The 194,578-nt window shown below is 60.8% G+C and carries 191 protein-coding genes, 1 tRNA gene and 1 pseudogene; 50 read left to right on the plus strand and 143 right to left on the minus strand.

Translation table 11 applies throughout. The annotated features are described in order from the left end of the window. Window positions 1–185 precede the first annotated feature (185 nt). The 6 genes from Q8M42_RS13415 to Q8M42_RS13440 form a co-directional block, all read right to left on the minus strand. The gene (locus tag Q8M42_RS13415; RefSeq protein ID WP_304865339.1) at window positions 186–662 is read right to left on the minus strand and encodes a nuclear transport factor 2 family protein; all 477 of its coding nucleotides are present in this window, start codon (window positions 660–662) and stop codon (window positions 186–188) included. 290 nt (window positions 663–952) lie between these two features. Beyond that, complete coding sequence (locus Q8M42_RS13420) at window positions 953–3,013, minus strand: pyridoxamine 5'-phosphate oxidase family protein (protein ID WP_304865341.1); 2,061 nt, start codon at window positions 3,011–3,013, stop codon at window positions 953–955. 51 nt (window positions 3,014–3,064) lie between these two features. Further along, window positions 3,065–3,694, minus strand: coding sequence for a glutathione S-transferase (locus tag Q8M42_RS13425; protein WP_304865343.1), 630 nt, complete (start codon window positions 3,692–3,694; stop codon window positions 3,065–3,067). A gap of 151 nt (window positions 3,695–3,845) precedes the next feature. Then, on the minus strand, window positions 3,846–4,748 hold the full coding sequence (locus Q8M42_RS13430; RefSeq protein WP_304865345.1) for a LysR family transcriptional regulator: 903 nt from the start codon (window positions 4,746–4,748) through the stop codon (window positions 3,846–3,848). Between the two features lie 3 nt (window positions 4,749–4,751). Continuing rightward, window positions 4,752–5,648, minus strand: a complete 897-nt coding sequence (locus Q8M42_RS13435) for a LysR family transcriptional regulator (protein ID WP_304865347.1) — start codon at window positions 5,646–5,648, stop codon at window positions 4,752–4,754. 189 nt (window positions 5,649–5,837) lie between these two features. Beyond that, complete coding sequence (locus Q8M42_RS13440; protein WP_304865349.1) at window positions 5,838–6,611, minus strand: alpha/beta hydrolase; 774 nt, start codon at window positions 6,609–6,611, stop codon at window positions 5,838–5,840. 89 nt (window positions 6,612–6,700) lie between these two features. Here Q8M42_RS13440 and Q8M42_RS13445 point away from each other — a divergent pair, with 89 nt between their 5' ends. Then, window positions 6,701–8,140, plus strand: a complete 1,440-nt coding sequence (locus Q8M42_RS13445; protein WP_304865351.1) for an HD domain-containing phosphohydrolase — start codon at window positions 6,701–6,703, stop codon at window positions 8,138–8,140. 29 nt (window positions 8,141–8,169) lie between these two features. Here the strand turns inward: Q8M42_RS13445 and Q8M42_RS13450 are convergent, their stop codons facing one another. Beyond that, window positions 8,170–9,087: a LysR family transcriptional regulator gene (locus Q8M42_RS13450; RefSeq protein WP_304865353.1), complete on the minus strand. Its 918-nt coding sequence runs from the start codon at window positions 9,085–9,087 to the stop codon at window positions 8,170–8,172. A 116-nt stretch (window positions 9,088–9,203) separates the two neighbouring features. On the opposite strand from Q8M42_RS13450, the gene Q8M42_RS13455 reads away from it, so the two are divergent. Beyond that, entirely contained in the window at window positions 9,204–9,533 is a 330-nt protein-coding gene (locus tag Q8M42_RS13455) for a nuclear transport factor 2 family protein (protein WP_304865355.1), read from the plus strand. Then, window positions 9,530–10,303 carry an SDR family oxidoreductase gene (locus Q8M42_RS13460; RefSeq protein WP_304865357.1) on the plus strand — a complete coding sequence of 258 codons (774 nt, stop codon included), beginning with the start codon at window positions 9,530–9,532 and terminating at the stop codon, window positions 10,301–10,303. Before Q8M42_RS13455 ends, Q8M42_RS13460 begins: the two co-directional genes overlap by 4 nt. A gap of 28 nt (window positions 10,304–10,331) precedes the next feature. Here Q8M42_RS13460 and Q8M42_RS13465 read toward each other — a convergent pair whose 3' ends face one another. Then, window positions 10,332–11,027 carry a tRNA (adenine(22)-N(1))-methyltransferase TrmK gene (locus Q8M42_RS13465; RefSeq protein WP_304865359.1) on the minus strand — a complete coding sequence of 232 codons (696 nt, stop codon included), beginning with the start codon at window positions 11,025–11,027 and terminating at the stop codon, window positions 10,332–10,334. A gap of 415 nt (window positions 11,028–11,442) precedes the next feature. Here Q8M42_RS13465 and Q8M42_RS13470 point away from each other — a divergent pair, with 415 nt between their 5' ends. The 6 genes from Q8M42_RS13470 (at window position 11,443) to Q8M42_RS13495 (ending at window position 17,500) form a co-directional block, all read left to right on the plus strand. Further along, window positions 11,443–12,960 (plus strand): RimK family protein, encoded by a 1,518-nt coding sequence (locus Q8M42_RS13470; RefSeq protein ID WP_304865361.1) that lies wholly within the window; start codon window positions 11,443–11,445, stop codon window positions 12,958–12,960. Window positions 12,961–12,969: 9 nt separating this feature from the next. Then, entirely contained in the window at window positions 12,970–13,950 is a 981-nt protein-coding gene (locus tag Q8M42_RS13475) for a magnesium transporter CorA family protein (RefSeq protein WP_304865363.1), read from the plus strand. 25 nt (window positions 13,951–13,975) lie between these two features. After that, window positions 13,976–14,128, plus strand: coding sequence for a hypothetical protein (locus Q8M42_RS13480; RefSeq protein WP_304865365.1), 153 nt, complete (start codon window positions 13,976–13,978; stop codon window positions 14,126–14,128). 39 nt (window positions 14,129–14,167) lie between these two features. After that, entirely contained in the window at window positions 14,168–15,277 is a 1,110-nt protein-coding gene (locus Q8M42_RS13485) for a GNAT family N-acetyltransferase/peptidase C39 family protein (RefSeq protein WP_304865367.1), read from the plus strand. 171 nt (window positions 15,278–15,448) lie between these two features. Then, window positions 15,449–16,807 carry a glutamine synthetase family protein gene (locus tag Q8M42_RS13490; protein ID WP_304865368.1) on the plus strand — a complete coding sequence of 453 codons (1,359 nt, stop codon included), beginning with the start codon at window positions 15,449–15,451 and terminating at the stop codon, window positions 16,805–16,807. Window positions 16,808–17,176: 369 nt separating this feature from the next. After that, on the plus strand, window positions 17,177–17,500 hold the full coding sequence (locus Q8M42_RS13495; protein WP_304865370.1) for a hypothetical protein: 324 nt from the start codon (window positions 17,177–17,179) through the stop codon (window positions 17,498–17,500). A 90-nt stretch (window positions 17,501–17,590) separates the two neighbouring features. Here Q8M42_RS13495 and Q8M42_RS13500 read toward each other — a convergent pair whose 3' ends face one another. The 20 genes and pseudogenes from Q8M42_RS13500 to Q8M42_RS13595 all read right to left on the minus strand — a co-directional run bounded on the left by Q8M42_RS13500 (window position 17,591) and on the right by Q8M42_RS13595 (window position 36,885). Then, the gene (locus tag Q8M42_RS13500; RefSeq protein WP_304865372.1) at window positions 17,591–18,715 is read right to left on the minus strand and encodes an ABC transporter permease; all 1,125 of its coding nucleotides are present in this window, start codon (window positions 18,713–18,715) and stop codon (window positions 17,591–17,593) included. 1 nt (window position 18,716) lies between these two features. Further along, window positions 18,717–21,446 carry a ribosome-associated ATPase/putative transporter RbbA gene (gene rbbA / locus Q8M42_RS13505; protein ID WP_304865374.1) on the minus strand — a complete coding sequence of 910 codons (2,730 nt, stop codon included), beginning with the start codon at window positions 21,444–21,446 and terminating at the stop codon, window positions 18,717–18,719. Next, the gene (locus Q8M42_RS13510) at window positions 21,443–22,513 is read right to left on the minus strand and encodes an HlyD family secretion protein (protein WP_304865376.1); all 1,071 of its coding nucleotides are present in this window, start codon (window positions 22,511–22,513) and stop codon (window positions 21,443–21,445) included. The genes rbbA and Q8M42_RS13510 overlap by 4 nt, the downstream gene beginning before the upstream one ends. A 64-nt stretch (window positions 22,514–22,577) precedes the next feature. Next, on the minus strand, window positions 22,578–22,880 hold the full coding sequence (locus Q8M42_RS13515; protein ID WP_275963380.1) for a chaperone modulator CbpM: 303 nt from the start codon (window positions 22,878–22,880) through the stop codon (window positions 22,578–22,580). Continuing rightward, window positions 22,880–23,827 (minus strand): DnaJ C-terminal domain-containing protein, encoded by a 948-nt coding sequence (locus tag Q8M42_RS13520; RefSeq protein WP_304865380.1) that lies wholly within the window; start codon window positions 23,825–23,827, stop codon window positions 22,880–22,882. The genes Q8M42_RS13515 and Q8M42_RS13520 overlap by 1 nt, the downstream gene beginning before the upstream one ends. Before the next feature lie 52 nt (window positions 23,828–23,879). Beyond that, a complete protein-coding gene (arcC, locus tag Q8M42_RS13525) occupies window positions 23,880–24,857 on the minus strand; it encodes a carbamate kinase (protein ID WP_304865382.1) in 978 nt (325 codons plus the stop codon). 19 nt (window positions 24,858–24,876) lie between these two features. Further along, the gene (gene argF, locus Q8M42_RS13530) at window positions 24,877–25,875 is read right to left on the minus strand and encodes an ornithine carbamoyltransferase (protein WP_304865383.1); all 999 of its coding nucleotides are present in this window, start codon (window positions 25,873–25,875) and stop codon (window positions 24,877–24,879) included. A gap of 25 nt (window positions 25,876–25,900) precedes the next feature. After that, window positions 25,901–27,121: an arginine deiminase gene (locus tag Q8M42_RS13535; RefSeq protein ID WP_304865385.1), complete on the minus strand. Its 1,221-nt coding sequence runs from the start codon at window positions 27,119–27,121 to the stop codon at window positions 25,901–25,903. 48 nt (window positions 27,122–27,169) lie between these two features. After that, window positions 27,170–28,639, minus strand: a complete 1,470-nt coding sequence (gene arcD, locus Q8M42_RS13540) for an arginine-ornithine antiporter (RefSeq protein ID WP_304865387.1) — start codon at window positions 28,637–28,639, stop codon at window positions 27,170–27,172. After that, a complete protein-coding gene (locus Q8M42_RS13545; RefSeq protein WP_304865389.1) occupies window positions 28,636–28,893 on the minus strand; it encodes a hypothetical protein in 258 nt (85 codons plus the stop codon). The genes arcD and Q8M42_RS13545 overlap by 4 nt, the downstream gene beginning before the upstream one ends. A 133-nt stretch (window positions 28,894–29,026) precedes the next feature. Then, window positions 29,027–29,938 carry a F0F1 ATP synthase subunit gamma gene (locus Q8M42_RS13550; RefSeq protein ID WP_304865391.1) on the minus strand — a complete coding sequence of 304 codons (912 nt, stop codon included), beginning with the start codon at window positions 29,936–29,938 and terminating at the stop codon, window positions 29,027–29,029. Then, a complete protein-coding gene (locus Q8M42_RS13555; RefSeq protein ID WP_304865393.1) occupies window positions 29,935–31,512 on the minus strand; it encodes an alternate F1F0 ATPase, F1 subunit alpha in 1,578 nt (525 codons plus the stop codon). Before Q8M42_RS13555 ends, Q8M42_RS13550 begins: the two co-directional genes overlap by 4 nt. Beyond that, a complete protein-coding gene (locus Q8M42_RS13560; RefSeq protein ID WP_304865394.1) occupies window positions 31,509–32,282 on the minus strand; it encodes a F0F1 ATP synthase subunit delta in 774 nt (257 codons plus the stop codon). The genes Q8M42_RS13555 and Q8M42_RS13560 overlap by 4 nt, the downstream gene beginning before the upstream one ends. A gap of 3 nt (window positions 32,283–32,285) precedes the next feature. Next, complete coding sequence (locus Q8M42_RS13565) at window positions 32,286–32,576, minus strand: F0F1 ATP synthase subunit C (RefSeq protein ID WP_304865396.1); 291 nt, start codon at window positions 32,574–32,576, stop codon at window positions 32,286–32,288. 43 nt (window positions 32,577–32,619) lie between these two features. Beyond that, complete coding sequence (locus tag Q8M42_RS13570) at window positions 32,620–33,306, minus strand: F0F1 ATP synthase subunit A (RefSeq protein WP_304865399.1); 687 nt, start codon at window positions 33,304–33,306, stop codon at window positions 32,620–32,622. After that, window positions 33,297–33,632, minus strand: coding sequence for an ATP synthase subunit I (locus tag Q8M42_RS13575; RefSeq protein ID WP_304865401.1), 336 nt, complete (start codon window positions 33,630–33,632; stop codon window positions 33,297–33,299). Before Q8M42_RS13575 ends, Q8M42_RS13570 begins: the two co-directional genes overlap by 10 nt. Further along, window positions 33,625–33,960: an AtpZ/AtpI family protein gene (locus tag Q8M42_RS13580; RefSeq protein ID WP_304865403.1), complete on the minus strand. Its 336-nt coding sequence runs from the start codon at window positions 33,958–33,960 to the stop codon at window positions 33,625–33,627. The genes Q8M42_RS13575 and Q8M42_RS13580 overlap by 8 nt, the downstream gene beginning before the upstream one ends. Next, a complete protein-coding gene (locus tag Q8M42_RS13585) occupies window positions 33,957–34,361 on the minus strand; it encodes a F0F1 ATP synthase subunit epsilon (RefSeq protein WP_304865405.1) in 405 nt (134 codons plus the stop codon). Before Q8M42_RS13585 ends, Q8M42_RS13580 begins: the two co-directional genes overlap by 4 nt. An 82-nt stretch (window positions 34,362–34,443) precedes the next feature. Then, window positions 34,444–35,844 (minus strand): annotated as a pseudogene (atpD, locus tag Q8M42_RS13590) (F0F1 ATP synthase subunit beta); the annotation flags it as partial. A 234-nt stretch (window positions 35,845–36,078) separates the two neighbouring features. Beyond that, window positions 36,079–36,885 carry an ABC transporter substrate-binding protein gene (locus Q8M42_RS13595; protein ID WP_304865410.1) on the minus strand — a complete coding sequence of 269 codons (807 nt, stop codon included), beginning with the start codon at window positions 36,883–36,885 and terminating at the stop codon, window positions 36,079–36,081. Window positions 36,886–37,110: 225 nt separating this feature from the next. Here Q8M42_RS13595 and Q8M42_RS13600 point away from each other — a divergent pair, with 225 nt between their 5' ends. Then, complete coding sequence (locus tag Q8M42_RS13600; protein ID WP_304865411.1) at window positions 37,111–37,455, plus strand: hypothetical protein; 345 nt, start codon at window positions 37,111–37,113, stop codon at window positions 37,453–37,455. Between the two features lie 6 nt (window positions 37,456–37,461). On the opposite strand, the gene hrpA is transcribed toward Q8M42_RS13600, so the two are convergent. The 6 genes from hrpA to Q8M42_RS13630 all read right to left on the minus strand — a co-directional run bounded on the left by hrpA (window position 37,462) and on the right by Q8M42_RS13630 (window position 48,657). Further along, a complete protein-coding gene (hrpA, locus tag Q8M42_RS13605; RefSeq protein WP_304865614.1) occupies window positions 37,462–41,523 on the minus strand; it encodes an ATP-dependent RNA helicase HrpA in 4,062 nt (1,353 codons plus the stop codon). Between the two features lie 135 nt (window positions 41,524–41,658). Continuing rightward, window positions 41,659–41,868 (minus strand): cold-shock protein, encoded by a 210-nt coding sequence (locus Q8M42_RS13610; RefSeq protein WP_304865413.1) that lies wholly within the window; start codon window positions 41,866–41,868, stop codon window positions 41,659–41,661. Between the two features lie 328 nt (window positions 41,869–42,196). Next, the gene (locus Q8M42_RS13615; RefSeq protein WP_304865415.1) at window positions 42,197–42,409 is read right to left on the minus strand and encodes a 4-oxalocrotonate tautomerase; all 213 of its coding nucleotides are present in this window, start codon (window positions 42,407–42,409) and stop codon (window positions 42,197–42,199) included. A gap of 236 nt (window positions 42,410–42,645) precedes the next feature. Further along, the gene (locus Q8M42_RS13620) at window positions 42,646–44,085 is read right to left on the minus strand and encodes a sodium:solute symporter family protein (protein WP_304865417.1); all 1,440 of its coding nucleotides are present in this window, start codon (window positions 44,083–44,085) and stop codon (window positions 42,646–42,648) included. 364 nt (window positions 44,086–44,449) lie between these two features. Further along, window positions 44,450–47,530: an efflux RND transporter permease subunit gene (locus Q8M42_RS13625; RefSeq protein ID WP_304865419.1), complete on the minus strand. Its 3,081-nt coding sequence runs from the start codon at window positions 47,528–47,530 to the stop codon at window positions 44,450–44,452. Between the two features lie 5 nt (window positions 47,531–47,535). Beyond that, the gene (locus tag Q8M42_RS13630) at window positions 47,536–48,657 is read right to left on the minus strand and encodes an efflux RND transporter periplasmic adaptor subunit (RefSeq protein ID WP_304865421.1); all 1,122 of its coding nucleotides are present in this window, start codon (window positions 48,655–48,657) and stop codon (window positions 47,536–47,538) included. A 91-nt stretch (window positions 48,658–48,748) separates the two neighbouring features. Between Q8M42_RS13630 and Q8M42_RS13635 the strand changes: the two genes are divergently transcribed. After that, complete coding sequence (locus Q8M42_RS13635) at window positions 48,749–49,396, plus strand: TetR/AcrR family transcriptional regulator (protein ID WP_304865423.1); 648 nt, start codon at window positions 48,749–48,751, stop codon at window positions 49,394–49,396. 109 nt (window positions 49,397–49,505) lie between these two features. On the opposite strand, the gene Q8M42_RS13640 is transcribed toward Q8M42_RS13635, so the two are convergent. Further along, the gene (locus Q8M42_RS13640; protein WP_304865425.1) at window positions 49,506–50,294 is read right to left on the minus strand and encodes a class I SAM-dependent methyltransferase; all 789 of its coding nucleotides are present in this window, start codon (window positions 50,292–50,294) and stop codon (window positions 49,506–49,508) included. Window positions 50,295–50,400: 106 nt separating this feature from the next. Here Q8M42_RS13640 and Q8M42_RS13645 point away from each other — a divergent pair, with 106 nt between their 5' ends. After that, entirely contained in the window at window positions 50,401–51,165 is a 765-nt protein-coding gene (locus tag Q8M42_RS13645) for a hypothetical protein (protein ID WP_304865427.1), read from the plus strand. A gap of 158 nt (window positions 51,166–51,323) precedes the next feature. Here the strand turns inward: Q8M42_RS13645 and Q8M42_RS13650 are convergent, their stop codons facing one another. From Q8M42_RS13650 to ppc, 7 genes are all read right to left on the minus strand, one after another. Further along, window positions 51,324–52,016, minus strand: coding sequence for an extensin family protein (locus Q8M42_RS13650; RefSeq protein WP_304865429.1), 693 nt, complete (start codon window positions 52,014–52,016; stop codon window positions 51,324–51,326). A 13-nt stretch (window positions 52,017–52,029) separates the two neighbouring features. Beyond that, window positions 52,030–52,890, minus strand: coding sequence for a DUF72 domain-containing protein (locus Q8M42_RS13655; RefSeq protein WP_304865431.1), 861 nt, complete (start codon window positions 52,888–52,890; stop codon window positions 52,030–52,032). A gap of 3 nt (window positions 52,891–52,893) precedes the next feature. Continuing rightward, on the minus strand, window positions 52,894–53,235 hold the full coding sequence (locus tag Q8M42_RS13660) for a hypothetical protein (protein WP_090387935.1): 342 nt from the start codon (window positions 53,233–53,235) through the stop codon (window positions 52,894–52,896). Window positions 53,236–53,369: 134 nt separating this feature from the next. Further along, window positions 53,370–54,050 (minus strand): tRNA (adenosine(37)-N6)-threonylcarbamoyltransferase complex dimerization subunit type 1 TsaB, encoded by a 681-nt coding sequence (gene tsaB, locus Q8M42_RS13665; RefSeq protein WP_304865435.1) that lies wholly within the window; start codon window positions 54,048–54,050, stop codon window positions 53,370–53,372. 150 nt (window positions 54,051–54,200) lie between these two features. Continuing rightward, window positions 54,201–54,986, minus strand: a complete 786-nt coding sequence (locus Q8M42_RS13670) for a 5'-nucleotidase, lipoprotein e(P4) family (protein WP_304865437.1) — start codon at window positions 54,984–54,986, stop codon at window positions 54,201–54,203. A gap of 195 nt (window positions 54,987–55,181) precedes the next feature. Then, window positions 55,182–55,829, minus strand: coding sequence for an adenylate kinase (gene adk, locus Q8M42_RS13675; RefSeq protein ID WP_304865439.1), 648 nt, complete (start codon window positions 55,827–55,829; stop codon window positions 55,182–55,184). Between the two features lie 245 nt (window positions 55,830–56,074). Beyond that, entirely contained in the window at window positions 56,075–58,711 is a 2,637-nt protein-coding gene (gene ppc / locus Q8M42_RS13680) for a phosphoenolpyruvate carboxylase (RefSeq protein ID WP_304865441.1), read from the minus strand. Between the two features lie 154 nt (window positions 58,712–58,865). Here ppc and Q8M42_RS13685 point away from each other — a divergent pair, with 154 nt between their 5' ends. Continuing rightward, the gene (locus tag Q8M42_RS13685; RefSeq protein WP_304865443.1) at window positions 58,866–59,207 is read left to right on the plus strand and encodes a pilin assembly protein; all 342 of its coding nucleotides are present in this window, start codon (window positions 58,866–58,868) and stop codon (window positions 59,205–59,207) included. A 2-nt stretch (window positions 59,208–59,209) separates the two neighbouring features. Here Q8M42_RS13685 and Q8M42_RS13690 read toward each other — a convergent pair whose 3' ends face one another. From Q8M42_RS13690 to prfB, 6 genes are all read right to left on the minus strand, one after another. Then, entirely contained in the window at window positions 59,210–59,515 is a 306-nt protein-coding gene (locus tag Q8M42_RS13690; protein ID WP_304865444.1) for a hypothetical protein, read from the minus strand. A 302-nt stretch (window positions 59,516–59,817) separates the two neighbouring features. Then, window positions 59,818–61,113 (minus strand): flavohemoglobin expression-modulating QEGLA motif protein, encoded by a 1,296-nt coding sequence (locus Q8M42_RS13695; protein ID WP_304865446.1) that lies wholly within the window; start codon window positions 61,111–61,113, stop codon window positions 59,818–59,820. Window positions 61,114–61,130: 17 nt separating this feature from the next. Beyond that, window positions 61,131–61,682 carry a hypothetical protein gene (locus tag Q8M42_RS13700; protein ID WP_304865448.1) on the minus strand — a complete coding sequence of 184 codons (552 nt, stop codon included), beginning with the start codon at window positions 61,680–61,682 and terminating at the stop codon, window positions 61,131–61,133. A gap of 30 nt (window positions 61,683–61,712) precedes the next feature. Further along, window positions 61,713–62,426: a TetR/AcrR family transcriptional regulator gene (locus Q8M42_RS13705; protein ID WP_304865450.1), complete on the minus strand. Its 714-nt coding sequence runs from the start codon at window positions 62,424–62,426 to the stop codon at window positions 61,713–61,715. 157 nt (window positions 62,427–62,583) lie between these two features. Next, window positions 62,584–64,101, minus strand: coding sequence for a lysine--tRNA ligase (gene lysS / locus Q8M42_RS13710; protein ID WP_304865452.1), 1,518 nt, complete (start codon window positions 64,099–64,101; stop codon window positions 62,584–62,586). A gap of 84 nt (window positions 64,102–64,185) precedes the next feature. After that, a protein-coding gene (gene prfB, locus Q8M42_RS13715; protein WP_304865454.1) for a peptide chain release factor 2 occupies window positions 64,186–65,281 on the minus strand; the annotation gives its coding sequence in 2 pieces (ribosomal slippage) (window positions 64,186–65,208 and window positions 65,210–65,281; 1,095 coding nt in all). A 170-nt stretch (window positions 65,282–65,451) separates the two neighbouring features. On the opposite strand from prfB, the gene Q8M42_RS13720 reads away from it, so the two are divergent. Further along, window positions 65,452–67,089, plus strand: a complete 1,638-nt coding sequence (locus Q8M42_RS13720; RefSeq protein ID WP_304865456.1) for a diguanylate cyclase domain-containing protein — start codon at window positions 65,452–65,454, stop codon at window positions 67,087–67,089. A gap of 3 nt (window positions 67,090–67,092) precedes the next feature. Here the strand turns inward: Q8M42_RS13720 and Q8M42_RS13725 are convergent, their stop codons facing one another. Beyond that, window positions 67,093–67,887, minus strand: a complete 795-nt coding sequence (locus Q8M42_RS13725; RefSeq protein WP_304865458.1) for a hypothetical protein — start codon at window positions 67,885–67,887, stop codon at window positions 67,093–67,095. A gap of 165 nt (window positions 67,888–68,052) precedes the next feature. Between Q8M42_RS13725 and Q8M42_RS13730 the strand changes: the two genes are divergently transcribed. The 8 genes from Q8M42_RS13730 (at window position 68,053) to Q8M42_RS13765 (ending at window position 76,942) form a co-directional block, all read left to right on the plus strand. Further along, entirely contained in the window at window positions 68,053–68,964 is a 912-nt protein-coding gene (locus Q8M42_RS13730) for a LysR family transcriptional regulator (protein WP_274086911.1), read from the plus strand. 135 nt (window positions 68,965–69,099) lie between these two features. After that, entirely contained in the window at window positions 69,100–70,554 is a 1,455-nt protein-coding gene (locus Q8M42_RS13735) for a gamma-aminobutyraldehyde dehydrogenase (RefSeq protein WP_304865461.1), read from the plus strand. 77 nt (window positions 70,555–70,631) lie between these two features. Then, on the plus strand, window positions 70,632–71,783 hold the full coding sequence (gene ydcS, locus Q8M42_RS13740; RefSeq protein WP_304865463.1) for a putative ABC transporter substrate-binding protein YdcS: 1,152 nt from the start codon (window positions 70,632–70,634) through the stop codon (window positions 71,781–71,783). Window positions 71,784–71,989: 206 nt separating this feature from the next. Next, complete coding sequence (locus Q8M42_RS13745) at window positions 71,990–73,018, plus strand: ABC transporter ATP-binding protein (protein ID WP_304865465.1); 1,029 nt, start codon at window positions 71,990–71,992, stop codon at window positions 73,016–73,018. Between the two features lies 1 nt (window position 73,019). Then, the gene (locus Q8M42_RS13750) at window positions 73,020–73,964 is read left to right on the plus strand and encodes an ABC transporter permease (RefSeq protein WP_304865467.1); all 945 of its coding nucleotides are present in this window, start codon (window positions 73,020–73,022) and stop codon (window positions 73,962–73,964) included. Then, window positions 73,954–74,778 (plus strand): ABC transporter permease, encoded by an 825-nt coding sequence (locus Q8M42_RS13755; protein ID WP_304865469.1) that lies wholly within the window; start codon window positions 73,954–73,956, stop codon window positions 74,776–74,778. The genes Q8M42_RS13750 and Q8M42_RS13755 overlap by 11 nt, the downstream gene beginning before the upstream one ends. A 148-nt stretch (window positions 74,779–74,926) precedes the next feature. Beyond that, entirely contained in the window at window positions 74,927–76,351 is a 1,425-nt protein-coding gene (locus tag Q8M42_RS13760) for a gamma-aminobutyraldehyde dehydrogenase (RefSeq protein WP_304865471.1), read from the plus strand. Window positions 76,352–76,465: 114 nt separating this feature from the next. Next, complete coding sequence (locus Q8M42_RS13765) at window positions 76,466–76,942, plus strand: ester cyclase (RefSeq protein ID WP_304865473.1); 477 nt, start codon at window positions 76,466–76,468, stop codon at window positions 76,940–76,942. Between the two features lie 41 nt (window positions 76,943–76,983). Here the strand turns inward: Q8M42_RS13765 and Q8M42_RS13770 are convergent, their stop codons facing one another. Continuing rightward, window positions 76,984–77,733: a tellurite resistance TerB family protein gene (locus Q8M42_RS13770; protein ID WP_304865616.1), complete on the minus strand. Its 750-nt coding sequence runs from the start codon at window positions 77,731–77,733 to the stop codon at window positions 76,984–76,986. A gap of 279 nt (window positions 77,734–78,012) precedes the next feature. On the opposite strand from Q8M42_RS13770, the gene Q8M42_RS13775 reads away from it, so the two are divergent. Then, complete coding sequence (locus Q8M42_RS13775) at window positions 78,013–78,684, plus strand: transglutaminase-like cysteine peptidase (protein WP_304865475.1); 672 nt, start codon at window positions 78,013–78,015, stop codon at window positions 78,682–78,684. 138 nt (window positions 78,685–78,822) lie between these two features. Here the strand turns inward: Q8M42_RS13775 and recJ are convergent, their stop codons facing one another. From recJ to Q8M42_RS13825, 10 genes are all read right to left on the minus strand, one after another. Then, window positions 78,823–80,535 (minus strand): single-stranded-DNA-specific exonuclease RecJ, encoded by a 1,713-nt coding sequence (gene recJ / locus Q8M42_RS13780; RefSeq protein WP_304865477.1) that lies wholly within the window; start codon window positions 80,533–80,535, stop codon window positions 78,823–78,825. 140 nt (window positions 80,536–80,675) lie between these two features. Continuing rightward, entirely contained in the window at window positions 80,676–81,215 is a 540-nt protein-coding gene (locus Q8M42_RS13785) for a YaeQ family protein (protein WP_304865479.1), read from the minus strand. A gap of 108 nt (window positions 81,216–81,323) precedes the next feature. Continuing rightward, a complete protein-coding gene (locus Q8M42_RS13790) occupies window positions 81,324–84,041 on the minus strand; it encodes a DEAD/DEAH box helicase (protein ID WP_304865481.1) in 2,718 nt (905 codons plus the stop codon). Next, on the minus strand, window positions 84,041–84,727 hold the full coding sequence (locus Q8M42_RS13795; protein WP_304865483.1) for a phospholipase D-like domain-containing protein: 687 nt from the start codon (window positions 84,725–84,727) through the stop codon (window positions 84,041–84,043). The genes Q8M42_RS13790 and Q8M42_RS13795 overlap by 1 nt, the downstream gene beginning before the upstream one ends. Next, complete coding sequence (locus Q8M42_RS13800) at window positions 84,728–85,288, minus strand: rhomboid family intramembrane serine protease (protein ID WP_304865484.1); 561 nt, start codon at window positions 85,286–85,288, stop codon at window positions 84,728–84,730. Beyond that, a complete protein-coding gene (locus Q8M42_RS13805; protein WP_304865486.1) occupies window positions 85,285–90,540 on the minus strand; it encodes a DNA repair ATPase in 5,256 nt (1,751 codons plus the stop codon). Before Q8M42_RS13805 ends, Q8M42_RS13800 begins: the two co-directional genes overlap by 4 nt. A 110-nt stretch (window positions 90,541–90,650) precedes the next feature. After that, window positions 90,651–92,702 carry a flotillin family protein gene (locus Q8M42_RS13810; RefSeq protein WP_304865488.1) on the minus strand — a complete coding sequence of 684 codons (2,052 nt, stop codon included), beginning with the start codon at window positions 92,700–92,702 and terminating at the stop codon, window positions 90,651–90,653. Window positions 92,703–92,729: 27 nt separating this feature from the next. Next, window positions 92,730–93,374, minus strand: coding sequence for an OB-fold-containig protein (locus Q8M42_RS13815; protein WP_304865490.1), 645 nt, complete (start codon window positions 93,372–93,374; stop codon window positions 92,730–92,732). Between the two features lie 56 nt (window positions 93,375–93,430). Continuing rightward, window positions 93,431–94,132 carry a PspA/IM30 family protein gene (locus Q8M42_RS13820; RefSeq protein ID WP_304865491.1) on the minus strand — a complete coding sequence of 234 codons (702 nt, stop codon included), beginning with the start codon at window positions 94,130–94,132 and terminating at the stop codon, window positions 93,431–93,433. A gap of 4 nt (window positions 94,133–94,136) precedes the next feature. Continuing rightward, window positions 94,137–94,766, minus strand: a complete 630-nt coding sequence (locus Q8M42_RS13825) for a YjfI family protein (protein ID WP_275961065.1) — start codon at window positions 94,764–94,766, stop codon at window positions 94,137–94,139. Window positions 94,767–95,101: 335 nt separating this feature from the next. On the opposite strand from Q8M42_RS13825, the gene Q8M42_RS13830 reads away from it, so the two are divergent. Further along, window positions 95,102–96,301 (plus strand): CaiB/BaiF CoA-transferase family protein, encoded by a 1,200-nt coding sequence (locus Q8M42_RS13830; RefSeq protein ID WP_304865494.1) that lies wholly within the window; start codon window positions 95,102–95,104, stop codon window positions 96,299–96,301. A 27-nt stretch (window positions 96,302–96,328) separates the two neighbouring features. On the opposite strand, the gene Q8M42_RS13835 is transcribed toward Q8M42_RS13830, so the two are convergent. From Q8M42_RS13835 to xerD, 6 genes are all read right to left on the minus strand, one after another. Then, entirely contained in the window at window positions 96,329–97,063 is a 735-nt protein-coding gene (locus tag Q8M42_RS13835) for an ABC transporter substrate-binding protein (protein ID WP_304865496.1), read from the minus strand. Window positions 97,064–97,094: 31 nt separating this feature from the next. Continuing rightward, window positions 97,095–97,355 (minus strand): ribosomal protein L7/L12, encoded by a 261-nt coding sequence (locus tag Q8M42_RS13840; protein ID WP_304865498.1) that lies wholly within the window; start codon window positions 97,353–97,355, stop codon window positions 97,095–97,097. A gap of 89 nt (window positions 97,356–97,444) precedes the next feature. Beyond that, the gene (gene thrC, locus Q8M42_RS13845) at window positions 97,445–98,854 is read right to left on the minus strand and encodes a threonine synthase (protein WP_304865500.1); all 1,410 of its coding nucleotides are present in this window, start codon (window positions 98,852–98,854) and stop codon (window positions 97,445–97,447) included. A gap of 58 nt (window positions 98,855–98,912) precedes the next feature. After that, on the minus strand, window positions 98,913–100,217 hold the full coding sequence (locus Q8M42_RS13850; protein ID WP_304865501.1) for a homoserine dehydrogenase: 1,305 nt from the start codon (window positions 100,215–100,217) through the stop codon (window positions 98,913–98,915). Window positions 100,218–100,330: 113 nt separating this feature from the next. Then, window positions 100,331–101,056 carry a bifunctional protein-disulfide isomerase/oxidoreductase DsbC gene (gene dsbC / locus Q8M42_RS13855; protein ID WP_304865503.1) on the minus strand — a complete coding sequence of 242 codons (726 nt, stop codon included), beginning with the start codon at window positions 101,054–101,056 and terminating at the stop codon, window positions 100,331–100,333. A 93-nt stretch (window positions 101,057–101,149) separates the two neighbouring features. Continuing rightward, a complete protein-coding gene (xerD, locus tag Q8M42_RS13860; RefSeq protein ID WP_304865505.1) occupies window positions 101,150–102,046 on the minus strand; it encodes a site-specific tyrosine recombinase XerD in 897 nt (298 codons plus the stop codon). Window positions 102,047–102,234: 188 nt separating this feature from the next. Here xerD and Q8M42_RS13865 point away from each other — a divergent pair, with 188 nt between their 5' ends. Then, window positions 102,235–102,909: a hypothetical protein gene (locus Q8M42_RS13865; RefSeq protein ID WP_304865507.1), complete on the plus strand. Its 675-nt coding sequence runs from the start codon at window positions 102,235–102,237 to the stop codon at window positions 102,907–102,909. 74 nt (window positions 102,910–102,983) lie between these two features. Here Q8M42_RS13865 and rplS read toward each other — a convergent pair whose 3' ends face one another. From rplS to ffh, 5 genes are all read right to left on the minus strand, one after another. Further along, the gene (gene rplS, locus Q8M42_RS13870; RefSeq protein WP_090248568.1) at window positions 102,984–103,334 is read right to left on the minus strand and encodes a 50S ribosomal protein L19; all 351 of its coding nucleotides are present in this window, start codon (window positions 103,332–103,334) and stop codon (window positions 102,984–102,986) included. Window positions 103,335–103,374: 40 nt separating this feature from the next. Then, a complete protein-coding gene (gene trmD, locus Q8M42_RS13875) occupies window positions 103,375–104,127 on the minus strand; it encodes a tRNA (guanosine(37)-N1)-methyltransferase TrmD (RefSeq protein ID WP_304865511.1) in 753 nt (250 codons plus the stop codon). 5 nt (window positions 104,128–104,132) lie between these two features. Then, window positions 104,133–104,669, minus strand: coding sequence for a ribosome maturation factor RimM (gene rimM, locus Q8M42_RS13880; RefSeq protein ID WP_275961057.1), 537 nt, complete (start codon window positions 104,667–104,669; stop codon window positions 104,133–104,135). 5 nt (window positions 104,670–104,674) lie between these two features. Next, on the minus strand, window positions 104,675–104,926 hold the full coding sequence (gene rpsP / locus Q8M42_RS13885; protein ID WP_090239277.1) for a 30S ribosomal protein S16: 252 nt from the start codon (window positions 104,924–104,926) through the stop codon (window positions 104,675–104,677). Window positions 104,927–105,179: 253 nt separating this feature from the next. After that, window positions 105,180–106,553, minus strand: a complete 1,374-nt coding sequence (ffh, locus tag Q8M42_RS13890) for a signal recognition particle protein (protein WP_304865517.1) — start codon at window positions 106,551–106,553, stop codon at window positions 105,180–105,182. A 223-nt stretch (window positions 106,554–106,776) separates the two neighbouring features. Here ffh and Q8M42_RS13895 point away from each other — a divergent pair, with 223 nt between their 5' ends. Both Q8M42_RS13895 and Q8M42_RS13900 read left to right on the plus strand, forming a co-directional pair. Continuing rightward, complete coding sequence (locus tag Q8M42_RS13895; protein ID WP_269380382.1) at window positions 106,777–107,577, plus strand: inner membrane protein YpjD; 801 nt, start codon at window positions 106,777–106,779, stop codon at window positions 107,575–107,577. A 9-nt stretch (window positions 107,578–107,586) separates the two neighbouring features. Next, the gene (locus tag Q8M42_RS13900) at window positions 107,587–108,876 is read left to right on the plus strand and encodes an HlyC/CorC family transporter (protein WP_304865520.1); all 1,290 of its coding nucleotides are present in this window, start codon (window positions 107,587–107,589) and stop codon (window positions 108,874–108,876) included. Here the strand turns inward: Q8M42_RS13900 and Q8M42_RS13905 are convergent. The 5 genes from Q8M42_RS13905 to Q8M42_RS13925 are packed head-to-tail and all read right to left on the minus strand — an operon-like array spanning window position 108,842 to window position 112,127. Further along, window positions 108,842–109,582 carry an SGNH/GDSL hydrolase family protein gene (locus Q8M42_RS13905; RefSeq protein ID WP_305284201.1) on the minus strand — a complete coding sequence of 247 codons (741 nt, stop codon included), beginning with the start codon at window positions 109,580–109,582 and terminating at the stop codon, window positions 108,842–108,844. The two genes, Q8M42_RS13900 and Q8M42_RS13905, sit on opposite strands and share 35 nt — an antisense overlap. Beyond that, the gene (purT, locus tag Q8M42_RS13910) at window positions 109,579–110,760 is read right to left on the minus strand and encodes a formate-dependent phosphoribosylglycinamide formyltransferase (RefSeq protein ID WP_304865522.1); all 1,182 of its coding nucleotides are present in this window, start codon (window positions 110,758–110,760) and stop codon (window positions 109,579–109,581) included. Before purT ends, Q8M42_RS13905 begins: the two co-directional genes overlap by 4 nt. A gap of 27 nt (window positions 110,761–110,787) precedes the next feature. Continuing rightward, on the minus strand, window positions 110,788–110,979 hold the full coding sequence (locus tag Q8M42_RS13915) for a DUF1289 domain-containing protein (protein ID WP_304865524.1): 192 nt from the start codon (window positions 110,977–110,979) through the stop codon (window positions 110,788–110,790). Beyond that, the gene (locus Q8M42_RS13920; RefSeq protein ID WP_304865525.1) at window positions 110,979–111,503 is read right to left on the minus strand and encodes a gamma carbonic anhydrase family protein; all 525 of its coding nucleotides are present in this window, start codon (window positions 111,501–111,503) and stop codon (window positions 110,979–110,981) included. The genes Q8M42_RS13915 and Q8M42_RS13920 overlap by 1 nt, the downstream gene beginning before the upstream one ends. 18 nt (window positions 111,504–111,521) lie before the next feature. After that, complete coding sequence (locus Q8M42_RS13925; RefSeq protein ID WP_304865527.1) at window positions 111,522–112,127, minus strand: CoA pyrophosphatase; 606 nt, start codon at window positions 112,125–112,127, stop codon at window positions 111,522–111,524. Between the two features lie 162 nt (window positions 112,128–112,289). Here Q8M42_RS13925 and Q8M42_RS13930 point away from each other — a divergent pair, with 162 nt between their 5' ends. Both Q8M42_RS13930 and Q8M42_RS13935 read left to right on the plus strand, forming a co-directional pair. After that, the gene (locus Q8M42_RS13930; RefSeq protein ID WP_304865529.1) at window positions 112,290–112,847 is read left to right on the plus strand and encodes an NUDIX hydrolase; all 558 of its coding nucleotides are present in this window, start codon (window positions 112,290–112,292) and stop codon (window positions 112,845–112,847) included. A 15-nt stretch (window positions 112,848–112,862) separates the two neighbouring features. Then, complete coding sequence (locus Q8M42_RS13935; protein ID WP_304865531.1) at window positions 112,863–113,366, plus strand: murein L,D-transpeptidase family protein; 504 nt, start codon at window positions 112,863–112,865, stop codon at window positions 113,364–113,366. Window positions 113,367–113,411: 45 nt separating this feature from the next. Here the strand turns inward: Q8M42_RS13935 and Q8M42_RS13940 are convergent, their stop codons facing one another. From Q8M42_RS13940 to purL, 3 genes are all read right to left on the minus strand, one after another. After that, complete coding sequence (locus Q8M42_RS13940; RefSeq protein WP_304865533.1) at window positions 113,412–113,729, minus strand: YqfO family protein; 318 nt, start codon at window positions 113,727–113,729, stop codon at window positions 113,412–113,414. Between the two features lie 158 nt (window positions 113,730–113,887). After that, complete coding sequence (locus Q8M42_RS21020; RefSeq protein ID WP_370692702.1) at window positions 113,888–114,154, minus strand: CDGSH iron-sulfur domain-containing protein; 267 nt, start codon at window positions 114,152–114,154, stop codon at window positions 113,888–113,890. A 76-nt stretch (window positions 114,155–114,230) separates the two neighbouring features. Then, window positions 114,231–118,127, minus strand: a complete 3,897-nt coding sequence (purL, locus tag Q8M42_RS13950) for a phosphoribosylformylglycinamidine synthase (RefSeq protein WP_304865535.1) — start codon at window positions 118,125–118,127, stop codon at window positions 114,231–114,233. Window positions 118,128–118,291: 164 nt separating this feature from the next. Between purL and mltF the strand changes: the two genes are divergently transcribed. Then, window positions 118,292–119,752 (plus strand): membrane-bound lytic murein transglycosylase MltF, encoded by a 1,461-nt coding sequence (mltF, locus tag Q8M42_RS13955; protein WP_304865537.1) that lies wholly within the window; start codon window positions 118,292–118,294, stop codon window positions 119,750–119,752. On the opposite strand, the gene tadA is transcribed toward mltF, so the two are convergent. The 4 genes from tadA to guaB all read right to left on the minus strand — a co-directional run bounded on the left by tadA (window position 119,749) and on the right by guaB (window position 125,052). Then, window positions 119,749–120,231 carry a tRNA adenosine(34) deaminase TadA gene (gene tadA / locus Q8M42_RS13960; RefSeq protein ID WP_304865538.1) on the minus strand — a complete coding sequence of 161 codons (483 nt, stop codon included), beginning with the start codon at window positions 120,229–120,231 and terminating at the stop codon, window positions 119,749–119,751. The genes mltF and tadA overlap by 4 nt on opposite strands. Window positions 120,232–120,233: 2 nt before the next feature. Then, a complete protein-coding gene (locus Q8M42_RS13965) occupies window positions 120,234–121,604 on the minus strand; it encodes a multicopper oxidase family protein (protein WP_304865540.1) in 1,371 nt (456 codons plus the stop codon). A 169-nt stretch (window positions 121,605–121,773) separates the two neighbouring features. After that, entirely contained in the window at window positions 121,774–123,354 is a 1,581-nt protein-coding gene (gene guaA, locus Q8M42_RS13970) for a glutamine-hydrolyzing GMP synthase (protein WP_304865542.1), read from the minus strand. Window positions 123,355–123,582: 228 nt separating this feature from the next. Beyond that, window positions 123,583–125,052 (minus strand): IMP dehydrogenase, encoded by a 1,470-nt coding sequence (gene guaB / locus Q8M42_RS13975; protein ID WP_304865544.1) that lies wholly within the window; start codon window positions 125,050–125,052, stop codon window positions 123,583–123,585. Between the two features lie 171 nt (window positions 125,053–125,223). Here guaB and Q8M42_RS13980 point away from each other — a divergent pair, with 171 nt between their 5' ends. Next, window positions 125,224–127,341: a TonB-dependent siderophore receptor gene (locus Q8M42_RS13980; protein WP_304865546.1), complete on the plus strand. Its 2,118-nt coding sequence runs from the start codon at window positions 125,224–125,226 to the stop codon at window positions 127,339–127,341. Between the two features lie 24 nt (window positions 127,342–127,365). Here Q8M42_RS13980 and Q8M42_RS13985 read toward each other — a convergent pair whose 3' ends face one another. Beyond that, complete coding sequence (locus Q8M42_RS13985; RefSeq protein WP_304865548.1) at window positions 127,366–127,920, minus strand: sugar ABC transporter ATPase; 555 nt, start codon at window positions 127,918–127,920, stop codon at window positions 127,366–127,368. Window positions 127,921–128,025: 105 nt separating this feature from the next. On the opposite strand from Q8M42_RS13985, the gene xseA reads away from it, so the two are divergent. From xseA to leuA, 4 genes are all read left to right on the plus strand, one after another. Then, entirely contained in the window at window positions 128,026–129,405 is a 1,380-nt protein-coding gene (gene xseA, locus Q8M42_RS13990) for an exodeoxyribonuclease VII large subunit (RefSeq protein WP_304865550.1), read from the plus strand. A gap of 63 nt (window positions 129,406–129,468) precedes the next feature. Then, window positions 129,469–130,293, plus strand: a complete 825-nt coding sequence (locus tag Q8M42_RS13995) for a peptidoglycan DD-metalloendopeptidase family protein (protein WP_304865552.1) — start codon at window positions 129,469–129,471, stop codon at window positions 130,291–130,293. 103 nt (window positions 130,294–130,396) lie between these two features. Beyond that, complete coding sequence (locus tag Q8M42_RS14000) at window positions 130,397–132,073, plus strand: flagellinolysin (protein WP_304865553.1); 1,677 nt, start codon at window positions 130,397–130,399, stop codon at window positions 132,071–132,073. A gap of 288 nt (window positions 132,074–132,361) precedes the next feature. Continuing rightward, entirely contained in the window at window positions 132,362–134,032 is a 1,671-nt protein-coding gene (leuA, locus tag Q8M42_RS14005; RefSeq protein WP_304865555.1) for a 2-isopropylmalate synthase, read from the plus strand. A 21-nt stretch (window positions 134,033–134,053) separates the two neighbouring features. On the opposite strand, the gene Q8M42_RS14010 is transcribed toward leuA, so the two are convergent. After that, on the minus strand, window positions 134,054–135,121 hold the full coding sequence (locus Q8M42_RS14010) for an SDR family oxidoreductase (RefSeq protein WP_304864616.1): 1,068 nt from the start codon (window positions 135,119–135,121) through the stop codon (window positions 134,054–134,056). A 76-nt stretch (window positions 135,122–135,197) separates the two neighbouring features. Between Q8M42_RS14010 and Q8M42_RS14015 the strand changes: the two genes are divergently transcribed. Beyond that, window positions 135,198–135,584, plus strand: coding sequence for a MerR family transcriptional regulator (locus Q8M42_RS14015; protein WP_304864619.1), 387 nt, complete (start codon window positions 135,198–135,200; stop codon window positions 135,582–135,584). 85 nt (window positions 135,585–135,669) lie between these two features. After that, a complete protein-coding gene (locus Q8M42_RS14020) occupies window positions 135,670–136,425 on the plus strand; it encodes an ABC transporter substrate-binding protein (protein ID WP_304864621.1) in 756 nt (251 codons plus the stop codon). A 10-nt stretch (window positions 136,426–136,435) separates the two neighbouring features. Here the strand turns inward: Q8M42_RS14020 and Q8M42_RS14025 are convergent, their stop codons facing one another. The 21 genes from Q8M42_RS14025 to trmJ form a co-directional block, all read right to left on the minus strand. Continuing rightward, window positions 136,436–137,230: an amidohydrolase gene (locus tag Q8M42_RS14025; RefSeq protein ID WP_304864623.1), complete on the minus strand. Its 795-nt coding sequence runs from the start codon at window positions 137,228–137,230 to the stop codon at window positions 136,436–136,438. Further along, window positions 137,218–138,366: a pyridoxal phosphate-dependent aminotransferase gene (locus Q8M42_RS14030; protein WP_304864625.1), complete on the minus strand. Its 1,149-nt coding sequence runs from the start codon at window positions 138,364–138,366 to the stop codon at window positions 137,218–137,220. Before Q8M42_RS14030 ends, Q8M42_RS14025 begins: the two co-directional genes overlap by 13 nt. Before the next feature lie 120 nt (window positions 138,367–138,486). Then, window positions 138,487–139,959, minus strand: coding sequence for a ribosome biogenesis GTPase Der (gene der / locus Q8M42_RS14035; RefSeq protein WP_160085283.1), 1,473 nt, complete (start codon window positions 139,957–139,959; stop codon window positions 138,487–138,489). Window positions 139,960–140,087: 128 nt separating this feature from the next. Next, on the minus strand, window positions 140,088–141,239 hold the full coding sequence (bamB, locus tag Q8M42_RS14040) for an outer membrane protein assembly factor BamB (protein WP_304864903.1): 1,152 nt from the start codon (window positions 141,237–141,239) through the stop codon (window positions 140,088–140,090). Continuing rightward, complete coding sequence (locus Q8M42_RS14045; protein ID WP_304864904.1) at window positions 141,232–141,813, minus strand: tetratricopeptide repeat protein; 582 nt, start codon at window positions 141,811–141,813, stop codon at window positions 141,232–141,234. The genes bamB and Q8M42_RS14045 overlap by 8 nt, the downstream gene beginning before the upstream one ends. 100 nt (window positions 141,814–141,913) lie before the next feature. Next, complete coding sequence (hisS, locus tag Q8M42_RS14050; protein ID WP_304864630.1) at window positions 141,914–143,203, minus strand: histidine--tRNA ligase; 1,290 nt, start codon at window positions 143,201–143,203, stop codon at window positions 141,914–141,916. A gap of 18 nt (window positions 143,204–143,221) precedes the next feature. Beyond that, entirely contained in the window at window positions 143,222–144,331 is a 1,110-nt protein-coding gene (ispG, locus tag Q8M42_RS14055; protein WP_304864634.1) for a flavodoxin-dependent (E)-4-hydroxy-3-methylbut-2-enyl-diphosphate synthase, read from the minus strand. A 1-nt stretch (window position 144,332) separates the two neighbouring features. Then, window positions 144,333–145,304: a RodZ family helix-turn-helix domain-containing protein gene (locus Q8M42_RS14060; protein WP_304864636.1), complete on the minus strand. Its 972-nt coding sequence runs from the start codon at window positions 145,302–145,304 to the stop codon at window positions 144,333–144,335. After that, window positions 145,304–146,062, minus strand: a complete 759-nt coding sequence (pilW, locus tag Q8M42_RS14065; RefSeq protein ID WP_304864639.1) for a type IV pilus biogenesis/stability protein PilW — start codon at window positions 146,060–146,062, stop codon at window positions 145,304–145,306. The genes Q8M42_RS14060 and pilW overlap by 1 nt, the downstream gene beginning before the upstream one ends. Window positions 146,063–146,075: 13 nt before the next feature. After that, entirely contained in the window at window positions 146,076–147,224 is a 1,149-nt protein-coding gene (gene rlmN, locus Q8M42_RS14070; protein WP_304864642.1) for a 23S rRNA (adenine(2503)-C(2))-methyltransferase RlmN, read from the minus strand. A 23-nt stretch (window positions 147,225–147,247) separates the two neighbouring features. Next, a complete protein-coding gene (ndk, locus tag Q8M42_RS14075; protein ID WP_275961023.1) occupies window positions 147,248–147,679 on the minus strand; it encodes a nucleoside-diphosphate kinase in 432 nt (143 codons plus the stop codon). Between the two features lie 94 nt (window positions 147,680–147,773). Next, on the minus strand, window positions 147,774–147,974 hold the full coding sequence (gene iscX, locus Q8M42_RS14080; RefSeq protein ID WP_304864644.1) for a Fe-S cluster assembly protein IscX: 201 nt from the start codon (window positions 147,972–147,974) through the stop codon (window positions 147,774–147,776). A 14-nt stretch (window positions 147,975–147,988) separates the two neighbouring features. Continuing rightward, on the minus strand, window positions 147,989–148,330 hold the full coding sequence (gene fdx / locus Q8M42_RS14085) for an ISC system 2Fe-2S type ferredoxin (RefSeq protein ID WP_304864647.1): 342 nt from the start codon (window positions 148,328–148,330) through the stop codon (window positions 147,989–147,991). A gap of 2 nt (window positions 148,331–148,332) precedes the next feature. Next, the gene (hscA, locus tag Q8M42_RS14090; protein ID WP_304864648.1) at window positions 148,333–150,198 is read right to left on the minus strand and encodes a Fe-S protein assembly chaperone HscA; all 1,866 of its coding nucleotides are present in this window, start codon (window positions 150,196–150,198) and stop codon (window positions 148,333–148,335) included. Between the two features lie 48 nt (window positions 150,199–150,246). Further along, window positions 150,247–150,768: a co-chaperone HscB gene (gene hscB, locus Q8M42_RS14095; protein ID WP_304864651.1), complete on the minus strand. Its 522-nt coding sequence runs from the start codon at window positions 150,766–150,768 to the stop codon at window positions 150,247–150,249. A 7-nt stretch (window positions 150,769–150,775) separates the two neighbouring features. After that, entirely contained in the window at window positions 150,776–151,099 is a 324-nt protein-coding gene (gene iscA / locus Q8M42_RS14100) for an iron-sulfur cluster assembly protein IscA (RefSeq protein ID WP_090248639.1), read from the minus strand. Window positions 151,100–151,110: 11 nt separating this feature from the next. Further along, window positions 151,111–151,497 (minus strand): Fe-S cluster assembly scaffold IscU, encoded by a 387-nt coding sequence (iscU, locus tag Q8M42_RS14105; protein WP_040261926.1) that lies wholly within the window; start codon window positions 151,495–151,497, stop codon window positions 151,111–151,113. 47 nt (window positions 151,498–151,544) lie between these two features. Continuing rightward, window positions 151,545–152,759 carry an IscS subfamily cysteine desulfurase gene (locus tag Q8M42_RS14110; RefSeq protein ID WP_304864662.1) on the minus strand — a complete coding sequence of 405 codons (1,215 nt, stop codon included), beginning with the start codon at window positions 152,757–152,759 and terminating at the stop codon, window positions 151,545–151,547. 48 nt (window positions 152,760–152,807) lie between these two features. Further along, entirely contained in the window at window positions 152,808–153,299 is a 492-nt protein-coding gene (gene iscR, locus Q8M42_RS14115) for a Fe-S cluster assembly transcriptional regulator IscR (RefSeq protein WP_090248642.1), read from the minus strand. A gap of 139 nt (window positions 153,300–153,438) precedes the next feature. Further along, the gene (gene cysE / locus Q8M42_RS14120) at window positions 153,439–154,215 is read right to left on the minus strand and encodes a serine O-acetyltransferase (protein ID WP_304864664.1); all 777 of its coding nucleotides are present in this window, start codon (window positions 154,213–154,215) and stop codon (window positions 153,439–153,441) included. Beyond that, window positions 154,208–154,978, minus strand: coding sequence for a tRNA (cytosine(32)/uridine(32)-2'-O)-methyltransferase TrmJ (gene trmJ, locus Q8M42_RS14125; RefSeq protein WP_304864666.1), 771 nt, complete (start codon window positions 154,976–154,978; stop codon window positions 154,208–154,210). The genes cysE and trmJ overlap by 8 nt, the downstream gene beginning before the upstream one ends. A 144-nt stretch (window positions 154,979–155,122) precedes the next feature. Between trmJ and suhB the strand changes: the two genes are divergently transcribed. Beyond that, on the plus strand, window positions 155,123–155,938 hold the full coding sequence (gene suhB, locus Q8M42_RS14130; protein ID WP_304864668.1) for an inositol-phosphate phosphatase: 816 nt from the start codon (window positions 155,123–155,125) through the stop codon (window positions 155,936–155,938). Window positions 155,939–155,991: 53 nt separating this feature from the next. Here suhB and Q8M42_RS14135 read toward each other — a convergent pair whose 3' ends face one another. The 7 genes from Q8M42_RS14135 to Q8M42_RS14165 all read right to left on the minus strand — a co-directional run bounded on the left by Q8M42_RS14135 (window position 155,992) and on the right by Q8M42_RS14165 (window position 162,818). Next, window positions 155,992–156,519 (minus strand): glycine zipper 2TM domain-containing protein, encoded by a 528-nt coding sequence (locus tag Q8M42_RS14135; RefSeq protein ID WP_304864670.1) that lies wholly within the window; start codon window positions 156,517–156,519, stop codon window positions 155,992–155,994. Between the two features lie 124 nt (window positions 156,520–156,643). Beyond that, on the minus strand, window positions 156,644–157,549 hold the full coding sequence (gene secF / locus Q8M42_RS14140; RefSeq protein WP_304864672.1) for a protein translocase subunit SecF: 906 nt from the start codon (window positions 157,547–157,549) through the stop codon (window positions 156,644–156,646). Window positions 157,550–157,558: 9 nt separating this feature from the next. Next, the gene (secD, locus tag Q8M42_RS14145) at window positions 157,559–159,427 is read right to left on the minus strand and encodes a protein translocase subunit SecD (protein ID WP_304864674.1); all 1,869 of its coding nucleotides are present in this window, start codon (window positions 159,425–159,427) and stop codon (window positions 157,559–157,561) included. Between the two features lie 62 nt (window positions 159,428–159,489). Then, window positions 159,490–159,825 carry a preprotein translocase subunit YajC gene (gene yajC / locus Q8M42_RS14150; RefSeq protein WP_304864676.1) on the minus strand — a complete coding sequence of 112 codons (336 nt, stop codon included), beginning with the start codon at window positions 159,823–159,825 and terminating at the stop codon, window positions 159,490–159,492. Window positions 159,826–159,864: 39 nt separating this feature from the next. After that, window positions 159,865–160,980 carry a tRNA guanosine(34) transglycosylase Tgt gene (gene tgt, locus Q8M42_RS14155; protein ID WP_304864906.1) on the minus strand — a complete coding sequence of 372 codons (1,116 nt, stop codon included), beginning with the start codon at window positions 160,978–160,980 and terminating at the stop codon, window positions 159,865–159,867. A 14-nt stretch (window positions 160,981–160,994) separates the two neighbouring features. Continuing rightward, complete coding sequence (queA, locus tag Q8M42_RS14160; protein ID WP_304864678.1) at window positions 160,995–162,044, minus strand: tRNA preQ1(34) S-adenosylmethionine ribosyltransferase-isomerase QueA; 1,050 nt, start codon at window positions 162,042–162,044, stop codon at window positions 160,995–160,997. 291 nt (window positions 162,045–162,335) lie between these two features. Then, the gene (locus tag Q8M42_RS14165) at window positions 162,336–162,818 is read right to left on the minus strand and encodes a ribonuclease H (RefSeq protein WP_304864680.1); all 483 of its coding nucleotides are present in this window, start codon (window positions 162,816–162,818) and stop codon (window positions 162,336–162,338) included. 709 nt (window positions 162,819–163,527) lie between these two features. On the opposite strand from Q8M42_RS14165, the gene Q8M42_RS14170 reads away from it, so the two are divergent. The 8 genes from Q8M42_RS14170 (at window position 163,528) to Q8M42_RS14205 (ending at window position 169,462) form a co-directional block, all read left to right on the plus strand. Further along, window positions 163,528–163,612: transfer RNA gene (locus Q8M42_RS14170), tRNA-Leu, on the plus strand. Window positions 163,613–163,819: 207 nt separating this feature from the next. After that, window positions 163,820–165,028, plus strand: a complete 1,209-nt coding sequence (locus Q8M42_RS14175; RefSeq protein WP_304864681.1) for an integrase arm-type DNA-binding domain-containing protein — start codon at window positions 163,820–163,822, stop codon at window positions 165,026–165,028. An 83-nt stretch (window positions 165,029–165,111) separates the two neighbouring features. Further along, window positions 165,112–165,846: a hypothetical protein gene (locus tag Q8M42_RS14180; RefSeq protein WP_304864683.1), complete on the plus strand. Its 735-nt coding sequence runs from the start codon at window positions 165,112–165,114 to the stop codon at window positions 165,844–165,846. 181 nt (window positions 165,847–166,027) lie between these two features. Next, window positions 166,028–166,246 (plus strand): AlpA family transcriptional regulator, encoded by a 219-nt coding sequence (locus tag Q8M42_RS14185; RefSeq protein ID WP_304864685.1) that lies wholly within the window; start codon window positions 166,028–166,030, stop codon window positions 166,244–166,246. Then, window positions 166,246–166,494: a helix-turn-helix domain-containing protein gene (locus Q8M42_RS14190; protein WP_304864687.1), complete on the plus strand. Its 249-nt coding sequence runs from the start codon at window positions 166,246–166,248 to the stop codon at window positions 166,492–166,494. Before Q8M42_RS14185 ends, Q8M42_RS14190 begins: the two co-directional genes overlap by 1 nt. Window positions 166,495–166,645: 151 nt before the next feature. After that, entirely contained in the window at window positions 166,646–167,500 is an 855-nt protein-coding gene (locus tag Q8M42_RS14195; protein ID WP_304864689.1) for a hypothetical protein, read from the plus strand. Between the two features lie 81 nt (window positions 167,501–167,581). Then, complete coding sequence (locus Q8M42_RS14200; protein ID WP_304864691.1) at window positions 167,582–168,190, plus strand: hypothetical protein; 609 nt, start codon at window positions 167,582–167,584, stop codon at window positions 168,188–168,190. A gap of 1,080 nt (window positions 168,191–169,270) precedes the next feature. Beyond that, the gene (locus tag Q8M42_RS14205; RefSeq protein ID WP_304864693.1) at window positions 169,271–169,462 is read left to right on the plus strand and encodes a hypothetical protein; all 192 of its coding nucleotides are present in this window, start codon (window positions 169,271–169,273) and stop codon (window positions 169,460–169,462) included. Between the two features lie 16 nt (window positions 169,463–169,478). Here the strand turns inward: Q8M42_RS14205 and Q8M42_RS14210 are convergent, their stop codons facing one another. Both Q8M42_RS14210 and Q8M42_RS14215 read right to left on the minus strand, forming a co-directional pair. Then, the gene (locus Q8M42_RS14210) at window positions 169,479–169,763 is read right to left on the minus strand and encodes a DNA-binding transcriptional regulator (protein WP_304864695.1); all 285 of its coding nucleotides are present in this window, start codon (window positions 169,761–169,763) and stop codon (window positions 169,479–169,481) included. Further along, window positions 169,756–170,070 carry a transcriptional regulator gene (locus Q8M42_RS14215; RefSeq protein WP_304864697.1) on the minus strand — a complete coding sequence of 105 codons (315 nt, stop codon included), beginning with the start codon at window positions 170,068–170,070 and terminating at the stop codon, window positions 169,756–169,758. Before Q8M42_RS14215 ends, Q8M42_RS14210 begins: the two co-directional genes overlap by 8 nt. 346 nt (window positions 170,071–170,416) lie before the next feature. On the opposite strand from Q8M42_RS14215, the gene Q8M42_RS14220 reads away from it, so the two are divergent. Next, on the plus strand, window positions 170,417–170,629 hold the full coding sequence (locus Q8M42_RS14220; protein WP_304864699.1) for a cold-shock protein: 213 nt from the start codon (window positions 170,417–170,419) through the stop codon (window positions 170,627–170,629). Between the two features lie 192 nt (window positions 170,630–170,821). Next, entirely contained in the window at window positions 170,822–171,316 is a 495-nt protein-coding gene (locus Q8M42_RS14225; RefSeq protein ID WP_304864701.1) for an RDD family protein, read from the plus strand. Between the two features lie 62 nt (window positions 171,317–171,378). Here Q8M42_RS14225 and lptG read toward each other — a convergent pair whose 3' ends face one another. Both lptG and lptF read right to left on the minus strand, forming a co-directional pair. Further along, window positions 171,379–172,440, minus strand: coding sequence for an LPS export ABC transporter permease LptG (gene lptG, locus Q8M42_RS14230; RefSeq protein ID WP_304864703.1), 1,062 nt, complete (start codon window positions 172,438–172,440; stop codon window positions 171,379–171,381). Beyond that, entirely contained in the window at window positions 172,433–173,554 is a 1,122-nt protein-coding gene (lptF, locus tag Q8M42_RS14235; protein ID WP_304864705.1) for an LPS export ABC transporter permease LptF, read from the minus strand. The genes lptG and lptF overlap by 8 nt, the downstream gene beginning before the upstream one ends. Before the next feature lie 300 nt (window positions 173,555–173,854). Here lptF and Q8M42_RS14240 point away from each other — a divergent pair, with 300 nt between their 5' ends. Beyond that, entirely contained in the window at window positions 173,855–174,175 is a 321-nt protein-coding gene (locus Q8M42_RS14240; protein WP_305284246.1) for a hypothetical protein, read from the plus strand. Between the two features lie 34 nt (window positions 174,176–174,209). On the opposite strand, the gene Q8M42_RS14245 is transcribed toward Q8M42_RS14240, so the two are convergent. Continuing rightward, window positions 174,210–174,758 (minus strand): DUF2514 family protein, encoded by a 549-nt coding sequence (locus Q8M42_RS14245; RefSeq protein ID WP_305284248.1) that lies wholly within the window; start codon window positions 174,756–174,758, stop codon window positions 174,210–174,212. After that, window positions 174,755–175,303 carry a hypothetical protein gene (locus Q8M42_RS14250; protein WP_305284250.1) on the minus strand — a complete coding sequence of 183 codons (549 nt, stop codon included), beginning with the start codon at window positions 175,301–175,303 and terminating at the stop codon, window positions 174,755–174,757. Before Q8M42_RS14250 ends, Q8M42_RS14245 begins: the two co-directional genes overlap by 4 nt. A gap of 100 nt (window positions 175,304–175,403) precedes the next feature. On the opposite strand from Q8M42_RS14250, the gene Q8M42_RS14255 reads away from it, so the two are divergent. Further along, window positions 175,404–175,616 carry a carbon storage regulator gene (locus tag Q8M42_RS14255; RefSeq protein WP_305284253.1) on the plus strand — a complete coding sequence of 71 codons (213 nt, stop codon included), beginning with the start codon at window positions 175,404–175,406 and terminating at the stop codon, window positions 175,614–175,616. Here Q8M42_RS14255 and Q8M42_RS14260 read toward each other — a convergent pair. The 24 genes from Q8M42_RS14260 to Q8M42_RS14375 form a co-directional block, all read right to left on the minus strand. After that, window positions 175,613–176,074, minus strand: a complete 462-nt coding sequence (locus Q8M42_RS14260) for a hypothetical protein (protein WP_305284255.1) — start codon at window positions 176,072–176,074, stop codon at window positions 175,613–175,615. The genes Q8M42_RS14255 and Q8M42_RS14260 overlap by 4 nt on opposite strands. Continuing rightward, window positions 176,074–176,676 carry a hypothetical protein gene (locus Q8M42_RS14265; RefSeq protein WP_305284257.1) on the minus strand — a complete coding sequence of 201 codons (603 nt, stop codon included), beginning with the start codon at window positions 176,674–176,676 and terminating at the stop codon, window positions 176,074–176,076. The genes Q8M42_RS14260 and Q8M42_RS14265 overlap by 1 nt, the downstream gene beginning before the upstream one ends. Next, window positions 176,676–177,275 carry a hypothetical protein gene (locus Q8M42_RS14270; RefSeq protein WP_305284260.1) on the minus strand — a complete coding sequence of 200 codons (600 nt, stop codon included), beginning with the start codon at window positions 177,273–177,275 and terminating at the stop codon, window positions 176,676–176,678. The genes Q8M42_RS14265 and Q8M42_RS14270 overlap by 1 nt, the downstream gene beginning before the upstream one ends. Then, window positions 177,275–177,793 (minus strand): hypothetical protein, encoded by a 519-nt coding sequence (locus tag Q8M42_RS14275; protein ID WP_305284261.1) that lies wholly within the window; start codon window positions 177,791–177,793, stop codon window positions 177,275–177,277. Before Q8M42_RS14275 ends, Q8M42_RS14270 begins: the two co-directional genes overlap by 1 nt. 5 nt (window positions 177,794–177,798) lie before the next feature. Beyond that, window positions 177,799–178,287, minus strand: coding sequence for a hypothetical protein (locus Q8M42_RS14280; protein ID WP_305284263.1), 489 nt, complete (start codon window positions 178,285–178,287; stop codon window positions 177,799–177,801). After that, window positions 178,280–178,861, minus strand: coding sequence for a hypothetical protein (locus Q8M42_RS14285; RefSeq protein ID WP_305284265.1), 582 nt, complete (start codon window positions 178,859–178,861; stop codon window positions 178,280–178,282). The genes Q8M42_RS14280 and Q8M42_RS14285 overlap by 8 nt, the downstream gene beginning before the upstream one ends. 52 nt (window positions 178,862–178,913) lie before the next feature. Then, on the minus strand, window positions 178,914–179,612 hold the full coding sequence (locus tag Q8M42_RS14290; protein ID WP_305284267.1) for a hypothetical protein: 699 nt from the start codon (window positions 179,610–179,612) through the stop codon (window positions 178,914–178,916). A gap of 7 nt (window positions 179,613–179,619) precedes the next feature. Beyond that, on the minus strand, window positions 179,620–181,368 hold the full coding sequence (locus tag Q8M42_RS14295) for a hypothetical protein (protein ID WP_305284269.1): 1,749 nt from the start codon (window positions 181,366–181,368) through the stop codon (window positions 179,620–179,622). Beyond that, entirely contained in the window at window positions 181,365–181,832 is a 468-nt protein-coding gene (locus Q8M42_RS14300; RefSeq protein ID WP_305284271.1) for a hypothetical protein, read from the minus strand. The genes Q8M42_RS14295 and Q8M42_RS14300 overlap by 4 nt, the downstream gene beginning before the upstream one ends. Beyond that, the gene (locus Q8M42_RS14305) at window positions 181,832–183,625 is read right to left on the minus strand and encodes a hypothetical protein (RefSeq protein ID WP_305284272.1); all 1,794 of its coding nucleotides are present in this window, start codon (window positions 183,623–183,625) and stop codon (window positions 181,832–181,834) included. The genes Q8M42_RS14300 and Q8M42_RS14305 overlap by 1 nt, the downstream gene beginning before the upstream one ends. Beyond that, a complete protein-coding gene (locus Q8M42_RS14310) occupies window positions 183,626–184,144 on the minus strand; it encodes a hypothetical protein (RefSeq protein ID WP_305284274.1) in 519 nt (172 codons plus the stop codon). It abuts the gene before it with no gap. Window positions 184,145–184,190: 46 nt separating this feature from the next. Next, the gene (locus Q8M42_RS14315) at window positions 184,191–186,308 is read right to left on the minus strand and encodes a tape measure protein (protein WP_305284276.1); all 2,118 of its coding nucleotides are present in this window, start codon (window positions 186,306–186,308) and stop codon (window positions 184,191–184,193) included. A 169-nt stretch (window positions 186,309–186,477) separates the two neighbouring features. Next, entirely contained in the window at window positions 186,478–186,843 is a 366-nt protein-coding gene (locus tag Q8M42_RS14320) for a hypothetical protein (protein ID WP_305284278.1), read from the minus strand. Window positions 186,844–186,898: 55 nt separating this feature from the next. Beyond that, window positions 186,899–187,576 carry a hypothetical protein gene (locus Q8M42_RS14325; protein ID WP_305284280.1) on the minus strand — a complete coding sequence of 226 codons (678 nt, stop codon included), beginning with the start codon at window positions 187,574–187,576 and terminating at the stop codon, window positions 186,899–186,901. Window positions 187,577–187,647: 71 nt separating this feature from the next. After that, entirely contained in the window at window positions 187,648–188,433 is a 786-nt protein-coding gene (locus Q8M42_RS14330; protein ID WP_305284282.1) for a hypothetical protein, read from the minus strand. A gap of 27 nt (window positions 188,434–188,460) precedes the next feature. Continuing rightward, window positions 188,461–188,889: a hypothetical protein gene (locus tag Q8M42_RS14335; protein ID WP_305284284.1), complete on the minus strand. Its 429-nt coding sequence runs from the start codon at window positions 188,887–188,889 to the stop codon at window positions 188,461–188,463. Further along, window positions 188,886–189,491 (minus strand): hypothetical protein, encoded by a 606-nt coding sequence (locus Q8M42_RS14340; RefSeq protein ID WP_305284286.1) that lies wholly within the window; start codon window positions 189,489–189,491, stop codon window positions 188,886–188,888. Before Q8M42_RS14340 ends, Q8M42_RS14335 begins: the two co-directional genes overlap by 4 nt. Next, window positions 189,488–190,039 (minus strand): hypothetical protein, encoded by a 552-nt coding sequence (locus Q8M42_RS14345; RefSeq protein WP_305284288.1) that lies wholly within the window; start codon window positions 190,037–190,039, stop codon window positions 189,488–189,490. Before Q8M42_RS14345 ends, Q8M42_RS14340 begins: the two co-directional genes overlap by 4 nt. After that, a complete protein-coding gene (locus Q8M42_RS14350) occupies window positions 190,036–190,356 on the minus strand; it encodes a head-tail connector protein (RefSeq protein WP_305284290.1) in 321 nt (106 codons plus the stop codon). The genes Q8M42_RS14345 and Q8M42_RS14350 overlap by 4 nt, the downstream gene beginning before the upstream one ends. After that, window positions 190,353–190,616, minus strand: coding sequence for a hypothetical protein (locus Q8M42_RS14355; protein ID WP_305284292.1), 264 nt, complete (start codon window positions 190,614–190,616; stop codon window positions 190,353–190,355). Before Q8M42_RS14355 ends, Q8M42_RS14350 begins: the two co-directional genes overlap by 4 nt. 62 nt (window positions 190,617–190,678) lie before the next feature. Continuing rightward, window positions 190,679–191,977 (minus strand): phage major capsid protein, encoded by a 1,299-nt coding sequence (locus Q8M42_RS14360; protein ID WP_305284294.1) that lies wholly within the window; start codon window positions 191,975–191,977, stop codon window positions 190,679–190,681. Window positions 191,978–191,982: 5 nt separating this feature from the next. Next, the gene (locus tag Q8M42_RS14365) at window positions 191,983–192,648 is read right to left on the minus strand and encodes an HK97 family phage prohead protease (protein ID WP_305284295.1); all 666 of its coding nucleotides are present in this window, start codon (window positions 192,646–192,648) and stop codon (window positions 191,983–191,985) included. After that, the gene (locus tag Q8M42_RS14370; protein WP_305284296.1) at window positions 192,638–193,846 is read right to left on the minus strand and encodes a phage portal protein; all 1,209 of its coding nucleotides are present in this window, start codon (window positions 193,844–193,846) and stop codon (window positions 192,638–192,640) included. Before Q8M42_RS14370 ends, Q8M42_RS14365 begins: the two co-directional genes overlap by 11 nt. Continuing rightward, window positions 193,843–194,578: terminase TerL endonuclease subunit (locus Q8M42_RS14375; protein ID WP_305284298.1), on the minus strand; the 736-nt coding region annotated here is incomplete at its 5' end. The genes Q8M42_RS14370 and Q8M42_RS14375, both read right to left, overlap by 4 nt.

A 194,578-nucleotide genomic window follows, 5' to 3' on the forward strand; every position in this document is an offset into this window, starting at 1 on the left:
ACAACCACCAACGGTTGCTGAGTTCAATCGGCTATATCCCGCCTGCGGAGGCTGAGGCAAACTTCCACCAGCAACAAACAGGTCAGGCCATGGCGGCCTGACTTAAACGAAACGGCCTCCACAAAAGCCGGGGCGATTCAACCACCCACTACCGCGCAACACTAATAATCCGAAGCCGACGGAACCTACAGCCCCAACTGCGAAAGCCCCGGATGGTCATCAGGGCGACGGCCCAAGGGCCAGCGGAATTTGCGCTCGGACTCCTCAATGGGCAGGTCATTGATGCAGGCAAAGCGGTGGGCCATCAGGCCGTTTTCGGCGAACTCCCAGTTCTCGTTGCCGTAGGAGCGAAACCAGTTGCCCGAGTCGTCGTGCCATTCGTAGGCATAGCGCACGGCGATGCGGTTATCGGTAAAGGCCCACAGCTCCTTGATCAAGCGGTACTCCAGTTCTTTGCGCCATTTGCGCTGTAAAAACGCCTGCGCCTCGGCACGGCTGCTGGCGAACTCCGCGCGGTTACGCCATTGGGTATCCGGGGTATAGGCCAGGGCCACTTTTGCCGCATCGCGGCTGTTCCAGCCATCTTCGGCGAGGCGGACTTTTAAGATGGCGGACTCACGGGTAAAGGGTGGAACCGGTTGGCGAATTTCAGCGTTAGACATGGCGGTTGCTCCTGTTTTTTGTAAATGGAGAGAGGCGATAACGGGTTATGGCTGCGCACTCACAGCGCGTCGACTGAACCACCGGGGAGCCATTCTTGGCGCCCGCAACGCGGCGAACAGCGGCCTCAATCCGTGCGATAGCCACGCCGTCGTGGCGTACGTCGGGTACTCCGTACCGGGTAGCATTTGTGGCAGCAGATAGTTCACCTCCCACTCCCCTGGCGTTTCACGCAACGCTGCGGGCGAGTCGTCGCCGCCAACTATTTCGCTGTGCATGTCGCAGCACCTCACTAGAGATCAAGCACCAGGGGTTGGATAGCGCCGTCCAGTTCCGCCGGTACGGCGCAGCAGATCAATACGCTGCCGCTTTCTGGCAGTTGCGCCGGTGGATTGGGGTAATGCACGTGGCCGCTGACCAGGCGTGTTTTGCAGGTGCCGCAAGAGCCGCCACGGCAGCTGAAGTCGGGGTTCAGGCCACGGCTTTCCGCCAGCTCCAGCAGGCTGCCGCTGCCCGGTGTCCAGCGCGCCTCTTTCGCCGATGAGGAGAAATAGACCGGCACCGGCACGCTGGCGGCGGGCAGCTGAATCGGTGCAGCCGCCTGTTCAACCGCTGAGCGTTGCAACGTCGAGGGGCCGAATGCTTCCGCGTGGATGCGCTTATCGACAATATTCAGCGCCCGCAGCCCGTCGTACATGGCCTGCAGAAAGCCGCCGGGGCCGCACAGGTAGAAGTCGTAGTCATCCAGCGGCAGCCGCGCCTTGACCTGGGCAAAGTCGAGGCGGCCGGTGATTTCAAAGTCACGGCCAACAACCGCCTCAGCGCCCGGACTGCTCAAGGCGCGGTGGATATGCAGGTGCTCGGCATCGCGTTGCTGCAACGCTTTGAGTTCGGCCTGGAACGGCAGGTCCGCCAGGGTTCGGGCGCTTTGGAACAGATACACATGGCGTTGCCGCTGCCGCTGAACATTCTGCGCGGCCAGCTCGCGGAACATCGAGAGCAAGGGCGTGATGCCGACCCCGGCAGCAATCAACACCACCGGACGCTCGCTTTCCTCGGTCAGGGTGAAGCTGCCCATGGGCGGGCGAACCTCCAGCACATCGCCTACCTGCACCTGCTGGTGCAGGTGATGCGAGGCCGGCCCCTGGGCTTTGACGCTGATGCGGATATGCCCGTCAGACGGCGCACTGGAAACGCTGTAGGTACGGATCAGCGGCGCTTCAGCGCCAGCTGTTTGCAGGCGTAGCGGCATATGCTGCCCAGGGGTGAACGCCACCGCCGCGTTATCCAGCGGCTGAAGATATAACGAGCGGATGTCATGGCTCTCCTGCTGCACCTGGGTCACGCGCCATTGTTGCCACTGGCGGCGTTGCTCGTTCTGGCGCAGCTTCTCGTCTGCGTCAGCCCAATTGCCGGTGGCCAGGCTGGTCGGCGCGTAGTCGTGAAATTCCCAGCGCAGCGATACGGCAGCCGGGCGCAATACCACCTGTTCAACCTCGAAGGTCCACAGACGCTCGGCACTTTCAAAGGCGTGGATCATCGGGCTATCGAGAATCAGCTCAGTGCGCCCGGTGAGTTGCAGCAGGTCGCCAGTGGCGAAATCGACAAACAGCAAGCCGGCGACAGGGTTGGCCTGCAGGTTGCCCAGGGTGTTGAAGAACAGGTTGCCGGCGTAGTCGGGGATGGTCAGCCGGTTGCCTTCGACTTTGACAAAGCCGGCGCGGCCACCGCGATGTGAAACATCCACCGAGCGGCTGTGCGCGTCATGGTCGAAGTAGCTGGCGATAAAGAAGGTGTCGGCCGCACGGATCAGCTCGGTGGTGCGGGCATTCAGCGCGGTGAAATCCTCGCGTGCAGCGCGATGCTTCAGCGGCGCCGTAGTGCGGCTATAGCTGCGGGCCTGAATGTACTTGGGGCAGTTGCCGTAGGAGTGCTCGACCGCCACGGCCAGGCCATCGGCAGAGACTTGCTGGATCACCCCGTTGATGCGATTGCGCCGCCGTGTATGCAGTTCGATACCGAGCAGGCCGATGGCCTGGCCGGGTTGCAGGCCGGCAGCGGCCGGGTCCTGCGCATCGGGTTGAACGGCCAGTAGCAATTGCTGCGGATCGGGCGAGGTGACGAAACCTTCTGGCCCCTCAAGCAGAGTGGCCCAGGGCCGCTGCTGTGCATCGACCGCGCCGACCAGCATAAACGGCAGTTGCTGGTAAAACTCGCGGTGCTGGTCGGGCATGTAATCGCGAATAACCTTCTGCCCGATCACCTCCATGCGTTCGGAGACGCCGTAGGTTTCCTGAAGCGTTTTTTCCCCGGTATGCCAGGGCGAGCGGCGGTGTTTAGGCAGATGATCCATGCAATGCGCTCCTCGATAAGGCTGCCGGGAAGTCCGGCAGCCTGCGGCGACTCAGGCGGCTTGTAGACCTGCGGCGGTGCGCTGCATCGGCACGAACCCGGGAAGTGCCTCTACCCGCTCCAACCAAGCGCGCACGTTCGGATAGGCCTGCAGCGATACATTGCCTTCAGGCGCATGGGCGATATAGGTGTAGTTGGCAACATCGGCGATGGTCGCGGCAGTGCCCGCCAGGAAAGGACTGCTGGCCAGTTCACCGTCCATCACCTTGAGCAAGGCGTGGGAGCGAGCGATCACATCCTCGGCATTGAGTGCAGCGCCGAACACCGTGATCAGCCGTGCAGATGCCGGGCCGTAAGCCAGTTGGCCGGCAGCCACCGACAGCCAGCGCTGAATGCGCGCAGCAGCCAAAGGCTCTTCAGCCAGCCACTTACCGTTGCCATATTTCTTCGCCAGGTAAACCAGAATGGCATTCGAGTCGCTAAGGATGGTGCCGTTGTCGTCGATAACCGGCACTTGGCCGAAGGCGTTGATCGCGAGGAATTCAGGTTTTTTGTGCGCCCCGTTGGCCAGGTCGACAAACACCAATTCGGTGGGCAGCTTTAACAGTGACAGCAACAGCTCGACGCGATGGGCGTGGCCAGAAAGTGGGTGGCGATAAAGTTTGATAGCTGGCTGAGACATGGTGCGGCTCCGTATGGGGTCAGGGTAGTCAGCGGCGTCAAACCGGGTTGGCGGCTTTTGCGCTGGTAGGTCCATGCTGCGCTCGCTCGCGGCCAAGCAGAATCACCATGCAGAGCAATGCATAATTTCGTTTTGCAAAAGAATGCGGCTGTTAGCCAAGAAATGCCGGATGAGCGCGCAGCCTGGGCGTGGCGAAGTCGATAAAAGTGCGCACCCGTGCCTCGGCCCGGCGGCCGTCGCGGTAGATCAACTGTGCAGGCAGCTCCTGGCTAACAAAGCCGCTCAATACCGGCTCGAGCAAGCCGTTCTGCAATTCATGGTGTGCCTCATAGCTCATACAGCGAATCAGACCCAGCCCCAGGGTTGCGGCATGAATGGCGGCGCGCTGAGTGGTGCAGGTCAACACCGGTGCAGGTTTCACCAGGCGCGTGGCGCGCTCGCAACGAAAGCGCCATTCGTTGTGCTGTCCGCTGGCTGTGGTCAATACCGCGCGGTGTGCTTTGAGGTCGTCCGGCGTCTGCGGGCGACCCCACTTTGCCAAATAGCCGGGAGCGCCGCAGACAACCGGTTGCACCTTGCCCACCGGCATGGCGAAGCCGGAAGAGTTCGGCAAATGGCCCACCACCAGGGCGATATCAATGCCTTCCTCAAGCAGTTTGGGCACGCCTTCGCTGGCCCGGGTAACCAGCTGCACCTCGGGAAAAGCCGCCAGATAGTCGAGGGCGATGGGCATAAACACCTGCTGATCCATCAGCATCGGTAACGACAGGGTCAAGCGACCGGCAGGGCATGCATGCAGGCCGGCGGCGGAGCGTTCGGCCACCGCGGCTTGTTCGAGAATCTGCCGACAGCTGACGGCAAACTGCTCGCCCGTCGGGCTCAACTCGACGCCGCGCGGTCCGCGAATAAGCAGGCGGTTGTTCAGCCGTGCTTCCAGTGCGGCAATGCTGCGCATGATGGTCGCAGGGGAAAGCTCCAGCTGCCGCGCGGCCGCTGCCAGGCTACCGGCTTGCACCACCGCAGCGAACACCTGCATCTGCTGGTAACGGCTCATGCGCTAAGCGCTCCCGACCTTTTGCAGCGCCGGGTCTTGCAGAAAGCGGCTGGCACAAAAATCGACAAAGGTACGCACCTTGGCCGGCACCCGTCCGCCGCCTTGATAGAGCACATGCACCGGCAGCGCGGCGGCTTCAAAGCTATCGAGGATGATCTCCAGCTCACCCTTGGCCACCCGCTCGGCCACCTGGTAGGACAGCACCCGCGTCAGCCCCCAGCCCAGGCATGCGGCATTGATCGCCGCCTGATTGGAGCTCACCAATAGGCGCGGCTTGGGGTGCAGGGTGAGAGAACTGCTGCCCAGGTTGAACTGCCAGTCGGTGAGCAGGCTGCTGGCAGAGGACATCACGATGGGCGCGGCCAGCACCTCCTTGGGCTCTTGCGGCCGACCAAAGCGTTCGAGAAAGGCCGGCGCGGCGCAGATAACCGGACGGATTTGCCCGACCTTGATGGCCTGCAGACCGGTTTCCGGCAGCTGGCCGATGCGGATGGCGACGTCCACGCCCTCCTCCACCATGTTCACCAGGCGATCCACCAGCAGCGCATTGATCGTCACCTGCGGATGCGCTGACAGGTACTCGGTAATCAGCGGAATCAGATACAGCTCGCCGAACATCACCGGCGCCGTCACGGTGAGGTTGCCCCGTGCACGAATGCTGCTGCCGGTGGCCAACTCTTCGGCCTCTTCCAGCTCCAGCAGGATGCGCTTGCAGTCCTCCACATAACGCCGCCCCGCCTCGGTCAGGCGCAGACTACGCGTGCTGCGCGCCAGCAACAGCGTGCCCAGACGTTTCTCCAGGCCGGCAATCACCCGGGTCACGCTGGGCGGCGACATCCCCACCAGCTTGGCGCCGCCGGCAAAGCTTTCTGCTTCCGCAACGGCCAGCAGTACTTTCATCTCCTGAAACCTATCCACACTCACCGCCCAACGTCGAGATTGGCTTTAAGAATTGCATAAAGCGCTACTAGCGTAGCGCCTGCTCACAGCCTACTGCTGAAACTATGCAGTGGCTGCGAGCACATCCGGGAGAGGTTAAGCGCTTAATTATTCAGGTCATAGGCCGTGAGCATGAAACCGTATTTCCGATCACTGCTCGCCAACACTGCGTACCGCTTCGAGAATCACCTTGGCCACTTCGCCAGGCTGCGACTGCTGCGGCACATGGCTAGTGCCCAGTTCGGTCAGGGTTGCGCCGATACGCTTGGCACTGGAGCGCTGCACGTCGGGATGGATCATGCGGTCCTCAGAGGCGAGCAGGTACCAGGACGGCTTGGTCTTCCACGCCGCGACCGTGGTCCGGTCATCGAAGGCGGATGCCTTGATCGGGCCTTGCGTTGCGCTCATCACAGCAGTCTGTGCCGCCGGGAGATCCTGGGCGAAGTCCTTGGCCATGCCTTCTGGCGTCAGGTAGAGGAAGCCGTTGCTGTCAGCCTTGATCTGGCTGATGCCAGGCGGGGTAGGCGCGCCCTTGCCCTGCTCGCCACTGAACTGGCCTGCATCAGGCGCGAAGGCAGCGACGTACACCAGGGCGCTGACGTTCTCGTGGGCGCCGGCTTCACTGATCACCGTGCCGCCCCAGGAATGGCCGACCAGCACCACGTTGCCTGGCTGGTTGTTCAGCACGCGCTGCGTGGCGGCAACGTCATCGGCCAGCGAGGTCAGCGGGTTTTGTACGACCGTCACCGCAACCCCTTCAGCCTGCAGGTACGGCACTACCTTGGCCCAGTCCGAGCCGTCGGCGAAGGCGCCGTGTACGATGACCACCGAAGGCGTTGCCTCGGCAGCCTGGCTGACACTTACCATAAGGGTGCTGGTCAGGGCGAAGGCGGCGGTAACGAGTTGCGACTTGAATGTTTTCATGGGCTGAACTCCTGTGTTGGGAGTTCAAATTCTGCTGACGGGCCTGCTTAGCGGGTATCGGTCATTTATCCGACCCTGGGGCTTTTTTCATGGATAGCGCATTGCGATTCGACATCTCATTAAGCGGGGCACTGGGGGCTATCTCCCAGGTCGGCGACCTCAGCATGGGCCAGCCCCTTGGCCACTCCCAGCGCGTGGCCCGCATGGCGCAGATGCTGGCCCGCGCCATGCACGGCGACGGCGAGCACCTGATGACGGCGCAACAGGTCGCCTTGCTGCGCTGGTCCGGCTGCACCGCCAACGCCGATGGTTTCGCCCATCTGCTGGGCAATGATGTCGATGGCCGCCGCGCGATGCTCGACCAGACCCTGGGCGCCGAACAGATGAACGCCGTGCACCAGGCGGCGCCACTCGCCGTGGTGCATTGCGAGGTGTCTGGCCAGATCGCGAAAACCCTCGAACTTGGCGCAGCGGTCGAAGCCGGCTTGTGCCGGATATTTGAAACCTATGACGGAACCGGCCGCCCTTTCGGCGTGAGCCACGAGCACATCCCGGACGTGGCCTATCAGGTGGTGCTGGCCGGCGACCTGGACATTCTCAGCCGCGCCCATGGCCTGGACGCGGCGCTGAGTTGGATCAGCGAACAATCCGACCGCCGCTACCCCGCCGCCCTCGCCACGCTGCTGGTGCGCAATGCCAAGGCCTGGCTGGCGGAACTGGAAAAAACGCCCGACGTGCAGGACGACACCCGACTCGAACGCCCCGTATCACTGACCCTGGTGGGCGATGTGATCGATCTGAAGTTGCCCTGGCTGGCAGGTTATTCCCGGCAAGTGGCGCAGATCGCCGTCGAGGCCGCACGTTTGTGGGGGCTGCCAGAGCTAGATCAAACGGAGATTGGCAAGGCCGCGCTGATCCATGGCCTGGGCCGCGCAGCCGTCTCCAATCAGCTGTGGAACACCGCCGGGCCGCTGCCCTACGGCGCCACAGAACGTATCCACCTCGTCCCTTACTGGACGCACAAGGCATCACGGCAGCTCGCTGAACTGGCCGCACCTGGCGAGATAGCCGCCCATGCCTACGAACGACTCGACGGCAGCGGCTACTTTCGCGGTGCGTCGGCCGATGCCCAGTGCGCCGCGTATCGCTTGCTCGCCAGCGCGGTTGCCTGGGTGGCGTTAAGGAGTGACCGACCCTGGCGGCCCGCCCATAGCGAAGCAGAGGCGGCGCGGCTGCTCAAACAGGACGCCAGCCGTGGTCTGTTTGACGCTGACATCTGCGCAGCGGTGATCGCCGCCGTACGTGGCGAACGCCGTTTGCCGCAGCCAAAGAACGCGCTGCTCACCCCCCGCGAGTGCGCCATTCTGCTGGAAATCAGCCGTGGCGCCAGCAACAAGGAAGTGGCGCGGCGACTGGAGATCAGCCCGAGTACCGTGCGCACCCACATGGAAAGCATCTTCCGCAAACTGGGTTGCTCCACCCGCGCGGCCGCCACCTTGAAGGGGCTGACCCTGGGTTTGATCGCCTGATAGCAGGCGCTTGTGGACAGTCGGGTGAATTACCCCAGCTGGTCTTTGCTCGGCAGATTGCCGCGCGCCAGGGCGGTGAAGGCCTTGAGCGCGGCGGAGGGGTTACGCCGGTTCGGGTAGTACAGGCACAGGTTGTCGCGGAGCGGCGTCCACGCCTCCAGCACGCGTTCGAATTGCCCGGCGTCGAGTTCGGCCTGCACATCCTGCTGCATAAAAAAGCCCAGCCCCACGCCTGCCTGCACCACCGCCTTGGCGACACTCGGCTCGTCCAGAGTGAGTTGGCCAGCCACATCAAGCCGGGTCACCTCCCCCGCACGCTCGAAATGCCAGGGGTAAATCGCGCCATTGGGTAGGCGGATGCGGATGCACTGATGGTTGAGCAGATCCGCCGGACTACGCGGCCGGCCATGCTGGGCGAAGTAGGCGGGCGAGCCAACCACGGCATAGCGTTGCGGCTGGCCAAGCGGGATCACGATCATATCGCTGGGTACGAGACTCTCAGCGCGTACGCCCAGATCAAAACCGTCCGCGACTATGTCCACCAGGCGGCCTTCGGTCACCAGGTCGATATGCACCTTCGGATAACGCTGCAGAAATTCCAGCACCAGTGGCAACAGGGCTGCGCGCGCGGCACTGGCGAACGCATTGATGCGTAACACCCCCGACGGCCCGGCATTGTGCGAGCGCACCGCTTCCAGCGCCGCCCGTACCTCCTGCAACGCCGGACCGACCTGCTGCAGGTACATCGCGCCCGCCTCGGTCAGCGACACGCTGCGGGTGGTTCGATTGAACAGCCGCGTTTCGAGGCTCGCCTCCAGCTTGGCAATGGTGTGGCTCAATGCGGTGGTCGAAACATCCAGATCGATGGCTGCCTGCCGAAACGACGCCCGGCGTGCCACGGCCAGTACAGCTTCCAGCTCATTGAGACCAAGGCGCGAATCTGCCATGCAATTGTCCTGATATTCGGGATAGGTCGTTAACATCTGTCCCAGTTGAGCAAACTATCAACCAAGCGGCAAGATCACAGTCGTAAACCCAACCCACTGTGAGAGGAGATCAGGCCATGAACCTGCACCTGCCTGACGCCGTACAAACCTACTTCGATGTCAGCAATGGCGGCGACATCTCGCGCCTTGCCGCCTGCTTCTGCGCGGACGCCAGGGTGACCGACGAAAACCGCACGCACCACGGCATTGCCGCCATCGCAGCCTGGCAACAGGAAGCCCGCCAGGCATTCACCTACAGCGTCGAGCCGCTGGCGGCGACGCAGAATGACGACACGCTGAGCGTCACGGCACGTCTGGTCGGTAACTTCCCCGGCAGCCCGCTGCAGCTAAATCACTTGTTCCTGCTGCAAGACGGCCAGATCCGCTCACTGGAGATTGCGCCATGAACCTCGACCTGAGCGGCAAACGCGTGCTGGTCACCGGCGGCAGCAAAGGCGTCGGCCGCGCGGTAGTCGAGCTGTTTCTCGCCGAGGGTGCACAGGTGCTGACTTGCGCCCGACAGGCCAGCAGCGACCTGCCGGCTGAGCTGTTTGTGCAGGCCGACCTCGCGACCCCGGAAGGCTGCGAAACCCTAGTCGCCGCAGCTAGGCAACGGCTGGGCGATGTGGACATCATCGTCCACGTCCTGGGCGGCTCATCGGCACCCAGCGGCGGCTTTGCGGTACTGGACGACGCGCAGTGGCAACGCGAACTCGACCTTAACCTGCTGCCGGCCGTGCGCCTGGATCGCGCCCTGCTCCCGCAGATGCTGCAGCGCCAGAGCGGGGTGATCATCCATGTAACCTCGATTCAGAACCGCCTGCCCTTGCCCGAAGCCACCACGGCTTACGCGGCGGCCAAGGCGGCGCTGTCGACTTACAGCAAAAGCCTGTCGAAAGAGGTTTCGCCACAAGGTGTGCGTGTTGTACGGGTGTCGCCGGGCTGGATCGAGACCGAAGCCTCGGTCGCCTTGGCCGAGCGGCTGGCGCAGGAAGCCGGTACCGATTACGAGGGAGGAAAACGGATCATCATGGATGCCCTTGGCGGTATTCCGCTGGGCCGCCCTGCCAAGCCCTCAGAGGTGGCTGAGCTGATTGCCTTTCTGGCCTCGCCCCGCGCAGCCGCCATCACTGGCAGTGAGTTTGTGATTGATGGCGGAACAGTGCCGACGGTCTAGTGCTGCACGCTCGCCGCCTGAGGCCGACTTACGCCAGCAGTTCAGTAATCCACTGCGTCTGCTGGGCGACTTTCTGCACCTTCTCTTCCGACACCGCCTGCCGCGCCTGAGCGAAGTCGGCCAGGGTCTGCTGCTTTAGACGCAGCATGCGTTGCCACTTGGCGAGGAACGCCGGGCTGCGCGTCTGCATCTGCAGCGGGCCAAAGTACAGCTCCTCGGCGCTGTAGATAACCGGGCCAGAGCGTTCGGCAACGATGATTTCGTAGGCAAAGCGATTCTCCCGCAGCAGTTCCTCACAGAGGATGCGGTAGCCATTGTCCATCAGCCATTGGCGCAACGGCTGCTCACCGCCGTTGGGCTGCAGGATCAAACGCTCCTGACCACTCAGGCGCGCCTTACCGCTGTCGAGGATGTCGCGAATCCGCTCGCCGCCCATTCCGCAGATGCTGATTGCCGTGATTGCATCGCCCGCCTCAATCGCCGCCAAACCATCTGCCAGACGCACGCTGATACGTTGGCCCAGGTCATTCTCACGAACGCTACGTTCAGCCGCGTGGAACGGCGTCAACGCCACCTCCCCCGCCACTGCTGCCTCGATGACACCACGGCGCATCAACGCCACCGGCAGATAGGCGTGATCCGAGCCAATATCAGCCAACCGCGCCCCTGCCGGCACATGCGCCGCCACACGCTCCAGGCGCATAGACAATGTCTGATCGTTCAACTCCAGCCCCTTCTCAGCCTCGACGTCCGGCCCTTTGGCCGAATCGGGGCGCGATTCTGTCGAGCAACGCCGTGTATGGCAAATCGCGGCGACCGGGGGAACACCGGCTGTGCACTTCAGTGACGGGCTGTTTTCGGCAAAAAAAAGATCACATTTAGCGTCGATACATTCTGGAGGCGACTCACTCTTCAGGCCGCACTAGAAGCCATTTGACACATTAGGAGCCCCGAACACTGAGCGCCTTGGAGCGCCGCTGTATAGTTTCAGCGCATCTGCGTAAAGCTTTCGTAGAGTGCAAAGACATTTCCCGGAATTGGCTGTTTATTGGAGCACGCCAACTCATCAACGGGTCAGATAGATGCCTTCTGTACAAGCCAATCTTTGCCGTCCTCACTTCACCTCAGCCCTCCATCCGATGCCGACAGCCGAGGCGCTGAAAAGCACCCGCGAAGTGCTGATCATCGTTGAGCGCAAGGAGGACTGGTCGTCCTACCTGCCTAGCGAGAACATGCTCACCGCGCGTGAATACTTGGAGCAGTCACGCATGGGCGACGGCACCAAGCGCACCCAGGTGATCAACCTGTGCCGCAACTACAAATACCTGGGTCACGGCTACTACTGCTCGCTGCTGGCCGAGGCGCGCGGGCACAAGGTCATCCCCTCGGTACGTAGCATTAGCGATCTGGCACGCCGTTCACTCTACGGTCTGGCTCTGGACGATATGGAACGCTCGCTGGACAAGGCCCTGGCCCAGCATCCCTGCGCCGACATGGAGGGTTTCACACTCAGCCTGTATTTCGGCAAGACCGACCTGGCGCCACTGCAGGACATCGCTCGCCAGCTGTTCGAGGCTTTTCCATGCCCCATTCTGCTGGTCGACTTCCGCAAGGGCGACAGCTGGCAGATCGCGGGACTGCGTCCCGGCTCGCTGCACAAATTGCGTGAGCAGCAGGAGGACCAGTTCGCCCAGGCCCTCGACGGTTTCAGTCGCAAGGTCTGGCGCACGCCCCGCTCGCGCCAGGTGATGCGCTACGACCTGGCCATCCTGCATAACCCAGACGAACAGCTGCCGCCATCCAACGCCCGTGCCTTGGAAAACTTCGTGCGCGTGGGTAAGACGCTGGGGATCGACGTCGACCTGATCGAAAAGAAAGACTACTCGCGCCTTGCCGAATATGACGCGTTGCTGATCCGCGAGACCACCAGCGTCGACGACCACACCTACCGCTTCGCCAAGAAGGCCGAGAGCGAGGGGCTGATCGTGATGGACGACCCGACCTCGATCCTGCGCTGTACCAACAAGGTCTATCTCACCGACCTACTGCGTAGCCAGGAGCAGAGCATGCCGGCCACGGAAATCCTCTACCGCGACAACCCGCAGGAACTGGATAAGGTCGGCGAACGCTTGGGCTTCCCCATGGTGCTGAAGATTCCCGATGGCTGTTTCTCGCGCGGGGTGATCAAAGTCGAAGACTCGCAGCAACTGCGCGAGGCCAGCGCACAGCTGTTCGAACACTCGGTCCTGCTGCTGGCCCAAGAGTTCCTCTTCACCGAATACGACTGGCGCATCGGCGTGCTCAACCGTCAGCCGATCTTCGCCTGCCAGTACTTCATGTCCAAGGGCCACTGGCAGATCGTCAACCACAAGGCCAAGGGCGCCGAGGTGATCGGCGAATGCCGCACCGTACCGGTCGAAGACGCGCCGAAGGAAGTGGTCGAGCTAGCAGTGAGGACCGCCAACCTGATCGGTGATGGACTGTATGGCGTGGATCTCAAGCAGGTCGACGGTAGCGTCAAAGTGATTGAGGTCAATGACAACCCCAACCTCGACGCCGGCATTGAGGACGCATACCTGGGCGACGAGCTTTACAGGCTGGTGCTGGAAGACTTCGTCCGTCGCCTCGAACTCAAACGGCGCGGTGCCTTGACCTGAGGTGACAGCATGCGCCAGAGCTATCAACTGAAAGGCGGCGCGCTGCTCGCCTGTAGCGACGATACCGCGCCCTTACAACTATGCATCGCCCCGGATACCGCGGAGCGCGACTGGCTGCGCCAGCGCTTTGGCCTAGACGCGCACACCCTGGACTCGGCGCTAGATCCGGACGAAATCTCGCGCGTCGAGTTCCACCCCGGCGCGCTGTTCCTGATATGGAAGCGGCCGGAGAGCTATTCCGGCAACGAGAACTGCACCTTCGAGGTATCGTCGTTCGGCATGCTGCTCGACGAGCGCCAGCTGCTACTGATTGCCACCGCCGACTCTCTACTATGCAGCCTGCACAAGCGTCGCGACCTGCAGCGGCCTCTGGATGTGCTGCTGGCGCTGTTGCTGAGCAACATCCACCACTATCAGGGTCATCTCAAGGTTATAAAGCTGGCGGCACGCGAACTGCAGCAACGTTTCAACCAGACCATGCACAACCAGCATCTGCTGCAGATGTTCGGCCTCAGTGAGAGCCTGATCTACTACCTCAACGCCATACAGAGCAACGGCGCGGTGCTCGGCCGCCTGCGCGACTATGGCGAGCGGGCCGGCTTCGAAGCAGCCACCCTGGGGTTGCTCGACGACCTGATTATCGAGAACGAGCAGTGCATAAAGCAGGCCGAGATATACGCCTCTGTGCTGTCGGGGCTGATGGACGCTCGCGGCAACCTGCTCAACGCCAACATGAACGAGATGTTGCGCAAGCTCACCCTGATCAACGTGGTGTTCCTGCCGCTGAATCTGATCGCAGGCATCGGCGGCATGTCCGAATTCAGCATGATCACTCAGGCCGTGCCGTGGTGGGTGTCCTATCCCTTGTTTATCGCCGCCCTGACCGGCCTGGCAGGACTGATGCTGCTGGGCCTGCGGCGCCTATTCGGTTCACCGCCTGCCCGCACTCTGCCGCCCTCTGCTTGCCGCCCTGTAAGGGCTGCAAGCTAGCCGTCAACCACGCCAAGGAAACATCATGGAATCCCAAGATATCGGTCTGCTCGTGCTACCTGTGATCCTGCTCGTCGCCTTCGCCATCAACTACTTCGACAAACGCTTCATGACGGCAGGCGAACAGCGCTCAGCTCGCAACCCGGATCGCCGCGACGATACGTCTGCCCCGCTCTGACATCCGCTCAAAACGCCTCAAAGCCACCGACCACGCCCTATGCATTTCTCTTTTCGCAGTGCCATCGCCGACGACCTAGCGCCCCTGCTCGCTCTGGAAAACCAGTGCTTCGAGCACGACCGTCTCTCGCCCCGCAGCTTCCAGTGGATGATCACACGGGCCAACGCGAGCCTGATTGTGGCCCAACACCAGAAGCAGGTGATGGGCTATGCGCTGTTGCTGTTTCATCGCCGCACCTCGCTGGCGCGTCTCTATTCCATCGCCATCGCCCCTGAGGCGCGCGGCCACGGGCTGGGCAAGCGTCTACTGGCCGAGGCCGAGCAGTGGGCACTTGAGCACGACTGCGCCTACCTGCGCTTGGAAGTGCGCACCGACAACACCACGGCTATCCGCCTCTATGAGGGAGCCGGTTACCGGCGCTTCGCCGAGGTGGACGACTACTACGAGGATCACACAAAGGCCCTGCGCTACGAGAAGTGCATCATCCAGCGCCCGCTCGGGGCAATCCGCGCAGTGCCGTACTACCAGCAGACCACCGAGTTCACCTGCGGCCCCGCCAGCCTGATGATGGCCATGGCTGCCCTGCAGCCGGCTAGCCCGTTGCAGCGCCGCGAGGAAATCCAGTTATGGCGTGAGGCTACCACCATCTTCATGACCTCTGGGCATGGCGGCTGTAGCCCGCAGGGGCTCGCACTGGCAGCCTGGCGGCGTGGTTTCCGCGTGTGCCTGCAGGTCAGCGTGCAGGGGCCGTTGTTCCTCGACGGAGTGCGCCGCGAAAGTAAGCGCGAGGTGATGCGTCAGGTACACGAGGCGTTCTGCGAGGAACTGCAGTCCAGCGACGTCGAAAGCCTACCCGCCGGAGCACTGGATCTAAGCCAAGTGCTCATCGGCGGCGGCCAACCGCTAGTGCTGATCAGCAGCTACCGCTTCACTCGCAACAAGGCGCCGCATTGGGTGTTGGTCACCGGCTGCGACCATGACTTCGTCTACCTACACGATCCCAGTCGTCAGCGCCAGTCGTTGGACTGCCAGAACGTGCCAGTCAGCCACGCGCAGTTCCTGCGCATGCGCACATTCGGCGTCGACAAACTGCGCGCCGCAGTCGTGCTCTATCTACGCCAGCCAGCCCGTAGACGTTGGGCATGCTGATCAGGTCGCAACAAACTTCCTCATGCCACTCGATGCCTCCATGGCCCGAAATCCTTCTCGCCCCCTGGCCTGTTCAGCTGCAGCGCTAGCACAGCCGGGGTCATTTCAAGAAGCAGAGGCACCTGACCCAGGTGCCTTATTAGTCACACTCATGAACTTTTCGAGGCTTGTATGACACCTTCAGTTGGACAGCTTGAACAACGGCTTAAGCAACAGGGCATTGCCGAAATCGAATGCGTGGTGAGCGACCTCACCGGCGTCGCCCGCGGCAAGATTTCTCCTATCAACAAATTCCTCGACGAAGGCGGAATGCGACTTCCGGAGGGCATCCTGTTGCTGACGGTGACCGGCGACTTGATCAAGGACGAAGACTATTACCACCTGCTCGACGAGGCGGGCGTCGACATGATCTGCCGTCCGGACCCGAATGCCATTTTCCTGCTGCCGTGGGCATTGGAGCCGACAGCGATGGTCATTCACGACACCTTCGACAGGCTCGGCAACCCCGTCGAACTGTCGCCGCGCAATGTGCTCAAGCGAGTGCTCGGGCTCTATGCCGACAAAGGCTGGAAGCCGGTAGTGGCGCCGGAAATGGAGTTTTACCTGACCAAGCGCAGCATCGACCCCGACCTCCCCATCGAGGCTCCCGAAGGTCGCTCCGGGCGTTCGGAAAGCGGCAGACAGAGCTTCTCCATCGAAGCCGCCAACGAGTTCGACGCGTTATTCGACGACGTCTACAGCTGGTGTAAGACTCAGTGTTTGGGCCTGGACACGCTGGTTCACGAAGGTGGTCCCGCACAGATGGAGATCAACTTCCATCATGGCGACGCCTTGAGCCTGGCCGACCAGATCATTGTGTTCAAGCGCACCATGCGTGAGGCCACCTTCAGGCATGATGTCAGCGTGACCTTTATGGCCAAGCCGATCACCGATGAGCCTGGCAGTGCCATGCACATCCACCAGAGCGTGCAAGACCTCACCACCGGCAGGAACCTCTTCGCCAACGAAGACGGCTCCATGAGCGACCTGTTTCTTCACTACATCGGCGGCCTGCAGAAGTACACGCCGATAGCGCTGCCGATGTTAGCGCCGAACGTGAACTCCTTTCGACGTTTCCTGTCGGACACCTCCGCACCGGTTAACGTCGAGTGGGGGCGCGATAATCGCACCGTGGGTCTGCGCGTACCGGCGGCATCGCCTGCCGCCATGCGAGTGGAGAACCGCTTGCCGGGTGCCGACGCAAACCCTTATCTAGCACTGGCCGCCAGCCTGCTATGCGGCTATCTGGGCATGATCGAAAGGATTGCTCCCAGCGCTCCGGCGCAAGGGCGTGCCAACGAACGCTGCAATCTAAGCCTGCCGACCACCATAGAGGATGCGCTGGTACAAATGGAGAAGTGCGCGGTGCTGAAGGAATACCTGGGCCACAAATTCGTGCAGGGCTACATCGCGGTAAAACGTAAAGAGCATGAGAGCTACCTGCGCGTGATCAGCCCCTGGGAGCGCGAATTCCTTCAGCTGAGCGTATGAGAGCCTGTTGCCCTGGCAAAATGAACATGCTGGGTTGCTCCTGACTGCATCGACACACTTGGCCGTTTAGGGCGGCGAGCAAAGAGGGCGCGGCTGATGAAAAAAACAAAAGGGGACGGACCTACTAATCGGGAGGACTGACCACGTTTGGCCGACTGCGGCCTATCGTGCATTTACCAACCCACCCAGCAACTACCGCGGTGAAGCTGAAATCCAAGGCGAAGGGTTATCACGCCCAACCGCGCATGCTTCGACCTGCCGCCACTATCCAGCCTTCCCCCTAGCCCTGCCTCGCCCCCGCAATAAGCAGTTGGCGTGCTAAGCGAACCGTGTAGAATCCCGCGCCCCAAAAATGCAGGAGACAACACGTTGGCTATTCACTACACCGCGTCCGCGGAAAATGTCGCATGTGGACGCACCGGCTCGAACCTGAGCAGTACCCAGGATGTCACTCAGGTTTCATGCAAGCTGTGCCTGCGCAGCGTTGAAAAAGGCACTGCCGAACCTGTCCGTAAAACCCCAAGTCTTGCTGAGCTCAGAGCCGCCGCAAAAGCGGCGAAGGCCGCTGCCGCGGCTGAGCTGGTAAAGCCAACCGCTACTCTGAAACCCCGCGCCGAATGGCAGCAGCGCCTGGAGCAACTGCCGGGGAGAAACCGCATCCCGCGCGGCATGGTTCGGCAGGTATTTGTTTAAGCGCTGCGGGTCGATTGCTACCTGTCGTCAACTACTCGCACGCTGTTAAAGCACGGCCCCGTGGTGGCGTAAGCCCTTGCTGCGCCACCCTTAGGACATCTGTGCCAGCGTCTTACGAAAGCGCAGCAGCGCGCCGGTAAAAAACAGCGCGCCGATGCCAATGATCGCCAGGAACTGCGGCCACACAGTGGCGAAACCCGCGCCGCGATAGAGAATCGCCTGGGCCAGATCGACGAAGTGAGTGGTCGGCGCCACCAGCATGATCTGCTGCACCAGCTCGGGCATGCTTTCACGCGGTGTGGTGCCGCCGGAAAGGATCTGCAGCGGGATCAGCACCAGAATGATCAACAGGCCCAATTGCGGCATCGAGCGCGCGATGGTGCCGAAGAAAATGCCCATTGAGGTGGTCGCGAACAGGTGCAGCAGCGCGCCGCACAAGAACAGCGGCAGCGAGCCGGCAATTGGTACCTGCAGCCAGCCTTGCACCACCAGCAGCAGCGACAACGCGGTGGCCAGCAGCACGACCAGGCCCATCGACCAGACCTTGGCCAGCATGATCTCGGGTGGCGTCACCGGCATCACCAGCAGGTGCTCGATGGTGCCGTGTTCGCGTTCGCGGATCAGTGCTGCGCCCGTGAGAATGATCGACAGCATGGTGATCTGGTTGATCACCTCCATCACCGAGCCGAACCAGCTGCGCGTCAGGTTTGGGTTAAACGCGACGCGCACGGCCAATGCGGCCTGCTGCGGCAGATCGGCACGGTAGTGGCGCAAGAACGCGCTGACTTCCTCGACGCCGATCATTTGGATATAGCCCGCACCGGTAAACGCCATGCTCACCTGTGTGGCATCGACGTTGAGCTGGATCGCGGGGCTATGCCCGGCAAGTACATCGCGCTGAAAATCCGGTGGGATATTGAGGGTGAAGGTGTACTGCCCGGAGTCCATGCCGTGATCCATTTCGCTCAGTTCGATACGTTGCGGCGGGCGAAAAAACGGTGGTTGGAAGGCATCAATCAAGCGGGCCGAGAGCGGTGAGCGGTCTTCGTCGACCACTGCAATCGAGGCGTTGTGCAGGCTCTCCGGCATGCTGGTGGCGGCCGTGATGATGCCCAGGGTAAAGGCCCAGATAATCAGCAAGAGCAGCGCAGGGTCACGCTGCAGGCTGCGCAGTTCCTTGAGCCCCAGGTGGAAGATATTCGCCAGCTGTTCCATCTCAGGCCTCCTGCTTTTTCAGTAGGCTGGTGCACAGTGCCAGCAGGACGGGGATGGTAATCAGCAACGCGATGAAATAGCTGTACAGCTCAGTGAAACCCAGCGCTTTGGAGAACACCCCACGGCTGATGATGAGAAAGTGCGAGGTGGGATAAATCTGCCCAACCAGCGCGCCAAAGCCTTCGAGTGATGCCACCGGGTAGATCAGCCCGGAGAACTGGATGGCCGGAATCAGGGTGACGATGGCCGTGCCGAATACCGCAGCAATCTGGCTGCGGGTAAAGGTCGACATCAGCAAGCCCATGGCCGTGGCGCAGCTGATGTACAGCAGGCCACCGGTTAGCAAGGCCAGTAGGCTGCCCTTGAGCGGCACATCGAACACCCATACCGCCGCTATCACCAGCAGCACAAAATTGAGCATGCCCAGGGCGATGTAAGGCAGTTGCTTGCCAAGCAGAAACTCCAGGCGGGTAACCGGCGTGACATACAGGTTGATGATCGAGCCCAGCTCCTTTTCGCGCACCACGCCAAGGGCGGTAAGCATTGCCGGAATCAGCATCAGCAGCAGCGGAATCACCGCCGGCACCATGGCATTCAGGCTTTCCACATCCGGGTTGTAGCGGTAGCGCACCTCCAGGGTCGGCAGGCTACTTCGCGTAGACGCACTGTCCTGGCGGGCCAGCTCCTGCAAGTAGCCGGCATGCAGGCCCATCACATAGCCTTTGATGGTTTCGGCGCGCATCGGCATGGCGCCGTCGAGCCACATGCCGATTTGCGGTACGCCACCGCGCTTGAGGTCACGGCCGAAGTTGGGCGGGATTTCCACCGCCAGGCTGATCTCGCCACTGCGCATGCGCCGGTCCAGCTCGTCGTAATCGCGCAGCGGCGCTTGCTCGATAAAGTAGCGCGAGCCGGCCAGGTTGAGCGCGTACGCCTGGCTGGTGGTGGTCTGGTCGCGGTCGAGCACCGCGTAGGTCAGGTTCTCGACATCCAGGCTGATGCCGTAGCCAATGATAAACAGCAGCAACAGACTGCCGAGCAACGCCATGCTGCCGCGAATCGGGTCGCGGCGCAGTTCCAGGGCTTCCCGGCGGGTATAGCTGAACAGGCGCAGCAGGCTGAAGCGCTTGCGTTTCAGCTCATTGCTCTGCGCTGCTGGAGCCTCCGCTTCTGGTGCGGGCTGTTGTGCTTTTTCGCCGACGGCATCCTGCAGGTAGGCGATAAAGGTCGCCTCCAGGGTTGGCAGGCCGCGCTTGGCCATCAGGGCTTTGGGCGTGTCGCTGTCGAGCACCTTGCCGGCGTGCATCAAGGAGATGCGGTCGCAACGCAGGGCTTCGTTCATAAAGTGGGTGGAGATAAATATCGTCACGCCGTCATTGCGCGAAAGGTCGAGCATCATCTGCCAGAACACATCACGGGCAATTGGATCGACGCCTGATGTCGGCTCATCGAGGATCAAAATTTCTGGCTTATGGATGACCGCTACAGCCAGTGAAAGACGCTGGCGAATACCCAGCGGCAGGCGCTCGGGCAGCTGCTCCATAACGTCGCCAAGGCTGAAACGCTCAGCCATGGCAGTCACCCGCCCTGCTATCTCCGTGCCCGGTACGTGAAACAGCTGGGCGTGCAACACCAGGTTCTGCCGCACACTCAGCTCGGCATACAGCGAGAATGACTGCGACATATAGCCGACCCGCTTGCGCGTGGCCATATCGCTGGCATTTACCTCCTGACCGAATAGCAGGGCTTGCCCTTCGCTGGCGGGCAGCAAGCCGGTAAGCATCTTCATGGTGGTGGTTTTGCCGCAGCCATTGGAGCCGAGAAAGCCGAAGATTTCCCCGCGCTCGATGCGGAAGTCGACGTGGTCGACCGCGACAAAATCGCCGAAGCGCATGCTCAGGTCGCGCGCTTCAATGGCAATTTCCTGTTCGCCAGCCGGGCGTGGCGGGATCACCAGTTGCTTATGGCCCTGGCGTTTGGCTTCCGGCATCAGGGCGATAAACGCCTCTTCCAGGCTTGTGCATTGAGTGCGTTGCAGCAGCTCGGCCGGGCTGCCGGTGGCCAATACGGCACCGTCATCGATGGCCAGCAAATGGTCGAAGCGCTCGGCCTCCTCCATGTACGCAGTGGCTACCAACACACTCATCTGCGGGCGCTGGCGGCGAATACGTTCGATCAATTCCCAGAACTGGTTACGCGACAGCGGATCGACGCCGGTGGTGGGCTCGTCGAGGATCAGCAAGTCAGGGTCGTGGATCAGCGCGCAACACAGCCCGAGTTTTTGCTTCATGCCGCCGGACAGTTTGCCCGCTGGCCGCTCACCAAATTCACTGAGGCCCGTGCTGCGCAGCAGTTCGGCAATACGGGTTTTACGTTCAGCTTCGGCCTGGCCAAACAGGCGGGCAAAGAAGTCCAGGTTCTCGATCACCGAGAGCGTCGGATAGAGGTTCTTGCCCAGCCCCTGGGGCATATAGGCGATATGCGGACAGACTTGCCGGCGGTGAGCGCGGCTGGCCATATCGCCGCCGAGCACTTCGATCTGCCCGCTCTGGATTTTGCGTGCGCCGGCAATCAGCGCCAACAGGCTGGATTTGCCCACACCGTCTGGGCCGATCAAGCCAACCATGCACTGCGCGGGAATTTCCAGGCTGACTGCATTGAGGGCGCAGGTTTTGCCGTACTGCAGGCTGACATCCTGCAGCTGCGCGACTGGCGCTGCAGGCGCACTCACTGCGGAACCTTGATCGCCAGTTCTGCAGGCCACTCGGCCTGTGGGTCGAGGCGCAGATAAGCCACGCCGGGTACGCCGGTTTTCACCTGAGTGAGGTGGCGCTGCAACAGTTCTGGATCAAGCCGTGCTTTGACCCGAAACATCAGCTTTTCGCGCTCGCTGGCGGTTTCCACGGTTTTCGGCGTGAACTGGGCGACGCTGGCCACGTAGCTGACCTTGGCCGGAATTACATACTGCGGTACGGCATCGATCACCAGACGAACTTCGGCACCCAGCGCCACCCGGCCGGCCTGCTGCTCCGGCAGGAAAAAGGTCATGTAGACATCGCTCAGGTCGACCAGGTTAAGCACCTTGCCGCCCGCGCCGATCACCTCACCCGGCTCGGCGATGCGGTACTGCACACGCCCTGCGCGCGGCGCCTTGAGCTGACTGTCCTCGATATCGATCTGTAAGCGCTCGACGCTGGCTTGGGTGGCCTCCACAGCCGACTGCGCCTCAATCACCTGGGACTGTGCGGCGGCAATGCCCGCCTCAGCCGAAATAACCTGGGACTGTGCGGCCGCCAGCGCCGCCTGGGTGCTTTGCAGCCGGGCAAGGTCGTCATCCAGTTGCTGCTGCGCCATGGCATTGCGTTTGACCAGGATCGCGCTGCGGGCGTGGCGCTTTTGCGCGGCAGACACTTCAGCCTGGCGCTGGCGCACGATGGCCTGCGCGGTGACTTTCTCACTCTCGCGCAGGCGAACCTGGGCACTGGCCGTCAATTGGCTGTTCTGCGCCTGGCGCATTTGCGCCTGGGCCTGCAGCACTTGCGCCTGGAGTACCTGGGTGTCCATGCGCGCAATCACTTGCCCGGCCTCGACGAACTCGCCCTCCTCAACCTCAATGCTGGCGATGCGCCCCGGTAGCTTGCTGGCCGCGTCAACGTCGGTGGCTTCAATCCGTCCGTTACCGCTGGCGAAGCCATCCCCCAGGCCCTCGGGGCGCAGGGTGTACCAGAGCAGGCCGGCGATAATTGCCACGACGGCAACGCTGGCGGCAGGAAAGATCCATTTTCGACTGACTGACATAATGACCTTGAGTCTCTAAACAAAGGAATTGGCTACTGCGACACTCGGCGTCACACCGTGCGAGCTAGGGCTGTTCGAAGCGGCTCAAGCGGCGCCGCAGGTGGCTGTTTTCGGCGCGTAGCTGCTCCAGCTCATCAAGCAACTGCAACGCCAGGGCCACACCGGCCCACTCAAGTTGCAGCTCAACCTGTAAGCGCAACGCCCGCTTGGCGACGGACAGTGCATGGCTGCTAAACCGCCATTGCTCCGGTGTAGCACCGCAAGGTTCGACGATGCCGTGTTCGATAATTTCCAGCAGTACCGCCTGCGGCAGCTCAGCGCACAGGCAGAACTCGTGAATGTCTAATTGCAGGGTCTGGCTACTCATCACTGGCTCCACTGCGCGCGCGGATTGAAGGCGGCTTGCTCGGCCAGTTGTGCCCATAACGCGCGCACAGGCTCGTCGGTTTGAGCCGGGATGACGAGCTTGAACAATGCATACAGGTCACCCGGCTCGCCGGTTTTGTTGCGCAGCCCCTTGCCTTTGATTCGCAACCGTTGCCCTGTTTGGGTATTGGCGGGTATGCGCAGGCTGATTTTGCCGCTCAGCGTCGGCAGGGTAACTTGGCTGCCCAGCGCGGCCTCCCAAGGCGCCAATGGCACGGTGAGGACCAGGTTGTGCCCCTCAACATCGAACAATGGGTGGGGCACGAAGTGAATGAGCAAATACAAGTCGCCATGTCCGCCGCCACCTACCCCCAGCGCGCCCTGCCCTTTCAAGCGGATGCGTTCGCCATTGCTGACCCCAGGCGGGATTTTTACATTCAAGGTCTTGCTGATCGCCGGCAGAGGCTGACCGTCAGCGCTGTATTGCGGGAGTTGGAAGGCAATGGTCTTGGTGTCATCGCTCAGGGTTTCTTCCAGCAGCAGCGGCAGCGCCATTTCAACGTCCTGGCCTCTGCGCGCGCGGCTGCGGCCGGCGTCCTGGAAACGCCCCGCGCCACCAAACAGCGACTCGAAAAACTCGGAATACTCACTGCCCGCGCTGCCACCCTCGGAAAAACCCGCATGGCCTGGCGGTTGCCAGCCCGGTGGCGGCTCAAAGGGCCGACCTTGCTCGGCGTATTTGCGCAGTTCATCGTACTCGGCGCGCTTTTCCGCGCTTTTCAGCACCTCATAGGCTTCGGCGACTTCCTTGAATTTATTTTCTGCGTCCGCTTCCTTGCTGACGTCTGGGTGGTATTTGCGCGCCAGTTTGCGGTAAGCCGCCTTCACGGCTTTGTCATCTGCCCCCGGTTCAAGCCCGAGCACCTTGTAGTAATCCTTGAAGTCCATCGAGCCACCTTGGGTCGTCTACCGACACGTTGCTTGCAGCAGTAAACGCTGCTCAGGTGCGAGAGGTTTTGTCAGAGATCAAGAGAGTTGGCATTGCCGACTCTGGGGCCGTGTCCACCACTGCCGGACAGACCTGAGTGCCGGCGGTGCCGGCGAGCATCTCTTCGATCTGCTCCAGCGAACCGATCACCGCACGCTGACCGGTCGCCAGGACGAAAGCCTGCGCAGCTGCGACCTTGGGCCCCATGGAGCCTGCGGCGAACGCGTGCTCACTCAGTTGTTGTGGCGTGACCTTGCCGAGGGCGCGTTGCGTAGGTTTGCCCCAATCGAGGTAGATCGCCGCCACATCGGTGGCAATCACCAGCACCTCGGCATGCAGCTCACGCGCCAGCAGGCTGCTGCAGAGGTCTTTATCGATTACCGCCTCCACGCCATGCAGAACGTTGCCCTCCCCCTTGCGCGCCACCGGGATACCGCCGCCGCCGGCCGCAATCACCAGCGCGCCCCGCTCCAACAACCAGCGGATCGCCTGTATGCCGAGCACGCGCAGCGGCTGAGGCGAAGCCACCACGCGGCGGAACGCAGCACCGTCCGCCGCCATGCTCCAGCCCCTGGCAGCAGCCACGTGTACGGATTCGGCCTGGGTGTAGATCGGCCCGATGGGTTTGCTTGGGTGGCCAAAGGCCGGGTCCTGCAGATCCACTTCCACCCGGGTGATCAGCGTGGTGATCGCCCGCGTTGCGGGCAACAGGTTGGCCAGCTCCTGCTCAAGCAGGTAGCCGATCATGCCGTCGGTCTGCGCGCCGAGTACGTCCAGTGGGTAGGCGTCCACGTCAATGTAGGCCGCCGCTTGCAGGGCCAGTAGCCCCACCTGCGGGCCGTTGCCATGGGTCAGCACCAGGTCGTGGTTGGCGGCCACGCGCGCCAATTGAGCAGCGGCGCGGCGAATGTTGGCCAACTGGTTTTCCGCTGTGGGCGGCTGGTCACGTCGCAGCAAGGCATTACCGCCCAGGGCGACGACGACTTTCATGAGTGGGCTCCTGGCGGCGTCATCCGAGGGTCGCTACCAGCACGGCCTTGATGGTGTGCATACGGTTCTCGGCCTGGGTGAAGACAATGGAGGCGTCGGACTCGAACACTTCGTCGGTGACTTCAATCTCGCTCAGGCCATATTTTTCGTGCACCTCGCGGCCCACCTCGGTTTCCAGATTGTGAAAGGCGGGCAGGCAGTGCATGAACTTGCAGCGTGGCTTGCCAGTGGCCTGCATCAGCGCCGTGGTCACCTGATAGGGCAGCAGTTTGTCGATGCGCTGTTGCCACACCGCATCGTCCTGGCCCATTGAAACCCAGACATCGGTGTAGAGAAAATCTGCGCCGGCCACGGCCTTCAGCGGGTCGCTTTCCAGGGTGATGCGTGCCCCAGTGCGGCTAGCCAGCTCGCGCATTTGCGCCACCAGTTCGGCAGGTGGCTGTAGATCGGTTGGCGAGCAGATGCGCACATCCATGCCCATTTGCGTGCCGCCTACCAACAACGAACTGCCCATGTTGAAACTGGCGTCGCCCAGGTAGCAGAAGCTCAATTCGTGCAGTGGCTTTTCGCCGAACTCCTGCATGGTCAGCAAGTCGGCGAGGATCTGTGTGGGGTGCATCTCATCGGTCAGGCCGTTCCACACCGGCACCTTGGCGTAAAGCGCCAGCTCCTCAACCACGCTCTGGTGAAAGCCGCGGTACTCGATGCCGTCGTAGTAGCGGCCCAAAACGCGGGCGGTGTCCTTCAGCGATTCCTTGTGGCCGAGCTGCGAGCTACCGGCATCCAGATAGGTCACGTCTCCACCCTGGTCGTGCACCGCCACCTCGAAGGCGCAGCGGGTGCGCGTCGAGGGCTTCTCGAAAATCAGCACGATGTTTTTACCCGTAAGGCGCGGCTGCTCGTTACCCACCGCTTTCGAGCGTTTCAGTTCGGCGGCCAGGTCAAGCAGGTAGCGCACCTCATCGGGGGCGAAATCCTTCAACGCCAGCAGGCTACGGTTGTGCAGGTTAAAGCTCATGGGCTGCTCTCATAGGGGATAGAGGTCAAAGCGCGTCACGCTCAATCGGGCAACTCATGCAATGGCTACCACCGCGACCGCGGCCCAACTCCGAGCCGGGAATGCTGATCACCTCCACCCCGGCTTTGCGCAACAGGGTGTTGGTGTGGGTATTGCGGGCGTAGCCCATGACCACGCCCGGAGCCAGCGCCAGCAGGTTGTTGCCGTCGTCCCATTGCTCGCGCTCGGACTGCCAGGCGTCACCGCCGGTGGCGACCGAACGCAGCTTGGCCAGGCCCAGTGCTGCGGCCACAACTTCGAGGAAGGGTTGGCTTTCGCTGCGCACGTCCAGGCTGCCTTCACGCTCGCCCGGGCGCAGGCTGTGCACGCGGATCGCATCGACCATTTCGGGGAAGCAGGTCACCAGATCCACGTCACAGAAGGTAAACACCGTGTCCAGGTGCATTGCCCCGCGCGACTTGGGAATCTGCGCGGCCAGCACGTGGGTAGCTCCACCCTGAGCAAACAAGGCGCGGGCAAGCTGGCTGACGGCCTGCGGCGAGGTGCGCTCGCCCATGCCGATCAGCACCACGCCATTGCCCAGCGGCATCAGATCGCCGCCTTCCAGGGTCGCACCGCCATGATCGACATCGGGGTCGCCCCACCAGATTTTCGTCTTGCCAGCGAACAGCGGATGGAAGCGATAAACCGCTGCGGTCAACAGGGTTTCCTGCCGCCGGGCCGGCCAGTACATGGGGCACAGCACCACGCCGTCACCGATCCAGCAGCTGCTGTCGCGGCTGAACAGCGTGTTGGGCAGCGGCGGCAGGAGGAAGTCGCTCGCCGCGGCATAGCGGGCCAGCAGCCCTTCTGGCTCAAACGGCAGCTCGGCACGTGCCAGCCCGCCGATCAGGTGTTCAGCCAGGCGCATGGGCGGCAGCGCTTCTAGCCAGGGCCTTAGTTGCTGCGCCAACTCGCTATCGACAGTGCCCTGGGCGAGTTTGCGATCGAGCAGCCAGGTGCGCGCCTCTGGGTTAGCCATGCTGGTAGCCAGCAGGTCATGCAGCTCCAGCACTTCAACATCGCGGCTGAGCATGGCATTGGTGAAGGCGGCGTGATCATTGCGCGCCTGCTCGACCCAGAGCACGTCGTCGAACAGTAAATCGCGGCAATTGGCCGGCGTCAGGCGCTGCTGCGCCAGACCTGGGCGGCACACCAGTACACGGCGCAAGCGGCCAATTTCAGAGTGCAAACCTTGGGTCGTCATGGCATTGAATTCCTGTTCACAAATGCGCAGATGCGAAATGCAGAGCGCTTACAGCCCGAGCCGGCCCATCAGCAGCAGCGTGGCGGCTACGCCGGCCAGCACCACCAGTGCGGCCAGAATGGCCCACTCCCAAGGGGTAAACATGCGTTCCTGACGCTGGCGCTTGGCCCAGGCGTAGAGCACCACCCCAGGGACATACAACAGGGCACTGAGCAGCAAGTACTTGAAGCCGGCGGCGTACAGCAGCCATAAGCAGTAGACCGTGGCCAACGCAGCGATGGGCACGTCAGCACGCTGGATGGCCGCTTTAACGCCCTCACCGCGCCAGGCCAGCAACAGGCCGTAGGCCGCGCTGAACAGGTAGGGCAGCAAAATCATCGCCGTGGACAGCGAGATCAGCGCCAGATAGGACGCCTCGGAAAACAGTGTCAGAATCAGAAACAGCTGCACCATGCCGTTGGTGAGCCACAGCGCATTGGCCGGCACATGCTTGTCGTTGGTCTGCCCCAGCCACTTCGGCATCACGCCGCCGCCTGCCGGGCTGAACAGCGATTCTGCAGCCAGTAGCATCCAGGCCAGGAAGCCGCCGCCCACCGAGACAATCAGGCCGACGTAGATCAGTACCGCGCCCCAGGTGCCAACAGCGTCTTGCAGTACGCCCGCCATTGATGGGTTTTTCAGGCCGGCCAGGGTCGGCTGGCTGAATACCCCAAGCGACAGCAACGACACCGACATCAAGAGCAGCAAGCAGATCAGAAAGCCGATAACTGTGGCGCGCCCCACGTCCTCACGTTTGCGCGCCCGTGCCGAATACACGCTGGCGCCTTCAATGCCGATAAATACCCAGACCGTCACCAGCATGGTGCTCTTGACCTGATCAAGCACCGAGCCGAGGCTGGCATCGCCCCAGAAGTTCAGGCTGAAGGTTTCCACCTTGAAGGCCATGGCCACCAGCGCGATAAACAGCAGCAGCGGCACGATCTTGGCCAGCGTGACCACCGCATTCAGTACCGCAGCACCTTGAATACCGCGCAGCACCAGCAGGTGGATGACCCATAGCACGATGGACGCGCCCGCGATGGCAGCCGGCGAATTGCCGCTGCCGAACAGCGGAAAGAAGAAGCCCAGCGCACCGAACGCCGCCACCAGATAACCGACATTGCCGATCCAGGCGCTGACCCAGTAACCCCAGGCGGAGTTGAAGCCAACGTACTCACCCGACAACGCGCGGGCATAGGCGTAGACGCCGTTGTCGAGTTCGGGCTTGCGCAGCGAGAGCATCTGGTAGACCCGCACCAGCAGCAACATGCCGATGCCGGTAATGGTCCAGCCGATCAGAATGGCCCCAGCACCGGCGCCCGCCGCCATGTTTTGCGGCAGACCGAAGATGCCGCTGCCGATAATCGAGCCGACCACCAACGCCACCAGCAAGCTCAGGCCCAACTTGGGCGGAGCTTGCGTGGCTGGATTTTCTGTGACCGTTAACGCTGTTACTGGCGGTGTATGAGTGCTGTTCATACCACCCCGTCCACAACAGCCTGCACATGGCACAGCGCTTTGACCTTGGCCTGCAGGGTGCTGGCCATTTCCTGCGCCTCAGCCTGGGTGGTGCCATCGTGTAAATGCAGGGTGATGGTGCCGCTGGCACTCGGCTCGCCTGGAACCTTAATGGGCTCGCAAACGATGCTGAGCGCGGGTTCGTCGGGTTTGTGCGCGCTGGGTGCGAGTTCCTTGACGATGTAGCGATAAACGTCGGAGAGAGGCTGGGTCATAGCAAGTACCTTTGCAGAGGATTACCAGTCACGGCATGCGGCCGTGGGTTGGCCTTAATTCCATCCCCAGTTTGTGCGCCCCTCACTGCGCCGTCTGTTCGACAGCGCACGCAGAGGCTCTAGATGCTGTGTTTCAGGTGTTTGGCTGCAGCGCATCGAAGCCGGCGATCACATCGAAGAGTTCCTCGTCGATGCTGGCTTGGCGTAACTGATGAAAGCTGGCTTGCAGCGCTTGCAGCAGTTCACCGATGTTGCGGTCGGCGCGCTGCATGGCGGCGAGGCGGCTGGCGTTTTCACTGGCCAACGACTCGGCACTGGCGCGAAATAACGAGACAAACAGGTGCTCGCGAATAAAGGTCTGCAACGTCTGCGCAGGGTTGCCCAGCACCTCTGGCAGCTGCGCCGTGGGCCAGGTTTGACTGGCCAGCCCGCGCTGCCACGCGGTATCCAGCGGCAGCAAACGCTGACTCACCGGGCCGTAGCCGGATTCGCTGGGGCGGTTGTAGAACAGCAACAGCGTGGCACGTGGCATTGCACTCATCGCGGGATCGTCAGGCAGCTGAATCGTCAGCAGGATTTGCCCCACCAACTGGGTGATCAGCTCCACCGAGCCCGGCACCGCAAATGAACCTTCAAGGGCTATGCCTGCATCGACCAGGCGCGCCTGCACGCGCTCGCCAACTGCCCAGACTGTTACTGCCGTCTTGGCATCGGCGGCGGGCGGTAACCCCGCCAGCGCATGCTCAACCACCACCTCGTTAAAGCGCCCCACCAGCCCCTGGTCAGAGCCAAATACGATGGCATGCACCACCGCGTCATCGCCGGTTGTGTTGGGCGCCTGCCGCTGTGCGCCATGTGGATCAACGGCGCGCAGGCTCACAGCAAGGCCGAGCTCGACCGTGCGGGCGTAGTCCGCGAGCGCCGCCACCGACTGCTCATACTGACCGATGGCCGACGCCGCCGAGGCCTTCATGGTGCGCACCACGGACTTAAGATCCCCGGCGCTGCCGATCTGCCGCCGTAATGCAGTCAGGGTGGTGGTCATTGGCTTGCTGTGACAGCGCGGTTGGTGACCGTGCCGTCGCTGCTGGAAAAGCCCGCAAGCGCCTGACGGGCCGCAGCGCTGACCTGCTCACGGTCGGCGTCGGTCAATTTATCGACACCGCTCAGGCGCGTGCGCAGCTCATCGGGTAATGCATGGGCGGCATCCTCAACCGCCTGCTGAGCCGCCGCCATCTGCTCAAGCGGTACCGCGTCGAACAGCTTGGTATTCAGTGTGAGCAGAATGGCGATCTGCGCAGGCACCGAGACCGGCGAGAATTCGCCCTGGCCCAGGCAGGCACGGATGCGTTTGCCGTGTTCGATGGATTGCCGCGTGTCTTCATCCAGCCGGGCACCGAAGCGGGCGAAAGTCTCCAGCTCCTCGAACTGCGCGTAAGCCAGCTTGAGGTCGCCGGCCACCGCGCGATAAGCCGCGCGCTGCGCCTTGCCGCCAACCCGCGAGACTGATTGGCCAACGTCGATGGCCGGCAGCACGCCCAACTCAAACAGTGATGGCGACAGCACGATCTGCCCGTCGGTGATGGAAATCAGGTTGGTCGGGATATAGGCCGAGATGTTCTGCGCCTCGGTCTCGATGATCGGCAGTGCGGTCATCGAACCGCCACCGCGCGCGTCGTTGAGGTGGGTGGCGCGCTCCAGCATGCGCGAATGGATGTAGAAGATGTCGCCCGGAAAGGCCTCGCGCCCCGGCGGACGACGCAGCAGCAGCGACAGCTCGCGGTAAGCCCGCGCATGGTGGGTAAGGTCGTCGTAAACAATCAGCACATCGCGGCCGGCCTCCATAAAGTGCTCGGCGATGCTGGTGGCGGCGTACGGCGCGATGTAGGACAGCCCCGGCGCTTCGTTGCCTTCGGCCACCACCACTATTGTGTAGGCCAATGCGCCCTTGGCGCGCAGGTTCGCCACCGCATTGGCCACCGCCGACGCGCGCTGGCCGATGGCGCAGTAAACGCAGAGCACATTCTTGTCGCGCTGGTTGTAGATGGCGTCCAGGGCAATGGCGGTCTTGCCGGTCTGGCGGTCACCGAGGATCAATTCACGCTGACCGCGGCCAATGGGGATCAGCGCATCAAGCACCTTGAGCCCAGTCTGTAATGGCTCGGTTACCGGTGCGCGGTCCATGATCGGCGCGGCCTGGCGCTCGATGGGCAGGCGCTGTTCGGTCCGCACAGGGCCGAGGCCATCCAGCGCTCGCCCCAGCGGGTCGATCACCCGGCCGAGCAACGCATCGCCGACGCCAACGTCCATCACCCGGCCGCTGCGCTGCACCTCCTGACCGGCATGCAGGTGCGCGTAGTCACCGAGCAACACCACGTCGACGCCGTCCTCATCGAGGTTAAAGGTGATACCCGACAAGCCGCCGGGAAACACCAGCAGCTCCTCGAAGCCGACATTCTGCAAGCCGTTAATCCGCGCGATGCCGGTGGAAACGCTGACGATGGACCCCACCTCGCGCGGCAGCAGTTGCGCGCTGAAGATTTGCACGCACTGCTGAATACCGGCGAACGCACCGGCATAAACACTGCGCAGGCTGTTGTCGGGGCTGGCCGTGGTCATGCGGCCCCCGCTTCAGCGGGGTGTTCGTTCAACGTGGCGGACACGCTTGTCAGGTAGTCGGCAATGCTCCAGGCCAGCTTCTGCCCTTGCGCGCTGAGTTCGATGCCGCTGACCACGTCGGGCGCGGTCTCGACCTTGAGCGCAATCGCCTGGCCAAAGGTTTTATCCAACGCGGCCTGAATCGCCGCCAACTGCTCGGCGGGCAAGTCAAAGGCGCTGCGCAGCAAGGCCGGAGCCTCGGCGGAGGTGGCCTTGAGCGCCGCGCTCAAGGCAGCCAACGTCGCGTCATCGACGGCCTGCAAACGCTGGATAAACACCGCGCAGGCGCGTTGCTCCAGGCTGACGTCGGCCAGATCACGCATCACCCGCCGGGCGATCTCGAACACCTGCTGTTGCGTCTGCCGGACGATCTCACCATGCAGCGCCTGGGTGTCGGCCTGCAGTGTTTTCGCCCGCGCCGCACTCGCCGCCTCGGCCGTTTTGCGCGCCTCCGCCAGCAAGCGCTCACGTTCAGTATTGGCGGCCTCGGTGGCCTTGTTCAGCAAGCCGGCGCGCTGTTCATCGAAGGCCTGATTCTTCTCTTCAAACTCGCTCTGCTGCGCATGCGCCTTGGCTTTGGTCGCGGCGGCGTCGGCCAGTTCGGCGGCGATTTTCGCTTCGCGCGCGGCAATCGCGTCGAGCACCGGCTGATAGAGGAAGCGCTTCATCAGGTAAACCAAAATGATGAAGTTGAGCAGCTGTGCGCCGACGGTAAACCAGTCGATAAGCACGGTCTATTTGCCTGCCGCCAGGGCGGCTGCAGCCACCGCCGCATTCCAGAACGGATTGGCGAAGATCAGGATCATCGACACCACAAAACAGTAGATCGCCGTCGACTCGATCATCGCCAGGCCGACGAACAAGGTGCGGGTGATAGTGGCCGATGCATCCGGCTGCTGGGCCAATGCACTGAGCGCAACAGAGACCGCTTTGCCCTCGGCCAGCGCTGGGCCCATGGTGCCGAAGCCTGTGGTCAGGCCAGCCATAACGATGGAAGCGATGGCGATCCAGGTGAGAGCGTCCATAAGGTATGCCTTTGGGTAGATGGATAAAACGTTGCACCACGACTCAGGCCGCAGACTGTTTGCTGGTTCGGCTGCTGGTGGCCGCAGCGATGTATACCGCCGCCAGGATGGTGAAGATGTAGGCCTGCACCATGCCGGTCAGCAGGCCCAGCAGGGTCATCACAATGGGGAACACGAAAGGCGTAATCGATAACAGGATGGCGATGATCATCGCGCCGCTCATCATGTTGCCAAACAGCCGCACCGCCAGTGCCAAGGTGCGCGAGACTTCGCTGATCAGGTTGAACGGCAGCATGATCGGTGTGGGCTGCACGTAGGATTTCAGGTAAGCCTTGAGCCCCTCGCCAGAAATGCCAAACAGCGGCACCGCCACCAGTACGCACAGGGCCAACGCCGTGGTGGTCGATAGCGACGCGGTCGGCGGTTCGTAACCGGGAATCACCGTGGCCAGCGCCGCAGCGGCGACAAACAGAAACAGCGTGCCGAGAAAGCCTACATAGCGACGTGGGTTTTGCAGGCCGACATCCTTGATCTGGCCCATGATCGCCGTCACCACGATTTCCAACAGGTTTTGCCAGCGCGAACGCTGATGGCCGGTGGCGAGCCGCCGGGTGATTAGTGCCGCGCCCAGCACCAGCACAGCCATCAGCGCCCAGGTGAACACAATGGTGGCGTTCAGCTTGATAAAGCCGTATTCCCAGAAAACCCACTCATCGGGAGTCAAGCGCATGGCGGTTCTCCAGCGGCTGGCAGGGCGACTGTTGCCACCGCAGCAGGACGGGGCCGGGTTGTACGCATGACAATGGCCCGCGCCAACACAAAACCCAGCAGGCAGAAGCCCAGCCGCAACGGCTGCCCTGCCCCCACGGCATAAAAACCGGCCAGCACGATGGCGCTGCGCAACACCAGGCTGCCGATGAACCAGCGTGCCGGTGTAGGCGAAACCGCGCCACGACGCACCGTCCACCACAGGCCGCCGAAGAAGATCGTGCCCAGTGTGACACCCACCAGTAACGCGCCAACCCAGGTCAGGGCCAGGTTGGGGAAGTCAGTCATCGTCATCCTCCTGTTCGGTGTGCATCGCGCGGTCTTCCTGGGAGACCCAATGCCAGGCGTTCAGACAGCCGATGGTCAGCCCCGCCATCAACAGCGCCAGCGTCCAGGAGCGGCCACCGGGATAGTGCTGGTCGAGCCACAGGCCGAGCACCGCACCCAGCAGGGTCGGCACCGTGACGGACCAGCCAATCAAACCCATCATGCCGAGGCCGAACCAGACGCCAGGCGCGCCATTGCGCTTGGCCTTGAGCTTGCGCGCCGCCTTGGCACCGACCTGTTCAGCCAGGCTGGGGGTGGCCGGCGGTGTGCGTTTGGGTGCCTGCTTCATGAGGAACGCTCGCGCAGCGAGGCAAAGCGCCGCATAAAGCCCGTTTCGAGTTTGGCCATCGCGGCGCGCACGGCTTGCTCCCGCTCATTCAGGGTAAGGAATTCCTGCTCGACCGCATCACGCAGATGCGCCAGGTCCGTACCGCGCAACGCATGACGCACGGAAATCAGCACATTCGGGCCAGTCTTAACCAGCACGCCTTCATCCAATGCGAGGAACACCTCGCCCTGCGCCTTACTCTCGAAACTCAAGATGCCGGGCACTAGGGACGCCACGCAGTCGAGGCGCTGCGGCAGCAGGCCGAACGCGCCTTGCGCGGTCTCGACCACTATGCGCGACACCTGTTTCTCCTCGGCGAACACCGCAAACGGCAGCAACACCTTAAGCGTCATCAACGGCATGCGCCTGCTCCTCGCTGAGTTCGGGCTTCGCTGCGGGTTTTGCTTTGGCTTCGGCCTCGGGTTTTGCCTCAGGCTTGGACTGGCCGCTCGACTTGGCCTTGGCCGTGGCTTCATCCACCGCGCCGATCATGTACAGCGCGCTTTCGGGCAGGTCCTTGAATTCATCGGCGAGGATGCGTTCGCAGCCATCCAGCGCATCGGCCAGGCTGACCAGCTTGCCACTCATATTGGTGAACTGTTCCGTGGTGAAAAACGGCTGAGTGAGAAAGCGCTCCAAGCGCCGCGCGCGCGCCACCACCTTGCGGTCGTCAGGCGACAACTGCTCCAGGCCGAGCATGGCGATGATGTCTTTCAGTTCGGCGTACTGCGCCAGCGTGCGGCGAATGGCCTGCGCCAGCCGGTAGTGGCGTTCTCCGACAATGCCCGGCGTGATCATCTTCGAGCTGGATTGCAGCGGGTCGATGGCCGGGAATAAACCCTCGCTGGCGCGCTTGCGCGACAACACGATGGACGCCGACAGGTGGGAGAAGGTGTGCACCGCCGCCGGGTCGGTGAAATCGTCCGCCGGTACATACACCGCCTGGATCGAGGTGATCGCGCCGCTGTCGGTGTTGGCGATGCGCTCTTCCAGCGACGCCAGTTCGGTGCCCATGGTCGGTTGATAACCCAGGCGCGACGGCATCCGCCCCATCAACCCGGAAACTTCCGAGCCGGCCTGGATAAAGCGGAAAATATTGTCGATCAGCAGCAGCACATCGCGGTGCTCGTCGTCGCGAAAATACTCGGCCATGGTCAGCGCCGCATAGCCAACGCGAAAGCGCGCGCCAGGCGGCTCGTTCATCTGCGCAAAGATCATCACCATATTGGGCAGCACGCCGGCGGCCTGCATCTCGCGGTACAACTCTTCGCCTTCGCGCGAGCGCTCGCCGATGCCGCAAAAGATGCTCACGCCTTGCTGATGGCCGACCATGTTGTGGATCATCTCGGTCAGCAGCACCGTCTTGCCGACGCCGGCACCGCCAAACAGCCCGGCCTTGCCACCGCGCTCCAATGGGGTGAGCACGTCGATGGCTTTGATGCCGGTTTCGAATATTTCTGACTTAGTTGAGCGGCGCACCAGCGGTGGCGGCTGGCTGTGCACCGAGCGCCACTGCACGCCCTCAAGCGCCGGTTCACGGTCGATGGTGTTGCCGAAAACGTCGAACATGCGCGAGAGAATTGGCTTGCCGACCGGTGCCAGCAATGGCCCGCCGGTGTTCTGCACCGGCATGCCGCGCGCCAGCCCTTGAGTGGGCGTCAGGGCGATGCCACGTACGTGATGGGCATCGTGCTGAGCCAGCACCTCAATCGCCACCCGCCCGCCTTCGCCAGCCCGCAGCAAGGTATGCACAGCCGGCAGCACAGTATCGAAGCGCATGTCGATGACACTGCCGCGAACTGCCACAACGCTGCCAACATGGGCCGCAGTCGCTGGCGTTACCACTCGGCTTATCGTCAACCGGACACCTCAGCACGTCTGCGGGTTAGGAGTACGGTCGCGCTGCTTAGATATGCAGCAAACCGTGATCCCTTCAGCGTGCCTACAACTCGCGCAAATCACAGTGCGCTAGCGAACACAAGGCCTGGCCAGCGTGAGCCAGACCATACGCACAAGACCGTTATCTGGGGACAAACGACCGGTTAATACAATTGCTCCTACAGGTGCAAACGGCTACGCCTAAGGCTTTATATAGCGCTGCACAATCCGCGCATAACTGCCATCCACCAACAGCTCGCGCAGTGCATCGGCATAGGCCTGGACAAAGTCGGGGGCGGTCGAGCGCTTGCTGAAGGCCACCTCAGCTGCCGCACTGGACACCACCACAGCCGTGGGTTTGATCCGCTCGCTGAGGCCCAGTTGCTGGATTTCGTAGGCGCCAGTGTTTTCGTCAGCAATCACGCCATCGATACGGCCCTTGCCGACCATGCGCCAGAGGTTGCTGCGATTGGCCACCAACGCCACCCGCGCGGCAAACACCGGATCACTCATCAACTGCTCGTAGTCTGCGCCGTAGGCCACGTTGATCTGCGCACCCAAGCGAAAGTCGCTGTGCTGCAGTTCCAGCAGCTGCGTGACGGGCCAGCGCTGCAACGCAGGGGCATGCATAAACAGAATATTGCGCGAAGGCGGCAGCACCGGGCCGGAGAAATGCGCATAGACCTCGCGTTCTGGCCGGCGGAAGGCACCGGGTAGAATGTCCAGCCGGCCCAGCTCAAGCTCCTTGAGCGCCCGCGCCCAGGGCAACTTACGCAGTTTGGTTTGGCAGCCCAGGCGCGCCAGCGCCGCGCGATTGATTTCAACGTCGATACCGACCACCGCGCCATCCGCCGTCTGCATGCTAAACGGCGGATCATCATCCCAACGCAGCGTCTTCTCGCAGGCAGCTGCCGCCAGGCCCGGCCAACAAGCCAGCAGCAACAGGGCAAGCAATAAGCGGCGGCGCGATAGTGGCGAGCGGCGTACATCGACTGCAATCAAGATCATCTCTCACGCGGGCTCGACGGGATGTGGCCTGAGTCTAGCAGCAGAGTCCCGCGTGCCAGCAAACCATATAACCGTATAAGCACGGCGTTTGTCGTGGAAAAGGTAGGGGTCGCATAGATTGGCGCGAGCTCGAGCAACGCTTATGACACGCCCCACAATTTGACCCAGCGTCAGTCAGCAACCATGGTTGTTAGGGCCATGACCTGAATCGCGGAGAATCATCCGATGCAAACCCTAGCCACCGCGTTTGCTGTTTTAACCCTGCTGCTTAGCCTGCCCGCCCATGCGGCGGACATTGATGTGGAGAACCAGTCGTCCTGGGAGATCCACGAGATCTATTTCTCACCCAGTGACGAGGAGAACTGGGGGGAAGATCACCTTGGCGAACACGTGCTGGAGTCCGGCATGACGCTGTCGCTAACGGGCGTCACCCCAGGTGAGTGGGACATCCGCCTGGTCGATGAAGACGAGGATGTGTGCGTACTGCAGGGCGTTACGGTGAGCGCTTCGGAAACCTGGCTGATCGAAGACGATGACCTGGTGGACTGCCAGGCAGCGACCGAAGAATAGCCACCACTAGCCTTCGACCACGCTCCACTGCTTGCTCAGGCGCTTATCCGATACCGGCAGTTTGGTGCCCAGCTGCTGGGCGAACAGCGACACGCGGTATTCCTCCAGCAGCCAGCGGTACAGCACCAGCTGCGGGTCGCGTTTGCCTTCCTGGCTGTGTTTGCCCAGGCGCGCCTGGTACTGCTCCCAATAGCCCGCCAGCTCGCCGCTCCAGACGCGGTCGCGCTGCACCTGGCCGGCGATCTTGTCCAGGCGTTGCTCAATGGCCTTGAGGTAACGCGGCACTTCCTTCAGCCACTGCACTGGGGTTTCGCGAACGAAACCGGGATAGACCAGATTGCTCAGCTGCAGCTTGATGTCGTTGAGCGCCATGGCCTGGGCCAGGTCGATCTTGCCTTTAAAGCGCTTCTGCAGACCGTGCCACAACTTGAGTATTTCCAGGGTCAGCTTGGCCAGCCGCTCGGCCTCGCCGGTCCAGTCGCCGCGCTTGCGCTCGGCCAGGGCCGCCAGGCCGGCGCCATCGCGCGGTAGCGGCTCGCTGCCTTCAAGGATGCAGCTGTCGAGGCTGGCCAGCAGAATATCTTCGACCAGGGCATCAACCCGGCCCAGCTCGCGATAGAGCAGCGCCAACTCGGTCAGCCCCGGTAATTTGCCGCGCAGCCATTTACCTTGATCGGCCAGTTGTTGCAGCAGCAAACGCTGCAGCGCCCGGCGATGCTGAAACTCGGCTTCGGCCAGAGTCGGGAAGCGCCCTTCTTTGACCACGCCCGCCTCTTCCACCAGCGCCGGGTAAACCGTCATGGACAGGCCGGCGACCTGCTGCTGGGTCTTCGCCGCCACTTCGCTAAAGGCCTTGGCCTCCACCGGCTGCTGGCTCTTGGCGGTTTTCGGCAAAGCCAGGCCTGCCTGGGTCGCCTCGCTGAAACGCGCGGTCAACTCGGCCAGATCGCGGCCTTCGCCCAGGAGTTTGCCCTGGTTGTCGACCACTTCGATATTCATCCGTAGATGGCTTTCGATCTGGGACGCAGACTCAGTCCAAGCCTCCTCGCTGACCCGCGTACCGGTCATACGCGTCAACTCGCGCCCCAGGGCTTCGGGCAAGCTGCCGTCGGCAAAGCTGATCTTGCCCAGCGCAGCGCCAACAAAATCCGGCACTGGCACAAAGTTCTTGCGTAGCGCCTTGGGCAGGCCGCGCACCAGAGCCATGCATTTGGCCTCCAGCAGGCCCGGCACCAGCCACTCCAGACGCTCGGGCGGCAGTTGTGGCAACAGCGGCGCGGGTACGCGCAGGGTGACGCCATCACGCGGGTGATTGGGCTCAAAGTGATAACTCAGCGGCAGGGTCAGTTCGCCTAGGCGCAGGCTGTCCGGGTACTGCGCGGCGGTAACTTCCTTGGCATCCCGGGCGAGCACGTCCTCTTCGCGCATGATCAGCAGCTGTGGATTCTTTGTGCTTTCGCTCTTGTACCAACTGTCGAAGGTCGCGCTCTGGCAAATCTCCGCCGGCAGGCGCGCCTCGTAGTAGGCGAACAGGGTTTCATCGTCGGCCAGAATGTCACGGCGGCGCGCCTTGGCTTCCAGCTCGTCGAGCTTTTCCAGCAGCTGGCGATTGGCGGTCAGGCATTTGGCGCGCGAATTGATCTCGCCACCGACCAGGCCTTCACGGATAAACAGCTCGCGGCAGACCACCGGCTCGATAGGGCCGAAATGCACCGGACGGCGGCCGACCACGATCAGGCCGTAGAGGCTGATCTGCTCGAAGGCCACCACCTGGCCGCGCTTCTTCTCCCAGTGCGGCTCCAGGTGGTTTTTCTTGATCAGGTGGCCAGCCAGCGGCTCGATCCAGTCCGGCTCGATCTTGGCCACCATGCGCGCAAACAGCTTGGTGGTTTCCACCAGTTCGGCGGCCATCAGCCACGTGGGTTTCTTACGACCGATGACAGAGGACGGGTGCACCCAGAAGCGCCGCTGCCGCGCGCCGAGGTAGTCGCCATCTTCGGTCTTCTGGCCGATCTGGCTGAGCAGGCCGGCGAGAATCGCCTTGTGCACGGCGGCGTAGCCTTTGGCGCGCTGCGCGGCCTGATCTTTTTCGACCAGTTCCTTTTCTTTCAGCGCGGCGGAGAGCTGTGGTTCGGCATTCCGACGGTCCCCGGCTATCGCGGGCTGGCCTGCAGATTGCTGATCGCGGCCAAGGCCGCTCCTACCCTGACCTCGACCACCTTCAGAGAGCTGTAGGTCGCGGGTAATCAGCACCAGCTGGCGGTGCGCATCGCGCCACTCACGCAACCTGAGGTAGTTGAGGAAGTTCTTGCGGCACCAACTGCGCAACGCACTGGAACCCAGGGCCTGGCGCTGTTCTTCAAAGCCGCGCCATAGGTTGATCAGCGCGGCGAAGTCGGAATCCACGTCCTTCCACTGCGCGTGAGCCTGGTCGGCGGCCTGTTGGCGGTCGGACGGGCGCTCGCGCACATCCTGCACCGACAGGGCACTGGCGATAATCAGAATTTCTTCCAGGCTGCCCTGCTTGGCGCCTTCCAGCACCATACGGCCCAAACGTGGGTCCACCGGCAGGCGCGCCAGCTGACGCCCCAACGGCGTCAGTTGGCCCTCGCGATTAACCGCCGACAGTTCCTGCAGCAGGTTGAAGCCATCGCTGATGGCCTTGCCATCCGGCGGCTCGATAAAGGGGAACGCCTCGATCTCGCCGAGGCGCAGATGGAGCATCTGCAGAATTACCGCCGCGAGGTTAGTGCGCAAAATCTCCGGATCGGTAAAGGCCGGCCGGCCGATGAAGTCCTCTTCACTGAACAGACGAATACAGATACCCGGCTCAACCCGCCCGCAACGGCCTTTACGCTGATTGGCACTGGCCTGGCTGATAGCCTCAATCGGCAGGCGCTGCACCTTGGCGCGGTAGCTGTAGCGGCTGATGCGCGCCGTACCGCTGTCAATCACATAGCGAATGCCCGGCACGGTCAGCGAAGTTTCCGCGACGTTGGTGGCCAGGACAATCTTGCGCGCGCCCATGGGCGCAAAAATCTTCTGCTGCTCGGCCGGGGTCAGCCGCGCATACAGCGGCAGCACTTCGGTCAGGCGCAGGTTGGCCTTGCGCAACACCTCCGCGGCGTCGCGAATCTCGCGCTCACCAGGCAGGAACACCAGCACATCGCCGGGGCGTTTGCCCTCAGCCTTCTCGAAGGCGCTGATCTCATCCAGGGTGGCGAGAAGCGCCTGGTCGACGGAGAGGTCTTCCTCGACCCGGTTGCCGTCTTCGTCCTGCTCAGCCGTCAGCGGCCGGTACCAGGTGTCCACCGGGAAGGTGCGCCCGGACACCTCGACAATCGGCGCACCATCGAAATGCGCGGAGAAGCGCTGCAGGTCGATGGTCGCCGAGGTGATGATCAGTTTGAGATCAGGCCGGCGCACCAGCAGGGTTTTCAGAAAGCCCAGCAGAAAGTCGATATTCAGGCTGCGTTCGTGGGCTTCGTCGACGATGATCGTGTCGTACTTTTCCAGGTAGCGGTCGTGCTGAGTTTCCGCCAGCAGGATGCCGTCGGTCATCAGTTTGATCAGGCTGCGCTCGTTGCTCTGGTCCTCGAAACGCACCTGATAGCCGACCAGCTCGCCCAGCGGTGTACCAATTTCCTCCGCCACCCGAGTAGCCACGCTACGTGCCGCCAGACGCCGGGGCTGGGTGTGGCCGATCAAACCGTGCACGCCACGGCCCAGCTCCAGGCAGATTTTCGGCAGCTGGGTGGTCTTACCCGAACCGGTTTCCCCGGCGATCACCACCACCTGATGTTTGCTGATGGCGGCCTTGATCTCGTCGCGCTTGGCGGCAATCGGCAAGGAGTCGTCGTAACGCATCGGCGGCACGCTCAGCCGGCGTGCCTCAACCTTGGCGCGGGACGCCTCGAAGCGCTCCAGCCACTGCGCAAGCCGGGCCTCGTCCACCGGCGCCTGCTTGCGCAACTCATGCAACTGGCGGCGCAGACGATGACGGTCGCCCAGCAGGGTCTGGTCGAGGTTTTTCAGCAGGTGGTCAACGGCGGGCGTGGCGTCGGTCATCGGGTAATCGCGGGATGGGGTCAAGGGGAAGAGCAGGAAGGCGGCGATTGTCGCATTTTTGCCTAGGGGAAAACGATCAAAGGGCAGAAAGCAAAAAGCCCATCGGCGATGGGCTTTTTTAGAGGGGCATGGAGCCTAGAGCGCTGACACGTCGTCAGCCTGCAGACCCTTCTGCCCCTGGGTTACCCTGTACTCGACCTTCTGCCCTTCGAGCAGAGTGCGATGGCCTTCGCCACGGATGGCTCGGAAGTGCACGAATACATCCGCGCCGCTCTCGCGCTGAATAAAGCCATAACCCTTGGAATCATTGAACCACTTGACGGTGCCTGTCTCGCGCTCAGCCATTATCTGTGTCTCCAGCATGCAGTTTTTATTGTTTGGCGCAGCCTGCAGGCGAGTGCCCGGCCATCACCGAAGGCCGAGTATAAAACAGCGTTTATGACTGAAAAGCACTTTTTACAGAAAGGCTGCAGGCCATACAGGACAAGCTATGCAGCGATATTCGCGGAGCACAAAGACCGACGTAGGATGGGTTAGCCGCGCAGCGGCGTAACCCATCACAAACGCCAGAACAGCATGGGTGTCATGAGGGACATCCATGTCCCTCACCCTGCGGGCAGCTAAAGCTGTGCAATACGGCGTCCTACCGTATTGCCGCTACGCTCAACCCATCCTACGTCGATGGTGACAAGCTTGTTTGGTCGCGCTCAGACCACATCACGCCACCGGTGGCCCAGTCGCCCTTTTTCACTTCCTCGAAAATCACATCAACCGCGCTGGCATCGCAGCCAAGCACTTTGGTTGAAGCATCAGTCAGGGCTTTGGCGTACTCGCGTTTGATCTCGTTGGAACGGCCTTCAAATATTTTGACCAGAATGGTGGGCATCTAATAATCCTCAAAACAGGGGAAACAGGACTGCTTAGATCGGTCACGGCGATCCGCTTGGCGCAATTGCGCGCGGGCATTATGGCGTGAGTTGCGGTTTTTGGCTTGCCACAGGTGATCATGTAAAAGCGACGTTGATCGCGGGCATGGCCCTACTACAGGGGGGATCTGTCCTCGCCCGGCCCGAAAAACAAAACCCCGCCAATCAGCGGGGTTCTGTCAGTCAGGCGCCAGGCTTATTCCGCCTGCGCCACCAGCACATCATTCTGGTTACGGCTCCACTGCGGCAGCAGCGTACCAATCAACATACCGGCCATGCTGAACAGCAGGCCCGCCAACTGTGGCGGCCAGAAGGCGGCTTCGCTCCAGGTGTATTCCAGGTAGATCCACGACACCAGACCAAAGGCGATGGCCACCAACGCGCCCTGGGTGGTCGCGCGCTTCCAGAACAGCCCGGCAAACAACGGCACCACGGCCGCCACCAGGGTCACCTTGTAGGCGTTGCCGACCATCTCGTAGATGCTCGCATCCGAATACAGGGCAAAGCTCAGGGTGGCAACGGCGCAGACCACGATGGTGACGCGCATCAGCAGCAGGAACTGCTTGTCGTTAAGCACCGGCAAAAAGCGCTTGAGCACGTTCTCGGTCAGGGTTACCGACGGCGCCAGCAGGGTGCCGGAGGCGGTGGACATGATCGCCGAGAGTAGCGCGCCGAAGAACATGATCTGGGCGAACAGCGGGGTCTTTTCCAGGATCATCAGCGGCAGAATCATCTGCGAGTCTTCGGCCAGCCACTTCTCGACCAGCGCCGGGTCGATCATCGAGGCGGCGTACACCAGAAACACCGGCAGCATGCAGAAGCCGAGGTAGAACACCGCACCAGTCATTGAGGCGCGGGCGGCGATGTTCTCGCTCTTGGCCGACATCACGCGCTGGTACACGTCCTGCTGCGGGATAGAGCCGAGCATCATGGTCACTGCCGCGCCGATAAAGGCGACGATATCCTTGGGCTCGAAGGCGTGCATAAAGGTGAACTTGCCTTCGCTGGCCGCCTTGTTGATCACCAGGTCGGCGCCGCCGGCCATGTCGCTGAACAGCCAGACCAGGTACACCAGGCCGACAACAATGATGATCATCTGGAAGAAGTCGGTCAGGGCAATCGACCACATGCCGCCGAACAGGGTGTACAGCAGCACGATAAAGGTGCCGAGGAACATGCCCTGGGTGGTGCTGATGCTGCCGTCGGAGATGACGTTGAACACCAGGCCCAGCGCAATCAGCTGCGCGGCGATCCAGCCCAGGTAGGACATGACGATGACCAGGCTGATGATCAGTTCGACCTGCGGGCCGAAGCGCTTCTTGAAGTAGTCGCCGATGGTCAGCAGGTTCATCCGGTACAGCGGCCGGGCGATGATCAGGCCGACCAGGAACAGGCAACCAAAGGAGCCAAACGGGTCTTCTACGATGCCGGCAAAGCCTTCTTCGAGGAAGGTGGCGGGGATGCCCAGCACGGCCTCTGAGCCAAACCAGGTGGCGAACACCATGGCGGCGACAATGGGGAAGCCCATGCTGCGACCACCGGAGGCGAAATCGCGGGTGCTGTGCACCCGGGTGGAGGCGTAGAAACCGATGGCGACAGTCACCAGCAAATAGAGCGCAACGAACCAGATCAGCATGCTTTCCCGTTCCACAGACGTCAGCCCACCGCATGCATGACCCGCGCAAACTGCGCAGGACGGATCGATGGGCTACAGGTTTTTGTTATGACCATTTTTGACAGGTAACTGCACGTGCCCGTTCATGGTCGCGCAGTCTGGCAAATACGTAAAATATGTCAAACAAAAACGACGAAACGTAAGCAGATAATTCACTAAACCGGCCTGCACACCCATGTAACAGACTGTAATCGCTGCATAACCTGTTCAAACCCAGCTGCAGGTAGTTGCATATTTTTGACAGCCAGCCAGCAAACGGTCTAACCGAAAGGCATAAAAAAGCCAGACCCTAAGGTCTGGCTTCTGCACATCATCAACCGCCGGTTCAGGCTGGCTTTGACTCCGCTTCCTTGACCCGGAACCAGGCTGCATACAGCGCCGGCAGGAACAGCAACGTCAGCGCGGTGGCCACGATCAGGCCGCCCATGATGGCCACGGCCATCGGCCCGAAGAACACGCTGCGCGACAGCGGAATCATCGCCAGTACCGCCGCCAGAGCGGTTAGCACGATGGGCCGGAAGCGCCGCACGGTGGCTTCGATAATCGCGTGCCAGCGATCCATACCGGCAGCGATGTCCTGCTCGATCTGGTCGACCAGAATCACCGAGTTACGCATGATCATCCCCGACAGGGCGATGGTGCCGAGCATGGCGACGAAGCCGAACGGCTGGCGGAAGATCAGCAGGAACAGCGTCACGCCGATCAGCCCCAGCGGCGCGGTGAGGAACACCATGGCCGAGCGCGAGAAGCTCTTGAGCTGCAGCATCAGCAGGGTCAGCACCACCACGATAAACAGCGGGATACCGGCATTGACCGACTTCTGCCCACGGCTGGAGTCTTCCACGGTGCCGCCGACGTCCAGCTGGTAGCCGTCTGGCAGTTGTGCACGCACCGGTTCAAGAGTCGGCAGGATCTGCTTGACCAGGCTGGCCGGCTGCTCCTTGCCATACACGTCGGCGCGCACGGTGACCGTCGGCAGGCGGTTACGGTGCCAGATGATGCCTTCCTCAAAACCGTATTCCAGGGTAGCAATCTGCGACAGCGGCACACTGCGGCCATTGTCGGTCGGCACCGCCAGGCTTGGCAGCAGGCCGAGCTCCTGACGCTCACTCAGGGTGCCGCGCAGAAGGATTTCGATCAGCTCGTTGCCTTCGCGGTACTGGCTGACTGGCGAGCCAGTCAGCGAGCTTTGCAGGAAGCGCGACAGGTCAGCGGTGCTCACGCCCAGGGCGCGAGCGCGCTCCTGGTCGATGTTCAGGCGCACCACCTTGCTCGGCTCTTCCCAGTCCAAGTGCACGTTCGCCACATGGGGGTTCTCGCGCACCTTGCCAGCGACCTGACGGGCCAGCTGACGCACCTCGTCGATATGCTCACCGGAAACGCGAAACTGCACCGGGTAACCCACGGGCGGGCCGTTCTCCAGGCGCGAGATGCGCGTACGCAGGGTCGGGAACTCTTCACGCAGCACGTCGATCAGCCAGGTGCGGATTTTTTCGCGTTCTTCAATGCTTTTTGCCAACACCACAAACTGGGCAAAACTGGCAGCCGGCAGTTGCTGGTCCAGCGGCAGGTAGAAGCGCGGCGAGCCGGTGCCAACGTAGGCGACGAAGTTGTCGATGCCTTCATGGCCGCTAAGCAACTGCTCCAGACGCTTGGCCTGCTCCTCGGTGGCGGCCAGGGAGGCGCCTTCGCTGAGTTTGAGGTCGACCATCAGCTCCAGACGGCCGGACGCCGGGAAGAACTGCTGCGGCACAAAGCGGAACAGCACGATCGAGCCAACAAACAGCGCAATAGTCAACACGATCACGGTTTTACGCCGACGCACGCACCACTCCACCGCCGTACGCACGCGGCGGTAGAACGGCGTGCCGTAGGGGTCATGGCCGTCAGCGCTGCCGCCGTGTTTGGCCGCGTGCAGCTTGGCCAGGTCCGGCAGTAGCTTGGCGCCGAGGTACGGCACAAACACCACGGCGGCGATCCACGACACCAGCAGGGCAATCGCCACTACCTGGAAGATCGAGCGGGTGTATTCGCCAGTGCCGGACTGCGCGGTGGCAATCGGCAGAAAGCCGGCAGCAGTGATCAACGTGCCGGTGAGCATCGGGAAGGCGGTGCTGGTCCAGGCATAACTGGCCGCTTTGATACGGTCGTAGCCCTGCTCCATCTTGATCGCCATCATTTCAACGGCAATGATCGCGTCATCCACCATCAGGCCCAGCGCCAGCACCAGCGCGCCAAGGGAAATCTTATGCAGGCCGATGCCCAGGTAGTACATGGCGGCAAAGGTCATCGCCAGCACCAGCGGAATCGACAGCGCGACCACCAGGCCGGTGCGCAGGCCGAGGGAGAAGAAGCTCACCAGCAGCACGATGATCACCGCTTCGGTGAGCACGCGAACGAACTCGCCGACCCCGGTTTTCACCGCCGCCGGCTGATCAGACACTTTGCTCAACTGCATGCCGGCCGGCAGGGTTTCCTGCAGGCGGGCGAACTCGCCTTCCAGGGCCTGGCCCAGCACCAGAATGTCGCCACCGGCTTTCATCGAGACTGCCAGGCCAATGGCGTCTTCACCCATATAGCGCATACGCGGTGCGGGTGGATCGTTGAAGCCGCGCTTGACCTCGGCCACATCGGCGATGCGGAAAGTGCGGTCGGCCACGCGAATCGGGAAGTTGCGGATTTCATCAACCGACTCGAAGCGCCCGGTCACGCGCAGTTGCACGCGATCAGAGGCGGTTTCGAAGAAGCCGGCGGCAGCCACGGCGTTCTGTTCTTCCAGCGCCTGCTGCACGGCGGCCAGCGGCAGGCCAAGGGTGGCCAGCTTGGTGTTGGACAGCTCGATCCACACCTTCTCGTCCTGCAGACCGAGCAGGTCGACCTTGCCGACGTCCTTGACGCGCTGCAGCTGCAGCTGGACGCGATCGGCGTAATCCTTGAGCACGGCGTAGTCGAAGCCTTCGCCAGTCAGCGCGTAGATGTTGCCGAAGGTGGTGCCGAATTCGTCGTTGTAGAACGGCCCTTGAATGCCCTGGGGCAAGGTGTGGCGAATGTCGCTGACCTTCTTGCGCACCTGATAGAACAGATCGGGAATATCGGCAGAGTGCATCGAATCGCGGGCGATAAAGGTGACCTGGGATTCACCCGGACGCGAGAACGAGACGATCTTGTCGTAGTCGCCGGTCTCCATCAGTTTCTTTTCGATGCGCTCGGTGACCTGACGCGCGACTTCTTCGGCGCTCGCCCCGGGCCAGTTGGTGCGTACTACCATGGCCTTAAAGGTAAAGGGGGGGTCTTCGCTCTGGCCCAGCTTGGTGTAGGAAATAGCCCCGACCACAGCCAGCAGCAGCATGAGATACAGGACGATCTGGCGGTTGCGCAGCGCCCAGGCGGATAGGTTGAAATCCATCGGGCTTACTCCTCGACCGTCAGGTCGGCCTTGGCCGTCAGTTGCACCGCACGGTTGTCGCGGTCAACCGGACGCACCTGCTGGCCTTCACGCAGCACCTGACCACCGGCCGCTACCACCCAATCAGTGGCTTGCAGGCCTTCGAGCACCGGCACGGTTTTCTCGCCGTAGGCACCGATGCGCACATCGGTGCGTTTGAGGGTGGAATCCTTCGGATTGACCACCCAGACGTAGGGCTGGCCTTTCTCCGCCGTCACTGCCGACAGCGGCACAGCCAGCGGCACATCGCCATTGTGGGCGATAAACACGCGGGCGCTCTGGCCCAGCTCTGCCGGCACCTTGCCTTCAACGAAGGCCACGCGGGCAGCAAAGGTGCGCGATTGCGGGTCGGCCGATGGCGACATCTCGCGAATACGCCCGGGGAAACGCTGATCAGGCTGCGACCACAGTTCAACCGCCACTTCCTGGCCGACCTTAAAGCGCTCGAAGGCCTGTTCCGGCAGATTGATCAGCACTTCACGTTCGCCGTCAGCGGCCAGGGTGAATACGCTTTGCCCAGCGGCAACCACCTGACCGACTTCGACCATACGCCGCGCCACCACACCATCCTGCGACGCGCGCAGCACGGCGTAACCGGCCTGGTTGTTGGCCACGTTGAATTCGGCGCGCACCTGTTTGACCCGCGCCTCGCCGGAGCGGTAGGTGTTTTCGGCATTGTCGTATTGCGAACGGCTGACCAGGTTGCGCGCCAGCAGGGTCTTGTAGCGATCACGTTCGGCGCGTACCAGCTGCAGGTTGGCCTCGGCCGCGGCCACCTGGGCGCGGATGGCTTCCAGCTGCAAGCGCACGTCCTGCGGGTCAAGTTCGGCCAGGGGCTGATCCTTCTTCACCCGCGCGCCGACATCGACCAGGCGCTTGGCCACCTTGCCAGCGATACGAAAGGCCAGCTCCGGTTCCAGGCGCGCACGCACCTCACCGGGGTAGGCATCCACCAGGTCGCCAGCCAGTTGCGGCTGCACCACCATGGCTGGGCGCACGGCAACCTGGGCGGGTTCGCCATTGCCGCAGGCAGCAAGCAACAGGATAAGACTGACAGGCAACGCAACAGACAGTGCATGACGAAACATGATGACTAACCTTTGTGGAGGCTTTTGAATATTTATACTGGCGGGTATAGTAAAAATAGCAAACTCACTAGTCCAGTATTAAAAACGACCAATGCCAAACAAAGTGTTGCCAACCAGCGGCCCCGGCCGCCCGAAAGACCTGGCCAAACGCAAAGCCATTCTGGAAGCGGCGAAGACCCTATTCCTCAGTAATGGTTATGACGGTAGCAGTATGGATGCTATTGCCGCGGAAGCCGGGGTCTCCAAGCTCACCGTGTACAGCCACTTCACCGACAAGGAGAAGCTGTTTGCCGCCGCGGTGCAGTCCAAATGCGAGGAGCAACTGCCGGAACTGCTGTTCGAGCTAAACGACGACATACCGGTGGCACAGCTGCTGCTGAATATCGGCCGTGGCTTTAACCTGCTGATCAACAGCCGCGAGTCGGTGGAGCTGCACCGGGTGATGGTGAGCCTGGCGGCGCAGGACTCCAAGCTCTCGCGGATGTTCTACGAGGCAGGCCCGCAGCGCGTGCTGCACGGTATGGAAGAACTGCTGCGCCGCGCCGACCAGAGCGGCAAGCTGCGCGTACCCGACCCGCTGAGCGCGGCGGATCAGTTTTTCTGCCTGATCAAGGGTGGCGCCAACTTCCGCCTGCTGATCGGCTGCGGTGAGGCCCTGCAAGGCAGCGAGGCCGAAGCCCATGTGCGCGATGCGGTCGAGGTATTTCTGCGCGCTTTCCGCGCCGAACCAACCTCGTAGGTCGGCGCTGAGCTTGCGAACCCCAACGCAAGGACGCTGAATGTGTTGGGCTTCGTGCCTCAACCCAACCTACGCAATGCGACGCCTAACCCATGAACAAGCTGCAAACTTACTCACTGGCGGCCTGCAGCTTCTTCTTCGGGTAGATGTCGTAGCGGCTGGACTTGCCCTCCAGGGCATAGCCCGGCTTGGCGCCGTCAATCAGCGGCGCCTTGCGCGGGCGCTTGACCACCACCCGATGGCTGGCCAGGTTCAGGGCCGCTTCCAACAACGCTGGGGCATCCAGGTCATCACCGACAAACGGGCGGAATAGACGCATTTCTTTCTTCACCAGCGCGCTCTTGTCACGATGCGGGAACATCGGGTCGAGGTAGATCACCTGCGGCGGTTCGCCCTGCCAGGCGCGCATCAGCTCGATGGCGTTGCCACCTCGCAGCTGCATGTGCGCAGCAATCGGCGCCACATCACGGTCCAGCGCAGCACGGGCCAAACCATCTTCCAGCAGTGCAGCAATCAGTGGCTGACGCTCGATCAAGGTCATGCGGCAACCCAGGCTGGCCAACACGAAAGCATCGCGACCCAAGCCAGCTGTGGCATCCAGCACAGTCGGGCGCACCCCGGCCTGCACGCCAACCGCCTTGGCGATCATCTGCCCACTGCCGCCACCGAACAGTCGGCGATGCGCCACCGCGCCTTCGACAAAATCCACTTTCACCGGCCCTGGTGCCTGCGGCCCCAGCTCCACCAGCTGCAAGCCGCCCTCACCCAGTTGCAGGGCAAACTCGCTGTCGCCCTCCAGCGGTAAACCCAGGCGCGCAGCCCAGGTTTCAGCCGCTGCCTGCAGATGGGGAGCCAGGGCTTGCATACGAATTCTGGCTATTAGCCGCTCATCACTCATCAGAAAATGTGCTCAAAAATCACTCAATTGACCGCCGCAGCAGCCGATAACCTGTCTGAGCGGCATTTTGCCAGACCCGGCAGCTTCCAGCCGCACCGAGTTCGCCATGTTCGACGTCATTTCTGCCCCACGCAGCGCCGCACCGTCGGCCGCCAACACCAGCTCGATCAGCGAGACGCTGGAGGAAGGCAAGCGCGCCTCGCTGGATTACCAGATTCTGCGGCGCACCCTGATGCCCGATGAAGTCGAGGCCGAGGCATCCACCAGCGCGCCAGAAACGCCCCGCGAGCCACCCGCCGTCACCGCCCAGGCCAGTGATTTTCAGGAACTGGCCGCCCAGCGCGAGCTGGAGCTGAACGTCAATATCAACGCCGAACCACAAAAAACCGACCCATTGGTGCTGGATCTGGCCGGTAACGGCTTCAGCACCAGCGGCTTAAATCGTTCGGTAAATTTCGACCTGAATGCCGACGGCAAGCTCAACCAAATCAGTGTGCCCACTGGTGACGACGCCCTACTCGCCTATGACCGCAACGGTAACGGCCGCATCGACGATGGCCGCGAGCTGTTCGGCGACCAGAACGGCGCCGCCAACGGCTTTGCCGAACTGCGCAAGTACGATGACAACGGTGACGGCCGCATTGATAGCCAGGATGCGATCTTCGAGCGCCTGAGCCTGCTGCGTTTCGATGCCCAGGGCCGGCAGTTCAGCCAGTCGCTGAGCCAGGCCGGCGTCAGCGCCATTCTCCTGCAAGCACGCGACGTAAAGATTGCCCTGGGCGCCTATGACGAAATCGCCCAACTCGGCCGCTTCGAATTCGCCGATGGTCGCAGCGGCCAGGCTGCCGATCTATTGTTGGCGCAGCGTTAAGCCCGTAGAGCGCTTGCAAAACCTGTGTTCCGATCTCGCGAGCTAGAGCCATGCAAGGCGGAAACAGGCGAGGAAGCGGAGTGTACTTTTGTACATGAGCATTCCGAGTCTGTTTTCAACGCAGCAGGGCCGACGCACAGCGGATCCGAACCAGGTTTTTAGCGGCACATCCGCCATAGCCCCATATCCACATGAAAGTGGTCGCGGTGGGCCGCGTTGTACTCCGGCCCCAGGGTGGTGTTAAAGCGCTTGCAGGCCGCCTGCTGCACCTCACGCAAAAACTCGGCGTTCTTGCCCTGCTTGGGCCAATCCTGCAGCACGCTGATGCGCCGGCCATCGGCCAGGCGAAAACCGATGATATCCAGCGCATTGGCCGAGGCATGCTGACTACGCCGCTGGCTGCCGGCAATGGTGCGACAGGCAAAACTACCCACATGATCGATCCGCGCCACCCGCTGACCAAACACTGCCTGGGCAGTTGGCTGCAGATCATGCTGCTCAAACAAAGCAAAGGCCGCCGCCAGCGGGCAGCTGGCGATAAAGCTGCTGCTGAACGCAACGCCGGAGTTGTGTACGCGCAGGGTATTGTTCAGCGGACAGGCCACCTCCGGGCGGCTATCGGCCTGCGGGGTAAAGCGCAATGAAGAGGTGCTCAACGCCTGCTGACACAGCACGGGATCATCCTGCAGCCGCCACAGCTTAAAGCCGGTCAGCAAGTTCGGCGCCTCGCGAATATCCAGCACCGCCCAGGGATTCCAGCGCGGCGGCACCTCTAGCCAGCCACGCCAGATCGCCAGCAGCAGGCCGGCGAGCACGACACAGAGAAGCAGAAAGGCACGGAAGAAAGTCATGCGGTGCAGCCTATCAGAGCAGGCCCAACTGCTCGACCTCGTCCTCTAGCTGTATGTGTGGCAAGGCCGACAGTCCCGGCAGACGCAGCATCAACTGCTGATGGAAGCGCTGCGCCAGTTGCGGCGCCAGGCGGTTGTCCGAGGTATGCAGAAAGACGTAAGGCGTGCGGCCTTCTTCGATCCAGCCCGCCACCTTGTCCAGCCAGGGCGCCATAAAGGGATCATTGGCCAGCAACTCGGGATGGCCAATAAAGCGCAGCTGCGGGGCCTGGCTAAAGGCCGTGGGCCGCAGTGGCAAGCGCGGCTTCTTGGCCTGCGCATGCAATACGGCGGGCGCTGTGGATACACAGCTGAACAGCGCGCGCGAATCCAGACAGATACGCTCGATACCACGCCCATGCAGCAGGCGATTAAGGCTGCGCTCCTCGTCGCCCTTGGTAAAGAACCCTGGATGACGCACCTCAACAGCCAGCTCCCCAGCCTGCCAGGGCTCGATAAAAGCGCTCAGTTCCGCCAAACGCTGCGGGCCGAAACTCGCCGGCAACTGCAACCAGAACGGCGCCACCCGCTTACCCAATGGCGCCAGCAGGCGGCGGAAATCCTCGGCGGTACTCAACTGATCACGCAGATCGCCGTTATGGCTGATCTCACGCGGCAGCTTGGCGCAAAAGCGCAGATGCGCCGGCATGCGCTCGGCCCAGAGCGCCACGGTTGACGAGGAAGGCTGTGCATAGAAGGTGGTGTTGCCCTCTACGGCGTTGAACACCTGGGCATATAGCGGCAGAAAGTCGGCGCTGCGACTGCCCTCCGGATACAGGGAGCCGCGCCAGGCAGGCTCGCTCCATGACGGGCAACCGAGGTAGTAAGGCAACATTGACTAGGCGTAAAGATCGAGACCCAGCACTTGCTGGGCATCCGTCTCGCTGGCAAAACTGGCGGTTGAGCTGTAGCTGGCCAAGGCCTGGGCGGCGCGGTTGTTTAGCGGCGGCTGGTAGAGCTGGTCTTGCAGACGCGATGGCAGGCTGTCGCTGCTGGCATTACTGGCTTCGACCTTGCGCGCCTGAGCGACTTGTTCGAAGCCCTGGGTGCTGGCTGGGGATGCGGGCTGCTCACGACGTTCCTCAATCTCGCGCTGCGCTTCGCGAAATGGCGTAACCGCAGAGCCCGGGCGGGCACTGCGGTCTGGCGAATAAGAGGAAGTAAAACCGTCGATACGCATCAGTTACTGCTCGGCTTGCTTAGCCAACGATGGACACAGGTGATGGCAATTTAGCCCCCGTAGACCGACTTGGCAATCAAGCGCGGTGCAACGCGGCAATATGCGCGACAAAAGGTGCGCCGGTGCCCAGATGTTTAGACTGGGGCTTTGGGCGTGGCCACTTGATCACGCAGATAAACCGGTTGCGCCAGATCGGCTTCCAGCGCTTCACCACGGGCCCAGGCAAAGCGCGCCAAGCTGAGCAGGTCTTCGGCGTGCGGCAGCATGGCGGCATCCTGCCCGCTGACCGCAACCGGAATACGTGCGGCAAAGGTGCCCCAGCCAGTGCCGGCGGCAAACCAATCACCGCTGGCATCAGCCGGCAGGCTGGCGCGTTCCGGAGGCAATACAGCCTCGACGCCGGCCGGGCGCATTTCGCCCTGCTCGGCGCGGTAGCAGCCCCAATAAACTTCATCCATCCGCGCATCGATGGCCGCCGCCACCTGCTGCGCGCCGTGTTCACGCAGGCTGCGCTGCGCCAGCACGGCCAGGTTGGACACCGGCAACACCGGCCGCTCCAGGGCAAAGGCCAGCCCCTGCACCACGCCGATGGCGATGCGCACACCGGTAAAAGCGCCCGGGCCACGGCCAAAGGCAATCGCGTCGAGCGCCGACAGCGGCACCCCGGCATCCGCCAGCAGCTGCTTGATCATCGGCAGCAGACGCTGCGCATGCATGCGTGGAATCACGTCGTAATGGCTGAGCACCTGGCCGTTATGCAGCAGGGCAACGGAGCAGGCTTCGGTGGCGGTATCCAGGGCCAGGAGAGTGGTCATTGCATTCGGACAGGTGACGAAATGGACCGGCATTAGAACGGCTTGAGGCTTTTTTTTCCAGCGCAATCACTGGGCCGCACGAGCGAACTCACAGCACCACAGGCATGCAGCGGGCCCGAACAGACCCGCTGCAGCCGGAGTAAAGCGTGCTTACCAGGGCTCGATAACGGTCTTGGCGTCCCAACCCTGCAGAGGCGCTTTGGACCAGGTACCGTAGCTTGCGTTGGGGAAGACGATCCACTCGGCGCCCCATTTGCTCGCCTCAGCAGCCACGGTGGCACGCTGATCGGCCAACGGCGTCTTGCGGAAACGTGCGTCGAAGTCATGCAGCGTATCGCCCAGCAGCAGCACGATCTGATGATCGGCACTGACGATGGCGCGGCGCTCGACCTTAGGTGGGCCCAGCAGCAGCACACTTTCCGCCGATATCTGCGGCAGGCCCAGCTTGCTCAGGGTGGCCAGGGTGTGGGGCTTCTGCTCGTCGGCACGGTCGGAGATATAACGGATGGTCACGCCCAGGCTGTCGGCGTGCTGCAGGAACTGCTTGGCGCCGGGGATCAGCGCCGGAGTGCCATCACGCTCCCAAGGCAGCCAGGTGTCCCAGGCGTCATAGGTGTGACAGTTGGCCAGATCCCGCGCCAGCAGCGCGCTGTTATCAATAACGGTTTCATCCAGGTCGGTAACGATGGCCAGCTTGGACGGATCTTTCGCCGCAGCCACTGCCGCATCCAGCTTCAGTGTCGCGATGTTGTAAGCCTGCAGCTGCAGGGCCTGAACCTCCGCCGATTGCTGCTGGAAGCGCAACCCCATGGTGAACTCGGCAACGCTACAGTCCGTCTTGGGTTTCGCCTGGGTATCGGCGAAGGCCGCAGGACTCCCCACCAGCGCTAACGCAAGGCCCAACCAGATGGCACTCTTTGCTGTTTTCTCGGTCATTGACTGCGCTCTCTTCCTTAGTATGAGTTAAGGCATGAAGTCTACGACCCTCTCATCGTGGTATAGACCAGAATCGATGCTAGCCTAGGCGCGCAAGGTTACTGTTCTATGAACGACGCTCAGCGAGTCCAGCGCGCCAACCGCAGAAACGACAACGGCCCGCAAAAGCGAGCCGTTGACTGACTGCAGCAAAGCTTAACTGAGCGCCGCAAGTACCTTGGCAGTGATCTCGTCAACCGAGCCAACGCCGGCAATCGCACTGTACTTAGGCGTGCCGTCAGCGGCGGCAAGCTTCTGATAGAAGTCCACCAGCGGCTTGGTCTGCGAGTGATAGACCGATAGACGATGACGTACGGTTTCTTCTTTGTCGTCTTCGCGCTGGATCAGCTCGTCACCGGTTTCGTCGTCAACACCGGCGACTTTCGGCGGATTGTGCTCGGTGTGATAGACGCGGCCCGACGCAGGGTGCACGCGGCGACCGGCAATACGGCCGACGATTTCTTCGTCATCAACGGCGATTTCGACCACGTTGTCGATGATCACGCCGGCTTCCTTCAGGGCTTCAGCCTGAGGAATGGTGCGCGGGAAGCCATCGAAGAGGAAACCATTGGCGCAATCGGCTTGGGCGATACGCTCTTTGACCAGATTGATGATCAGGTCATCGGAGACCAGACCACCGCTGTCCATTACGCTTTTGGCAACCAGGCCCAGTTCAGTGCCGGCCTTGACCGCAGCACGCAGCATGTCACCGGTGGAGATTTGCGGAATACCAAATTTCTTGGTGATGAAACCAGCTTGGGTACCTTTACCGGCACCGGGCGCCCCCAGCAAAATCACGCGCATCGATGTGCTCCTCAAGATTTAAGTAAAAATCGTCGGACTCGCCTCGTGGGGCCAATCTCAGAATTGTTCAAGCAGCGCTGCCAAACTGGGCCAGAGTGCCGAAAGGCCGCTCAAGATACACAGCGCACCCATAGCGCACAAGCCACCGAAAGTCGGATACACCTGCGACCACTTCTAGCAGGTAGTGCTTTGTGCCGCGCACTACATCTGCACCAGCGAAAGCACTTGTGCCCTTATCAATCCACCTAGCCGGTGTTGCGCAAACCGGCCGCAATACCCGCCACACTGACCAGTAATGCCTGTTCCAGAGGGCTATCAGCCTGATTGTCACGCAGCCGCGAGCGCGCCAGCAGCTCGGCCTGCAGCAGGTGCAGCGGGTCCAGGTAGGTGTTGCGCACACTGATCGACTCCAGGGTTTCCGGGCTGTGCGCCAGCAGCTGCGACTGACCGGTCAAACCCAGCACTGCAGCCACCGCCTGCGACAATAGGCCGCGCAGATGCTCGCCTAGTGGACGCAGGGCCGTCTCGACCAAACGCTCGTCATACAACTGGGCGATGGACTCGTCGGCCTTGGCCAGCACCATCTCCAACATGTCGATACGCGTGCGGAAGAACGGCCAGTGCTCGCGCATTTGCCCGAGCAGCTCGCCGTCACCGCGCTGAAAAGCGTTGTCCAGCGCCGCCTCCCAGCCCAACCAGGCCGGCAACATCAGACGCGTCTGGGTCCAGGCGAAAATCCACGGAATCGCCCGCAAGCTCTCGACGCCACCCTCGCGCCGCTTGGCCGGGCGGCTGCCCAGAGGCAAACGACCCAGTTCCTGCTCTGGCGTGGCCTGGCGGAAATAGTCGACGAATTGCGGGTGCTCGCGCACCACCGCGCGGTAGGCACTGACGCCATCGCTGGCCAGCTTGTCCATCAGCTCGCGCCAGGCTGGCTCCGGACTAGGCGGCGGCAACAAGGTGGCCTCGAGTACGGCGGCGAGGTACAGATTGAGGTTCTGCTCGGCGATATCCGGCAGGCCGAATTTGAAACGAATCATTTCACCCTGTTCAGTGGTGCGGAAACGCCCCGCTACCGAGCCAGGCGGCTGCGACAGAATTGCCGCATGCGCTGGACCGCCGCCGCGCCCGACCGTGCCGCCGCGGCCGTGGAACAGCAACAGCTCGACATCCTGCTCGCGGCACACCTGCACCAGGCTTTCCTGGGCGCGGTATTGCGCCCAGGCCGCCGCCGTGGTGCCGGCGTCCTTGGCCGAGTCGGAATAGCCGATCATCACTTCCTGCGGCCCATGCAGGCGTGCGCGGTAGCCATGCAGCGCCAGCAGCCGGCTGATCACCGGGCCGGCATTGTCCAGATCGGCGAGGGTTTCAAACAGCGGCACCACGCGCATCGGCCGTTGCAACCCAGCCTCTTTAAGCAGCAGTTGCACCGCCAGCACATCGGAAGCCGCACCGGCCATGGAAATCACGTACGACCCCAGGGACGCTGCCGGCGCGCTGGCTACTTCGCGACAGGTGGCCAGTACCTCTTCGGTTTCACCGCTGGGTTTGAAGTGCCCCGGCAGCAGCGGCCGGCGGTTCTCCAGTTCTTTCAGCAGAAACGCCAGGCGCGCCTCTTCATCCCACTCGGCGTAACGGCCTAGGCCGAGGTAATCGGTAATTTCACTCATGGCGGCGGCGTGGCGACTGGAGTCCTGACGGACATCCAGACGCACCAAAAACAGGCCAAAGGTCGCCGCGCGGCGCAGGCAATCGAGCAACGGGCCATCGGCGATAACGCCCATACCGCATTCATGCAGCGACTGATAGCACAGGGTCAGCGGTTCCAGCAGCTCGCGATTGTCCTGCAGCACCGCGGCGGGCGCAGGGATCTGCTCGTGCAGCGCGGCCTGAGCCCAGCTGCGGGTGGCGCGCAAACGCTCACGCAGCTGTTTGAGCAGGCTGCGATAGGGTTCGGCACTCTCACCCACCCGCGCCAACAGCGCAGGGCTGGCCTGCTGCATGGACAGCTCGGCGGCGAGGTTATCAACATCGCGCAGGTACAGATCCGCCGCCATCCAGCGCGCCAGCAGCAGCACTTCACGGGTAATGCTGGCAGTGACATTGGGGTTGCCATCACGGTCACCGCCCATCCACGAGGCGAAACGAATCGGCGCGGCGTCCAGCGGCAGGTGCAACCCGGTGGCGCTGTGCAACACCTGATCGGCCTTGCGCAGCACATTGGGGATGGCATGCCAGAGCGAATGCTCAATCACCGCAAAGCCCCATTTGGCTTCATCCACCGGGCTCGGCCGGCTGCGGCGGATTTCTTCGGTGTGCCAGGCTTCGGCAATCAGCCGCTGCAGGCGCTGTTTAACCTGCTCACGCTCGGCAGCCGACAGGTCGCTGTGGTCGCCGGCCGCGAGCTGTTCGGCCATCGCATCGTATTTCTGAATCAGCGTGCGCCGCGCCACTTCAGTAGGGTGTGCGGTCAGCACCAGCTCGATATCCAGACGACCGAACTGACGGGCCAGCGCTTCGCCCTTGTGACCATTGCCAGATAACCGCTGCAGCAGCTCGGCGAGGATATTGTCTTCAAACGGCTGCGCCTCACCCGGCGCACGGCGGCGCACGCGGTGATACTGCTCGGCGATATTGGCCAGGTTGAGAAACTGATTGAACGCCCGCGCCACCGGCAGCAGCTCGTTATCGTCCAGTTGGTTCAGGGTTGCACTGAGTTGCTCCGCACCCTCCTGCGAGCCACGGCGCGAAGCCTTGGCGCCCTTGCGAATGCGCTCGATCTTGTCGAGAAAGGCAGCACCATGCTGCACGCTGATGGTGTTACCCAGTAGCTCACCGAGCTGGTGGACGTCCTCGCGCAGACGCGCGTCGATTTCTGCCATGAGTGTTGCCTCCGCTGATCCTGCCTCCAGAGTGCCCAGCGCGCCAACTTCTTACAAGTGCGCGACGCTGCGGCCGCACTTATCGACCCAGGCACTAGTCTTAACGGTGCAGCCCACCAAAACACGGCGGGCATAGTACAGACACGAGGCAATCATGAAGATTCGCGAGCTTGTTCAGCACTGGCAGGAAAATGCCCAGGGGCGGCTGAGCGCAACGCCTTATCAGATAAGGCTCGACCTGGAAGCCGCAGCACGCCTGGCGGCATTGCAGGAGATGTACCCCAAGCACCACGTTGAAGAGCTGCTGGGGGAACTGCTCGGCGCGGCGCTCGATGAGCTGGAGGCCAGCCTGCCCTACGTTCAGGGCAGCAAGGTGGTGGCCAGCGATGAACAGGGCGACCCGCTGTATGAAGACATCGGCCTGACACCGCGCTTCCTCGCCCTGTCACGCCGGCATTTGCAGCGTCTTAGCGAGCAGCAGAAGCAGGCGAGCTGAGCTTACTGGCCGTCAGTGCAGCGTACGGCCTGCTTACGCTGATCGACCAGTACGCCGCTCAAGCCCTTCTGCTCCAGATCAAACATCACCAGCACGCCGTCGATGCACTGGGCGACCTGGCTGGCGGGTTTGAGGGAGACTTTGTAGTCCTCACCCGGCACAGTCTTGAGCATGGTGAACTCGGACAGCAGCAAGGCATCTTCCGGCTTGGCGATATGCAGGTAGCCGTAATAACTGAGCACAGCCACCGTGGCGCAGATACTGCCGATACCGGTAAGGATCAACGGGATGGGATTTACTTCACTCATAACAGGCTCTCGGAATTATCAATTGGCGCAATAAGCGGCGCAGCTTGCAGCAAACACTCGCGCCTGCAAAGGCCCAGATTGCCGCATCATGTGCCGCCAGCGCGTAAGCCATCGCGGGTCTTGAGCGGTATATGCAGGCCCTCTTGATTGACTGGAAGCAGGCTTCGGCGCTGCGCCGTTCAAGCCAACCGGCGGACTGCCGCGCAGTCCCATAAGAGCGGCCATGCCCACGATGGCTTTTGTTCGCGGGCATGGGCTAGGCGCCCCCGCCGCTCCTACGCCCTACAGTGGAGATCATTCAATCAGAGGATATTGGCGTAGTCGGCTTCGATGCGATCCAGACTCAGGTGATTGAGGAAGTTGGAGAAGCACATCCAGGCTGACAGCGAGTTGAGGTCGCTGAACTGCGGCGGCAGGTACTTGGGCGCGACGACCAGCCCTTCATCCACCAGCTGACGCAAGGTGCGCATATCTTCCAGGGTGGTCTTGCCGCAGAACAGCAGCGGAATCTGCTCCAGCTTGCCTTTGCGCACGGCCAGCTGGATGTAGTTGTAAATCATGATAAAGCCTTTCAGGTAGGACAGGTCCTTGGTGAAAGGCAGGCCGGTTGGAGTTGAGCCTCGAAACACCCGGTTGGCGTTGCTGTAGCTGTCTTCCTGACTGAAACCCTGCTCGCGGTAGAAGTCGAAGACCTGCAGGAAATCCGCGCCCTCTTCGGCCATATGAATGGCGCGAGTGCGATTGGTCAGCTTGCGTAGACGGGTTGGGTAAGAGGCGAAGGTGATCACCTCCATCAGGATCGCCAGGCCTTCCTGGGTCACTGTGGACGAGGGCGGGCCCTTGGCCAGAAAGGTGCAGATCGGCTGATTCAGCCCGTTCAGCGTAGTGGCCACATGCACCAGGCCCTCGTGCACTTCCAGGGCCTTTACATCACGGTCATTAAACATCGCATCGGCGCGAATCTTGATGTAATCGGCGCCGGCTGCAGCATCGGCAAGAATACCGTCGGACTCGAACACCCGAATGGTGCCTTCCTCTTCGCCAAACACTTTGTTCAGGCGCTGTTGCAGCAGGTTGACCGCCTCTTTGGCAGTCAGAGTCTTGGCCTCGTCCTTGAGGTCGCCGCGTTTGTCGATGTTATTGAGGAAATCGGAAAACATCAGGCCCAGGTCGGCCAGGGTCGGATCGCCGGCATGGAAGGCGTCGGAGGCCGCGCCATAGAGCTCCTGACTGATCAGGCCAAAGTCCTCGGTGCCGCGTGCTTCGAGCATGCGAATAACCATGCGGTACTCGCGGCACATGCGCCGCATGATCTTGCCCACGGGGTTGAACTGACCGAGCTGGCGGGTGATATCACGCTCGATATTCTGGAATTCCAGCTTCTTCGCAGACGCATCGAAGGGCAGTGGCCGGTTGGCGTAGTAGGCACGGTCGACGGCGGGCAGTTTCTTGCCCTTGTGCTTGAGAAATTCGCTGCGAATCGAGTCATCCCACTTCACCGCATCCAGCACGCGAATCGGCGTTTGCGCGTCGACCAGACGGTCGGACAACGCGCGCACGATCAACTGATAATCGTCCAACCCGGTATGACTGTTCATGCGCTCCCCATCACCCACTAGTCACCCGCCCGCTGATAACGCGCGACTTCAATAAATACATCCGAATTGGCCTGATCGTCGAGGTAGCTGAACACCTGCTCCAGCGGGCTGCTGATCAGCACGCCATCGCCTTCTGCGCCGTCGATCACCTCACCCTGCAACGCGCCCTGCTCCAGCTCCTGAAGGATTCGGTCGACATCCAGGTTGTAGATCACCAGCTCATTACTGGTGGTCAGCTCGAAACCGGCAATGGCGAAGTTCGCCCCCAGGCTTTTCGGCAAGCCCGCCGAAAGGTACCAGCGACGGCCATGGTGGGCCACGGTAAAGCCGTATTCCTCAACGCTGTCGAGGTTATCCAGGCTGTCGACATAGGCCCGCGCCTTATAGACGTTGGAGCCGGCACGGGTGATTTGCAAATACAGCTGCTCGCCCCATTCGTTCTTGCGCGACCACTCGCCAAGCAGGGGAATCGGGGCGGCTTCATTGGCGGGAATCGGGTCCTTGAAGGTCACCAGACAACCACCAAGCAACAGGAAGGACACGGCAAGCAGCGCGCGCCAGGCTTTCATTCAGCTCTCCTTGTGAACGGATTTAGCGGGCTATAGCCCCAGCACCAGATGCATATAACGTTTAAGCATGGCCAACATCTCTTCACTGTCCAGATGATCGACACCATCGAGTAGCCCTTGATACTCCATGCGCACAATAATCGCCGTCAAGAGCTTGGCATCCTGCTCGGCCTGCTGCGAGCCCAGCACCTCGAAGAAGTGCGTCACACCCTGCAGCAGAATCTGCCGATGGGCGCGCATCAGCCCGTGCAGACGCGGGTTAAGCAGGGCTTCCTGCTGAAAGGCCTGTTCGGCCAGCAGGTGTTCACGGCGAGTCAGCAATTGCTGGCGCACGTACTCCACCGCCAGCCGGGCGATTTCATTGGCCAGACGCCGACGCGCCTCGGCGCTGCCATCCAGACGGCTGACTTGCTCACGCAATAATCCTTCAGTACCGCTCCAGAACTCGCCCATGTGCGCCGCACTGCGCTCCACAAACTGGGCGAAGGTATCGGTGATCAGGTCGTTGATGTCTTTGAAGTAATAGGTGGTTGCCGACAACGGCACTTCGGCCTCTGCGGCTACCGCGCGGTGCCGGACTGCACGCACGCCTTCACGCACGATAATACGCATGGCGGCATCGAGAATGGCCTGGCGGCGCTGCTCACTGCCCTGACGGCTGGCTTTGCGGCCCTGGTACTGCACGCTTTCGGCAACGGCGTTAGCCACCAGGGTGGCGCTTTCTTGGGCGGGCTTGGCTGTCACAGCAAGACGATCCTCTGTCGGTTATTCACGATTAATAATGACTTAGTCAGTAAATCGCAAAATTAATCCACTGGCCGCTAATAAAAAATCACCGCCATGACTGGCAGGCCAGAAAAAACCAGGTAATAAAAAGCCGCCCGGAGGCGGCTTAGCAATATCAGGCTTGCGGGCGCATATGCGGGAACAGGATCACGTCGCGAATCGACGGTGAGTTGGTCAGCAGCATCACCAGGCGGTCGATACCAATGCCCTCACCCGCAGTCGGCGGCATGCCGTATTCCAGGGCGCGGACGAAGTCAGCATCGTAGTGCATGGCTTCGTCGTCACCGGCGTCCTTGTCAGCCACCTGCGCCATAAAGCGCGCGGCCTGGTCTTCCGCGTCGTTAAGCTCGGAGTAGGCGTTGGCGATTTCACGGCCACCGATAAACAGCTCAAAACGGTCGGTGACGTTCGGGTTTTCGTCGTTACGACGGGCCAACGGTGACACTTCAAACGGGTACTGGGTAATGAAGTGCGGCTGTTCCAGTTTGTGCTCGACCAGCTCCTCGAAAATCATCACCTGCAGCTTACCCAAGCCTTCAAAGCCCAACACCTTGGCACCGGCTTTCTTGGCGATGGCGCGGGCCTTGTCGAGGTCATTCAGGTCATCGGCCGTCAGCTCAGGGTTGTACTTGAGGATAGAGTCGAACACCGACAACCGTACGAACGGCTCGCCAAAGTGGAACACCTTGTCGCCGTACGGCACGTCGGTGCTGCCCAGAACCAGCTGGGCCAGTTCGCGGAACAGCTCCTCAGTCAGGTCCATGTTGTCTTCGTAATCGGCGTACGCCTGATAGAACTCCAACATAGTGAATTCAGGGTTGTGACGAGTCGAGACGCCTTCGTTACGGAAGTTGCGGTTGATCTCGAAAACCTTCTCAAAGCCGCCGACCACCAAACGTTTGAGGTACAGCTCGGGTGCGATACGCAGGAACATTTCCATGTCCAGCGCGTTGTGGTGAGTCTCAAACGGCTTGGCCGCCGCGCCGCCTGGGATGGTCTGCAGCATCGGCGTTTCCACTTCGAGGAAGTCGCGCTGCATCAGGAAGCTGCGGATGTGCGCGATGACCTGCGAGCGCACGCGGAAGGTCTGGCGCACGTCTTCGTTGACGATCAGGTCAACGTAGCGCTGACGATAACGCTGCTCGGTATCGGTCAGACCGTGGTGCTTGTCCGGCAGCGGGCGCAGCGACTTGGTCAGCAGGCGCACGTCGGTCATCTCAACGTACAGGTCGCCCTTACCCGAGCGGGCCAGGGTACCCACGGCGGAGATGATGTCGCCCATGTCCCAGGTTTTCACCGCGGCCAGGGTGTCTTCGGACAGGGTCTTGCGGTTGACATAGACCTGGATGCGCCCAGTCATGTCCTGAATCACCATGAACGAGCCACGGTTGAGCATGATGCGCCCGGCAACCTTGACCGGGATGGCAGCCTCGGCCAGCTCTTCCTTGGTCTTCTCGGCGTACTGTTTCTGCAGATCTTCGCAGTAGTTGTCGCGACGGAAGTCGTTGGGGAAGGCGTTGCCCTGCTCACGGATAACAGCAAGCTTTTCCTTGCGCTGGGCAATCAGCTTGTTTTCTTCCTGTTGCTGGTCTTCGTGGGAAGGGGCTTGCGGGTCGAGTTGTTGGTCGCTCATGGTCGTTCGTCTGTCCTGTAAATCGTTGGCGGATGGCTGGGCCGCGCATCGCACGCCCAACCTGCCTAAACCATCACTCGGCGGTTAGAGCCCCTGCTTGAGGCTCGCCACCAGATATTCGTCGATGTCGCCGTCGAGCACCTTGTCGCAGTCACTGCGTTCGATATTGGTCCGCAGATCCTTGATCCGCGAAGCATCGAGTACGTAGGAGCGAATCTGGTGACCCCAGCCGATATCCGACTTGCTGTCTTCCAGCACCTGGGAGGCGGCGTTGCGCTTCTGCACTTCCTGCTCGTACAAACGCGCACGCAGCATCTTCATCGCGGTGTCTTTGTTGGCGTGCTGGGAACGTTCGTTCTGGCAGCTGACCACGGTGTTGGTCGGTACGTGGGTAATACGTACGGCCGAGTCGGTGGTGTTTACGTGCTGACCACCGGCACCGGATGAACGATAGGTGTCGATGCGCAGGTCCGCCGGGTTGATCTCGATTTCGATGTTGTCATCGATTTCTGGCGAAACGAACACCGCAGTAAACGAGGTGTGGCGACGGTTGCCGGAGTCGAACGGGCTCTTGCGCACCAGGCGGTGTACGCCGATCTCGGTACGCAGCCAACCAAAGGCGTATTCACCCTTGATGTGCAGGGTCGCGCCCTTGATCCCGGCCACTTCACCGGCGGACAGCTCCATGATGGTGGCATCGAAGCCGCGCTTGTCGGCCCAGCGCAGGTACATGCGCAGCAGCATGTTGGCCCAGTCTTGGGCTTCGGTGCCGCCGGAGCCGGCCTGGATATCCAGATAGGCGTTGTTGGGGTCCATCTCGCCACTGAACATGCGGCGGAATTCGAGCTTTTCGAGGATCTCGCGCAGGCGTTCGATCTCGGCGGCAACGTCATTCACTGCGCCTTCGTCGTCTTCTTCGACGGCCATATCGAGCAGATCACGCGAATCGGCAAGGCTGCCGTGCAGGTCATCCAGGGTGTCGACGATCAGCGCCAGGGAGGCGCGTTCGCGGCCCAGGTTCTGTGCGTACTCCGGGTTGTTCCAGACGGCCGGGTCTTCGAGTTCGCGGTTTACTTCGACCAGACGATCATGTTTGTGATCGTAGTCAAAGATACCCCCGAATGGTCTGGGTGCGCTCGGACAGGTCCTTGATGCTATTAAGGATCGGGTTGATTTCCATGGCTGGCAGCACTCGTAAGTCAAACTTTCGGAAAAGCCGGCGAGTATAGCCCAATCGAATCGGCCCTTGCAGCCGGCAATTGGCGCTGGTGCACAGCAGGACAGACCAACGGCGCACTATACTCAAACGCACCTGTACACTAGCCGCCCGCCCACAGGAGCCGTCGTGCCATGAGCTCATCGCACAGCCTGCGTAGCCGTTTTGCCATTCTGATCGCCCTGCTAGTCGCCAGCCTGAGCTGGTTGCTCGGCACCCTGATTGGCAATGACGCCAGCCAGCGCATCCGCGAAGAGGTCGGCCGTGATCTCGCCGAAGTCTCCTTTATGATGGTCGACCGCCTGGACCGCGACATGCAGAGCCGCGCCGCCATGCTCCAGGTGATCGGCAAACTGCGCGCACTGCGCCAACCGGACGATATCGTCGAGGTTCGCGTATTGCTAGACCGCCTGCAGACCGAGTTCCCCAGCATCGCCTGGATCGGTTTCACCGACGCCCAGGGCACGGTATTGGCCTCCAGCGATGGTGTGCTGGAAGGCGCCAGCATCGCCCAGCGCCCGGTGTTCATGGAAGCGCAGAAAACTGTGTTTATCGGCGACGTACATGAGGCCGTGCTGCTGGCCAAACTGCTGCCTAACCCAACCGGTGAGGCGATGAAATTCGTCGATATCAGCCTGCCGGTGTTTGCCCGGGACGGTAGCCTGGTGGGCGTGCTGGCCTCGCACCTGTCCTGGTCATGGGCCGACGAAGTGCGCCTGTCCATCCTTGAGCCGATCCAGAAGCGCCGCAATGTCGAGTTCTTCGTGATCGGCCGAGACCGTACCGTGCTGCTCGCCCCCAAGGAGATGATCGGCCAGCGCCTGCACCTGCCAGCCCTCAACGACGTGGCACAAGGCAACGACCTGTGGGCTGTGCAGGAGTGGCCGGACGGCAAGCAATACCTCACTGGCCTGGCGGTAAGCCAGGGCCATATGGACTACGAGGGCCTGGGCTGGACAGTGATCGCCCGCCAGCCACTGGATGAAGCCTATGCCCCGGCGCGCGAGACCACGCGCTACATCCTGCTATGGGGCAGTGGCCTGGCGCTGCTGTTCGCCCTGCTCGGCTGGCTGGTGACCGGCTATTTCACCCGCCCACTGCGGCAGATTGCCGAGGCAGCGGACCGCCTCAGCGCCGGTGAAATCAGCGTGATTCCCGTACTGAAAAGCACCCGCGAGATCGAAATCCTCAGCAACTCGATTCGCCACCTGGTGGAAAGCCTGACCCACCAGCAAAATGCCCTCGGCGTCATGGAGAACCTCGCTCACCACGACGCTCTCACGGGCCTGCCCAACCGCGTCGCCCTGGAAAGCTACCTGCCGCGCGCGCAACAGCGCAGCCAGGCCAACAGCAATTGCCTGGCGCTGTTCTACCTGGACCTGGACGGTTTCAAACCGATCAATGACCAATTTGGCCATGCGGCTGGCGATCAGCTGCTGCGCGAGGTGGCAGTGCGTCTGCGCAGCTGCCTACGCGAAGGCGATCTGGTCGCGCGCCTGGGTGGTGACGAGTTTCTGATGGTGCTGCAAGTACCCAGCGGCGAAGCCCTGGGGCAAGCGCAACTGGTGGCCGAACGCACCCTGGCGGCGCTGAGTGCGCCGGTCGACCTGGGTAACAATCAGGTCAAGGTTGGCTGCAGCATTGGCGGCGCGCTCTGGCCACTGGACAGCAGCAACCTGGCCGAGGCACTGGAACTGGCCGACCAGGCCCTCTACCGGGCGAAACATGCCGGCAAAAACTGCGCGGTGTTCCACTCGGCTTACAAGCACTGAGGCTTATTTAGCGCGCAGACGCAGCAACTGGTCAGCCATTTCGGCTGCGTGCCGTTCGACCACCAGCGGCACCAGGTTGTCGCTGTAGCCAACCAAACGCGGGTAAATAAACTTCCAGCGCGTCTGCGCCCGCTGCAAACGTTGCTGCTGCTCGCCGGTCAACTCAGTGGCCAGGCTAGCGAGCTCGGCGTCCACCTGCTTGGCCAGCACATCAACATCCTGATTCAGGTAATGCTGCTGTTGCTCAGGCAGGGTCTCGATATCGCCAACGTAGGCCCGCGCGGTGTAGCGCGCCGCCAGGTATTGCACCTTGGCCGGCAGGCTTTGCAAACGCAGATCCGCCGCTGGCAATGGCTGCGCCAAGCCTTTGAGCAGTTGCTGCTCGAGTGCCTCCAGGGCCGCCACCAACTCACGCTGGGCCTTGCTGTACTGGAAGTTGAACTCCCAGGGCAGGTCAGGCTCGCCGGGGTTATACGCCAGGGTTTGCTCGACCAACGCGATAAAGGCTGCCAGTGGCGACTGCAATTGCTCCACCGCCAAACGCGCCGAATCGGTCAACGGCTGCGCCTGCAAGGTCGCCAGGCTTTCACGCAGCTTGCTCAGATCGGTCTGCACCTTGGTTGCCAGCTCGGTATGCCCGCCCTCACCACGGTGGATAAACAGATCGGTACTGGCGCGAAACACCTGCACCTGCGCGTGCTGTACCTGGCTCAGCGCCACATCAGGCGCAGCCTGCAACAACTGACTGACACCCAGCAATCCCAGAACAAGCAGGCAGCTCTTATAGATACGACGCATCGATTACTCATCCACAACATGGAAAGCGCCGAGTATAGGGACGCGGCCTCAACACGGCCAACACTCCCCTCGGCAACAACAAGCATTCGTTATAAAAGAATACGCTAGCCTTCGTTCGATAAATCATAATCACCGGCACACCTCTTCGCCGCGAGCCACCGCAGCATGATGACCCTACGCCAGATCCGCCATTTCATTGCCGTCGCCGAGACCGGCTCGATCTCCGCCGCCGCTCAGGCGGTGTTCATTTCACAATCTACCCTGACCTTAGCGATCCAGCAGTTGGAGGAAGAAATAGGCGTCAGTCTGTTCAACCGCCACGCCAAAGGCATGAGTCTGACCCACCAGGGCCACCAATTCCTACGCCAGGCGCACTTGATTCTGGCCACCGTGGACAACGCCAAGCGCAGCTTGCAACAGAGCACCGACCAGGTTGCGGGTAGCCTGACCATTGGCGTAACCAGCCTGGTGGCCGGGTACTACCTGGCCGACCTGATCACCCGTTTTCAGCGCGCCTTTCCCAACGTGCAAACCCGCGTGGTCGAGGACGAGCGTCCGTACATCGAGCACTTGCTGGTCAGCGGCGAGATCGATGTTGGCGTACTGATCCTCTCCAACCTCGAGGACCGCCACGCGCTGCAGACGGAGGTACTGACCCACTCGCCGCATCGGCTATGGCTGCCGGCGCGCCATCCGTTACTGGAGCGTGACAGCATCAGCCTGGCGGATGTGGCCAGCGAACCGCTGATTCAGCTCAACGCCGATGAAATGGGGCTGCATACCCAACGCCTGTGGAGCCGCGCCGGCATGACGCCGAACGTCACCCTGCGCACCGCCTCAGTGGAAGCGGTGCGCAGCCTGGTGGCGGCGGGCCTTGGCCTGTCGATTCAGCCGGACATGACCTACCGTCCCTGGTCACTGGAAGGCGACATTATCGAAGCCTTGCCGCTGGCCGACCTGAGCGAGCCAATGGACGTTGGCCTGGCCTGGCGCCGAGGCACCGCGCGGCCCGCGCTAGTCGACCCGTTTCTCTCCGTGGCACGCGAACAACCGCACGGCCGCAAGGTTTCGATTTAATCGAACGCTGCTTTCAATATTTAGAATTTGTCGACCTCTGTACCGGACTCTAGTCTCAGCTGCATGTGGACGCAGGCGCTCCGGACAAGAACTGGAGCCGTTATGCAGGTAGAAACTAAAAAAAGAAGTCCGAAAATGTCCGAGCCAACCCTGTACAGCGCATTGCTGATCGACGGCCAGTTGGTCGCTGGGGAAGGTTTGGCCGAAGCTATCATCAACCCCGCCAACGGCGACGTACTCACATCTATTGCCGAAGCCTCGCTGGAGCAGGTGGAAGCCGCCGTACAGGCCGCCCACCGTGCCTTTGCGAGTTGGTCACGCACCACGCCAGCCCAACGCGCAACTGCCTTGCTGGCCATCGCCGACGCCATCGAACAGCACGCAGAACAGCTGGCTCGTCTGGAGTCGCTGAACTGCGGCAAACCGCTGCACCTGGCTCGCCAGGACGATATTCCCGCAACCGCCGACGTATTCCGCTTCTTCGCCGGTGCCGTGCGCTGCCAGCAAGGGCAGCTGGCGGGTGAATATGTGCCTGGCCACACCAGCATGGTGCGCCGTGATCCGGTTGGCGTGGTGGCCTCCATCGCACCGTGGAACTACCCACTGATGATGGCCGCCTGGAAGATCGCCCCAGCCTTGGCGGCCGGCAATACGCTGATTTTCAAACCATCCGAACACACCCCGCTGTCGATTCTGGCCTTGGCCCCGGCACTCGCACAGATCCTCCCGCCGGGGGTGCTGAATATTATTTGCGGTGGTGGCGAAGGCGTCGGCAGCCAGCTGGTCGGCCACCCACGGGTGCGCATGGTGTCGCTGACCGGCGATATCGTCACCGGGCAGAAAATCCTGCAGAGCGCCGCGCGCACGCTTAAGCGCACACACCTGGAGTTGGGCGGCAAGGCGCCGGTGATCGTCTGCAATGACGCTGATATAGAAGCCGTGGTTGAGGGTATCCGTACCCATGGTTACTACAACGCCGGCCAAGACTGCACTGCGGCCTGCCGCATCTACGCCCAGGCGGGCATTCATGACCGCTTGGTGGCCGAACTGGGTGATGCAGTGGCGAGCATCAGCTTCGCCCGCAAGAAAGACAGTGACAATCAGATCGGTCCACTGATCAGTGCACGCCAGCGTGATCGTGTGGCCAGCTTTGTTGAGCGAGCGCTCGGCCAACCACACATCGAGCGCGTTACCGGCGCAGCCGTGCACTCCGGCCCCGGCTTCTACTATCAGCCAACCTTGCTCGCCGGCTGCAAGCAGGGCGACGAAATTGTTCAGCGCGAGGTATTCGGCCCAGTGGTCACCGTTACCCGCTTCGACCAGTTGAGCCAAGCGGTGGACTGGGCCAACGACTCCGAATACGGCCTGGCCAGCTCGGTATGGACGCAGAACCTGGACAAGGCCATGCAGGTTGCCGCACGCCTGCAATACGGCTGCACCTGGATCAACACGCACTTCATGCTGGCCAGCGAGATGCCGCACGGCGGACTCAAGCGCTCCGGCTATGGCAAGGATCTGTCCAGCGACTCACTGCAGGATTACAGCGTGGTGCGCCACATCATGGCACGCCACGGACAACAACTAGACTGACTAACACCCGTTCGGCAGCGGTCTTGCCGACAGACATTCACTGCCCTAATAACAGCCCAAAAGAAGAGGGAATTCCGATGTCCGCGCACAAAACCGCAGTGCTTAGCGCACTTACAACCGCCCTGTTGGCCATCAGTGCCGCACAGGCCGCCGAACCACTGAAAACCCTCGGCGCAGCCGAAGGCCAAGTCGACATCATTGCCTGGCCCGGCTATATCGAACGCGGTGAAACCGACAAAGGCTATGACTGGGTCACCCAGTTCGAGGCCGACAGTGGCTGCAAGGTCAACGTTAAAACCGCCGCCACCTCCGACGAGATGGTCAGCCTGATGGCCAAAGGTGGCTATGACCTGGTCACGGCTTCCGGCGATGCTTCACTGCGCCTGGTCGCAGGTAAACGGGTACAGCCGATCAACACCGCCCTGATCCCGAACTGGACCAACGTCGACGAACGCCTCAAGGATGCGCCGTGGCATACCGTGGCCGGTCAGCACTACGGCACTCCCTACCAGTGGGGCCCGAATGTGCTGATGTACAACAGCGACGTATTCAAGACCGCACCAACCAGCTGGTCTGTGGTGTTCAAGGAACAGAACCTGCCAGATGGGAAAAGTAACAAAGGCCGCGTACAGGCCTATGACGGCCCGATTTATATCGCCGATGCTGCGCTGTACCTGAAGGCCAGCAAACCCGAGTTAGGCATCAACGATCCGTATCAGCTCACCGAAGCCCAGTACGCCGCCGTGCTGGATGTGCTGCGCGCTCAGCAACCGCTGATTCACCGCTACTGGCACGATGCGACTGTGCAAATGAGCGACTTCAAGAACGAAGGCGTCATGGCCTCAGGTTCATGGCCGTACCAGGTCAACGCCCTGCAGCTGGAAACACAGCCGATTGCCTCCACCGTACCTGTTGAGGGCGCCACCGGTTGGGCCGATACCACCATGCTGCACGCTGAAGCCAAGCACCCCGTCTGTGCCTACAAATGGATGGACTGGTCGCTGCAGCCCAAGGTCCAGGGTGACGTTGCGTCCTGGTTCGGCTCACTGCCAGCGGTACCCGCTGCCTGCAAGGACAACGAACTGCTCGGCGCCGAAGGCTGCAAGGTCAACGGTTTCGACAACTTCGAGAAGATTGCCTTCTGGAAAACTCCGCAGTCCGAGGGCGGCAAGTACGTGCCTTATAGCCGCTGGACCCAGGACTACATCGCCATCATGGGCGGTCGGTAAAGGCCCCGTAAGCGCCGCGTAGGGTGGACGATGCCTTTTTCGTCCACCAACCGGCACCACGGTGAGTGGATACGGCCCCCCACCCTACGTGTCGGCAAGTCCGAGCAGTTAACCGTTCTACATCCACCACCGACTCTCGCGCCTTGTGTCGGCAACTCCAAACGGGAGAGACGGTGGTGGGTGGCTTTTATCCTGGAGTTAGTGAAATGACCCTTGCAGTGCAATTTATCGATGTGTCCCGCGCGTTCGGCGACGTCAAAGCCGTCGACCGGGTGTCCATCGACATCCAGGATGGCGAATTCTTCTCCATGCTCGGCCCTTCCGGCTCGGGCAAAACCACCTGCCTGCGCCTGATCGCAGGCTTCGAGCAGCCCAGCGCTGGCTCCATTCGTATTCACGGCGTTGAGGCAGTGGGTCTTGCGCCCTACCGCCGTGACGTCAACACGGTGTTCCAGGATTACGCCCTATTCCCACACATGAACGTGCTGGAAAACGTCGCCTACGGCCTCAAGGTCAAAGGTGTCGGCAAATCCGAGCGCCTGGCCCGCGCCGAAGAAGCCCTGGGCATGGTTGCCCTCGGCAGCTATGGCGGGCGTAAACCGGTACAGCTGTCCGGCGGACAGCGTCAGCGTGTGGCCCTCGCCCGCGCCTTGGTCAACCGCCCGCGGGTGCTGCTGCTCGACGAGCCGCTGGGCGCGCTGGACCTCAAACTACGCGAGCAAATGCAGAGCGAGCTGAAAAAGCTGCAACGGCAACTGGGCATCACCTTCATCTTCGTCACCCACGACCAGAGTGAGGCGCTGTCCATGTCGGACCGCGTGGCAGTATTCAACAAGGGGCGCATCGAGCAGGTCGACACCCCGCGCAACCTCTACATGAAACCGGCCACGCCGTTCGTAGCCGAGTTTGTCGGCACCTCCAACGTACTCAAAGGCGAGTTGGCCATGCAACTCAACGGCTCACCGCTGCCCGTATCGATTCGCCCGGAACACACCCGCCTGGCAAACGGCGAAGCACTGGGCAGCGACGAGGTCGAGCTCAGCGGCCTGCTGCACGACATCCAGTACCAGGGGGCCTCAACGCGCTTCGAGATCCAGCTGGAGAACGGTCAGAACTTCTCCGTCAGCCAGGCCAACAATCAATGGCAACTGGGCGACGCTCCGGTACAGCAGGGCCAGCGGGTGAGTGCGCGCTGGGCGCGTGGGGCAATGGTCGGCCTGCGCGAGGAGATGTGACATGAGCAGCCAGAGCCTCGACCTCGACCACCCAGGCGGCCTGCTACGGCGCCTGTCTGACCTGCTCTACCGCAAGCCAACGCTGTACCTGTCGATGCTGCTGATTCCGCCGCTGCTGTGGTTCGGCGCAGTTTACCTGGGCTCGCTGCTGACCCTGCTGTGGCAAGGCTTCTACACCTTCGACGACTTCAGCATGACGGTCACCCCGGACCTCACGCTGGCTAACTTCGCCGCCCTGTTCCAGGCGGCCAACTTCGACATCATCCTGCGCACCGTCAGCATGGCGGTGGCGGTATCGATTGCCAGCGGCCTGGTGGCCTTCCCTATTGCCTATTACATGGCGCGCTACACCACAGGTAAGACCAAGGCGTTTTTCTACATCGCCGTGATGTTGCCGATGTGGGCCAGCTACATCGTCAAGGCCTATGCCTGGACCCTGCTGCTGGCCAAAGGCGGCGTGGCCATGTGGTTTATCCAGGCGCTGCATCTGCAACCACTGCTGGAGCTGATCCTCGGCATCCCCGGGGTGGGTGGCAACACCCTGTCGACGTCACACCTGGGGCGCTTCCTGGTGTTTGTCTATATCTGGCTGCCATTTATGATCCTGCCCATCCAGGCCTCCCTGGAGCGTCTGCCGCCCTCCTTACTGCAAGCCTCGGCCGACCTTGGTGCCAAACCTCGGCAGACCTTTATGCAGGTGATTCTGCCGCTGTCGATCCCAGGTATCGCCGCCGGTTCGATCTTCACCTTCAGCCTGACCCTCGGTGACTTCATCGTGCCGCAGCTGGTGGGCCCACCCGGCTTCTTCATCGGCAACATGGTGTATGCGCAACAGGGCTCGATCGGCAACATGCCGATGGCCGCCGCCTTTACGTTGGTGCCGATCGTGCTGATCGCCGTCTACCTGTCCATCGTCAAACGTCTGGGGGCCTTCGATGCGCTCTAACGCCGAAAAACATGGGGAGCAGGCTTCCTGGGGGCTGAAACTGGCTGCCTGGGGCGGGCTGGTATTTCTCCACTTCCCGATCCTGATCATCTTCATGTATGCCTTTAACACCGAGAGCTCGGGCTTCAGCTTTCCGCCGCAGGGTTTCACCTTGCACTGGTTCAGCGTGGCCCTGGCGCGCCCAGACGTGTTGGAAGCGATCAAACTGTCCGCGCAGATCGCCGCCCTGGCGACCGTGGTCGCCATGATCCTCGGCACCCTGGCCGCCGCCGCACTGTACCGCTGCGACTTCTTCGGCAAAGAAAGCATCTCCATGCTGCTGATCCTGCCCATCGCGCTGCCCGGCATCATCACCGGCCTGGCGCTGCTGGCGGCGTTCAAGCGCTTCGGCATCGAGCCGGGCTTCCTGACCATTGTGATTGGCCATGCCACCTTCTGCGTGGTGATCGTCTACAACAACGTCATCGCCCGTTTCCGTCGCACCAGCCACAGCCTGATCGAGGCCAGCATGGACCTGGGCGCCGACGGCTGGCAGACCTTCCGCTACATCGTCCTGCCCAACCTCGGTTCAGCCTTACTGGCGGGCGGCATGCTGGCGTTTGCCCTGTCGTTCGATGAAATCATCGTCACCACCTTTACCGCAGGCCATGAGCGCACCCTGCCGCTGTGGCTGCTCAACCAGTTGGCTCGCCCGCGCGATGTGCCGGTAACCAACGTGGTGGCGATGCTAGTGATGCTGGCCACCATGCTGCCAATCCTCGGCGCCTACTACCTGACCAAAGGCGGTGAAGGCGTAGCCGGCAGCGGCAAGTAGAGATGCAGGAAGACCTCAGGGTGGATCGCGCTTTATCGATCCACCACTGCCCGCAGAGATACCCATGGCGGATGTAAAAAGCGACAGCTGCGCGCCCCGATCCACCCGACAAGAACATTCATAAGAACCCGATAGCGAGGTTTAAGCGATGCAAACCAAACTGCTGATCAATGGCCAACTGGTCGCTGGCGAAGGCGCTGCCCAGGCCGTGCTCAACCCTTCCCTCGGCACCACCCTGGTGGAAATCGCTGAAGCCAGTCCGGCCCAGGTCGATGCCGCAGTTCGCGCTGCCGATGCGGCCTTCGACAGCTGGTCACAAACCGCCCCCAAAGATCGTTCGAGCCTGCTGCTGCAACTGGCCGACAAGATCGACGCCCACGCCGCAGAACTCGCCCGCCTGGAATCCAACAACTGCGGCAAACCCTACAGCGCTGCATTAAATGACGAGCTGCCTGCCGTCGCTGACGTATTCCGTTTCTTCGCCGGTGCCAGCCGTTGCATGAGTGGCTCCGCTGCCGGTGAATACCTGCCGGGCCACACCTCGATGATCCGCCGTGATCCGATTGGTGTAATCGCCTCCATCGCGCCATGGAACTACCCGCTGATGATGGCCGCCTGGAAACTCGGCCCAGCCTTGGCTGCCGGCAACACCGTGGTACTCAAGCCATCCGAGCAGACACCCCTGACTGCGCTGAAACTGGCTGAATTCCTCGCTGATATCTTCCCGGCAGGGGTCGTCAACATCGTTTTCGGTCGCGGCCCGAGCGTCGGCGCACCACTGACAGCCCACCCGAAAGTGCGCATGGTCTCGTTGACGGGCTCAATCCCTACCGGCTCAGCCATCATCAGCAGCACCGCCGACAGCGTGAAGCGCATGCACATGGAACTGGGCGGTAAAGCGCCAGTGATCATCTTCGATGACGCTGATATCGACGCTGCGGTAGAAGGTATTCGCACCTTCGGTTTCTACAACGCCGGCCAGGACTGCACGGCTGCCTGCCGCATCTATGCGCAAAAAGGCATCTACGAGCAGTTCGTGGCCAAACTGGGCGAGGCCGTGAGCAGCATCAAGTACGGCCTACAGGATGACGAAAGCACCGAGCTCGGCCCGCTGATCACTTCCGCTCACCGCGACCGCGTCATCGGTTTCGTCGATCGCGCCAAGGCGGTTTCGCACATCAAGGTGGTGACGGGCGGCAACGCGGTCGAGGGCCCCGGTTTCTTCTTCGAGCCGACCGTACTGGCGGGTGCTTTGCAGGACGACGAAATCGTCCGCCGCGAAGTATTCGGCCCGGTGGTTTCGGTCACCCAGTTCGACGATGAAGCGCAGGTGCTGGCCTGGGCCAACGACTCCGACTACGGCCTGGCCTCCTCACTGTGGACCAGCGACGTGGGCCGCGCGCACCGCATGTCCGCGCGCCTGCAGTACGGCTGCACCTGGGTTAATACGCACTTCATGCTGGTCAGCGAGATGCCCCATGGCGGCGTGAAACTGTCCGGTTACGGCAAGGACATGTCCATGTATGGGCTAGAGGATTACACCGCGATCCGTCACGTCATGTTCAAACACTGACGTAGCTCTTCGTAGGGTGGATCGCGCTTCACCGATCCACCACGCCGCGCTCATGGTGGATGTAAACAACGACATCCACCCTACGGATTCCCACAACGAGCTGGAGCAACAACAATGAAAATCGCACTCCGCACTATCAGCTTCCTCGCCCTGTTCGCCTGCGCCGGCCTGGTCCAGGCGGCAGATGATGCCAAGGCTATCGTCGATGGCTATATGGCTGCCTGGAACGCCCACGATGCCGACAAGGCTGCGACCTTTCTCGCTGAAGACGCCGTGTATTTCGACGCCACCGTCGGCACGCCGCAGAACGGCAAAGCCGCCGCCCGCGACAACGTGATCAAGGTGTTTGTCGGCGCCGTGCCGGATCTGCAATGGCAGATGACCAGCGCGCCCATCGTCAGTGCTGATGGCATTGCCTTCCAGTGGAAATTCAGCGGCACCAACAGCGGTGCCTGGGGTGCGGAAACCCCAGCCACCGGCAAGCCGCTGTCATTTGAAGGCGTAAGCTTTATCCGCATCAAAGGCGGCAAGATTGCCTATCAGGGCGATTACTACGACGCGCTGGGCTTCAACAAGCAACTCGGCTGGTAAACCCGTGCGCGTGCACTGCAGGCTAGAAACGCTGCAGTGCTCTAACTCGCGTGCAACTCCTGACGCACCTGCGCCTCAAGCTCGGCCTTTAGCGCCGGATCGAGCTTGAGTTGACGGGCCAGCTCTTCCAGATATGCACGCTCCATAAAGTGCTCTTCATCGACCATCAGCACGCTCGCCACATACATTTCTGCCGCCATTTCCGGCGTGCTGGCCGCGCGGGCGATTTCGGCGGGGTCCAGCGGCTTGTTCAGCTCGGCCTGCAGCCAATGCTGCAATTCGGCGTCACTGGTGAGCTTGACCAACTCGCCCTCGATCAATTGCCGCTCACGTGCATCGACATGACCATCGGCTTTGGCCGCCCCCACCAGCGCTTTGAGAATCGCCTGGCTGTGGATCTCGGCCTGCGGCGCCGGCAAGCGATCCAGGGTTTGCGGCTCGCCCTGCGGCGCATTGGCCTGCTGCGCCTGCCAGTTGTTGTAGGCCTTGTAGGCAACCACGCCAAGCGCGGCCAGGCCACCATAGGTCAGCGCCTTGCCGCCCATCTTGCGCGCACTCTTGTTGCCCAGCAGCAAGCCCAGCGCACCTGCCGCCAACGCGCCGCCACCCGCCCCTTTGAGCAGAGTGCCCAGATCACCGCCCTGGCCACCTTTACCAGCGCCGCCAAGCAAACCGCCCAGCGCACCACCCAGGCCACCGGTTGAGCCACCAGCGGAGCTGCCAGCGGATTTCTGCTGCATCAGGTCCTGGCCGGACTTCAATAACTGATCAAGCAAGCCACGGGTAATCATCAAGCGCTCTCCCTAAAAATAGTTGTGCAGGCACACAGACAGATTCTAGAGACGCAGGTTTCCCGCCACCTAACGCCAGAGTGCTTCGAAAGATTGCCAGCGGACGTAATGCACCGGGGAAACCGGCTATTCGTCGGTTATCCGCCTGCGAATATGTCAAATAGTGGTCACCATCACATTCTGCCGATAGTCGATCTATATTTGACGCCGATAGGATGACGGACATAAAACACGCAACGGTAAAAGGCTATCAAGAGCCGACGCCGGAGACTTCGCGCCATGTTGCCACGCGCCAATCGCCCCGCCCACCGCTTACTGTGCAGCCTGTTTGCCAGTTGTTGGCTATTCAGCCCAGTACTGGTGGCCGATGCATCGAGTACCCAGCACAGCGCCCTGGCGGCGGCGCTCAGTGATACGCGCTTGGCCAGCTGGCTCAACCTGCTCGATAACTCCGCCGGCGACGACGAGCGCGCCCAGCTGGAGCGGGTCAATCATTTCATCAATCGCTCAGTGAGCTTTGTTAGCGACCAGCAGGCCTGGGGCGTCGACGACTATTGGGCAACGCCGGCGCAGACACTAAGCCTGGGCAAAGGTGACTGCGAAGATTTCGCCATCGCCAAATACTTCAGCCTGGTGCGCATGGGCGTACCCAGCGAGAAGCTGCGCCTGACCTTCGTCAAGGCGCTCAAGCAGAACCAGGCGCATATGGTGCTGGCCTATTACCCCAGCGCCAGCGAGCAACCGCTGATTCTCGACAACCTCGATCCGCGCATCCGCCCGGCCAGTGAGCGTGGCGATCTGTTACCGGTGTATTCCTTTAATAACCACGGCGTATTTCTCGCCAAGTCGCCGCAGCGCGTCAGCCAGCCACCGCAATTTCTTGCGCGCTGGAACGAGCTGAGCGAACGCGCCCTGGCCGATGGCTCTGCACCTTCCGCACCACGCAGCTAATACCTTCTTATTTCCCGGATTTCATCCGGGCTACCGGAGAGCGCAACCCCGTAGCCTGGATAAGCGCAGCGCAATCCGGGTAGCCTAATCCCGGATTGCGCCAGGGCTTATCCGGGCTACCGAAAGCATTGGTAGTGCCTAACGCGGTTGAATATGGGCGATCAGCAGCTGCACGCTTTCCTGCCCACGGTACTCATTGACATCCAGCTTGTAGGCCAGCTCGACCCAGCGCACGGTCGGATTCGGCCAGATCTCGCGGTCCACACCAAAGGCGATGCCGTCGAGCTGCACACTGCCACACTCGCTTTTCAGCACCACTTTAAGATGCCGCTCGCCAACAACGCGCTGCTGCACCAGCTGAAACACGCCATGAAACAGCGGCTCAGGAAAATGCTGCCCCCAGGGCCCGGCATTGCGCAGCTCCTTGGCCAGCGGCAGGTGGAACTCTTCAATAGATAAAGCGCCATCGGACAGCAAACGACCGGTCAGATCGTCCTCACACAGCTGGCGGCGCACTTCGGCGTCGAAGGCGACGGCAAAGGCGGCGAAATTGGCTTCGGGCAACGACAAGCCCGCGGCCATGGCATGCCCACCAAACTTGCTGATCAGCTGCGGATGCTTAGCGGCCACCGCATCCAGTGCATCACGGATATGAAAACCCGGCACCGAACGTGCCGAGCCTTTCAGCACGCCATCACCGGCATCGGCGAAGGCGATGGTCGGACGGTGATAACGCTCTTTCATTCGCGAGGCGAGAATGCCGATCACCCCCTGGTGCCAGTCGGCCTCGAACAGGCACAGACCAAAGGGCATGTCCTCCAGCGGCAAGTCCTTGAGCTGGGCCAAGGCCTCGCGCTGCATACCCTGCTCGATGGCCTTGCGATCCTGATTGAGCTGATCCAGCTGCACGGCCATATCGCGGGCCAGGGCTTCGTCTTCGCAGAGCAGGCACTCGATGCCCAGCGCCATGTCATCCAGCCGCCCCGCCGCATTCAGCCTCGGCCCGAGGATAAAGCCGAGATCAGTGGAGGTGATGCGCCGATGATCGCGCCCGGCCACTTCAAGAATCGCGCGCAAGCCTGGTCGCGCCCGCCCGGCGCGAATCCGCGCCAAACCCTGATGCACCAGGATGCGGTTGTTGGCATCCAGCGGCACCACGTCGGCGACGCTGCCCAGGGCCACCAGATCAAGTAGCTCACCCAGGTTTGGCTCAGGCCGCTGCGCAGTAAACCAGCCCATCTCCCGCAGCCGCGCACGTAACGCCAGCAGTACATAAAACATCACCCCAACCCCAGCCAGCGCCTTGCTGGGGAACTCGCAGCCCGGCTGATTGGGATTGACGATGGCATCCGCTGCCGGCAACTCGGCACCGGGCAGGTGGTGATCGGTGACCAGCACGGTCAAACCGGCAGCCTTAGCCGCCGCTACGCCTTCAACGCTGGAAATGCCGTTGTCCACGGTAATCAACAATTGCGGCTCGCGCTCCAGCGCCACCGCAACAATTTCCGGGGTCAGGCCGTAGCCGTACTCGAAACGATTGGGCACCAGATAATCGACATGCGCCGCGCCGAGCATACGCAGGCCCAATACCCCCACCGTGCTGGCGGTGGCGCCATCGGCATCGAAGTCGCCGACGATCAGCATGCGCTGGCCTTGCTGCAACCCCTGCACCAGCAAATCGACGGCCCCCGCCATGCCCTTGAGCCGCTGATACGGAATCAAGCGCGCCAGGCCTTTATCCAACTCGGCAGCGGACTGCACACCACGAGCGGCATACAGCCGGGTCAGAAGTGGCGGCAGCGCGCCTAGATCAGGCAGGTTTTCAGGCAGCGGGCGGGATTCTATACGCATGGGCATTCTTATCTGTAGGGCGGGTGCAGCCCGCCGGAATTTAAACGCAGCAGCAATTGAACGACGTAGCCCGGATACAATCCGGGGCACAAGCATCAACCGCCTCCGGATTGCATCCGGGCTACAGGATCACCAGCGACTCAGCGTTCGCCTGCCAACCACTCGATGGGCAGCTCATGCTGGCCGCGCTCATCGGTGACGAACAGTTCGCCGTCGCTGATCATCACGCTCCAGTTCAGCGAGCGCGGCATGTCCAGCGCCAGCTTGGCCAAGGCTTCCTGGTCGAGGGCGACGACGTTGATGTTTTTCAGGCTGCGCACGGGATCGAGCGCCTTGGTCTGCCAGACACGCAGATTACCGTAAGCCACCAGGCTGAATTTCTCGGTACGCCGCGAACACCAGGTCATGCGGTCGCTGTCCGGCTGGCCAACTTCGATCCAGTGCAGCACGCGATCATCCAGGCTCTTTTCCCACAACGCCGGTTCATCCACATCCGACAGGCCACGCCCAAACGCCAGGTGCTCGTGATAGAACAGACAGTAGGCCACCAACCTTGCCGCCAGGCGTTCTTCGGTTTCCGAAGGGTGCTTGGCCACAGTGAAACGCAGGTTTTCATAGACGCTGCGGTCCATGTCGGTGAGGTTCAGCTCGATTTTATAAGTGGTAGACGGCAGGGCCATGGACGGGGCTTCTTGACTATTCGGAAAGGCCGCAAGTCTACCCTGAATCCAGCCCGAGTGCCTTGAGCAGGGATGGATGGCCGCAGGCAAAGCCGCGCAGAAACGTTGCTACAAACGCTGTAACAGCGCCTGCAACGCCAACTCCGGCTCAAGCGTCCACAGGCCATAACTGAGCGGCAAGGTTTCCAGGCCGGCGCGGGCCAGAACCAGATAACGCTCCAGTTCGAGAAAGCCCTCGCCTTCACCGGGAAAACCGATCAGGTCGATGGCCAGGCACTTGTCGCCACGCTGGCAGAAGATATCCAGCAGCAGCCCGGCCAACGGGTAACTGGTCCAGGTGCTGACACCCTGGGCGTGCAGCGCCGCGCAGACCTCGCGTTGAAAAGCGTCCTCCGCGGCCGCCGGCCGAGCGGCTGGCACGAACAGGCGAATGGATTCTAGATACCGACGCAGCAGGTGCTGGGCAGGCAACTGCTGTTCGTCGCCACTGAACAACAGCACCTGGCGCTCACGGGCGCGGGTGATGGCGACGTTAAACATATCCGCCCGATTGAGGTAGGCGGCGACCTGGGCACCACTGCCATGCATAGCGAAGCTGATGATCATCAGATCGCGCTCCTCGCCCTGAAAACCGTAGGGCGTGGCGATCAGCAGGCGAAACTCAGCCAGTTGCTCAAGCGACAGGGTGGCTGCGACCTGCTTACGAATCGCCTCGACCTGATCGCGCAACGGTGACAGCACGCCGATGCTGGGTTTAACCGGGCTGGTGGCATAGCGCGCCATATGTTCACCGAGTAACGCCAACACCCGCGCCACCTCGGCCGGATTGATCCCATTGGCACCGCGCTCACCGCTCAGCCGTTCGAGCTGCAGGCTGTCGCAACCCTCCTGCCCCGGACGCTCTTTCATCACCCGCAAGCGGTTGGCATAGAACTGCTGGTTACTGAAGCGGATCAGCGCCGGACGACTGCGAAAGTGTTCATCGAGAAAGATCACCGCTTGCTGGTGGGCCAGTTGTACGCCCACTAGATCCAGCACGCTGTTGGCTCTATAGCTCCAGCGCTCACCCTGCTCGGCCGGCACGTGCGCGCGGCTGGCAAGGCGCGCCTCAGCGGCGATGGATAAAAACGAGATATGCCGCAACTGCCGCGCATCGCCCGCTACCACCGCGCGCTTGCAACGCTGGAAGGCCGGCAGCGCCGAGGCGATATCGCACTGGGTTGCCTCGTCCATCACCATCACATCGAACAAGCCGGCGCGCAGCGGTAGCATGCGATGCAACTCGTCGAGGGTCACCACCCAGATCGGGAACGCCGCCAACAAGCGCGCCGGGTCGATATCCTCGAACAGCGCCAACTGGCGCTGCGAGTTGCGCGCGCGGATCGCCTGGTTGTAATGCACGAAAGTCTGTCGATCCTTGGCCAACAAGCGCTGCAAGCCCAAGGCCCGGCGCGTATTCAGATAGTCGCGACTGAGGCGCTGACGACGCTGCTGACATTCGCGCAGCTCATCAAGCAGCGCCCAAGGCCGCGCGCTGACGGCGATGCGCTGACGAACCCAGGGCACCTGCAACCAGCGCTGCCAGAAACTCAAGCTGCCGCGCTCGGCGCGCAACAGCAGGCGGCTCCAGGCCAGCGCTTGCTCGCCGCGTCGGCGAAAAGCCCGGCTCAAGCGTTGCTCGTTGCGTTGCAGGCTGCCGAGTTCGCGGCGCTGCTGGCGCTCGCCGCCCTCCTCGACTGTTTCGAGTTCGCCTTGCAGAGCCCGCGCCAGGCGTTCACGCAGCCCTTTGAGCTGACCCTGGCCGTCGCACTCCAGCACGCCGTCACGCAAGCCGAAATCGTCACGCAGCTTTTGCGCGATAACCCTCACCGCCTGTTCGCTGCGACTGACCAGCAGCACGCTTTCGCCTTGCAGGTAGCGATCCAACGCCAGAGCAGCCAGGGTGTAGCTTTTGCCGGTGCCCGGCGGGCCACTGATCTGGCTCAAGGGATAGCGCGCGGCATTGGCCAATGCCCGACACTGGGCAGCGCTAAGTTGCGCCGGCAGATTCTCCGGTGAACTGACGGCAGCTTGATTCGCTGCCGGCGCCAGTTCACCAAGCAACTGCCGGAGTGGCGCCGACAGTTCGCTGGCCGTCTGCAATTGCTGCAATTCGTGGGCAATGCCACGGCTGCCGGTGCCGCGCGGCACCAGCGCGACCATGGCGGCAGACTGCAGCGAGAGACTGCGCCGACGCTGCGCCTTGTCCAGCACGGCAATATCGGCCAAAGCGGGAAAACCGGCCGCGGCAGCAACATCCGGAACCCGGGTATTAGCCACCACCCAGGACAACAGTTCGCCCAGGGCCAGGGTATCCAGCGGCTCGCTGGGCAACACCAGCCCGGCAAACGCATCCTGCTCTTCGCCGCCGAGCAAGCGCCGCAACAGCCGCCAGTTACCGTGGGGCTGCTGCAGGTCGATGGTCAGCAAATGGCTCTGCGCGTCGGCTGTGCGCTGCAGTCGGGCCTCGTAATAGAACAGCGGGCCGCAAACCGGGACGGCGGGCGCATCGGCCGAGGCCAGGCGTCCGCAAATCGGCAGCACGCCGTAGATCAGTTGCAGCTCGCGCTGATAGAGACTCTGTTGGCGCTCCAGCGCGGCGCCCAGTTGCGCATTCAACGGCAAGCTGAGCAAGCCACCACTGAGCAGCTCTTCGCGCCCGCCCAACCAGGCCCAGCGCTCGGCCGGCAACTTACTCAGGTTATCCAGATCCAGCTCGCGGCTGTCAGCCAGGTAGCAACTGCGGTAGAAGCCGATAAGCCGGTGAACGGGCGACGAATCGTCCATCAGTTGTCCCGGTAGCGTGCCCACAGGCTTTCAAACTCGCGGCTAAAGGCCGTCAGCAGCTGCGGATTGTCGACCACCATAAAGTTCTCCTCGTTGCTGGTGCTGGCACTACGGGTCCAGTTGAAGCTACCGTTAAGCAGCAGGCGACCGTCGAACAGGGCGAATTTGTGGTGCATATGAAAGGGGCCAGAATCAATGCGTAGCGGCACGCCCTTGTCGCGCAGCCACTGTACATCGCTGCCGGCATCGAACTGCTTTTCGTTGTCGCTGATCACCCGCACCGCTATACCACGCTGATGGCAGGCGAGGATTTCTTCGCTAAGTGGGTCGTCGGAGATGGTGTAAACGCAGATATCCACCGTCTTGCGTGCCTGCCGGCAGAGTTCGCGGATCTTCCGCCGGCAGTCCTCGCCGGGGCTGAAATGGGCGCTGGCCAGGTTGCTGGTGGGCGCGATATTGGCGTCCAGGGTCTTGATCACCTGTTCCAGCCACTTCAGCGCCGGCTCGGCATTCTCCGGCTGGCGCATCAGCTCACGTACTAGAGCGAAGGCGCGGTTGCGCATATAACGCACCTGCTCGGGGCTCAGCTCGCTACCAAGCTGGCGCAGCTCATCGCGCTCCTCATTGCTCAGGCGCAGGTCGGCCAGACTGTCACGCAACTGCTGATCGAGACGATTGAAATCCATTTAACCTCCTTGTCGTGCGCGCGGCGTGTAGCGCCAGGCCGCATAGAGCCCACCGCAGAGCGCGCCGGCCAGATGATACTCAAATGAAACGCCTTGCTGCGGCAGCAAACCGAAGACCCAGCCGCCATGCAGAAAGAACACCAGCACCGCCAACAGCAGGTCCAGCCAGCTACGGCGAAACCAGGCCCGCGCCAGCAGCAGCGCCCACAGCCCGAACAACCAGCCGCTGGCGCCGACATGGATACCTTGGCGGCCGAACAGCCAGACCAACAGCCCACTGCCGAGGATGATAAACAGGCTGGCCTGGATAAAGTCGCGGCGTGATTCGAGCAGTGCCAGCAGTCCCAGCACCAACAGGCCGCTCAGGTTGCTCAACAGATGCATCCAGCCGCCATGCAGCCAGGGCGCAAACAGCACGCCCGGCAATGACTCAAGCCGGCGCGGGATCACGCCCCAGAGATTCAGGCTGTAACCACTCAGGCTGTTGCCCAGCTGCAGCACCAGCATCAGTGCGGCGATGCCCAGCAACAGCTGCACGCGCGGCAACAGCCCGGCCTTCATGGCGTTTCGCTTTCACTGTCGCCAGCCAGGCGCTGTTCATGGCCCAATTGCTCGCCCAGATCACGCAGCTGGGTGGAGATTTCCAGCATGCGGTTGTGGGTGCGCAGGTCGATATCGATTTTCTTGTCCATGGCGTTGATCAACGGCAAAAAGCTGTTCTGCAGGCTATCGGCCAGGCTTTCCAGCACCTTCTGCACGGCCGGTTGTGGCGGTGTAATCACCTCCACCTGCGGGCGCAGCTTGCCTAGATTATCCAACCCGGCGAGCAGTTCGGCCCAGGGAATCGTCGGCGCGGCGGGTTGTTCACCCGGCGCCAGTTTGGCCAGGCCGCGCACACCCTCGACCAGATCATTAAGCTGCGCCACCACCCGGCCACCGACATCGCTGTCGCTGCCGCCCATGGCCTTGTTGCGCATAAAGTCGCGTTTGATCTGCGCCCAGCGCTCGGCCTGCACGTCGGTCATATTGCCGCGCAGTTCGGCAAGCTTAAGCAGGTTTTCCTCGGCGCCGGTGGTGAGCAGCTGGGATTCGCCCTGGTAGTGATCGGCGATCAGTTGCAGTACCTCGGTATCGTTCATCACTGAACTGATCTTCTCCGCCATCTTGTTCATATTGCGGTAGCTGCCCTGCAACTTGAACGGCGGCTCCGTGCGGTATTGATCGGCCTGGGCGGCGCTGGCGATGTACTGCTGGTTGACCCGGCCGACCACATCGCGCACCTGCATCAGACGCTGCAGGGTGGTGACGATTTCATTGACCTCCGCGCCGCTGTAGCTGTGGCTCAGTTCGTTGGCAGAGAACGGCTTGCCCTCGGCCTTGGCGACAAAGCGATAGACATCGGCCATCTCGCGGGTGGCCAGCGGCGCCAGCACCGGGTTGGAGGTCAGGCCGTTCTCGATATAGCTCAGGGCGAAGGCTTCCTGCATACCGCCCAGGGTGTCGCCGAGGTTATAGATATCGGCGCGGTTGGCCAGCATATCCGGGATCTTGAACACGTCACCGGACTCGGTATAGGGGTTGCCCGACATGATCACGCAGAACTTGCGCCCACGCATATCGTAGGTGCGGGTGCGGCCCTTCCACACGCCTTCAATACGGCGGGTGCCATCACAGAGCGAGATAAATTTCTGCAGGAATTCCGGGTGGGTGTGCTGAATATCGTCGAGATAGAGCATCACGTTGTTGCCCATCTCCAGCGCCAGGTTGAGCTTTTCCAGCTCCTGGCGTGAAGTGGCGTCCGGCGCCTGGGCTGGGTCCAGGGAACGCACTTCGTGGCCCAACGCCGGGCCGTTGATCTTCATAAAGATCAGCCCCAGGCGATGGGCGACATACTCCATCAGGGTGGTTTTGCCGTAGCCGGGCGGCGAAATCAGCATCAGCAGGCCGGAGAGGTCCGAGCGACGGTTCTCCCCGGCGGTGCCCATCTGCTTGGCCAGGTTGTCGCCAATCACGCCCAAGTAAACATCGTTGATCAGCTTGTTACGCACAAAGGAGCTAAGCGGCTTGGGCTTGAACTCATTGAGCCGCAGGGCCTCGCGCTCGCGCACCACCACGTCCTGGCGCAATGCCTGGTAGCGCTGCAAACCGGGCAGGAACTGCTCGCGATGCACGCGCAGGCGGGCGAAGAAGTCGTCCACTGCCAGTATCAGTTGCCGTTCGCCGATCCGTGGGTGTTCGCCCATCAGTTCCTTGACGGTAAAGCGCAGGTCCACCTCGGTGATGCGCTTGGCCACGTCCTCGGCAAGCAAAGCCAGGGCCACACCCTCGGGCACATAGGCACTGAGCGCGGCGAATTCGTCTGCCGCGCAAAGGCCGCGCAACCAGTTCTCCACCAGCGCCCATTGCGCCGCCGGGCGTTCGTGCAGTTGCGTCAGGGTTTGCTGATACACATCCCACATATGCGCGGCCTGCAAGCGCACCTGCAAGCCGGCGAGCAGCTCACGAGCGTATTTGCTGAAGACCAACTCGATACGCTCGGCGGCCAGCTCCTGCACCAGGTATTCCGCAGCCTCGGCCAACGCCGCAGGACTTAGCTGCATACCCTGCTCGGCGATGTAGCCGGCCATGGCATCGGCTATTTCCGCCTGCAGCTGCAGCAGGCTGTCGCGCTGGCCGAACAGTTGCTGGATATGCCGGGCGCTACGCGCACGCTGCGGCCACTGCTTGGCCTCGTCGCGGCGCTGCACCTGGCTCCAAAAGAAGCTGGCGAAACCACGCGGCAAGGCGCCGTAGCTGAGCAGCCCGGCGCTGTCGCGCAGCGGCAGCAACTGGGCGAGGATCAGCGCCGCATCGTGGTCGTGGATGCCCTTCTCGTAGCCTTCCTTGTAGCGCGGCGCAGCGAAGTCGCGAATGCTTTTGACCAGCGCCTCCGGCTGGGCCAGCTGTTGTTTGAGCAGGTCCAGGCTAAGGCCATCGCGTCCGGCATCGGCGGCGGCCAGCACTTCGCCGGCCAGGTATTCGGCGCGGTAGAGGGTGGCGGATTCGGACTCCAGAGATACCTGCCAATAGTCGCGCAGCGCTTCCAGCTCGGCGTTCTGCAGCGGCTCGAGGAATTCGGTACCGGTGAGATGCAGGTAAAGCTGATCGCCGCGCGGCATCAGGGTCAGGTCCAGCTCCTGAGTGTTGACGCTAAAGCGATGGCGCGGACCGAGCTTGATGACGTTGCCGCCCTCTTCAAACAGCTCACTCTTGTCGCGCAGGCTGCGCACCGCCTGATCGCGGGCGGCCTTGAGGCGCGACTCGACATCCTCGGCCTTGACGCTGTCCTTCAGCTCGCGCAGGCGCTCGGCCAGTTCGCGCAGCTTGAGAATCAACGGATCGGAAGCGAAGAAGGCGTTCAGCTCATCCGGCTGGGTCAGGCGTGCGGTGCGCCGACCGAGGCTTTCCAGAATCCGCCGCGCGGCGTCGAGCAGGCCCTGGGCCTTGCGCTGACGTTCATCGAGCAGCGCCTGTTTGTGCGCCTCGAAGGTTTCCAGCAACTCTTCGCGCTTGGCCAGAATGTCACTGAGGAACTGTTCCTGATCGCCGAACTGACTCTCCAGCTCTTCGAGCTGTACCAACAGGCGCGATAGTTGTTCGTCGCAGCGCTCCGGGTCCTGGGCCATGGCCAGCGCGTTGGTGATGCCCTGGCAGAACAGTTTGAACTGGGCGCCGAACTGCGCCACGGTTTCTGCCGAACCCAGGCCCTTGCGCCGCTGCTCGGCACGGGCCTTGGCCTGGTTAAGACGGGCATAGACTTCAGAAATCGACTCGACGATCGCGGTACGCTGGGTGGCGTCGTCGATTGGCAGCGAGGCCATCAGGCTGGAGAGCATATCCAGATTGCCGGCCATAGCCTGCAGCGCCACCAGTGGCTCATTAAGTTGGCTGACGGTTTCGGCTTTCTGCGCCTGGGCGTCGAGCTGGGCCAGTTGCTGCACATAGGGCTGCAGCGCCGCCTGGCTGGCGAGGAAGGACGAGGTGGCGGCTGCGACCTGCTCCTGAGCAGCAAGCAACTCGGTTTCCATGGCGTCGATACGCGCCACATCGATATAGCGGTAATCACGAATGGTTAGCAGTTGGCCGCGCTGGGCATTGATGCCGTTGAGCGCATCAACAAAGTGCTGCACCTCGCCCCAGCTATCGATCAGCAGGCCGGAGAGCAGCGCCTGCTGGCGGGTTTCGGCCTCGGCCATCGCGCGGCCCGATTGCTGACGGATGCTCTCGACTTTCTCGAACTCGTCGAGCACCAGCTCGCCGGTGGCGGCGATCTCGCGCAGCAGTGGCGCCATGCCCTGGCACTGGGCATCGCCTAGCCAGTGGTAGACGTCGAACAAGCGGCGGGTGTTCTGGCACAGCTGGGTGTAGCGCTGCACCGAAACTTCCGGCGTCTCGATCTCGCGGCTAAGGCCCAGCAGGTCAGAGACGCCGCGCACCAGCTCAGCATTGCCGATGCGCCCGAAGAAACCGCTGCGCACCGGTTGGCGGGCGGCGAAATCATCGCTGCAGAACGGCGTCTGCCAGATCTGCATCGGGTGGATACGCGTCGGCTCCGTGCCTTCGGCGGCGAAAATCACCATGCGCCCGTCTTCCAGGCGCGCGTAGCCGTGGCCGAAGATCGGGTTGTGCAGCTGGCGGTTGATCATGTTGTAGGTGAACAGCGCCGAGCGGCCTTCTTCCGGGTGGTAGAAGATGTACTGCACGTCCTCGCCATTGGGCGAGCGCACCGCGCGCTTGAAGCGCATGCCGCCCATGGGTTGCTCGAATGCCTTGGACTCGCCGTTCTGCAGGTAGTAGCCACCGGGGAAGATGATGCCGTGGTCTTCCGGCAGCTGCACGCAGGCCAGGCCGATGGCATCGATGCGTTCAACCTTGCGCGTCAGGCTGTTGAACACCAGGTAGCGCCACTGTTCTTCGCGGTACGGCAGGATTTTCAGCAGGATCAGGCTGCCAAGTTTGGCGTACTCGATCTGCGCGTCGTCCAGCGACTGGGTCTTGTCCAGCACTGCCTCGCGGTAGATGCCCAGGCCGTCCTCGGTGTTGTTCTCAACCTTGACCGTGAGGTCGCCGCCGATGGTCTCGACGAAGATGGTGTCGAGGATATTCATATGCGGATGGCGGCCGTTAACCACCATCTCGCGGGATGTCTTTTGCCATTCAAAATCGAACGGCGCCGGCAGCGCTATATCGCGCTCGCCGCGGTTATCGATATAGCGAACCTCTTTGCCGTCGAGGGAAATTGACCAGCGGAACACCCGGATATCGCTGATTCGCTCGCCGATCTGGAAGCTGGCCAGCAGCTTGCCGTCGCGCACCAGCAATTGCAGCAGGCGGGTGTTCTTGTAATAGGTGTAGAGCTCGTTGAAGTCGTTAACAAAGCTGCTCTGCCCGAGAAAGCTGTCAGCCAGCGCCACGCTCTCGGCTTCATAGCCTTCGTCCTGCTCGCTCAGGCGATACAGGGAGAACACGTCCTCGACGCGGGTTTCCTTTTTCAGGCCAAGGAACACGTTGTAGCCGAACAGCAGGTTCTCGCCGACCTGGACGATATCGCGCGCCGTGCAGTTGTTCTCGGTGCGGATACGTACCCGCCCGACCACTTCCATCTGGCTGCTGCCGAACTCCTGCAAACGCTGAGCGTTCAGCGCCTCGGTGGTCTGGCGCAGGCGCAGGCCTTGCTCCTGCAGGCGCTTGTGCAGCACCTCGTAGGCGCCGCCTTCAGCGACCGCCTTGTCCAATACGTCCTGTGGCTGGCTAGGGGCTTGCGAGTCCGACATCGTGGTCATCCTGAATCTGCGGCGTCTTCAACCAAACAGCGCCCTGCCAAGCAGGGGCTTGTACGGAAATGCGGGAGCGGTGCCACTGCGAGCGAGTGGCACCTGGCGGGTCAGACCTGCGGCGGTGTGCTGTCTGTCACCACAGCGGCCTTGGCCTCGACCGGTTTTCCAGCCAACAGACGGGCCAACACGTCCTGCACCACCGGGCTCTTGCCAACCACGCCTTCGATGGCTTTGCCCACCGACAGCGACTTGGCGAAGGAATTGAAGAAGTCGCCTTCGCCACCGACGATCTCGATCTTCGCCTTGGACAGCGCCGCCGAGAGCACTTCGGCCTGATCCTTGGCAATTTCCTTGTTGGCAGCGATGGCGGCCATGGCTTCGTCGAAGTTCGCCTCCAGTTGCATGCGGAACTCTTCGTGCTGACGCGCGTTGTCGCTGAGCGCATCGAGCGCACCGAACTTCTTGCCCAGGCCTTCGGCCTCGGCATTCAAACGCTCAAGCAGCACATGGGCTTCGGCCATACCCAAATCCTGGGTGGCTTTGGCCTTGGCGGCGCCAAGCTGCTCTTCGCCACGCGCCTGAGCGCCGAGTTTCTCTTCCAGCACCTTGGCGTCGGCCAGGCCGTCTTTCTCTTTGGCCGCTGCCTTGGCTTCGGTCACCCGAGCCTCGGCCAGGCCCTTCTCCTGCTCGCCTTTGGCTTCGGCGATCAGTTGCTCGGCATGCACACGGGCTTCGGCCAGGCCTTCTTTCTCCTTGGCTGCGGCGGTGACTTCACGCACCCGCGCATCGGCCAAACCAGGCGCAGCGCGCTCGGCTTCGATACCTTCGGCCATTTTCTTCTTGGCTTCGCTTTGCTTGGCTGCGGCTTCCAACTCGGCCTGGGCCAGGTTGTTGATTTCTACGGCCTTGTGCTGGGAGCGAGTCTCGTCGGCTTCGGCCTGCTTGACCTGGCGCACCAGTTCCTGCTCGGCTTCGGCCTGGGCGTTGAGCACCATGACCTGCTTGTTCCGATCCGCTTCGGACACTTCACGCACTTCCTTGATGCGCTCCTCTTCCTGGGCCACGGTCTTCTCGACCGCCACGCGCTCGCGAATCACCCCGGCAATATTCTTGCGTTCAACTTCCAGGGCCTTTTCTTTCTCGATGCGCTGCAGCTCGACTTCACGCTCGCGGGAGACGATCTCCAGGTCCTTGGCACGGGTGACTTTTTCCACCTCGATCACCACCGCACGCTGGCGGTTCTGCTGCGCCACTTCGACTTCGCGCTGATGGTTCTCGGCACGGATATCCAGCTCCTGCTGGGTGTGGATGCGTGCCTGCTCGGACTTCAGGCGCTCTTCTTCCTGCACCTTGAGGGTTTCGGCCTGCTCGCGGGCGCGGATGGTTTCGATCTCGCGCTTCTGCCGGGCCACCGCATCGGCTTCCTGACGCTCCAGAGACAACGTGGCCTCACGGGTTTCGACGTTCTTTTTCTTGATCGCCAGCTCTTCGTTGCGCTCCAGCTCGTTGGTGATGACGTTCTGTGCGGCGGTCAGCTCGGTGATCTTGCGGATGCCCTGAGCATCGAGAATATTGCTTGGGTCGAGCGATGCCTTGGAGGTTTGCTCCAGGTAATCGATGGCCACGTCTTCCAGCACATAACCGTTAAGGTCGTTGCCAATCACCTCGACGATACGGTCGCGGAAATCCTGGCGATTCTCGAACAACTGGACGAAATCGAACTGCTTACCAACGGTTTTCAGCGCTTCGGAGAACTTGGCGTTGAACAGCTCATTGACCGCTGAACGGTCAGACGCGCGCTCCACGCCGATGGCCTTGGCCACTTTGAGCACGTCCTGCTGGGTTTCGTTAACCCGCAGGTAGAAGGCCACGGTGATGTCGGCGCGCATATTGTCGCGGCAGATCAGCCCGTCCTTGGCGCGGCGGTCAACTTCCAGGGTGATCAAGGAGATCTTCATAAACTCCTTTAGGTTGATCACCGGGTACACCAGGGCACCGGTGAAATGCACCTTGGGCGTCGACGACATGTCGTTGACGATCAGCGCAGTGCCTTGCGGCACCTTGATATAGAAGGCTTTGAACAGGACGAAAAAACCAAAAATAACCAGGAAAAACAGACCTACACCGGTCAGAAAAGGCATTAGCAGCTCGAGGCTCATTACAATCAATCTCCTTTGATAAACGGGCTAGATGCCCTTGAACTCGTCTTCGGTAATTACCCGATAGGCGTGTTCGGCCTCCAGGTACTCCAGCAACACCACACGGTCGCCACGTTTGAATCCCTGTGCCTCATCGGCACGTACACGCAAAATCAGCCCGGCACCGCCATCTTCAAGCGTCGCCTCACCCTGCGTGGACGTTATCCGACCACTGCGCACGATGGCCACCTGCCCGAGTACGGACTTGCTGCTGGTGGCTTCCAGCTTGAGAAACAGCGGGCGCAAGGGTCGCACCAACAGGCTCACCACGGGCACCACGGCGATTAACGCAGCGGCGATCACCAGCAAACCCAGGGGGTAACGCAAAATGCCCAAAGGCAGAAAACGCAGCAACAACAGCTCGGCGAAATAGCAGAGGAACCAGGCAAAAAAGAACAGCAGGGTGAGAATCAACGTCACCGGCACGCCATTGAGACCCAGTTTGAGTAACAGGCCAGCCAGGCCTTCGGGCTGCAACGCGTGGTTTTCCAGCGACGAGTCGACTTCGATATCCAACAGATCGACATCGACAATCCCCATGGCGGCGACCAGCCAATACAGAATCGCCACGCAGAGTGCAAAGCTGAGCAGCACCACGGGAAACGACAGCGCGGTCTGTATAAATAGCTCCATCTTCTTTACATCCTGCTAGTCGAAGAAACGGGAGCCGCAGCCCCCGCATTGGCCGTTTAGGCTTCGGGCTTGGCGCGACCCTTCAGGCGCGCCAGCACGCTGTCAGCACTGGCGTTGTCCGGCACGATGCCCGCGGCGCGCAGTTTGACCTCGAGGGCGTCATCCGGCGCGCTGGTGGCGGCCAGCTCTGCATTGGCTTCCATCATGGCTGCACGCTCGGCCTGCTTGAGCTTGATGCGCTCCAGCGACTCGACGGCGGTATGCAACTTGGCCTGCGAACCACCATAGCGCTGCGCCACGGCCATCTGCGCTTTCTGCACGCTCTCCGTGGCCTTGACCGTATCGACCTGTTGTTTCAGGCGCTTGATATGCCCTTCCGCCTGGGTCACGGCTTTGCGCAACTGCGCCACACTGGCCGCGAAACCATCGGCCTGTTCGCGGTCGCTGGCCTGTTCGGTTTCCAGGTTGGCGATCTTCTCGGCAACTTCCTTGGCCAGGCCTTCATTGCCGGCATCCAGGGCCTTGAGCGCGTACTGCTCATACTCGGCGATCTTCGCCGTGCTCTTGCCCAGGCGATCACTGGCCAGTTTCTGTTTGGCCATAATCTCAGCCAAGGCTTCCTTGGACTTGCGCAGCTCTAGATCGGCATCGCGAATCTCCTGATCGAGAATACGCAGCGCCTGACCATCTACCACGGCCTCACCCACTTCATTGGCGCCGCCACGCAGCGCCGTCAGCAATTTGCTCCAGACGTTCATAGCATCACTCCTTAGCGTCGGCTTTGAGGAAGCCTTCATAGGCTTCGGTGGCCTTGATCACGTTGTCGGCCAGCAATTCAATCTCGAACACCACATCGGTCAATGTCGACGCCGAGCTCAGCGCACCAAACATGGTGTAGCAAGGCTGACCGTCCGGCAGGGTTTCCAGACCGATAGAGGACAGTGGAAACAGCTTGTGGGTACGCAACACCTGCTCGTTGAACGCCGCACTGTCGCGCACATCGGCGGCAGGCCACAGCAGGCCCTCGACCACGATCTGCTCGCCAAAGACGGCGACAAACAAAGGCAGATCGCCATAGTCGTGCATGGTCACGTGCAAGCTGGCATCCGAGCTCTGAATCAGCTCGATGCTCGCCTGCCCGCCCTTGAATAGCTCAACAGCCGACAGTGCATCGTATAAAGCCTGTGCAGTCCAAACCTGCGGCATGCTCATACCCTCCTCCTTTTCCATTGAAGCCAGCTTTACTGAGTGCGGCTGGCGAAGTTTCCGCTCGAATGCCATAAGCAGCGGGGCATGCTCTGGCAGTATCCAGACCTCTTTTTTCACCAATCCCTGCTCGCGCAGGCGTTGACGGAAAAGACGCTGGTAGTGGGCTGATGATTTGCTTTCCATGGACGCAGACTAGCCCCACACATGTAATGAATCAACACATCACATGTAATATTTTAAAACGCATGTTTGTTGATTTTCAGGCACGCACAAGCGAAGCGCTCAAAAGCAGCGCCACAGAGACCACACAGGGAAAAGTCGCAGAAGGGGAACCATCCAGGGCCAGCAATACCGAGCATCCGTTCGTGGCAGCAATTTAACGTCATATCAGCCGCCAACTAAACAGCTAAATCTGCCAACCCCATCGCAGCCGCAGCGCCCGATAGCGACCATTGAAAAATGACGCAGCACCCCACAATCGAATAGCCTTAGCCGACCCACCGCACAACGGAAACCTCATGAACCCAGCTATCAAACCCCTCGCTGGCCTGAAAGTGATCGAACTCGGCACCCTGATCGCCGGCCCGTTTGCCTCGCGCGTCTGCGCGGAGTTTGGCGCCGAGGTGATCAAGGTCGAATCACCGGATGGCGGCGACCCGCTGCGCAAGTGGCGCAAGCTGTATGAGGGCACTTCGCTGTGGTGGTTTGTGCAGGCGCGCAACAAGCAGTCGATCACCCTCAACCTCAAGCACGAGGGCGGGCGCGAGGTGCTGAAGAAGCTGCTCAGCGAGGCGGACATTCTGATCGAGAACTTTCGCCCCGGCGTGCTGGAAAAGCTCGGCCTGGGCTGGGATGTGCTGCATGCACTGAACCCTAAACTGGTGATGGTGCGCCTGTCGGGCTTCGGTCAAACAGGCCCGATGAAGGATCAGCCGGGTTTCGGCGCGGTGGGCGAATCCATGGGCGGGCTGCGGTATATCACCGGCTTCGAGGACCGCCCGCCGGTGCGCACCGGGATTTCGATTGGCGATTCGATTGCTGCGCTGTGGGGCGTGATCGGCGCCTTGATGGCGCTGCGTCATCGTGAAGTGAACGGCGGCAGCGGTCAGGTGGTGGATGTGGCACTGTATGAAGCGATCTTCGCCATGATGGAATCCATGGTGCCGGAGTTCGATGTGTTCGGATTTATCCGCGAGCGCACTGGCAACATCATGCCCGGCATCACCCCCTCCTCGATTCACACCAGCAGCGACGGCAAGCATATTCAGATCGGCGCCAACGGCGATGCGATCTTCAAGCGCTTTATGCAGGCCATCGGCCGCCAGGACCTGGCCGAAGACGTGACCTTGGCCAGCAATGATGGCCGCGACGCGCGGCGCGATGAGATTTATGGCGTGATCGACCGCTGGGTCGGCTCGCTGCCGCTGGAGCAGGTACTGGCAACCCTGAATCAGGCCGAGGTACCTGCCAGCCGCATTTTCAGCGCCGAGGATATGTTCCACGACCCGCAATTTCTTGCTCGCGAAATGCTCCTATCAGCCAAGCTGCCAGACGGCAAAGCCTTCAAGATGCCCGGCATCGTGCCCAAGCTGAGCGATACACCGGGCGAGGTGAACTGGGTCGGCCCGGAACTGGGCGAGCACAATGAGCGGGTGCTAAGCGGACTGGGTTATAGCCGTGAACAGATCGCCAGCCTACGTGACGAAGGCGCCATCTAATCAACAATCTCAGCTAGCAGGCTGTAGCTAAAGGTGAACGCCATATTTGGCGTAGATCCCTTCAATAACGCCGCGCCGCTTGAGCGTCAGAATGGCCGCATCGAGCTTACCCAGCCAGGCTTCGTGGCGCGGATGAACGCGCATGCTGACATCGAAAGAGCTCATCACATCGCCAACCTCAAGATGGCGGTACTCCAGGGTCTTCGCCAGGCTGTATTGGGCAATCGCCTTATTGACCACAACTTGATCAAAGCGCGACTTGGCCAGCATCTCCAGCAACTGCGCTTCATTCAGCGCATTGCGCCGATCAAGCTGTCCCGCTTCGATCAACGCACGCAGGTCAGGGTAGGCATAGCCGCGCACCAACCCCACTGATTTGCCGCGCAAATCCTCAGGGCGCGACACCGGGAAAGCCTTGCCCGGGGCAAACACCATGACATCGACAACCTTACCAAACGGCACCGAAAACACCCCAGGCGTCGACTGCCCCTGCACCCAACCCGGATAAACACCCGGCTCGATATCCAGCTGCCCGCCATTAAACAGCAGACCAATGCGCGGATAGGGGTAGTACTGCACGCTGAATGTATCGCCCGTCAGCTTACCCAGCTCATCGAAGATATCCTGATAAATACCGGTCTTACCCTGCTCGATCATCATCGGCGGGTAGTTATAAAAACCAACTTCAAAGGTGGCCGCATAGACGCCAGCCAGGGGATAGATACCGCACAGCAGCACAACCGCCTTGATCAACCACTTCACCCGACTACCTCTACTGCACACCACACCGCTACTAAAACGCGCCAAACCACCAGGCAACTGCAGCACCCAGCACGAGCAAGCCCAACAACCAGAAGATACCGCCACGCCCGCCAGACTGCACCACTGACGCACTACCCGACCGTCGCTCAGGCGTGTAGTCATCCACAGCATCCTTGGCCTCTTTCAAGCCAATACCCCTGAGCTCACGCAGCAGTTTGATCGCCTCGATTTTCTGCCCACGCTCAAGCGCCGCCACCACCTCCGCCGGCAAATCCTGATCAAGCCCAGTCATCACACACTCCTTTCAGCAACCTTCCCGGAGCATAGCCGCAAAAAAAGCCGGCCCCTTGCGGGTACCGGCTTTATTGACCAGCGCCAGGCTTACAGTGGCTTGCCGCGATTGCCGTGCTGAGCCACGAAGCTCTGTACGGCTTTCAGGTCGTTAGCCAATACCGTGCAGCGCTCCTCGCGCTCGAACAGATCAGCCAAGTGCGCAGGCAGCGCCGGAGCCTGACCTACGCCAGCCTGCTCCACGGCCTCGGGGAATTTGACCGGGTGCGCGGTACCCAGGATGACCATCGGCGTCGCCAGGCTACGACGGCACTCACGAGCGGCACGCACGCCAATCGCGGTATGCGGGTCGAGCAGCTCACCACACTCGTTGAACACTTCAGTGATGGTTTCGCAGGTCTGCGCATCATCCACAGCGAGGGAGTCGAACAGCTTGCGCGCCTCGGTCCAACGATCCTGATCAACGCTGAAACCGCCGCCCTGTTTGAAGGTGACCATCAACTCGGCAATCGCCGCGCCGTTGCGACCGTGCAGGTCAAACAGCAGGCGCTCGAAGTTCGACGAGACCATGATGTCCATGGACGGCGACAGCGTCGGGTGCAGGTCGCCCTTCACATACTGATTGCCGCTCATAAAGCGGTGCAGGATGTCGTTGCGGTTGGTCGCGACGATCAGCTGGCTGATCGGCAGGCCCATATTGCGCGCCAGGTAGCCGGCGAAGATGTCGCCGAAGTTGCCGGTGGGCACCGAGAACGCAATGGAGCGTGCAGGCCCGCCGAGCTGCAGGGCCGCGTGGAAGTAGTAAACGATCTGGGCCATGATCCGCGCCCAGTTGATCGAGTTGACCGCCACCAGGCGGGTACCCTTGAGGAAACCCTGGTCAGCAAAGCTATCCTTGACCATTTCCTGGCAGTCATCGAAGTTACCTTCGATGGCGATGTTATGGATGTTGTCGCCGAGAATGGTGGTCATCTGCCGGCGTTGTACTTCGGACACGCGGCTGTGCGGGTGCATGATAAAGATGTCGACGTTGTCGCAGGCCTTGCAGCCTTCGATGGCGGCCGAACCGGTATCACCGGAGGTGGCGCCCATGATCACCACGCGCTCGTTGCGCTTGGCCAGCACGTAGTCAAGCAGACGGCCGAGCAGTTGCAGGGCGAAGTCTTTGAAAGCCAGGGTCGGGCCGTGGAACAGCTCCAGCACCCACTCGTTGCCGTTCAGCTGACGCAGTGGCGCGACGGCGTTGTGTGTGAACACGCCGTAGGTTTCTTCGAGGATTTTTTTGAAGTCGGCATCCGGAATGCTGCCGGTGACGAACGGGCGCATCACCCGGAAGGCCAGCTCATGGTAAGGCAGGCCAGCCCAAGAGGCGATTTCTTCCTGAGTAAAGCGCGGCAGATTTTCCGGTACATACAGGCCGCCATCACTGGCCAGGCCAGCAAGCAGCACGTCTTCAAAATTCAGGGCCGGTGCCTGGCCACGGGTACTGATATAGCGCATAGGGGCAAACCTTCGGTTGAATCTTTAAGAGCCGCAACGGCCTGCGGCCAGAGGCGGATTAGTTCAGCTGCTCGACGCGAATACGCACAACGCTGCCGACCACATCTTCGAGCGCCTCAAGGGCACTGATCGCCTCGTTGATCTGCGCCTCGACCACGCGATGAGTGACCAGAATCATCGGCACCAGGCCGTCCTGCTCCTCAACTTCCTTCTGCATGATCGACTCGATATTGATCCCGCGCGCCGACAGAATGCTCGCCACCTGGGCCAGCACGCCGGGATGATCCTTGGCCTGAATGCGCAGGTAGTAGGCGCTCACGCAGGCTTCGATCGGCAGAATCGGGTGATCGGACAGCGAGTCCGGCTGGAAGGCCAGGTGCGGCACACGATTGGTCGGATCAGCCGTCAGGGCGCGAACCACGTCAACCAGATCAGCAATAACCGAGGACGCGGTAGGCTCCATGCCGGCGCCAGCGCCGTAGAACAGCGTGCTGCCAGCGGCGTCGCCGTTGACCATCACTGCGTTCATCACGCCGTTGACGTTGGCGATCAAACGATCAGCCGGGATCAGCGTCGGATGTACACGCAGTTCGATGCCAGCGTCGGTGCGGCGCGCCACACCCAGGTGTTTGATGCGGTAGCCGAGTGCTTCGGCGTAGTTCACGTCAGCGGTGGTCAGCTTGGTGATGCCTTCGGTGTAGGCCTTGTCGAACTGCAACGGAATGCCAAAGGCGATAGAAGCAAGAATGGTCAGCTTGTGCGCGGCATCGATGCCTTCGACATCGAAGGTCGGATCGGCTTCGGCATAACCCAGCGCCTGCGCCTCGGCCAGCACGTCCTCGAAGGTACGACCCTTCTCGCGCATTTCGCTGAGGATAAAGTTGCCGGTGCCGTTAATGATCCCGGCCAGCCAGTTGATGCGGTTAGCCGCCAAGCCTTCGCGAATCGCCTTGATCACCGGAATACCACCGGCAACGGCGGCTTCAAAGGCGACTATCACGCCCTTCTCGCGGGCCTTGGCGAAGATCTCGTTGCCGTGCACGGCGATCAACGCCTTGTTGGCGGTAACCACGTGCTTGCCGTTCTCGATAGCCTTGAGCACCAGCTCCTTGGCCAGGGTGTAACCGCCGATCAGCTCGATAACGATATCGATCTCAGGGTTGTTCACCAGCTCAAAGACATCGCTGGTCATGCTAATACCGGTTGTGTCGTACTGCGGCTTGGGCGAGCGAATCGCAATCTGGGCAACTTCAATACCGCGCCCTGCGCGCCGGGTAATTTCCTCGGCATTTCGCTTGAGTACATTCAACGTACCGCCACCGACGGTACCCAGCCCACAGATGCCTACTTTCACCGGTTTCACACTGAACTCCCCATCTGCACTGCGTAAAACGGCCGGAGCAAGCCCCGGCCGTAGAAAAAGAGCCGCACCATACGAAGCGGCTGTTTATTAGTCAATCAGGCGCGAGCCTCAGATCACTTGGATTCCAGGGCTATTTTCGCCAGCTGCGGTGCTGGTTGATAGCCCGGAATGATCTTGCCGTTGGCCAAAACGATGGCCGGTGTACCGCTAACCCCGATCATCTGCCCCAGCGCATATTGCTTGGCAACTGGGCTGTCGCACTGGACGTTCGGCACCGACTGACGGGTCTTCGCCAAGTTCATGGCCTGCTGCTTGTCCTTGGCGCACCAGACATTCGACAGCTCTTTTGCAGCCTCACTTTCAAGACCCTGGCGCGGGAAGGCCAGGTAACGCACTTCAACGCCTAGACGATTGAGCTCAGGCACTTCGCTGTGCAGCTTCTGGCAATAGCCGCAATCGGTGTCGGTAAATACGGTGATATGGGTTTTCGGTTGTTTAGGCGCAAACACCACCATTTCCGCGGTGGGTATGGCATCCAGCAACTTGACCACGCCCTTGCTCTCAGCGGCCTCGGTCAGGTTAACCGGCTTGCCATCCTTCACCTGAAACAAGTAGCCCTGCAGCAGAAACTGGCCGTCTTCACTGGCATACAACTGGCGACCGCCTTGCAACTGAACCTGGTAAAGCCCCGTCATCGGGCTTTCCGCAATCGCTTCAATCGGCAAATTAGGATCGACTGCTTTGAGGGTATTACGAATAGCCTGATCGGGATCAGCAGCCACACCAATGCTACTGACCAGGCTCAAAGCCAATGCGACAACAATGCGATTAAAACGCATACAAACTCCTAGCAAAAGACGATCTAACGAGTGATGGGGGCAGCCTATCATAGAAGCCCACAGAGGCCGACCATCGCAGGCCGGACGGCGCTCTCAGCCTCGCGGGTGGTGCTGCGCATGCAACTCCTGCAGCCGTGCGCGGGCAACGTGGGTGTAGATCTGCGTGGTCGACAGATCGCTGTGCCCCAACAGCATCTGCACCACGCGCAAATCGGCGCCGTGATTGAGCAGGTGCGTGGCAAAGGCATGGCGCAGGGTATGCGGCGACAGGCTCTTGGCAATCCCCGCCACCTTGGCCTGATGCTTGATGCGATACCAGAAGGTCTGCCGGGTCATCTGCTCGCCACGCAAGCTGGGGAACAACACATCGCTGGGTTTGCCATCGAGCAGAAACGGCCGCGCTTCCTTGCTGTAGCGCTCGATCCAGGCAATCGCTTCCTCGCCCAGCGGCACCAGGCGCTCCTTGCTGCCTTTGCCGAAAACGCGCAGCACACCCTGACGCAGATTGACCTGCTCCAGCGTCAAGCCAATCAACTCACTGACGCGCAAGCCACAGGCATACAGCACCTCAAGCATCGCCCGGTCGCGCAGACCAATCGGGTCATCCAGCTCTGGAGCCGCCAGCAAGGCCTCGACATCGGCCTCGGACAGCGATTTTGGCAGCGGCCGGCCCAGCTGCGGCAAATCCACCTGCAGCGTCGGATCACGACTGATCAGCTGTTCACGCAAGAGAAACCGATAAAAACCGCGCAAGCCCGAGAGCAATCGCGCGGTCGAGCGCGCTTTGTAGCCTTCGTTCAGGCGCCAAGCCAGGTGATCGAGAATCAGCTCACGCCCGGCATCCGACAGCTGCACATCACGCACCTGCAGCCAGCCATTGAACAGTGCAAGGTCGCTGCGATACGCAGCCTGGGTGTGCACGGACAGGCCTTTTTCCAACCACAACGACTCAAGAAAACGGTCAATCAGCGGATGATCGATAGCTGCCATCAAGAAACCTCAAACGATATGCCCGCCAGTGTCTACGAGCGCAGCGCCATGGGCCAGCGCTAAGCGCTCCGACCAACGGCGGCTAAACCAGCGAAGAAGCTCCAGTCACCCTATCTTTGGGAGGGTGACAGAGCGCGATTTGCAGACCATGATTGCATCACGCCACTACAGCTCAACGGTGCCCACGCATGTCCAGCCAACAGCATTCACGTCTTGGTCAGATTCTGATCAACAAAGGACTGATTAACCGCGGCCAGCTGGATGCTGCCATTCAACTGCAACTCACCAACCACAAACGCCTGGGCGAGACACTGATCGAGCAAGGCTGGCTAACCGAACGCCAGCTGAAAAAGGCCCTCAGCAAACAGAACAATCTGCGCCTAGCCGCCACCCTGGTTGCCGCGCTGCTCAGCCCCTTCCAGATCGCCAGCGCTGACGCCCCGAAAAACGCCCCCAACGCCATCAGCCAGGAACAAACGCCGCGCGGCCTGCGCCCCCTGAGCGATATGGAAATGAGCAATGTCAGCGCCCAAGGCCTGGATGATGTGCTGCAAGGCCTGTTTCTCCAAGCCGGCAGCGGTGACGGCCTGGGCACCGTCGGCCAACTGAGCAAACTTGTGATGCCGGTACTGAGCAGCCTTGAGGCGGAAACCTCGATGAAGGATGTGCAGTACGACACCAGCAAATTGACCTCGGTGATCAACGCTGACGGCTCGGTGAACGTGCGCCTACCCAGCTCGATTGGTGAGCTGCGCTTCGACAATATCCGCGTCGCCGGCGCGCCCCAGGGCCAGAGCATGGGCAGCCTGAGCCTGCATGACATCGACTTGTCGCAAGCCTCACTGAAGATCAGCCTGCGCTAGCCGCAGCGCGGTAATTGAAACGCAAAAACGAAAAAAGCAGCCCTAAGGCTGCTTTTTTATTGGAAAGCTGAGGCTTAGCCCAGTTTTTCCTTGATGCGCGCTGCCTTACCGGACAGGTCACGCAGGTAGTACAGCTTGGCTTTACGTACGTCACCGCGACGCTTAACGGCCAGGCTGTCAACCAGCGGGCTGTAGGTTTGGAAAGTACGTTCAACGCCAACACCGTTGGAGATCTTACGAACAGTGAAAGCACTGTTCAGACCACGGTTACGCTTGGCGATTACCACGCCTTCAAACGCCTGCAGACGCTGACGGTCGCCTTCTTTCACTTTAACCTGGACAACAATGGTGTCACCCGGTGCGAAAGTCGGGATCTCTTTGCCCATCTGCTCAGCTTCGAGCTGCTGAATAATCTTGTTGGTCATGCTGCGCTCCTAAGACAGGCCTCGGCCGGTCATCGATACATTAACTATCGTCCCGCTGGCGGACGTATTCCTCCAGCAGCTTTTTCTCTTCTCCAGAAAGCGAGCGGCTTTCCAGAAGATCGGCGCGTCGTTCGTAGGTCCGACCAAGGGACTGCTGCAAACGCCAGCGCCGGATGTGTTCGTGGTTGCCACTAAGCAACACGTCGGGAACACGTTTATCCGCATACACCTCCGGGCGGGTGTAGTGCGGGCAGTCGAGCAAGCCATCCGTAAAGGAGTCTTCCTCGGCCGAATCTGCATGACCCAATGCACCAGGCAAAAGGCGCGTTACCGCGTCGATCAGCACCATGGCCGGCAGCTCACCGCCGGACAGGACGTAGTCCCCAATCGACCATTCTTCATCGACATGCGCCTCAATAAAGCGCTCATCAATGCCTTCGTAGCGGCCGGCAATCAGGATCAACGCATCCTCATTGGCCAGTTCGCGTACTGCTGACTGCGTCAGCTGGCGACCTTGCGGCGACAGGTAAATCACCTTGGCCGCACCACCTGCAGCGTGCTTCGCCTCAAGCAAAGCATCTTCAAGCGGCTTGATCTTCATCACCATGCCTGGGCCACCGCCAAAAGGCCGATCATCCACGGTGTGGTGACGGTCTGTGGTGTAGCTACGCGGGTTCCAGCAGGTCAATTGCAACAAACCCTGCTTCACCGCTCGGCTGGTAATGCCGTATTCGCTGATAGCGGCAAACATTTCCGGGAACAGCGTAATGACTTCAACGCGCAGATTTGGCATCAGGCTTAGAAGTCCGCATCCCAGTCGACCCGCATTTCGCCAGCACTCAGATCAATCGACAACACGCATTGCTCGGTATAGGGCAACAGGCGCTCACGATCATCCAGACTGTCGGTGCAGGGTTTGACCACCATCACATCGTTGGCACCGGTTTCTAGCAGGTGATCAATCTTGCCGAGCAATTGCCCTGCCTGATCAATAACCTTGAGACCTTCCAACTGGTACCAGTAGTACTCACCATCTGCTAATTCAGGGAACAGGTTGCGCGGCACACAGATCTCATAACCAGCGAGAAGACGCGCTTCTTCACGATCATCAAGACCCTTGAGCTTCGCGACCAGGAACTTATCACTCCCGCGTCCGCTGACCAGCTCTACCTGTTTGACACTGCCTTCGCGCCTAAGCGTCCAGGACTTGTACTGCAACAGGTTTGCAACAGGATCAGTAAAGGAATACACCTTCACTTCACCGCGAACGCCATGTACAGAGTAGATCTTGCCGATAACAATCAAATCATCGGTAGAAACAGGCGTCGCGCTCATATTGCTTAGGCCGCAGCCTTAGCAGCGTCCTTCAACAACTGAGCAACACGATCAGAAGGCTGTGCGCCAACGCTCAGCCAATGGGCCAGGCGATCTTGCTTCACGGACAGACGAACTTCCTGACCACGAGCGATCGGGTTGAAGAAACCGATTTCTTCTTTGTGCGAACCGTCGCGTGGGTTACGGCTGTCGGTCACGTTGATTTTGTAGAACGGGCGCTTTTTGGAGCCGCCAAGGGCAAGACGAATCGTTAGCATGTGAACATAGTTCCTGTAGTCGGTGCTGCAAATCTAAATGCACAGCGGGCATGGGTGCCCGAAAGGCCGCATATTCTAAGGAATATCCGGATTTTTGCAAATGGCTTTTTCAGCCGCATGAGGCCGTGCAAGCAAGATTTGCCAGAGGGCCGCGGTCCAAACCGGCCAATCAGCTCCCGCGAAAGGCGGGTTTACTGTAAACACCCGCCAACTCAGCGGGGTTTGCGCCGACATTGCTGCCGACGCGGATTCCTTACATTTTCGGCAGACCGCCCGGCATCATCCCGCCCATGCCGCGCATCATCTTGGCCATGCCGCCTTTGGCAGTGAATTTCTTCATCATCTTCTGCATCTGCTTGTGCTGCTTGATCAGACGACCAATATCCTGCACCTGGGTACCGGAACCCATGGCGATGCGGCGCTTGCGCGAGCCACTGATTACGTCAGGATCGCGGCGCTCTTGAGGCGTCATCGAGTTGATGATCGCCTCCATCTGCTTGAACTGCTTCTCGGCCGCGCCTTGGGCATTGCCCATCTGCGCCAGATTGACGCCGCCCATCTGTGGCAGCTTGTCCATCAGGCCGCCAAGGCCGCCCATGTTCTTCATCTGCTGCAGCTGATCACGAAAGTCTTCAAGATCGAAGCCCTTGCCCTTCTTCAGCTTCTTGGTGAGTTTCTCGGCTTTCTCACGGTCCAGGGTCTGCTCGGCCTGCTCGATCAGGCTAAGCACATCGCCCATGCCGAGAATGCGCGAGGCAATCCGGTCCGGATGGAAAGGCTCAAGCGCCTCGGTCTTCTCGCCCATACCGATAAACTTGATCGGCTTGCCAGTAATTGCCCGCACCGACAACGCCGCACCGCCGCGCGCATCACCGTCGACCTTGGTCAGCACCACGCCCGTCAGCGGCAGCGCATCATTGAAGGCCTTGGCGGTATTGGCAGCGTCCTGACCGGTCATGGCATCGACCACGAACAGGGTTTCCACCGGCTTAATCGCCGCGTGCAGCGCCTGGATCTCCGCCATCATCTCGGCATCGATGGCTAGACGACCGGCGGTATCGACGATTACTACATCAATAAACTTGAGCTTGGCTTCCTTGATCGCCGCCTCGGCGATATCCACCGGCTTCTGGCTAAGATCGGAGGGAAAGAAGGTCACGCCAATATCACTAGCCAGGGTTTCCAGCTGCTTGATCGCCGCCGGACGGTAAACGTCAGCCGACACCACCATCACGGTCTTCTTCTTGCGCTCCTTAAGGAAGCGCGCCAGCTTGCCGACGGTGGTGGTCTTGCCCGCACCCTGCAGACCCGCCATCAGCACCACGGCTGGCGGCACGGCATTCAGCGCCAGGTCTTCGTTGGCTGCGCCCATCAGCTCTTCGAGTTCGGCGCGGACAATCTTCACGAACGCCTGGCCCGGGGTCAGGCTCTTCGAGACTTCGGTGCCGACCGCACGATCCTTGACCTTATTAACGAAGTCCTTGACCACCGGCAGGGCAACATCAGCCTCAAGCAAGGCCATGCGCACTTCACGCAAAGTGTCCTTGATGTTGTCTTCGCTCAGCTTGGCTTTGCCAGTGACATTTCGCAGGGTCTGCGAGAGGCGGTCAGTCAGATTTTCGAACATGCGCGTTCCTTTCAGGCTCTACCGAGCCGAGGGTGGGCTTGCAACAGGTCGCGGATTATAACCAAGACTCAAGCCGCTGTTGACGTATCTTTGTCGGCTGCGCCAAGTCATGGCTGGCGCTGAAACGCCACCAGACCCGAGACACCGACACCGCCAGACGCTTTCGTGGCGCACGGGTTGTATGCCACACTGGCCGCCTTTCGGGTTTGCCTGACAAGGATTTATGCACCCTCTGCTACCCAGCCTCGCCGCTGCCTGCCTTTATGCCGGAGCCGCACTCTATCAAGGCCTGCGCCTGCAACAGCGCAGCACGTCCAACAAGCGCCTGCTGATTGCACTCGGCACACTGGCGCTGCTGCTGCACGGCAGCAGCCTGTTTCTGCAGATGTTCGATGCCAGCGGTTTGTCGCTGGACTTCTTCAAGGCCGCCAGCCTGATTGCCGCTGCGGTTATTCTGCTGACGCTATTGGCCTGCACGCGCATCCCGGTGGAAAACCTGCTGTTGCTGCTGTTCCCCCTGGGTTTTATTACGGTGCTGCTCGCCCAATTTATGCCCAGCGGCACCACCCAGGCCATTGATGAAGCGCCCGGCATCCTGGCGCATATCCTGCTGTCGATCACCGCCTACGGCATGCTGACCATTGCGGTTTTCCAATCGCTGCTCCTGCTGCTGCAGGACCATCAGCTCAAGCACAAGCACCCATCCGGGCTGATCAAGAATTTCCCACCCCTGCAAACCATGGAAAGCCTGCTGTTTGGCTTTCTCTGGGCCGGCTGGGCGCTGCTGTCGCTCTCGCTGCTGTCTGGCGCGCTGTTTATCAGCGACCTGTTTGCCCAGCACCTGGCGCATAAAACCATCCTCTCGTGCTTCGCCTGGGTGGTTTTTGCCGTGCTGTTGTGGGGCCGCCACCAACTCGGCTGGCGCGGCCACAAAGCTATTCGCTGGACCCTGGCGGGTTTCTGCCTCCTGATGCTGGCCTACTTCGGCAGCAAGTTGGTTCGCGAATTTATCCTGCATATTTGAGACCCTTCCGTGGAAAACGCACACCCCGGCTTTCTGTTCGGCTTGCTGATCTTTCTGCTGCTTTGCTCAGCGTTCTTCTCCAGTTCGGAAACCGGCATCCTCAGCCTCAACCGTTACCGCCTCAAACACCTGACCAAAGAAGGTCATCGCGGAGCAACGCGCGTCAGCGCGCTACTCAGCCGCCCGGACCGCCTGCTCGGCACCATCCTGATCGGCAACAACTTCGTCAATATTCTCGCCTCCGCCATCGCCACGGTACTGGCCATCAAACTCTGGGGCGAGGCCGGAATCGCCATCGCGACGATCAGCCTGACCCTGGCGCTGCTGATCTTCGGTGAAATCACCCCCAAGACCCTGGCGGCACTGCACCCGGAGCGGGTCGCCTACCCGTTCAGCCTGCCTCTGCTGGTGCTGCTTAAGCTGTTCTATCCGCTGGTGGTGCTGCTCGGTTGGATCACCAACGGCCTGCTCAGGCTGCTGGGCGTCGACCCCACCAGCAAAAGCAGCGACAGCCTGTCCACCGAAGAGCTGCGCAGCGTGGTACGCGAATCTGGCGCCGGCATGCCGAAAAACCGCCAGAACATGCTGCTTGGCATTCTTGACCTTGAGCGGGTGACGGTGGATGACATCATGATTCCGCGCAACGAAGTCACCGGCATCAACCTCGACGACGACCTTGAAAGCATCATCAGCCTGCTGACCAACACCACCCACACGCGCCTGCCGGTGTACCGTACCGACATCAATCAGATCGAAGGCATCGTGCATATGCGCCAGATTGCCCGGCTGCTGACGCACAACGAATTGAGCAAAGAGGCGCTACTGGCGGCCTGCAACGAGCCGTACTTCGTCCCCGAAGGCACGCCGCTGTCGACCCAGCTGATCAATTTTCAGAAGCAGAAACGCCGGATTGGCATCGTCGTCGATGAATACGGCGACGTGATCGGCATCGTTACCCTGGAAGATATCCTCGAAGAAATCGTCGGTGACTTCAGCAACCAGGACACCCTGCGCAGCCCGGATATTCATCCTCAGGAAGACGGCACCCAGGTAATCGATGGCGCCGCCTACATCCGCGAAATCAACAAGGCGCTGGACTGGCACCTGCCCTGCGATGGGCCAAAGACCCTCAACGGCCTGGTGACAGAGGCATTGGAAAGCATTCCCGATAGCGCCGTGTGCCTGAAGATCGGTCCTTATCGCCTGGAAATTCTGCAGTCTTCGGAAAACCGGGTAAAAAGTGTACGCGCCTGGCAAGCCAAGCCTAAGGCGCATACCGAGCCGCCGGCGCAAGACTGACGGCCAGCCCCTGCGCCCACACGCGATAGCCCAGGTCTGAGGGGTGATAACCATCACGCGCCAGGTACTCGGCGGAAAACTCCAGCTCAACCGCGTGGTGCCCCGCCCCCAAGCGACCTGCCAACTGGCGCAGGCGCGCATCCAGCAAGCCGGCGCGCATCCCGAGCAAACGCCGCAGCAACCAGGGCAAGGCAGTGAAATGCTGCAGCGGCGGCACACTGCTAAAGGCCACCCGAGTCCCGCGCGCGGCCAACGCTTCAGCCATCCCGCCCAGCGCAGCCTGCCAACGCGGCAAGGAAGTCAGGTGGGTGGTGTCATTGACGCCGAACACCAATAACGCCAGATCAAAGGGCTGATCGAGCACCTGCGGCAACAACCGCGCATGCGCCTGCGCAGCGGTGATACCATTTTCGCCACAGGCACGCCAGGCAACCGGCCGCCCACAATGCGCCGCCAGCGCAGTCGCCAGTTGGCCGACCAACGCTGAATGCAGCTCATCGACACCCACGCCCACCACGGTCGACTCGCCCAGCACCAGCAGGCGCAACGGCTCGCCCAGTAAGTCTGCACCAGCCACACCGCTCAGCAACCCTGCGGCAGGCGGTAAACGCAGCGCTTTACGCCGCGTATATACAGCCAACGGCAGCGCCACCGGTGCCAGCAGCGCCAGCGCTAGCCACCAGACATAGGCGCGCAGTGGATTCACAGCTCAACCTTGACCGCCTGCGCCGCACGCGTGGCCTTGGCCCGCGCAGCCTGCAATGACTCATCTCGCGCCAGCGCCACACCCATACGCCGCTGACCGCTGACTTCCGGCTTGCCGAACAGCCGCAAAGCGGTATCCGGTTCAGCCAGAGCCGCCGCCAGATTGCCGAAGCTGACCTGCTGCGACTCGCCCTCGACCAGTATCACCGCAGAGGCGGACGGGCCGAACTGACGAATCGCCGGAATCGGCAAACCGAGAATTGCCCGCGCATGCAAAGCGAATTCGGACAGATCCTGAGAAATCAGGGTGACCAAACCGGTGTCGTGCGGGCGTGGCGAGATTTCGCAGAACCATACCTGATCCCCTTTCACGAACAGCTCAACGCCAAACAGCCCACGCCCACCCAGCGACTCGGTAACCGCCAGGGCGATGCGCTCAGCCTCGGCCTGAGCCTTGGCACTCATCGGCTGCGGCTGCCAGGACTCCTGATAGTCGCCCTTTACCTGACGATGACCAACAGGCGCGCAGAAGGTAGTGCCGCCGCTGTGGCGCACGGTGAGCAAGGCAATTTCATAATCAAAATCGATAAAGCCCTCGACTATCACTCGGCCCTTGCCAGCGCGGCCACCGGCCTGGGCGTAATCCCAGGCAGCTTGCAGATCATCCAGGCTTTTCAGCACTGATTGGCCCTTGCCGGAAGAGCTCATGATCGGTTTGATCAGGCAGGGGAAGCCGATGCTCTCGACTGCGGCGCGGCACTGCTCGAAGGAGTCGGCAAACTGATAAGGCGAGGTCGGCAGGCCCAGCTCTTCGGCGGCCAGCCGGCGAATGCCTTCACGGTTCATGGTCAGCTGCGCGGCGCGGGCGCTGGGGATCACGGTAAAGCCTTCATTCTCCAGCTCAACCAGGGTCGCGGTGGCGATGGCTTCAATTTCCGGCACGATATAGTGCGGCTGCTCCAGTTCGATCACCGCCCGCAGCGCGGCGCCGTCGAGCATATTGATCACATGGCTGCGATGCGCCACCTGCATAGCAGGGGCATTGGCGTAGCGATCCACGGCGATCACCTCGACGCCGAGCCTTTGCAGCTCGATCACCACTTCCTTGCCCAGCTCGCCAGAGCCACACAACAGCACACGGGTCGCGCTCGGCGACAAAGGGGTTCCGATACGGGGCATGGTGAATCCTCAAACTGATCAGGAAAGTTACAGCAGAATGCCTTTAGCCTTGGCCCGCTCATGACACTGCACCAACACCTCACGGCGCTCAGCGTTATCCATCAGGCTCCAGCGAGTGATTTCGGCGACCGAGCGCTGGCAGCCAATACAGATATCTTCATCGTCCAGCGCGCAGACATGCACGCAGGGCGAGGCGAGCGGACGCTCCTGCGGCTGCATCAATCGTCCTGCTCCTGCAGATCACGGGCATAGCGCTGGGCGTTGTGCACGTAATGGGCGGCGCTGGCTTCGAGCATCTTCTTCTGCGGCTCGGTCAGTTCGCGCACCACTTTGCCGGGCGAGCCCATGACCAGCGAACCATCGGGAATGTCCTTGCCTTCACCGATCAGGCTGTTGGCGCCGATGATGCAGTACTTGCCGATTTTCGCGCCGTTAAGGATCACCGCATTGATGCCGATCAGGCTGTAATCGCCCACCGTGCAACCGTGCAGCATGGCGTTGTGGCCAATGGTCACGCCGGTACCGATACTCAGCGGGAAGCCCATATCGGTGTGCATCACGGTGCCGTCCTGCACATTGCTGTTCTCGCCGATATGAATCAGCTCGTTGTCGCCGCGCAGCACGGCGTTAAACCACACGCTGGCCCCCGGTTCTAATTTGACCTTGCCGACCAGCGTGGCATTCGGTGCAACCCAGCTGTCGGCATGGACCTCGACATGGGACGAACCCAGACGGTACTTCATGGATGCTTCCTCATAAGCTCAGGTGAGCTTGATAAAGTGCTCGGGCGGCTGGTGCATATCGATATGCACATCGTCGAACACCAGGTTGACCAACTCGATCAGCATGATCGCCGTCAGCCCCCAGATTTTATATTCGCCATAACGGTAACTCGGCACATACCAGCTGCGCCCGAGGTAATCGATACGGTGGGTGGTTTCCCGCGGATCGTTGCGAAAGAACGCCAGCGGCACGGCAAATACCGCGGCAATCTCACCGTCGTTGGGCTTGTACTCGACAAAATCCGGCACCAGGCCAACATAGGGCGTGACCTGAATACCGTGACGCGACACCAGGGTGCTAAGCGGCCCGATAACCTCGACCAACCCAGGCGGCAAGCCGATTTCCTCTTCCGCCTCGCGCAAGGCGGTCTCGATCAAATCGGCATCTTCCGGGTCACGCCGGCCACCGGGAAACGCCACCTCACCACCGTGGGTGGACAAACCGCTGGCGCGCAAGGTCAGCACCACTTCCGGTTCGTCGCTGCGGGTGACGGGCACCAGCACTGCGGCCTCAGGGTAACGCTTGTCGGTCTGCAGAATGTGCGGGCTATAGCCGCGCATGCGATGGAGCAACTCGTCCAGCATGGGGATTCTCAGTCTTTTATTCTGCGTTCGATCATGGCACGAAAGCAGCGCACGGCCCAAGCCCCACGCCGCTGGCTGCAATCATTCAGGCGCTCGATAAACCCCGCTTGCCGAGCACACAACACGCGCGCCAAGATAGCTGACACGCAGCGAGGGTCTGGCATGAAGTTCTGTAGCAACTGTGGCGGCGCGATCAGCCACATCATCCCGCAGGGCGACAACCGCCTGCGCCACGTCTGCGCGCAGTGCCAGACCGTGCATTATCAAAACCCGCGAATCATTGCCGGCTGCCTGCCGGTGTGGGGCGAACAGGTGCTGCTGTGCCGCCGCGCTATCGAGCCACGGCGCGGCTACTGGACCCTGCCGGCCGGGTTTATGGAGAACGGCGAAACCCTGGAGCAGGCCGCCGCCCGCGAAACCCATGAAGAAGCCTGCGCGCGGGTGCGCAGCCTGAGCCTCTATACCCTATTCGACCTGCCGCACATCAATCAGGTGTATATGCTGTTTCGCGCCGAGCTGGTCGACCTGGACTTTGCCCCGGGCGAAGAGAGCCTTGAGGTTCAGCTATTTCACGAACAGGATATCCCCTGGTCAGAGCTGGCTTTCCCGACCATCGGGCGTACCTTAGAATGCTACTTCGCCGACCGCCTACAGCAGCACTACCCGGTCCGCAACGAGCCGCTCGAAGCCTTGCGCGCACATTATAAGAAAGCCTTTTGATCCATGGGAATTACGATGCGCTGGTTGTTCGCCCTACTCTGCCTGACCGTTGCCCTGACTGGCCACGCCAGCAGCACCCCGCCCCTTAATGGCAAAACCATAGACAAAGTGCTGGTGGTCAAATCCGAACGCAAGCTGCACCTGATCAGCCGCGGCGACACACTCAAGTCCTACCGAGTATCCCTGGGCAAACAACCTGAAGGGGCCAAACAACGCGAAGGCGACCGGCGCACCCCGGAAGGCTTCTACTGGATCGACTGGCGCAAGACCAGCGACAAGTACAACTTGTCCATGCACATCTCCTACCCCAACGCCCGCGACCAAGCGCAAGCCCGCGCCAAAGGCGTACCGGCCGGCGGCATGATCATGATCCACGGCACCCCGCTGGACGAGGAATATCCCGAATGGTTCTTCCACACCCTGGACTGGACCGAAGGCTGCATCGCCATGAAGAACACCGACATGCGCGAGATCTGGGCCCTGGTCAAAGACGGCACACTGATCGAAATCAGACCCTGACCAGCAGACACAAAAAAGGCGCCTTAGAGGCGCCTTTTTTATGAGTTAGAACTGGATATCCGACAGCCGCCACACCTCAAAAGCCGGCGTCTCGTAGGGATGCTGCTTCTTCATGGCCTTGACGGCATCATGAATCAGCTCATCGGCCACCACCATCTCGACTTTCCACTCTGCCACCTGCTCAACCTGCCCTGGCTGGCCGAGAAATGGCTGACTGCCTTCCAGAGCGCGGAACTGGCCCTGCCCCAAGGTCTGCCAACAACACTGATCGTACTGACCGATACGTCCGCCACCGGCGCTGAATACCGCGTTCTTCACGGCATCCAGATGAGTTTCAGGCACATAAAAGCACAGCTTGTACATCGAAGTCTCCGCCGGCAAGACTGATAAAAACAGTTGGATAATGATGCCACACAATAATGGCATTTTGCCTTATCGGGTATTCGCGCAGCCCATCACACTTGCACCCTATGACCGGATAATGTGCTGCGTGTTCAACCTATTAGCGCCATCAGCTAGACCTACAGGCCGCGCCAGAAACGCCGCCAGCGGGCCTTGAAGCCGCTTACCGGCTGGTTATGGCTACCATCACAGTAAGGTAGACGTTGCGAGCGAGCGCAACGGCAAAGCAGCAGAAACTGCTCACGTTCAGGCTGTAGTTCAAGCACATCAGGGCAGGCAGAAACACAATCGGGAAGCTGGGACGAACGCCCGCAGCGGCACAGCAGCAAGGTATCGCCAGATTTGACCTGGCGCACCTCAGGCAGAACAGAGTCTTGCGGATTCACACGCCCTCTCCCGCCCTTAGGGCACCCTCTCCCACAAGCGGGAGAGGGTCAGCAGAGGGCCGCATTGCGGCCGCTGTTAATCCACCCACACGCGAGCGTTGCGGAACATCCGCAGCCAGCCGGCATCTTCCTGCCAGTCATCCGGCTTCCAGGAGTTCTGCACGGCGCGGAACACCCGCTCCGGGTGCGGCATCATGATGGTCACGCGGCCGTCGCGGCTGGTCAGACCGGTGATCCCGCGCGGCGAACCGTTGGGGTTGGCCGGGTAGGTTTCGGTGACCTTGCCGTGGTTGTCGATAAAGCGCATGGCCACGCAGCCGGACAGATCGGCTTCGAGCAGAGCTTCCTCGTTCTCGAACTCGGCATGCCCTTCACCGTGGGCGATGGCGATTGGCATGCGCGAACCGGCCATGCCACGCAGGAAGATCGACGCCGACTCCTGCACCTGGACCATGGCCACGCGCGCCTCGAACTGCTCGGAACGGTTACGCACGAAATGCGGCCAGAACTCGGTGCCAGGGATCAGCTCGTGCAGGTTGCTCATCATCTGGCAGCCGTTGCACACGCCGAGACTGAAGCTGTCCTTGCGCTCGAAGAACGCCTGGAAGCCGTCACGGGCGCGGCTGTTGAACAGGATCGACTTGGCCCAGCCCTCGCCAGCACCGAGCACGTCGCCGTAGGAGAAGCCGCCGCAGGCGACCAGACCCTTGAACTCGTCCAGGCTGACGCGGCCACTGAGGATGTCGCTCATATGCACGTCGATCGCGTTGAAGCCCGCGCGGTCGAAGGCCGCAGCCATTTCCACCTGACCGTTGACGCCCTGCTCACGCAGCACGGCGATCTGCGGACGTACACCCTTGCGGATATACGGCGCACTGATGTCCTGATTGACGTCGAAGCTGAGCTTGGCCGACAACCCTGGGTTTTCCTCGTCGAGGATGGTGTCGAACTCCTGCTCGGCACACTGCACGTTGTCGCGCAGACGCTGAATCTGGTAGCTGGTTTGCGCCCACTGGCGCTGCAGCAAGCGGCGCTGGCCGCCGAATACCGGCTGACCGTTGAAGCTGATTGCCACGTCGTCGCTGTTGACCGGCTGACCGATCACCGCCACGCAGTCGCCTAGACCGGCAGCGCTGAACTGCGCCAGCACTTCCGGGGTGGCGTCCTGATGCACCTGAATCACTGCGCCCAACTCTTCGTTGAACAGCACAGCGGCCAGCTCAGCGCTGTTATCGGCCAAGGCGTCGAGGAACAGGTTGAGACCGCAATGACCGGCAAACGCCATCTCCAGCGCGGTCACCATCAAGCCACCGTCGGAACGGTCGTGGTAAGCGAGGATATGACCGTCAGCATTCAGACCCTGGATTACCGCAAAGAAGGCTTTGAGGTCTTCGGCGTCATCCACATCCGGCGCCTGGGTGCCGAGCTTGCCGTAAACCTGGGTGAGGATCGAGGCGCCCATACGGTTCTGTCCACGGCCCAGGTCGATCAGGATCAGGTCGGTTTCGCCCTTGTCCATGCGCAGTTGCGGGGTCAGAGTCTTGCGAATATCGCTGACAGGAGCAAAGCCAGTCACCACAAGCGACAGCGGCGAGGTCACACTCTTATCCGTGCCCTCGTCGCGCCATTGGGTTTTCATCGACATCGAGTCCTTGCCCACCGGGATGGTGATGCCCAGCTCCGGACACAGCTGCATGCCGACCGCTTTCACGGTGTCGTACAGGCGCGCGTCTTCGCCTGGGTGGCCGGCAGCGGCCATCCAGTTGGCGGACAGTTTGATGTCGGAGAGCTTTTCGATGCGCGATGCGGCCAGGTTGGTCAGCGTCTCGCCAATCGCCATGCGCCCGGAGGCCGCAGCATCCAGCAGCGCCAGCGGTGTGCGCTCGCCCATGGCCATGGCTTCACCGGTGTAGACGTCGAAGCTGGTGGCAGTCACAGCACAATCGGCCACCGGCACCTGCCACGGGCCAACCATCTGGTCACGGGCAACCAGACCGGTAATGGTGCGGTCGCCGATGGTGATCAGGAAGCTCTTGCTGGCCACGGCTGGGTGATGCAGCACGCGGGTAACGGCTTCGTCGATGGCCAGGGTGCTGGCATCGAAATCATCGCCCAGTTCAGCTTCGCGAGCAGCCGAACGGTGCATGCGTGGCGGCTTGCCCAGCAGCACCTCCAGTGGCATGTCCACCGGAGTGTTGGCGAAATGGCTGTCGGTCACGGTCAGGTGGGCTTCTTCGGTAGCCTCACCGACCACGGCAAACGGGCAACGCTCGCGTTCACAGATCGCCTTGAAGCGCTCGAAATCGACGGCGCTGACGGCCAGTACGTAGCGCTCCTGGGACTCGTTGCTCCAGATCTCGTGCGGCGCCATGCCCGGTTCGTCATTCGGCACGTTGCGCAGTTCGAAGCGGCCACCGCGGCCACCGTCATTGACCAGCTCGGGGAAGGCGTTGGAAATACCACCGGCACCAACGTCGTGGATAAAGGCGATAGGGTTGTGGTCACCCAGCTGCCAGCAACGGTCGATCACCTCCTGGCAGCGGCGCTCCATTTCCGGGTTTTCGCGCTGTACCGAGGCGAAGTCCAGGTCAGCCGAGCTGGCACCGGTAGCGACCGAGGACGCGGCGCCGCCGCCCAGGCCAATCAGCATGGCTGGGCCACCGAGCACGATCAGCTTGGCGCCCACAGTGATCTCGCCCTTCTGCACGTGATCTGCACGGATATTGCCCATGCCACCGGCGAGCATGATCGGCTTGTGATAGCCGCGCACTTCTTCGCCGCGCGGGGTCTGGATCGCCTGCTCGAAGGTACGGAAGTAGCCAGTCAGGGCCGGACGGCCGAACTCGTTGTTGAACGCCGCGCCGCCCAGCGGGCCTTCAATCATGATGTCCAGCGCAGTAACGATGCGCTCGGGCTTGCCATAGGGCACTTCCCAGGGCTGCTCGAAACCGGGGATGTTCAGGTTGGATACGGTGAAACCGGTGAGGCCTGCTTTCGGCTTGGCACCACGGCCGGTGGCACCTTCGTCACGAATCTCGCCACCGGAACCAGTGGACGCACCGGAGAACGGCGAGATAGCCGTCGGGTGGTTGTGGGTTTCCACCTTCATCAGAATATGCACCGGTTCCTGGGTCGCTCCGTACTGGCGAGTCTCAGGGTCCGGGAAGAAACGCCCAGCGACGCTACCCACGATCACCGAGGCGTTGTCCTTATAAGCGGACAACACACCTTCGCTGTGCATCTGGTAGGTGTTCTTGATCATGCCGAACAGGGATTTTTCCTGACTCTGGCCGTCGATATCCCAGCTGGCATTGAAGATCTTGTGCCGGCAGTGCTCGGAGTTGGCCTGGGCGAACATCATCAGTTCGATGTCGTGGGGGTTGCGCCCCAGACCGTTGAAGCTGGTCACCAGGTAGTCGATTTCGTCTTCGGCCAGGGCCAGGCCCAGCTCAACGTTGGCCTTTTCCAGGGCGGCGCGGCCGCCACCGAGAATGTCCACCGCAGTCAGCGGCTTGGGCTGGGCGTGGCTAAACAACGCCGCAGCACCTTCGAGGTTATCCAGCACCAGCTGAGTCATGCGGTCATGCAGCACGTCGGCAACCTGCTGCGCCTCGGCAGCATTCAGCTCGCCGCTGACGTAATAGGCCAAGCCGCGCTCAATGCGCTGAATCTTCGCCAGGCCGCAGTTGCGAGCGATGTCGCTGGCCTTGCTCGACCACGGCGAGATGGTGCCAAAGCGCGGAATGGTCAGGAACAGGCGGCCGCTTGGCTCCTGCACCGGCACACTCGGGCCGTACTTCAGCAAACGGGCCAATACCTGCTCTTCGTCGGCGTTAAGCACGCCGGTGACTTCAGCGAAATGCGCGAACTCGGCATACAGGCCGGTGACCGCAGGAACCTTGCTGGTCAGTTGCTCAAGCAGTTTGCCGTGACGGAAAGCAGAAAGGGCGGGAGCGCCGCGCAGGATCAACATCGGGGACAGCCTCTGGGAAGGGGTGTACTTTGAGGCCGTGCATTCTAGCCTAAAGCGCCGCCAACGGCACCCGTGAAGGCGGGCCAAACGTAGCAACTGCGCTAGCAGAGAAGCAACCCGCTGTCGAGATATGGCGCGCCCCATGCTTTGCGTATACTGCGCCAATGTTTGCCCACTCTGCGTTCCGTGTGCGCCGCGCCTGCTGGCTGTCGGTGATCGGAATCCTCCTGGTGCTCGGCGGCTGTGCTGAAGAACCCAGCACACTCGAGCGCGTTCAGGCGGAGGGTGTACTGCGGGTGATCACCCGTAACAGCCCAGCCACCTATTTCCAGGACCGTAACGGCGAAACCGGCTTCGAATACGAGTTGGTGAAGCGCTTTGCCGACGACCTGGGCCTTGAGCTGAAAATCGAAACCGCCGACAACCTCGACGAGCTGTTCGCCAGCCTAAACAAACCCAACGGCCCGGTACTGGCTGCCGCTGGCCTGGTAGAAAGCGACGGACGGCAGCAACACGCACGCTTCTCCCTGCCCTATCTCGAAGTCACCCCCCAGGTGATCTACCGCAACGGCCAGCAACGCCCGACCCGCCCGGACGATCTACTCGGCAAACGCATTCTGGTGCTTAAAGGCAGCAGCCACGCCGAACAACTGGCCGCCCTCAAGCTGCAGCTGCCGGAGCTGGCTTACGAAGAATCCGCCGCCGTCGAGGTGGTCGACCTGCTGCGCATGGTCGATGAAGGGCAGATCGACCTGACCCTGGTCGATTCCAACGAACTGGCGATGAACCAGGTGTACTTCTCCAACGTGCGCGTGGCCTTTGACCTGGGTGACGCACAGAACCTGGCCTGGGCCACCGCCCCCGGCGAGGACCGCAGCCTGCTGGATGAGATGAATGCCTTTATCGAGCGCGCCCACAAGAATGGCAGCCTGCAACGGTTGAAGGATCGCTACTACGGCCATGTCGACGTACTCGGTTACGTCGGCGCCTACACCTTCGCCAAACACCTGCAGCAACGCCTACCGCGCTACGAGAAGTACTTTCGCGAAGCCGCCCAGGCCAATCAGGTCGACTGGCGCCTGCTCGCCGCCATGGGTTATCAGGAGTCACTCTGGCAACCCACCGCCACCTCGAAAACCGGTGTACGCGGACTGATGATGCTGACCCTGCGCACCGCTCAGGCCATGGGCGTGTCGGATCGCCTGAACCCCAAACAGAGTATCGAAGGCGGCGCCAAATATATTGTTTACGTGAAGGATCAGCTGCCGGAGAGCATTCAGGAGCCGGATCGCACCTGGTTCGCCCTGGCCTCCTACAACATCGGCGGCGGCCATCTGGAAGATGCGCGCAAGCTCACCGAGGCCGAAGGCCTGGACCCGAATAAATGGCTGGATGTGCAGAAGATCCTGCCGCGCCTGGCGCAGAAGCAGTGGTACAGCAAAACCCGTTATGGCTATGCCCGCGGCGGTGAGCCGGTGCACTTTGTGCGCAACATCCGCCGCTACTACGACATCCTCACCTGGGTAACCCAACCGCAGCTGGAAGGCTCCCAGCTCGCGGAAAGCAATCAGCACCTGCCGGGCATCGACAAGCGCCAGCCCAATGAGCAGACCCCACCGCTTTAACGCTGCTCGCGCCTAGCTTTAAAAAAAGCACTCAGCACTGCCCCACACTCCTCCGCCAACACACCACCCTCGATCAGCACCCGGTGATTGAGGAACTCCTGGCTGAAAAACTGCCCACGACTGATTGCCACCCCGGCTTTGGGTTCAGTCGCGCCATACACCACGCGCTGCACCCGCGCATGCACAATCAGGCCAGCGCACATACTGCACGGCTCCAAGGTGACATACAGGGTGCTGCCAGGCAGGCGGTAGTTATCCACGGCTTGCGCGGCGGCGCGAATCGCCACCATTTCAGCGTGGGCGCTAGGGTCATGGGTGGAGATCGGGCAATTGAAACCGCGCCCGACAATCTGGCCATCCTGCACCAGCACCGCGCCGACCGGCACCTCGCCCAAGGCGGCGCCTTCGGCGGCCAGGGCCAGAGCCTCGCGCATAAAGTGCTGATCCTGGCTGCGATCAATAATCAGGGGTTGGCGCACGCTTACACGACCTCGATTGATGCCATCAGACCGGTTTCCATATGGTCGATCACATGGCAGTGGAACATCCATACCCCAGGATTATCGGCGACCAGCGCGACGCGGGCACGCTCATTCTTGCCCAGCAGGTAGGTGTCGGTGAAATACGGAATGATCGACTTGCGGTCCGAGGCCAGTACCTTGAAGGTCATGCCGTGCAGGTGGATCGGGTGCTGATATTGGCTGAGGTTGCGCAGCTCGAAGATATAGCTCTTGCCCAGCTGCAGACGGGCAATCGGCCGGTCGGCGCAGGTCTTGTCATTGATATCCCAGGCCTGGCCATTGATCTGCCAGAAGCTGTGCGCCGCGCCCTGGGCCAAACCAACCGAAACCGCGCCGGCCCATTCGAAGCTGAACTTGACGGTTTCTGCATTGGCCAGATCAGGCTCAGCCACCGGATTGGCGGGCAACGCAGGCGGCCACTCACCCGCCCCCTCGGCACTGGGCTGCGCGCGTAGAGTCGCCAGGCGCAATGGCCCATTACGCAGCGACAGCTCCGCGCCAGCTGCCGGCACCTTCAGCCCCAGCTCAATGCGCATACCCGGCCCTAGCCAGTACTCCTTGCCCAGCGGCCGTGGCTCGACCGGATTGCCATCCAGTGCATAGATGCGCGCATCCGCGCCAGGCAGATTGAGGCGATAGGTCAGGGTGTTATCCAGATTGATCAGACGCAGGCGCACCACCTGCCCGGCGGGTAAATCCAGAGTCGGCGCATGCTGGCCATTGACCGTACTCAGCCGCCCCGGTGTACCGCCCCGCGCCGCTTCGCGCGGCACGCTGAATGCAGTAAATGCGCCCTGCTCGTCGATATGCCAGCTTTTCAGGCTCAGCGTGTGGTCGTGGCGAAAGCCCGTCGGCTCGCGCTCCTCGACAATCAGCGCACCGACTAAACCACGGCCCAGCTGCTCGCTGCTGGTGACGTGCGGGTGATACCAGAAGCTGCCGGCATCGGGGGTGATGAAGTTGTAGTTAAAGTACTCACCCGGCAGCACCGGCGCCTGCGACACATAAGGCACACCGTCCATTTCCAGCGGCAGGCGGATGCCGTGCCAGTGAATAGTGGTCGGCACGTCCAGCTTGTTGATAAAGCGCACACGCAAGCGCTCGCCCTGACGGCAGCGCAGCTCCACACCCGGCGCCTGACCGCCGTAAGCCCAGGCCGGCGTGCTATGGCCCGGCACCAACTCGATATCCAGCGGCGCAGCGATCAGCTCGTAGTCGTGGGTCGCCAGATTCTCCGGGCGGCCCAGCCAATAGCGCACGCCACCAGCGCCCAGGCCGACGACACCAAGCCCTGCCAGGCCAACCAGCATTTGTCTGCGGGTAAAAGACATTGAGATTCCCGTAGCCCGGATGCAATCCGGGAAGATATCAAGCCGGATTAAAACCGGACCACCAATTGCAATATCTTCTCATTTAAGCGGCAGGATTGACGACCCCGAAAAACGGACAGGACGCCGCAGCAGAAACAACAAGGGCGCCCGCAGCACCCTTGTTGTTAACTCACTCCCACTCGATGGTGGCAGGCGGCTTGCTCGACACGTCATAGGTGACGCGGGAGATGCCTTCGATTTCGTTGATGATGCGGCCGCTAACGGTCTCCAACAGCTCGTACGGCAGGTGCGCCCAACGTGCGGTCATAAAATCGACAGTCTCCACCGCGCGCAGGGCAACAACCCAGGCGTAACGACGGCCATCGCCAACCACGCCAACCGACTTAACCGGCTGAAACACCACGAACGCCTGGCTGACCTTGTGGTACCAGTCGGCCTTGCGCAGTTCTTCGATAAAGATGTGGTCGGCGCGGCGCAGCAGGTCGGCGTATTCCTTTTTCACTTCACCGAGGATGCGCACGCCCAGGCCTGGGCCCGGGAATGGGTGACGGTAGACCATGTCGTACGGCAGGCCCAACTCCAGACCCAGACGACGCACTTCGTCCTTGAACAGTTCGCGCAGTGGCTCGACCAGTTTCAGGTTCATTTCTTCCGGCAGGCCGCCGACGTTGTGGTGCGACTTGATCACGTGGGCCTTGCCGCTTTTCGCGCCAGCCGACTCGATCACGTCCGGGTAGATGGTGCCTTGGGCGAGGAACTTGATGTTGTCCAGCTTGCAAGATTCGGCATCGAACACGTCGATAAAGGTGCGGCCGATGATCTTGCGCTTCTTCTCCGGGTCGGCTTCGCCGGCCAGGTTACCGAGGAACTGCTCTTCGGCGTTGGCGCGAATCACTTTGACACCCATGTTCTCGGCGAACATGGCCATCACTTGCTCGCCTTCGTGCAGACGCAGCAGGCCGTTGTCGACGAATACGCAGGTCAGCTGATCGCCGATAGCCTTGTGCAACAGCGCCGCAACCACCGAGGAATCCACGCCGCCGGACAGGCCGAGCAGTACGTTGGCGCTGCCAACCTGGGCGCGCACGTTGGCGATGGCGTCTTCAACGATGTTGGAGGCAGTCCACAGCGCTTCGCAGCCGCAGATTTCCAGAATAAAGCGCGAGAGGATGCGACCGCCCTGCTTGGTGTGGGTCACTTCCGGGTGGAACTGCACGCCGTAGTAGCCGCGGCTGTCGTCGGCCATGGCGGCAATCGGGCAGCTCGGGGTGCTGGCGAGAATATGGAAGCCGGCTGGCATGGCGGTGACTTTGTCACCGTGGCTCATCCACACGTCGAGGCCGAACACGCCGTCGTCATCGACATGGTCTTCGATGCCGTTGAGCAGGCGGGCTTTGCCGACGATATCAACGCGGGCATAGCCGAACTCACGCAGTTCGGAGCCTTCAACCTTGCCGCCCAGTTGCTCAGCCATGGTCTGCATGCCGTAGCAGATACCGAAAACCGGCACACCGAGGTCGAATACGGCTTTCGGTGCACGCGGGCTGCCGGCTTCATGCACCGACTCCGGGCCACCGGCGAGGATAATCCCGCGCGGGGCGAAGGCACGGATGTCATCGTCGCTCATGTCGAACGGGTGCAGCTCGCAATACACGCCGATCTCGCGCACGCGGCGGGCGATCAGCTGGGTGTACTGGGAGCCGAAATCCAGAATCAGGATGCGGTGAGCGTGGATGTCTTGATGAGCCATGGCCGTCTCTCGTAGCGAAATTCACAAATAACTCGGGGCTGCCCCGTTTTTCTCAACAGCAACAGCCCCGCGCTTTCCCAATCTTTCCAAAAATCGATTTGCCGCGTCGCGAGCGCAGGTCAGGCAAGGCGAAAAGAAGCGAGAAAGCGGAGTTGGCTGAAGCCAATGAGCATTTCGAGTTTCTTTTCAACGCAGCATGGCCAAGCGCAGCAGCGTCAAATCGATTTTTTAGCCGACGCGATAGTTCGGTGCCTCTTTGGTGATCTGTACGTCGTGGACATGCGACTCGGCCATGCCAGCGCCGGTGATGCGCACAAACTCAGGCTTGCTGCGCATCTCTTCGATCGTCGCACAACCGGTGTAGCCCATGGAGGCGCGCAGGCCGCCCATCAGCTGGTGAACGATGGCTGCCATTGCGCCTTTGTATGGCACGCGGCCTTCGATGCCTTCCGGCACCAGCTTCTCGGCACCGGCCGAGGAGTCCTGAAAGTAACGATCCGAGGAGCCCTGTGCCTGCGCCATCGCACCCAGCGAACCCATGCCGCGGTATGCCTTGTAGGAACGGCCCTGGAACAGCTCGACTTCACCCGGCGCTTCTTCAGTACCGGCGAGCATCGAACCGATCATCACGCAGGACGCACCGGCGACGATGGCTTTGGACAGGTCACCGGAGAAACGAATCCCGCCATCGGCGATCAACGGCACACCGGTGCCAGCCAGTGCGGCGGCAACGTTAGCCACGGCGGAGATTTGCGGCACGCCGACACCCGCGACGATGCGCGTGGTGCAGATCGAGCCTGGGCCGATGCCGACCTTGACCGCATCGGCGCCGGCGTCGGCCAGGGCCTTGGCGGCTTCGCCGGTGGCGATGTTGCCGCCGATCACCTGCACGTCCGGGAAGTTCTGCTTGACCCAACGCACGCGGTCGATCACGCCTTTGGAGTGGCCGTGGGCGGTGTCGACGATGATCACGTCAACGCCGGCGTTAGCCAGTGCCGCGACGCGGTCAGCGGTATCGGCACCGGTACCAACAGCTGCACCAACACGCAGGCGACCTTGGTCGTCCTTGCTGGCCAGCGGGTAGGCTTTGGCTTTTTCGATGTCCTTGACGGTCATCATGCCCTTCAGGTGGAAGGCAGCATCGACGATCAGGACTTTTTCGATGCGGTGCTTGTGCAGCAGCTCGCGCACCAGGTCTTTGTCGGCACCTTCCGGGACGGTGACCAGACGCTCTTTCGGCGTCATCACTTCACGCACGGTGGCGTCCAGGCGGTTCTCGAAACGCACGTCACGGGAGGTGACGATGCCGACCAAGTCACCATCGCTCAGCACCGGTACACCGGAGATGTTGTGCATGCGGGTCAGGTCGAACAGATCACGCACGGTGGCGTCGGCTTCGATGGTGATCGGGTCCTTGACCACGCCCGCCTCGTAGCGTTTGACCTTACGTACTTCGGCAGCTTGCTGCTCGACGGTCATGTTCTTGTGGATGATGCCGATGCCGCCTTCCTGAGCCATGGCAATCGCCAGACGGGCTTCAGTCACGGTATCCATGGCAGCAGAGAGCAACGGAATATTCAGTTCAATGCCACGGGTCAGACGCGTTTTGAGGCTGACATCCTTCGGCAGAACTTCGGAATAACCTGGAATAAGTAGAACGTCGTCGAAGGTAAGAGCTTCTTGACTGATACGCAGCATGGCGGGGGCTCCCGGACGGGAAAATTGGAAGCGCGCCATTATACTCAGACGCCCCTCTGCACTCAACGCAAACAATCACATTGCTCTGCACCCGCTTACGCAGCGCTATCCAAGCGCGGAACATGACGAATACAATAATGATTCTCAAAAACACCCGCAATTGAGTAGTAAATGCCTTACAACCGCCTCTCTTACAGCCCACACGCCTGGCGCGCCACCCTGCTCGCCCTCGCCTTGGCACCGACTACAAACAGCCTCGCCGCCGAAACCACCAGCCCACTTGAGCTACCCAGCCAGGCCGTTACCGCGCCACGTGAAGCCGCAGACAGCTACACCACACAGACTGCCAGCACCGCCAGCAAAAGCGCCGTGCCGATCATGCAGGAAGCCCAAGCCGTGCAAGTGGTGACTGAGCAGGTGATCGAGGACTATCAGGTGCAGTCGCTGGACGACGCAATGAAGTTCGTCAGCGGCATTACCCAGAGCAATACCCTGGCCGGAACCCAGGATGGCTTCGTCAAACGTGGCTTCGGCAGTAACGCTGACGGCTCAATTCTGCGTGACGGCATCCGTTCCAGCCTGTCGCGTAACTTCAGCGCCACTACTGAGCGTGTGGAAGTACTCAAAGGGCCGGCCTCCTTGCTTTATGGCGCACTGGAGCCTGGCGGCCTGATCAACGTCATCAGCAAACAACCGGAATACCTTCGTTACAGCAAAGTAAGCGGCGAACACTCCAGCTTCGGCGGCGGCAACCTGTCCTTCGACACCACCGGCCCGCTGGGCGACAGCGGCTTTGCCTACCGCCTGATTGCTGAACGACAGCACGAGGACTATTGGCGCAACTTTGGTGCGGACAACCACACCCTGATCGTCCCTTCCTTAAGCTGGACCGGCGATGACCTGCGCATCACCCTGGCTTATGAGCGCAAGGAATACTCAGCGCCAATGGATCGCGGCACGGTGATCGTCAACGGCAGGCCGGCAAATACCAAGTACAACGCACGTTTCAACGAGAGCTGGGCAAAAGCTGAAGGCACCGATGAACTATTCACTGCCAAGGTCGAATACCAGCTCAATCCGGACTGGCTGAGCCGCCTGACCTACGGCTGGAACAACGAGCGCTACGACTATGCCGAGGCACGCCCCAGCGCGCTCAACGCAACCACCGGCGCACTCAGCCGCCGCGCCGATGGCAGCGAACACGACAATCAAACCCAATATCTGGCCTGGGACTGGATCGGTAACAGCACGCTGTTCGGCCAACGCCATGACCTGCTAATCGGCGCCGATACCGAGCGCGTCGATAACTTCCGTGGTGATACCTATCGTGGCACGGCAGTGGGCGGTTTCAATATCTATATGCCTGCCTACGGCAACCTCCCCGAGCCATCGGCGCTGAACAGCGCGCAAAGCGATAGAAACGACCAACTGCACTCACGCTCGCTGTATGTGAAAGACAACTGGCACCTCAACGAGCAATGGATAGTGGTGGCCGGCGCTCGCTATCAGCACTTTGAGCAGTTGGTCGAACAAGGCCGTGGCAAAAACTACACGAAAACCACCGACCGCCAAGACAAAGCCTTTCTGCCGTTTGCAGGCTTGGTTTACCAGCTCAACCAACAGGTTTCGCTCTACGGCAACTACAGCCGCTCGTTCGTGCCCAACGCCTCCGACACCGACACTGGGCAGGCATTCGACCCGGAACAAGGGCGCAGCTACGAAGTGGGCGCCAAGCTCGACCTGGGCAATGCCCTCACGGCCAGCGCGGCGCTGTTCGATATCGAGAAAGAAAACGTTGTGGTCAGCAACAACGGCACCTCGCAAGCGGCCGGCAAGGTGGGATCGCAGGGTGTGGAAATCGACGTCAGCGGGCGCATTGCCGAACGCTGGGAGCTGCTCGGCACTTACGCCTACACCGACACGGAAATCCTCGACGACCCGGCCAACCAAGGCAATGAATTGGTCAATGCTGCGCAAAACACCGCCAGCCTGTACCTCACTCACCATCTGGCCCTGCCCAGTGACGCGGGGCAATGGCGGATTGGCGGCGGTGCGCGCTATGTCGGCGAGCGCGCGGGGGATAACACCAACAGCTTCTGGCTGGACAGCTACACCGTGGCCGATGCGTTTATCAGCTGGGAAAGCCAGCTACTGGGCGACAAAACCCGCCTGCAACTGAACGCCCGCAACCTATTCAACCAAGAGTACTACCCCTCCAGCGGCGGCAACCTGCGTGTCGCGGTGGGTGAACCGCGCGAGCTGCGCCTGTCAGCCAGCGTCGAGTTTTAATCAGCAACCTAGCTCAGGGATGAGCTAAAACAAATCCACCCGCACTAACGAAACCGCATAACCCAAGCGCGCAGCAAACTCATCGAGAAAGCTCTGCTTAAAACCGGCATCAGCCCAGTTATTGAAGATAAAACCCAGGTTGGAAAAGCCACAGGGCTGCAGGAATAAAAAGCCGTTGATGTCATCTTCATGACCACAACGCGGGCAAGTGAAGTTATCCGTATGCCCTGGCATCCACTCATCCAGGCTGTCGAACAGTGGCCCGCCGATTTCCTTACGACACTGCGCACAGCCCGCCTCCTCAAGAAAGCCAGCGGTCGGCGTATAGATGCAGCGCTTGTAGATAATCTCCAGACCATGCACCGCCTGGCCGAACGGCAACAGCTCAGGACGCTCGACTACGCGCCGCGCGCCCTCGGCAATGCCGTAGCCCATGTGCTTATAGGTGCGCCCGCAGGTGGTTAGTTGCTCTTCGATGATGTTCTGCTTAACCAGCCAACGCACAATCAACCGCGCCCGCGCCTCATGGCCGGGAAAGCTGGAAATCTGCGGCACGATGATCGCTTGCTGCTCACTCATAACGGGACTCGGTTTGCGCTAAAGGCGCGCAGCTTAATGGGCTCACGGTGACGGTCAAGACCAATCCGCTATGGCCGACAGAGCAAAGCCTTTATTATGCCGGCCATGATCAAAGATCCCTTCCAACGCCTGAACCTCGACCGCGAGGTGCTCAGCGTCAGTCAACTGAACAACCGCGCACGTCTGCTGCTGGAAGATGTATTCGGCGGCATCTGGGTTGAAGGCGAGATATCCAACTTGGCCAAGCCGGCGTCTGGGCATATCTACTTCACCCTGAAAGACAGTCAGGCCCAGGTACGCTGTGCATTGTTCCGGCAAAACGCCGCCAAAGTACGCCAAGCCTTGCGTGATGGCCTGGCCGTGAAAGTACGCGGCAAGGTCTCGTTGTTTGAAGGGCGCGGTGATTACCAGCTGATTCTCGATGCCGTGGAGCCTGCCGGCGACGGTGCGCTGCGTCTGGCGTTCGAGGCATTAAAGGAAAAACTCAGCGCTGAAGGTTTGTTCGCAGCCGAGCATAAAATCGCCCTACCGCCCCACCCCAAGCGCATCGGCATTATCAGCTCACCGACCGGCGCGGTAATCCGCGACATCATCAGCGTATTTCGCCGTCGCGCACCGCAGGTCGAACTAACCCTGATCCCCACCGCCGTGCAAGGCCGTGAAGCCACTGCACAGATCGTCCGCGCCCTTGGCGTGGCAGACCGCAAGGGTTTCGATGCGCTGATCCTGGCTCGCGGCGGCGGTTCACTGGAAGACCTCTGGTGCTTTAACGAAGAGCCGGTGGCCCGCGCCATTGCCGCATGCATCACGCCCATCGTCAGCGCCGTGGGCCATGAAACCGATGTGTCCATTGCCGATTTTGTCGCCGACGTGCGCGCGCCGACGCCTTCTGCCGCCGCTGAGCTGCTGGCCCCCGACAGCAGCGAACTGGTGCAGCGCCTGCATAACCTCAAGCGCCGCCTCAACCTGCGCATGCAACACCGCCTAGAGCGCGAACGTATGCGCCTGGAAGGGTTGCAGCGGCGCTTGCGCCACCCTGGCGAACGCCTGCGCCAGCACGCCCAGCGCGTGGATGATCTGGAGATGCGCCTGACCCGCGCCTTCGCACGCCAGCTGAATAGCCGCCGCGAACGCCTGAAACACTTGCAGACCCGCCTGCTCAGCCTGCACCCGGAACGCAACCTCAAGCTGCTCGATCAGCGCCTGCAGGCCCTGGCCGAACGCCTGCAGCGCAGCATGCGCGAAGGTCTCAAACAGCGTCACCTGCAACTGCACAGCCAGATGCACACCCTGCATGCGGTCAGCCCGCTGGCGACCCTCGGGCGTGGCTACAGCATCCTGCTGGATGAGCGCGGCCGCGCCATCCGCAACGCTGCCGACACCCAGCCAGGTCAACGCTTAAAGGCGCGCCTAGGCAACGGCGAGCTGGATGTGCGAGTTGAAGACAACCATGTGCAGCCGGCCACCCTCTCGCTGCTCGACTGACCTTTTCGATTTACCTTTTAAAACGGTGGATAAGCTTCGCGTTATCCACCCTACGGATATCCAATGCGCCTGTTCACCCTGCTTACCCTGTTCTGCCTCGCACTGCCTGTCCACGCCGAAGGCTTTATCAGCCGGCTGCTCAATAAACCGGTGCCGGGCGGCGTGGCCGTGGTTGATCTGGGGCCGGCAAGCAGCGCACCCACGGTTCGCTATCACAGCAAACCGGTTCTGGTGGTTCACGAAGACCAGCAGCGCTGGATCGCCATCGTCGGCATCCCGCTAAGCATCAAACCGGGCAGCCAGCAGATCAGCGTCAACGGCAGCCAGACACTGAGCTTTCAGGTCGGCAGTAAGCATTACGTCGAACAGCGCATCACCATCAAGAATCAGCAGCAGGTCAATCCGAACGCCAAGAACCTTGCGCGTATCGAACGCGAACTGGCCGAACAGACACGTGCCTACCAGCAGTTCAGCGCGCGCCAGCCGAGCAATCTGCTGTTTGACAGGCCGGTGAACGGCCCGCTATCCAGCCCCTTCGGTTTACGCCGTTTCTTTAACGGCGAGGAGCGCAACCCGCACTCTGGCCTGGACTTCGCCGCCAGCCGTGGCACTTCGATCAAGGCGCCAGCTGCGGGAAAAGTGATTCTGGTGGGCGATTACTTCTTCAATGGCAAAACCGTATTCGTCGACCACGGCCAAGGCCTGATCAGCATGTTCTGCCATTTGTCGGTGATTGGCGTGAAGGTGGGCGATGAACTGCCGCGTGGCGGCGTGCTCGGTAAAGTCGGCGCCACTGGGCGGGCCACTGGCCCGCACCTGCACTGGAACGTCAGCCTGAACGATGCTCGGGTTGACCCGGCAATTTTTATCGGCGCTTTTACGCCATAACCGTTCGTCGACTTGCTCCGTAACTCTTTCAAGACCCTTCAGCGCATGCCGATTACGTCTGTGACGCCGGGCTTTCCGTCCGGCTGAGTGGGTACGCACGAAGATGCTGACGGTTAATACCAACATCTCGTCGTCGTTTACACGTCGCCAACTGGAGAGCAACAGCACGGCCCTGAGCACTTCGCTGCAGCGTCTGTCCACGGGACAACGCATCAACAGCGCGAAGGACGATGCCGCCGGGCTGCAAATCTCCAACCGTCTGACCTCGCAGGTGCGGGGGCTGAATGTGGCTACGCGCAATGCAAACGACGGCATATCGCTGCTGCAGGTAGGTGAAGGCGCGTTGCAAAGCGTCACCGATGCCCTGCAGCGCATTCGCGCGCTCGGTTTGCAGGCCATGAACGGCTCCAACGGAGCCAGTGAACGCACTGCCTTGGATCAAGAAGCTCAACAGCTGCTGCAAGAGATCAACCGCGTTAACGAAACCACGACCTTTGCTGGCCGTAAGGTGTTTGACCAAGGCACTTTCTCGGTCCTCGGCGACCTCGATCAGAGGGCCGTGCTCAACGCTCTGAAAGGATTCTGGATCAGCGAGGGTGAACAGCGTGTGGCCGATGCGTTTGGCCTGAGCGCGGATGGTGCTGAACTGAAAATCACCTTTACCAACGACTCCTCCAGCCAAGCACTGGCTTCTGTTTCAGGCAGTTCGGGGGCTGGCGGGAAGATCTTTAATCAGGTTCTCAACGTCAACCTCGCCTACTTTGATGCCTCAACCCTGCCCAACGGCGGCAGTACGCCGCAATACACCGACCGGGTTATTGCCCATGAAATGGCGCATGCGGTCATGGGCCGCACCATGAACTTTGCCGGACTGCCCAGCTGGTTTATCGAGGGCAGCGCCGAGGCCGTACAGGGGGCTGATGAGCGACTGGCTGGGGACACCGCTGGCGGCACCAATACGGCGGCCATTCTGGCGGCATTTAACGCTGATGATGTCAGCGGCTCAGCAGGCTATTCCGGCGGCTATGCCGCCATTCGTTACATGCATGACGAAATCAAGGCGGCGGGCGGCAAGGGCATCAAAGACATCATGGGTTACCTGAAACAGAACAGCGGCTCGACCCTGGATCAGGCGTTGACCAATGCCAGTAAAGGCGCATTCAGCAGCTTGGCGGACTTCAGCACCCAGTTCAACGCGGATGCGGCGACCTACATAGCCGGACTGGACCTGACCAACGCCGATACCGGGGCGATTGGTGGTTTCGATGCTGACGGCGGTAATGTTTTGACTGCTGAGAATGTACTGCTAAACCAAGGCACAGGCTTCCCCGGCTCACAAGGTTTCAAGCTAGTTGAGCCTGAACTGTTTAACGCCAAGGGCGTAGGCGGCAATACCATCACTCAATTCCAAGTTGGGGCCGAAGCGTATGAAACCATCCAAGTTGGCTTCAGCTCATTCAGTGCCGACGCAATGGCCCTGAGCCGCCTGGACCTCAGCAAGACGCCCGGTCTGGCGGTGATGGATATTGATGATGCCCTGGCCTATATCGACCGCCAGCGTGGCTACATGGGGGCACTGCAAAACCGCCTGGAAAGCACGATCAATAACCTGCAAAGCATTGCCGAAAACGCTGCAGCTAGCCGCTCCCGGATTCTCGACACTGATTTTGCTGCAGAAACCTCAAACCTGGTTTCTCGCCAGATCATTCAGCAAGCCGCGCAAAGCGTACTTGCCCAAGCCAATCAACGGCCGCAAGCCGTGCTAAGCCTGCTCGGTTAAGCGCTCGCAATCGCCGCTACATATTCGGCACATCACCGCAAAAAAAACCCAAAATAATCAAAAACAAGCAATCCGAAAGCGTTTTTTTATCAATACTTGCACGCTTTACCCTCGCTGGTTAGGGTTGACGCCATGAATACCCATCACACCCTTATCCTGCTGCGCCAACACACCAATCTCTGCTTGGTCAGCCAGCGACTGCGTGGCTAGTTCTTACGCCCACGCCCTGCCTTATTCTTCAAATTCCGCCCGGCTCGCCGATTGCCGCCGCGCTAAAAGGATTGCCCCATGAGCATGCTTAAAGACCCGTCCAGCAAGTACCGCCCGTTCACCCAGATTGCCATCCCGGACCGCACCTGGCCGGACAAGATCATCGACAAGGCACCCATCTGGCTGTCCACCGACCTGCGCGATGGCAACCAGTCGCTGATCGAGCCGATGGATGCCGAGAAGAAGATGCGCTTCTTCAAGTGCCTGCTGGCCGTGGGCCTGAAGGAAATCGAAGTGGGTTTCCCCTCCGCCTCGCAGACCGATTTCGACTTCGTCCGCGAGCTGATCGAAGGCGGCCATATCCCGGATGACGTGACCATTCAGGTGCTGACCCAGGCCCGTGACGACCTGATCGAACGCACCTTCGAGTCGCTGAAAGGCGCGAAAAAGGCCATCGTTCACTACTACAACGCCTGCGCGCCGAGCTTCCGCAAGATCGTCTTCAACCAGGACAAGGCCGGCGTCAAAGCTATCGCCGTGGCCGCCGGCCAAACCATCAAACGTCTGGCTGACGCCGCTCCGGAAACCCGCTGGGGCTTCGAGTATTCGCCGGAAGTGTTCAGCTCCACCGAGATCGATTTCGCCGTCGAGGTGTGCAACGCGGTGATTGAGGTGTTCCAGCCGACCCAGTCGAACAAGCTGATCCTCAACCTGCCAGCGACCATCGAGTGCGCCACGCCGAACAACTACGCCGACCAGATCGAGTGGTTCGGTCGGCATATCGACCAGCGCGACAGCGTGCTGCTCAGCGTGCACACCCACAATGATCGCGGCACAGGCGTGGCTGCCTCCGAGCTGGCGGTGATGGCGGGCGCGGATCGCGTCGAAGGCTGCCTGTTCGGCAATGGCGAGCGCACCGGCAACGTCTGCCTGGTGACCCTGGCGTTGAACCTCTACACCCAGGGCGTCGATCCGCAACTGGACTTCTCCGATATCGACACCGTGCGCAAGGTGGTCGAGGACTGCAACCAAATCCCGGTGCACCCGCGCCACCCGTATGTCGGCGACCTGGTGCATACCGCGTTCTCCGGCTCGCACCAGGATGCGATCCGCAAGGGCTTCGCCCAGCAGAAGGCCGACGCCTTGTGGGAAGTGCCCTATCTGCCAATCGACCCGGCCGATATTGGCCGCGATTACGAGGCGGTAATCCGCGTCAACAGCCAGTCCGGCAAGGGCGGCATCACCTTCCTGCTCGAACAGGAATACGGCATCAACCTGCCACGGCGCATGCAGATCGAGTTCAGCCAGGTAGTGCAGAAGGAAACCGACCGCCTCGGTCTGGAAATGAGCGCCGCGCAGATCTACCAGCTGCTGGAGCGCGAGTACCTGCAGGCCACCACGCCCTACTCCCTGAAAGGCCACCGCCTGCAGGAAGAAAACGGCACCAGCGCGGTCGATGTAGAAGTCGTCAATGCCGGCGAAACCCAGCACTGGCGCGGAATTGGCAAAGGCCCGCTGGAAGCCCTGGTCGCCGGCCTGCCGGTGGCCGTGGAGATCATGGACTACAGCGAACACGCCATCGGCGCCGGCACCAATGCCAAGGCGGCGGCCTATATCGAACTGCGGGTTAACGGCGGCCGCGCGCTGCATGGCGTCGGCATCGATGAAAACCTGACTACCGCGAGCTTCCGCGCGCTGTTTAGCGCGCTGAATCGGGCCATCGGCCAGGCAGCGGAACAGGCGGCCTGATCAGTGCAGTAGCCGTCAGCGCTATACGGTTGACGGCTCACTCGCCAGGTAGCGCGCTGTGGCCTGCAAGGCCTGGCCGATATCCGGCCACTGCAGTTGATGGCGCTGCGCCAAGGCCTGAGTTGCGGCGGTGTTGAAACGAGTGGTCTGGATAAAATCCAGCGACTCGGCATCGGTACGCAGCAAACGCGGCACACCCGGAATCTTCAGCAACGCCCGTAGCAAAGGAATCGGTACATGCCGACTCGGTGCACTGACGCCTAGCGTGTGGGCCAATTGCTGCAGCATGCCCTGCAAATTGGGCGTCGCGGCATCCAGGGCGAGAATCTCCTGCCCGGCCTGCTGCTTATCAAAGGCCGCGGCCACGATCAGCTCGGCGAGAAAATCCACACTGACCAGCGGCAGCCAATGTGCGGCTGAACCCGGAATCGCCCCGAGCAAACCGCCCGCCAGGTTACCGATCAGTCCCGCCAACGGCTGTGCTGGCAGAATATGCCCGCTGCGACTATGGCCGCACACAGTGGCCGGATGCACCACAGTCAGTGGCGACTGCAGCTCAGCCATACGCGCGCGCACACGGAAATGCGCCTCCAGCTTGCTGCCTTCATAGGCGCCGGTGCGTTGATAGACCTTGTCCCAGTCGGTGCGCTCGGGCTGCTGCAGATCAATGCCGATGCGCTGTAGATGCCCATGATTGGCCAGCATAAAGCCGCCCACCATCAGCAGCCGGCTGCCTTGCTGCGCCGCCAGTTCAGCCACCGCCAACGCGCCTTCGACATTGACCCGACGCGCCTGTTCGGCAGCCAGCCCCCAGGCGAACTGCGCGCCCAGGTGAAACACCACAGCAGCCTGACGCACCTGCTCACGGGCAGCGGCATCCAACTCCAGCCCCGGCAAGCCCAGATCACCGCCAACCGCCGTGAGCAAATCGTCCCGCCCGCCCAACTGCTCGATCTGCTCGCGCAAAGCTGGCAGGCTGTGCGGTCGACGCATCAGCACGCTGACCGGGTGACCCTTGTGGGTGAGTAACGCCAGCAGATACTGACCGATAAAGCCGCTGCCGCCGGTGACAAAACATGGCTGATTCATCGCCAATCCTCCTGAGTCGTTGATGACCCAAGCAGGCTAAACTATCGAGCACACTCGACAGTCAAGCGGGATTTCCATGCGTATTGGTGAACTGGAAAAACGCAGCGGCGCTAGCCGCCACACTCTTCGCTACTACGAAAGCCTGGGGCTGATCAGCGCCCTGCGGCGCGACAATAATTACCGCGAATACAGCCCACAGACCTTGACCGACCTGGGCTTTATCCAACAGGCGCAGGGCATGGGTTTCTCCCTTGGCGAGATCGGCGAAATCCTCAAAGCGCGACGCGAGCAACAACTGGACTGCGCCCAGGGCGCGGCACTGGTCAGCCGCAAACTGATTGAAGTAGAGCAAAAGATTGCCGACCTGCAGCAGCTGCGCGACTTTCTGCGCAGCGAGAAGCTGCGCCTGGAGGCCAGCGCGGCCGAACAAGCGGCCATACACATGGCCATGGCGACGCGCTGAATCGGCTCGGTTATTAGACCAAGTGCACGGCGATCATTCGGACAACATCTACACTGCAAAAAATCGATCGCAGGAGCATCTGACCATGCGTTCACTGACACACTGGATGTGCGCCCTCACCCTGCCACTGCTGTTCGCCTGCAGCGCAAATAGTCTGGCGGCCACCGTGGTCATGGCTTTCGGTGAAAAGATTCCGCCCTTCTGCTTTCCGGAAAGCGACAGCGGTATCGAGCTGGAAGTGATTGGCGAAGCCCTGGCGTTTCGCGGCCACACACTCGAACCCCGCTACTTTCCCCTGGCCCGCGTGCCCTTGGCGTTTCGCAGAGGTGAAGTAGATGCAGCCATGACCGACCTGGGCCAGGACCTTGCTGCGGCCGGTGGCCACTACGGCAACCCGGCGGTGATCTACTCCAACGTGTTTGTTAGCCTGCAAGGCCGGCGCTTCGACATCCAGAAGCCCGAGGACATCAAGGGCCTTAGCATCGTGGCCTTCCAGGGCGCGGCCCAGCGCTATCCCGAATGGTTGGCCGCCAGCCAGAAAGATGGCCTGTACTTCGAGCAGAACAACCAGGAGCTGCAGGTGCTGGGCTTGAACAAGGGCCGCTACGATCTGGTGCTGAGTGATCGCAGCATCTATCGCTACTTTGAACTGCTGCTCGAACGCACCACCCTGTTCAAGGCCAAAACCATCGCCATGCATCAGTTTGTCGAGGAAGACCCGCAGAACTACCGACCGGTATTTCGCGACCCGCAGATCCGCGACGATTTCAATGCGGGTCTTGCTCAGCTCAAGGCCAGCGGGCGCTATCAGGCGATCTACGACCACTACCTAAAGCAGTAACGGTCGTCCATCAGTCAGCCAGGGTAAAAGCATCCGCATCGCGATAAGCCGGGAACCGCTCACGGTAAGCGGCCAACTCCGAGGCATTGAGGGTTACCCGAAATACGCCACCCGCCGCCCCAGGCTCCAGCAGCGCCTCGCCCTGAAAATCCAGCACCTGACTATCGCCGCTATAGGCGTTGCCCTTGCCGTCCTCGCCGATGCGGTTAACCGCCGCGACATAGCAGAGGTTTTCGATGGCCCGTGCTGGCAACAGGCGATTCCAGTGATTGCGCCGCGCGGCTGGCCAGTTGGCGGTGTAGAGCAACAGGTCGGTGCTCTGTGGGTCGCGACTCCATACCGGGAAACGCAGGTCGTAGCAGATCAGCGGACGCACCTGCCAGCCTTTGACCTCCAGCAGCACCTGCTCAGTGCCTGCGCTGTAGTGCTTGTGCTCGCCGGCCATGCGGAACAGATGGCGCTTGTCATAGTGCGCGATGGAACCATCCGGGCGCGCCCAGAGTAGACGGTTGCGATAAGAACCATTGGCGGCCTGGATAATCAGGCTGCCGGTGACCACCGCCTGCAACGTCTGCGCCTGCTCACGCAGCCACTGGCTGGTGGGGCCATCTTCGGGCTCGGCCAGGGCGGCGGAGTCCATGGAAAAACCGGTACTGAACATCTCCGGCAGCAGGATCAGGTCTGCACCGCGCGCCTGCTCGAGTAGGGATGCGAAATGCGCGCGATTGGCGGCCGCGTCCTGCCAGACCAGGGTGGTCTGGATCAGGGCCAGCTCGAGGTCGGGCAATAGACTTAGATCGCGCATAGTTTGTCCGCCGCCTGGCGCAGGGTTTCTTCACGCTTGGCAAAGCAGAAGCGCACCAGGCGCAGATCCTTGGGTGGTGTCTGGTAGAACACCGACACCGGAATGGCCGCCACGCCGTGCTCGCGGGTCAGCCATTCGGCCATGGCCACATCATTCAGATCGTTGCGAATGGCCGTGCAATCGACCAGCTGGAAATAAGTGCCCGCAGCACGGGTAAAGCTAAAGCGCGAGCCGGCCAGCAGGTCGCAGAACAGATCGCGCTTGGCCTGGTAGAACGCTGGCAGCTCCTCGACGTGCTCGGGATGCTCGGCCATATAGTCGGCCAACGCCCACTGCAGCGGCGTCACGCCGCAGAAGCTGACGTACTGATGGACCTTGCGCAGCTCGGCTGAGAGCGCCGGCGGCGCCACCACATAACCGGTCTTCCAGCCGGTGACGTGGTAGGTCTTGCCAAACGAGCTGACCACAAAAGCGCGCTGATACAACTCGTCATGGGCGAGGATGCTGGCGTGCTGGACGCCATCGAATACCAGATGCTCGTAGACCTCATCGCTGATCAGGTAGATATCACGCTCGCGGATCAACGCCGCCAACTGGTCCAGCTCAGCGCGGGAGATCAGCGCGCCGCTGGGGTTGTGCGGGCTGTTGAGGATGATCAGGCGAGTCTTGTCGCTGAGCGCATCCTGCAGGCGCTGCCAGTCGATGGCGAAACCCGGCAAGGCCAGCGGCACATGCACACAGCGCCCACCGGCCAGCTCCACTGAAGGCTCATAGCTGTCGTAGCTGGGATCGAAGACGATCACTTCGTCGCCCGGCTGAATCAGCGCCTGCACTGCACAGAAGATCGCCTGGGTCGCCCCTGGGGTGATGGTGATCTCGCTGTCGACGCTGACCGCACGCCCATAGCTGCGGGCGATCTTCGCCGCCACCTGCTCACGCAGCGCTGGCAAGCCAGTCATCGGCGCGTACTGGTTATGCCCGGCGGCAATATGCCGGCCGACCGCATCACGCAATGCCTGCGGACCATCGAAATCCGGGAAGCCCTGGGACAGATTTAAAGCACCTGCTTCCATAGCCAGCTGCGACATGCGGGTAAAGATGGTGGTGCCGACATTCGGCAACTTGCTGATGATCATCGAGGCAATATTCCTGGGCCAAGCGCCGGACTTGAACGCTATTGATGGCGCAGAATAGCCCAACACCCAGAAACGCAAAAGGCACCCGAAGGTGCCTTTATAGAGCGTTTAAACCCAAGCTTAGCGCTTGTCTTTGCGCTTCTTCTCGGCCTTCTTGTGGTGGCTCATCAGACGACGCTTCTTGTTCACCTGACGATCGGTGAGGGTATTTTTGTTGCCCTCATACGGGTTATCGCCCCCCTTGAACTCGATACGGATCGGCGTACCAACCAGTTTGAGCACACGGCGGTAAGTGTTTTCCAAGTAACGGATATAGGACTTGGGCACCGCCTCGACCTGGTTGCCGTGAATCACGATCAGCGGCGGGTTAGCGCCACCCAGGTGGGCATAGCGCAACTTGATGCGGCGATTGTTGACCATGGGCGGCGCGTGATCGCTGACGGCGTCTTCAAGAATCGTAGTCAGACGGTTGGTCGGCCAGCGGGTAATCGCCGACTTGAACGAAGCCTGCACCGACTTGTACAGGTTGCCCACGCCGGTGCCGTGCAGTGCCGAGATAAAGTGAATATCGGCGAAGTCGACGAAGAACAGTCGACGTTGCAGCTCGACCTTCACGTAATCGCGTTCGCTTGGCTCCATGCCGTCCCATTTGTTCAGAGCGATTACCAGCGCGCGGCCGCTTTCCAATACGAAGCCAAGCAGGTTTAGGTCATGGTCAACCACGCCTTCGCGAGCGTCCATAACGAACACCACGACGTTGGAGTCCTGGATCGCCTGCAGGGTTTTCACCACCGAGAACTTTTCCACCGCCTCGAAGATCTTGCCGCGGCGACGCACGCCGGCGGTGTCAATCAGGGTGTACTTCTCGTCATCGCGCTCGAACGGGATGTAGATGCTGTCGCGGGTGGTGCCGGCCTGGTCATAGACGATAACCCGCTCTTCGCCGAGCATGCGGTTGACCAAGGTCGACTTGCCGACGTTAGGTCGGCCGATGATCGCCAGCTTGATCCCGTCTTTCTCGCTCGGACCGGGAATGCGCTTGGCTTCCTGACCTTCGAGAACAATTTCCTCTTCCTCGCCCTCTTCCGGCTCGGTGGCATCCTTGGGGAAGGAGCCGAGCACGGCTTCAAGCATCTGGGTGATGCCACGACCGTGAGCACCGGCAATCGCCAGGGACTCGCCCATGCCCATGCTGGAGAACTCAGCGCGGGCCAAGTCGGCGTCGATGTTGTCGACCTTGTTGATCACCAGGAAGCTGCGTTTGTTACGCCGACGCAGGTGCTCGCCGATCATCTGATCGGAAGCAGACAACCCGGCGCGCGCATCCACCAGAAACAACACCGCATCGGCTTCTTCGATGGCCTGCAGCGACTGCTCGGCCATTTTCGCGTCAATGCCTTCCTCGTCACCGGAAATACCCCCGGTGTCGATGACGATATAGGTTCGCCCCTGCCACTTGGCCTCGCCGTACTGGCGATCACGGGTCAGACCAGACAGGTCGCCGACAATCGCGTCACGGGACTTGGTCAAGCGGTTAAACAGGGTGGACTTGCCAACGTTCGGGCGGCCCACCAGGGCAATTACGGGAACCATTAGGCTCTCCACTTCGTTATTTCAGAAAATACAAAAGCCGCTGCAGGGGCAGCGGCCGGAATTCATTGCGCTGGCTATGCTGCACAGCCCTGAGTGCTGTGCAGCATAGCCAAAGCGTCAGCAGGCGATCACTTGATGGTCAGGGCCACCAGATTACCGCCGTTGCCGTAGGCATACAGCCAATCACCCACGACCAGCGGACGGGCACGCAGTCCGTCGCTGTCGATACGCGTGCGACCGACGAAGCGACCATCCACCTGGCTGACCAAGTGCAGGTAGCCTTCGAGGTCACCAAACGCGATATAGCTGGAGAACACTTCAGGAGCCGACAACTGGCGACGAGCCAGAGCATCGTTGCTCCACAAGGCCGAAGCCGAACGCTCGTCGATACCTTCAACGGTACCGCTGGCCAGGCTTACGTAAACACTGCCGTAACCCTGGGCCACACCGACCGAACTGGACGCTTCACGCTGCCAGAGGATACGCCCGCTTTCCAGATCCAGCGCGGCAACGCGGCCCTGGTAGCTGACGGCGTAGAGGGTGCCTGCCGAAAGCAGCAGGCCGCCGTCGATATCGACCACGCGATCCAGCTCGGAACGGCCCTGTGGAATAGCCACACGCTGTTCCCAGACCGGAATACCGCGCTGAGCATCCAGCGCAATCACCTTGCCGGTGGACAGGCCGGCAATCGCCAGGCGGTTGGTCAGTACCGGGCTGCCAGTGCCGCGCAGGGTCAGTACCGCCGGGGTATTTTCAAAGATCCAGCGCTGCTCGCCGGTGTTTATGTCCAGAGCGATCAGGCGGTCATCCTGAGTCTGTACCAGCACCACATCGCCGTTCAGCGCAGGCGGAGCCAGCACTTCACTGGTCACGCGGGCGCGCCACTTTTCTTCACCGTTAGCGGTGTCGAGCGCGACGATCTCGCCTTTCAGCGTGCCAACCACCACCAGACCATAACCAGCGGCAACTGCGCCGGAAACCGGCAGTTCCAGGTCAGCTTTCCAGATGACCTTACCGGTCATACGGTCCATGGCTACGACCAGACCTTCGACGTCGGCAGCATAGATCTGCTCACCATCAATCGCCGGTACCAGCATGTTAAAGGACTCGCCCTGGCCGTCGCCAATCGAGCGACTCCATTGTTTCTGCAGACTGACTTCTTCCTCGAACTTGGGCAGATCAGCCGGTGGCAGTTCCTTCTTGCTATTGCTGCTGCAACCTACGGCCAGAACGGCCAGGGCCAGCAGTGCGGCATTCTTCCAGCGCATCACGTCACGCATCCCCTTTTGCCAGATCATCCAGCTTCATTTGCAGACCACCGACAGCGGCATCTTCAGACAACGCAGCCTTGGCTTTTTCGTAGGCGGCATGCGCATCGTCGGCACGGCCGAGTTGCACCAGCAGGTCACCCTTGAGTTCTTCACGGCTGGCGGCAAAGGCCGGTGCAACCTTGGCATCCAGCAATTTCAGGGCATCTTCGGCCTTGTCCTGCGCAGCGAGCACGCGCGCCAGGCGCTGACGGGCCAGCTCAGCCAGGCTGTCATCAGCCGGCTTGTCGACAATCGCCTGCAGTTCGCTGGCCGCGTCATCCAACTTGCCTGCTTCAACCGCGACCTTGGCGACAAACAGACTGCCGTACTGGGCGTAATGAGTGCCGGAAAAATCTTTTTTCAGCGTATTGGCCAGCTCGGCGACCTTGCCGGCGTCAGGCTTGCCGCTTGGGTCCAGCGCAGCTTCGAGCAATTGCTGATACACCAGCGAAGCACCCTGGGACTGATTAGCCTGGTACTTCTGCCAGCCCTGCCAGCCAAACACCACCACCAACGCCAGCACAACACCGGTCAGTAATGGCATGCCATTGCGCTGCCACCAGTCCTTGATTACTGCCAGTTCTTCATCATCAGTACGCGAAACCACCCCAACACTCCTATTCGCTAAATCACTTAACAGACGCTCAGGCCTGATCGGCGCAGGTCGCCAGATGATCGGCCAATGCCGACCACGCAATACTTTGTTGTTCACCCTGACCGCGCAGCGGCTTGCAACCTACCACTTGCTGGGCCAATTCGTCTTCACCCAAGATCAAGGCATACAGCGCGCCACTCTTGTCGGCTTTCTTGAACTGACTCTTGAAGCTACCCGCCCCGGCATTGACCTGCAGACGCAGGTTTGGCAGTTGATCACGCAGCCGCTCGCTCAAAGCCATCGCAGCCAATTCAGCCGGCTCGCCGAAGGCGCACAGATAGATGTCGACCGTACGGGCGATTTCAGCCGGTACTTTACCTAGAGTTTCGAGCAACAGCACCAACCGTTCGATGCCCATGGCAAAACCCACGCCTGGCGTCGGCTTGCCGCCCATCTGCTCGACCAGTCCATCGTAACGGCCGCCGGCGCAGACAGTGCCTTGGGAGCCGAGCTGGTCGGTTACCCACTCGAACACCGTCTTGCTGTAGTAATCCAGGCCACGCACCAGCTTGGGGTTGATCACGTACGGCACACCGGCCGCATCCAGACGGGCCTTGAGCCCCTCGAAATGCACGCGCGATTCTTCATCCAGGTAATCCGCCAGCTTTGGTGCATTGACCAGCAGGGCTTGGGTTTCCGGTACCTTGCTGTCGAGCACACGCAGTGGGTTGCTACCCATACGGCGACGACTGTCTTCATCCAACTGGTCGGCATGGGCGGTCAGGAACTCAACCAGCGCATCGCGATATACCGCGCGGGCGGCGCTGGTGCCCAGGCTGTTGAGCTCAAGCTTCACCGCATCGCGGATACCCAGCAGGCCCCACAGGCGCCAGGTCAGCACGATCAGCTCGGCGTCGATATCCGGGCCGTCGATATTGAAGACTTCCACACCGATCTGGTGAAACTGGCGATAACGGCCTTTCTGCGGACGCTCGTGACGGAACATCGGGCCGATATACCAGAGCTTCTGGGTCTGCCCACCGCCCGCCAGACCATGCTCAAGCACAGCGCGCACGCAGGCAGCAGTGCCTTCAGGACGCAGGGTCAGGGAATCACCATTGCGGTCGTCGAAGGTGTACATCTCTTTTTCAACGATGTCGGTGACTTCACCAATGGAGCGTTTGAACAGCTCGGTGAACTCAACGATCGGCATGCGAATCTGCCGATAGCCGTATCCATCCAACAGACTGGCGACCGCGCCTTCAAAATAACGCCAGAGCGGGGTCTGCTCGGGCAGGATATCGTTCATGCCACGAATGGCTTGCAGGGACTTGCTCAATTCAATTCCTTAACGGTGTTAGCTGCGCAGAATCAGAGCGGCGTCAGCTGCGACCTTGTCGGCCGCTTTCTGGCGGATCAGCTTTTCCAGCTCATCGACCAGGTTGTCATTGCCCAACTTGAGCGCCGGCTTGCCATCGATATAGATCAGATTGGGCGAGCCACCGGTCAGGCCGATATGGGCTTCCTTGGCTTCGCCAGGACCGTTGACCACACAACCGATCACCGCCACATCCAGCGGCACCAGCAGGTCTTCGACGCGCTGTTCCAGCTCGTTCATGGTTTTCACCACATCAAAGTTCTGCCGCGAACAGCTTGGACAGGCGATAAAGTTGATACCACGGGAGCGCAGGCGCAGCGATTTGAGGATGTCGTAGCCAACCTTGATCTCTTCAACAGGATCAGCGGCCAAGGAAATGCGGATGGTGTCGCCGATGCCTTCGGCCAACAGCATGCCCAGGCCAACCGCAGATTTGACCGTACCGGAGCGCAAACCCCCAGCCTCGGTAATACCCAGATGCAACGGTTGCTCAATCTGCTTGGCCAGCAAGCGATAGGCTTCGACGGCCATAAACACGTCGGAGGCCTTTACGCTGACCTTGAAGTCGGGAAAGTTCAGACGATCCAGATGCTCGACATGGCGCAGCGCTGACTCGACCAGCGCAGCAGGCGTAGGCTCGCCGTATTTCTTTTGCAGATCTTTTTCCAGCGAACCGGCGTTTACCCCGATACGAATCGGAATGCCTTTGTCGCGTGCCGCCTCGACCACCGCGCGTACGCGGTCTTCGCGGCCGATATTGCCCGGATTGATGCGCAGACAGTCGACACCAAGCTCAGCCACACGCAGGGCAATCTGGTAGTCGAAGTGGATATCGGCCACCAGCGGCACCTTGACCTGCAGCTTGATCTTGCCGAAGGCTTCGGCAGCATCCATATCCGGCACGGAAACCCGCACGATATCCGCGCCGGCATCTTCCAGACGACGAATCTGCGCCACGGTGGCGGCCACATCATTGGTGTCGCTGTTGGTCATGCTCTGCACGGCGATAGGCGCATCACCGCCTACCGGCACGGAACCCACCCAGATTTTGCGTGAAATACGGCGTTTGATCGGTGACTCGCAATGCATGTTACTGCCCACCCAACTTCAGACGCGCGGTCTCACCGGAGATAAAGGGCGCCACATCGACCGGATTGCCATTGAGACTGACCTGCACACCGCGGGCATAGCCCAGGCGCAGTTCCAGCGGAGCCTTACCGACCAACTGCAGGCTATCGCCTTTGCGCTTGAGCGCGCTGAACAACACCTTGCCATTGGCATCGGTTAGTTGCGTCCAGCAATCGGCAATAAAGGTCAGACTGACCAGCGCCTCGCCGGCAGCGGCCTGCACGGGCGCGGTTGCAACTGGCGTTGCGCTTACAGCCTCAGCGACAACGGGCACGGCATTCGCCGGAGTAGCGGGCGCGACCGGCACACTTGCCGTTTCAACAAGAGCTTGCAACTGTTCGGGTTGCGAGGTCACGGCTGTAGCCTCTGGCAACAGCGGCAATGCGGCTTCCGTATCCAGCTGGGCAGCTTCCACCGCCTGATCTTCCGGCTCATCCAGCGGGTGAATCTGCGTGGTGCCGTCGGCGCCATCGACTTCAACATGCTCGAGGCTGGTTGAAGCGAGGTCGCCGGCCCGACGCTCCGCCTGCTCCTGCCACCAGAAAAAACTAAACCCGGCCAGCGCCAGCAACAAGACAAAACTTACCATCCGCAAAATGCGCTGCGAGTAGCTTACCGGCTCCTCGATACGCCCCAAACTGTGCACACTGCTGCCGGCGGCGTCGCTGCCGGTAAACTGATCAAATTCCAGCACCAGACGGTTCTGATCCACTTCCAGCAACTTGGCATAAGCGCGCACATAGCCGCGAGCAAAGGTATGCCCTGGCAGCTTGTCGAAGGCCCCCTGCTCGACCTGGCTCAAACGCTGCGGCGTCAGATTCAACTGCGCGGCTACTTCGGCAATGGTCCAACCGCGGCCCTCACGAGCCTTGCGCAAAGTCTCACCCGGATTGATGCGGGGAACAGCTAGCACTTCTGAATGCACCGCTTTCATCATTGCTCCGACAGGTATTGCTGATATTCCGGCGTGCCCGGATAAAGTCGCTTCAACTGCAAACCGAGGCTCGCGGCATTGTCGCGCTCCTCGAAGATCTTCGCCAAACGCACGCCTAGCAGCAGGCTGCGGGCATCATGATTGGCTAGGGCTATATAGCTTTCGTAGTAGCTACGTGCCGGAACATACTGCTTGTCCTCATAAGACATCTGCGCCATTTCCATCAGGGCGCGAGGACGGCGGCTATTCAACCGTAGAGAGCGCTCGAAATAGGCTTTGGCCTGCTCACGCTGCTTGAGCTGCAACGAGGTCAGCCCGAGGTTTTCAAAAACCCGTGACCGTTCTGGGTAAAGCGTGTCCTGAGCCGCCTGGGTGTAGCGCTCAAAGGCTTCCGGATAACGCTGCTGCTCAAACAGGAAACCGCCATAGTTGTTCAACAACCGCGCATCGCCACTGCGCTGCGAAATAGCCTTACGAAAGTGCTCATCAGCCAACTTTGGCTCCATCTCAATCTGGAACACCAAGGCCAGAGCCGCATGTGCATCGGCATTCGAAGAGTCAAGCTCCAAAGCCTTTTTCAGTGGCACCTTGGCACGCTCAGTAGCCCCCTGTTGCAGATAGCCAATACCCAGCTGGACATAAGCATCGCGCGCTTCGTCGCGGCCCTTACCGGTTTTCATCGGATCGACATTACCGGTGGTAACGCAACCGGCTAACAGACTGGCGGCCAACAGCAATAACGCGGGACGCAAGGTCATGGATATCCTCCCCTCAGGTTCGATTGGCGGCGGAACTCGGCGTTTCGGCCTCGCTACTCAACTCACGCACAGCAATATAGCGCTCACTACGGCGGGTACGGTCCATAACCTGGCCAACCAGCTGACCACACGCCGCGTCAATGTCCTCACCGCGGGTGGTGCGTACGGTGACATTGTGCCCGGCTTTGTGCAGCAGGTCTTGAAAACGGCGAATCGCATTGTTGCTTGGCCGCTCGTACCCCGAGTGGGGGAAGGGATTAAACGGAATCAGGTTGATCTTGCAAGGCACATCTTTGAGAAGTGCGATCATTTCCTCAGCGTGCTCGGTCTTATCGTTTACATCCTTGAGCAGGGTGTATTCGATTGTAAGCACACGTTTCTCACCAAGGCGCGAGACATAACGCTTACAGGCCGCCAGTAGCATTTCCAGCGGGTACTTCTTGTTGATCGGCACCAACTGGTTGCGCAGCGCATCGTTCGGCGCATGCAACGACAAAGCCAGGGATACATCGATCACTTCGCCAAGCTTGTCGATCATCGGCACCACGCCCGAGGTCGACAACGTCACCTTGCGCTTGGAGATGCCATAGCCGAGGTCGTCCATCATGATTTTCATGGCGGCGACCACGTTGTCGAAATTCAGCAGCGGCTCGCCCATACCCATCATCACCACGTTGGTGATGGCACGGTCGACCTTCGCCGGCACGCTACCGAACGACTTGTTGGCGATCCACACCTGGCCGATCACTTCGGCGGCGCTGAGATCGCTGTTGAAACCTTGCTTGCCAGTCGAGCAGAAACTGCAATCCAGCGCACAGCCGGCCTGCGACGACACACACAAGGTGCCACGCGTGCCCTGGGGGATATACACGGTTTCAACACAACTGCCTGACGCCACCCGCACTACCCACTTGCGCGTGCCATCAGTGGAAATATCTTCGCTGACCACTTCCGGGCCGCGGATTTCAGCACAGGCCTTGAGCTTTTCGCGCAAGACCTTGCTGACATTACTCATGGCATCAAAATCATCGACGCCAAAGTGGTGAATCCATTTCATCATCTGACCGGCACGGAAACGCTTTTCCCCGATGCTTTCGAAGAATTGCTCCATCTCTGCCTGGGTCAGACCCAGCAGATTGATTTTACCGGTAGCTTCAGTCATGGCTTCACCCTCACCCGATTCGCTTAGCGAATACGTGCGCAAACTTCGGTGGAAGCGAAGAAGTAAGCGATTTCACGGGCAGCAGAGGCTTCCGAATCGGAACCGTGAACAGCGTTTTCGTCGATGGAAACCGCGAAATCAGCACGAATGGTGCCGGCAGCAGCTTCTTTAGGGTTGGTAGCGCCCATCAGATCACGGTTAGCCAGAACAGCGTTTTCGCCTTCCAGAACCTGAACAATAACCGGACCGGAGGTCATGAACGCAACCAGATCCTTGAAGAAACCGCGCTCGCTGTGCTCAGCGTAAAAGCCAGCAGCCTCGCGCTCGGACAGTTGAACCATTTTCGAAGCAACGACGCGCAGGCCAGCTTTTTCGAAGCGGCTGGTGATCTCGCCAATTACATTCTTGGCAACGGCATCAGGCTTGATGATGGAGAAAGTGCGTTGAACAGCCATGTGAAACTCCAGAAACAGTGATTAAAGCGAAAAATTAAACCCGCGAATTATACGCGGGTTCCGGTTAAATGCGTAGGCCAGGCCAAAAGGCTGACTAATCCGCCTCTTCGATCCAGGCCGCCTGAATGGCCTCAAGCACCTTCTCACCGCCGCGCTGCGGATCGTCACTGAACTCCGGCAACGCCAGAATCCACTTATGCAGATCGACAAAGTTCACGTAGCGAGGATCTACCTCAGGCTTGGACTCAGCCAACTGAATGGCGATTTCCAGCACATCAGCCCACTTCAGACTCATAACAGCTCCCGGAATCAGTGCGGCGCTTCGGCGGCGTGGTTGAGCGAGTACTTGGGAATTTCCACGGTCAGGTCTTCATTACCCACAATAGCCTGGCAGGACAACCGCGATTGCGCCTCCAACCCCCAGGCCTTGTCGAGCATGTCCTCTTCCAGCTCATCGGCCTCAGCCAGTGAGTCGAATCCCTCACGAATGATGCAGTGACAGGTGGTGCAGGCGCAGACACCGCCGCAGGCACTTTCGATCTCGATATGGTGCTCATGCGCCACCTCAAGCACCGAAGTACCCGGCGCAACCTCGACCACCAGCCCCTCCGGACACAGCACAGCGTGAGGCAGAAAAATGATCTGCGGCATGCTTATTCCTCAATCTCATCAAGACTACGACCGGCCAGTGCGGCCTTGACCGTGGCATCCAGACGACGCGCAGCAAAAGCATCAGTCACCTGGGTCAAACGTTTGGTTTGCTGCTCAATCGCCAGGCCATCATTGCCGGCCATCAAGTCACGCAACTGCTCTATCTGCGCATCGATGGCCAGGCGCTCATCGGCATCCAGCAAGCGCTCGCCATCGGCCAGCAACGCGGCTTCGACTGCTTCCAGCAAACGCTGAGCGTCGACCTGTTGCTCACGCAGCACACGGGCAACCTTGTCGTCGCCGGCGTTCTTGAACGAATCCTGCAGCATGCGGGCGATTTCGCCATCGGTCAGCCCATAGGACGGCTTGACCTGGATACTCGCCTCGACACCAGACGCCAGCTCGCGTGCTGCGACGCTGAGCAAACCGTCGGCATCGACCTGGAAGGTCACGCGAATCTTCGCCGCGCCGGCGACCATCGGCGGAATACCGCGCAATTCAAAACGCGCAAGAGAACGACAATCGCTGATCAGCTCGCGCTCGCCCTGCAGCACATGCACCATCATGGCCGTCTGGCCATCTTTATAGGTGGTGAAGTCCTGGGCGCGCGCCACGGGAATGGTGGTGTTGCGCGGGATTACCTTCTCCATCAGCCCACCCATGGTTTCCAGGCCGAGCGACAGGGGAATCACATCCAGCAGCAACAACTCTTCGCCATCGCCGCGCTTGTTACCCGCCAGGGCATCGGCCTGGATCGCCGCACCGATGGCCACCACCTGATCCGGATCGATATCGGTCAACGGCTCACGGGCGAACAACTCGGCGACCGCCTGGCGCACGCGCGGCACACGGGTGGAACCGCCAACCATAACCACGGCCTCAACCTCATCCAGCTCAATGCCGGCATCACGCACCGCACGGCGACAGGCCTTGAGGCTGCGCGCCAGCATCGGTTCGATAAGCGCATCGAACTGCTCACGACTCAATTGCCCTGCCCAGCCGGCATAACTGAGCGGCGCACTGGCACTCTCGGTCAGCGCTTCTTTGGCGGCACAGGCGGCTTCCAGCAACAGACGCTGCTGAGCTGGATCTAGATCAGAGGAAATCCCGGCCTGCTGCACAATCCAGCCGGCAATCGCGTGGTCGAAGTCATCACCACCCAGCGCGCTGTCGCCGCCAGTGGCCAACACCTCAAACACACCGCCGGTCAGGCGCAGCACGGAAATATCGAAGGTGCCGCCGCCCAGGTCATAAATGGCGACCACACCCTCGGCGTGCTGATCCAGGCCATAGGCCACGGCGGCGGCGGTCGGCTCATTGAGCAGACGCAGCACATTCAGCCCGGCCAGGCGCGCAGCATCCTTGGTGGCCTGGCGCTGCGAATCGTCGAAGTAAGCTGGCACGGTGATGACCGCACCCACCAGCTCACCCCCGAGGGTCGCTTCGGCACGCTGACGCAGCACCTTGAGGATATCGGCAGAGACCTCGACCGGGCTTTTCGGACCCTGCACCGTTTCGATAAACGGCATATGCGATTCGCCACCGACAAAGCGGTATGGCAGCTGCTCACCGAGCTGCTTGACGTCGGCCAAACCGCGCCCCATCAGGCGCTTGACCGACAGCACAGTATTCAGCGGATCGCCCGATGCGGCCGCCTTGGCGACCTCACCCACCTCAACACGGTCGGCGTGATAGCGCACAGCGGACGGCAGAATAACCTGCCCGAACGCATCGGCCAGCGGTGCGGAGAGGCCGCTCCGCACGGCGGCGACCAGCGAATTGGTGGTGCCCAGATCAATCCCCACCGCCAGTCGACGCTGGTGTGGCTGGGGGCTTTGTCCGGGCTCAGCGATCTGCAGTAAGGCCATGGTTAATCAGTGCTTAGTATCAGGCGCGCCGCAACAGGCGCCCCAGCGTTAATCGTCGAGGCGCTCTTCCAGCTGGCGGACCTCGTGAGAGAGCTTGTCGAGAAACTGCATGCGACGCATCAGGCGCTCGGCCTCTTCGCGTCGCGAGGCATCATCCCAACAAACGGCAAAACTTTCGTTGAGCTCATCCTGAGCCACCTTCAAACGCCGCTTGAACTGCGCCACACCCGCCAGGTCTGCACTGTCGTGCAGATCCTCCAGCTCTTCGCGCAGCTGCATTTGCTGCAGCAGGAAATCCGGATCCTGCACCGTCACTTCCAGCGGCAGCTCGGGACCGCGTAACGCCAGCAAATAGCGGGCACGCTGCGGCGCACTCTTGAGCGTGCTGTAAGCCTCGTTGAGGCTGGCGGAGTGCTCGAGAGCCAGGCGCTGATCACGCGCGGATGCATCGGCAAAGCGGTCCGGATGGACATTGCGCGCCAGCTCGCGATAACGCACGGCTAGCTGATCAAGATCCAGGCGGAAGCTTGGCTGCAGGTCAAATAAAGCAAAGTGACAAGGACTGCCCACACGCGCCTCAGATATTGAAGCTTTCGCCGCAGCCACATTCGCCGCGCACGTTCGGGTTGTTGAACTTGAAACCTTCGTTCAACCCTTCCTTGACGAAGTCGAGCTCGGTGCCATCGAGGTAAACCAGGCTCTTGGGATCAATGATCACCTTGACGCCATGGTTCTCGAACACCTGATCTTCGCTGGCGGCCTCATCGACAAACTCCAGCACATAGGCCAAGCCGGAACAGCCCGTGGTGCGCACACCCAGGCGAATACCTTCGCCCTTGCCGCGCCCTTCAAGCGAGCGACGTACGTGCTGAGCGGCAGCTTCGGTCATGCTGATAGCCATCGACAACCTCCTTAGAGCAAGCCTTTCTTCTGCTTGTAATCGCGTACAGCGGCCTTGATGGCATCTTCGGCGAGTACCGAGCAGTGAATTTTCACCGGTGGCAGAGCCAATTCCTCGGCCAGCTGGGTGTTCTTGATGGTTTCTGCTTCGTCCAGGGTCTTGCCCTTCATCCACTCGGTAGCGAGGGAGCTGGAGGCGATCGCCGAACCGCAACCGTAGGTCTTGAACTTGGCGTCTTCAATCACGCCCTGCTCGTTGACCTTGATCTGCAGACGCATCACGTCACCGCAAGCCGGCGCGCCGACCATGCCAGTGCCGACGTCCGGGTCTTCCGCATCCATCTTGCCGACGTTGCGCGGGTTTTCGTAATGGTCAATGACCTTTTCACTGTAAGCCATGCTGGTATTCCTTCCTCATCAGAGAGCCGCTCTTGCTTGGCGACTACTTAGTGCGCCGCCCACTCGATCTTGGAGATGTCGACACCGTCTTTGTACATATCCCACAGCGGCGACAATTCGCGCAGCTTGGTCACCGCCTCGCACACTTTCTGCGCGGCGTAATCGACTTCTTCATCAGTGGTGAAGCGGCCGAAGGTAAAGCGGATGGAGCTGTGTGCCAGTTCGTCATTGCGGCCCAGGGCGCGCAATACATAGGACGGCTCTAGCGAAGCCGAGGTACAGGCCGAACCGGACGAAACCGCCAGATCCTTGAGCGCCATGATCAGCGACTCACCCTCAACGTAGTTGAAGCTGAGGTTGAGGTTGTGCGGTACACGGGCGACCATGCTGCCATTGATGTACAGCTCTTCCAGACCATCGACCTGTTTGAAGAAGCGCTCACGCAGGGCCAGGATGCGCTGGTTTTCCTGGGTCATTTCTTCCTTGGCAATGCGGAACGCCTCACCCATGCCGACGCATTGGTGGGTCGCCAGAGTGCCGGAACGCATGCCACGCTCATGACCACCGCCATGGGTCTGGGCTTCCAGACGCACACGTGGCTTACGGCGCACGAACAACGCACCGACGCCTTTCGGGCCATAGGTCTTGTGCGCGGAGAAGGACATCAGATCGACCTTGAGCGACTCCAGATCAATCGCCACCTTGCCGGTGGACTGCGCCGCATCAACATGCAAGAACACGCCGCGTGAGCGGGTCAGTTCACCGATAGCCGCGATGTCGTTGATCGTGCCGATTTCGTTGTTCACGTGCATGACCGACACCAGAATGGTGTCCTCACGCAGCGCCGCCTCGATCATGGCCGGAGTAATCAGGCCGTCTTCACCAGGCTCGATGTAGGTCACTTCGAAGCCTTCGCGCTCAAGTTGGCGCATGGTATCCAGCACGGCTTTGTGCTCGATCTTCGAGGTGATCAGGTGCTTGCCTTTGCTCTTGTAGAAGTCTGCGATGCCCTTGATCGCCAGGTTGTTGGATTCGGTAGCACCGGAGGTCCAGACAATCTCACGCGGGTCAGCATTGACCAGCTCAGCCACTTGGCGGCGAGCGTTTTCCACCGCTTCTTCAGCCTTCCAGCCAAACACGTGGGAGCGCGAAGCCGGATTGCCGAAATTGCCGTCGACAAGCAGGCATTCGCTCATTTTTTGCGCAACACGCGGGTCAACCGGCGTGGTGGCGGAATAATCGAGGTAAATCGGCAACTTCATCAATTCTCTCCTAATCAGGTATCAGGCCAGCTAGCCAGCGCTATGCGCTCAATCGACGGCGGACGTTTCGATCTTATCCAGGTACGGCGTCCTGCCATTGCAGCGGCGCTGATCCTGGCGCTGGGCAACTTCCTGCACTTCACGACGGGTCACCAAGTCAGCGAGACTGATGCCGCTTAGAAATTCGTGTATCTGCTGGCTGAGGTCACACCACAGATGGTGGGTCAGACAGGTATCTCCCGCGTGGCAATCGCCCTGCCCCTGGCAGCGCGTGGCATCGACCGACTCGTTGACCGCATCGATCACCTCAGCCACCTGGATGCCCTGCATGTCACGCGACAGCTGATAACCACCGCCCGGCCCACGTACGCTGGAGACCAGATTGCCGCGACGCAACTTGGCAAATAGCTGCTCCAGATAGGAAAGGGAAATACCCTGCCGCTCAGAGATATCAGCCAAAGACACCGGCCCACGTTGAGCGTGCAGCGCCAGATCAAGCATGGCGGTGACGGCGTAACGGCCTTTGGTGGTTAGTCGCATAAGGGATTACCGCGTAGTCGCAATATGCCGCGAGTATGCAATTCCCGAGCATTTAAGTCAACTATAAGACCTAGTGCTTTAGTCGGGATTAGCCAGATTGGAGGGCACGCAGCATAGCAAAATGCGCGCACCCACACCATCAAGCCGCAGGCTTGTCTGCGTCTTTGACCACGCCGGCGAAATCCTCGTCACGCAGTTGCGGCAAATCCTTGGCGCAATAGTCGCTGCCAAGCGATTTGAGCGCACCGCACATACCTTCCAGGCGCCCATCGACCGCATGCAGGTGATCGAGCAACTGACCAATGGCCCGCGCTACCGGATCTGGCATATCCTGACTCACGCCGTAGGCATCGAAACCCAGCTTCTCAGCAATCGCCTGGCGCTTGGCTTCCTGCTCATCGTCGGTTTTGACGATGATCCGCCCCGGAATCCCGACCGCCGTAGCGCCCGCTGGCACTTCCTTGGTCACCACGGCATTGGAGCCGATCTTGGCGCCCGCACCGACCGTGAACGGCCCCAGCACCTTGGCACCCGCACCGACCACCACACCATCTTCCAGCGTTGGATGGCGCTTGCCCTTGTTCCAGCTGGTGCCACCGAGGGTCACGCCCTGGTAAAGGGTGACGTCATTGCCGATCTCAGCAGTCTCACCAATCACGATACCCATGCCGTGATCGATAAAGAAGCGCCGACCGATCTTCGCGCCAGGATGGATTTCGATGCCGGTCATCCAGCGCCCGAAGTTCGACACCACGCGCGCCAACCACTTCCAACCACCGCGCCACAGCGCATGTGCCAGGCGATGCAGCCAGACCGCATGCAACCCCGGATAGCAAGTGACCACCTCAAAGGCATTACGCGCCGCCGGGTCGCGATGGAATACGCTTTGGATATCCTCTTGCATGCGCTCAAACATCTGCTTTCTCCTGCCTAGGGTGCTCGCCACGCGCCGCCTTGATGGTCTCCGTCAAGATACCGCGCAAGATATTCATTTCCAGCTTGCTCACCGCACTGCGCCCATACAAGCGGCGCAGGCGACTCATCAGATGCCGCGGTTTGGCCGGATCAAGAAACCTGATCTCAACCAGCGCTTGCTCCAGATGACGATAAAACGACTCCAGCTCATCCGCCGTAACCGGCTCTTCATCGGGCTCGACAACCGCAACCTGCTTAACCGGCCGCCCTTCTGTGGCCAGCCAGGCAATACGCACTTCGTAAGCAAGCACCTGCACTGCCGCCGCCAGATTCAACGAACTGAACGCCGGATCAGAGGGAATATGCACATGAAAGTGACAGCGTTGCAGCTCCTCATTGGTCAGGCCGGCATACTCACGACCAAACACCAAGGCAACCTGCGCGCCTTGCTGCGCCTGCTCGCACGCAGCAACACCACACTCACGCGGCTCCAGCATCGGCCAGGGAATATGCCGATCCCGCGCACTGGTGCCGAGCACCAGACGACAACCTACCAACGCCTCTTCAAGCGTGCCAACCACCCGCGCCGCATCGAGAATATCAGTAGCCCCAGAGGCCCTGGCCACCGCCTCCTCACTCGGGAAATCGCGCGGATCAACCAACACCAGCTGCGACAAACCCATGTTTTTCATGGCCCGCGCCGCGCCACCGATATTGCCCGGATGACTGGTACCGACCAACACAACGCGAATATTTTCCAGCAACGCAAACGCTCACAGACAAGGCTTAGAGGGACAAATCTTACAGAAGCCACCCGCCTTGCGCCACGCAAGGCGCAGGTTGCACTTCAACCGCCGGGCTTTTCTGCTAGAATGGCCGGCTTTCTTTAACGACCCAGGTGAACATCCATGCAGCCCATGCTGAATATCGCGCTGCGCGCAGCCCGTAGCGCCGGCGAAATGATCTTCCGCTCGACCGAACGCTTGGACGTCATCTCGGTCGACGAGAAAGAAGCCAAGGACTACGTAACTGAAGTTGATCGCTCAGCCGAGCAGTTGATCATTCAGGCCCTGCGCAAAGCGTTCCCGAACCACGGTATCCTCGGCGAGGAAAGCGGCCTGAGCGAAGGCAGCGGCGACGGCGCCGATTACCTGTGGATCATCGATCCACTGGACGGCACCACCAACTTTATTCGTGGTATTCCACACTACGCCGTCAGCATCGCCTGCAAATACCGTGGCCGCCTTGAGCACGCGGTGATCATCGACCCGGTACGCCAGGAAGAGTTCACCGCCAGCCGTGGCCGTGGCGCTGCCCTCAACGGCCGCCGCCTGCGCGTTGGCAATCGCAAGAGCCTGGAAGGCGCGCTGCTTGGCACCGGCTTCCCGTTCCGCGACAGCCAGATGGAAAACCTGGAAAACTACATCGGCATGTTCCGCAGCCTGGTCGGCCAAACTGCCGGCATCCGCCGCGCTGGCGCAGCCAGCCTGGACCTGGCCTACGTGGCCGCCGGCCGTTTCGATGCATTCTGGGAGTTCGGCCTGTCGGAATGGGACATGGCCGCCGGCGCACTGCTGATTCAGGAAGCAGGCGGCCTGGTCAGCGACTTCAGCGGCGGCCACGATTTCCTGGAAAAAGGCCAGATCGTTGCCGGCAACACCAAGTGCTTCAAGGCAGTCCTGACCGCTATCCAGCCACACCTGTCAGCCTCATTGAAGCGCTAACAGCACGGCAACAAAAAAAGCGCCCTAGGGCGCTTTTTTTGTTGCCGCAATAATTAGTCAACCAGCACTAACTGACCATCACGAACCGGAATTTGCCGACCCGGATCTTTGGCCATACGCACCTGGCTTACTTTGCCATCCAGCTCATATTTAACGTCATAACCCACCAGCTTTTCGCTGGAATCCATAACCATACTGCATCGCGTCTCAGTCGTAGTAACGGTGTCGTTAGCCTGCATACTGCCCTGCACTTGGTTGCCGGCATAACCACCACCCACTGCACCTGCGACCGTAGCCAGCTTCTTACCGTTGCCGCCACCAACCTGGTTACCCAACAAACCGCCAACCACAGCACCAATGGCCGTCCCTGCAATCTTGTGCTGATCTTTTACCGGGGCCTGACGCGTGACAGCTACATCCTTACACACCTCACGCGGGGTTTTGATCGTCTGATTAACCGGCTTTACCGCCAGTACTTCAGCGTATTTCGGCGCACTGACAATATTGTAAGTAGCCACAGCGCCACCGGCCGTAACACCTACCGCGCCCAACACAGCACCCACCAACATTGACTTATTCATACACGCCTCCCGCAACCTGTCGTCCGGCGCTCAAGCGCCTCATTCAAGACTTTGAGCATAAAAAAACCGGGCAAGTTCAACACCAGCCCGGCTCATTCAAGCATTTGCGATAAGACGCACAGATTCAGGGGCGCTCATCGACCTCTTCTTCAACCACCGGCGGAATCAGGTCATCGACCGTCAGGTCGAGCCACACCAGCACCACGTTAGCGATATAGACCGACGAGTAAGTGCCCGCCGCCACACCGACAAACAGCGCTACCGAGAAGGCGAACAGGTTGTCACCGGCAAACAGCAGCAACGCGGCAATCGCCATCAGCGTCGAAATGGACGTCGCCAGCGTACGCAGCAGAGTCTGCGTGGTGGAGATGTTGATGTTGTCGATCAACGTCGCCTTGCGCAGCACGCGGAAGTTCTCACGCACCCGGTCGAAGACCACGATGGTGTCGTTCAGCGAATAACCGATGATCGCCAGCAATGCCGCCAACACGGTCAGATCGAAGGTGATCTGGAAGAATGACAGGATGCCGAGCGTGACGATCACGTCGTGGATCAGCGAGATAATCGCCCCCACGCCGAACTTCCACTGGAAGCGGAAGGCCAGATAAAGCATCACCCCACCCAGCGCCAGCAGCAGACCCAGCCCGCCCTGGTCGCGCAGCTCTTCACCCACCTGCGGGCCAACGAACTCGACCTTTTTCACCTCAAGCTGCTCGCCCGCCTGGCGCAGCGCGGTGGCCACCTTATTACCCAGGTCTGGGTCACTGCCCTGCATACGCACCACCACATCAGTGGTGGCACCAAAGCTCTGCACCACGGCATCGGCATAGCCGGCACCAGCCAGCTGCGCGCGGATCTTACCGAGGTCTGCCGGCTGCTCGTAGCTCAGCTCGATTTGCGTACCGCCGGTAAAGTCCAGCCCCAGGTTCAGCCCTTTGGTGAACAGGCTAACCAGGGCCAGCACCGTCAGCAGCAGAGTGAAGGCGAACGCAATATTGCGCACCCCCATGAAGTTGATCGTACGATTCATCACAGCCCCTTAAATCCACAACTTCTTGAAGTCACGCCCGCCGCAAGTCAGGTTGACCATGCAACGCGTCACCAGAATGGCGGTAAACATCGAGGTGAGAATACCCAGCGACAGCGTCACCGCGAAGCCTTTGACCGGCCCGGTACCCATGGCAAACAGGATGCCGCCGACCAGCAGAGTGGTCAGGTTGGCGTCAACAATTGCCGAGTAAGCCCGATCAAAACCCTCATGGATGGCGCGCTGAATCGACATGCCATTGGCAATCTCTTCACGAATACGCGAGAAGATCAGCACGTTGGCGTCTACCGCCATACCCATGGTCAACACAATACCGGCGATGCCCGGCAGGGTCAGTGTGGCACTGAGCAGCGACATCAGCGCCAGCAACAGCACCATATTCAGCCCCAGCGCGATGGTCGCCAGCACACCGAAGGCGCGGTAGATGGCAATGATAAACAGTGAAACAAACAGCATCGCCCACAGCGACGCATTGACGCCCTTGGTAATGTTGTCAGCACCCAGGCTCGGGCCAATGGTGCGCTCTTCCGCGAAGTACATCGGCGCCGCCAGACCACCGGCACGCAGCAGCAGGGCCAGCTCGGACGACTCGCCCTGGCCATCCAGGCCGGTGATGCGGAACTGACTACCCAACGGCGACTGAATGGTGGCCAGGCTGATGATCTTCTTCTCTTCGACGAAGGTCTGCAGTTCGACTTCCTTCTCGACGCCATCCACCACCTGACGCACGTAGCGGGTTACCGGCTTCTGCTCGATAAAGATCACCGCCATGCTGCGCCCGACATTGTTGCGGGTCGCGCGGTTCATCAGATCACCGCCGCGACCATCCAGACGGATATTCACCTGCGGGCTGCCGTTCTCATCGAAGCTGGCCTGGGCATCGGTGACCTGATCGCCGGTGATGATCAGCTCACGCTCCAGCTGGGCTGGCGGACGACCTTCCTGACGGAACTCGAAGCTTTCGGTCGCAGCCTTGGCCGCATCCGGCTCGGCGGCCAGGCGGAATTCAAGGTTGGCGGTCTTGCCGAGAATACGCTTGGCCTCGGCAGTGTCCTGCACGCCTGGCAGCTCAACCACGATGCGGTTGGCACCCTGACGCTGGACCAGCGGCTCGGCCACACCCAGCTCGTTGACCCGGTTACGCACGGTGGTCAGGTTCTGCTTGATCGAGTATTCGCGAATTTCGACCAGTTTGGCCTGGGTCAGCGTCAGACGCAGCACCTGCAGCTCGCTGCGCTGCACGGTGGTCATATCGAAATCGTTGAAATCCTTGCGGATCAGGCGCTCGGCCTTCTCCAGCGCGGCTTCATCGGTAAAGCCCAGCTGAATGGCACCGTTGAGCTCAGGCAGGCTGCGATAACGCACGCGCTCTTTACGCAGCAGGCTCTTGACCTCGCCCTCGTAAACCTTGCGGCGCGCATCCAAGGCTTTGTCCATGTCCACTTCCATCAGGAAGTGCACACCACCGGACAGGTCCAGGCCAAGCTTCATCGGGCTGCCGCCCAGGTTGCGCAACCAGTCTGGCGTGGTTTGCGCCAGGTTCAGAGCGACTACGAACTCATCGCTCAAAGCCTTGCGCACCAGCTCTTTGGCTGGCAACTGATCTTCAGCGCTGTTCAAACGCAGCAAGCCGGCACGGCCCTGATTGGCCAGACTCACAGCTTTAACGCTGATACCGGCCGCTTCCAGGGCGCGACTGGCGCGGTCCAGGTCGGCCTGCTCGACGCGCATGGCGGAGCTGTTGCCACTGATCTGGATCGCCGGATCATCCGGGTACAGATTGGGCGCGGAATAAAGGAAACCGATTGCCAGCACAGCCAGAATCAGCAGGTACTTCCAGAGGGGAAATTTGTTGAGCATGACGCCGCCCGTTATGACGCGGGGCGCATTAAGCGCCCCGTCGAATGGTAAAGGTGTGTTGCTTAGATCGCTTTCAGCGTGCCCTTAGGCAGCGAGGCGGCAATCGCCACTTTCTGAATCTTCAGCTCAACGGTGTCGGACACTTCGATTACCACGAAGTCATCGGAAACCTTAGTCACCTTGCCAGCGATACCGCCGCTGGTTACAACTTCATCACCTTTCTGCAGGCCACCGATCAGACCCTTGTGCTCTTTCGCACGCTTGGCCTGTGGGCGCCAGATCATCAGATAGAAGATGACCAGAAAGCCGACCAGAAATACCCATTCAAAGCCACTACCAGCAGGACCGGCAGCCGGTGCGGCGCCTTCAGCGAAAGCAGCGGGGATAAAAAAGCTCATGTAACACTCCTGTTGCAAGGGTCTTTAAAAAGTTGGGAATCAATCCAGAGGCGGCGTTGGCAGCCCGCGCTTGGCATAGAAGGCATCGACAAAGGCGGCCAATGTACCCTGTTGAATAGCCTCGCGCAAACCAGCCATAAGCACCTGATAATGCCGTAAGTTGTGGATTGTATTGAGCATGCTACCGAGCATTTCGCCGCATTTATCCAGATGGTGCAGATAGGCGCGGGAGAAATGTTTACAGGTGTAACAATCGCAGGTCGGGTCCAGCGGCGAATTATCCTGTTTGTGGAAGGCATTGCGGATTTTCAGCACGCCGGTATCGACAAACAGGTGACCGTTGCGCGCGTTGCGGGTCGGCATCACGCAGTCAAACATGTCCACACCACGGCGCACGCCTTCGACCAGATCCTCCGGTTTGCCTACACCCATCAGGTAACGCGGCTTATCAGCCGGCAACTGCGCGGGCAGGTAATCGAGCACCTTGATCATCTCGTCTTTCGGCTCGCCGACTGACAGACCGCCAATGGCGTAACCGTCAAAGCCGATCTGCTCCAGACCATCCAGCGATACCTTGCGCAATTCCTCATACATACCGCCCTGGACGATGCCGAACAGCGCCGCCGTGCTTTCGCCATGAGCCTCTTTCGAGCGCCTGGCCCAGCGCAGCGACAACTCCATCGAGCGCTTGGCCACATCGAACTCGGCCGGATACGGCGTGCATTCGTCGAAAATCATCACGATGTCCGAGCCCAGGTCGCGCTGCACCTGCATCGACTCTTCCGGCCCCATAAATACCTTGGCACCGTCGACCGGCGAGGCAAAGTACACGCCCTCCTCCTTGATCTTACGCATCGCCCCCAGACTGAACACCTGGAAGCCGCCGGAGTCGGTAAGGATCGGCCCTTGCCACTGCATAAAATCATGCAGGTCGCCGTGCTTCTTGATCACGTCAGTGCCGGGACGCAGCCACAGATGGAAGGTATTGCCGAGGATGATCTGCGCACCAATCGCCTCGATATCACGCGGCAGCATGCCCTTGACCGTGCCATAGGTACCCACCGGCATAAACGCCGGGGTTTCCACCACGCCACGAGGGAAAGTCAGCCGGCCACGGCGCGCCTTGCCCTCGGTCGCCAACAATTCGAAAGACATGCGGCAGGTGCGCGTCATAGCTGTTCCTCTGGCCCGCGCGGTGCGGGGTTGCGGGTGATAAACATGGCATCACCGTAACTGAAAAAACGATATTCACCGGCAATCGCCGCCTGATAGGCCGCCATGGTTTCCGGGTAACCGGCAAACGCCGACACCAGCATCAGCAAGGTCGATTCCGGCAAATGGAAGTTGGTCACCAGTGCATCGACCACATGTAGCGGCCGGCCTGGGTAGATAAAGATATCGGTGTCACCGCTGAAGGCCTTGAGCACGCCATCACGTGCAGCGCTTTCCAGCGAACGCACACTGGTGGTGCCAACCGCAATCACCCGACCGCCACGCGCACGGCAGGCGGCTACGGCATCGACCACATCCTGACTGACCTCCAGCCATTCGCTGTGCATATGGTGGTCTTCAATGCGCTCAACGCGCACCGGCTGAAAGGTGCCTGCGCCGACGTGCAGGGTAACGAACGCCTGCTCAACACCCTTCTCGGCAATTGCCGCCAGCAGCTGCTGATCAAAATGCAGCCCAGCGGTCGGCGCCGCCACGGCGCCAGCGCGGTCGGCATACACCGTCTGATAGCGCTCGCGATCCGCCTGCTCATCCGGCCGATCAATATAAGGCGGCAACGGCATATGCCCGACCCGTTCCAGCAGCGGCAGCACTTCTTCGGCAAAGTGCAGCTCGAACAAGGCATCGTGGCGAGCGACCATCTCGGCCTCGCCACCGCCGTCGATCAGGATGCTCGAACCTGGCTTCGGCGACTTGCTCGAACGCACATGGGCCAGCACGCGATGAGCGTCTAGCACCCGTTCAACCAGAATCTCCAGCTTACCGCCCGAAGCCTTCTGGCCGTACAACCGCGCCGGAATCACCCGAGTGTTGTTAAACACCATCAGGTCGCCAGGGCGCAGGTAATCCAGCAGATCACTGAATTGTTTATGCGCCAGCGCACCCGTCGGCCCGTCGAGCACCAGCAAACGGCTGGCACGGCGTTCGGCAAGGGGGTGGCGGGCAATCAGAGCGTCTGGCAGCTCGAAATTGAAGTCGGCAACACGCATGGTAGGAAGGAGGTCGTCTAGCAGGGCGGCAAAGCTTACCGGAAATAGTGCATGCTGACCACGCAAGTGGATTGACCAACCCCAACACCATCCCTATACTGCGCCGCCATTGTGCCCCGGTGGCGGAACCGGTAGACGCGGCGGATTCAAAATGACTCCTGCCAATCACCAAGCCGCTCTAGAACGCACATTTCAGGCCATCAAGGCCGCTGCTACACCGCTGAGTCACGGTTAAGACTCAATCCTGACAGTCTCGTCAGGCATCTTCAAGACCTCCCCAAGCAAACGACATCAGACCTGCAGATTGCAGCGTTTCCTGACGACCTTTCCGCCTGCTCCAAGCGCCGCCAAGGCGTCGGCCCGCTCGTTGCCAGGGATGCCGCTGTGGGCCTTAACCCAGCAGGCGGTGACTTCCTTCCCTTGCAGCAGATGGTCAATCCGCTGCCATAGGTCGAGATGCTCCGGGGGCTTCTTGTCGGCCTTCCTCCAGCCCTTGGCCTTCCAGTTCGCCAGCCAGCTTTGGAAAGCCTTGGCGATGTATTCGCTGTCGGTGTTGAGAGTGATAGGCGCAGCCTGAGTGCAGCGCTCCAGGGCTTCGACGACTGCCATAAGCTCGGCCCTGCCGTTGGTCTGTGGCTGACCCTCGGGGACTGGCCCGGCAATCTCCAGGGTGTCGCCTTGAGGATTGGTCAGCACTGCGCCCCAGCCTGCTCTGGCGTTGGGCTTTCCATTGTTGTGGCATGCGCCGTCGGTGTAGATCGTGTAAGCATTCATGGGTAGGTACTCCTTGTTAAATGCGTGGGCAGGCCTCCCCCTCCTGACGTTACTCAGGTGGAGACCTCCGGTGATGTGGGTCAGGTAGTCATCAGCAGTGGATGCCTTCAGCTTGCGAGTGTTGCGATACACATCGAAGACCGCCTGCAGTGTCGGTGCTGGCTTGGTCTTTGGCTTAGGTGCTGGTGCTGGTGCTGGTGCTGGTGCTGGTGCTGGTGTCGAGAGTGACGCAACCTCAACCCGAGCAACATCCTGCCTAGCAGTAACCCCAAGCCTTGCTCTCAAAGCATCCAGCGCTGCCGCCCTAGCCTCCTCAGCGCTCATTACAGGCCAATGGCCAAGCGTCCTATAGCTTCCCCGCAGGCGAACCCGGAAAACCCTTGAGCGCGCCCCTGCGACCATCTGGAAGCCGACCAAGTGGCTGTCGTGGATGACCTGTCGCGCATGGCCTGAACAATTGACCCGAGCGACCGAGGAATCGGAAAGGAGGAAGCGTCTTGCTGTTGAGTTCTGCGTCACCATTGCTACACCGCTGCGTCACCAAAGTGCATGGGCGTGACTCAGCTGTGAACGGCCAGACATGGGCCTTCCACGCTCAAAGAGGTAGCGTCAGGAAGCCTTCAATAGGCCTGAAAGCATTGAAATACAAGGATTTGCAGCAAGTGGATTGACCAACCCCAACACCATCCCTATACTGCGCCGCCATTGTGCCCCGGTGGCGGAACCGGTAGACGCGGCGGATTCAAAATCCGTTTTCGAAAGAAGTGGGAGTTCGAGTCTCCCCCGGGGCACCATTAGATTTTCTCAGGACGTACCGAAACGACCTGAAACCCCTAGAAAACCGGCCCCTGAGCCGGTTTTTTATTGCCCGCAGTTCCCTACCGTTTCCTTGTAAGCCCAGTTGATTGTGAGTAGATTTGTGAGTAGATCGAGTTTGGTCTAAAAATCTACTCACACTAGAGCCGCCAAAGGCCACCCGGCGCGACTCACACGGGGGCACCATGCCGCTGACCGATTCCGCCATCAAAACTGCCAAACCCAAAGACAAGCTATATCGCCTGGCCGACAGTAATGGCCTGTGCCTGGAAGTCGCACCGACCGGCTCTAAGCTGTGGCGCTACCGCTACCGCTTCAACGGCAAAGCCAAAATGCTTTCACTTGGCGCATACCCTGCCGTGCCCTTGGCCACCGCTCGCCGCAAACGTGACGACGCCCGCCTATTACTGGACGAAGGCACCGATCCCGGCGTAGAGCGACAAGCCAGCAAACAGGCGCAAGCGCTTGAGGCATTTTCATTCGAGAAGCTGGCACGAGAGTGGCACGCCTACCGTTCGCCACGCTGGGCCAAGTCAACTGCCGACAAAACGGCCTCTTATATGGAGTCGGATTTACTGCCCGCCCTTGGCCACCGCCCGGCCAAAGCCATTACCCGCCCCGAGCTAGTGGCTCTGATCCGCAAGATCGAATCACGCGGCGCGCACAATGTCGCCAAGAAAGCCCGCCAATGGCTAAGCCAGATTTTCCGCTTTGGCCTGGCACAGGGGGCAGTAGAAGCCAACCCGGCAACCGACCTGGACGTGATCGCCGCTCACGCACCAGCAACCCGGCATCACCCGCACGTCACCTTTGCCGAGCTGCCCGAGCTACTGGGCAAGGTAGAAGCGGCCAACATCAACACCCTGACCCGCCATGCTATCCGTCTGCTGGTGCTGACTGCTGTGCGCCCTGGTGAATTGCGCGCCGCACCTTGGGCCGAGTTCGACCTAGACGCCGCTACCTGGACAATCCCGAAAGAGCGAATGAAAGCCAGGCGCGACCACTCAGTACCACTGCCACGTCAGGCCGTTGTCATCCTACGCCAGCTTCAAGAAGTCACCGGGGGTTATGCCTTGGTATTTGCAGGGCGCAACAACACCAACCGCCCAATGAGTGAAAACACCATCAACAAGGCATTGGCTGACGCAGGCTATAAAGGCAGGCAAACCGGCCACGGCTTCCGCCACCTTCTAAGTACCGAGCTTAACGGACGCGGCTATAACCGTGATTGGATCGAGCGTCAGCTAGCCCACGGCGATGACGACGAAATACGCGATACCTACAACCATGCAACCTACCTGGAGCAACGCCGGGAAATGATGCAAGCGTGGGCTGATTCGATAGACGCGTTGTGCTCAGGGGCCAACGTAGTGAGCATCAAGCGCAAGGCTTAGGGGTTTTGGCTGGCCTAAGCGGACTTCCTAGCCGCCTAGCCGGCCGATTCATTCAGTAAGTGAGACGGCCGGGAGAGCATAAGGTGGATGAATTAGATTATTGGCGGCTATGCGACCATTTGAGCGTACAAGACGCCGCCGCGTTAGTTATCGGGGCAGAACCGTCCAGCCTTCATGGTAGCGGGGAAGGGATATATCTCGCCGTTCACCATTGCGATGCGGGACCTTCGGCAAGGGCCGGAATGTTCCAAGCTGTATTCACAGCCATCAAGAACGCTATACAAGCAGGAACCATAACAGCACAAATCAGGATGTCCGCAAGGGAGTACGGTAGCGCTGACATGAAAGCCGACGCAGATTACGCGTCTATTGGCTTCCCCTATCGCTCCGGCACTACAGCGGAAGATGGAGAACTCTTTTCTGGAGAAGGCTTCTTTTATCGCCCATTCCCAGACTGGAACCTTACAACAATCGCTGTCGACGACCTCAAAGCATGGCTAGCAAGCCGTGGCATGGTGTCTGGCTTTTTCTTTCCGAACCGAGAAGAAGGCCAACCCGGATATTTGGACAGCACCCACCCCAACTATGCACCCAAACTGGCCGCAGCCATTCGCGCATGGGAAGCCATCACTAGCGATACCGAACGACAACGCGGGAAGACGCCGAAACAAGCTTTAACCAAGTGGCTCAACGAACACGCAGCAGCCTACGGATTGACCAAAGAGGACGGCACCCCGAATGCCACGGGCGTAGAAGAAGCTGCCAAGTTGGCTAATTGGAAGCCAGAAGGCGGAGCCAGCAAGACCCCTGGAGAGTGAACCCACCCACCCCTCAAACCCCTGCTATTGCTGGCTTCATACAACAAGCACAGGATTAACCCACCCACCCCACAGCTCTTTTAGTTCGGAGGGTTTTCTGAGCCTGCCTGGCTATTTGCCATAGGCTTCGCTGTATTGAATGCAAGTCATCGCTGAACAACTGCCCAAGGAGGCCCAGACGATGACTATGCAAACCAATCCCACCCAACCCCCACGCCGCTTCATTAAACTGACCGAAGTAAAAAGCCTGACCACCCTTTCAACGTCCGAGATTTACCGGCGCATTGCCGCCGGCACCTTCCCCGCACAAATAACGCTTGGGCCAAAGTCTGTGGCCTGGATCGAGGCTGAAATATTGGCATGGTGCGACGCCATGACCGCCCAACGGAAGGTGGCCTAATGGATATTTGCCACGTAAACACCAGCTCCAGCGCCCAACGCGCCCGCCTGCTGACCCGCTTGCAGGCGGGCCCAATCGATACGCTAACCGCCCGCAGCGAGCTAAATATCTTGATGCCCGCCGCACGCATCAAGGAGCTGAAAGAGCGCGGACACCCCATCCGCGCCCAACGCATTAGCATGATCGACCAGCAGGGCCGCACACACCACGGCATAGCGCTGTATTACCTAACCCTGACCGGGGAATAATCATGGCCAACTTTCAACGCTGCCACTTGGCGGCAACGGGATCGGTTTGCCTGGAAAAAGCCTACACCTGGCTTTATAGATTCGGGCCGGTAGTAGGGTGCCTTGGGCCTGCCGCCTTCGTCGCCAGCCTCTTTGCACTGGATCTACTGACGTGAAAGAGAACGCCATCGGTTATGCCGCTGGCACTCTGCCGCAGCGCCCCGAGCTACTGGGGTGGCTGCTGGCGCGCGGGGATGCTGTCAGCATTGAGCGTGGCGTGCTGGTGATTGCTCCGGCGAGCGGTAAAGCCGTGCCATCTGACTGGCTGAGCGACAACGGTGAAACGCTAATTCGGCAAATCCTCAGCGTCACTGAGCAGGATGCCTACCGCTATCAAAGTCGCAAAACAGGGCATTACGGGCCGCGCAAATCGGCCGGACTGACTCTGCAATTTCAGTCCGTCATGACTGATGACGAGGCATACGTCATTTTCAATACTGAGCTTACCCGTACTCGCAATACTGCCAGCGGAAAAAAGGGTGACCCACTACCGGCAGAGCAGTTCAGGGCGGCCCCTGGCAGCCATCTGACTAAGTTCTGGCAGTCCACAGGGATAGCACTCAAGCGTCTAGCCGCTATGCATGACTACATGGGCCGGTTGCGTAACGTCCTATTCAGCGCCAGCCCGACACTAGGTCGGGATGATGGACGATTAGATGCTGGCAGTTTGCGTGCATTGAACATACCAAGCGCTTTAATTCGGCAGGCTATGGCACTGGACAATCAGCCGACAAAAACCGGACAGACCACGGACACGCCACGGACAAGCAGGCCCTACAAGGATATTGCTCAAGGCCAGCAGCCATGCGGGGTACAGCCTGTTATGACTACGGGGGCGAATCACTACGGTAATACGGTAATAAGGGAACGCGGTAATACGGGAACCCTTCAAGCAATACCTACAAGCAACCCCCCACAAGAGCAGAGTGTTGAAGAATGGCTCGCTGATTACGATTCGGCCTCATGAGACGAGGTTAAGCGCCAGCCATTCAAACGCGGCATCTGATGATTAAAGGCTAAATTTGCCAATTGATTTAGGTTCGACTCGATGGCCAGACAACGCGAGAAAGACAGCACAAGCGATTACCGCACGCTGAATATCAGCGCCCTAAAATGCAAAAACCTTTTACGGTCGGGCGCGTCTTTTCAATGGGAATGGTGGCGACGTGGCGAAAAGGTGGCGAGCATCGGCATTGCCATTGAGAGCCTGCACAGCATGCGCCTGCGCTATCAAAGCCGCAGCCGTGGCCGCGAACCAACCCAGCATGATTACCCAGTGACAATCACCTGGACGCCCTGCCACCTTGGAGGGGAACGCCCTTGGCTGCTTTGCCCGTGCTGTGGCCGTCGCGTGGCTAAGCTCTATAGCGGCAGCGTATTTGCCTGCCGCTATTGCCTGCGCCTGAACTATCCATGCCAGCAAGCCAGCAAACGAGATCGCGCGCTAGATCGAACCTGGACGCTGCGACGCAAGCTGAGCTGCGATGATGGCCCCTTTGATTATCCGGCCGAGTACATACAGCGCCCGAAAGGCATGCACCGCAAAACCTTTGCCCGGCGCATCGAACAGCTTTCACGCATTGAAGAACAGGCCATGACCAATATGGTTACGGCAATGCAAAAACTTGGCATTAGAATCACAGGCATCAGCCTCTAGAAAACGATCAGCAAGCAGGGCAACAAACAAAAAAGTGAGTAGATTTGTGAGTAGATTAAAAACCACATGACACCACAACCCATATATAACGCAGCCTATAGCGCTTGGTTCGAGTCTCCCCCGGGCACCATTTAAATTTCTCAGGACGTACCGAAACGACCTGAAACCCTTAGAAAACCGGCCATTGAGCCGGTTTTTTATTGCCTGTAGCTTCATATACCCACGATTGCAGCCCAGTTTGAGGGGCACCGTTAGGGGCATATTCAGCTAGGCCATGTTTCATGCCCCTACATAGGCGCCCCACGCCTTGCCAAGCCACTCCTCTGACTGACACCACCATCAAGGGCCAATGCCCAGGCAGAGCAGTTCGGGGGCTTAATGATTGATGCATGACGCGGCTTCTTGAAGCTATGTTGATGGCCTAAAGAGAGTATTGGTGAAGTGGAAGACCTAGCAACGAAGATAATTCCACTGGTCCAGATGCTCATACCTGGGCTCATCACGACGATGATCTTCTACTGGTTGGCTGACGTGAAGAAACCCGGACAATTTGAGCGCACTGTTCAAGCGTTGATCGGCACAGCCGTTATTACAATGATCGTCACGTGTATAGAAATACTGCTGAAGTACATTGGAAGCCACACACCTGGATCGCCGGTTAAGGGTGGAGTGGAGTGAGCAAGGAGACTACGAGTCAGCGGCCCGCAACCCCGCCCAGAGCTCCACCGCCAGCTCCTAACAAGGGTTAACCGTAAGGGCCCGCATATTGTGCGATGCTGTTCATTTAATCAGTGGGGCTGCGAGTGCTATGAGGCGACATGAAGAAGATTACCAATCACCCAGCGACGGTGTTCCATAAAGGATTTTGGAGTACTGACTTACTGCCGACACTAGCCACGACAGGCGATAATCGACACTAGCTGAATCCAGCTCGCAAGGCCCTGGCCAGCGATGAGGCGGCTCACTACAGCAAGGGGGATCGCCCGCTGCGCATGAAGGTGTCGGCCCAGGTGCTGATCTGCGAGACTTAGAGCCAAGCACCCCAGTGGCACCCTTTCATCAACAAAGCCTGGCCCATCAATGATGGTGATCGCCGGCACGATTACCGAGCGCGATCACGATCAACTCAACGCTCGCGAGTTGGAGATCGTCACCCTGCTGGAGTTGCGTGACTCGGCACTGATTGGCACGGGACTGGGCTATGCCGAACGCAAGACCAACCTGCTGCTGTACGTGCAGCCGTTGCTCAGTAAACGAGCTGACGCTGCATGAACACCAACCGCCGGCTTCACGCCACCTGCAAATCCCGCAGCGCTTCTGGGTGCAGTACCGCAATGCGCAACAGCGTCTTGGCTGCACCGGACGGTGAACGCCGTCCTTGCTCCCAGTCCTGAAGGGTGCGCAGACTCACACCCAACAACTCCGCGAACGCACGTTGCGAAAAACCTACTTTAGCCCGCGCTTCTGCCACAGGCGAAAGCTCCACTTGCGTGGTGCGAGCTGCCTTACCGGCTTTCATGTCGCGGACTGATCGCAGCAAATCCGCCTGGAACTGCTCCAGTTCTTTATCCATGATCGATTGCCTCTTTCAGTTGGTTCAGGAAGGCCGCAGGCAAGTTGTCGAACTTCGCCTTGGTGTAGGCGATCAGCAGCCAAATATGACCGTCGGCCAGCGCGTTGTAATAGATCACCCGAGCACCACCACGCTTACCCATGCCCGCACGCGACCATCTGACTTTGCGCAAGCCACTCGTGCCAGGGATCACATCGCCGGCCAACGGGTTGGCAGCCAGCCAGGCGATGAACTCTTCACGCTCACCGTCAGCCCAGATGGGGCCGGCGTAGCGCTGGAAAACTTCCGTTTCAAAGACTGTATACATGAAGTTAATAGTACGGCAATGCCGTATATTGAACAACCAAATGGCAAAGCGCCTTTTTGCTATCCGCTGATGGTAACCCGAGCGCGTTCTAATACTCCGCAGAGCACAACAAAACCAGCCTACAGCCCAGCAACCGCATGCCCTGCAGGGGCTTGGCATTTGCCGGGGAGTTGGCGTAAAGTTTTCCCACTGTGTTTGCATGGGTCGCCGAAAATCGTGACCTGGTGCAGTAGATCATCCAGATCCGCTACATCCCGCTCGACGTCGCATACCGCCTTGCAACCAGTATTCAGCCCCTCATGTCGAGTAGCGGCTGTCATCAACGTTAGGTTCAAGGAAATACATCATGTCGAATCGTCAGAGCGGTACCGTCAAGTGGTTTAACGATGAAAAAGGTTTTGGTTTTATCACGCCTGAAAGCGGTCCGGATCTGTTCGTGCACTTCCGCGCGATCCAAAGCAACGGTTTCAAGAGCCTGAAAGAAGGCCAGAAAGTCAGCTTTATTGCTGTGCAAGGCCAGAAAGGCATGCAGGCTGACGAAGTGCAAATTCAGGAGTAATCCTGCCGCACTGAAGAACCCCTGATGGCAACACCAGGGGTTTTTTATGTCCTGCCATCCATGGCGGCCACCCTTCGGGCCGTCGCTACGCGACGTTAAAAATGACTCCCGGTCATTTTTTATGGCCGGCCATTCCCACGAATGCCGTATTGTTGCCGCCATTCCGCCAGCCGATTGAGTAAAGAGCCGACCATGCCGAAACACCTGCTGCGCCCGCAGGGTGAATTCCCCAGCGCCGGACTGACCCGCCGCCTCGCTGCGATGTTTTATGATTTTCTGCTGTGCATCGCGCTGCTGATCGTCGTGACCTTTATCTACAAGCTGATCCTGATGGGTTTCTACGGCGAGGCGCAGCTCAAGCAGATGTCCGACGCCGGCGCCCTGGACGGCGATCCTCTGCTCTCGACTGTGCTGTTTCTCAGCCTGTTTGGTTTTTTCGCCAAATTCTGGACCCACAACGGCCAGACACTGGGCATGCAGGTGTGGGGCCTGCGCATCCAGAACGCCGACGGCACGGCGATCAGCCTATGGCAGGCATTGCTGCGCTTTCTGGTCGCCATCGGCTCCTGGCTGCTGCTGGGCCTGGGCTTTCTCTGGATGCTCTGGGATAAAGAAAAGCGCAGCTGGCATGACATCTATTCGGACAGCCAAGTGATTCAGCTGCCGAAGAACATTCATAAGAAGTAAAACCCCAGATACAAGAAAGCCGGCGTGCACCCAGTGTGCACGCCGGCTTTTTTACGCCTGAATCAACCCGCGCGGCGTAGCAACCAGACGCCGGCCAGCGCGCAGATACCGGCTGGAATCAGCACCGCCAGCAGCGGCGAGAAGCCGAACACCAGGCTTGATGGGCCGAGCAAGTCCTGGCTGATCTTGAACACAAAACCCACCAGCACCCCGGTAAATACCCGCTGCCCCAGAGTTACCGAGCGCAGCGGGCCGAAGATAAAGGAGATCGCCATCAGCACCAGCGCAGCCGTTACCAAGGGCTGCAGCACCTTGGTCCAGAACGACAGCCAGTACTGACTGTTATTGAGGCCCTGTTCGGCCAGGTAGTGGATGTAGTTCCACAACCCGGTCATCGACAGCGCATCCGGCGACAGCACCACGGTGCCGAGCAGCTGTGGCGTCAGCTCGACATCCCAGCGTTCACTGCCCTGCTCAATAACTTCACTGCTGCGCTCACGGAAATGCGTGGTCGCAACATCCTCCAGCAGCCAGTGATCGCCCTGGTACTGGGCGCGCCGGGCGAAGCTTGCGGACTGCATGCGTTTCTGCTCATCGAAACGATAACGCGTCACCCCAAACAGCACACCATTGGGCTGCACGGCGTTGATGTGCACATACTCCTGCCCCTGGCGATGCCACAAGCCGCGCTTTGCCGTCTGCGCTTCACCGCCGCCCTGGGCCATGGCCCGGCTGGCCTGAGCCTGATTTTCGCTATAAGGCGCGAGGTACTCGCCGATCAGCACACCGACCAGCATCAGCACCAGCATCGGTTTCATCACCGCCCAGACAATCCGCCCAATCGATACACCGGCCGCACGCATGATGGTCAGTTCGCTGTTACTGGCCAGCGAGCCCAAGCCGATCAGGCAACCGATCAGCGCGGCCATCGGCAGCATTTCATAGATGCGTCGCGGCGCCGTCAGCAGCACATAGCCGAGGGCATCGAGCAGGCTGTAGCTGTCCTCGACATCACCCAACTCGTCGATAAAGGCAAACAGCAGCGCCAGACCAACAATGATGCCCAGCACAGCGAGGATGGCGACAAATACCTGTGCGCCGATATAGCGATCCAACTTAACCACGGGCCACCTCCAGCGCCACACGACGGGCCGCCCAGCGCAAGCGCAGCGGTTCCCAATAAAGCAGCAATAGCCCGATCAATGCGAACAACCCATGCACCCACCACAAGCCCAAGGCTGTGGGGATCTTCTCTTTATCCAGCGCACCACGCGCGCCAATCAGCAGCGCCAGGTAAGCCATGTACAGCAAAATAGCCGGCAACAGCTTGAGAAAGCGTCCCTGGCGTGGATTGACCCGCGACAGCGGCACCGCCAGCAGGGTGACTACAAAAACCAGCACGGGGATCGACAAGCGCCACTGCAATTCGGACTGCATGCGCGGCTTGTCATTACCAATCAGCTCGCGCGTCGGCATTGCCTCGCGGTCGGTGACCTCCACCGCCACTTCCGGTTTGGGCAGCAGTACGCCATAGGTGTCGTATTTGATGGCGCGGTAATCGGCCTGACCCGGATTGCCGTCGTAGCGGTAACCGTTTTCCAGAATCAGGTAGCGGCTGCCGTCGGCCTGGATCTCCTGGCGACCGGATTCAGCCACCAACACGGAGATGCCGCGCTCCTTGTCGCCTTTGCTGGACAGCTGTTTCTCGGAAATAAACACCCCGGCCAGCGAACCGCGATCTTCGGACAACTCCTCGGTGTAGGTCACCCGCGAGCCATTTTTCATCGATTGAAAACGCCCAGGCACCAGGGTATCCAGCTCGGTCATGGCGCTCTGCTGATTGAGAATCCGCGCCACATGCTCAACGCCCTGCGGGGCCAAACCCAGGCTCAGCCAGCCGGCCAGCAACGCCACCAGGGTCGCCGGCGCAAGGCTGTAGGCAAGCAAGCGCTGCTGGCTCATGCCGGTAGCCGAGAGCACCGTCATCTCGCTGTCCAGGTACATCCGCCCGTAGGCCAGGAGAATGCCGAGGAACAGCCCAAGCGGCAGAATCAGCTGGAGGAAGCCGGGAATCCGGTACGCCATGATCATCAGCAGCACCCCGGGGTCGAGCAGGCCCTGCGCGGCCTGGGCCAGGTAGCGGATAAAGCGGCCACTCATAATGATGACCAGCAGCACCGCGCTTACGGCACTCAGGGTCAACAACACTTCACGAGACAGATAACGGAAGACGATCAAACCAGACACTCCAGGGTTGTCAGGCTCAGGCGGCTAAGATCAAACTAGCCGCACTGCTTGCCGGCTCGCCCAATTGGCGAACCATCGAAAAATAGCCGGCATTATCCTGCGATTAGTTAGGCGTGTCACTGAGCTTGAAAGGCGCATGAATGCTAGGCCGTATGCGCCTAAATACGTTCTAAACCGCTTTACTACGCAATCAGTGGTACAGGAATTGGTACAAGCGATCCATTGCCGAATCAGGTGATAGCGCTGGAAAATAGAATCAGCGGGCGACCAGATCACTGCGGGAGACTAACAATGTGGGTGAATGTCGAAGTGATGGCGGGACGAGTCCTTGACTGGGCAGTCGGTCAGATCGAGGGGACAAACGCTGAGGGAAAGCCACCGCTGCCATATTCAACCGATTGGGCTACCGGCGGGTATCTGCTTGATAAATACAAGCTCGATGTTGTCACGCACACATATGGCTTTTGTGTTGTTGATGACTGGGGCCATGGCGAGATATACAAGCTGAGCCCTGAAGGCGAAACATACCTCATTGCAGCTGGCCGACACCTGGTATGCGCAAATTTAGGCGACCGTCTGAAAGTTCCTGAATGGGTCACCAGCCTGGAATAGCGCCATTCGCGGCCACCCCCCGTCCTGGGCACGATCACCAACCACCCAACGAATCAAACGATCTTTCGCACACCAGCCCTCTTATTCGACTGTCGTCGGCGACTCCAGCATAGAGTTGAGCGAGCGCTCCAAGGCGGCCGAGCAGCTCGGTACGCACTCGGGAATCGGCTTCTGCTGCCTGGCTGAGCTGGGCAGTGATGGTATTGCCGGCGTCACGGCTGCGGCGCTCAGCTGCTTCGAGGCGCAGCTTGAGCCGCTCAAGAGCACTGCCAGCATTGGCAGCATCAGCCCGAGCAGTTTCCAGTTGTTGTTCGGCATCCTTCTGCACCTCATCTATGGCCGCCATGCGGCGCTTGGTTTCCTGCAGGGCGGCTAGCGTTGCCTTGCGGTCACGCTCGCTAACCTCGGTTTTGTAGTCGGCAAGGGCCGTGGCCGAGTTGGCCGCCTTGGTCAGCGCGACCGCTGCCTCAACCTGGGCCAGCGCCACCCGCACCTGCTGCGCGCCGCCGACCAGCGCCAGGGAAAGCGCCCAGGCCATGGCCAGCCACGTCCAGGACGGGACAAGCTTCAGCCAGGCAGTCACGGGTAAACCGCCCGCTCTGCAGCTGCGTAGTTGCGGCCCCACTTGGCGCGCAGCTCATCCTTCTGCGCTTGAGTGCCACGGCTATGCGCACCAGGGCGCCAGGTGCGCAGGTAAAGCTGCCATGCGGTGTCGACGGCGCCTTTTCCAGGCAATTTGCCAGGATCTGTCCACAGCAGAAGGCGCGCGAGAGCTGCGGCAAGCACATCGTCGTGCTCGATTGCCGTATATATGCGCTCATTCACCGGCTGTACGCCGCGCGCAGCGCACACGGCAACGGCCAGTTCACTGGTCAGGTGGTGGCGCAGCACGCCGTGCACCATGCCGCCGCCCAGTTCAGCCTGCCAAAAGCTGCGCGCAGGGCCTTCTGGCACGTTTAGGCGCACCCCTTCACGAATAACTGTGATGATTTGGCGCCGATCAACAAAGCGCGACTCATGCAGGCCGATGGCCAGCAGCATCACCTCAGCCTGGGGGCTGCACATTTTCGCGGGCAGCAGCAAAAGCGCCGGCTCAATCGCTGAGCGGCGTATCTCTGAAAGGGTCATGGGTTACTCCAGGCAACAAAAAGCCCGCACTCGGCGGGCATGGTCTAGGCTGTGGATTGCGCGCAAGGCGCACCCACTTATCTATGCAAGGATGCTATCGATGGGACTGATACTCGCCCGCAAGCTCAACGAAGAGATCGTGTTGTTCGCCGCGCCTGGCGCTGATCCAGCGCTACTCATTGAGCAGCTAACTGAAGGCTTCACAATCCGGGTACATGAGGTCAATGATTCCGGCACCAATGTGAAGCTCGACATCAGTGCGCCTGCTGGCATCAGGGTTCTTCGCAGTGAGCTGCTTGATCGCGAGCCTTAGGCAGCCAGGCGAAGCGCCCAGCTGTCGTTCAGCCACTGACAATGCGTACCCGTCGTTTGCGGGTTGTAGATCGAAGGGTTCGGCAACGCCAACGCGCGCATGCACCACTCGGAGCAGAACGCAGCATGCTCGGTCGGGCGGTTGCGGTTGAACACCTGGCTGGCGATCAGCGATGGCCATCCGTACACGTCGCTGTCCGTGGTTTCGAAGTAGCGGACGATGGCGGCCGCATCTGCCCATGGCAGATCGATCAAGTCCCAGTGGTCTTTACCCAAGCTGATTTCATCAGAGCCAGGCCCTACCCGCTTTCTCCGCACGCCCTTGTCCATCACGGAACTGGAGTAGCACCAGCCGTCCACTACCAGCTCGCAGTGGCTGTAGATGCTGCCCGTCCACCAGCGAATTGCGGCATTGCCGAGCTGGCCTTTGCCTTTGTACAGCGCGAGTTGTGCCGGCATCAGAAAAGCTCCTGCAGCTGTGCGGGTGGCGTACTCATGATCAGCACGGCCTGGGCCTGCATCTCGGCGTACAGGCTGAGCGGGATTGTGTAATCCAACTCTGGATTGCCGCCGGCCTTGATCTGGTCCTCATACTTCTGCCGCATGCCGGTTAGATACGAGCTGACGGTCTCGAACTGCTGCGCCTTGGTAAGCGTGCGCAGCAGGTATTCCACGCGATCAATCCCGCGCGTTGCGGCGGCGCGATCAATCCAGGGCGTGAGCGCGTTTTCGGGATCGGCAACCCAGGCTTTTGACTCTTTGTCTTGGGTGGGCCAAGTGTCCTTCTCCAGCTGCGGGTAGTCGGCGGTGATGGCTCTGGTGGCCTCATCGTAACTGCCGTTATTTCTAGTCAGCCGAATGGCGCGTACCTGGTCGGGGGTTGGCTCTGGCACTACTTCCGGCTCCGGATCGGGCGCAGGCCCAACGCTGAACCCACCCTCAATACTCACCACCAGGCCTTCAAGCATGCCAGCTAGCGCCTCGGAATATTGCTGCTCGGTGATTTCAATGCCGCCTTCAATCGGGGCGCGACTGATACGCTCTTCTGCTGCGTAAGGCATCAGCGAATCCTCATGTAATAGTCAGCGCCGATGTTCTTGGCTCGGGTTTCACTTGCAGTTCGTGCCACACGCGACGCGTCAAATGTTCCTGCTACGCCTGCGGTTGCTGTGAAAGAAGGTCGGCTGCTGAGACTTCCACCAGCAGCAAACGCGCCAGTAAGGCCTGTAGAGTTAAGTGCGATAGCTACCAAATCAGAACCTGAGAACGAGCCGGTGATGTTCTGCAACGCGTCAGCCTCAACAGTCCCGCTTGAACCCGCGCGCAAGGCCCGGCGCTCAGTGTTGATAAGCCGCACGGTTTGCCCATTAAGCGCGCTGCCTGTGTCACTTATCGCAGCAGTGGCCTGCACCAAAGGTGCTGAACCGCTCAACGACTCGCTCGATAAGACCCCTGTGTTGTAGCTGTCGCTGGCGGTCAGCTTTATGTAGCGGTAGTTGGCGTTATCGGTGGGCGGCGCCGTCACTCCGGTGAGGTGCGTCCAGAGCGGGAATGGTGAACCTATGGGAATGTGAGCCCATAGATCTAGGCCCAGTACATCCGCCGCTGGCAACTGGCGAACCTTGCCACTAATGCGCACCAGCGGTTTGCGCAGGGCCATTACAGAACCACCGGCGCTTCTTTAACGGTAACCAGCTCGGTAGCAGACTTTGCGATACCGAGGTACTGGCAAACCTTATTGGCGTTGGCCACGTCAGCCGCATCGAGCGCCGTAGAGATCACGCCACCTGCTGTACCGAGCCAATATTCGGCGCCCTCGGTCAGTCCGGTCTGATGCGAGTTGACGGTGTTAAGGCGCTTCACCGTGGCGTTCGCTGCACTACTAACAGCGGCCTCAACGTAGCCATGCGCAGGACGCCCGTTGCTGTTGTCGGCCTTGCGCACTTTGAGGGTGCCGGAGTCGCTAAACAGGTTGACGTAATCACCGGCCGACAGCGCCTCAAAAGCGGGCGCAATAACCTGGTTTGCACCGATGCCGGATGGCAGCAGGCTTGCGTCCAGTTTGCCGCTGCTGTCGAGCGCAACGACTTTGCCGGCATCGCCGGCGCCGGCCGAGGTCACGATTGCAGCGATTTGTTTCAGGCGGCCGCCTACGCGGGCCAGGAAAGATTGAGCCATGGTGTTTACTCCGGTAGTTCGATGGGTTGCTGCAGGTTGAGGGTGATGCGCGTGGCCGATACCGCCGCGCCGATCAGCACGTCGAAGCCGTCAGCCGGCGGGGTTTGAGTTAATGCGCCGGCGCTGCCAAGCCATACAGGCCCTGGCGTCCAACTCCATCCGCTATCGTCGATAGGGCCAGAGCGCTGAATGTTGATTTGCTCACCCGGGTTGGCTGCCGTAAGCGTCAAGCCGAGCAGAAGGTCGATGTTGTCTTCATCGCGGTAGTCCAGGTAACGCACCTGGCCATCCAGCTCGTACACCGCGCGCAAAGCGCTGAGCGCTTCGCCGGCGGTGCGCTGGAAAGCAGAGCCACCAGCCGGGCCGGGCTCACCGGCTCGCCCAGCCGGCCCCTGCCGCCCACCCGCCACCACTACCGCAGGCGCCTGGCGCGGCTCTACCACCACTACAAACGGATGGCTGGCCACGACTACCGCAGGGCAGCAATCACCCATGGCAGCCACCACTGACGGTCACGTCACCGGAGAGCCAGCGAATCACGTCGCCATCGCTCATGGTCAAGTCCAGGTCATAGGTGCCGCGCTGCCAGGTGATGCTGTTGCTCTGTTCAACGGTGAGCACAATCATCATTTGCCCCAGGCCCTCGACCACCAGGCCACCGTTGGCTGTGGTTAGCTCAAGCTGGGGGCCGGGGCCGCACAGCAGCAAGCGCCCGCTGCAGCCGGTCAGGTCAACCGGCAGTTGGTAGGTGATGCGCCCACCGGTAGCGCGGCTGTCCACGCCGTCGAGGTTGTTGAATTCCAGCGTGTTGGCATCGATCACATCAGGCATGTAAAAGGCTTCGCGGCCCGGCTCGCGGTTCAGCGAGCCGCCGCCCGATACCCCACGAATCCACACCGGCCAGGTGCCTGGCAGGCCATGGCCAGGCACTGACATGCGCAGCGGCGCGGTGCGGTGAATCTCGGTTATGACCGGCGAAGGTGAAACGAACTGCGGCTGCATCAGCCACAGCGGCTTTCGATTGGTAGCACCACGAACGAGAGGCAGGTCTAGGCGGGCCGGCTGCATGGCTGGCTACTCCAAATAATTTTTATGGGAAGCTGGGGTGAAAGGCAGCTTGTCAGCCGTTATCGATGCTCAGTACGCGGGCAACACCATCAGACCAATCGTGAGCATCGATGCTCCAGCTCCAGGCCGTGCTTGGGTATGGGAATTCGCTAAACGTGCGGGTAGCTGCAGCAAAGCTCAGCACCCCGATGCCCTGCACGGCGATGCTGACAGGCGCAACACTCACGTCACCAACGAGGGCGATCTGAAACATCAGCGCCTCGGGGTCTGCCGCGTTCACGGTAACGCTTGCGACCTGGCGCACATCGCCCTGCCAGAACAGGTCGGGCGGGTCGATCTCGCCGACCCAGTTGTCGTCGCCCGTTAGGTCGAAGTAGCCCAGGGTGCTGCCGCCGTCATAGACGGTTAGCGTAAGCGCCTCGACTGGCACCACAGGGTTCTCCAGCGCATAGACACGCGCTTGCAGATCTTCCAGGGCGCTTACGATGTAGCCCAAGAGGCCAGCTGTGAGGCTGCAATACAACCAGCTACCGGGCGGCCACTCTTGATCGGCGGTGCCTTCTTGCCCGCGCGACATGTAAGCAACGCCGGATACAACGTCAGCGGTAACATGTTCCCAGCGGGTTGCCGCAGCGCCTCGGGCGTCGCTAAGCGATAGCGTGTAATAGCCGTCAGACAAGCCCGGCACCGCAAGAATTGTATCGCCCAGGGCCAGCTGCACCTGCACGGCGTAGTTGTTGATGAAATTCATGCACACCTCAGATGAATGTTTCTGGTATACCGCCGGTTTCGTCGGTCACAAGGTCATGCGTAACAGGGTGGTAAGCCGCCGCGCTGCCAGCCGACAACACACCGCGCGCCAACAGCTGGGCATGCGGGAATAACAGCGCAAGCTCGCGCGCAACCGGAGTGCCCGCCACCGTTTCCAGTTCGAAGAACTGCACGCCGTAGCCAGGGCCGATGCCGGCCGAGTAGGTAATTGGCGTCAGCGATAGCTGTATCTGGTCGGCGTCACGCTGGGTGGTGCCTACTGGCATCTCTGCTGCATAAGCCGGGGTGCCGCCGTTGGCTGACTCCGTTGGGCCGGTTGCCCATGACACAGGCCATGGCCCGCCCTTGTTGGCAGTGGCCGTAACAGCGGTATCCGATGCAGCCACGTTGATGAGGTACGGCAACGACACCCCACCATCTGCAGCCATGCGGCCGACGCCGGTGATGTCGTTACTGCCGCCAACCCGCGACCAACACCAGGAGTCGCCGCTAGGGGCGGAAAGCTCAGCCTCATGATTGGCGCTGTAGCTCTTTACGTTCTCGATGCTGGCCAACTCAACCCCGTTACGCAGGATGCTGAGCGTGCGGGTGATGCTCTCGCTGATTGAGCGCGCCGCCTGAGCTTCCGGGCCTACCAACTCAGTCCAGGGGTGATCATTCACACCTACCCAGGCGCTCTCAGTAGAGGCGCCAGAGGTGCTGAGCGAGCCAGCGTAGCTGGTTGTCCAGGCCGGCAGGCTCAGGTCGTACTCATAAAGCGTGTCGTAGGTGAACTCGCACAGCACATCAGCATCATCAAACTGCAGGGCCAGTACCCGGCCGGTGCGGCCAGAAGTAATCTGCACGTCGCCACGCAAATAGGTGGCCGCACCACTAATGCCACTGGTGCGGGCTGCATCAACATCATCCACATCGGTAACCGCCAGGGTTACGGTGCCACCGCCCACCGGGAACATGGGCGAGTTAGGGCCGAATGGATACTCAGCACCGGTCAGCGCCGAGCGCGGGTACATAGCGCGGTAAGCCAGCAGGTCTAAGGGCGTGGCGATGCCTGGGTGTGTAGTGTTCCACTCACCACGCACATCGGCCTGGCTCTTCAGCAGCTCCAGGCTGGCCGTCGGCACGCCGCCAGCATCACTGACCACCACCTGCATAAACCCAGTAGGCAGCCCGCCGCCCGTTGGGAAAATCCGCAGGATGGCGCGCGAGCCATCGCTGTTGATGGTCTCAAAGTTCACAAAGCGAAACCCGGTGCCCTCCTGCCCGATGTCAGCAAGGGTGATCGGCAGCGATACCGGCGGGTCAACCGCCACTTCGTCGAGGTAACCGAACGGCCGGCAGTTGAGCGTCAAGCTGTACGGCTGGCCGCCCTGGGCGTTCGGCGTACTGCCTGGGCGAATAAGCCAGCGCTTGCCATCACTGGCAAAGTAGATCCACCCGCCCAAGGCCTGGCCGAACAGGTAGAAGTCGCTCAGCAGCAGCGCGTAGTTCTGCCACGCCCTGCCTTGCGCCCGCTCGGCCTCAAGCAGCTCGGGCGCCAACGGCACGGGCTCAATACCCGGCTTACGCACAATCTGCAGCGGGCGGGGCGTGCTTGAAATACTGCCGGGGTATTGCCACGGCGCGTCATCAATAAAAAGTCGCCGACCCAGGGTCAGGTCAAACCGCACCAGGCCGTGAGCGGTGCAGCCCCATACCCCGATTTCGTCGAGCGGGTGAAACTGATCCTGAATCATGGCGTTGGTGGCTCCGGGTCAATCGGTGCAGCAAACTGCTGCTTCACCTCAAGGTCATTGGCATCCAGCTGAGTGAACTCTTTGATCGGCTTGATGCGAAAGCTCAGCAGGCCATCTACCGACACTACGGTGCGCTCATCCCAGTACAGGCGCGCGGCATAGTCCTGCTCAACCAACGGGCTGGCGATACCAGCGCCGCCGCTTGGCACCACCGGTGGCGGGCTATACGTCCCGCGCCCCTTCTGCGGCGGTAGGCTGCCGCGCGGCTCCACCCGCCGCAGCGTGCGCTGCTGGGGTACTGGCCGCACCAGGTCGTTAATGTCCTGCAGCTGGCTCGCGCCGGTACGCCGCGCCACCATGGCCTGGCCAAGGGCTTGGCGCTCCGCCTCCATCTGAGCGCCGGTGCCGCGTTTGGCGAGCATGCCCTCATTAATCGCCTTACGCTGTTGCTCCAAAGTGCTCATCAGTACAACTCCAGCGGGTCATTGGGGATGGCCAAGCGGTAGTCGCCATCGATGGTGATGGTCAGCTCGTCACGCTGCTCGGCCGCCACTTCGTCTGCAGTAATCTGGAAGCGCCGAGGGAACCCCTCGCTGATGCCATCGCCTGAGGTCCAAGTGCCGCTAAAGCCATCCAGCTCATCGTCATAAACCTCACCGCGCCCGCCAATCTGCGTCGGCAAACCATCATCGATTGGGTTGAATGGCGGCGGCTCTGGCTGCTCTTCAGTGGTAAAGGCAGGCGGCGTGAGCGGGTCGCTTACCTCGCCACCACCGCGCATCAGCGCAATCGTCACGCCCGTCATCGCCTCGCCGCCTGCAAGGTCAAGGCGGTGGCGCAAGCGCTTGACCTTGCCCTTGGCATACACGCCCTGGTCATTGATCAGCGCGGTGTGCACCACATCGATCCCGCGCACCCAGCTGGTGGGCGTATCCCAGCTCAGCAGCGCGCCTCGGTGCGCGGTGATAATCCGCACAACAGCCTGGTTCAACTTGGTACGCAACCCGAGCTGGCGGCGGGGCTCATCGCGCAGGTCGGTATGGCCATAAAAGCCATCATCCGCTGGGCGGCCAGGTGTCAGCCCGCCCTCTCGGCCGATCACGCTGTAGCGCAGCCCATTGCTCGCCGGTGTTGGGGCCGTGGTGCTTAAGCCAAAGGGCGTGCTTTCCCAGGTGCTGGCAGCGTCCTCACCAACCTCTATGGCCAGGCTGTCGCGCTCAACAATCACACCTGCCTCTGCAACGGCCGCATCCGCACGCACCACCAGCGCATAGCGCTCGGTAACGGTTTGCGCCCAGCGCCGAGCCGCGGCAAACGAAACGGCCAGCAAGTTACCGGTGTATGGGTTGCTGAAACCCAGCGGCGGAATGCAGTAAATTCCGGACGGTGGCAAATAACCCCAGCCGGGGCCGCTCAGCATGGTTTGGCCACTGTCACTCACAGCGCCCATCACCATTTCAACGTTTGGCGTATCTGCGTTATCAACCAGCCAGGCGCAAAAGCCGGATTCACCGCCAAGCCCCCCCATCAGCGAGTGGTTCCAGCTGTATTGCTTGTTCAGCTGCCGCAACCGAGGGAAGCGGTAATCCGCCTCAATCTCCACCTGGTTGGTTTCGCGGGTGTTGGCGCTCAACTGCACGTCGATGGTTTCGTACACGGTGGAGCCAGGGCCAAACTCAAAGTCAGCCTGCGCCTTGGCATACCAGCTGGTAACCCGGAGCGAGCCAAGCGGCGAGCTATCCAGCGATGCCGTGCGGCTGCTCAGGCGCTCATTGGCATAGTCCAAGTGGCTGCGGCCTTCGGTTGGAGAGAAAACATCCTCCGACCAATAGCCACCCACCAACGAATCGATAGCCTCAATCGGCATATCCTCAACCCGGTTCTGCAGCGCATCGGTGCACGCGCACGCCATAATGCGCGTGGTGCGATTCCATGCCGGCTCAATAATCCGCCCAGTAAACAAGCGCTGCTCACCAGCCGCATCGATGTAATCCAAAGCCACCGCACGCTTGCGCCAGGCGTTGGGCGTTACCAGACCAGCAGGCAGCAACAGGCTAAAACTCGCCACACTGGCGGCGCCCTCTTCCTGGTCAACCGTGATCTGCCCAGTCAGCCTGGCGGAATAGTCCACCCCAGCCACAACCGCCCGCGCCCGCCACACAATCGCCGGCGAACCACCCACAACCACCACCGCCGAATCGCCACCCGGCAACGAGCCAAGCGGCGCGCCGCCCAGAACATCCCCACCCAGGAGCATTTAAATTTCCTCCCAGGTGATGGACCAGCCATGCACGGCAGAAGCACCGCCCGTGCTCAAGTTCTTGCTGGGGCGTGATGCAAACACCATGTATTTAGGCAGCCAACTGACCGTATAGAGCACGGCGTCAGTCACCGCCGTGATGGTCACCAAGTCACCATCCAGCACGCAGGGCGTTGGCAGCCATTCACCTTCCACAAGAGCGAGCGCCCAAGGCGCCTGGTCGCCGCGCGGCGTGCTGTTAAGCACAACCGCCAACGCGGTGCCCGTAATGCTTTCTGGCTGCAGGCTCAAAAACTCAAGGGGCTGGGTGTAATCCAAGCCGTCCAGCCCTGGCGGCATCCACCCCTGCCCACTGATGGTTCCCGATGCCTTACCGCTCCAGTGCGTCATCTGCACCAAACCACCAAGGCTCATACGCGCCCGGGCAATACCACCCAACGACTCTCCAGCCAGCTCAGGCGGCCCCGAATGCACGGGAATCGGAACCCCGCCGAGGGTCAGCGTAGGAATAGGCATTCAAGGCTCCAGAAAAAACAAAGCCCGCAGGGCGCGGGCTGTAGGGCTAGTTGTGAGTGCCGCCGAATTTCAAGCGCAGCAGGCGTAGGTTCTCGCCCTGGTCAGTTGGCACCGCCACCTTCAAGGACTCACCGCTAGGCAGGCGAATATTCATATCACCAATGAAATCCCGGCCGCCCCCAGGGCTTACACCTGCCGCCGCGTCAACCATTCCAGCACTCAAGTCGGGGATGTTCAGCCCGGCCATTCGCGCCATCAGGTTTTGCGAGGCGGTTGCAGTCAGTACCTGCTCGCCGCCGGCGAAGTTCACTAGCTCCTTGCCGCGTTCACCGACCCAGGCCATGCCGGGTGGGGCGTTGTTGGTGCCGGTGGCATAACCAGGAAACTCCGGCAGGGCCGGCACAATCGGGCCATCCGGGTTGGCAACCCTTACAGGCAACACAATCTCTTTCTGGCCAAGCTCATTGATCAGCGCCTGGATACTGGTGCGCACGCTCTCGATAGTTGCTTCATCAGTTTTCACGCTGACAGGCATATCCTTAAGCCTCTCAGCTTCGGCCTTGAGATTCGCCATGCTGACCTTGATCTCTTCGATCTTGGCCTGAGCATTGCTCTGCTCGATGTCGTTTGCAGCCAGCTCAATGGCTTCCAACTCACTGATAAAGCCACTAAGCCCATAGGTATTACCACCAGCGGCAGCAAGGTCCTGTAGCATTTTCAATGCAGCCTGGGCCTTGGCCTGCGCACCCTCAACATCCTGTGATGCAAGCGCGGCCCTGGCGCTAACCTTCAGCGCTTCAGCCGCACCGTAGGAGGCAACCCCCTCACCACCAAGCCCAGCCTGGGCCTCCTTATAGCGGGCCTCGATCTTCTTGCGCTCATCGCGAACCTTGGCCAGTTCGGAGTTGGCCTTTTTCTCAGCCGCCACCAGCGCCTTTGCACCGTTCTCAGCAGCCTTGATCTGGCTTTCCTGCAGGGTTTTCAGCTCACCGATGTACTTGGTTCGTGCATCAATTTCATTCTGCCGCGCCTGATCGGCAACCGCTGCAGCCACCTCACTCAGGAACTTCATTTCTTCATTGAGGCCGTTTTGCTCCTCAGTCAGCGCCGCATAGTAAGCACGCCAATCAGCCAGGCCTTTGGCGATCTGCTCATCCGTCATGTACAGATCGAGCATGCCGAAACCCTGAGCAGCCGCCTCAAACTTCGCCAGTTCCTTGGCCGCGCGGTCGATCTCAGTGACGTTGCCGGTAATGCGGGCAGCGATATATCCCAGATCCTGCGCCAGGCTCACAGTGCCCGCGCCGGCTTCGATAGCGGCACCGGCCACCATGGTCAGCGCACTGGCAAGCAGCACCAGGCTGTCGCGCGTTTGCGGGTCAGTGATGGTCTTGCCCAGCTCATTGATCGCATCAATCAACGGCTGTACATCCGCCTGGCCAATAGCCTCATTCCAGTCATCGGCCAGCGCGGTCATGGCACCGCCAACCGTTTGCGGCAGAGACTCAGCCTCACGCCGCAGCACATCCAGCTGGCCAGTGAGCGCATCCGTCACCACCGCCGCCGTAAGCAGCCCCTGCGATGCCATCTCCTTCAGCGCACCAATCGGCACACCAAGCGAGGCAGCCAGAGCCTGCATCAAGCGTGGAGCCTGCTCGGCAACGCTGTTGAACTCATCACCACGCAACGCACCCGCGCCCAGTGCCTGGGCGAACTGAATAACCCCGTTTTCCGCCTCCTGGGCGCTGGCACCGGAGATCCGAAAGGAAGTCGCCACAGCCTCGGTGACCTTGAGGATATCGGCCTGGCTACGCCCTGCCTCTTTAAGCGGCCGACTGATGCGTCCATACAAGGTGACCAGCGAGGAAAGCGGCGTTTGCGTGGCATCGGCAATCCGACGCAACTCGCCCTGCGCAGTGTTGAACTCTTGCTGTGAGTCGGTCGCCAGCTTGAGCCGGGCATTCATCAGGTTGTAGCTGTCTGCCGCATTGGCGATGCCACGAATAGCCGAGGTCAGCACCGAAACAGAAAACGCCGCAGCCAGACTCTTGCCAGCACGGTTTAAAGATTTATCAATCAGATTGATCTGACCATTGACCTCATCAAAGGCCTTCTTGCTGTTGTTCTTGCCTTCAATGATCAGCTGGGTTTTCACACGACTCATCAGTCAAACCCCTTTAGCAACTTTTTGAAGGTCTTCACATCAGCCTGCGCGGCACGGGCTGTGATCAGCGCCGTCCGATTGCGCGCACGCTCAGCCAGGTCGATGGCATGCAAGTACGCCTCAATCTGTGGCAGCGTGTAGTGCTCAATACCCGAATGCCCTGCACCGATCAGACGCTGGGCGATAGAGGCCCAGCTAGCGCCCTGACCACTTCCGGCAGGGCTTCGGCGAAAAAATCAGAATTCGCCTTCACCACCTGCGCCATCACCTGCACCGCAACGCTCGATGGCATCCGCCACAACTGCCAGCGGCTCAAGCTGGTAGTGGCCCGCAGCACCCGCTTGAGATCCCGGCTGTTCTTTTCCGCATAGCGGTTGATCTGCTGCACGCTGGCATTGGCGAACAGTTCAACCAGCGCGCCGGCCACCTTTCCGTACAGCTCAAAGTGCCGCAGCTTCACTGGGTAAATGCTCACATCCTTACCGCTAAGCACCACCACCGCTGGCTCAGGGAAGAGAATCTGTAACTCACTCATGCCAATCTCCGGGCAATAAAAAACCCGCCGAGGCGGGTTATTTACTAATTTGTTTTCACTGCAGTAGCACATGCCTCACGGGCATTTGCATGCAGGCATGTTTAGCAATGTACTGGCGCGGCGTACCAGCAGTGATCTGCTCGTAACTCCCCGGCCCTGACGTTGGGCCTAAGCCTTCAAGGGTGCGGGCAAAGGCAACAATGGCTGCCGTCGCGTTAGCACAATTGAAGGAGACCCTGGAAAACGCGACCTCACCATCAGGCATAACCGTTTTAACGGCCATCACCGCAAAGTTATCCGACCGAGCCAAACCTATCTCGTAGAACTCACCACGCATACTGGCAGGCATAATGATGCGTTTAGGCTCTGATTGTGCGGCGGGAGCAAGTGGCGGCGGGCCACTAGAGGCCGGCATATATGCAGGCAGAGCGGTAACCACCCCATAAATGAAGCTACCCAAAGCAAGCAAAATCAAACCAGCAGGGATAGATGCAATAACCCACTTGACCATGAATACAACCATGGACCAGAAGCTCATCCGAACATCCACAACAACCACAGGCTGCGCGCCTTGGTAGGCTGCACTGACCTCACGGACTACAGGAGATAGCGAGGCCTGCAACGCCCTCGCCTGTTCATTCTGCAAACGCACCTGCTCTAGATGGCGGGCGTGTCCCTGGTAGTTAACACCGCACTTGACGCAGTCACCGGGACTGGCCTGCATCTCGGCCATCGTAGGTTCGTACTTGCACTTCGGACACTGCACAGGGCATCCCTCCCAGTTGATGTGGGAGGGACTTTAGCTTAAACCGCCTCTTCCTCAACAGTAAGCAGCGCAGATTCACCAAGACCGAAGCGGTCAGGGTCTTCCGAGATGGTGAAGGTCACACCAATCTGCGCGAAGTCTTCGCGGTTGATCAGTGGCAGTTCACCGGACAACGCCATGCGCACGCGGTGGAAGGTTGCTCGGCGACCAGTCAGCTGGCCGGCTTCGTTCACGGTGCTGACGAACAGCTCATAGAACTGGCGACCACGGGTAAACGCCTGAACCAGGCCCACTTTCGGGAAGGTGTAGGTGACTTTTACCGGCACGCTTTTAATGCCGTCTGCATCGGCAGTGGCAGCGGCAATTTCGGTGGCCAGACCACCGCCTGCCAGCCAGCGCACGCCGCCTGGCATCTTCACGTAGTCGACGTTTGGCAGGTAGGTGACATCGCCGGCGACGTTGGTGATTGCGGTAATTGCCAGCGGCAGGCGAACAGTCATCGAGGTACGCCCCAAAACTGCGGAATGCGCTTCATCGGTATTGGTGCCGGTCGGGATAACGGTGCGAGTACCGGCCAGAAGCTCGGTCATGGTTTCCGGCGGCAGCTCCAACAGGTCACCGGTAACGGTACCGCCGGATGGACGGCTGACGCCATCCAGCTCAGTGTTGCTGAGCGTGCGCGGGTCCTTGATGGTGAGCTCATCTAGCTCCGGCGCAAAGTTCACGTTTGCCATCGGCCCCATAGGGAACGGCGGCAGGGTGGAACCCTTGAGGCGGATATAGACCTGGCCATAGTTAAGCTGGGTGTAAATGTCGTTACTCATGTTTGCTCCTATGGGCCAAGCCCAGGCTTATGCGTATGCCTCGGCGTACCGGGCTTCCAGGGTTATCGTAATTTTGCTTTTGCTGCTGCCATCAGCGGCGGGCTCAAGCTCTGCGCTGTCGCTGACGATTGTTCCTCTGACGGGCCGTTCGAACTCGCCCGCGCCATAGCCAAGCGCGCGCAGCACGTCGTAGTGAAACTTCTCCAGCTGGGCCAGGGTTGCATTGCTGTCGAAAACGCCCTGGATCACATAGCTCCTAGCCCGCTGCGCATCACGCTGCCCGCGCCGCTCTGTGGCGTCTTCCGCCCAACCGAGCAAGGCAAAAGGGGTTGGCTGCGAATCCTTCGCTGGGCGAAGTTCGAAAACCCCTTTCAGGTCGGTGTAAAAACCGCGCGAGGGCGATATCAGCTCAAGGCGCGCGTTGATGTCGTCGTTAAGATCAGTACCCCTGGTCATCGCACACCTTTATCGATTTCGAGCTGCATGCGTTTGGCGAACTCCTGCTGCAGGAAGTCGCTGGTCCACCGCAGCGTTTGGCTGGTGGTAAGTTGCTTGAACCAATACGCAGTTGATGGGCCGATGGCGGCGCTCAACGCCTTTTTGCGGGCGTAGGTTTTGCCACGGGCGGTTGTCTTGCTGTTGCGCGTGCTCAGTGGCGCCTGGCGCGAGCTGGCCGGATTTACGAAACCGGCGGCAACCTTGCGACCACGCAGCCCATACACATAGAGGCGCGCCCTGGTTGGGGCCAGCACCTCGAATATCCAGCGGCGGTAATCGTCAACCCGCACCCCGGAACTGCTGGGGATGATGCGGCTGTTCATGCGGCCACGCCGAGCGCGCTTGATAGTCAACTTGCCGCGCACATCCGCGTTGCCTAGCCGGCTACCGAGCACGGAGCTTTTAAACAGCTTGCTCATGGGCTTTACGTAGCGCTCGGTACGGCCCTTGGTGGCAGTGCTGTTGAGGGCGCCACGCAGCACGCCGTCAACCTTCTTGCCTTGGTCGGCAAGCTGCTTCTGCGCCTGCTTGAGCCCCATCACCTGGATCGTGACATTCACTGCACACGCTCCAGCCAAAGGCCGCGCACCACGCCATCATCACTGTCGCGGGCATAGGCGATGACGTTGTAGAGGTTGCCGGCGATCAACAGTTGGTCGCCCTCTTCCGGACGGCCTACCTCGATCACGGCCACCTCAGCCTTAGTCTTGTAGTCCGTGACCTGGCCAAGATCATCCAGGTACGGCGCCGAGTGCGTGAGGTGCACGCGGCATGCCACTGGCACACCACCCTGCGGCCGATACTCAGCCGGCTGGCCGACCAGCTCAGAACAGGTGATCACCACTTCTGCGCGCTGGTTTTTGAAGTCCCGCACGTCATCGATCAGCAGCAGGCGACCATCTGCGCGCAGGTACACACCCGAACGCAAACGCTCATCCCACCAGGAACGCACCGTAACCTTCGCCGGCGCACGCAAGCCGCTGGCGGCAGGCGGGTCGGCGGACTCCTTGGAGCGAATGCCAACCCATAGCCAACCCAGCACAGTGGGCTGCAGGCAGGCATCCATCACCAACAGATCGGCCGGGGTATCCAACTGACCGGCCCTCATCCGACATTCACCCAGCGGTATGGCTGCCAGAGGAACTTGGTGGCCTGGGGTAGATTGGTTGCGATTGTGCCGATCACGACATCCTCCCGATTCACATACCAGTGGCCGACTAGCAAAAGCATGCCCTGCTGGATTGCCTTGGTCGGATGCAGGGCATTGCCCAGCGGATCTGGCAGGACAACACCAGGTGCGATCAGCGTGCGATTGGTTTGATCGTTGAACGACTGGGCGGCGGCATCAACCAGCGCCTGGATGTAGGCGTCCTCCTGATCGTGCCGCACCCGCAGGTGCGCCTTCACCACCGCCATGTCGATCATTTCGGCACCAATGCCAATAAGGTGGGCTTCGTTGCCGATTCATCGAAGGCAATACCTTTGGCCGTGAGCCAAGCTTTGAGATCCTTGACGTTCATTTTCAAAGGATCAGTAGGAGGTGGCACATCACCCTCGACAATATCGAGCGACACCGCCACTTCCAGCGCGCGCCCATCGAGATCATGCTCGCCGGGCGGATATTCAATAACCTTGATCCCGTCCGGTGAGAACTTGAACAGGTCAGTCAATTTGATTACAGGCATGGTTCGCACCCCATAACGGCAGAGGCCCGCGCGCGGCGGGCCTCTGTGGTGAGTTACACCGCTTAGGCGGCGATCTTGAGCAGCTTGATGGCCTTGCTATCCATCACCCCGCCACCGACACGCTTGGTGGTGTAGAAGTGCACGAAAGGTTTGTTGGTGAACGGGTCACGCAACACCCGGGTGCCACGCACATCGGCGATGGTGTAGCCGCGCTTGAAGTCACCGAACGACAGCGGGATAGAGTCGGCAGCGATATCCGGCATCGCTTCGTCTTCTTCGTAGCGATAGCCCAGCAGGATGCCCGGCGCGCCGGCCTCAAGGCCCGGACGCCACAGGTAGTTACCCTCGCTATCCTTGAGCTTGCGCAGGGCAGCCAAGGTCAGGCCATTACCAACCCACACGGCGTTTTTGCGGTAGCCACGCTTGAGGCTGTGCACCAGGTCAATCAGACGATCAGGGTTATTCAACGCGGCAGCCGCGCCCGAGGTCACAAACTGCAAGGTGCCGAACGGGCGAGTGCCTGCCTTATCAGTGACTGCAGAGTTCGGATAGGCCAGGTAGCCTTTCGGTTTGTTGTTGCCGTTGCCAATTACGAAGGAATCCCCTTCCTCCTCGTCGAACTCCCAGCTCACTTCCTGGGCCAGCCAGCCCTCTACGTCAAAGAAAATATCGTCGAGCGCTTTTTGGGTGATTGCCGGGTTGGCGTAGATCTCACCAAAGAACGGGGCGATCTGTACCAGCTTAGGCGTACCCGTTTCAGTGCGTTCGTCAGTTTCGCCAACCCAACCGGAGGCAGCGCCACCGACGTTGACCAGGCGCTTGTACTCTTCAGAGCCAACCTGAATCACGTTGGCCAGGGTACGCATCACGCTCAGGTCGCGTTCGAGCTGGATGATGTTGCGGTCCAGCTCTTCAGGTACACCGAAACCGCCGTCTTCACCCGTGCCCAGGTTGAGCGCTTTCTGCTCCAGCTCACGCAGGCCATCCTCGCGACCTTTGCGCAGATAGCCGTCGAACGCCGTCTTGTGCTCGGTGACGGTCTCATCGTCGCCACCACCAGAGAGGCCAGGGCGCGCCTTTTTCTTCAGCGCCTCTTCAGCAGTTTTCTTGAAGCCTTCCAGCTCGCTCATCTTCTTTTCGATGGCGCCCAGCTTGCCTTCAAGCAGCGGATCGGGCTGACCTTTGCTGAGCTTTTCAATGCGCTCATCGTTGGTCTTTTTGAATTCATTGAAGGCTTCGCCCAGGCTCTTCAGCGCAGTACGCAGCTCGGCTTCGGTGCCTGGGTTGTCATTGCGGCGATGCATGCCGCGCAGACTCGGGATAGTAGATGCCACCGCAGCGGCCATAGGATTCTGTTGCATGGGTGTTAGCCTCGCAGTTGTGCAGTCAGTTGAGAAATTTCATCGAGCAGGCCACCCATGCCAGCGTCACGCTGAGAGATGCCTTTGTAGCCTTCAGCCATAACGGCCTTGGCTTCGGTTCGAGAGAGCCCGGCGTCACGCAGGAACTTCTCGAATTGACGCGGCCCTTGCAGGGCGTTCTTAACGGTCTCCACACGGGCCGCGTCATTGGCGGGGAATGTCACCAGGGACACTTCCCAAAGGTCCACTTGAGTCAGGTGGTAGATGCCCGCATCCGAGTCCCACCGCCCACCACCTGGCGGGATGCTGTAACCGATTGATAGCCCGGTGAGGCTGCCTGCCTTGAGGTGTGCATGTGCACGCCTAGCAAGCGGGTCATCGTCAATCAACAGCCGCCCTTCCAGGTAGAGGCCGTGCTCGTCCTCTTCCATCCGGGTGTACGGGCCAAGCGGCTCATCGAACTTGTGCTGCCAGAGCATGGCCGGGAAGCCGCCCTTCTTTGCCCACTCCTTGAGCGAGGCTGCAAAGGCACCGCGATGCACCACATCCGAGTAGCTGTCGACCACATCAAAGACAGAGCCATAGCCAGAGAACGTGCCATCGTCACCAATGGACTTCACCCTGAAGGCCGCAGCCAGATGCTTGTTCGCAAGCGCGTTCTTAATTCTCATTGGCGGGCCTTCCGTTGATATTCATGTTCGAGGGCGTGAGGTAGATATCGCCCCCTTCACGCGGGTTGCGATCCTCCAGCTCCAGCACGTCGTTGGGGCTGTAGGCGCCGATGAAAACCATGTCTTTGTAGAACTGGCTGCGGGCCTTCATATCGCCTCGCAGCAGCGCCGCCACGTTGAACTTGGCGAAGTGATCCTCTTCATCCCGCTCATTGAGCAGGCTGATGCGGATGCGGTTTTCGATTCGGTTCAGATGCGGCATAAGCCCATCGTTCACGTAGTCCAGGGACTGGTGCTCGATGTTGTTATTGGTGGAGCGGTCGAGAATGGCGATCTTGTGTGGTGGCACACGGAGCAAGCCGCAGATCTGGCTGTCCGTATGCTTGCGGTTTTCCAACCACTGGGCATCGGTGTTGGTCATCGTCACCGAAGCCCACTTGAGCCCGCCTTCGAGGATGGCTACCTTGTGCGAGTTTTCGAGGCCGGTATGCTTTTCGTTCCAGCTGGTTTTAACCCGCTCGAACACCTCATCTGTCAGAGTCTGTTCAGTCTCCAGCGCGCCCCCTGGGTTGGCACCATTCACGAACAGCTTGGCGCCATGGCGCTCGGCAGCGATGCCTAGCCCCAGCGTTTCGCGGGCGTATTCAAGAGCGCTCAACCCACGCACACCATCGAGCGATAGACCACGTACGTGGAAGATTTGACTGGCTGGCAGCACATCACGCTTACCGTTGGCGAACGTCACGTCATACCAGAGCGACCAATCGTCCCGCAGCTTGGGTTTAACCGAGCCAGGGTTGAGCGGTAGCAGCTCCTCCACCTCACTGCCAAGCATGACCTTGAAGGCGTAGAAATTCCCTCGCAGAACCACGTGCGCGACGCACATCTCCCAGAACTCAGAGGCGGTCATAAAGTCATTCGGGCGACGGCTGATCAGCCGGTGCACCTTGTGATCTTTAGCCACGTCACGCCCCCTATCAGGGCGCTCCTTGTACAGTTTAATGGGCAGCTTCCCAGCGTCCTCGGCCAACACTTTGAGGCCAGCAAAGAAGGGCGCGTGACGCAGCGCCGACTCGCTATTGACTTGCACGCCGGATACCGCAACAGCACCAGCGGCGATCATTTCCAGCAGATCGCGGGAGGTCATCGCTTCGGCACTTTTGCGGCGCAGCGGGTTGAGCTTGCTGAGCCACTTCATGTTGTTCTAATGCCTCCTTTGGCGTAGGCCGCGTTGACGCCTTCCGGCTCTTCAGTGGTCGCGCCCATGTAGCGGTTCAGTGCATTGAGCAGGGCTGCAACGCCGTCGATTCGCTCACGGCTTTTGCCCTTGTGTGGGCGGTAGTTGCCGTTGCTGTCGCGCAGTAGCGTTACGTTCTCGGCGTTCCAACGCAGCACCGGGTGGCCGTTGTGGCGCAGCACTTTGCTGAGCAGCAGGCCTTCCAGGCGTTTGGTGGGGGCGCTCAGGTTGCCCAGGTGCTGACCGAGCTTGACCATGGCAATGCCGTCGCTGGTCAGTTGCGTGACCAGGTGCGAGGCGTTCCATGGGTCATAGCCAACTTCCTTGATTTCAAAACGCTCTGAGCACTCATTGATCACCGCGCGCACCCGCTCGTAGTCCACTACGTTGCCGGGCGTGGCCTCGATAAACCCATCAGCCACCCACTTGGGATACGCCACCCGGTCGATCTGGGCGCGGTGCTCGATGTTGTCCGCAGGCACGAAGAAGAACGGCACCACGTAAACATGCGGATCTTCCGGGATCGGCTCGAACACCAGCACGAAGGCTGTCAGGTCGGTCTCGGTTGAAAGGTCCAGGCCGCCGTAGCAGACCCGGCCTTCCAGCTCCGCAATGTCGAATGGCGGATTGCACGGGTCCCAGACCTGGGCAATATCCAGCCAGCGGTCATCCTGCTGGCACCAGATGTTGAGC

Source organism: Pseudomonas sp. (assembly GCF_030684895.1).
Taxonomy (GTDB): Bacteria; Pseudomonadota; Gammaproteobacteria; order Pseudomonadales; family Pseudomonadaceae; genus Aquipseudomonas.

Coding starts and splice junctions, on each gene's coding strand:
- Q8M42_RS13415 (WP_304865339.1), bottom strand. CDS start 662: ATGTCTAACGCTGAAATTCGCCAACCGGTTCCACCCTTTACCCGTGAG.
- Q8M42_RS13420 (WP_304865341.1), bottom strand. CDS start 3,013: ATGGATCATCTGCCTAAACACCGCCGCTCGCCCTGGCATACCGGGGAA.
- Q8M42_RS13425 (WP_304865343.1), bottom strand. CDS start 3,694: ATGTCTCAGCCAGCTATCAAACTTTATCGCCACCCACTTTCTGGCCAC.
- Q8M42_RS13430 (WP_304865345.1), bottom strand. CDS start 4,748: ATGAGCCGTTACCAGCAGATGCAGGTGTTCGCTGCGGTGGTGCAAGCC.
- Q8M42_RS13435 (WP_304865347.1), bottom strand. CDS start 5,648: ATGAAAGTACTGCTGGCCGTTGCGGAAGCAGAAAGCTTTGCCGGCGGC.
- Q8M42_RS13440 (WP_304865349.1), bottom strand. CDS start 6,611: ATGAAAACATTCAAGTCGCAACTCGTTACCGCCGCCTTCGCCCTGACC.
- Q8M42_RS13445 (WP_304865351.1), top strand. CDS start 6,701: ATGGATAGCGCATTGCGATTCGACATCTCATTAAGCGGGGCACTGGGG.
- Q8M42_RS13450 (WP_304865353.1), bottom strand. CDS start 9,087: ATGGCAGATTCGCGCCTTGGTCTCAATGAGCTGGAAGCTGTACTGGCC.
- Q8M42_RS13455 (WP_304865355.1), top strand. CDS start 9,204: ATGAACCTGCACCTGCCTGACGCCGTACAAACCTACTTCGATGTCAGC.
- Q8M42_RS13460 (WP_304865357.1), top strand. CDS start 9,530: ATGAACCTCGACCTGAGCGGCAAACGCGTGCTGGTCACCGGCGGCAGC.
- Q8M42_RS13470 (WP_304865361.1), top strand. CDS start 11,443: ATGCCGACAGCCGAGGCGCTGAAAAGCACCCGCGAAGTGCTGATCATC.
- Q8M42_RS13475 (WP_304865363.1), top strand. CDS start 12,970: ATGCGCCAGAGCTATCAACTGAAAGGCGGCGCGCTGCTCGCCTGTAGC.
- Q8M42_RS13480 (WP_304865365.1), top strand. CDS start 13,976: ATGGAATCCCAAGATATCGGTCTGCTCGTGCTACCTGTGATCCTGCTC.
- Q8M42_RS13485 (WP_304865367.1), top strand. CDS start 14,168: ATGCATTTCTCTTTTCGCAGTGCCATCGCCGACGACCTAGCGCCCCTG.
- Q8M42_RS13490 (WP_304865368.1), top strand. CDS start 15,449: ATGACACCTTCAGTTGGACAGCTTGAACAACGGCTTAAGCAACAGGGC.
- Q8M42_RS13500 (WP_304865372.1), bottom strand. CDS start 18,715: ATGGAACAGCTGGCGAATATCTTCCACCTGGGGCTCAAGGAACTGCGC.
- Q8M42_RS13510 (WP_304865376.1), bottom strand. CDS start 22,513: ATGTCAGTCAGTCGAAAATGGATCTTTCCTGCCGCCAGCGTTGCCGTC.
- Q8M42_RS13515 (WP_275963380.1), bottom strand. CDS start 22,880: ATGAGTAGCCAGACCCTGCAATTAGACATTCACGAGTTCTGCCTGTGC.
- Q8M42_RS13520 (WP_304865380.1), bottom strand. CDS start 23,827: ATGGACTTCAAGGATTACTACAAGGTGCTCGGGCTTGAACCGGGGGCA.
- arcC (WP_304865382.1), bottom strand. CDS start 24,857: ATGAAAGTCGTCGTCGCCCTGGGCGGTAATGCCTTGCTGCGACGTGAC.
- argF (WP_304865383.1), bottom strand. CDS start 25,875: ATGAGCTTTAACCTGCACAACCGTAGCCTGCTGGCGTTGAAGGATTTC.
- Q8M42_RS13535 (WP_304865385.1), bottom strand. CDS start 27,121: ATGACGACCCAAGGTTTGCACTCTGAAATTGGCCGCTTGCGCCGTGTA.
- arcD (WP_304865387.1), bottom strand. CDS start 28,639: ATGAACAGCACTCATACACCGCCAGTAACAGCGTTAACGGTCACAGAA.
- Q8M42_RS13545 (WP_304865389.1), bottom strand. CDS start 28,893: ATGACCCAGCCTCTCTCCGACGTTTATCGCTACATCGTCAAGGAACTC.
- Q8M42_RS13550 (WP_304865391.1), bottom strand. CDS start 29,938: ATGACCACCACCCTGACTGCATTACGGCGGCAGATCGGCAGCGCCGGG.
- Q8M42_RS13555 (WP_304865393.1), bottom strand. CDS start 31,512: ATGACCACGGCCAGCCCCGACAACAGCCTGCGCAGTGTTTATGCCGGT.
- Q8M42_RS13565 (WP_304865396.1), bottom strand. CDS start 32,576: ATGGACGCTCTCACCTGGATCGCCATCGCTTCCATCGTTATGGCTGGC.
- Q8M42_RS13570 (WP_304865399.1), bottom strand. CDS start 33,306: ATGCGCTTGACTCCCGATGAGTGGGTTTTCTGGGAATACGGCTTTATC.
- Q8M42_RS13575 (WP_304865401.1), bottom strand. CDS start 33,632: ATGACTGACTTCCCCAACCTGGCCCTGACCTGGGTTGGCGCGTTACTG.
- Q8M42_RS13580 (WP_304865403.1), bottom strand. CDS start 33,960: ATGAAGCAGGCACCCAAACGCACACCGCCGGCCACCCCCAGCCTGGCT.
- Q8M42_RS13585 (WP_304865405.1), bottom strand. CDS start 34,361: ATGCCGTTGATGACGCTTAAGGTGTTGCTGCCGTTTGCGGTGTTCGCC.
- Q8M42_RS13595 (WP_304865410.1), bottom strand. CDS start 36,885: ATGATCTTGATTGCAGTCGATGTACGCCGCTCGCCACTATCGCGCCGC.
- Q8M42_RS13600 (WP_304865411.1), top strand. CDS start 37,111: ATGCAAACCCTAGCCACCGCGTTTGCTGTTTTAACCCTGCTGCTTAGC.
- hrpA (WP_304865614.1), bottom strand. CDS start 41,523: ATGACCGACGCCACGCCCGCCGTTGACCACCTGCTGAAAAACCTCGAC.
- Q8M42_RS13610 (WP_304865413.1), bottom strand. CDS start 41,868: ATGGCTGAGCGCGAGACAGGCACCGTCAAGTGGTTCAATGATTCCAAG.
- Q8M42_RS13615 (WP_304865415.1), bottom strand. CDS start 42,409: ATGCCCACCATTCTGGTCAAAATATTTGAAGGCCGTTCCAACGAGATC.
- Q8M42_RS13620 (WP_304865417.1), bottom strand. CDS start 44,085: ATGCTGATCTGGTTCGTTGCGCTCTATTTGCTGGTGACTGTCGCCATC.
- Q8M42_RS13625 (WP_304865419.1), bottom strand. CDS start 47,530: ATGGATTTCAACCTATCCGCCTGGGCGCTGCGCAACCGCCAGATCGTC.
- Q8M42_RS13630 (WP_304865421.1), bottom strand. CDS start 48,657: ATGTTTCGTCATGCACTGTCTGTTGCGTTGCCTGTCAGTCTTATCCTG.
- Q8M42_RS13635 (WP_304865423.1), top strand. CDS start 48,749: ATGCCAAACAAAGTGTTGCCAACCAGCGGCCCCGGCCGCCCGAAAGAC.
- Q8M42_RS13640 (WP_304865425.1), bottom strand. CDS start 50,294: ATGAGTGATGAGCGGCTAATAGCCAGAATTCGTATGCAAGCCCTGGCT.
- Q8M42_RS13645 (WP_304865427.1), top strand. CDS start 50,401: ATGTTCGACGTCATTTCTGCCCCACGCAGCGCCGCACCGTCGGCCGCC.
- Q8M42_RS13650 (WP_304865429.1), bottom strand. CDS start 52,016: ATGACTTTCTTCCGTGCCTTTCTGCTTCTCTGTGTCGTGCTCGCCGGC.
- Q8M42_RS13655 (WP_304865431.1), bottom strand. CDS start 52,890: ATGTTGCCTTACTACCTCGGTTGCCCGTCATGGAGCGAGCCTGCCTGG.
- Q8M42_RS13660 (WP_090387935.1), bottom strand. CDS start 53,235: ATGCGTATCGACGGTTTTACTTCCTCTTATTCGCCAGACCGCAGTGCC.
- tsaB (WP_304865435.1), bottom strand. CDS start 54,050: ATGACCACTCTCCTGGCCCTGGATACCGCCACCGAAGCCTGCTCCGTT.
- Q8M42_RS13670 (WP_304865437.1), bottom strand. CDS start 54,986: ATGACCGAGAAAACAGCAAAGAGTGCCATCTGGTTGGGCCTTGCGTTA.
- adk (WP_304865439.1), bottom strand. CDS start 55,829: ATGCGCGTGATTTTGCTGGGGGCGCCCGGTGCCGGTAAAGGTACCCAA.
- ppc (WP_304865441.1), bottom strand. CDS start 58,711: ATGGCAGAAATCGACGCGCGTCTGCGCGAGGACGTCCACCAGCTCGGT.
- Q8M42_RS13685 (WP_304865443.1), top strand. CDS start 58,866: ATGAAGATTCGCGAGCTTGTTCAGCACTGGCAGGAAAATGCCCAGGGG.
- Q8M42_RS13690 (WP_304865444.1), bottom strand. CDS start 59,515: ATGAGTGAAGTAAATCCCATCCCGTTGATCCTTACCGGTATCGGCAGT.
- Q8M42_RS13695 (WP_304865446.1), bottom strand. CDS start 61,113: ATGAACAGTCATACCGGGTTGGACGATTATCAGTTGATCGTGCGCGCG.
- Q8M42_RS13700 (WP_304865448.1), bottom strand. CDS start 61,682: ATGAAAGCCTGGCGCGCGCTGCTTGCCGTGTCCTTCCTGTTGCTTGGT.
- lysS (WP_304865452.1), bottom strand. CDS start 64,101: ATGAGCGACCAACAACTCGACCCGCAAGCCCCTTCCCACGAAGACCAG.
- Q8M42_RS13720 (WP_304865456.1), top strand. CDS start 65,452: ATGAGCTCATCGCACAGCCTGCGTAGCCGTTTTGCCATTCTGATCGCC.
- Q8M42_RS13725 (WP_304865458.1), bottom strand. CDS start 67,887: ATGCGTCGTATCTATAAGAGCTGCCTGCTTGTTCTGGGATTGCTGGGT.
- Q8M42_RS13730 (WP_274086911.1), top strand. CDS start 68,053: ATGATGACCCTACGCCAGATCCGCCATTTCATTGCCGTCGCCGAGACC.
- Q8M42_RS13735 (WP_304865461.1), top strand. CDS start 69,100: ATGTCCGAGCCAACCCTGTACAGCGCATTGCTGATCGACGGCCAGTTG.
- ydcS (WP_304865463.1), top strand. CDS start 70,632: ATGTCCGCGCACAAAACCGCAGTGCTTAGCGCACTTACAACCGCCCTG.
- Q8M42_RS13745 (WP_304865465.1), top strand. CDS start 71,990: ATGACCCTTGCAGTGCAATTTATCGATGTGTCCCGCGCGTTCGGCGAC.
- Q8M42_RS13750 (WP_304865467.1), top strand. CDS start 73,020: ATGAGCAGCCAGAGCCTCGACCTCGACCACCCAGGCGGCCTGCTACGG.
- Q8M42_RS13755 (WP_304865469.1), top strand. CDS start 73,954: ATGCGCTCTAACGCCGAAAAACATGGGGAGCAGGCTTCCTGGGGGCTG.
- Q8M42_RS13760 (WP_304865471.1), top strand. CDS start 74,927: ATGCAAACCAAACTGCTGATCAATGGCCAACTGGTCGCTGGCGAAGGC.
- Q8M42_RS13765 (WP_304865473.1), top strand. CDS start 76,466: ATGAAAATCGCACTCCGCACTATCAGCTTCCTCGCCCTGTTCGCCTGC.
- Q8M42_RS13770 (WP_304865616.1), bottom strand. CDS start 77,733: ATGATTACCCGTGGCTTGCTTGATCAGTTATTGAAGTCCGGCCAGGAC.
- Q8M42_RS13775 (WP_304865475.1), top strand. CDS start 78,013: ATGTTGCCACGCGCCAATCGCCCCGCCCACCGCTTACTGTGCAGCCTG.
- recJ (WP_304865477.1), bottom strand. CDS start 80,535: ATGCGTATAGAATCCCGCCCGCTGCCTGAAAACCTGCCTGATCTAGGC.
- Q8M42_RS13785 (WP_304865479.1), bottom strand. CDS start 81,215: ATGGCCCTGCCGTCTACCACTTATAAAATCGAGCTGAACCTCACCGAC.
- Q8M42_RS13790 (WP_304865481.1), bottom strand. CDS start 84,041: ATGGACGATTCGTCGCCCGTTCACCGGCTTATCGGCTTCTACCGCAGT.
- Q8M42_RS13795 (WP_304865483.1), bottom strand. CDS start 84,727: ATGGATTTCAATCGTCTCGATCAGCAGTTGCGTGACAGTCTGGCCGAC.
- Q8M42_RS13800 (WP_304865484.1), bottom strand. CDS start 85,288: ATGAAGGCCGGGCTGTTGCCGCGCGTGCAGCTGTTGCTGGGCATCGCC.
- Q8M42_RS13805 (WP_304865486.1), bottom strand. CDS start 90,540: ATGTCGGACTCGCAAGCCCCTAGCCAGCCACAGGACGTATTGGACAAG.
- Q8M42_RS13810 (WP_304865488.1), bottom strand. CDS start 92,702: ATGAGCCTCGAGCTGCTAATGCCTTTTCTGACCGGTGTAGGTCTGTTT.
- Q8M42_RS13815 (WP_304865490.1), bottom strand. CDS start 93,374: ATGGAGCTATTTATACAGACCGCGCTGTCGTTTCCCGTGGTGCTGCTC.
- Q8M42_RS13820 (WP_304865491.1), bottom strand. CDS start 94,132: ATGAACGTCTGGAGCAAATTGCTGACGGCGCTGCGTGGCGGCGCCAAT.
- Q8M42_RS13825 (WP_275961065.1), bottom strand. CDS start 94,766: ATGGAAAGCAAATCATCAGCCCACTACCAGCGTCTTTTCCGTCAACGC.
- Q8M42_RS13830 (WP_304865494.1), top strand. CDS start 95,102: ATGAACCCAGCTATCAAACCCCTCGCTGGCCTGAAAGTGATCGAACTC.
- Q8M42_RS13840 (WP_304865498.1), bottom strand. CDS start 97,355: ATGACTGGGCTTGATCAGGATTTGCCGGCGGAGGTGGTGGCGGCGCTT.
- thrC (WP_304865500.1), bottom strand. CDS start 98,854: ATGCGCTATATCAGTACCCGTGGCCAGGCACCGGCCCTGAATTTTGAA.
- dsbC (WP_304865503.1), bottom strand. CDS start 101,056: ATGCGTTTTAATCGCATTGTTGTCGCATTGGCTTTGAGCCTGGTCAGT.
- xerD (WP_304865505.1), bottom strand. CDS start 102,046: ATGGCAGCTATCGATCATCCGCTGATTGACCGTTTTCTTGAGTCGTTG.
- Q8M42_RS13865 (WP_304865507.1), top strand. CDS start 102,235: ATGTCCAGCCAACAGCATTCACGTCTTGGTCAGATTCTGATCAACAAA.
- rplS (WP_090248568.1), bottom strand. CDS start 103,334: ATGACCAACAAGATTATTCAGCAGCTCGAAGCTGAGCAGATGGGCAAA.
- trmD (WP_304865511.1), bottom strand. CDS start 104,127: ATGCCAAATCTGCGCGTTGAAGTCATTACGCTGTTCCCGGAAATGTTT.
- rimM (WP_275961057.1), bottom strand. CDS start 104,669: ATGAGCGCGACGCCTGTTTCTACCGATGATTTGATTGTTATCGGCAAG.
- rpsP (WP_090239277.1), bottom strand. CDS start 104,926: ATGCTAACGATTCGTCTTGCCCTTGGCGGCTCCAAAAAGCGCCCGTTC.
- ffh (WP_304865517.1), bottom strand. CDS start 106,553: ATGTTCGAAAATCTGACTGACCGCCTCTCGCAGACCCTGCGAAATGTC.
- Q8M42_RS13895 (WP_269380382.1), top strand. CDS start 106,777: ATGCACCCTCTGCTACCCAGCCTCGCCGCTGCCTGCCTTTATGCCGGA.
- purT (WP_304865522.1), bottom strand. CDS start 110,760: ATGCCCCGTATCGGAACCCCTTTGTCGCCGAGCGCGACCCGTGTGCTG.
- Q8M42_RS13915 (WP_304865524.1), bottom strand. CDS start 110,979: ATGCAGCCGCAGGAGCGTCCGCTCGCCTCGCCCTGCGTGCATGTCTGC.
- Q8M42_RS13920 (WP_304865525.1), bottom strand. CDS start 111,503: ATGAAGTACCGTCTGGGTTCGTCCCATGTCGAGGTCCATGCCGACAGC.
- Q8M42_RS13925 (WP_304865527.1), bottom strand. CDS start 112,127: ATGCTGGACGAGTTGCTCCATCGCATGCGCGGCTATAGCCCGCACATT.
- Q8M42_RS13930 (WP_304865529.1), top strand. CDS start 112,290: ATGAAGTTCTGTAGCAACTGTGGCGGCGCGATCAGCCACATCATCCCG.
- Q8M42_RS13935 (WP_304865531.1), top strand. CDS start 112,863: ATGCGCTGGTTGTTCGCCCTACTCTGCCTGACCGTTGCCCTGACTGGC.
- Q8M42_RS13940 (WP_304865533.1), bottom strand. CDS start 113,729: ATGTACAAGCTGTGCTTTTATGTGCCTGAAACTCATCTGGATGCCGTG.
- purL (WP_304865535.1), bottom strand. CDS start 118,127: ATGTTGATCCTGCGCGGCGCTCCCGCCCTTTCTGCTTTCCGTCACGGC.
- mltF (WP_304865537.1), top strand. CDS start 118,292: ATGTTTGCCCACTCTGCGTTCCGTGTGCGCCGCGCCTGCTGGCTGTCG.
- Q8M42_RS13965 (WP_304865540.1), bottom strand. CDS start 121,604: ATGTCTTTTACCCGCAGACAAATGCTGGTTGGCCTGGCAGGGCTTGGT.
- guaA (WP_304865542.1), bottom strand. CDS start 123,354: ATGGCTCATCAAGACATCCACGCTCACCGCATCCTGATTCTGGATTTC.
- guaB (WP_304865544.1), bottom strand. CDS start 125,052: ATGCTGCGTATCAGTCAAGAAGCTCTTACCTTCGACGACGTTCTACTT.
- Q8M42_RS13980 (WP_304865546.1), top strand. CDS start 125,224: ATGCCTTACAACCGCCTCTCTTACAGCCCACACGCCTGGCGCGCCACC.
- Q8M42_RS13985 (WP_304865548.1), bottom strand. CDS start 127,920: ATGAGTGAGCAGCAAGCGATCATCGTGCCGCAGATTTCCAGCTTTCCC.
- xseA (WP_304865550.1), top strand. CDS start 128,026: ATGATCAAAGATCCCTTCCAACGCCTGAACCTCGACCGCGAGGTGCTC.
- Q8M42_RS13995 (WP_304865552.1), top strand. CDS start 129,469: ATGCGCCTGTTCACCCTGCTTACCCTGTTCTGCCTCGCACTGCCTGTC.
- Q8M42_RS14000 (WP_304865553.1), top strand. CDS start 130,397: ATGCTGACGGTTAATACCAACATCTCGTCGTCGTTTACACGTCGCCAA.
- leuA (WP_304865555.1), top strand. CDS start 132,362: ATGAGCATGCTTAAAGACCCGTCCAGCAAGTACCGCCCGTTCACCCAG.
- Q8M42_RS14010 (WP_304864616.1), bottom strand. CDS start 135,121: ATGAATCAGCCATGTTTTGTCACCGGCGGCAGCGGCTTTATCGGTCAG.
- Q8M42_RS14015 (WP_304864619.1), top strand. CDS start 135,198: ATGCGTATTGGTGAACTGGAAAAACGCAGCGGCGCTAGCCGCCACACT.
- Q8M42_RS14020 (WP_304864621.1), top strand. CDS start 135,670: ATGCGTTCACTGACACACTGGATGTGCGCCCTCACCCTGCCACTGCTG.
- Q8M42_RS14025 (WP_304864623.1), bottom strand. CDS start 137,230: ATGCGCGATCTAAGTCTATTGCCCGACCTCGAGCTGGCCCTGATCCAG.
- Q8M42_RS14030 (WP_304864625.1), bottom strand. CDS start 138,366: ATGATCATCAGCAAGTTGCCGAATGTCGGCACCACCATCTTTACCCGC.
- der (WP_160085283.1), bottom strand. CDS start 139,959: ATGGTTCCCGTAATTGCCCTGGTGGGCCGCCCGAACGTTGGCAAGTCC.
- bamB (WP_304864903.1), bottom strand. CDS start 141,239: ATGCGTGACGTGATGCGCTGGAAGAATGCCGCACTGCTGGCCCTGGCC.
- Q8M42_RS14045 (WP_304864904.1), bottom strand. CDS start 141,813: ATGCCATTACTGACCGGTGTTGTGCTGGCGTTGGTGGTGGTGTTTGGC.
- ispG (WP_304864634.1), bottom strand. CDS start 144,331: ATGCATTGCGAGTCACCGATCAAACGCCGTATTTCACGCAAAATCTGG.
- Q8M42_RS14060 (WP_304864636.1), bottom strand. CDS start 145,304: ATGAAAGCGGTGCATTCAGAAGTGCTAGCTGTTCCCCGCATCAATCCG.
- pilW (WP_304864639.1), bottom strand. CDS start 146,062: ATGACCTTGCGTCCCGCGTTATTGCTGTTGGCCGCCAGTCTGTTAGCC.
- rlmN (WP_304864642.1), bottom strand. CDS start 147,224: ATGACTGAAGCTACCGGTAAAATCAATCTGCTGGGTCTGACCCAGGCA.
- ndk (WP_275961023.1), bottom strand. CDS start 147,679: ATGGCTGTTCAACGCACTTTCTCCATCATCAAGCCTGATGCCGTTGCC.
- iscX (WP_304864644.1), bottom strand. CDS start 147,974: ATGAGTCTGAAGTGGGCTGATGTGCTGGAAATCGCCATTCAGTTGGCT.
- fdx (WP_304864647.1), bottom strand. CDS start 148,330: ATGCCGCAGATCATTTTTCTGCCTCACGCTGTGCTGTGTCCGGAGGGG.
- hscA (WP_304864648.1), bottom strand. CDS start 150,198: ATGGCCTTACTGCAGATCGCTGAGCCCGGACAAAGCCCCCAGCCACAC.
- iscA (WP_090248639.1), bottom strand. CDS start 151,099: ATGGCTATCAGCATGACCGAAGCTGCCGCTCAGCACGTACGTCGCTCG.
- iscU (WP_040261926.1), bottom strand. CDS start 151,497: ATGGCTTACAGTGAAAAGGTCATTGACCATTACGAAAACCCGCGCAAC.
- Q8M42_RS14110 (WP_304864662.1), bottom strand. CDS start 152,759: ATGAAGTTGCCGATTTACCTCGATTATTCCGCCACCACGCCGGTTGAC.
- iscR (WP_090248642.1), bottom strand. CDS start 153,299: ATGCGACTAACCACCAAAGGCCGTTACGCCGTCACCGCCATGCTTGAT.
- cysE (WP_304864664.1), bottom strand. CDS start 154,215: ATGTTTGAGCGCATGCAAGAGGATATCCAAAGCGTATTCCATCGCGAC.
- suhB (WP_304864668.1), top strand. CDS start 155,123: ATGCAGCCCATGCTGAATATCGCGCTGCGCGCAGCCCGTAGCGCCGGC.
- Q8M42_RS14135 (WP_304864670.1), bottom strand. CDS start 156,519: ATGAATAAGTCAATGTTGGTGGGTGCTGTGTTGGGCGCGGTAGGTGTT.
- secF (WP_304864672.1), bottom strand. CDS start 157,549: ATGAATCGTACGATCAACTTCATGGGGGTGCGCAATATTGCGTTCGCC.
- secD (WP_304864674.1), bottom strand. CDS start 159,427: ATGCTCAACAAATTTCCCCTCTGGAAGTACCTGCTGATTCTGGCTGTG.
- yajC (WP_304864676.1), bottom strand. CDS start 159,825: ATGAGCTTTTTTATCCCCGCTGCTTTCGCTGAAGGCGCCGCACCGGCT.
- tgt (WP_304864906.1), bottom strand. CDS start 160,980: ATGTCTTTCGAATTGTTGGCGACCGAGGGCAAGGCGCGCCGTGGCCGG.
- queA (WP_304864678.1), bottom strand. CDS start 162,044: ATGCGTGTTGCCGACTTCAATTTCGAGCTGCCAGACGCTCTGATTGCC.
- Q8M42_RS14165 (WP_304864680.1), bottom strand. CDS start 162,818: ATGAATGCTTACACGATCTACACCGACGGCGCATGCCACAACAATGGA.
- Q8M42_RS14175 (WP_304864681.1), top strand. CDS start 163,820: ATGCCGCTGACCGATTCCGCCATCAAAACTGCCAAACCCAAAGACAAG.
- Q8M42_RS14185 (WP_304864685.1), top strand. CDS start 166,028: ATGACTATGCAAACCAATCCCACCCAACCCCCACGCCGCTTCATTAAA.
- Q8M42_RS14190 (WP_304864687.1), top strand. CDS start 166,246: ATGGATATTTGCCACGTAAACACCAGCTCCAGCGCCCAACGCGCCCGC.
- Q8M42_RS14200 (WP_304864691.1), top strand. CDS start 167,582: ATGGCCAGACAACGCGAGAAAGACAGCACAAGCGATTACCGCACGCTG.
- Q8M42_RS14205 (WP_304864693.1), top strand. CDS start 169,271: ATGATGGTGATCGCCGGCACGATTACCGAGCGCGATCACGATCAACTC.
- Q8M42_RS14210 (WP_304864695.1), bottom strand. CDS start 169,763: ATGGATAAAGAACTGGAGCAGTTCCAGGCGGATTTGCTGCGATCAGTC.
- Q8M42_RS14215 (WP_304864697.1), bottom strand. CDS start 170,070: ATGTATACAGTCTTTGAAACGGAAGTTTTCCAGCGCTACGCCGGCCCC.
- Q8M42_RS14220 (WP_304864699.1), top strand. CDS start 170,417: ATGTCGAATCGTCAGAGCGGTACCGTCAAGTGGTTTAACGATGAAAAA.
- Q8M42_RS14225 (WP_304864701.1), top strand. CDS start 170,822: ATGCCGAAACACCTGCTGCGCCCGCAGGGTGAATTCCCCAGCGCCGGA.
- Q8M42_RS14240 (WP_305284246.1), top strand. CDS start 173,855: ATGTGGGTGAATGTCGAAGTGATGGCGGGACGAGTCCTTGACTGGGCA.
- Q8M42_RS14250 (WP_305284250.1), bottom strand. CDS start 175,303: ATGACCCTTTCAGAGATACGCCGCTCAGCGATTGAGCCGGCGCTTTTG.
- Q8M42_RS14255 (WP_305284253.1), top strand. CDS start 175,404: ATGGGACTGATACTCGCCCGCAAGCTCAACGAAGAGATCGTGTTGTTC.
- Q8M42_RS14260 (WP_305284255.1), bottom strand. CDS start 176,074: ATGCCGGCACAACTCGCGCTGTACAAAGGCAAAGGCCAGCTCGGCAAT.
- Q8M42_RS14265 (WP_305284257.1), bottom strand. CDS start 176,676: ATGCCTTACGCAGCAGAAGAGCGTATCAGTCGCGCCCCGATTGAAGGC.
- Q8M42_RS14270 (WP_305284260.1), bottom strand. CDS start 177,275: ATGGCCCTGCGCAAACCGCTGGTGCGCATTAGTGGCAAGGTTCGCCAG.
- Q8M42_RS14275 (WP_305284261.1), bottom strand. CDS start 177,793: ATGGCTCAATCTTTCCTGGCCCGCGTAGGCGGCCGCCTGAAACAAATC.
- Q8M42_RS14280 (WP_305284263.1), bottom strand. CDS start 178,287: ATGGGTGATTGCTGCCCTGCGGTAGTCGTGGCCAGCCATCCGTTTGTA.
- Q8M42_RS14285 (WP_305284265.1), bottom strand. CDS start 178,861: ATGCAGCCGGCCCGCCTAGACCTGCCTCTCGTTCGTGGTGCTACCAAT.
- Q8M42_RS14290 (WP_305284267.1), bottom strand. CDS start 179,612: ATGAATTTCATCAACAACTACGCCGTGCAGGTGCAGCTGGCCCTGGGC.
- Q8M42_RS14295 (WP_305284269.1), bottom strand. CDS start 181,368: ATGATTCAGGATCAGTTTCACCCGCTCGACGAAATCGGGGTATGGGGC.
- Q8M42_RS14300 (WP_305284271.1), bottom strand. CDS start 181,832: ATGAGCACTTTGGAGCAACAGCGTAAGGCGATTAATGAGGGCATGCTC.
- Q8M42_RS14305 (WP_305284272.1), bottom strand. CDS start 183,625: ATGCTCCTGGGTGGGGATGTTCTGGGCGGCGCGCCGCTTGGCTCGTTG.
- Q8M42_RS14310 (WP_305284274.1), bottom strand. CDS start 184,144: ATGCCTATTCCTACGCTGACCCTCGGCGGGGTTCCGATTCCCGTGCAT.
- Q8M42_RS14315 (WP_305284276.1), bottom strand. CDS start 186,308: ATGAGTCGTGTGAAAACCCAGCTGATCATTGAAGGCAAGAACAACAGC.
- Q8M42_RS14320 (WP_305284278.1), bottom strand. CDS start 186,843: ATGAGTGAGTTACAGATTCTCTTCCCTGAGCCAGCGGTGGTGGTGCTT.
- Q8M42_RS14325 (WP_305284280.1), bottom strand. CDS start 187,576: ATGGCCGAGATGCAGGCCAGTCCCGGTGACTGCGTCAAGTGCGGTGTT.
- Q8M42_RS14330 (WP_305284282.1), bottom strand. CDS start 188,433: ATGAGTAACGACATTTACACCCAGCTTAACTATGGCCAGGTCTATATC.
- Q8M42_RS14335 (WP_305284284.1), bottom strand. CDS start 188,889: ATGACCAGGGGTACTGATCTTAACGACGACATCAACGCGCGCCTTGAG.
- Q8M42_RS14345 (WP_305284288.1), bottom strand. CDS start 190,039: ATGAGGGCCGGTCAGTTGGATACCCCGGCCGATCTGTTGGTGATGGAT.
- Q8M42_RS14350 (WP_305284290.1), bottom strand. CDS start 190,356: ATGATCGACATGGCGGTGGTGAAGGCGCACCTGCGGGTGCGGCACGAT.
- Q8M42_RS14355 (WP_305284292.1), bottom strand. CDS start 190,616: ATGCCTGTAATCAAATTGACTGACCTGTTCAAGTTCTCACCGGACGGG.
- Q8M42_RS14360 (WP_305284294.1), bottom strand. CDS start 191,977: ATGCAACAGAATCCTATGGCCGCTGCGGTGGCATCTACTATCCCGAGT.
- Q8M42_RS14365 (WP_305284295.1), bottom strand. CDS start 192,648: ATGAGAATTAAGAACGCGCTTGCGAACAAGCATCTGGCTGCGGCCTTC.
- Q8M42_RS14370 (WP_305284296.1), bottom strand. CDS start 193,846: ATGAAGTGGCTCAGCAAGCTCAACCCGCTGCGCCGCAAAAGTGCCGAA.